The organism is Leclercia sp. 1548 (genome assembly GCF_050435045.1).
Lineage (GTDB): Bacteria > Pseudomonadota > Gammaproteobacteria > Enterobacterales > Enterobacteriaceae > Enterobacter > Enterobacter adecarboxylatus.
On the sequence record NZ_JBNDJP010000006.1, the window covers coordinates 172,614 to 339,628 of the forward strand.

152 protein-coding genes, 3 tRNA genes, 1 rRNA gene and 1 pseudogene (1 of these 157 only partly in view) are annotated in these 167,015 nt (G+C 55.5%); 64 read left to right on the forward strand and 93 right to left on the reverse strand.

Features of this window, described 5'->3' with window-relative positions:
• The 5 genes from lon to bolA form a co-directional block, all read right to left on the reverse strand.
• Positions 1–93: the beginning of an endopeptidase La gene (gene lon, locus ABIE02_RS16925; RefSeq protein WP_117385945.1), read on the reverse strand. The gene continues 2,262 nt to the left of window position 1, outside the view; 93 of the gene's 2,355 nt are visible here — the first part of the coding sequence; its start codon is at positions 91–93; the stop codon falls past the left edge of the window.
• 184 nt (positions 94–277) lie between these two features.
• Complete coding sequence (gene clpX / locus ABIE02_RS16930; protein WP_032616836.1) at positions 278–1,552, reverse strand: ATP-dependent protease ATP-binding subunit ClpX; 1,275 nt, start codon at positions 1,550–1,552, stop codon at positions 278–280.
• A 127-nt stretch (positions 1,553–1,679) separates the two neighbouring features.
• Entirely contained in the window at positions 1,680–2,303 is a 624-nt protein-coding gene (gene clpP / locus ABIE02_RS16935; protein WP_032616835.1) for an ATP-dependent Clp endopeptidase proteolytic subunit ClpP, read from the reverse strand.
• Between the two features lie 262 nt (positions 2,304–2,565).
• The gene (tig, locus tag ABIE02_RS16940) at positions 2,566–3,864 is read right to left on the reverse strand and encodes a trigger factor (RefSeq protein WP_032616834.1); all 1,299 of its coding nucleotides are present in this window, start codon (positions 3,862–3,864) and stop codon (positions 2,566–2,568) included.
• 331 nt (positions 3,865–4,195) lie between these two features.
• A complete protein-coding gene (bolA, locus tag ABIE02_RS16945; protein WP_032616833.1) occupies positions 4,196–4,513 on the reverse strand; it encodes a transcriptional regulator BolA in 318 nt (105 codons plus the stop codon).
• Positions 4,514–4,817: 304 nt separating this feature from the next.
• On the opposite strand from bolA, the gene ABIE02_RS16950 reads away from it, so the two are divergent.
• The 8 genes from ABIE02_RS16950 to ABIE02_RS16985 all read left to right on the forward strand — a co-directional run bounded on the left by ABIE02_RS16950 (position 4,818) and on the right by ABIE02_RS16985 (position 13,701).
• Positions 4,818–5,396: a lipoprotein gene (locus ABIE02_RS16950; RefSeq protein ID WP_032616832.1), complete on the forward strand. Its 579-nt coding sequence runs from the start codon at positions 4,818–4,820 to the stop codon at positions 5,394–5,396.
• Between the two features lie 45 nt (positions 5,397–5,441).
• The gene (gene ampG, locus ABIE02_RS16955; RefSeq protein WP_059308612.1) at positions 5,442–6,917 is read left to right on the forward strand and encodes a muropeptide MFS transporter AmpG; all 1,476 of its coding nucleotides are present in this window, start codon (positions 5,442–5,444) and stop codon (positions 6,915–6,917) included.
• Positions 6,918–7,394: 477 nt separating this feature from the next.
• Complete coding sequence (gene cyoA / locus ABIE02_RS16960) at positions 7,395–8,342, forward strand: cytochrome o ubiquinol oxidase subunit II (RefSeq protein WP_032616830.1); 948 nt, start codon at positions 7,395–7,397, stop codon at positions 8,340–8,342.
• A gap of 16 nt (positions 8,343–8,358) precedes the next feature.
• Positions 8,359–10,350, forward strand: coding sequence for a cytochrome o ubiquinol oxidase subunit I (gene cyoB, locus ABIE02_RS16965; RefSeq protein ID WP_032616829.1), 1,992 nt, complete (start codon positions 8,359–8,361; stop codon positions 10,348–10,350).
• Positions 10,340–10,954, forward strand: a complete 615-nt coding sequence (locus ABIE02_RS16970) for a cytochrome o ubiquinol oxidase subunit III (protein WP_032616828.1) — start codon at positions 10,340–10,342, stop codon at positions 10,952–10,954. The genes cyoB and ABIE02_RS16970 overlap by 11 nt, the downstream gene beginning before the upstream one ends.
• On the forward strand, positions 10,954–11,280 hold the full coding sequence (locus ABIE02_RS16975) for a cytochrome o ubiquinol oxidase subunit IV (RefSeq protein WP_032616827.1): 327 nt from the start codon (positions 10,954–10,956) through the stop codon (positions 11,278–11,280). The genes ABIE02_RS16970 and ABIE02_RS16975 overlap by 1 nt, the downstream gene beginning before the upstream one ends.
• Before the next feature lie 11 nt (positions 11,281–11,291).
• Entirely contained in the window at positions 11,292–12,179 is an 888-nt protein-coding gene (gene cyoE / locus ABIE02_RS16980) for a heme o synthase (protein WP_032616825.1), read from the forward strand.
• 148 nt (positions 12,180–12,327) lie between these two features.
• A complete protein-coding gene (locus tag ABIE02_RS16985; RefSeq protein ID WP_032616824.1) occupies positions 12,328–13,701 on the forward strand; it encodes an MFS transporter in 1,374 nt (457 codons plus the stop codon).
• A gap of 233 nt (positions 13,702–13,934) precedes the next feature.
• Here the strand turns inward: ABIE02_RS16985 and ABIE02_RS16990 are convergent, their stop codons facing one another.
• Positions 13,935–14,426: a YajQ family cyclic di-GMP-binding protein gene (locus tag ABIE02_RS16990; RefSeq protein ID WP_032616823.1), complete on the reverse strand. Its 492-nt coding sequence runs from the start codon at positions 14,424–14,426 to the stop codon at positions 13,935–13,937.
• A gap of 128 nt (positions 14,427–14,554) precedes the next feature.
• Here ABIE02_RS16990 and panE point away from each other — a divergent pair, with 128 nt between their 5' ends.
• Both panE and yajL read left to right on the forward strand, forming a co-directional pair.
• A complete protein-coding gene (panE, locus tag ABIE02_RS16995) occupies positions 14,555–15,466 on the forward strand; it encodes a 2-dehydropantoate 2-reductase (RefSeq protein WP_077226998.1) in 912 nt (303 codons plus the stop codon).
• On the forward strand, positions 15,429–16,022 hold the full coding sequence (gene yajL, locus ABIE02_RS17000) for a protein deglycase YajL (protein WP_032616821.1): 594 nt from the start codon (positions 15,429–15,431) through the stop codon (positions 16,020–16,022). Before panE ends, yajL begins: the two co-directional genes overlap by 38 nt.
• A 132-nt stretch (positions 16,023–16,154) precedes the next feature.
• Here yajL and thiI read toward each other — a convergent pair whose 3' ends face one another.
• The gene (gene thiI / locus ABIE02_RS17005) at positions 16,155–17,603 is read right to left on the reverse strand and encodes a tRNA uracil 4-sulfurtransferase ThiI (RefSeq protein WP_032616820.1); all 1,449 of its coding nucleotides are present in this window, start codon (positions 17,601–17,603) and stop codon (positions 16,155–16,157) included.
• 192 nt (positions 17,604–17,795) lie between these two features.
• On the opposite strand from thiI, the gene xseB reads away from it, so the two are divergent.
• The 4 genes from xseB to ABIE02_RS17025 all read left to right on the forward strand — a co-directional run bounded on the left by xseB (position 17,796) and on the right by ABIE02_RS17025 (position 21,865).
• On the forward strand, positions 17,796–18,038 hold the full coding sequence (xseB, locus tag ABIE02_RS17010) for an exodeoxyribonuclease VII small subunit (protein ID WP_032616819.1): 243 nt from the start codon (positions 17,796–17,798) through the stop codon (positions 18,036–18,038).
• Entirely contained in the window at positions 18,039–18,938 is a 900-nt protein-coding gene (gene ispA / locus ABIE02_RS17015; protein WP_059308615.1) for a (2E,6E)-farnesyl diphosphate synthase, read from the forward strand. It begins immediately after the preceding gene.
• 24 nt (positions 18,939–18,962) lie between these two features.
• The gene (dxs, locus tag ABIE02_RS17020; protein ID WP_077226999.1) at positions 18,963–20,825 is read left to right on the forward strand and encodes a 1-deoxy-D-xylulose-5-phosphate synthase; all 1,863 of its coding nucleotides are present in this window, start codon (positions 18,963–18,965) and stop codon (positions 20,823–20,825) included.
• A gap of 65 nt (positions 20,826–20,890) precedes the next feature.
• On the forward strand, positions 20,891–21,865 hold the full coding sequence (locus ABIE02_RS17025) for an aldo/keto reductase (protein WP_032616816.1): 975 nt from the start codon (positions 20,891–20,893) through the stop codon (positions 21,863–21,865).
• 96 nt (positions 21,866–21,961) lie between these two features.
• On the opposite strand, the gene thiL is transcribed toward ABIE02_RS17025, so the two are convergent.
• From thiL to nrdR, 5 genes are all read right to left on the reverse strand, one after another.
• Positions 21,962–22,933: a thiamine-phosphate kinase gene (gene thiL, locus ABIE02_RS17030; RefSeq protein WP_032616815.1), complete on the reverse strand. Its 972-nt coding sequence runs from the start codon at positions 22,931–22,933 to the stop codon at positions 21,962–21,964.
• Between the two features lie 78 nt (positions 22,934–23,011).
• Entirely contained in the window at positions 23,012–23,431 is a 420-nt protein-coding gene (gene nusB / locus ABIE02_RS17035) for a transcription antitermination factor NusB (protein ID WP_032616814.1), read from the reverse strand.
• Between the two features lie 21 nt (positions 23,432–23,452).
• Positions 23,453–23,923, reverse strand: a complete 471-nt coding sequence (gene ribH, locus ABIE02_RS17040; RefSeq protein ID WP_014882758.1) for a 6,7-dimethyl-8-ribityllumazine synthase — start codon at positions 23,921–23,923, stop codon at positions 23,453–23,455.
• Between the two features lie 90 nt (positions 23,924–24,013).
• Positions 24,014–25,117 (reverse strand): bifunctional diaminohydroxyphosphoribosylaminopyrimidine deaminase/5-amino-6-(5-phosphoribosylamino)uracil reductase RibD, encoded by a 1,104-nt coding sequence (gene ribD, locus ABIE02_RS17045; RefSeq protein WP_077227000.1) that lies wholly within the window; start codon positions 25,115–25,117, stop codon positions 24,014–24,016.
• 4 nt (positions 25,118–25,121) lie between these two features.
• A complete protein-coding gene (nrdR, locus tag ABIE02_RS17050) occupies positions 25,122–25,571 on the reverse strand; it encodes a transcriptional regulator NrdR (protein ID WP_103178462.1) in 450 nt (149 codons plus the stop codon).
• A gap of 153 nt (positions 25,572–25,724) precedes the next feature.
• Between nrdR and ABIE02_RS17055 the strand changes: the two genes are divergently transcribed.
• Together ABIE02_RS17055 and ABIE02_RS17060 are read left to right on the forward strand one after the other, a co-directional pair.
• Positions 25,725–26,264 carry a DUF3251 domain-containing protein gene (locus ABIE02_RS17055; RefSeq protein ID WP_032616811.1) on the forward strand — a complete coding sequence of 180 codons (540 nt, stop codon included), beginning with the start codon at positions 25,725–25,727 and terminating at the stop codon, positions 26,262–26,264.
• 263 nt (positions 26,265–26,527) lie between these two features.
• A complete protein-coding gene (locus tag ABIE02_RS17060; RefSeq protein WP_059308617.1) occupies positions 26,528–27,412 on the forward strand; it encodes a nucleoside-specific channel-forming protein Tsx in 885 nt (294 codons plus the stop codon).
• A 52-nt stretch (positions 27,413–27,464) separates the two neighbouring features.
• Here ABIE02_RS17060 and ABIE02_RS17065 read toward each other — a convergent pair whose 3' ends face one another.
• The 7 genes from ABIE02_RS17065 to queA all read right to left on the reverse strand — a co-directional run bounded on the left by ABIE02_RS17065 (position 27,465) and on the right by queA (position 34,139).
• The gene (locus tag ABIE02_RS17065) at positions 27,465–28,145 is read right to left on the reverse strand and encodes a helix-turn-helix transcriptional regulator (RefSeq protein ID WP_032616804.1); all 681 of its coding nucleotides are present in this window, start codon (positions 28,143–28,145) and stop codon (positions 27,465–27,467) included.
• 25 nt (positions 28,146–28,170) lie between these two features.
• Positions 28,171–28,536 carry a VOC family protein gene (locus ABIE02_RS17070; RefSeq protein ID WP_032616803.1) on the reverse strand — a complete coding sequence of 122 codons (366 nt, stop codon included), beginning with the start codon at positions 28,534–28,536 and terminating at the stop codon, positions 28,171–28,173.
• Between the two features lie 139 nt (positions 28,537–28,675).
• Positions 28,676–29,647: a protein translocase subunit SecF gene (gene secF / locus ABIE02_RS17075; RefSeq protein WP_032616802.1), complete on the reverse strand. Its 972-nt coding sequence runs from the start codon at positions 29,645–29,647 to the stop codon at positions 28,676–28,678.
• A gap of 10 nt (positions 29,648–29,657) precedes the next feature.
• Positions 29,658–31,505 (reverse strand): protein translocase subunit SecD, encoded by a 1,848-nt coding sequence (secD, locus tag ABIE02_RS17080; protein WP_032616801.1) that lies wholly within the window; start codon positions 31,503–31,505, stop codon positions 29,658–29,660.
• Between the two features lie 25 nt (positions 31,506–31,530).
• Complete coding sequence (gene yajC / locus ABIE02_RS17085; protein ID WP_032616800.1) at positions 31,531–31,863, reverse strand: preprotein translocase subunit YajC; 333 nt, start codon at positions 31,861–31,863, stop codon at positions 31,531–31,533.
• A gap of 22 nt (positions 31,864–31,885) precedes the next feature.
• The gene (gene tgt, locus ABIE02_RS17090) at positions 31,886–33,013 is read right to left on the reverse strand and encodes a tRNA guanosine(34) transglycosylase Tgt (RefSeq protein ID WP_032616808.1); all 1,128 of its coding nucleotides are present in this window, start codon (positions 33,011–33,013) and stop codon (positions 31,886–31,888) included.
• Between the two features lie 55 nt (positions 33,014–33,068).
• The gene (gene queA, locus ABIE02_RS17095; RefSeq protein ID WP_032616799.1) at positions 33,069–34,139 is read right to left on the reverse strand and encodes a tRNA preQ1(34) S-adenosylmethionine ribosyltransferase-isomerase QueA; all 1,071 of its coding nucleotides are present in this window, start codon (positions 34,137–34,139) and stop codon (positions 33,069–33,071) included.
• A 91-nt stretch (positions 34,140–34,230) separates the two neighbouring features.
• Between queA and acpH the strand changes: the two genes are divergently transcribed.
• Positions 34,231–34,812, forward strand: coding sequence for an ACP phosphodiesterase (acpH, locus tag ABIE02_RS17100; protein WP_336994856.1), 582 nt, complete (start codon positions 34,231–34,233; stop codon positions 34,810–34,812).
• A 127-nt stretch (positions 34,813–34,939) separates the two neighbouring features.
• Entirely contained in the window at positions 34,940–35,542 is a 603-nt protein-coding gene (locus tag ABIE02_RS17105) for a peroxiredoxin C (RefSeq protein ID WP_032616797.1), read from the forward strand.
• Between the two features lie 118 nt (positions 35,543–35,660).
• On the opposite strand, the gene malZ is transcribed toward ABIE02_RS17105, so the two are convergent.
• The 5 genes from malZ to phoB form a co-directional block, all read right to left on the reverse strand.
• On the reverse strand, positions 35,661–37,478 hold the full coding sequence (gene malZ / locus ABIE02_RS17110) for a maltodextrin glucosidase (RefSeq protein ID WP_204231105.1): 1,818 nt from the start codon (positions 37,476–37,478) through the stop codon (positions 35,661–35,663).
• Between the two features lie 131 nt (positions 37,479–37,609).
• Positions 37,610–38,983: a proline-specific permease ProY gene (gene proY / locus ABIE02_RS17115; protein WP_077227004.1), complete on the reverse strand. Its 1,374-nt coding sequence runs from the start codon at positions 38,981–38,983 to the stop codon at positions 37,610–37,612.
• A 79-nt stretch (positions 38,984–39,062) separates the two neighbouring features.
• Entirely contained in the window at positions 39,063–40,382 is a 1,320-nt protein-coding gene (gene brnQ, locus ABIE02_RS17120) for a branched-chain amino acid transporter carrier protein BrnQ (RefSeq protein WP_117385955.1), read from the reverse strand.
• Between the two features lie 409 nt (positions 40,383–40,791).
• Positions 40,792–42,087: a phosphate regulon sensor histidine kinase PhoR gene (gene phoR, locus ABIE02_RS17125; protein WP_164539970.1), complete on the reverse strand. Its 1,296-nt coding sequence runs from the start codon at positions 42,085–42,087 to the stop codon at positions 40,792–40,794.
• Between the two features lie 21 nt (positions 42,088–42,108).
• The gene (gene phoB / locus ABIE02_RS17130; protein ID WP_032616792.1) at positions 42,109–42,798 is read right to left on the reverse strand and encodes a phosphate response regulator transcription factor PhoB; all 690 of its coding nucleotides are present in this window, start codon (positions 42,796–42,798) and stop codon (positions 42,109–42,111) included.
• A gap of 194 nt (positions 42,799–42,992) precedes the next feature.
• Here phoB and sbcD point away from each other — a divergent pair, with 194 nt between their 5' ends.
• Complete coding sequence (gene sbcD, locus ABIE02_RS17135) at positions 42,993–44,198, forward strand: exonuclease subunit SbcD (RefSeq protein WP_144883490.1); 1,206 nt, start codon at positions 42,993–42,995, stop codon at positions 44,196–44,198.
• The gene (gene sbcC, locus ABIE02_RS17140) at positions 44,195–47,326 is read left to right on the forward strand and encodes an exonuclease subunit SbcC (RefSeq protein WP_270735688.1); all 3,132 of its coding nucleotides are present in this window, start codon (positions 44,195–44,197) and stop codon (positions 47,324–47,326) included. The genes sbcD and sbcC overlap by 4 nt, the downstream gene beginning before the upstream one ends.
• 76 nt (positions 47,327–47,402) lie before the next feature.
• On the opposite strand, the gene mak is transcribed toward sbcC, so the two are convergent.
• Positions 47,403–48,308, reverse strand: coding sequence for a fructokinase (gene mak, locus ABIE02_RS17145; RefSeq protein ID WP_200142484.1), 906 nt, complete (start codon positions 48,306–48,308; stop codon positions 47,403–47,405).
• Positions 48,309–48,432: 124 nt separating this feature from the next.
• Here mak and rdgC point away from each other — a divergent pair, with 124 nt between their 5' ends.
• Positions 48,433–49,344: a recombination-associated protein RdgC gene (gene rdgC / locus ABIE02_RS17150; protein ID WP_032616807.1), complete on the forward strand. Its 912-nt coding sequence runs from the start codon at positions 48,433–48,435 to the stop codon at positions 49,342–49,344.
• Between the two features lie 44 nt (positions 49,345–49,388).
• Here the strand turns inward: rdgC and ppnP are convergent, their stop codons facing one another.
• The 5 genes from ppnP to ABIE02_RS17175 form a co-directional block, all read right to left on the reverse strand.
• Positions 49,389–49,673: a pyrimidine/purine nucleoside phosphorylase gene (ppnP, locus tag ABIE02_RS17155; protein ID WP_032616787.1), complete on the reverse strand. Its 285-nt coding sequence runs from the start codon at positions 49,671–49,673 to the stop codon at positions 49,389–49,391.
• A 72-nt stretch (positions 49,674–49,745) separates the two neighbouring features.
• The gene (locus tag ABIE02_RS17160; protein WP_032616785.1) at positions 49,746–50,423 is read right to left on the reverse strand and encodes an AroM family protein; all 678 of its coding nucleotides are present in this window, start codon (positions 50,421–50,423) and stop codon (positions 49,746–49,748) included.
• A gap of 237 nt (positions 50,424–50,660) precedes the next feature.
• On the reverse strand, positions 50,661–50,852 hold the full coding sequence (gene yaiA / locus ABIE02_RS17165; RefSeq protein WP_032616784.1) for a protein YaiA: 192 nt from the start codon (positions 50,850–50,852) through the stop codon (positions 50,661–50,663).
• A gap of 45 nt (positions 50,853–50,897) precedes the next feature.
• Positions 50,898–51,422 (reverse strand): shikimate kinase AroL, encoded by a 525-nt coding sequence (aroL, locus tag ABIE02_RS17170; RefSeq protein ID WP_059308624.1) that lies wholly within the window; start codon positions 51,420–51,422, stop codon positions 50,898–50,900.
• Between the two features lie 272 nt (positions 51,423–51,694).
• Complete coding sequence (locus ABIE02_RS17175; protein WP_032616782.1) at positions 51,695–52,153, reverse strand: YaiI/YqxD family protein; 459 nt, start codon at positions 52,151–52,153, stop codon at positions 51,695–51,697.
• Positions 52,154–52,302: 149 nt separating this feature from the next.
• Between ABIE02_RS17175 and proC the strand changes: the two genes are divergently transcribed.
• Positions 52,303–53,112, forward strand: a complete 810-nt coding sequence (proC, locus tag ABIE02_RS17180; RefSeq protein WP_032616781.1) for a pyrroline-5-carboxylate reductase — start codon at positions 52,303–52,305, stop codon at positions 53,110–53,112.
• A 14-nt stretch (positions 53,113–53,126) separates the two neighbouring features.
• Here proC and adrA read toward each other — a convergent pair whose 3' ends face one another.
• The 6 genes from adrA to ABIE02_RS17210 form a co-directional block, all read right to left on the reverse strand.
• On the reverse strand, positions 53,127–54,242 hold the full coding sequence (adrA, locus tag ABIE02_RS17185) for a diguanylate cyclase AdrA (protein WP_114144809.1): 1,116 nt from the start codon (positions 54,240–54,242) through the stop codon (positions 53,127–53,129).
• Between the two features lie 90 nt (positions 54,243–54,332).
• Positions 54,333–54,653, reverse strand: a complete 321-nt coding sequence (gene psiF, locus ABIE02_RS17190) for a phosphate starvation-inducible protein PsiF (protein ID WP_059308625.1) — start codon at positions 54,651–54,653, stop codon at positions 54,333–54,335.
• An 89-nt stretch (positions 54,654–54,742) separates the two neighbouring features.
• Positions 54,743–56,161, reverse strand: coding sequence for an alkaline phosphatase (gene phoA, locus ABIE02_RS17195; RefSeq protein ID WP_077227008.1), 1,419 nt, complete (start codon positions 56,159–56,161; stop codon positions 54,743–54,745).
• Between the two features lie 98 nt (positions 56,162–56,259).
• The gene (gene iraP / locus ABIE02_RS17200) at positions 56,260–56,520 is read right to left on the reverse strand and encodes an anti-adapter protein IraP (protein ID WP_032616777.1); all 261 of its coding nucleotides are present in this window, start codon (positions 56,518–56,520) and stop codon (positions 56,260–56,262) included.
• 238 nt (positions 56,521–56,758) lie between these two features.
• Positions 56,759–57,982, reverse strand: a complete 1,224-nt coding sequence (locus ABIE02_RS17205) for a multidrug efflux MFS transporter (RefSeq protein WP_059308627.1) — start codon at positions 57,980–57,982, stop codon at positions 56,759–56,761.
• 133 nt (positions 57,983–58,115) lie between these two features.
• On the reverse strand, positions 58,116–58,835 hold the full coding sequence (locus tag ABIE02_RS17210; protein WP_059308628.1) for an extensin family protein: 720 nt from the start codon (positions 58,833–58,835) through the stop codon (positions 58,116–58,118).
• A gap of 106 nt (positions 58,836–58,941) precedes the next feature.
• Here ABIE02_RS17210 and ddlA point away from each other — a divergent pair, with 106 nt between their 5' ends.
• The gene (gene ddlA / locus ABIE02_RS17215) at positions 58,942–60,042 is read left to right on the forward strand and encodes a D-alanine--D-alanine ligase (protein WP_059309141.1); all 1,101 of its coding nucleotides are present in this window, start codon (positions 58,942–58,944) and stop codon (positions 60,040–60,042) included.
• Here ddlA and ABIE02_RS17220 read toward each other — a convergent pair.
• A complete protein-coding gene (locus tag ABIE02_RS17220; RefSeq protein WP_032616775.1) occupies positions 60,039–60,257 on the reverse strand; it encodes a DUF2754 domain-containing protein in 219 nt (72 codons plus the stop codon). The two genes, ddlA and ABIE02_RS17220, sit on opposite strands and share 4 nt — an antisense overlap.
• Positions 60,258–60,504: 247 nt before the next feature.
• Between ABIE02_RS17220 and ABIE02_RS17225 the strand changes: the two genes are divergently transcribed.
• On the forward strand, positions 60,505–60,807 hold the full coding sequence (locus ABIE02_RS17225; protein WP_032616774.1) for a DUF2755 family protein: 303 nt from the start codon (positions 60,505–60,507) through the stop codon (positions 60,805–60,807).
• Here ABIE02_RS17225 and ABIE02_RS17230 read toward each other — a convergent pair.
• The gene (locus tag ABIE02_RS17230; protein WP_191153104.1) at positions 60,804–61,904 is read right to left on the reverse strand and encodes a DUF1615 domain-containing protein; all 1,101 of its coding nucleotides are present in this window, start codon (positions 61,902–61,904) and stop codon (positions 60,804–60,806) included. The two genes, ABIE02_RS17225 and ABIE02_RS17230, sit on opposite strands and share 4 nt — an antisense overlap.
• A gap of 14 nt (positions 61,905–61,918) precedes the next feature.
• Entirely contained in the window at positions 61,919–63,139 is a 1,221-nt protein-coding gene (gene sbmA, locus ABIE02_RS17235) for a peptide antibiotic transporter SbmA (protein WP_032616772.1), read from the reverse strand.
• Positions 63,140–63,427: 288 nt separating this feature from the next.
• Here sbmA and ampH point away from each other — a divergent pair, with 288 nt between their 5' ends.
• On the forward strand, positions 63,428–64,594 hold the full coding sequence (gene ampH, locus ABIE02_RS17240) for a D-alanyl-D-alanine-carboxypeptidase/endopeptidase AmpH (protein WP_059308631.1): 1,167 nt from the start codon (positions 63,428–63,430) through the stop codon (positions 64,592–64,594).
• Here the strand turns inward: ampH and ABIE02_RS17245 are convergent, their stop codons facing one another.
• Both ABIE02_RS17245 and ABIE02_RS17250 read right to left on the reverse strand, forming a co-directional pair.
• On the reverse strand, positions 64,595–65,221 hold the full coding sequence (locus tag ABIE02_RS17245) for a helix-turn-helix domain-containing protein (RefSeq protein ID WP_032616769.1): 627 nt from the start codon (positions 65,219–65,221) through the stop codon (positions 64,595–64,597).
• 66 nt (positions 65,222–65,287) lie between these two features.
• Positions 65,288–68,062 (reverse strand): autotransporter outer membrane beta-barrel domain-containing protein, encoded by a 2,775-nt coding sequence (locus tag ABIE02_RS17250; protein ID WP_130589245.1) that lies wholly within the window; start codon positions 68,060–68,062, stop codon positions 65,288–65,290.
• Positions 68,063–68,589: 527 nt separating this feature from the next.
• On the opposite strand from ABIE02_RS17250, the gene hemB reads away from it, so the two are divergent.
• Positions 68,590–69,564 (forward strand): porphobilinogen synthase, encoded by a 975-nt coding sequence (gene hemB, locus ABIE02_RS17255; RefSeq protein WP_032616767.1) that lies wholly within the window; start codon positions 68,590–68,592, stop codon positions 69,562–69,564.
• A gap of 126 nt (positions 69,565–69,690) precedes the next feature.
• A complete protein-coding gene (locus ABIE02_RS17260; protein ID WP_429211374.1) occupies positions 69,691–71,403 on the forward strand; it encodes a lysophospholipid acyltransferase family protein in 1,713 nt (570 codons plus the stop codon).
• Positions 71,404–71,957: 554 nt separating this feature from the next.
• Here ABIE02_RS17260 and tauD read toward each other — a convergent pair.
• From tauD to tauA, 4 genes are read right to left on the reverse strand one after another with little or no spacing between them, the layout of a single operon-like run.
• Positions 71,958–72,809, reverse strand: a complete 852-nt coding sequence (gene tauD, locus ABIE02_RS17265) for a taurine dioxygenase (RefSeq protein ID WP_148569708.1) — start codon at positions 72,807–72,809, stop codon at positions 71,958–71,960.
• Positions 72,806–73,633 carry a taurine ABC transporter permease TauC gene (gene tauC, locus ABIE02_RS17270; protein ID WP_103791814.1) on the reverse strand — a complete coding sequence of 276 codons (828 nt, stop codon included), beginning with the start codon at positions 73,631–73,633 and terminating at the stop codon, positions 72,806–72,808. Before tauC ends, tauD begins: the two co-directional genes overlap by 4 nt.
• Complete coding sequence (tauB, locus tag ABIE02_RS17275; protein WP_032616763.1) at positions 73,630–74,397, reverse strand: taurine ABC transporter ATP-binding subunit; 768 nt, start codon at positions 74,395–74,397, stop codon at positions 73,630–73,632. The genes tauC and tauB overlap by 4 nt, the downstream gene beginning before the upstream one ends.
• A 9-nt stretch (positions 74,398–74,406) precedes the next feature.
• Entirely contained in the window at positions 74,407–75,369 is a 963-nt protein-coding gene (gene tauA, locus ABIE02_RS17280) for a taurine ABC transporter substrate-binding protein (RefSeq protein ID WP_059308638.1), read from the reverse strand.
• Positions 75,370–75,638: 269 nt separating this feature from the next.
• On the opposite strand from tauA, the gene ABIE02_RS17285 reads away from it, so the two are divergent.
• From ABIE02_RS17285 to fbpC, 6 genes are all read left to right on the forward strand, one after another.
• A complete protein-coding gene (locus ABIE02_RS17285) occupies positions 75,639–76,268 on the forward strand; it encodes a response regulator transcription factor (protein ID WP_059308639.1) in 630 nt (209 codons plus the stop codon).
• Positions 76,268–77,809, forward strand: coding sequence for an MASE1 domain-containing sensor histidine kinase (locus ABIE02_RS17290; RefSeq protein ID WP_059308640.1), 1,542 nt, complete (start codon positions 76,268–76,270; stop codon positions 77,807–77,809). The genes ABIE02_RS17285 and ABIE02_RS17290 overlap by 1 nt, the downstream gene beginning before the upstream one ends.
• An 85-nt stretch (positions 77,810–77,894) precedes the next feature.
• Positions 77,895–79,196 (forward strand): MFS transporter family glucose-6-phosphate receptor UhpC, encoded by a 1,302-nt coding sequence (gene uhpC / locus ABIE02_RS17295; protein ID WP_032616758.1) that lies wholly within the window; start codon positions 77,895–77,897, stop codon positions 79,194–79,196.
• A gap of 13 nt (positions 79,197–79,209) precedes the next feature.
• Positions 79,210–80,241, forward strand: a complete 1,032-nt coding sequence (locus ABIE02_RS17300) for an ABC transporter substrate-binding protein (protein ID WP_032616757.1) — start codon at positions 79,210–79,212, stop codon at positions 80,239–80,241.
• A gap of 73 nt (positions 80,242–80,314) precedes the next feature.
• A complete protein-coding gene (locus tag ABIE02_RS17305) occupies positions 80,315–82,393 on the forward strand; it encodes an ABC transporter permease (protein ID WP_429211375.1) in 2,079 nt (692 codons plus the stop codon).
• A 4-nt stretch (positions 82,394–82,397) separates the two neighbouring features.
• Positions 82,398–83,444: a ferric ABC transporter ATP-binding protein gene (gene fbpC, locus ABIE02_RS17310; protein WP_336994859.1), complete on the forward strand. Its 1,047-nt coding sequence runs from the start codon at positions 82,398–82,400 to the stop codon at positions 83,442–83,444.
• A 414-nt stretch (positions 83,445–83,858) separates the two neighbouring features.
• Here fbpC and ABIE02_RS17315 read toward each other — a convergent pair whose 3' ends face one another.
• Positions 83,859–84,374 carry a GNAT family N-acetyltransferase gene (locus tag ABIE02_RS17315; protein WP_059308644.1) on the reverse strand — a complete coding sequence of 172 codons (516 nt, stop codon included), beginning with the start codon at positions 84,372–84,374 and terminating at the stop codon, positions 83,859–83,861.
• Positions 84,375–84,593: 219 nt separating this feature from the next.
• On the opposite strand from ABIE02_RS17315, the gene ABIE02_RS17320 reads away from it, so the two are divergent.
• The gene (locus ABIE02_RS17320) at positions 84,594–85,490 is read left to right on the forward strand and encodes a LysR family transcriptional regulator (protein WP_059308645.1); all 897 of its coding nucleotides are present in this window, start codon (positions 84,594–84,596) and stop codon (positions 85,488–85,490) included.
• 16 nt (positions 85,491–85,506) lie between these two features.
• Here ABIE02_RS17320 and ABIE02_RS17325 read toward each other — a convergent pair whose 3' ends face one another.
• The 5 genes from ABIE02_RS17325 to ABIE02_RS17345 form a co-directional block, all read right to left on the reverse strand.
• On the reverse strand, positions 85,507–86,703 hold the full coding sequence (locus ABIE02_RS17325) for an MFS transporter (RefSeq protein ID WP_336994860.1): 1,197 nt from the start codon (positions 86,701–86,703) through the stop codon (positions 85,507–85,509).
• A 139-nt stretch (positions 86,704–86,842) separates the two neighbouring features.
• The gene (locus ABIE02_RS17330) at positions 86,843–87,808 is read right to left on the reverse strand and encodes an NAD-dependent epimerase/dehydratase family protein (RefSeq protein WP_336994861.1); all 966 of its coding nucleotides are present in this window, start codon (positions 87,806–87,808) and stop codon (positions 86,843–86,845) included.
• A gap of 416 nt (positions 87,809–88,224) precedes the next feature.
• Positions 88,225–89,787 (reverse strand): carbohydrate porin, encoded by a 1,563-nt coding sequence (locus ABIE02_RS17335; RefSeq protein WP_059308648.1) that lies wholly within the window; start codon positions 89,785–89,787, stop codon positions 88,225–88,227.
• A gap of 20 nt (positions 89,788–89,807) precedes the next feature.
• Complete coding sequence (locus ABIE02_RS17340) at positions 89,808–91,184, reverse strand: MFS transporter (protein ID WP_059308649.1); 1,377 nt, start codon at positions 91,182–91,184, stop codon at positions 89,808–89,810.
• Positions 91,185–91,210: 26 nt separating this feature from the next.
• Positions 91,211–92,779: a family 78 glycoside hydrolase catalytic domain gene (locus tag ABIE02_RS17345; RefSeq protein ID WP_059308650.1), complete on the reverse strand. Its 1,569-nt coding sequence runs from the start codon at positions 92,777–92,779 to the stop codon at positions 91,211–91,213.
• Between the two features lie 191 nt (positions 92,780–92,970).
• On the opposite strand from ABIE02_RS17345, the gene ABIE02_RS17350 reads away from it, so the two are divergent.
• Entirely contained in the window at positions 92,971–93,786 is an 816-nt protein-coding gene (locus ABIE02_RS17350) for a helix-turn-helix domain-containing protein (RefSeq protein WP_059308651.1), read from the forward strand.
• Positions 93,787–94,534: 748 nt separating this feature from the next.
• Positions 94,535–95,845, forward strand: a complete 1,311-nt coding sequence (locus ABIE02_RS17355) for a hypothetical protein (RefSeq protein WP_141242344.1) — start codon at positions 94,535–94,537, stop codon at positions 95,843–95,845.
• A 368-nt stretch (positions 95,846–96,213) separates the two neighbouring features.
• On the opposite strand, the gene ABIE02_RS17360 is transcribed toward ABIE02_RS17355, so the two are convergent.
• The 5 genes from ABIE02_RS17360 to ABIE02_RS17380 form a co-directional block, all read right to left on the reverse strand.
• Complete coding sequence (locus tag ABIE02_RS17360; RefSeq protein WP_059308652.1) at positions 96,214–97,200, reverse strand: aldo/keto reductase; 987 nt, start codon at positions 97,198–97,200, stop codon at positions 96,214–96,216.
• Between the two features lie 25 nt (positions 97,201–97,225).
• A complete protein-coding gene (locus ABIE02_RS17365; RefSeq protein WP_077227020.1) occupies positions 97,226–98,254 on the reverse strand; it encodes an alpha/beta hydrolase in 1,029 nt (342 codons plus the stop codon).
• A gap of 16 nt (positions 98,255–98,270) precedes the next feature.
• A complete protein-coding gene (locus ABIE02_RS17370; RefSeq protein ID WP_059308654.1) occupies positions 98,271–99,317 on the reverse strand; it encodes an NAD(P)-dependent alcohol dehydrogenase in 1,047 nt (348 codons plus the stop codon).
• Positions 99,318–99,333: 16 nt separating this feature from the next.
• Complete coding sequence (locus ABIE02_RS17375) at positions 99,334–100,551, reverse strand: MFS transporter (RefSeq protein WP_103791808.1); 1,218 nt, start codon at positions 100,549–100,551, stop codon at positions 99,334–99,336.
• A gap of 133 nt (positions 100,552–100,684) precedes the next feature.
• Positions 100,685–101,149: a cyclophilin-like fold protein gene (locus ABIE02_RS17380; RefSeq protein ID WP_336994862.1), complete on the reverse strand. Its 465-nt coding sequence runs from the start codon at positions 101,147–101,149 to the stop codon at positions 100,685–100,687.
• A 116-nt stretch (positions 101,150–101,265) separates the two neighbouring features.
• On the opposite strand from ABIE02_RS17380, the gene ABIE02_RS17385 reads away from it, so the two are divergent.
• On the forward strand, positions 101,266–102,165 hold the full coding sequence (locus ABIE02_RS17385; RefSeq protein ID WP_059308656.1) for a LysR family transcriptional regulator: 900 nt from the start codon (positions 101,266–101,268) through the stop codon (positions 102,163–102,165).
• 238 nt (positions 102,166–102,403) lie between these two features.
• Here ABIE02_RS17385 and mmuM read toward each other — a convergent pair whose 3' ends face one another.
• Both mmuM and mmuP read right to left on the reverse strand, forming a co-directional pair.
• Entirely contained in the window at positions 102,404–103,336 is a 933-nt protein-coding gene (gene mmuM, locus ABIE02_RS17390; protein WP_270735676.1) for a homocysteine S-methyltransferase, read from the reverse strand.
• Complete coding sequence (mmuP, locus tag ABIE02_RS17395; protein WP_059308658.1) at positions 103,323–104,720, reverse strand: S-methylmethionine permease; 1,398 nt, start codon at positions 104,718–104,720, stop codon at positions 103,323–103,325. The genes mmuM and mmuP overlap by 14 nt, the downstream gene beginning before the upstream one ends.
• Before the next feature lie 439 nt (positions 104,721–105,159).
• Here mmuP and ABIE02_RS17400 point away from each other — a divergent pair, with 439 nt between their 5' ends.
• From ABIE02_RS17400 to ABIE02_RS17410, 3 genes are read left to right on the forward strand one after another with little or no spacing between them, the layout of a single operon-like run.
• Entirely contained in the window at positions 105,160–106,269 is a 1,110-nt protein-coding gene (locus ABIE02_RS17400; protein ID WP_032616736.1) for an AI-2E family transporter, read from the forward strand.
• A 53-nt stretch (positions 106,270–106,322) separates the two neighbouring features.
• A complete protein-coding gene (locus ABIE02_RS17405) occupies positions 106,323–108,107 on the forward strand; it encodes a diguanylate cyclase (protein ID WP_059308659.1) in 1,785 nt (594 codons plus the stop codon).
• A 46-nt stretch (positions 108,108–108,153) separates the two neighbouring features.
• The gene (locus ABIE02_RS17410; RefSeq protein ID WP_032616734.1) at positions 108,154–108,504 is read left to right on the forward strand and encodes a DUF1294 domain-containing protein; all 351 of its coding nucleotides are present in this window, start codon (positions 108,154–108,156) and stop codon (positions 108,502–108,504) included.
• A 77-nt stretch (positions 108,505–108,581) separates the two neighbouring features.
• Here the strand turns inward: ABIE02_RS17410 and ABIE02_RS17415 are convergent, their stop codons facing one another.
• From ABIE02_RS17415 to ABIE02_RS17435, 5 genes are all read right to left on the reverse strand, one after another.
• Positions 108,582–109,901, reverse strand: coding sequence for an NAD(P)/FAD-dependent oxidoreductase (locus ABIE02_RS17415; protein ID WP_336994863.1), 1,320 nt, complete (start codon positions 109,899–109,901; stop codon positions 108,582–108,584).
• Positions 109,902–110,156: 255 nt separating this feature from the next.
• A complete protein-coding gene (locus ABIE02_RS17420; protein WP_032616732.1) occupies positions 110,157–110,858 on the reverse strand; it encodes a GntR family transcriptional regulator in 702 nt (233 codons plus the stop codon).
• A gap of 95 nt (positions 110,859–110,953) precedes the next feature.
• Positions 110,954–111,232: a hypothetical protein gene (locus ABIE02_RS17425; RefSeq protein ID WP_072010765.1), complete on the reverse strand. Its 279-nt coding sequence runs from the start codon at positions 111,230–111,232 to the stop codon at positions 110,954–110,956.
• 4 nt (positions 111,233–111,236) lie between these two features.
• The gene (locus ABIE02_RS17430; protein ID WP_336994864.1) at positions 111,237–112,739 is read right to left on the reverse strand and encodes an aldehyde dehydrogenase; all 1,503 of its coding nucleotides are present in this window, start codon (positions 112,737–112,739) and stop codon (positions 111,237–111,239) included.
• A gap of 9 nt (positions 112,740–112,748) precedes the next feature.
• Positions 112,749–113,645: a dihydrodipicolinate synthase family protein gene (locus ABIE02_RS17435; protein ID WP_144883453.1), complete on the reverse strand. Its 897-nt coding sequence runs from the start codon at positions 113,643–113,645 to the stop codon at positions 112,749–112,751.
• A 396-nt stretch (positions 113,646–114,041) separates the two neighbouring features.
• On the opposite strand from ABIE02_RS17435, the gene yddG reads away from it, so the two are divergent.
• Entirely contained in the window at positions 114,042–114,953 is a 912-nt protein-coding gene (gene yddG, locus ABIE02_RS17440; RefSeq protein WP_032616729.1) for an aromatic amino acid DMT transporter YddG, read from the forward strand.
• A gap of 270 nt (positions 114,954–115,223) precedes the next feature.
• Positions 115,224–116,606, forward strand: a complete 1,383-nt coding sequence (locus ABIE02_RS17445) for an MFS transporter (protein ID WP_077227826.1) — start codon at positions 115,224–115,226, stop codon at positions 116,604–116,606.
• A gap of 30 nt (positions 116,607–116,636) precedes the next feature.
• Here ABIE02_RS17445 and ABIE02_RS17450 read toward each other — a convergent pair whose 3' ends face one another.
• On the reverse strand, positions 116,637–117,665 hold the full coding sequence (locus ABIE02_RS17450; protein ID WP_371320503.1) for a GlxA family transcriptional regulator: 1,029 nt from the start codon (positions 117,663–117,665) through the stop codon (positions 116,637–116,639).
• On the reverse strand, positions 117,637–118,125 hold the full coding sequence (locus ABIE02_RS17455; protein WP_059308662.1) for a MarR family winged helix-turn-helix transcriptional regulator: 489 nt from the start codon (positions 118,123–118,125) through the stop codon (positions 117,637–117,639). The genes ABIE02_RS17450 and ABIE02_RS17455 overlap by 29 nt, the downstream gene beginning before the upstream one ends.
• A 96-nt stretch (positions 118,126–118,221) precedes the next feature.
• Here ABIE02_RS17455 and ABIE02_RS17460 point away from each other — a divergent pair, with 96 nt between their 5' ends.
• The 7 genes from ABIE02_RS17460 to ABIE02_RS17490 all read left to right on the forward strand — a co-directional run bounded on the left by ABIE02_RS17460 (position 118,222) and on the right by ABIE02_RS17490 (position 125,819).
• Positions 118,222–118,797 carry a non-oxidative hydroxyarylic acid decarboxylases subunit B gene (locus ABIE02_RS17460; RefSeq protein WP_059308663.1) on the forward strand — a complete coding sequence of 192 codons (576 nt, stop codon included), beginning with the start codon at positions 118,222–118,224 and terminating at the stop codon, positions 118,795–118,797.
• Positions 118,798–118,807: 10 nt separating this feature from the next.
• Positions 118,808–120,274 carry a UbiD family decarboxylase gene (locus ABIE02_RS17465; RefSeq protein WP_336994865.1) on the forward strand — a complete coding sequence of 489 codons (1,467 nt, stop codon included), beginning with the start codon at positions 118,808–118,810 and terminating at the stop codon, positions 120,272–120,274.
• A gap of 211 nt (positions 120,275–120,485) precedes the next feature.
• Positions 120,486–121,160 (forward strand): aldehyde dehydrogenase iron-sulfur subunit PaoA, encoded by a 675-nt coding sequence (gene paoA / locus ABIE02_RS17470; protein WP_032616724.1) that lies wholly within the window; start codon positions 120,486–120,488, stop codon positions 121,158–121,160.
• Positions 121,157–122,113, forward strand: a complete 957-nt coding sequence (locus ABIE02_RS17475) for an FAD binding domain-containing protein (protein WP_059308666.1) — start codon at positions 121,157–121,159, stop codon at positions 122,111–122,113. The genes paoA and ABIE02_RS17475 overlap by 4 nt, the downstream gene beginning before the upstream one ends.
• Positions 122,110–124,308 (forward strand): aldehyde oxidoreductase molybdenum-binding subunit PaoC, encoded by a 2,199-nt coding sequence (gene paoC, locus ABIE02_RS17480; RefSeq protein ID WP_285125205.1) that lies wholly within the window; start codon positions 122,110–122,112, stop codon positions 124,306–124,308. The genes ABIE02_RS17475 and paoC overlap by 4 nt, the downstream gene beginning before the upstream one ends.
• A 9-nt stretch (positions 124,309–124,317) precedes the next feature.
• On the forward strand, positions 124,318–125,256 hold the full coding sequence (locus ABIE02_RS17485) for an XdhC family protein (protein ID WP_191153114.1): 939 nt from the start codon (positions 124,318–124,320) through the stop codon (positions 125,254–125,256).
• Complete coding sequence (locus tag ABIE02_RS17490; RefSeq protein ID WP_117385992.1) at positions 125,250–125,819, forward strand: nucleotidyltransferase family protein; 570 nt, start codon at positions 125,250–125,252, stop codon at positions 125,817–125,819. The genes ABIE02_RS17485 and ABIE02_RS17490 overlap by 7 nt, the downstream gene beginning before the upstream one ends.
• A gap of 11 nt (positions 125,820–125,830) precedes the next feature.
• Here ABIE02_RS17490 and ABIE02_RS17495 read toward each other — a convergent pair whose 3' ends face one another.
• Together ABIE02_RS17495 and ABIE02_RS17500 are read right to left on the reverse strand one after the other, a co-directional pair.
• Positions 125,831–126,352 (reverse strand): VOC family protein, encoded by a 522-nt coding sequence (locus ABIE02_RS17495; RefSeq protein ID WP_336994866.1) that lies wholly within the window; start codon positions 126,350–126,352, stop codon positions 125,831–125,833.
• Between the two features lie 30 nt (positions 126,353–126,382).
• A complete protein-coding gene (locus ABIE02_RS17500; protein ID WP_336994867.1) occupies positions 126,383–127,294 on the reverse strand; it encodes an alpha/beta fold hydrolase in 912 nt (303 codons plus the stop codon).
• Positions 127,295–127,387: 93 nt separating this feature from the next.
• Here ABIE02_RS17500 and ABIE02_RS17505 point away from each other — a divergent pair, with 93 nt between their 5' ends.
• The 4 genes from ABIE02_RS17505 to ABIE02_RS17520 all read left to right on the forward strand — a co-directional run bounded on the left by ABIE02_RS17505 (position 127,388) and on the right by ABIE02_RS17520 (position 130,976).
• Positions 127,388–127,960 (forward strand): CGNR zinc finger domain-containing protein, encoded by a 573-nt coding sequence (locus ABIE02_RS17505; protein ID WP_059308669.1) that lies wholly within the window; start codon positions 127,388–127,390, stop codon positions 127,958–127,960.
• Positions 127,961–128,097: 137 nt separating this feature from the next.
• Positions 128,098–128,664 carry a TetR/AcrR family transcriptional regulator gene (locus ABIE02_RS17510; protein WP_059308670.1) on the forward strand — a complete coding sequence of 189 codons (567 nt, stop codon included), beginning with the start codon at positions 128,098–128,100 and terminating at the stop codon, positions 128,662–128,664.
• Between the two features lie 623 nt (positions 128,665–129,287).
• Positions 129,288–129,764, forward strand: coding sequence for a DUF1348 family protein (locus ABIE02_RS17515; RefSeq protein WP_059308671.1), 477 nt, complete (start codon positions 129,288–129,290; stop codon positions 129,762–129,764).
• A 237-nt stretch (positions 129,765–130,001) separates the two neighbouring features.
• Positions 130,002–130,976, forward strand: coding sequence for an alpha/beta hydrolase (locus tag ABIE02_RS17520; RefSeq protein WP_392518282.1), 975 nt, complete (start codon positions 130,002–130,004; stop codon positions 130,974–130,976).
• Positions 130,977–131,107: 131 nt separating this feature from the next.
• Here the strand turns inward: ABIE02_RS17520 and catA are convergent, their stop codons facing one another.
• The gene (gene catA / locus ABIE02_RS17525; protein WP_059308672.1) at positions 131,108–131,785 is read right to left on the reverse strand and encodes a type A chloramphenicol O-acetyltransferase; all 678 of its coding nucleotides are present in this window, start codon (positions 131,783–131,785) and stop codon (positions 131,108–131,110) included.
• A 239-nt stretch (positions 131,786–132,024) separates the two neighbouring features.
• A tRNA-Thr gene (locus ABIE02_RS17530) sits at positions 132,025–132,100 on the reverse strand.
• A 296-nt stretch (positions 132,101–132,396) separates the two neighbouring features.
• On the opposite strand from ABIE02_RS17530, the gene ABIE02_RS17535 reads away from it, so the two are divergent.
• A complete protein-coding gene (locus tag ABIE02_RS17535; RefSeq protein WP_336994868.1) occupies positions 132,397–135,030 on the forward strand; it encodes a bifunctional diguanylate cyclase/phosphodiesterase in 2,634 nt (877 codons plus the stop codon).
• A 30-nt stretch (positions 135,031–135,060) separates the two neighbouring features.
• Here ABIE02_RS17535 and proA read toward each other — a convergent pair whose 3' ends face one another.
• Positions 135,061–136,314, reverse strand: a complete 1,254-nt coding sequence (gene proA / locus ABIE02_RS17540; RefSeq protein WP_059308673.1) for a glutamate-5-semialdehyde dehydrogenase — start codon at positions 136,312–136,314, stop codon at positions 135,061–135,063.
• Positions 136,315–136,324: 10 nt separating this feature from the next.
• Entirely contained in the window at positions 136,325–137,428 is a 1,104-nt protein-coding gene (gene proB / locus ABIE02_RS17545) for a glutamate 5-kinase (RefSeq protein WP_032616689.1), read from the reverse strand.
• Positions 137,429–137,732: 304 nt separating this feature from the next.
• Between proB and phoE the strand changes: the two genes are divergently transcribed.
• On the forward strand, positions 137,733–138,785 hold the full coding sequence (phoE, locus tag ABIE02_RS17550) for a phosphoporin PhoE (RefSeq protein ID WP_032616688.1): 1,053 nt from the start codon (positions 137,733–137,735) through the stop codon (positions 138,783–138,785).
• 67 nt (positions 138,786–138,852) lie between these two features.
• On the opposite strand, the gene crl is transcribed toward phoE, so the two are convergent.
• From crl to gpt, 3 genes are all read right to left on the reverse strand, one after another.
• Complete coding sequence (crl, locus tag ABIE02_RS17555; RefSeq protein WP_032616687.1) at positions 138,853–139,254, reverse strand: sigma factor-binding protein Crl; 402 nt, start codon at positions 139,252–139,254, stop codon at positions 138,853–138,855.
• A gap of 57 nt (positions 139,255–139,311) precedes the next feature.
• Positions 139,312–140,556, reverse strand: coding sequence for an esterase FrsA (gene frsA, locus ABIE02_RS17560; protein ID WP_059308674.1), 1,245 nt, complete (start codon positions 140,554–140,556; stop codon positions 139,312–139,314).
• 99 nt (positions 140,557–140,655) lie between these two features.
• Positions 140,656–141,114 carry a xanthine phosphoribosyltransferase gene (gene gpt, locus ABIE02_RS17565; protein WP_032616685.1) on the reverse strand — a complete coding sequence of 153 codons (459 nt, stop codon included), beginning with the start codon at positions 141,112–141,114 and terminating at the stop codon, positions 140,656–140,658.
• Between the two features lie 260 nt (positions 141,115–141,374).
• Here gpt and pepD point away from each other — a divergent pair, with 260 nt between their 5' ends.
• On the forward strand, positions 141,375–142,832 hold the full coding sequence (pepD, locus tag ABIE02_RS17570) for a cytosol nonspecific dipeptidase (RefSeq protein ID WP_032616684.1): 1,458 nt from the start codon (positions 141,375–141,377) through the stop codon (positions 142,830–142,832).
• Between the two features lie 93 nt (positions 142,833–142,925).
• Here pepD and dinB read toward each other — a convergent pair whose 3' ends face one another.
• Complete coding sequence (dinB, locus tag ABIE02_RS17575; RefSeq protein WP_032616741.1) at positions 142,926–143,984, reverse strand: DNA polymerase IV; 1,059 nt, start codon at positions 143,982–143,984, stop codon at positions 142,926–142,928.
• 159 nt (positions 143,985–144,143) lie between these two features.
• On the opposite strand from dinB, the gene ABIE02_RS17580 reads away from it, so the two are divergent.
• The gene (locus tag ABIE02_RS17580) at positions 144,144–144,989 is read left to right on the forward strand and encodes a glycerophosphodiester phosphodiesterase family protein (RefSeq protein ID WP_032616683.1); all 846 of its coding nucleotides are present in this window, start codon (positions 144,144–144,146) and stop codon (positions 144,987–144,989) included.
• A gap of 31 nt (positions 144,990–145,020) precedes the next feature.
• Here ABIE02_RS17580 and nqrM read toward each other — a convergent pair whose 3' ends face one another.
• Genes nqrM through ABIE02_RS17615 form a run of 7 tightly spaced genes read right to left on the reverse strand, consistent with a single transcriptional unit; the run spans position 145,021 to position 151,077 of the window.
• Complete coding sequence (nqrM, locus tag ABIE02_RS17585; RefSeq protein WP_032616682.1) at positions 145,021–145,236, reverse strand: (Na+)-NQR maturation NqrM; 216 nt, start codon at positions 145,234–145,236, stop codon at positions 145,021–145,023.
• Complete coding sequence (gene nqrF / locus ABIE02_RS17590) at positions 145,236–146,459, reverse strand: NADH:ubiquinone reductase (Na(+)-transporting) subunit F (protein ID WP_032616681.1); 1,224 nt, start codon at positions 146,457–146,459, stop codon at positions 145,236–145,238. Before nqrF ends, nqrM begins: the two co-directional genes overlap by 1 nt.
• A gap of 11 nt (positions 146,460–146,470) precedes the next feature.
• Positions 146,471–147,067, reverse strand: a complete 597-nt coding sequence (nqrE, locus tag ABIE02_RS17595) for an NADH:ubiquinone reductase (Na(+)-transporting) subunit E (RefSeq protein ID WP_032616680.1) — start codon at positions 147,065–147,067, stop codon at positions 146,471–146,473.
• A gap of 6 nt (positions 147,068–147,073) precedes the next feature.
• Positions 147,074–147,712, reverse strand: a complete 639-nt coding sequence (locus ABIE02_RS17600) for an NADH:ubiquinone reductase (Na(+)-transporting) subunit D (protein WP_032616678.1) — start codon at positions 147,710–147,712, stop codon at positions 147,074–147,076.
• Positions 147,705–148,499: a Na(+)-translocating NADH-quinone reductase subunit C gene (locus tag ABIE02_RS17605; RefSeq protein ID WP_032616677.1), complete on the reverse strand. Its 795-nt coding sequence runs from the start codon at positions 148,497–148,499 to the stop codon at positions 147,705–147,707. The genes ABIE02_RS17600 and ABIE02_RS17605 overlap by 8 nt, the downstream gene beginning before the upstream one ends.
• Positions 148,492–149,730, reverse strand: a complete 1,239-nt coding sequence (locus ABIE02_RS17610) for an NADH:ubiquinone reductase (Na(+)-transporting) subunit B (protein WP_336994869.1) — start codon at positions 149,728–149,730, stop codon at positions 148,492–148,494. The genes ABIE02_RS17605 and ABIE02_RS17610 overlap by 8 nt, the downstream gene beginning before the upstream one ends.
• A gap of 3 nt (positions 149,731–149,733) precedes the next feature.
• A complete protein-coding gene (locus ABIE02_RS17615; protein ID WP_059308681.1) occupies positions 149,734–151,077 on the reverse strand; it encodes a Na(+)-translocating NADH-quinone reductase subunit A in 1,344 nt (447 codons plus the stop codon).
• Between the two features lie 425 nt (positions 151,078–151,502).
• Here ABIE02_RS17615 and dpaA point away from each other — a divergent pair, with 425 nt between their 5' ends.
• Positions 151,503–152,243: a peptidoglycan meso-diaminopimelic acid protein amidase gene (dpaA, locus tag ABIE02_RS17620; protein WP_032616671.1), complete on the forward strand. Its 741-nt coding sequence runs from the start codon at positions 151,503–151,505 to the stop codon at positions 152,241–152,243.
• On the opposite strand, the gene ABIE02_RS17625 is transcribed toward dpaA, so the two are convergent.
• Together ABIE02_RS17625 and lpcA are read right to left on the reverse strand one after the other, a co-directional pair.
• Entirely contained in the window at positions 152,214–152,981 is a 768-nt protein-coding gene (locus tag ABIE02_RS17625; protein WP_032616670.1) for a class II glutamine amidotransferase, read from the reverse strand. The genes dpaA and ABIE02_RS17625 overlap by 30 nt on opposite strands.
• A 45-nt stretch (positions 152,982–153,026) precedes the next feature.
• Positions 153,027–153,605, reverse strand: coding sequence for a D-sedoheptulose 7-phosphate isomerase (gene lpcA / locus ABIE02_RS17630; protein ID WP_059308682.1), 579 nt, complete (start codon positions 153,603–153,605; stop codon positions 153,027–153,029).
• Between the two features lie 238 nt (positions 153,606–153,843).
• Between lpcA and fadE the strand changes: the two genes are divergently transcribed.
• The gene (fadE, locus tag ABIE02_RS17635; RefSeq protein ID WP_336994870.1) at positions 153,844–156,288 is read left to right on the forward strand and encodes an acyl-CoA dehydrogenase FadE; all 2,445 of its coding nucleotides are present in this window, start codon (positions 153,844–153,846) and stop codon (positions 156,286–156,288) included.
• A 109-nt stretch (positions 156,289–156,397) separates the two neighbouring features.
• Positions 156,398–157,168, forward strand: a complete 771-nt coding sequence (locus tag ABIE02_RS17640; protein WP_336994871.1) for an amidohydrolase — start codon at positions 156,398–156,400, stop codon at positions 157,166–157,168.
• A 100-nt stretch (positions 157,169–157,268) separates the two neighbouring features.
• On the opposite strand, the gene ABIE02_RS17645 is transcribed toward ABIE02_RS17640, so the two are convergent.
• Positions 157,269–157,345, reverse strand: a tRNA-Asp gene (locus ABIE02_RS17645).
• 130 nt (positions 157,346–157,475) lie between these two features.
• Positions 157,476–158,219, reverse strand: a complete 744-nt coding sequence (gene dnaQ, locus ABIE02_RS17650; RefSeq protein ID WP_032616666.1) for a DNA polymerase III subunit epsilon — start codon at positions 158,217–158,219, stop codon at positions 157,476–157,478.
• Positions 158,220–158,364: 145 nt separating this feature from the next.
• On the opposite strand from dnaQ, the gene rnhA reads away from it, so the two are divergent.
• Positions 158,365–158,832 carry a ribonuclease HI gene (gene rnhA / locus ABIE02_RS17655; protein WP_032616665.1) on the forward strand — a complete coding sequence of 156 codons (468 nt, stop codon included), beginning with the start codon at positions 158,365–158,367 and terminating at the stop codon, positions 158,830–158,832.
• On the opposite strand, the gene ABIE02_RS17660 is transcribed toward rnhA, so the two are convergent.
• Complete coding sequence (locus ABIE02_RS17660; protein ID WP_059309144.1) at positions 158,833–159,549, reverse strand: class I SAM-dependent methyltransferase; 717 nt, start codon at positions 159,547–159,549, stop codon at positions 158,833–158,835.
• Positions 159,550–159,581: 32 nt separating this feature from the next.
• On the opposite strand from ABIE02_RS17660, the gene gloB reads away from it, so the two are divergent.
• Positions 159,582–160,337 carry a hydroxyacylglutathione hydrolase gene (gene gloB / locus ABIE02_RS17665; RefSeq protein WP_130589261.1) on the forward strand — a complete coding sequence of 252 codons (756 nt, stop codon included), beginning with the start codon at positions 159,582–159,584 and terminating at the stop codon, positions 160,335–160,337.
• A gap of 71 nt (positions 160,338–160,408) precedes the next feature.
• On the forward strand, positions 160,409–161,776 hold the full coding sequence (mltD, locus tag ABIE02_RS17670; RefSeq protein ID WP_059308685.1) for a murein transglycosylase D: 1,368 nt from the start codon (positions 160,409–160,411) through the stop codon (positions 161,774–161,776).
• A 53-nt stretch (positions 161,777–161,829) separates the two neighbouring features.
• Here the strand turns inward: mltD and ABIE02_RS17675 are convergent, their stop codons facing one another.
• The 3 genes from ABIE02_RS17675 to ABIE02_RS17685 all read right to left on the reverse strand — a co-directional run bounded on the left by ABIE02_RS17675 (position 161,830) and on the right by ABIE02_RS17685 (position 164,792).
• Positions 161,830–162,600, reverse strand: a complete 771-nt coding sequence (locus ABIE02_RS17675; protein WP_117386000.1) for a class I SAM-dependent methyltransferase — start codon at positions 162,598–162,600, stop codon at positions 161,830–161,832.
• Positions 162,601–162,676: 76 nt separating this feature from the next.
• Positions 162,677–163,477, reverse strand: coding sequence for an endonuclease/exonuclease/phosphatase family protein (locus ABIE02_RS17680; protein WP_032616661.1), 801 nt, complete (start codon positions 163,475–163,477; stop codon positions 162,677–162,679).
• Between the two features lie 139 nt (positions 163,478–163,616).
• Positions 163,617–164,792, reverse strand: a complete 1,176-nt coding sequence (locus ABIE02_RS17685; protein WP_191153124.1) for an MFS transporter — start codon at positions 164,790–164,792, stop codon at positions 163,617–163,619.
• Positions 164,793–164,896: 104 nt separating this feature from the next.
• Here ABIE02_RS17685 and yafC point away from each other — a divergent pair.
• A pseudogene (gene yafC / locus ABIE02_RS17690) lies at positions 164,897–165,801 on the forward strand (DNA-binding transcriptional regulator YafC); the annotation flags it as partial.
• Between the two features lie 30 nt (positions 165,802–165,831).
• Here yafC and dkgB read toward each other — a convergent pair.
• The 3 genes from dkgB to rrf all read right to left on the reverse strand — a co-directional run.
• The gene (dkgB, locus tag ABIE02_RS17695) at positions 165,832–166,635 is read right to left on the reverse strand and encodes a 2,5-didehydrogluconate reductase DkgB (RefSeq protein WP_032616658.1); all 804 of its coding nucleotides are present in this window, start codon (positions 166,633–166,635) and stop codon (positions 165,832–165,834) included.
• A 162-nt stretch (positions 166,636–166,797) separates the two neighbouring features.
• A tRNA-Asp gene (locus ABIE02_RS17700) sits at positions 166,798–166,874 on the reverse strand.
• Positions 166,875–166,929: 55 nt separating this feature from the next.
• Positions 166,930–167,015: ribosomal RNA gene (gene rrf / locus ABIE02_RS17705) — 5S ribosomal RNA — on the reverse strand; the annotation flags it as partial.

The window sequence follows — 167,015 nt, forward strand, 5'->3', positions numbered from 1 at the left end:
TACAAATAAGGGTATGACCATGTGCGGATAAACCACCACATCGCGCAACGGCAATACGGGGATTTCAATGCGTTCAGAACGCTCAGGATTCATAGAGCTCTCTCTTAGTTTAGTGTCCGCCAGGTAATCAGGTTGCAGGACTGTGCTTCATGCAACCATAAACATGTAATCCAGTATATGGGGATGATTCCCACACATTCAACGCCATGTTTACGGAAAAATAAAAGGGGGGATAAAATCCCCCCTTTTTGATTAACTGCTTGTATGCCCTGGTGAATTATTCGCCAGAGGCCTGCTGGGCTTCCGGGGTACCGTAAATCAGCAGCGGCTTGCTTTGGCCGGCGATGACGGACTCGTCGATAACCACTTTCTCAACTTCTTCCATTGAAGGAAGATCGTACATGGTATCGAGCAGGGCTGCTTCAACGATCGAACGCAGACCACGTGCACCGGTTTTACGCGCCATCGCTTTTTTAGCGATCGCATCCAGCGCTTCGTCGCGGAACTCCAGCTCAACGCCTTCCAGATTGAACAACGCCTGATACTGTTTGGTAAGGGCGTTTTTCGGCTCTTTCAGGATCTGAATCAGCGCATCTTCACTCAGCTCTGTCAGCGTGGCGACAACCGGCAGACGGCCGATGAATTCAGGGATCAGACCAAACTTGATCAGATCTTCTGGCTCCACCTGGGTCAGCAGTTCGCCCTCTTTTGCTTTTTCAGACTTCGCCTTCACCGTTGCGCCAAAACCAATACCCGAGCCGGTTTCAACACGGTTAGCAATGACTTTATCCAGGCCAGCAAATGCACCGCCACAGATAAACAGGATTTTAGACGTATCAACCTGCAGGAACTCCTGCTGAGGATGCTTACGGCCTCCCTGCGGCGGAACAGCAGCAACCGTTCCTTCGATCAGTTTCAGCAGAGCCTGCTGGACGCCTTCACCGGATACATCACGGGTGATGGACGGGTTATCGGATTTACGCGAGATTTTGTCGATCTCATCGATATACACGATCCCGCGCTGGGCTTTCTGTACGTCGTAATCGCACTTCTGCAGCAGTTTCTGGATGATGTTTTCCACATCTTCACCCACATAACCGGCTTCGGTCAGGGTGGTGGCATCCGCCATGGTAAACGGAACATCCAGCAGACGTGCCAGGGTCTCTGCCAGCAGGGTTTTACCGGAACCGGTTGGACCGATCAGCAAAATGTTACTTTTGCCCAGCTCAACACCGTTGCTGTTATCCCCGTTACGCAGACGTTTGTAGTGGTTGTACACCGCCACTGCCAGCACTTTTTTAGCCTGTTCCTGGCCGATGACATAATCATCAAGATGATGACGGATCTCATGCGGCGTCGGTAACGCGCTGCGCTCACGGTGTGGTGCGACTTCTTTAATCTCTTCGCGGATGATGTCGTTACATAAGTCGACACATTCGTCGCAGATATACACGGATGGCCCGGCAATCAGTTTGCGCACTTCATGCTGGCTTTTGCCGCAAAAAGAGCAATAAAGCAGTTTGCCCGATCCATCTTTGCGTTTATCTGTCATGAGTCAAAACCTCTTTTTAAGTTCTTTGTGCCGCACATGACGACGCAAATGCCATTCTCAGACGCAGGCTGCTCGTAAGCAAGGTGCCGCCCTACCATAGTATAGCGGCACACCCGCGCCGTGGGCATCAATTACGGTGGGTCAAAATGGAGTCGACTAAGCCGTACTCTACTGCCTCTGGTGCGGACAGGAAGCGATCGCGCTCGGTATCGCGCTCGATCTGCTCTAATGATTGACCCGTATGATGAGCCATAAGTTCATTCATGCGCCCTTTAACTTTCAGGATTTCACGGGCATGAATTTCAATATCTGTCGCCTGGCCCTGGTACCCGCCCAGCGGCTGGTGAATCATTACGCGCGAATTCGGCAGGCAGAAGCGCTTGCCTTTTGCCCCTGCAGTCAGCAGGAATGCGCCCATCGATGCCGCCTGGCCCATACAAATGGTGCTCACATCAGGCTTGATGAACTGCATGGTATCGTAAATGGACATCCCGGCAGTGATCACGCCGCCTGGGGAGTTGATGTACAGGTAAATGTCTTTTTCCGGGTTTTCCGCTTCCAGAAACAGCATCTGCGCTACGATCAGGTTCGCCATGTGGTCTTCCACCTGGCCAGTCATGAAGATAACGCGTTCTTTAAGCAGACGGGAGTAGATATCAAAAGAACGTTCACCTCGAGAGGTTTGTTCAATAACCATTGGCACCAGCGCCATATGGGGTGCAAAGTTATCTCGTTCGCCACTGTATGACATTTCCGTCTCCTGGATAAAAAAATGAAAATACCTGCTGTACTGATTGTAACCTTGTGGACGGATTATCAGCCAGTCTCTTTAATACTACCTTTCCCACTAATGGGGACGGCTCAGCCCTAATTCAAGCATAACAATCTTTTGTTTTAACGCTAACACTGAAAAGGCGTTTTATCACGCTTCGTGTTTTATAAGTGTGATAAAAAAAACCCGCCGCCGGAAGGCAACGGGTTTTTTGCTCAAACTTTAAACGAAGCAGGCAGAATTAAGCCTGTTGGTTCATCAGTTCGTTGAAAGAGGTGGCTTTTTCAGACACTTTTGCTTTGGCCAGAACGGCTTCAACAGCCTGTTCTTCCAGTGCAACGTTGCGCATGTTTTCCATCAGCTCTTTGTTGCTGCCGTAGAAAGCAACCACTTCTGATGGATCTTCATAGGCAGAAGCCATCTCTTCGATCAGACCTTTAACACGCTCTTCGTCAGCTTTCAGCTCGTGGGTACGAATGACTTCGCCCAGCAGCAGGCCAACAACAACGCGGCGTTTAGCCTGCTCTTCGAACAGCTCACGAGGCAGTTCCAGAGCTTGCTTCTCATTGCCACCGAAACGCTGTGCAGCCTGGCGACGCAGAACGTCGATTTCGCTGTCGATCAGAGCAGATGGGATCTCGATTTCGTTAGCTTTAACCAGACCTTCGATCGCCTGAGACTTAACGCGGTTACGCACAGCGCCTTTCAGCTCGCGTTCCATGTTTTTACGCACTTCTGCACGCAGGCCTTCAACAGAACCATCTTCAACGCCGAAACGTTTGATGAAATCTGCAGTCAGTTCTGGCAGTTCGCGGTCTTCAACTTTCTTCAGGGTAATCGCGAACTTCGCGGCTTTACCTTTCAGGTTTTCAGCGTGGTACTCTTCCGGGAAGGTCACGTCGATAGTGAACTCTTCACCTGCGCTGTGGCCTTTGATACCGTCTTCGAAGCCTGGGATCATACGACCCTGGCCCATTGCCAGTACGAAGTCAGACGCTTTGCCGCCTTCGAACTCTTCGCCGTCTACAGAGCCGGAGAAGTCGATGGTGACGCGGTCTTCTGCATCAGCAGCGCCGTCTTTGTCTTTCCAGGTCGCCTGCTGCTTACGCAGGGTGTCCAGCATGCCGTCAACGTCGGCTTCAGTGACTTCAACGATTGGTTTTTCAACTTCAATCGCGTCCAGACCTTTCAGCTCAACTTCCGGGTAAACTTCGAACTCTACCGCGTAGGTGAAGTCTTCGCCCATTTTGTATTCGCCCGGCACATAGGTCGGGGAACCGGCTGGGTTGATTTTTTCTTTGATGATCGCGTCAACGAAGTTGCGGCTCATCAGGTCACCCAGCACGTCCTGGCGAACAGAAGCGCCATAACGCTGAGCAACAACATTCATCGGTACTTTGCCCTTGCGGAAGCCGTCAATACGGACTTTCTTTGCTACGTTGACCAGCTCGCTTTTTACAGCGTTTTCGATGCTGTCAGCAGCGATTGTAATCGTTACACGGCGGCCAAGGCCTTGAGTGGTTTCAACTGAAACTTGCATCTTTATACCTCAAAAAAATCACAGTGCTCGGTCAACTCTGAATTTGCCTCGCAATACCGGGATGCTCTCTTAGCAGATTCACATTCCCTGTCGCCAGAATCATCCCGAAGACATTCATATTAAGACGCGGCATTATAGCGGCATCACTTTAGTGAGTCGAGAACGGTTGGCGCATGTTGCTGCGGCTTTTTTCACAATTTCAGGCTATTTTCGGCCTTAAAATCGCGCCACCGGCCCTAAACCCGGACAAAACAAAACGGCCCGCAGGCCGTTTTGACGTAATCTTTATGCAACATACTGGAAAAGCTCCCGCTGTTGCAAACTGGATTTCTTAGGCGATCGTCCCGGCTCCCCGGCACGGTGGCGATGCAAAAATCGTATCCTGCAGACCTTTCCACTCTTTGATCGTGTAAGTGTGCAACGCCAGCGCATGGACCGTGGTCGAAAGCTCTTCCGTCAGGGTTCCGTAAATCATACGGTGACGATTGAGAAAACGCTCACCAGTGAAACGATCGCTGACCAGCACCACTTTGAAGTGGCTCTCAGAGCCTGCCGGTACGTTATGACGATAGCTTTCGTCGACGACTTCAAGGAACACAGGTTCAAAGGCCGCCCTTAACTTATCTTCAATCTGTTCACGTATCATCATGAAATTACTCCTCCGACAACGCTGAGATGTCACCCATCCCTTTAAATATTAGCCGCTTTTACCGCTTGCATAACAAGAAGACAACAAAAATTTAGCTTTCATCTGATTTTCTCATTCAACCGTATGAAGTCATATAAGGGGAGAGTCGTTTTGTCGCTCAGATAACGGAAAAGCGTTTCAGGTGGTCAGTTTTCAGACAAGGCGATGAATTTACATGCGTTGACCACTTCCCCTTGCCGTTGGCGATGTTATGATGGCGGCAATTTTTTTCTATATATGTCTACGATTCGTTGAGAGCCAGAACATGTTAAAAAAACTTCTTTTCCCGATGGTCGCCCTGTTTATGCTGGCCGGCTGTGCAACCCCACCGACTACCATTGATGTTTCTCCGAAGATCACGCTGCCGCAGCAGGATCCAAGCCTGATGGGCGTCACTGTCAGCATCAACGGCGCGGATCAGCGTAAAGACCAGGCGCTGGCGAAAGTAACCCGTGATAACCAGCTGGTGACGCTTACCGCCTCCCGCGATCTGCGTTTCCTGCTGCAGGAAGTGCTCGAGAAGCAAATGACGTCACGCGGCTACATGGTTGGCCCAAGCGGTGCAGTTGATCTGCAGATCATCGTTAACAACCTGTACGCTGACGTCTCTCAGGGCAACGTGCGCTACAACATCGCGACCAAAGCCGATATCGCCATCATCGCCACCGCCAAAAACGGCAACAAGATGAACAAGAACTACCGTGCAAGCTATTCTGTTGAAGGTGCCTTCCAGGCCACCAACACCAATATCGCTAATGCCGTGAACAGCGTGCTGACCGACACCATCGCCGATATGGCGCAGGACACCAGCATTCACGAATTCATCAAGCAGAACGCACGTTAATACTGCCTGCTGACCCGACGCCCGGTCGGGTCAGTTTGCCTGCTCATGTCCAGTCAATACTTACGTATTTTCCAGCAGCCCAAATCAGCTATCCTGCTGATCCTCGGTTTCGCCTCCGGTTTACCCCTTGCACTGACATCGGGCACGTTACAGGCCTGGATGACCGTAGAAGATATCGATCTTAAAACCATCGGCTTCTTCTCACTGGTCGGCCAGGCCTATGTCTTTAAGTTTTTGTGGTCGCCGATGATGGACCGCTACACCCCGCCTTTCCTCGGCAGGCGTCGTGGCTGGTTACTGATGACTCAGGCGATGCTGCTGCTGGCGATTGCCGCGATGGGCTTCCTTGAACCCACGTCGCAGCTTCGCTGGATGGCCGCGCTGGCGGTAGTGATTGCCTTTTGTTCTGCGTCCCAGGATATCGTTTTCGATGCCTGGAAAACCGACGTGCTCTCGGCCGAAGAGCGTGGCGCCGGGGCTGCAATCAGCGTTCTGGGTTATCGTCTGGGGATGCTGGTTTCCGGTGGGCTGGCCTTATGGCTGGCAGACCGCTATCTCGGCTGGCAGGGTATGTACTGGCTGATGGCCGTCCTGCTGATCCCCTGCATGATTGCCACCTTCCTCGCGCCTGAACCAAGCGATGTTATTCCCGTTCCTCGCTCACTTGAGCAGGCCGTTGCCGAACCGCTGCGCGACTTCTTTGGCCGCAACAATGCCTGGCTCATTCTGCTGCTGATTGTGTTGTATAAGCTCGGTGATGCGTTCGCCATGAGCCTGACGACCACTTTTTTGATCCGCGGCGTGGGCTTCGATGCGGGGGAAGTGGGCGTGGTGAATAAGACGCTGGGGCTGATTGCTACTATCATCGGCGCGCTGTATGGCGGCGTCCTGATGCAGCGCTTAAGCCTGTTCCGTGCCCTGATGATTTTCGGCATCCTGCAGGGGTTGTCGAATGCCGGTTACTGGCTGCTCGCGATCACCGATAAGCATATGCTCAGCATGGCGACGGCGGTGTTCTTTGAAAACCTGTGCGGCGGGATGGGAACGGCAGCCTTCGTCGCCCTGCTGATGACGCTGTGCAATAAATCCTTCTCCGCGACCCAGTTCGCCCTGCTCTCTGCGCTCTCTGCCGTAGGGCGGGTCTACGTCGGTCCTATTGCGGGCTGGTTTGTGGAAGCGCACGGTTGGGCGGAGTTTTATCTCTTCTCCGTCTTTGCGGCCATTCCTGGGCTACTGTTGCTGTTAATATGCCGTCGCTCGCTGGAATATACTCAGCAGACAGAACACTTTATGGTCAGGACGCGTTTCCCGGCGGCTTATCGCTTCGCGTCAGGAATATTGCTGGTAGGATGTTTGACCCTGGCCCTGTGGCTCATCGTGGCGATTGTTAATGCCACCACCGCCCTCGCACTGCCGTTTAGCCTGCTTCTGCTGGACATTGGCGCGCTATTGGCGGTAACCGGGATCCTGACCGGGGCGCTTCTGGACTACCTGGCAATGCGTGGAACCCAAAATGCGTAAAACCCTCACAAAATGTTATTTCCTGTTGTAATCACCCTGGTAAATTATAACGCCGAATAAGTTTGCTCAATCCAAAATTATATTTGTTGTTTCGTGCCTCTTAGAATTCTGGAAATTACTGGAACGGGGAATAAAAGATATTTTTCGTTAACCGATTCAGCAAACGAAACATTAATTTTACGTTTTTTATTTGTCTCTTTATTGATGATTATTTGTTAATTATTTGTATGTTTTTAGCAATGGTTATACCAATTGCCCTTTTTACCCCTCCCGCAGAGTCTGTTTCGTTATAAAGCCCGGCTGACGGTGCTTGCGTCTGGAAAACCGCTATAATTTGTAACAACTGTGACTTCCCTGGCAGAACCCGGTAACACGTTCCTGACACAGGTCTAATGATGTTTACAGTAATGTAACCTTCCCGTAAAATGCCCGCACACTTTAAACGCCACCAGGTCCCCGTGGAATTGAGGTCGTTAAATGACACTTAGGAAATACAATAAATGTTTGGGATGGTTGTCGTTATTTGCAGGCACTGTTTTACTCAGTGGCTGTGATTCTGCGCTGCTAGACCCCAAAGGACAGATTGGACTGGAGCAACGTTCGCTCATTCTGACGGCTTTCGGCCTGATGATGATCGTCGTGATTCCCGCCATCTTGATGGCTGTTGGTTTCGCCTGGAAGTATCGTGCGAGCAACAAAGATGCGAAGTATAGCCCTAACTGGTCACACTCCAATAAAGTGGAAGCTGTGGTCTGGACGGTGCCAATTCTGATCATCCTGTTCCTTGCCGTACTGACATGGAAAACCACTCACGCGCTCGAACCTGCAAAACCGCTGGTTCACGATGAGAAACCGATTACGATCGAAGTCGTCTCCATGGACTGGAAATGGTTCTTCATCTACCCGGAACAGGGCATTGCTACCGTGAATGAAATCGCCTTCCCGGCGAATGTCCCGGTGCAGTTCAAAGTAACGTCTAACTCCGTGATGAACTCCTTCTTTATTCCGCGTCTGGGTAGCCAGATTTACGCGATGGCCGGTATGCAGACCAACCTGCACCTGATCGCGAATGAAGCAGGCACCTATGATGGTATCTCCGCCAGCTACAGTGGCCCGGGCTTCTCTGGTATGAAGTTCAAAGCCATTGCCACGCCGGACCGTGCCGCTTTCGACCAGTGGGTTGCTAAAGCGAAACAGTCTCCGAACACCATGTCTGACATGGCTACGTTCGACAAAGTGGCAACACCTAGCGAATACAACAAGGTGGAGTACTTCTCTAACGTGAAACCGAATTTGTTCAAAGACGTTATTGGCAAATTTATGGACCACGGCAAGAGCATGGACCTGACCCAACCTGAAGGCGAGCATAGCAAGCACGAAGGGATGGAAGGCATGGACATGAGCCACGCGGAAACCTCTCACTAAGGGGCCGAGGAAGAAAATGTTCGGAAAATTAACACTGGATGCAGTGCCGTACCATGAGCCGATTATCATGGTTACGATTGCTGCCATTGTCATCGGTGGCGCAGCCTTACTGGGCTTGATCACTTACTTCGGTAAGTGGAGCTACTTGTGGAATGAGTGGCTGACTTCGGTTGACCACAAAAAACTCGGTATCATGTACTGCGTCGTCGGTATCGTCATGTTAATTCGTGGCTTTGCCGATGCAATCATGATGCGTAGCCAGCAGGCTCTTGCGTCTGCGGGTGAAGCAGGCTTCCTGCCACCGCACCACTACGACCAGATCTTTACCGCGCACGGCGTGATTATGATCTTCTTCGTGGCGATGCCGCTGGTTATCGGTCTAATGAACGTGGTTGTGCCGCTGCAAATCGGCGCGCGCGACGTTGCGTTCCCGTTCCTGAACAACCTGAGCTTCTGGTTCACGGTTGTCGGTGTGATTCTGGTTAACCTTTCTCTGGGCGTAGGTGAGTTCGCGCAGACCGGTTGGCTGGCTTATCCGCCGCTGTCAGGGATTGAATACAGTCCAGGCGTAGGTGTTGATTACTGGATTTGGGCGCTGCAGCTCTCCGGTGTCGGTACTACCCTGACCGGTATTAACTTCTTTGTGACCATCCTGAAGATGCGTGCACCAGGTATGACGATGTTCAAGATGCCAGTATTTACCTGGGCATCTCTGTGCGCCAACATCCTGATTATCGCTTCCTTCCCAATTCTGACTGTTACCGTCGCGCTGCTGACCCTGGATCGCTATCTGGGCACCCATTTCTTTACCAATGATATGGGCGGCAACATGATGATGTACATCAACCTGATTTGGGCATGGGGTCACCCTGAAGTGTATATCCTGGTTCTGCCGGTCTTCGGTGTGTTCTCCGAAATCGCAGCGACCTTCTCACGTAAGCGTCTGTTTGGTTACACCTCACTGGTGTGGGCAACCGTATGTATTACCGTTCTGTCGTTCATCGTTTGGCTGCACCACTTCTTCACCATGGGTGCGGGCGCGAACGTAAACGCCTTCTTCGGTATTACCACCATGATTATCGCGATCCCAACCGGGGTTAAGATCTTCAACTGGCTGTTCACCATGTACCAGGGCCGTATCCAGTTCCACTCAGCAATGCTGTGGACTATCGGCTTCATCGTCACCTTCTCCGTTGGTGGGATGACCGGTGTACTGCTGGCCGTACCGGGTGCTGACTTCGTTCTGCACAACAGCCTGTTCCTGATTGCGCACTTCCATAACGTTATCATCGGCGGCGTCGTCTTCGGCTGCTTCGCTGGCGTAACCTACTGGTGGCCAAAAGCGTTCGGCTTCACGCTGAATGAAAAATGGGGTAAACGCGCGTTCTGGTTCTGGATCATCGGCTTCTTCGTAGCATTTATGCCGCTGTACGTGCTGGGCTTCATGGGTATGACCCGTCGTCTGAGCCAGCAGATCGATCCGCAGTTCCACCCAATGCTGGTTGTTGCAGCTGTCGGTGCAGCGCTGATTGCCTGTGGTATCGCGTCTCAGCTGATTATGTTCTACGTCTCTATTCGTGACCGTGAGCAGAACCGTGACCTGACCGGTGACCCATGGGGTGGCCGTACGCTGGAGTGGGCAACCTCTTCTCCACCGCCGTTCTATAACTTTGCCGTTGTGCCGCACATTCATGAGCGTGACGCATTCTGGGAAATGAAAGAAAAAGGCGAAGCGTACAAACAGCCAGCGCATTACGAAGAGATCCACATGCCGAAAAACAGCGCTGCGGGTATGGTTATCGCCGCCTTCGCTACGGTATTTGGTTTCGCCATGATCTGGCACATCTGGTGGCTTGCGATTGTCGGCTTTGCTGGCATCGTGATCAGCTGGATTGTGAAGAGCTTTGATGAGGACGTGGACTACTACGTACCAGTCCGTGAAGTTGAAATCCTGGAAAAACAGCATTTCGACGAGATTGCTAAAGCGGGGCTGAAAAATGGCAACTGATACTTTAACCCACGCGACTGCCCATGCGCATGAACACGGGCACCATGATACAGGGCCGATGAAAGTCTTCGGCTTCTGGATCTACCTGATGAGCGACTGCATTCTGTTCTGCTGTCTGTTCGCAACCTATGCCGTTCTGGTGAACGGCACAGCGGGCGGCCCGACCGGTAAGGACATTTTCGAGCTGCCGTTCGTTCTGGTTGAAACCGCACTGCTGTTATTCAGCTCCATCACCTACGGCATGGCCGCAATTGCCATGTATAAGAACAACAAAAGCCAGGTTGTCTCCTGGCTGGCGTTGACCTGGCTGTTTGGTGCTGGCTTTATCGGAATGGAAATCTATGAATTCCATCACCTGATTGCTGAAGGCTTCGGCCCGGATCGCAGTGGTTTCCTGTCAGCGTTCTTCGCGCTGGTTGGTACCCACGGTCTGCACGTGACCTCCGGTCTGATCTGGATGGCGGTACTGATGTTCCAGGTATCCCGTCGCGGCCTGACCAGCACTAACCGCACCCGTATCATGTGCCTGAGCCTGTTCTGGCACTTCCTGGATGTGGTGTGGATCTGTGTGTTCTCTGTTGTGTATCTGATGGGGGCGATGTAATGAGTCATTCAAACGATCATGGCGCTTCCCACGGTAGCGTAAAAACCTACATGACAGGTTTTATCCTGTCGATCATCCTGACGGTGATCCCGTTCTGGATGGTGATGAGCGGTACTGCTTCTCACGCGGCAATCCTGGGCACCGTCCTGGTTACCGCGGTAGTGCAGATTCTGGTGCATCTGGTTTGCTTCCTGCACATGAACACCAAATCTGATGAAGGCTGGAACATGACGGCATTCATCTTTACCGTGATTATCATCGCAATCCTGGTAGTCGGCTCCATCTGGATCATGTGGAACCTCAACTACAACATGATGGTTCACTAAGAGCGGCGAGTATGTTTAAGCAATACCTGCAAGTCACAAAACCTGGCATCATCTTTGGCAACCTGATCTCGGTGATCGGAGGGTTCCTGCTGGCCTCGAAAGGCAGCATCGACTACACCCTCTTTATCTACACGCTGGTTGGGGTGTCACTGGTTGTCGCGTCCGGTTGTGTATTTAATAACTACATCGACATGGATATCGACAGGAAGATGGAAAGGACTAAAAATCGGGTGCTGGTAAAAGGCCTGATGTCTCCTGCCGTCTCGCTGGTGTACGCCACCTTGCTGGGTATTGCTGGCTTTATGCTGCTGTGGTTCGGCGCTAACCCTCTGGCCTGCTGGCTGGGGGTGATGGGTTTCGTGGTGTATGTAGGCGTCTACAGCCTGTATATGAAACGTCACTCCGTCTACGGTACGCTGATTGGTTCTCTCTCCGGCGCTGCGCCGCCGGTGATTGGCTACTGTGCTGTCACCAACGAGTTCGACAGTGGTGCGTTCATCCTGCTGGCTATCTTTAGCCTGTGGCAGATGCCGCACTCCTACGCCATTGCGATTTTCCGCTTTAAGGATTATCAGGCAGCGAACATTCCGGTTCTGCCGGTGGTGAAAGGCATTTCAGTGGCGAAGAACCATATCACGCTGTACATCATTGCCTTTGCCATTGCTACGCTGATGCTCTCCCTGGGCGGCTATGCCGGATATAAATATCTGGTCGTTGCGGCCGCAGTGAGCGTCTGGTGGTTGGGAATGGCGCTACGCGGTTATAAAGTCGAAGATGACAAAGTCTGGGCGCGCAAGCTGTTCGGCTTCTCCATCATCGCCATTACCGCGCTGAGCGTAATGATGTCCGTCGACTTTATGGTGCCGGACTCACAAAGCCTGCTGACTTACGTGTGGTAATTCACACCGGTAAATAAAGGGGTGCTTCGGCACCCTTTTTTATTCGCCAAATCTATTAATTAAGTCTGTAGCATTTGTTAAATAACCCCTTGTTTACCCCGCCCCTTCCCCGCACTACACTATGGCCTGCTTTTGAATTGAGGTGGTAATGAACGATTATAAAATGACGCCAGGTGAGTTACGCGCCACCTGGGGCTTAGGGACTGTTTTCTCGCTGCGGATGCTTGGCATGTTTATGGTCCTGCCTGTTCTGACCACGTACGGTATGGCGCTGCAGGGGGCCAGCGAGGCGCTGATTGGCCTTGCAATTGGTATTTATGGCTTAGCGCAGGCGATCTTTCAGATTCCGTTTGGCCTGCTTTCGGACCGTGTAGGCCGCAAGCCCCTGATCGTTGGTGGGCTACTGATCTTTGTTCTTGGCAGCGTTATTGCCGCCCTCTCCCACTCCATCTGGGGAATTATTCTTGGCCGTGCCCTACAGGGTTCGGGTGCAATTGCCGCCGCAGTCATGGCTTTGCTGTCAGATCTCACTCGCGAACAGAACCGTACCAAAGCGATGGCGTTTATCGGTGTCAGCTTTGGCGTAACCTTTGCTATCGCCATGGTGCTTGGCCCGATCATTACCCATTCGCTCGGCCTGCACGCCCTGTTCTGGATGATTGCCGTGCTGGCGACCATCGGGATCGCGCTCACGCTATGGGTCGTACCCGACAGTAAACATCACGTTCTGAACCGTGAATCCGGGATGGTAAAAGGCTGCTTCAGCAAAGTTCTCGTTGAGCCGCGCCTGTTAAAACTGAACTTCGGCATTATGTGTCTGCATATTCTGCTGATGTCGACCTTTGTCGCCCTGCCCGGGCAGCTTGCCGCATCGGGCTTTCCTGCTGCTGAGCACTGGAAAATTTATCTGGTGACAATGCTGATCTCCTTTGTTTCTGTGGTGCCTTTTATTATTTATGCCGAAGTGAAGCGCAAGATGAAACGCGTCTTCGTGGGTTGCGTGGCGTTACTGCTGATTGCCGAAATTGTGCTGTGGGGGTCTGGCCCGCATTTCTGGGAGCTGATCGCCGGTGTGCAGCTTTTCTTCCTGGCGTTCAACCTGATGGAAGCCCTGCTGCCGTCGCTGATCAGTAAAGAGTCCCCGGCGGGATACAAAGGCACTGCGATGGGCATTTACTCCACCAGCCAGTTTCTCGGCGTGGCGATCGGCGGCGCACTCGGCGGCTGGGTGGACGGTTTATTCGACTCCCAAACCGTTTTCCTGGCGGGGGCGTTATTAGCGATGGTCTGGCTCCTGGTTGCCAGTACCATGAAAGAACCGCGCTACGTCAGCAGCTTGCGGGTAGAAATTCCAGAAGATGTCGAGATTAATGACGTATTAAAAGCGCGCCTGCAAACAACGAAAGGGGTAAGTGAAGTATTGATTGTCCCGGACGAACGCAGTGCTTACGTTAAAATTGACAGCAAAGTGACTAACCGCTTTGAAGTCGAGCAGGCGCTGCGCGAATCGCCGGCGTGCTAATTTTTTCTTGAGCCCCTTCTTAGGGGCTTTATTAAATACCGTGCATATTCATACCATTACGGTATTTAACGACCCCCTCATACCCTCTAAAAAGACAGAAACATCAGCGGCTTAATTTAAATCTGGGCGCAAATAACAAACAGGTTAATGTATTTTTGATCGCTTAAAGATGATGAGCGCAAATTAAAAAAAAGAGCCGTTTTACACGGCTCTTTTTTATTTATCCGACATGATTAATCGCGGAAGTTTTTAAACTGGAAAGGTTGACCCAGATCGCCGCCGCGCACCAGCGCCATCACACCCTGCAGATCGTCGCGGGATTTGCCGGTAACACGAATCTCTTCGCCCTGGATTTGCGCCTGTACCTTCAGCTTGCTGTCTTTGATGAGCTTAACGATCTTTTTCTGCGTTGCGCTCTCAATGCCCTGTTTCAGTTTGGCTTCAACAAACCAGGTTTTACCGCTGTGAACGAAGGTTTCCGGCACGTCGAGGGAGGTCCCTTCAATGCCGCGCTTCAACAGCTTGGCGCGCAGAATGTCCAGCAACTGTGTGACCTGGAAATCCGACTCGCTCAATACCTTAATGGTCTTATTCGCGTCGTTCAGCTCAAAACTGGCCTCAACGCCACGAAAATCGAAGCGTGACTCAACTTCGCGGCTGGCGTTGTCCACGCCGTTACGTACTTCCTGGATATCAACTTCAGAAACAATATCGAAAGATGGCATCTTTTCTTCTCCCTTCACTTTTGTTGCGTTGCATAATACCCGCAACGAGGCATAACTCAACAGAAGCTTAGTTGTCGACGCTATACTACATGTTGTAACACCTGGCCAGTTGCAGGTGAGGAGGAACAATGAAAATTACCGTGCTCGGATGCGGGGCACTGGGACAACTCTGGCTCGCCGCGCTTTGCAAACAGGGACATGAAGTCCAGGGCTGGATGCGCGTGCCACAACCCTATTGCAGTGTAAACCTGATTGAAGAAGACGGGAGTATCTTTAACGAATCTCTTATCGCCAACGATCCTGATTTTTTGGCGCAAAGCGAGCTGTTACTGGTCACCCTGAAAGCCTGGCAGGTCTCTGATGCTGTACGCTCGCTGGCGTCCACGCTTCCCCCTACTTCCCCGATTATGTTGCTCCATAACGGGATGGGGACCATTGAAGAGCTGAAAAGCGTTCCCCAGCCGCTGTTAATGGCCATCACCACCCATGCGGCCCGCCGCGACGGCAACGTGATTGTTCATGTCGCCAGTGGGATGACCCACATCGGCCCGGCCAGAGCGCAGGAGGGAGATTACAGTTATCTGGCGGATCGCTTCCAGCAGGTGCTACCGGATGTCGCCTGGCACAATAACATTCGCCCGCAGATGTGGCGCAAGCTGGCAGTGAACTGCGTGATTAATCCCCTGACCGCCCTGCTGGATTGCCCGAATGGTGAGCTTAAAAATCACCCGCAGGAAGTAGCAACCTTATGCGCTGAGGTCGCAGCCGTCGTGGAGCGCGAGGGCATTCACACCTCGGTTGATGATATTCGCTATTACGTTGAACAGGTCATCGAGAGTACCGCCCAGAACATCTCTTCGATGTTGCAGGATATCCGTGGGTTACGTCATACCGAAATTGACTACATTACCGGTTACCTGTTAAAACGCGCCCGCGCGCACGGTATCAGCGTGCCGGAAAATGTCCGTCTGTATGAACAGGTTAAACGTAAGGAGAGTGAGTATGAGCGCGTCGGCACTGGTATGCCTCGCCCCTGGTAGCGAAGAGACCGAAGCGGTCACCACTATCGACCTGCTGGTTCGCGCCGGGATTAAGGTCACGACCGCGAGCGTCGCCAGCGATGGCAATCTGATCATCACCTGCTCGCGTGGGGTCAAGCTTGTGGCAGACGCCCCACTGGTAGAGGTCGCCGACGGTGATTACGATGTCATCGTGCTGCCGGGTGGTATTAAAGGCGCGGAATGTTTCCGCGACAGCCCGCTGCTGGTCGAGACGGTCAGGCAGTTTCACCATTCCGGGCGCATCGTCGCCGCCATCTGCGCAGCTGCGGCCACGGTGCTGGTGCCGCACAATATCTTCCCGATTGGCAATATGACCGGCTTCCCGACGCTGAAGGATAAAATACCCGAAGAGCAGTGGGTGGATAAGCGTATGGTCTGGGATCCGCGCGTAAACCTGTTAACCAGCCAGGGGCCGGGTACCTCGATTGATTTTGCGCTGAAGATTATCGAGCTGCTGGTCGGGCGCGCAAAAGCGTATGAAGTGGCATCATCGTTAGTGATGGCGGCGGGAATTTATAACTATTACGAAGCGTAATGCATAAAAAAGCCGGGTGGCGCGAGGTAAAAGCAAAACGGCAACCAAAGGTTGCCGTTTTTTATGTTTGCGCCCTCTCCTCGTGGGAGAGGGTCGGGGTGAGGGCATCAGGCCGCACTCCCCTGCAATGAACTACGGGCGATACACCTTCACATTCGTAAAGCCCTGCTCGCGCAGATAGAGCGCCTGCAGACGGCTCATCACCCCGCGCTCGCACCACAGCAGATAGGTTTTGCTCTTATCCAGATCGCCAAATTTGGTGCTCAGCTTGTAGAACGGCAGCGAGGCCACTTCCACACCTTCCGGCTCAAACGGCTTCGCATCCTGCTCATCCACAGAGCGGATATCCAGCAGCACGTCGTCAGGACCGAAACCGTTCACGGTCTCAACTTCCACCACGTCCTGCTCGGTCTGCTGGGCGATTTCGCGAATATCAATGTTAGAGGCTTCGGCCACCACTTTCTCAAGGATGCTGAAATCGAAGTTTTCTTCTTCCGCTTCGATCTTCGCCTTTACCGCTTTCACGGTCGGGCTTTTTGAGATCACACCGCAGTATTCCGGCATCGTACGGGCGAAGTCTTCAGTACCGATCTCACGCGCCAGATCGATGATGTGTTCTTTGTCGTGTGAAATCAGCGGACGCAGGATCAGGGTATCCGACACGTTGTCGATCAGACGCAGGTTGGTCAGGGTCTGGCTGGAGACCTGGCCCAGCGCTTCGCCGGTCACCAGCGCCTGCACGCCATAACGCTCAGCCACTTTCGAGGCCGCACGCACCATCATGCGCTTCAGCACCACGCCCATCTGGCCGTCGTCCACTTTCTCGAGGATTTCGCCCACCACCGGTTCAAAGTTGATCGCCACAAAACGCACGCGGTGAGAGCTGCCGAAGCGGTTCCACAGATAATGGGCCACCTGACGTACGCCAATTTCATGCGCCGCGCCGCCGAGGTTAAAGAAGCAGTAGTGCACACGGCAGCCGCGGCGCATCAGCATATAGCTGGAAACACCGGAGTCGAAACCGCCGGAAATCAGCGACAGCACATCTTCCTGAGTACCGATTGGGAAGCCGCCAATACCTTCGTAGCGGCCTTTTACCAGCAGCAGGCGGTCGTTCTCGATTTCCAGATTAACGGTCACTTCCGGGTTGGTCAGACGCACACGCGCAGATTCAACGTGCTGATTCAGTCCGCCGCCCACGTAGCGTTCGACTTCAATAGAGCTAAACTCATGTTTGCCGCGACGCTTGGCGCGCACACAGAAGGTTTTGCCTTCGATCTGATCGCGATACTGGGCCAGCGCTTTTTCGAAGATGTCGTGCAGGGAAGTGAATGGAACATCTTCCACTTCCAGAATATGGTGGATCCCCGGAATACGGGTTAAGGCTTCACGAATGTCCAGGCGCTTGTTTTCATCTTTAGCGCGGACTTCAACATGATCCCAGTGACGCACGACGGCCAGCGTCTCGTCGTAATGCTTCAGAACGTTACGAATGTTCCCGGTTAAAATTTTAATAAAGCGCAAACGCACAGATTGGCTTTTGATGGTGATTTCCGGGAACAATTTAATGATAAACTTCATGGCGGCAATGTTTCTTAGGCAAGCAATTAAGCTTGTAATGGAAAAGTACAGCAGCCCACATTTCCAGGGCTGCATCCAGGCGCAGAAGTATACCACCATCACGTGGCTCCTGTGCACATTGCGCGTTATTTGATAATTACCCTGAGTCCGATACCATATCAGGGATAAAAAACTGAGAGTCAGACATTCACTATGCCGAAGAAAAACGATGCACCCGCCAGTTTCGAAACTGCGCTGAGTGAACTGGAGCAAATCGTTACCCGTCTGGAAAGCGGCGACCTGCCGTTGGAAGAGGCGCTTAATGAATTCGAACGCGGCGTGCAGCTGGCGCGCCAGGGCCAGGTTAAACTGCAACAGGCGGAACAACGCGTGCAGATCTTGCTCTCCGATAACGAAGATGCTGCCACGACCCCCTTCACACCGGATGCCGAGTAGATGGACTTTTCGAACCAGCTTCAGGCTTGCGTCGGACGTGCTGACGACGCATTGCGCCGTTTTATCGCTCCGCAGCCTTTTCAGAACACTCCACTGGTTGAGGCCATGCATTATGGCGCACTGTTAGGCGGTAAACGCCTGCGTCCTTTTCTGGTGTATGCCACCGGCGGAATGTTCGGGATCAGTGCCGATACGCTGGATGCGCCTGCCGCCGCGGTGGAGTGTATTCACGCTTACTCGCTCATTCATGACGATCTGCCGGCGATGGACGACGACGACCTGCGCCGCGGACAGCCGACCTGCCACATTAAATTTGGTGAAGCGAACGCCATTCTGGCAGGCGATGCCCTGCAAACCCTGGCATTCTCAATTCTGAGCGATGCCCCCATGGTGGAAGTGGCGGATCGCGACCGTCTGGCGATGGTCTCCGAGCTGGCAATGGCCAGCGGTGTAGCCGGGATGTGCGGCGGTCAGGCACTGGATCTGGAAGCAGAAGGACGTCAGGTTAATCTGGAACAGCTGGAGCGTATTCATCGCCACAAGACCGGCGCATTGATTCGTGCAGCCGTTCGTCTGGGCGCGCTGAGCGCGGGTGAGCAAGGTCGCAACGCCCTGCCCGTTCTGGATCGTTACGCAGAAAGTATCGGCTTAGCGTTCCAGGTTCAGGATGACATTCTGGATGTCGTGGGCGATACTGCAACATTAGGTAAACGTCAGGGTGCCGATCAGCAGCTTGGCAAAAGTACCTATCCCGCCCTTCTGGGCCTTGAGCAAGCCCAACAAAAAGCCCGGGACCTGATTGCAGACGCCCGCCAGTCGCTTGAACAACTGGCCGCGCAGTCACTGGACACCTCGGCACTGGAAGCGCTAGCGGACTATATAATCCAGCGTGATAAATAACGAAAACACCACGATGAGTCTCTGATGAGTTTTGATATTGCCAAATACCCGACACTGGCGTTGGTTGACTCCACCCAGGAGTTACGTCTGTTGCCGAAAGAGAGCCTGCCGAAGCTGTGCGACGAGCTGCGTCGCTACCTGCTCGACAGCGTCAGCCGCTCCAGCGGTCATTTCGCCTCCGGGCTTGGCACGGTGGAACTCACCGTGGCGCTGCATTATGTCTATAACACGCCATTCGATCAGCTGATCTGGGACGTGGGTCATCAGGCTTATCCGCACAAAATTCTTACTGGCCGTCGCGATAAAATCGGCACTATTCGCCAGAAAGGCGGCCTGCATCCGTTCCCATGGCGTGGCGAGAGCGAATACGACGTGCTGAGCGTCGGTCACTCTTCCACCTCTATTTCAGCCGGGATCGGGGTAGCCGTCGCGGCTGCCAAAGAGAACAAACAGCGCCGCACCGTCTGCGTCATTGGCGATGGCGCGATCACCGCCGGGATGGCCTTTGAGGCGATGAACCACGCGGGCGATATCAAACCAGACATGCTGGTGGTGCTCAATGACAACGAGATGTCGATTTCCGAAAACGTCGGGGCGCTGAACAACCACCTGGCGAACCTGCTCTCCGGTAAGCTCTACTCCAGCCTGCGCGAAGGCGGCAAAAAAGTCTTCTCTGGCGTACCCCCGATCAAAGAGCTGTTGAAACGCACCGAAGAGCACATCAAAGGCATGGTCGTGCCTGGCACGCTGTTTGAAGAGCTGGGCTTTAACTACATTGGTCCTGTGGATGGACACGACGTGCTGGGGCTGGTCTCCACGCTGAAAAACATGCGTGACCTGAAAGGCCCGCAGTTCCTGCACATCATGACCAAAAAAGGCCGGGGCTACGAACCGGCGGAAAAAGATCCGATCACCTTCCACGCGGTACCCAAGTTCGACCACACCAGCGGCTGCCTGCCAAAAAGCAGCGGTGGGATGCCGAGCTATTCTAAAATTTTCGGTGACTGGCTGTGCGAAACCGCCGCCAAAGACAGCAAGCTGATGGCCGTTACCCCGGCGATGCGCGAAGGTTCCGGGATGGTCGAGTTTTCCCGCAAATACCCGACGCAATATTTTGATGTCGCCATCGCCGAGCAACATGCCGTGACCTTTGCCGCAGGTCTGGCGATAGGCGGTTACAAACCGGTCGTGGCGATCTACTCCACCTTCCTGCAGCGCGCCTATGACCAGGTGATCCACGATGTCGCGATCCAGAAGCTGCCCGTGCTGTTCGCCATTGACCGCGCAGGCATTGTCGGGGCCGACGGCCAGACGCACCAGGGCGCGTTCGATCTCTCTTTTTTACGCTGTATCCCGGATATGGTGGTGATGACCCCAAGCGACGAAAACGAATGTCGCCAGATGCTGTTCACCGGCTATCACTACCAGGATGGCCCAACGGCCGTGCGTTATCCGCGCGGTAACGCCGTGGGCGTCACCCTGGAGCCGCTGGCAAAACTGCCGATCGGCAAAGGTGTCGTTAAACGTCGCGGTGAAAAGCTGGCGATCCTGAACTTTGGTACGTTGATGCCAGAAGCGGCAAAAGTGGCAGAGTCCCTTAACGCGACCCTGGTCGACATGCGCTTTGTGAAGCCGCTCGATGAGGCCTTGATACTGGACATGGCATCACGTCACGAGGCGCTGGTCACCCTGGAAGAGAATGCAATTATGGGGGGAGCTGGCAGCGGCGTGAACGAAGTGCTGATGGCGAATCGTAAACCTGTACCCGTGCTGAACCTGGGCCTGCCGGATCACTTTATCCCGCAGGGTACGCAGGACGAAGCGCGCGCCGACATTGGTCTGGATGCCGCGGGTATCGAAGCCCGCATCAACGCCTGGCTGGCATAATCCCTCCCCTTTCCGCTCCTGCTATGCTTAACGTTACGTTTTAAGTAATCAGCAGGAGTGGAACCATGCAATACAATATATTAGGAAAAACAGATCTTAAGGTTTCTCGTCTTTGTCTGGGCTGCATGACGTTTGGCGAGCCGGACCGGGGTAAGCACGCCTGGACGCTGCCGGAAGAGAGCAGCCGTCCGATCATCAAACACGCTCTTGAGGGCGGCATTAACTTCTTTGATACCGCCAACAGCTACTCCGATGGCAGCAGCGAAGAGATCGTCGGCCAGGCGCTGCGCGACTTCGCTCGCCGCGAGGAAGTGGTGGTCGCCACCAAGGTGTACCATCAGGTGGGTGATCTGGCAGAAGGCCTCTCCCGGGCGCAGATCCTTCGCTCCATTGATGACAGCCTGCGCCGCCTGAACATGGAATATGTCGATCTGCTGCAGATCCACCGCTGGGATTATAATACCCCGATTGAAGAGACGCTCGAGGCGCTGAATGACGTGGTCAGGGCGGGAAAAGCGCGCTATATCGGCGCCTCGTCGATGCACGCCGCCCAGTTTGCCCAGGCGCTGGCACTTCAGGAACAGCACGGGTGGGCGCCCTTTGTCACCATGCAGGATCACTACAACCTGATCTACCGCGAAGAAGAGCGCGAGATGTTGCCCCTGTGCTATCAGCACGGCGTGGCGGTGATCCCGTGGAGTCCGCTGGCACGCGGGCGGTTAACCCGTCCGTGGGGTGAAACCACTGCCCGCTCGGTATCGGATGAGTTTGGCAAAACACTGTATGACGAAACCGAAGCCAATAATGCGCAGATAGCCGAACGTTTAACAAGAGTTGCCGAGGATCTCGGCGTAACGCGCGCTCAGGTGGCACTGGCATGGGTGTTGAGTAAGCGGGGAGTGGCAGCGCCCATTATCGGCGCATCGCGCGAAGAGCAGCTGGACGAGTTGATCAATGCCGTAGATATCACCCTGACCCCGGAACAGATCGCCGAGCTGGAGACGCCGTACAAACAGCATCCGGTCGTGGGATTCAAATAAAAAAGCCCGGTGGCGCTTCACGCGTACCGGGCTTTTCAAAGTCTCTGTAAGCCGGGTAAGGCGAAGTCGCCACCCGGCAATACACGCCGCAAAGAACTATGCGAAGTGATCGTACCCTTTCCAATCGAGCGTTACCGGCGAACCGTTCTGCACAAACTGCAATCCTTCGCTTTCCGGCATAATCTGGCCGATACAGGTAAACCCAGCCCCCAGATTGGCTAACGCCACATCCAGCGTGCCGCGGTTCAGCTCAGGAACGGTAAAGCACAGCTCATAATCTTCACCGCCGGAGAGCGCCCAGCGCAACGCCTGATCTGGCTCCACGTGCCTGCGCATCGCCTCAGAGAGTGGGAACAGATCCAGGTCGATCCGCGCGCCTACGCCGCTGGCTTTCAGAATATGACCCAGATCGGAGATCAGGCCATCCGAGAGATCGATAGCAGAGCTGGCGCGATCCCGCAGCGCCTGGCCGTGCAGAATGCGCGGCGTCGGGCGCAGATGGCGTCGCACAAAGTACGCCTCATCATTCGCGTCCGGCACGGTTAACTGCTTCTGCAATATGGCCAGCCCTGCCGCGCTATCACCCGGCGTGCCGGTGACGTAAATCCAGTCGCCCGGTTTCGCACCAGAACGTTTTAATGCCCGCCCAGCCGGCACATAGCCGTGGATCGCCAGGGTCATCGACAGCGGACCGGCGGTAGTATCGCCGCCAATCAGCTGCATATCGTAATAGTTAAGCTGTTCAAACAGCGCGTCGCTAAAGGCCTCAAGCCAGCTTTCATCAACTTCAGGCAGGGTCAGCGCCAGGGTTAACCACGCCGGATCGGCCCCCATCGCCGCCAAATCGCTCACGTTCACCGCCAGCGCTTTATACGCCAGATCGGCAGGATCGATATCCGGCAGAAAATGATGACCACACACTAAGGTGTCGGTGCTGATGGCCAGCGTCTGTTTTTCGGGGATATTGAGAAGTGCACAGTCGTCGCCGATGCCGGTTTCCACATCGAGACGCGAGCTTCTGACTCGGTCAAAATAACGGGCAATCAGGGAAAATTCGCCACATGCCATACGTTATGCCTCAGCAAAGAAAATAAAAAAACCGGAGCACGCACCGCCCAAAGGCGACACGATACTCCGGCTTGCGGATCACTTTTTACGGGGACGGATCGCAGGTGCGGCTTTATCCAGCACGCCATTCACAAATTTGTGGCTGTCTTCAGCACCGAAGGTTTTCGCCAGTTCGATCGCTTCGTTGATGGCCACTTTGTACGGCACATCATCACGCTTCGACAGCTCAAACAGTGCGATACGCAGCACAGCTTTTTCAACCTGGCCCAGCTCTTCGAGCAGACGGGACAGGTACGGCTTCATCAGACCGTCGAGATACGCGCTATTAGTCGCCACTCCCGACAGCAGTTCACGGAAGTACACGACGTCAACGTCTTTGACGTCTTGTTCCGCCAGGAACTGGTATTCAACATCAGCGATGTCGTTCTGGGACAACTGCCAGGAGTAAAGTGCCTGAACGGCACATTCACGGGCGCGGCGACGAGCAGCAGGTTTCACGGAATTCCCCTTACAAAAAAATCAGGCCTTGATGGCTTTCAATACATTGATCATTTCAAGCGCGGTCAGTGCAGCTTCTGCACCTTTGTTACCGGCTTTGGTGCCAGCACGTTCGATGGCTTGTTCAATACTTTCAGTGGTGAGTACGCCGAAAGCGACAGGAATTTCTGCATCCTGTGCCACGTGCGCCAGACCGTTGCTTGCGCCACCCGCAACATATTCAAAATGCGCGGTGCCGCCACGAATTACCGTACCCAGTGCGATAACTGCATCATACTTACCGGTTTTCGCCAGTGCGCCCGCTGCCAGTGGCAGTTCGTAAGCACCCGGAACCCAGACAACGGTAATGTTTTCGTCTTTCACCTGGCCGATACGTTTCAGGGCGTCAATGGCACCCTCCAGCAGGCTGTCGTTGATGAAGTTGTTGAAACGCGCAATGGTGATGGCGACGCGAGCGTCCGGGGTAGCAACGGCTGCTTCAATAATGTTCATACTCTTCCTTAACGGGTTCATTTGGTGGCCCCGCAGGGGGGCGGATTTTATCATAATATTTTGCGCACTGCTTCCCTATTTAGGCAAGCCTTACGCGGTGGTCAGGTGGAGACACAGATCCGGCCCAACCGGGCGTATCTCGCTAAAGTTAAATGCCGGAGCATCCGCCAGTTTTTCCAGCCCAGGTAACACGCACAGACCACGCGCGTCGCTGCCTAACAGTTTAGGCGCCAGATAGACGATCAGCTCGTCCACCAGCCCGGCCTGCAACAGCGCACCGGCCAGCGTCGGACCGGCTTCTACCCAGATACTGTTGATCTGCTGTTTACCCAGCAACATCATCAGCACCACTAAATCCACGTGCCCGTTATGCTCCGGCACCAGGATGCTGCGAACGCCTTCCGGCCAGCTGCGCTCATCTTCCTGCGTACGGGCAAACCAGGTTTCGCCCGGCTGCTGCACAATGCGGTGCTCAGGCGTCACGCTGTTCTGCCGGTCAACCACGATGCGCAGCGGCTGGCGTAAATTTTGTCGCGGATACAGCGTTTGCGTGTCGGCATTCAGCTCATCCCAGCGCACCGTCAAAGAAGGATCGTCGGCCAAAACGGTGGCATGGCTGGTGAGGATAGCATGGCTTTGCGCGCGCAGACGTTGCACATCGCGCCTTGCTTGTGGGGAGGTGATCCACTGGCTTTCGCCGCTGGCCATTGCCGTGCGGCCATCCAGCGAGGCCCCCAGCTTCAACTGGATATAGGGAAAACCGGTTCGCATCCGCTTGAGGAAGCCTTTGTTCAGGCGTTCGGCCTCACTCATCATCAGGCCATGACTGACTTCAATGCCCGCCTGCTGCAGGCGATACAGGCCGCGACCAGCAACCTGAGGATTAGGATCCTGCATCGCCGCGACGACCCGTGAAACGCCCGCAGCAATAAGGGCATCGCAGCACGGCGGCGTGCGACCGTGATGGCTGCAAGGTTCCAGCGTCACGTAGGCCGTCGCACCGCGCGCCTTCTCGCCGGCCATGCGCAAAGCATGCACTTCGGCATGCGGCTCACCGGCACGATAGTGAAAACCTTCCCCGACGATCTCGCCATCTTTCACGATAACGCAACCCACGTTCGGATTGGGGTGGGTGGTAAACCGCCCGCGTTGCGCCAGCTTCAGCGCTCGCGCCATGTAAATCTCATCCTGCATGTGCTTAGTCCTGTAGGCGGGCGATCTCTTCACCGAACTCTTTGATATCTTCAAAACTGCGGTAAACAGAGGCAAAGCGGATATAGGCGACTTTATCGAGCTTCTTGAGCTGTTCCATGACCAGATTGCCGATCATTTTGCTCGGCACCTCGCGCTCGCCGGTGGCGCGCAGCTGAGTTTTGATATGGTTAAGCGCCATTTCGACGTCATCTGCGCTTACTGGCCGCTTCTCCAGCGCTTTTAGCATTCCACTGCGCAGCTTCTCTTCATTGAAGGGTTCGCGAATGTCGTTACTTTTGACGACGCGCGGCATCACCAGCTCCGCCACTTCAAAAGTGGTGAAGCGTTCGTTACATACCAGGCACTGACGGCGGCGGCGTACGGATGAGCCTTCTCCCACGAGACGGGAGTCGATTACTTTAGTATCGACGGCGAGACAGAATGGGCAATGCATACGGTGTCCTGGCTATCGGGTTGACTGAACTCCATTTTACCCCGAACTGGGCTGACAACAAAGAAGGAGCGTTTTTGAGATAAAGGATCTATACGCAGGGCCGCGTCGTTGACTACCCTTAGCAGAATCCGTTATTTCAGGGAAATAATTGCCATGACAAGACGTTACCTACATGTTCTGCTGCTGGGAAGCCTTTTTAGCCTCAGCGCCTGTGCGCAGCAAAGCGAAGTGCGCCAGATGAACCAAAGCATCAGTTCATTGAATACCACCATGAATAAGCTTAACCAGGAAACCGTCAAGATCACCCAGCAGAATGCGCTGAACGCGAAATCGACCAGCGGCGTCTATCTGCTGCCGGGATCGAATACGCCTGCCAGGTTGAACAGCCAGATCGGCACACTGCGCATGTCGCTGGTGAACGTCGCGCCAAACGCCGATGGCACCCGTGCCACGCTGCGCATTCAGGGGGAATCAAACGATCCCCTGCCGGCATTCAGCGCCACCGTTGAGTGGGGCCAGATCCAGGGCACCACCGACAGCTTCCAGGAGCTGAACGTTCAGACCCAGCTGATTAATGCACCGGCCAGCATTCTGGCACCCAGCGATGTCGACATTCCGTTGCAGCTTAACGGTCTGACGCCCGATCAACTCGGTTTTATCCGCATCCACGATATCCAGCCCGTCGCGCAATAATCCCCCAGCGGAACGTGGATCACGTTCCGCCCCCCTCTTTGGTTACAAACATTGGCAACAGAAATGTTTGCTATTACAATCCGCTCCGTTTAAAAATACGCAAACGTGAACGCAATCGATTACGTATGTGAGAGAACTGTGAAACAACACATATTTTTGTGAGCAAGGATTCCTATAATAGGCTCCCAGAAACACGAAATATTTAGAAACGCAATTCGCGCCTTTTTCACTCCCGTAAGGGATTTCAAATCAGTGGCATTATTATGAAAAAAACATTACTGGCAGCCGGTGCAGCGCTGGCGCTCTCCTCTACTTTCTCTGTTCAGGCAGCAGAAAACGATAAACCAGAGTACGTTTCCGACTGGTGGCACCAGAGCGTCAACGTCGTTGGCAGCTACCACACCCGTTTCGGACCACAGATCCGCAACGATACCTACCTGGAATACGAAGCGTTTGCCAAAAAAGACTGGTTTGATTTCTATGGTTACATGGATGCACCGGTCTTCTTCGGTGGTAATACTGACGCGAAAGGTATCTGGAACCACGGTTCCCCACTGTTCATGGAGATCGAACCGCGCTTCTCCATCGACAAGCTGACCGGTACCAGCCTGGCCTTTGGTCCGTTTAAAGAGTGGTACTTCGCAAACAACTACATCTACGACATGGGCCGCAACAAGTCCGGTCGCCAGAGCACCTGGTACATGGGTCTGGGTACTGACATCGACACCGGTCTGCCGATGAGCCTGTCCATGAACGTCTATGCTAAATACCAGTGGCAGAACTACGGTGCAGCGAACGAAAACGAGTGGGATGGCTACCGTTTCAAAGTGAAATACTTTGTGCCAATCACCCAGCTGTGGGGCGGCAACCTGAGCTACATCGGCTTCACCAACTTTGACTGGGGTTCAGACCTGGGCGACAACGACTTCCGTGACCTGAACGGTAAGAAAGCGCGTACCAACGACTCTATCGCCTCCAGCCACATCCTGGCGCTGAACTACGATCACTGGCACTACTCTGTTGTGGCGCGTTACTGGCACAACGGTGGTCAGTGGAACGACGACGCCAGCCTGAACTTCGGCGACGGTAACTTCAGCGTGCGTTCTACCGGCTGGGGTGGTTACCTGGTTGTGGGTTACAACTTCTAAGTTGTGCCTGTAACGCCACCCGGCAAAAAAGCCAGCTCAAGAGCTGGCTTTTTTATTGCTTAACCTTCCGTAAAAAGTCCGCCAGCGATCGGTCTGCACCTTCGCTAAAGCGTCTGTCCGTCATCGTGATATTCAGACACCTGTCGAGTCGGAAACAGCGATAGTCATCGCGCCGTTCACACCATGCTGCCAGCAGCCAGTGCTCGCCCCAGAAGAACAACCCCAGCGGTTGCACGTCGCGGGAAGAGAGGTGGCCGCTTTCATCACGATAGTGCAGTCCCAGCACCCGCTGAGCAGAGATCGCCTGATGAATCACATCGAAGCCGCTGCGGGAGTGGTGTTGCATGGCAATATCCGGGGCGTAGATCCGCGTCTGCTCGGCCTTGCGGCGGCTCTCCTCCGGCAGGATCGCCAGCACCTTTTCCTGGGCCGACTCCAGCTCACGCGACAGCGACTCCCCGCCCCAGGTTTTAAGCAGGCGGATCGCCACCATCAGCGCTTCGGACTCCCTGTTGGTCAGCATCAGGGGCGGCAAGTCAAAGCCCGACATCAGTCGATAGCCGCTTCCCGCCTCCCCTTCCACCGGCACGCCAGAGAGCGATAGATCGCGGATATCACGATAAACCGTGCGTTCAGAAACGCCGAGCCTGTCTGCCAGATGCGCTGCTGTGGTCAGCCGCCTGCCTCGCAGGATTTGCACAATCTGAAACAAACGGTCAGCGCGTCGGGTCATTGTTTATTCGCTTTACAGGTTGATGTCAGGCAGGTTGATGAAGTCCAACCCGGTTGCCTTCGCTGTCGGTAAACAGCGCAATGGTGCCAATACCGCGCGGCAGTTCCAGTGGGCCAAACACGCATGCCCCACCCGCTGACACCACACGATCCAGCGTTGCCGCCAGGTTATCAGTATGCAGATAAATAATAGCGCCCTGGGATGAGGGTGTAATGCCGTCAAATTTTGCCAGCGCGCCGCCGGTAGCCGGATCCTCATGAGGAAAAATGGCCAGCTCGGCAACGTCCATTGTCTCGCGCTTCAGCGCCACCTGCATCACCGGCTCGTAAAATTTGATGGCACGATCCATATCCGCGACCGGAATTTCAAACCAGTTAATCACACTTTTCATACATCCTCCTGCCTGTTGTTTGGGTTCAGGAGGAGTGTATGACAGGCCTCCTGACAGCATACTGTCAGGAGTGTTTGTCAGGAGCAGATAAAAAAAATCCCGGTCATCAGACCGGGATTTCGATAACGCACTACCTGTCTTACGGCAGGATAGAGGGCTGATCCGCCCCTTCTTTCTCGACCTTCTGCTGGAGCAGGTGCTCGCGCTTCATGCCAAGTTTCAGTGCCAGTGCCGACGCGACGTAGATGGACGACGCCGTACCGATGGAGACACCGATCAGCATGGTTAGCGAGAAGCCTTCCAGAACCGGACCGCCGAAGAGGAACAGCATCAGGATCACCATCAGGGTAGTACCGGAGGTGATCAAGGTACGGTGCAGCGTCTGGGTCAACGACACGTTAAAGATTTCGTACGGCGTACCGCGACGGATCTTACGGAAGTTTTCACGGATACGGTCAGATACCACGATACTGTCGTTCAGTGAGTAACCGATAACGGACATCAGGGATGCCACGATTGTCAGGTCAACCTCAATGTGGAACAGCGACAGAATACCCATGGTAATCACCACGTCGTGCGCCAGGGCGATAACCACACCTGCCGCCAGTCGCCACTCAAAGCGGAAACCGACGTAGACCAGGATGGAGATCAACGCGACCAGCAGTGCCATCGCACCGGTCTGGGCCAGATCCGCACCCACGCTTGGCCCGACGAACTCAATACGCTTAACCGTCGCGCTCTGGCTGGTTGTTTCGTTAATCACGTTAACAACCTTGCTGCCCAGCTCCTGACTGCCGTTAGCATCGTGTACGGGAGGCATACGCACCATGATGTCGCGGCTGCTGCCAAAGTTCTGCAGCAGCGGCTCTTCGAAGCCTGCTTTTTGCAGGGATTCGCGCATCTGGTCCATATCGACCGGTTTTTCCAGGGAGATCTCAATCACCGTACCACCGGTGAAATCAAGGCCCCAGTTAAAGCCTTTCACGCCCATAACGACGATGGACAGGATCAGCAGTAAACCTGAAATGCCGAAGGCCCAGTAGTCCCAGCGCATAAAGTCCCAGACTTTACGGCCGTAGTTCAATTGTTCAACAGTATATTCCTGTGCCACAACGCACTCCTCAGATAGACAGCTTTTTAACGCGCTTGCCGCCGTACAGCAGGTTCACGATGGCACGGGTGCCGACAATAGCGGTAAACATCGACGTTGCGACACCGATACCGGTCGTAATCGCAAAGCCTTTGATAGCGCCAGTACCCACTGCATACAGGATAAGAACCTTAATCAGTGTTGTTACGTTCGCATCGAAGATGGAGCTGAAAGCGCCTTTATAGCCTTCGTCAATCGCCTGCTGAACAGAGCGACCGTTGCTTAACTCTTCCTTGATACGTTCGTTAATCAGTACGTTGGCATCGACCGCTACCGCAAGGGTTAGAACGATACCCGCAATACCCGGCATGGTCAGCGTCGCCCCTGGCAGCAGGGACATGATACCGATGATCAACACCAGGTTCGCAATCAGCGCACTTGTCGCAATCAGACCAAACTTCTTATAGAAGAAGATCATGAAGACGATGGAGATCGCCAGACCTGCCAGACAAGCTTCCAGACCCTGGGTGATGTTCTGCATGCCCAGTGTTGGACCGATGGTACGTTCTTCAACGATCTGAATTGGCGCAATCAGCGCACCGGCACGCAGCAGCAGCGAAAGCTGACGCGCTTCGTTCGGGTTGTTGATACCGGTAATACGGAAGCTGTTACCCAGGCGAGACTGGATATTGGCGATGTTAATCACCTCTTCCTCTTTCACCAGAATGGCGCGACCGTTAGCGTCTTTTTTACCGCTGTCTTTGTACTCCACGAACAGGGTCGCCATCGGTTTACCGATGTTGTCCTTGGTGAAGTTAGACATGATGTTACCACCTGCGCTATCAAGCGAGATGTTAACCTGCGGCTGGTTGTATTCGTCCTGGCTGGAGGTCGAGTCGGTGATGTGGTCACCGGTCAGGATCACCCGCTTGTACATCACAACCGGCTGGCCTTCACGGGTCTGCTTCACTTCAGAGTCGCCCGGAACGCGGCCAGAGGCGACAGCGGACTGATCGACGTTGGTGTTCACCAGACGGAATTCCAGCGTCGCGGTTGCGCCCAGAATCTCTTTAGCACGTGCGGTATCCTGGATACCCGGCAGCTCTACCACGATACGGTCAGCACCCTGACGCTGTACCAGCGGTTCAGCTACGCCAAGCTGGTTAACACGGTTACGCAGGATGTTGATGTTCTGCTGAACCGCGTATTCACGCGCTTCTTTCAGACGCTCATCGGTCATCACCGCACGCAGCTGGTTGCTGCCCTGAGAAGAGAGCACCAGGTCGCGATGACGCTGGGTCAGGTAATCCATCGCCTGATCGCGGGCCTTGCTGTCGCGGAACGCGATGCTCATCCCGTAATTATCTTCCTTACGCACGGTGGTGTAAGGGATGCCTTTGTCGCGCAGATCGCTACGCAGGCTGTCGATGTTTTGTTCCTGGAGTTTGCCAAGCGCGGTTTCCATATCGACTTCCATCAGGAAGTGTACGCCGCCACGCAGGTCGAGACCGAGTTTCATCGGTTCCGCGTTGATAGAAGCTAACCAACGCGGCGTTGCAGGAGCAAGGTTCAACGCCACGACATATTTATCACCCATCACGCCCATCAGCGCTTCACGCGCGCGGAGTTGCGTGTCGGTGGAGTCGAAGCGAGCAAGAATAGCGCCCTCTTCCAGTGCCACAGACTTAGCGGTAATTTTTTCTTCTTGTAAAGTTTTCTGGACCTGGATCAGCGTTTGCTCACTGGCGGCGACACCGCGCGCGCCAGTGATTTGAACAGCCGGATCCTCACCATACAGGTTGGGAAGCGCATACAGCAGGCCGACGACAATGACGACGACCAGCATGATGTACTTCCACAAAGGATAACGGTTTAACACGGCAGTTCCCTTTGGGAAAAGTTAATTACAGCGCTTTCATGGTGCCTTTCGGCAGAACGGCAGCGACGAAGTCACGTTTGATCACTACTTCAGTGGTATCGTTCAGCGCGATAACGATGTAGCCGTTATCTGCAACTTTGCTCACACGACCAACCAGACCACCGTTAGTCAGCACTTCATCACCTTTAGCGATGGAGTCCATCAGCTTTTTGTGCTCTTTGGTGCGCTTCTGCTGTGGACGCAGGATCATGAAATAGAAGATCAGACCGAACACCACCAGCATCAGAATCAGAGACATCGGGCTGCCCTGCGCCGGTGCACCTGTTGCCGCTACCGCATCAGAAATAAAAAAGCTCATTAAAATTCCCTCATTAAATAAATTAATCAACGTTCAAAGGTGGGACTTCCCGACCCTGTCGTTGGTAAAAATCGGTCACGAAGCTCTCTAATTTACCCTCTTCGATAGCCTTGCGTAAACCAGCCATTAAGCGCTGGTAATAGCGAAGGTTATGAATCGTGTTGAGACGCGCGCCCAGTATTTCATTACAACGATCAAGATGATGCAAATAGGCACGAGAATAATTGCGACAGGTATAGCAATCGCACTCGGCATCGAGCGTGCTGGTGTCGCTTTTATGCTTCGCATTACGGATTTTTACCACGCCGTCGGTCACGAACAGGTGACCATTACGGGCGTTACGGGTCGGCATAACGCAGTCGAACATATCAATGCCGCGACGCACGCCTTCGACCAGATCTTCTGGCTTACCGACGCCCATCAGGTATCGAGGCTTATCTGTTGGAATTTGCGGGCAAACATGCTCCAGAATACGGTGCATATCTTCCTTCGGCTCCCCTACAGCCAGACCGCCGACAGCGTAGCCATCAAAACCTATCTCTACCAGACCTTTAACCGAGATATCGCGTAAATCTTCGTAAACGCTTCCCTGAATAATGCCAAACAGCGCATTTTTGTTGCCAAGGCCGTCAAAACGGTCGCGACTGCGCTTCGCCCAACGCAGCGACATCTCCATGGAGCGTTTAGCGTAATCCCAGTCGGCCGGGTATGGGGTACATTCGTCGAAGATCATCACGATATCGGAGCCGAGATCGTACTGAATCTCCATTGATTTTTCCGGATCGAGGAAGATCGGGTCGCCGTTGATAGGGTTACGGAAATGAACGCCTTTTTCAGTGATCTTGCGAATGTCACCGAGGCTGAAGACCTGGAAACCGCCAGAGTCGGTGAGGATTGGGCCTTTCCACTGCATAAAATCGTGCAGATCGCCGTGCAGCTTCATCACTTCCTGGCCCGGGCGCAGCCACAGGTGGAAAGTGTTACCGAGGATAATTTGCGCGCCCGTGGCTTCAACTTCTTCCGGCGTCATCCCTTTTACGGTGCCGTAGGTGCCCACAGGCATGAAGGCTGGCGTTTCTACTACGCCACGATCGAACACCAGACGGCCGCGGCGCGCGCGACCATCAGTGGTATCAAGTTCAAATTTCATTTTCATTCCTCTGTGCCAGAAAAACAGTCCGACACATTATTCTGGTACCGGAGAGTTATTCCCCGACACGTTCATTCAAAGCTTGCGGATTGTACGTGATAAACATCGCGTCACCGTAGCTAAAAAACCGATATTTTTGTTCTACCGCAGCCTTGTAGGCATTCATGGTGTTTTGATAACCCGCAAATGCCGACACCAGCATAATCAGCGTCGACTCCGGCAGGTGGAAGTTGGTCACCAGCGCATCGATTACCTGATATTGATAACCCGGGTAGATGAAGATTTGTGTGTCGCCGAAGAACGGCTCAATCAGATCGTTTTTGGCGGCCTGGGCAGCGCTTTCCAGCGAGCGAACAGAGGTAGTGCCGACGGCAATGACGCGGTTACCGCGCGCTTTCGCTGCCAGAACCGCATCCACGACGTCCTGCGGCACTTCGGCGTATTCGGAGTGCATGATGTGATCTTCAATGCTGTCTACCCGCACCGGCTGGAAGGTGCCCGCGCCCACGTGCAGGGTGACAAAAGCCAACTCCACGCCTTTCTCGCGCAGTTTTGCCAGCAGCGGATCGTCAAAATGCAGGCCCGCGGTCGGGGCAGCGACGGCACCAGGCTTCTGGCTGTAGACGGTCTGATACAGTTCGCGGTCAGCGTCTTCATCCGGGCGGTCAATATACGGCGGCAGCGGCATATGGCCGATGCTGTTGAGGATATCCAGTACCGGACGCTCATCGTTAAACTGCACTTCAAACAGCGCGTCATGGCGCGCCACCATGGTGGCGTTAATGCTCTCGTCATCGCCCAGCAGCAGTTCCGCCCCCGGCTTTGGCGCTTTAGAGGCGCGAATATGTGCCAGAATACGTTTATCATCGAGCATTCTTTCGACCAGCACTTCGATCTTACCGCCGCTGGCTTTGCGGCCAAACAGACGGGCCGGGATGACGCGAGTGTTGTTGAACACCAGCAGGTCGCCCGGATTAAGCTTGTCGAGCAGGTCGGTGAAAGTCCCGTGCGTCAGTGCACCCGTCGGCCCATCCAGCGACAATAAGCGGCAGCTACTGCGCTCAGGCATAGGATAGTGGGCAATAAGGGACTCGGGTAATTCAAAGGAGAAATCGGCGACGCGCATGGCATATACTCGTGACTTAAAAACAGGCGGCTTAGTCTAGTGCTCACACCTCTTTGCTGCAACAACTAGCCGACACCGGATAACGAATCGCATGAATTTTCTCGCTCACCTGCACCTCGCCCATCTCGCTGACAGCTCTCTTTCCGGCAATCTGCTGGCCGATTTTGTGCGTGGCAATCCCGCCGAGGATTACCCCCCTGACGTGGTGGAAGGCATTTTTATGCACCGCCGGATTGACGTCATGACCGACAACCTGCCTGAAGTAAAAGAAGCCAAAGAGTGGTTCCGCCCGGAAACCCGCCGGGTCGCCCCTATTACGCTCGATGTCATGTGGGATCACTTCGTCTCTCGCCACTGGGAACAGCTCTCTCCTGACATGCCGCTGCCGGAATTCGTCCGCTATGCCCACGCCCAGGTGGCAATCATCCTCCCGGACTCGCCGCCGCGCTTTGTGAATCTGAATGATTACCTGTGGTCAGAGCGCTGGCTCGAACGCTATAGCGATATGGACTTTATTCAGCGGGTACTGAATGGGATGGCCAGCCGCCGTCCTCGTCTCGACGCCCTGCGCGACTCCTGGCAGGATCTGGATGCCCATTACGATGCACTTGAAATACGTTTCTGGCAGTTCTACCCGCGCATGATGGAGCAGGCGAAATATAAGCTGCTTTAATGTGAATGTGATTGATAGGTAAAAGCTGGGTTAACGATTGTCAGCGCCTCTTTGTCTTTCGCGCGAGGACTCTCTATACTGGGCCGCGTTGCGTTCCAAATAACCTTAGTAATCACAGGAGAATCATATGGTTCTGGTAACTCGTCCGGCCCCGGATTTTACAGCAGCAGCTGTACTGGGCAGCGGTGAAATCGTTGAAAACTTCAACTTCAAACAGCATACCAACGGTAAAGCCACCGTTCTGTTCTTCTGGCCAATGGACTTCACCTTCGTTTGCCCGTCTGAGCTGATTGCTTTCGACAAGCGTTACGAAGAATTCCAGAAGCGTGGCGTGGAAGTGGTTGGCGTCTCCTTCGACTCTGAGTTTGTTCACAACGCATGGCGTAACACCCCTGTCGACAATGGCGGCATCGGTCCAGTGAAATACGCGATGGTTGCGGACATCAAACGCGAAATCCAGCAGGCTTACGGTATCGAGCACCCGGATGCGGGCGTTGCCCTGCGTGGTTCCTTCCTGATCGACGCTAACGGTATCGTGCGTCACCAGGTTGTGAACGATCTGCCACTGGGTCGTAACATCGATGAAATGCTGCGTATGGTTGACGCGCTGCAGTTCCACGAAGAGCACGGTGAAGTGTGCCCGGCTCAGTGGGAAAAAGGTAAAGAAGGTATGGCCGCGTCTCCAGCAGGCGTTGCGAAATACCTGACCGAAAACGTATCCAGCCTGTAATCGGCACGGTTTACGAAAAGGCCCGCAGATGCGGGCCTTTTTTATTGGCGAGCCTCATGTCCGTAGGCGCTACGCTTGCCGGGCCTGGATGATACGCAGTGCCGCCCGGCAGCGAAGATTAATGCCCGAACCAGACGGAAGCCGAGATCGCTGGCAGAGAGAGTACACCCTCCTGCGCCACGCCTTTCCCCTCTTTCAGTTGCCACTGTTTTACGTTAAGTAGCGGCGAATCGTCTATTACCACCTCACAGGCATCGCCCCGGTTAATAGCCACCAGCACCCGCTGCTGGTTGTAGAGACGCATAAACACCACCACATTGTCGTGAGCGTAGACGACCTGGCAGCCGCCATAGCGCAGCGCCTGACTCTGTTTACGCAGTTTAATCAGCCGCTGATAGAGCGTGAACAGCGCCGGATCCTGTTTTTCAGCCTCCCACGGGAAGGTCTTGCGGCAGAAGGGATCGTTATTGCCATCCAGCCCCACCTCATCCCCGTAGTAAATACAGGGTACGCCCGGCCAGGTAAACAGCCAGGTGACCGCCAGCGGCAGGCGCGCCACGTCTTTGCCGAGCAGCGACTTAAAGCGCGCGGTGTCATGGCTGTCGAGCTGGTTGAACATGCGGAGCTGCTGCTGATGCGACAGGCTGGCGCGGTAGTTATCCATCCACTTCATGCAGGTTTCCGCGTCGATCAGTTGCGGATCGTAGGAGATATCGGTATTGGCGAGGAAGCCCCACAGCGGGAAGGTGAAGCCGCGGTAGTTCATCGCCGAATCTTCCGCGTCGTTCTGCAACCACTGGCGGGCATCGCCAAAGTGCTCGCCAAAGACGAAGGCATCGGGCCGGGCCTGCTTCGCGGAATGGGTGATCCCGGCCACATGTTGCAGGTTGTTCCGCGCTCCGCCCGCCTCGCCAAGCATATGCACCACATCCAAGCGCCAGCCGTCCATATTCCACGGGGCTTTCAGCCAGTGACGAACAATACTGTCTTCGCCGCCGTAGATCTCCTCCACCAGCGTGGGTGACTGGTAATCCAGCTTCGGTAAGCTGGCGTAGCCCAACCAGTCGAGGGCGCGGCCTTCGTCGTCAAAGCTGTACCAGGCCCGCTGGGGCGAGTCCGGGTTATGGCAGGCACCGCCTGTCCCACGGTTGTGGCGGTCGAACCAGGCGTGAGAATCACCGCTGTGGTTAAACACGCCGTCCAGGATCAGGCGCATCCCTTCCCGCTGGGTATTTTCCCGCAGGCGTAACAGGGCCTCGTCGCCGCCAAACTGCGCATCCACGTGGCGATAATCTTCGGTGTCGTACTTATGCACGCTGGGGGCAACAAATACCGGGTTAAGGTACAGCGCCGTGACGCCCAGTTTTTTCAGATACGGCAGCTTCTCGCTAATGCCGTCGAGATCGCCGCCGTAAAAGGTGGAGCCACCTGCCTGGGCAGTGACCGGCTCATCCCATTCATGGAAGATCGTCTCGTGACCGGCGGCGTGGTGATAGTAGGTTTTATCCCTTGCCGGGTTGCGCTGCTGGCTGCGGGCAAAGCGGTCCGGGAAAATCTGATAGAAGACCTGCTCAACCACCCACTCAGGCCCGGCATCAGGATAATCGACGGCGAACTGCTCCAGCCGGGCGGGTGGAAAGCGGCTGAACCCCTGCGGGGTAAACCACAGCTGACGGTTATGCCAGAGCATTTTAAAGCTGTAGCGGTGCCGCGGCTGCCCTTTCGCTGCGTCAATGGTCGCGCGCCAGGCGGTCACGCCGGGTTGCGGCTGACTGCGCACCTTATGCATTGGCAGCGAGGTCTCTTCATTATCGAATTCAGCGCGCAGCGTGACCCGCTCAGGCAGCTGCTCACCCGTCAGCCACAGCGTAATGACAAGTTTATCGTTGTTTTGCTTAACAAATGGGGCAACCGGCAGGTGCCATGCATTCAACATCTCTTATCCCCTATCCCAGAAATGAGGTCACCTTGCCACAGGGTAGTTGATGTTCACTCATCGCGAAGCGGTTTATTGGGGGAGGAGAAAGGGGGAGGAGAAAAATGCCCGGCGTTTGCCGGGCATTCTGATTACTGCACTTCTGCTAACTGACGCTCGCGGCGGCGTTTGAACACCCAGCCCACCAGCAGTAAGGCAATCCACGCGAAGCCAACATACAACGAGATGCGGGTTTCCGGGTGGTAACCAATCAGGCCGATAATAAAGACCAGGAAGATCAGGCCAGCGACGGTGCTTGCCACGCCGCCCGGCACTTTAAACTTCAGCGCTTTCACCTCTTCAGGCGACAGACGACGACGGAAGCCAATCTGCGACATCAGAATCATGATCCACACCCAGACGGTGGCGAAGGTCGCCAGCGAGGCGATCACCAGGAAGACGTTCTCCGGCATGATGTAGTTCAGATAGACCGACAGCAGCAGCGCAACGGTCATCACCAGCACCGTCACCCACGGCGTGCCGCGGCTGGAGGTTTTGGCGAAGGCCTTAGGCGCACTCCCCTGCTCTGCCATGCCGTGCAGCATACGCCCCACGCCAAAGACGTCAGCGTTAATGGCGGAGAGGGACGCAGTCAGCACCACAAAGTTAAGGATGCTGGCGGCAAAGGTGATCCCCAGGTGCTGGAAAGTGAGTACGAACGGGCTACCGTTGGTGCCAACCTGGTTCCACGGGTAGATAGACATGATCACAAACAGCGTGCCCACGTAGAAGACCAGAATACGCATCGGCACCGAGTTGATGGCGCGCGGGATAGACTTCTCAGGATCTTTCGCTTCACCGGCGGTAATACCGATGATTTCAATCCCACCGTAGGCGAACATCACCATCTGCAGCGACATCACCATGCCGATCCAGCCGTTGCTGAAGAAGCCGCCGTTACTCCAGAGATTGTGGATCCCGGTCGGTTGTCCGCCGTTGCCAATCCCCCAGATGATGATGCCAATACCGGCGGCAATCATGATGATAATGGTGGCGACTTTAAAGAAGGAGAACCAGAACTCCAGCTCGCCGAACACCTTCACGCTCATCAGGTTAATGGCGCAGATGATCAGCACCACGCTAAGGACCCAAACCCAGTGTGGCACCGTCGGGAACCAGACGCCCATGTAAATGCCGAAAGCCGTGACATCGGCAATGGCCACAATCAGGATTTCGAAGCAGTAGGTCCAGCCGGTGATATACCCGGCGAGCGGGCCTAAGTTTTCCTGAGCATAGCGGGAGAAGGAGCTGGCCGACGGGTTATGAACGGACATCTCCCCCAGCGCACGCATAATGATGTAGGCGGCAACACCGCCGATAAGATAGGCCAGCAGAACGCTGGGACCGGCCATTTTGATGGCATCTGCCGAGCCATAAAAAAGACCGGTGCCGATTGCAGAACCCAGCGCCATAAAGCGGATATGGCGGGCGCTTAATCCACGCTTGAGTTTGTTAGTGCTTTCCATTTGTTGTCATGCCATTCAGACTAAAAAAAACAAAAAACCACGGGGCATTACGCCCCGTGGTTTAACATTCAGCCGTTGATTAGTGCGCGTTCGATGTAACCTGGCGCCCTGCAGCACGATCCCAGATAATAGCCAGTACCAGTGCAACAACGGTAGGCATCAGCCAGGCCAGACCTTGTTCAGACAGCGGCAGACGCTGTGTCCAGGCGGGCAGCATGGCGCTGATTGCCGATGCCTTAATCCCGTCAAGCATACCAAAAAGCAGACTGATAAACATGGCCGGGGCGATAATTCGTGTGGAATTATTCCACCAGCCGCGGGTGAAGCTCAACACCACCAGCACGATGCACGGCGGGTAGATGGTGGTCAGCACCGGAATGGAGACCTGAATAAGGTGGCTCAGACCCAGGTTCGACACCGCCATCGAGAAGCCGCCGAGGATAAACACCAGCGTACGATAAGAGAGCGGAACGTACTGCGCAAAGAACTCCGCACAGGCACAGGTCAGGCCAACCGCAGTCACCAGACAGGCCAGGAAGATCAGGATAGCCAGCATCATGCTGCCCGCGCCGCCAAAGGTATGCTGCACGTAGGCATGCAGAATGGCCGCACCGTTCGCACCCTGGTCAACCAGCACGCTGCTGTCGGAACCCAGACGGAACAGCGCCAGATAGAGCAGTGCCAGGCCCGCGCCCGCCATCAGGCCAGCCCAGACGGTGTAACGGGTCAGCAGACGCGATTCGGTCACGCCACGGGAACGCGCGGCGTTAACGATCACGATACCGAACGCCATCGCACCCAGCGTGTCCATGGTCAGGTAGCCGTTCACAAAACCGTTAGAGAAGGCTGCGTTTTGATACGCTTCGGTAGCCGAACTCAGCGGGCCAGCAGGCCAGATAATTGCCGCAACTGCCAGTACCAGCAGCGCCAGAATCTTCATCGGAGCCAGGAAGTTGCCCACGGTATCCAGCAGCTTGCCAGGATAGAGCGACACCAGGATCACGATAGCGAAGTAGACCAGGCTGTAGATAAACAGCGGCAGCGGGCCGTCACCGGTCAGCGGGGCGATCCCCACTTCGAAGGAGACGGTCGCGGTGCGAGGGGTCGCAAACAGCGGACCGATCGCCAGATAGCAGACCACGGCCAGCATCACGCCAGCCACTTTGCCAATCGGCGCACTGAGGCTATCGACGCCGCCGCCGACTTTCGCCAGCGCCACGACGGTCAATACCGGCAGGCCCACAGCGGTGATCAGAAAGCCGATCGCTGCAGTCCAGACGTGTTCACCTGCCTGCAGGCCAACCATGGGTGGGAAGATGATGTTGCCTGCGCCAACGAACAGCGCAAATGTCATAAAGCCCAGTGCGATGATATCGCGCGATTTCAGTTGATGGGTCATAAAACCTTACTGCCTGTGGATGTGGTGTTGAAAACGTTGAATTTTTCGCTATCCCATGCGGAATAAAACAGCGGAAAAAATGTGCAATTTCAGCGGGAAATGCTTCCCTGCTGCCGTGGTCAGGAATAATTTTTCGATTTACCACGCAAATACAGTCTGTCCGACAATATCAGGAGGGCAATTTAAACGCTTATAACGTTTAAAGGCAATATGGGATCGCAAAACCAGAACAATATGCCAGGTTGAAGTTAACACCTGGAACATTACACCATTTATAAGAAAAACCCATGGCTAATCATGCGAACAAAAAAGCATCAGGCGTATAAAATTTATTCGCGCTTCGGTTGACTGCAAAGCAAACAGGCCAGCTTACGCTGGCCTGTGGCAATATCTGATTACAGTCGGGGCGTCAGGCGCTGTTACTGGCAATCAAACGTTCCGGGATCACAAAGCTGAAACGCGTGCTTTTGCCCGGCGTGCTGACGATATCGAGACGGCTGTCGTGGTGATTGATGGCATGTTTAACGATAGCCAGCCCCAGCCCACTGCCGCCCGTCTGGCGGGAACGGGCTTTATCCACCCGATAAAAACGCTCGGTCAGACGAGGAATATGCTCCGGGCCAATGCCAGGGCCGTCATCCTCGACGCTGAATTCCGCCCCAGCAGGCACATGCTGCCAGCGCACGGTGATGTGGGTGCCTGCCGGCGTGTGATTCACCGCGTTATAGACCAGGTTGGAGATGGCGCTGCGCAGCTCATCGGTACTGCCGCGCACTTTGAGAGTGTTATCTACCTCGAAGGTGAGCTGATGCTGCTGCTGGCTTAGGGTTTGCGCCTCTCGCTCTAACATCCGCAACATCATCGGCACATCGATAGTTTCATTGAGCGCCAGGGTTGGCGCGGCCTCAATACGGGAAAGGGTCAGCAACTGCTTGACCAGCCCTTCCATCCGTTGCGTCTGCTCGCGCATGGTTTGCAGCGCTTTTTCCCGCGGTGCCCCCTCCAGAGTCTGCTCCTGCATCATCTCCAGATAGCCCTGCAACACCGTCAGCGGCGTGCGTAATTCATGGCTGACGTTGGCGAAGAAGTTGCGCCGCGCCCCTTCCAGCTGGTGCATTTGCGTCACGTCGCGCGCCACCATCAGCCACTGCTTGTCGCTGTAGGACATCACGCGGATCTCCAGATGACGACCGTTGTTCATCACCAGATTATGTGGGCGGGTAAAATCGCGTTTTTTCAGGTACTGGGCAAACTCGGGGTAACGCAGCAGGTTGAGGATGTTTTGTCCATTATCGTCTGGCCAGCGCAGGCCCAGCAGCTGTTGCGCCAGTCCGTTACACCAGAACATTGCCCCTTCTTCGGTAGTGAGCACCACCGCATCCGGCAGGGATTCCGCGCCGCTGCGAAAGCGCTTGATCAAGTTGCCCAGCTCGCGTCGGCGCTTTTTATTACGCATCTGCATCTGGTGCAGGCCATACAGCAGCGGTTCCCAGCTACCGCTTCCCGGCGGAGGGGTCATGCTTCTGTCTACCCACAGCCACCATGACAGGCGGAGCAGATTCCAGAAGTGCCAGATCAGCAATCCGGTGATTGCCGCCAGCAAAAACCAGGGTAAATAACCGAAAACAGCCCCGAGGATCAGGGCCGGAATACAGCAAAGTACCAGTTCAAAACAGAGCCTTTTCCATGACAGACGTTCCAGCACGCGTCACACTCCTGTGATTGTTCAGAAACGGGTGGAAAAACGATAACCCGTGCCGCGGACGGTCTGTACCATACGATCGTGACCGCTGGTTTCCAGCGCCTTACGCAAACGACGAATATGAACATCCACCGTCCGGTCTTCAACATAGACGTTCGTGCCCCAGACATTATTAAGCAGCTGCTCGCGGCTATATACGCGTTCCGGGTGGGTCATAAAGAAGTGCAGCAGTTTGAATTCTGTCGGCCCCATATCGAGGGGATTTTCACCGGTCATGACGCGGTGCGAGGTGGGATCCAGGCTCAGGCCCTGCATCTCAATCACCTCTTCGACTGCCATCGGTGAAATACGGCGCATGACCGCCTTGATACGCGCCACCAGCTCTTTCGGGGAGAAAGGTTTGGTGATGTAATCATCCGCGCCGGTCTCCAGGCCGCGAACGCGATCTTCTTCTTCGCCACGGGCGGTCAACATCATCACCGGGATATCGCGGGTTAAAGCTTCACGTTTGATATGTTTGATGAATTGCAGACCAGAGCCGCCGGGCAACATCCAGTCGAGCAGGATCAGATCGGGCCAGGGTTCGTTGAGCTGATTTACTGCGCTGTCGTAATCTTCGGCTTCTACCGGTTGAAAGCCATTTTGTTCGAGCACGAAACAGACCATTTCACGAATGGGTGCTTCATCTTCTACGACCAGAATACGTCTCGCCATACTTAGCCCTGTCTTATTTAGGTTACATGTTTGTAATACGGCGTCATTATGCGTCAGATTTATGACAGATTTATGAAAAAGACGCCCACCAATAAAGGCAAACCGTTGTTTTCTGGTCGCCCTGATTGTAGCGGTTATCTTCCTTCCCCTGAATGTTTATAATCCCGCTTACATTTTTTTGCCACGGATCTGTTATGCGCATACTTCACACCTCGGACTGGCATCTGGGACAGAACTTCTACAGTAAAAGCCGCGCCGCCGAACATGAAGCCTTCCTCAGCTGGCTGCTTGAGATGGCGCAAACACACCTGGTGGACGCCATTCTCGTGGCCGGTGACATTTTTGATACCGGATCGCCGCCGAGCTATGCGCGAGAGCTGTATAACCGTTTCGTGGTGAACCTGCAAAAGACCGGGTGCCATCTGGTGATTGTGGCCGGTAACCATGATTCCGTGGCCACGCTGAATGAATCCCGTGAAATCCTGGCCTTTCTCAACACGACCGTGGTCGCCAGCGCCGGACATGGGCCACAAATTCTGCGCAAGCGTGACGGTACACCAGGGGCGGTGCTATGCCCTATTCCGTTCTTACGCCCTCGCGACGTGATGAAAAGCCAGGCGGGTCTTTCAGGAATCGAGAAACAGCAGCAGCTGTTAACGGCTATCACCCATTATTACGCCGATCAATATACCGCCGCCTGCCAGCTGCGCGGCGACAGCGTCCTGCCGATCATTGCCACCGGGCATCTTACCACCGTGGGTGCCAGTAAAAGTGACGCGGTACGTGACATCTACATCGGGACGCTGGATGCCTTCCCCGCGCAGCACTTCCCGGCGGCCGACTATATTGCGCTGGGCCACATCCACCGCGCACAGAAGATTGGCGGCTGCGAGCATATTCGTTATTGCGGCTCCCCTATTCCCCTCAGCTTCGATGAAACCGGCAAAAGCAAATGCGTGCATCTGGTGAGCTTCGACCACGGCAAGCTCAGCGCCGTCGAATCCCTTGACGTGCCCATTACCCAGCCGCTGGCGGTACTGAAGGGCGATCTGGCGGCCATTGCTGCCCAGCTGGAGCAGTGGCGCGGCGTGAAGCAGACGCCTCCCGTCTGGCTGGATATCGAAATTGCCACCGAGGAGTATCTGCACGACATGCAGCGTAAAATTCAGCACCTGACGGACGATCTGCCGGTGGAGGTGCTACTGGTGCGGCGCAGTCGCGAGCTGCGCGAGAAACTCCTCGCCAACAGCCTGCGTGAAACCCTCAGTGAGCTGCGGGTGGAGGAGGTCTTTGAGCGCCGCCTGGCGCAGGAGACCCTGGACGACGCACAGCGGGCAAGGTTAAACGAGCTGTTCAGCCATGCCCTGCATGCCCTGGATAACGAGGAGGACAACGCATGAAAATTCTCAGCCTGCGCCTGAAAAACCTCAACTCACTCAAGGGCGAATGGAAAATCGACTTTACTGCTGAGCCATTCCTCAGCAACGGCCTGTTTGCCATCACCGGCCCCACCGGTGCCGGGAAAACCACCCTGCTGGATGCCATCTGCCTGGCGCTGTACCACGAGACGCCGCGCCTGAATACGGTCTCACAATCGCAAAACGATCTGATGACCCGCGACACCGCCGAATGTCTGGCGGAGGTGGAGTTTGAAGTCAAAGGAGTAGCCTATCGCGCTTTCTGGAGCCAGAACCGGGCGCGCAATCAGCCGGACGGCAATCTCCAGGCTCCGCGCGTGGAGCTGGCCCAGTGCGAAGACGGCAAAATCCTCGCGGATAAAGTGAAGGATAAACTGGAGCTTGTCGCCTCGCTGACCGGCCTGGACTATGACCGCTTTACCCGCTCGATGCTGTTATCCCAGGGGCAGTTTGCCGCCTTCCTCAACGCCAGGCCAAAAGAACGCGCCGAGCTGCTGGAGGAGCTGACCGGCACCGAAATTTACGGCCAGATCTCGGCGATGGTGTTTGAAAAACATAAAGCGGCCCGCAGCGAACTGGAGCGGCGTGAAGCCCAGGCCGCCGGGGTGGTGTTACTCAGCGAGGAGCAACAACAGCAGCTTCAGCAAGGTTTGCAGGTACTTACTGACGAAGAACATCAGCTCCTGGCCCAACAGCAGGCGCAGCAGAAAGATTATCACTGGCTGACCCGCCACGATGAGTTATTGCGCGAGCAGCAGCAGGCGATGGCCGCGCAGCAGCAGGCGCAGCAGGCCCTGACCGACGCGACTCCCGAGCTGGAAAAGCTGCATCTGGCCCAACCTGCCGCGCTGCTGCGCCCACAGTGGGAGCGGCAGCAGGAGCAGACCGCCCGCCTGGCACAAACAGAACAGCAGATGCTGGATGTGAATACTCGCTTACAGTCCAGCGAGGCGCTGCGCGCCAGGATCCGCAACGGGGCGTTGCGGGCGCGCGATCAACTGCAAACCGAGTTCACCACTCTGACGCAGTGGCTGACCGACTACGACCGCTTCCGTCAGTGGGGTCAGGAGATGGCGGGCTGGCGGGCGCACTTTGCCCAGCTGAATCGCGATAAAACGCAGCTCGCGACGCTGACCCGCCGTATCGCGGAATTACGCCACAAGCTGGCGGCCTTGCCGGAAAACACGCTCACGCTCACGGCGGAGCAAGTCGCCGCCGAAATGGCGCTGCAAACCCAGTCCCGTGCGGCGCGCCAGCGTCTGACCACCCTGCACGCCCGTTATCAGCCCCTGCAAAAGCGACTCAGCCAGAATGGCGAAAATGTGCAAAAGGCGCAGATTGAGCTGGCAAAACTGAACGACGTGCTAACCCTGCGCCGCCAGCAGTACAAAGAGAAAAATCAGCACTACCTTGATCTCAAACTGTTATGCGAGCAGGAAGAGAAGATCAAAAAGCTGGAGAGTTATCGGGCTGAACTCGAGGCCGGCAAACCCTGCCTGCTCTGCGGCTCCACCGAACATCCGGCGATCGCCCAGTATCAGGCCTTAGCGCTTACCGAAAACCAGCGTCGCCGGGAGGCGATGGAAAAAGAGGTCGCCGCCCTCAAAGAGGAAGGTCTGCTGGTGCTGGGCCAGGTGAATGCCCTCACCACGCAGCTGCAGCGGGAAACCGCCGAGGCGCAGACACTGGCCCAGGACGCGCAGGTGCTGACTGAGGAGTGGCAGAAGGTATGCGCTTCCCTGACGGTGAGTCTGAATATTGAGGACGATATCGCCCCCTGGCTGAATCAGCAGGAGCAGTACGAACAGCAGCTTTACCAGCTTAGCCAGCGTCTGACGCTGCAAAACCAGCTAAGCGAAGAGGAAGCTCAGGAACAAAGCTATCACCAGCAGCTGGCGGCAACGCGCAGCGCCATGGAGACCTCGCTTCAGGCGATGTCGCTGGCGATGCCTGATGACGGTGCGGAGTCAGCCTGGCTCGCTGAACGTGAAAAAGAGTCGCAGCACTGGCAGGCACAGCAATCTGAGCATAGCGCCCTGCGGGAACGCATCACTGCGCTGGCACCGCTGCTGGAGACCCTGCCGGCAGCGGAGTCGGATGAAGCAGAAACCGTTATCCCGGCGAACTGGCGCGACATCCATACCGAATGTGTCTCGCTACAGAGCCAGCTTGCCACTCTGCAACAGCAACACAAACTGGAGAGTGAACGTCTGCAGCACGCTCAGGCGCAGTTTGCCGCCGCGCTGGCCGCCAGCGTCTTTAGCGATCGCGACGCGTTTCTCGCGGCCCTGCTGGATGACAGCACGCTTCACCGTCTCGAGCAGTTGAAACAGACCCTGGAAAATCAGATCCAGCAGGCCACGGCGCTGCTCCAGAAGGCAGGCCAGCGGCTGAACGAACATCTGGAACAACGACCGGAGGAGCTGAGTGCCGACGCGCCGGTTCTCCAGGCGCAGTTACAGCAGCTTGCGCAGAAGCTGCGTGAAAACACCACCCGCCAGGGGGAGATCCGCCAGCAACTCAAGCAGGACAGCGATAACCGTATGCACCAGCAGGCGCTGATGCAGGAAATTGAGTCCGCGGCACGGCTGGCGGATGACTGGGGTTACCTCAACGCGCTGATCGGCTCCAGAGAGGGAGATCGCTTCCGTAAGTTTGCCCAGGGCTTAACCCTCGACAATCTGGTGTGGCTCGCCAACCAGCAGTTGACCCGTCTGCATGGCCGCTACCTGTTGCAACGCAAGGCCAGCGACGCGCTGGAGCTGGAAGTGATGGATACCTGGCAGGCGGATGCCGTGCGCGACACCCGCACGCTTTCCGGGGGGGAAAGTTTCCTCGTGAGTCTGGCGCTGGCCCTGGCACTCTCCGATCTGGTAAGCCACAAAACCCAAATTGACTCGTTGTTCCTCGATGAGGGCTTCGGCACGCTGGACAGCGAAACGCTGGATACCGCCCTGGATGCGCTGGATGCACTGAATGCGAGCGGGAAGACCATCGGCGTGATCAGCCACGTCGAGGCGATGAAAGAGCGCATCCCGGTGCAAATCAAGGTGAAGAAGATTAACGGGCTGGGGTACAGCAGGCTGGATAAGGTGTTTGCGGTGGAGTAGAGATTTGTCGGTGCGGTCTTTACCCTCTTACCTGCTTCCACAGGGATAGAGGGGAAAGACCGCACCCGTCACTCTATCAATGCGGCCACAACCACGCCGCGCCGCGCACGCCGCTGGAGTCGCCGTGCACCGCTTTGCGGATCGGCGTTTCACATTCGCCGCCAAACACCCACTGCTTCACCAGCTGCGGAACGGTGGTGTACAAACGATCCACGTTGCTCATTCCGCCGCCCAGGACAATTACATCCGGGTCGAGGATATTGACCACGTGCGCCAGCGATTTTGCCAGCCGCATTTCGTAGCGACTGAGCGCCAGTTCCGCCACCGGATCGTGCTCCTCTACCAGCCGCATGATCTCATTGCCTTTCAGCGGATGCCCGCTTAAACGACGATAGTCGGTAGCAAAGCCGGTGCCGGAAATAAAGGTCTCGATACAGCCCTGTTTTCCGCAGTAGCACGGCACTTCGGCACGGTACTTTAGCTCATCCTCATCCATCCACGGCAGCGGGTTGTGGCCCCACTCGCCTGCGGTGCCGTTACCGCCAATATGGGAACGACCACCAAAGGCCACACCTGCCCCGCAGCCGGTGCCGATGATCACCGCAAAAACCGTCTGCGCGCCCGCCGCAGCGCCGTCGATCGCCTCCGACACGGCCAGGCAGTTAGCGTCATTCGCCAGCCGCACTTCCCGGTTCAGGCGCTGGCTTAAATCGCGGTCAAAAGGCTGGCCGTTGAGCCAGGTCGAGTTAGCATTTTTCACCACGCCGGTATAGGGCGAAATCGAACCTGGAATGCCCATACCGACAGTGCCCGTCTGACCGGTTGCTTTTTCGGCCATCTCCACCAGCTTGGCGATGGTTTCGATGGTCTGCCGATAGTCGTCACGCGGGGTCGGGAGGCGATGGCGGAACAGCTGTTCCCCCTGCTCGCCCAGGGCAATCACTTCTGTTTTAGTGCCACCGAGATCAATACCTATACGCACAGAACGCTCCTCATTTTTTTGATTATCAACAGAGTAGAAGCCCGCTACCCGATTAGCAATGCAAGCGATGCGACAATTCGCTATCATGCCCGCTGAATTAAACGACAAGACCGTGGAAATTATCATGCTGTGGTTCAAAAATTTGATGGTTTACCGTCTCAGCCGTGACGTGCCGCTGCGCGCCGACGAGATGGAAAAACAGTTAGACCTTTACGCATTTACCCCGTGTGGCAGCCAGGACATGGCGAAAACCGGATGGGTTCCGCCTATGGGATCACAGAGCGATGCGCTGACCCACACCACCAATGGTCAAATCATCATCTGCGCGCGTAAGGAAGAGAAGATCCTGCCGACGCCGGTCGTGAAACAGGCGCTGGAAGCCAAAATCTCCAAGCTGGAAGCCGAACAGGGCCGTAAGCTGAAAAAAACGGAAAAAGATTCGCTGAAAGATGAAGTTCTGCACTCGTTGCTGCCGCGTGCCTTTAGCCGCTTCAGCCAGACAATGATGTGGATCGACACGGTTAACGGCCTGATTATGGTCGACTGCGCCAGCGCTAAAAAAGCGGAAGATACCCTGGCCTTGCTGCGTAAAAGCCTCGGTTCTCTGCCGGTGGTGCCGCTGACGATGGAAAACCCAATCGAGCTGACCCTCACCGAGTGGGTGCGAGCCAACAACGTCCCGCAGGGCTTCCAGTTGCTGGACGAAGCCGAGCTAAAAGCGATCCTTGAAGATGGCGGCGTGATCCGCGCCAAGAAGCAGGAGCTGGTCAGCGACGAGATTGCGGTGCATATCGAAGCCGGCAAGCTGGTGACCAAGCTGGCGCTCGACTGGCAGCAACGCATTCAGTTCATGATGTGTGACGATGGCTCCATTAAGCGCCTGAAGTTCTCCGATGAACTGCGCGATCAGAACGACGATATCGACCGGGACGACTATGCCCAGCGTTTTGATGCTGACTTCATTCTGATGACGGGTGAACTGGCGGCGTTGATTCAGAGCGTAGTAGAAGGGTTAGGCGGCGAAGCACAGCGTTAATGCTTTACGCCAGAAATCGGAGCCGGGTTAACCCGGCTCTTTTTTTATAGATAACGACACAGATAGGAGGAGGGTTCAGCCACCTGCAGATGGAATTCGCTATGACCTGGTACGTTGAAAACATCGCCCGGGTTATACACTTTCCACTCTGTTTCCCCTGGCAATAACACTTTCAGCGAACCGCTGACCACGGTCATCTCTTCAGGCTGCGCGGTACCGAAGGCATACTCCCCTTCCGCCATCACGCCAACACTGGCACGGCCAGTAATGCTGCTGGTAAAACCAATGGACTTCACTTTACCGGAAAAGTATTCATTACTCTGAAGCATGGACGGGTCCTTATTGTCATTGGATGTGAATCCAATATAGGGGCGACTCTCCATGCCTGTCACGCAAAATCATCAGACCAGCAATTCCGAGGCCAGGCGGGCGACCAGCACGTTTGACAGCAGCACCGGCACATCCAGGTGTTTTTGCAGTAAATCCCGGTGATGCTGATGGAAACCAAGGCAGTCGAGCATAAGAACGTCTGCGCCGCGCTCCAGCAGATCGCGTCCGGCGGCGATCAGTTTCGTTTCGCTGTCCCAGAACGGATTCGCTACAGAAAGCAGCGGCGTATTGACCAGCCCGCGCCACTTCTGCGATTGGGTTTCCAGCAGCTCTTCGATCGGCACGATCACCCCAACCTGATGGCTGTCGACGATCGATCCCACCAGCGGCGGGATGATCCGCATCGGCTCCAGCAGGATCGCATTACGGGCGACGAGGCCGGTAATGGGTGCGGTGCTCATTAACAGAATAACTTCATAGCCCTGGTTATCGAGCACTTCGATAACGCTTTGCAGGGCGCGCTCGATCTTTGGAAGGGAGACGTTGCCCAGCTTACCGTCGCTAAGCAGAGTCGGCAGAAGCACCTCGCCCGCTTCAGGGGCATAGTCTTCCATAACCTCTTCCCGGCTCAGCGTGCCGAGTAGACTGTGGTGTGTAATTTGTTGCTCAGAAATATGCTCCGTTAAGAGCGGGAGCACTTCGCTTACCGGGACTACCCCAATGGTGAGGATCGCCAACGTCGCTTTCATTGTTCTCGCCTTACTAACTACTACCGACCGGGACACAGAGACAGGCTCGCTTCGCTGTACAGTGCGCTGTTCAGAAAAAGTGCTGAAAAGCGTAGCAGTTGATTAACGCACCGGAATGTAAAGATCAGCGAGCCTGACAGGATGTGTCTGTAAAGCCTGTACATTACCCTCCGAGTAAAGTTATCGCTTTTTAAATAGTGTGACTACAGTATCGTTTTTTCCGCTTTAAGATTTTGTTCAGGCTTTATCAGGGTCTTCGTATCGCACTTTGGCATCCTGCGCTTCCTGCTCCGTTTCGTGCTCGCTAATCAGCGAATCGGGTTTCGGGTGGTCGGCGCGCAGCTGATACCAGGTGACAGTCTGGCCCGTCGCGCCTTTCTCAACGGCAACAATGCGGGCTTCACGCGGATAGGGAGGTCTGGTTGGCATAGTTCATCCTTTTTTTCATGGCTGAACTATCAGTATAGACATCAGTTAGCTAGCGCAAGCCAGATGTAGTGCGGTTACGATGTTTTGCACTACTTCGGCCGGTGGCAGGGACGCATCCACCACGTGATGAGCGGCTTCACGATAGAGGGCGTCGCGCTCTGCCAGCACCGCACTCACCTCTTCGCTGATGGGCTTACCGGTCAGGGTTGGGCGCTGGCCCTCTTCCGGGGAGGCTTCGAGGCGCTCCACCAGCACCGGCACCGGCGCGCAAAGGTAAATGACGATGCCTTTCTCGCGCATAAACTGCCGGTTATACGCCGACAAAATAATGCCGCCACCGGTAGCAATGATGCCAGCACCCGCCGCCACCGCCTCGAGTGTCGCCGTCTCGCGGGCGCGGAAACTCTCCCACCCTTCTTGTTCAACGATCTCGGCAATGCTCTGACCGGCATGGGTCTGCAACCAGTGGTCGGTGTCAACAAAATCGCTCTGGCACAGACGCGCCAGTTCCAGACCAACGGTCGTTTTTCCACAGCCGCGGGGGCCAATTAAAAAAATAGGCTGGGTCATAACCAGGTGTTCCCCTTAAGGCCGCAGGCGTGCGGTGGGTGAAGTCGAAAAGAGTGCCATGATATCATTAAGCTAGTACATAAGTAATCGTAAAACATTTATTACATCAGGCGTGGCATTAATATGCCATATCAGTCAATGCCATAGAGAGTCAGGGAAGATCCTGTAAAGAAATAGTTGCACTGACGGTGCGCTCACCTTACCTGAACCCACCCGCCATTGACAACCCCGGAAGGGAGTAATAGTGGCAGACGCCTATGTCACTATGATGATTACCCCTGACGGCGCTTCACTTCCAGCAGCCATTTATCGAGTTCGGCGGCAAAGAGCTGTCTGTCGCGCTGAGACAAACTGTCCGGCCCACCGGTCTGGACGCCACTGGCGCGCAGGGTATCCATGAAATCGCGCATCGTCAGCTTTTCGCGGATGGTGGCCGGGGAGTAACGTTCCCCGCGCGGGTTCAGCGCCGCCGCCCCTTTCTCCAGCACTTCTGCCGCCAGCGGGATATCGGCGGTGATCACCAGGTCTCCGGCGCTGCACTGGCGCACAATTTCGTTATCGGCCACATCAAAACCTGCTGGAACACGCAGGGTGCGAATAAAGCGGGACGGTGGCACGCGCAGGTTCTGATTCGCCACCAGCGTCATTGGCATCTGTACGCGCTCGGCGGCACGAAACAGGATCTCTTTAATGACATTCGGACACGCATCGGCATCCACCCAAATCGCCATCTTCTCTCTCCGGTATAGAACAGGAGCCTATTGTCGCCTGCTTTTCCCGCCAGGCAAAGTAACGGATGGGGCGGATGCTTTAATGCTGCGTAAAAAACCGCGATAGGCTAAAGTTCCACACACATAACAAAGCCTAAGAGGGAGACGTGATGGAGAAGAAAATCGGTTTTATTGGCTGCGGTAATATGGGCAAAGCCATTCTCGGCGGTCTGATTGCCAGCGGGCAGGTGCTGCCCGGCCAGATTTGGGTCTATACCCCGTCGCCGGACAAAGTCGCCGCTCTGCACGATCAGTACGGGATCAACGCCGCGCAAAGCGCCCAGGAAGTGGCTCAGGTCGCCGATATCGTCTTTGGCGCAGTGAAGCCGAACATGATGGTGAAAGTCCTGAGCGACATCACTTCCAGCCTCAACAAAGAGACGCTGGTGGTCTCTATCGCCGCAGGCGTTACCCTCGATCAGCTGGCGCGTGCGCTGGGCCATGACCGTAAAATTGTCCGCGCCATGCCCAACACGCCGTCGCTGGTCAACGCGGGCATGACCTCCATCACGCCGAACGCGCTGGTGACCGCCGAAGAAGTTGCCGATGTGCTCAACATTTTCCGCTGCTTCGGTGAAGCCGAAGTAATTGCCGAGGCGATGATCCACCCGGTGGTCGGGGTCAGCGGGTCAGCGCCTGCCTACGTGTTTATGTTTATTGAAGCGATGGCCGATGCGGCCGTTCTGGGTGGGATGCCGCGTGCGCAGGCCTATAAATTTGCCGCACAGGCGGTAATGGGATCCGCCAAAATGGTGCTCGAAACCGGCAAGCATCCGGGCGAACTGAAAGATATGGTCTGTTCCCCGGGCGGCACCACCATCGAAGCGGTGCGGGAGCTGGAAGCGCGCGGCTTCCGTGCCGCCGTCATTGAAGCCATGAACAAGTGCATGGAAAAATCAGAGCTGTTGAGTAAGTCCTGACCGACTGCCGGACGTCAGGCCGCCACTTCGGTGCGGTTACGTCCGGCGTTTTTCGCTTTGTAGAGCGCGATATCCGCCGCTTTAAGCCACTCCTGGTAATGCACCATCGACGTCGTGAGTGGCGCAACGCCGACGCTGATGGAAATCTTTACCTGCGGCATTCCCGGCAGATGTAAATCTGCCAGCCTTTCATGCACCCGCGACATCGCCGCAATGGCGCTTTCCGCTGTCGTACCGCTCATGATCACCGCGAACTCATCCCCGCCAAACCGGCCAATCATATCGCTGGCGCGTAATGTGAGCTGCAGCTGGCGGGTGACGGCGACAATCGCCAGGTCGCCAACATCATGGCCCCAGCTGTCATTAATGTTCTTGAAGTGATCGATATCGATCAGCAGAAGCGTGGCGCTACGGTGGTAGCGGCGGTAATTTTCATATTCCGTGCGCAGTAACACTTCCCAGTGACGACGGTTAAAGACGCCGGTCATGCCGTCCAGGGTACTCATCAGTTCAAGCCGTCGCTTATGTTCCACCAGACGACGGGTAGTCTGGAAACTTATCCAGGCAAACAGCATCGGGTAACAGACGATCACCGGCAGGGCGAGTCCAATCTCCAGCGGCGTGCTGACATAGTCCGGCGTTACGTGGGTGAGTTGCAAAGCGATCAGCGCGGCCAGCGCGGTCATTATCACCCCGGGGCCGTACAGGCGGATCCCGCCCACGCCTATCAGGTTCATGCTTATCATCATGACCAGCGCCGCGCTGGGCATGGCATTAACCCCCATCACCCCAATCCAGACCCCGGCCATAATGGCGTCCACTCTGAGGTTAAACATCTCGCTACTATGCGGATCGGAAGAACGCGCAGCTATTTGCCAGGCCAGATGGGGCCAGACGAACGCCCAGCCCACCAGCAGTAGCCACCAGACGCCGTTGACCGGCTGCGAGACCAGCACGCTGGCAATCGGGATAAAGAGAATTGCCAGACCCACCGCACGCGGCCAACGGAGCCGACGCGCCAGGCGGATACCCGAGCGGTGATGTTCATCTGCGGTACGCGCATGAATAATCCCTTCCCGGGCATAGACTTTGCTGTAAAAGTTTTCATCATTCATAATTTTTGGGAACACTCAAAAGCATTTTCCCAAATTATAGAAAGGCTTACTTGAGGCTAAGTATGATATTTCGGGTGAGCCGCCTGGCTCGCTCACCCGTTTGAACTAGCCTTTTTTCTTCAGACAGGCGCTCATAAACTTATTCCGGTCGTCGCCTTTGAGCGATTGTTGGGTCGCCTGATCGTTACATTCACGCATCCTTTGTTGCTGTGGCGTCAGGCTTTTTTCGGCAGGTTTAGAGGAGGCATTTTTCAGACAGTCGCTCATGTAGGTCTTACGGGAATCGCCCTTCAGGGCCTGAGCAGTCGCCTGTTGATTGCAGGTGGTCATACGTTGCTGCTGCGGGTTGGGCTGTTGATTCTGCGCCCCGGCAGGGGTTAGCGTAAACAGACCCAGGAGCAGCGTAGCCAGCAGTGTGATTTTCATAGCACTATCCTTCTGTGGATGATCACAGTAAGTCTGGTTCGTGCTGGTGAAAAAACCACCCGGCAGGCGATTTTCCTGCCGGGTGTTGCTTATTTAAGACCTAACGCGGCTTGCATGGTGTAGAACAGATCGGTTTGATCCGTCAGGCCAATCACATTGGCGGCATGCGGACCGTAGGCCGCGATACGCAGCTGGCTGCCGGTATGCTCCATCGACTCCCCTTCCGCGTTGCCGTAGCTCATCGCCATCACGGCACCGTCTTTGGTGGTCAGCGCCTGCGTCAACCCCGGTGCTTTGGTATCCGGCGCGACAATCTGGCTGGAGTGGGCGTGATCTGCAGTGACAATCACCAGCGTATTGCCATCCTGCTTCGCAAACGCCAGCGCCTTCTGCACGGCCTCATCCAGATCGACGGTTTCGCCAATCTGCCCGCACGGGTTCGCGGCATGATCCTGCTTATCGATCGAGGCACCTTCTACCTGCAGGAAGAAGCCTTTTTCGTTTTTGCTCAACAGGGAGATCGCTTTGTCAGTCATCGCCGCTAAGGTTGGCACGCTATCATTGCGCTGTGGATTAGGCGTACAGGTGACGGGAGGCTTATCGAGATTGCCATGATAGCTGGCTTTCGGCCCTTCCCAACGCACCGGCATATTGCCTTCGGCAAACAGCCCCAGCAGCGGCTTATCCTGGCCCGCGTCGGTAATGGCGGCGAGGGATGCGGCATCGCTTACCAGCTGATAGCCGCGCGCCTGAGCCTGCTCACGCAGGGTTTTGCCCTGCCATTCGCCGGTAGTGGCGGTTTCTGCGAAGGTCTTCGCGCCGCCGCCAAGGGTAACATCGGCGCGGGCGTTCAGCAGTTGTTCGGTAATGGAGCCTTTTCCGCCTTTTTCCAGCGCGTTGCTGGCGCATTTTTCACTGGTCACGGACGGGCCGTAGCATTTACGCGAGGTCACATGGGCGACCAGCGCCGCGGGTGTCGCATCCTGCAATTCGGCGGTGGAGACGTTGCCGGTAGCCAGCCCCGCCGCTTTCGCCATCTCAAGGATGGTCTGATGATCTTTTTCGTGGATATCAACGCCCAGCGCGCCATTATAGGTTTTTACGCCTGTGGTCCACGCCGTTGCGGAGGCCGCGGAGTCGGTCACGTAATCGGGTTTGCCCGTTTTTTTATCCAGCGCATAGTGAGTATATTGTCCGGTCAACGGCAGGGCATCGATGCCTTTAAAAAAGCCGCCCGCGCCTTCGGCATAATTTCGTGCCGCTGTTATTTCGGAGTCGCCCATCCCGTCGCCAATCAGCAGAATAATATTTTTGGCTGGCTTGTCATTCAGTGATGCACGTATTGCCGCAGTCTGATCCTCTGACAGACGGCGAGCGCCGCCAGGTTGAGTGATATCCCCCTGCGCGGCACGATTATCCAGAACCGTGGTCGGTGCCACAGTTTCAGCATAAATTGTAGGGGTAACCAGCAAGGAAAGTAATGCGATATAAAGTGCGCTCTGTTTCACTTATTTTCTCCATGTAAAAATACATAAAAAATAAAACAGAGCGACTATAGGCAACCGATGTGACGGTTCTATGACGGGGAATTACATCATATGACCGTTCAGCTGCGCGGGTGCCGTAACAGCTTTTTTACGTATTGTTGCAGCATCTCGCTGTCCTCAACAGATACCTGTTTATCTGGCCGAACCTCATCCAGCGCGCCTTCCACACTGTCGATCAGCGCCTGCTGCTCACTTTTCGCCATCTGACGTAACAGTGCAGTCACCACAATTTCGAGCGCTTCGACCTGGGCTACCAGCTCTTTCGACTCTTCTTCCTTTTGGGCAAGCTTAAGCAATAACTCAGCAATGAGATTTTTCACAGCGGTATTTCCTTATGTGGTTTTTTCCGACGTTATCATTATGCCTGAGGATTGCAAAGTGGCTAAAAGTACTATTTTTAAGCCAAAACTTATTCCCGATTAAATAGTCTGCGCGACGTCAAATAAAAGGTTTCTTTAAATGAAATTCAAATCGTCGTGACAACGCAATATAAACGCAGAACCATCATTTTTAATTATGGATAACGACAGTCCTGCTTAACTATCTTATACAGCAGCGCTACAACCGCTTAATCTGGCGCGTTCGATCTTCCTGCTGACGACGCCGCCGCATAGCCCATGCAAGCTGGATAATATTCAGCAATATCACCACCGCAGTGGCGAAAAATACCCAGCGGAATCCGGCCATCGCCGAGACCGCCGCCCCCATCAACGGCCCGGCAACGTTCCCCAGATACATAAACGATTGGTTATAGCCGAAGATGCGCCCGGTCACCCGATCGCTGGAGTATTTTATCAGCAGGGTTTGCACCGCAGGCAGCATGGCACCATCGGCAAAGCCCAGCAGGAAACGCAGCACCCCAAGCTGGAAGGGCGTGGTGACAAAGGACATGGCGAAAAAGAGGACCACCGCCACAACAAGCGTCGCCATCAGAATGCGACCAGTGCCGATGCGATCCCCCAGCTTGCCCAGACGTGGGGCAGACATCAGCGCCGAAATGCCCGGCACGGCGGCAATCATCCCGCTGAGGAAGGCAATATTGCTGCTCTCTGGCGCCATCGACTGAATAAACAGCGCGAGGATCGGCCCGACCGAACCATTGCAGAGCTGGATCACCATGGTGGTGACAAACAGGCTAATCATCAGCCAGGGATAGGGTAACGACGCAAATACCGCCTTACCGCTCAGACGCTCCGCTTTGCTCACGCTCGGGCGTGCGCCCTCTTTAATCAGAAACAGCGTCACCAGAAAACTGATCACCAGCAGGACGGCGGTGATGAGGAACACCGCGCGAAGCCCCACGTGATCAGCCAGAAAGCCGCCCATCAGCGGGCCGCCAATTACGCCGCTGATCTGTGCCGTTGAGAGCGTGCTGATGGCCCAGCCACTGCGCTCACGGGGCACCTGCGATGCCACCAGCGCCATGGCGTTCGGAATATAGCCGGACGTCAGCCCCATCAGCGCCCGCAGCAGGAACAATTGCCAGACGTTGGTGGCAAAGGCCTGGAGCAGGATCGCAATCGCCATCCCCAGCGAGGCGCGCAGCAGCATCAGCTTGCGCCCTTTACGATCGGCAAGGCTGCCCCACATCGGTGAGACGATAGCTGAAACCAGAAAAGTGACGCTGAAGGTCAGCCCCGACCACATTGACAGCGCCTCATGGGAGGAGACGCCAAGCTGGGACACATACAGCGGCAAGAAGGGTAAAATCTGGCTGATGGCGAGGCCGGTGAAAAAACAACCAAACCAGACCGAAATGAGGTTAACTTTCCAGGATTCCATAGGCGGATACTGTCTACATTTTGCGTGAATTCGCTATCAGATTAGCAAGTTACGATGCGCCGAAAGTTATTAGAGATGCGCCTGCCGCGACTTTGGGGTTTTATCTTCCCAGTCATCATATTTGTGAAACATGTCACATATTTTTGCCTTTTGTCTGGTGATTTATGCTTTGCGGACAGTAACCAAAACCCCGCATCCCGAGATGGAAATGGTTGGCGTGGGCGGCATTGTAGTCCGGGCCGAGGGCATTGCCGAAATAGCCGCAACTGGCGTCCAACAGCGCGCGCAGCCACGGGCCGGAGGTGGCGTTTTCCCAGCCGCGCAGGACCGAGATCCGCTGCCCGTTCTCAAGGGTGAAACCGCTGATATCCAGCGCCTGAGCGGTTGCATGTTCGCTGCGCCGGGCATTGGGGCGATGATAGATATTCCGGCAGGCAAAGCTGCCGAGGTGCTCAACGCGCGACAGGCTGCTGCCCATCATGGTTTCGGTCAGGGGCCGGGCTTGCTGGTTGATGAACAGCGCCGAACTGAGGGCCAGCGGGCAGCTGGCTAGAAAACTGCTGCTAAGGCTGACGCGGCCAAAACTCCGCACCCGCACCACATCACTTAGCGGACACTCCCCCGCGCTGTCGGCCACCGACTGGGTACGGATCAGCTGGCGCGCATTGGCCTGCGCCAGCAGTATTTCACAATGTTCAGGGGTCAGGCGACGCAGCTTAAACTGGGTCAACGTGCCGGGGGGATCGTCGAGGGTCAGCGGCACAAAGGGGTTGTAATACGACGGCAGCCAACGGTAGCCCGCGATGGCCGCAGCAATGACAGCAAGACAGATAATCAGGCTTTTCCCTTTCACTCACCCTCCTGAAACAATGTGCCAAAACATTATGGCAGAAGGCGGCGAATCCCGCCGGGCATCGTGATATGGTAAGCGTTTTGAGTCAGAGTGGATGAGCGAAGTGATGGCGAAGTTGCGGGTAGGTATTGTCTTTGGGGGAAAATCAGCCGAGCACGAAGTGTCGCTGCAATCGGCCAAAAATATCGTTAACGCGATTGATAAAAGCCGCTTTGAGGTCGTGCTGTTAGGTATTGATAAGCAGGGCCAGTGGCACATTAACGACGAGCAGGGCTATCTGCTCAACGCCGACGATCCGGCGCACATCGCGCTGAATCCGTCTGAGATTAGCGTTGCTACCGTGCCAGGCGTAATGGAAGGCCAACTGATCAATGCCAGTACCGGGCAGACGCTTTCGTCTGTCGATGTCATTTTCCCGATTGTCCACGGCACGCTGGGCGAAGATGGCTCCCTGCAGGGGATGCTGCGAATGGCCAACCTGCCGTTTGTCGGCTCCGACGTGCTCGGCTCTGCTGCCTGCATGGATAAAGACGTCACCAAGCGCCTGCTGCGCGATGCCGGGCTGAACGTGGCCCCCTTTGTCACCCTGACCCGCGCCAACCGCGACCAACACACCTTTGCCGATCTTAGCGCCCGCTTTGGCCTGCCGCTGTTCGTCAAACCGGCAAACCAGGGTTCCTCCGTCGGCGTCAGCAAAGTGAACAGCGAAGCGCAGTTCAGCGACGCGGTACGTCTGGCGTTTACCTTCGATCACAAAGTAGTGGTTGAGCAGGGAATTAAAGGGCGTGAGATTGAGTGCGCGGTGCTGGGGAATGATTTCCCGCAGGCCAGCACCTGCGGCGAAGTGGTGCTGAACAGCGAGTTCTACTCTTACGATACCAAATACATCGACGACCAGGGCGCGCAGGTGGTTGTACCTGCCGTGCTGGATGCTGAGGTCAACGACGCGATCCGCGCCATTGCCATCGAGGCCTATCAGGCGCTGGGCTGTCGCGGTATGGCACGTGTCGATGTCTTCTTAACGGCGGATAATCGCGTCGTCATCAATGAAATCAACACCCTGCCAGGCTTCACCAACATCAGTATGTACCCGAAACTGTGGCAGGCCAGTGGCCTCAGCTACCCGGATCTGATCACCCGCCTGATTGAACTGGCGCTGGAACGGCATGCCGCTGACAGCGCGCTTCAGGTTTCCGTTAACGGTTAATCCGCGTCTTTTGCCGTCGCCTCTTCCGGGCGACGGCGAATGATAAACCCCGCCAGCCAGAAACTGATCACCCAGGTCACCAGCCCTACCGCATAGGTTTGCCAGCCCTTCGCTTCAAAGCCCAGCAGCCCTACCACCCCATTCAGAATAAAGATCAGCCCAATTGCAAAGGCGTAGAAATGCCAGTCACGGCGAATTTTGGCAGGCAGTTTCATGGTCGCTCCAGAAGAAAAAATCTATCCTCGCACAGTTTCGCCGTCAGGTCTGTGGCGTATGCGGAAAATCTGAAATGAGAGTGAATTTCACTTAAGTAAAAAATCTGTGATGTGCGGCAAAATTCGCACATCCAGGAGAATTCTCCAGGCCAAATTACCATCATTCCGATATTGACATCTGCCATGAGGTGTCAAACTCAGCGTGTACAACAGGCATTTAGCCAGACAGAACATTGCGGAGGTAGTTATGGCAGACTTTACGATGTCGAAGCCGATTTTCAGCACCAGACAACCTAAGACCTCCACGGCAGGAAATATTGCATACGCTCTGTTTGTGCTGTTCTGCTTCTGGGCAGGCTCACAACTGCTGAACATCCTGGTGCATGCCCCTGGCGTGTATGAACACCTGATGCAGGTCGAAGACTCCGTTCGTCCGCGCGTAGACATTGGATTGGGCGTCAGCACCGTGTTCGGGCTGATCCCATTCCTGGCGGGCCTGGTGGTGTTGGGCGCCGTTGCGCTGGTGGTGCGCTGGCGCCGCTACCGCTAATTTAGCGCCATACACTTCGCCCGGCGATCGTCAACGCGCTGGGCAAACCAGGCGGTTGTCAGATTGCGGGTGATTTTCGGGCTTTCAAGCTGGATCCCCGGCAGCATCGCTTTCGGTAGTGCCTTCCCGCTCTTCTGCTCCGCCAGTTTATAGACCTGCTGATACAGGTCGGTTTTCTCAAACGCCAGGCTGTCGCCTTTTGCCAGTTGCTGGCGAATCTCACTGTCGCTCATGTCCAGCTTGCCTTTCAGTTTACGCACCGCCAGCTCTGTCTTCCCGGCCTCGCTGCTGCCATAGGCAATCAGATCCCCGTCCAGAGCCAGCTTCACCCCGGTGGCGCGGCTAACCGCATTCTGGAAGGCCGCGTTGCGGCTGGCGTACCAGCCAGCGTTGAAATCAGCAAAGCGGTAGAGTGGCACCGTATAGTTGGCGGGATAGTTCAATAGATGATAAGTGCCGAACCACAAGCCGCCGCGCAGAGAGAATACCTCCTGGCGCACCGTATTCTCGATTTTCCACGGATAGCCGTCGGTATGCTTTTCTGCGAAGGCGATACTCACCTGCATTGGCCCACCAGTATGCACCGGGTTCAGGGAGCCAAATAGGGTCTGTCCCATCGGCACCATACTGATCATATCGTCGAAGATGGCGCTGAGCTGTTTCTCGGTTTTCACCGTATCCAGCCGCTCGCTGTAGCTTTTGCCGTTCGGCGAGGTGATTTTCAGCGCGGTGTGGACCAGAAACGCCGGAATGTGCAGCTTTTCCGCCCGGCGGTCGATCTCTTTCCAGGCAATTTTGTTCAGCCCCGGCACCGCCGGATCGGACTGATACAGCGACTCCTGCTGCGCCACCGCCAGTACCGAGCAGATATTCTCCTCGGTGGGGGCGATCTTCTGGCTCTCGAAGGTTTTTGCCAGCGCCGAGGCCCACTGATCCCGGTCTTTCACCGTAGCGGGCATTTTTTGCCGCACAACGCTGGCCACATCGACGGGCTTTTCACCCTTTTTCAGTGGCGCAGCCCCCTTCTCCGCACATCCGGCTAAGACCAGAGCGGCAAGCAGCGAAAACGGTATCGCACGCGGTACGGTAAAAAACATAACGACTCCCTGTATTAGCTCAACGTATGGGTCACTTCCTGTAGATCCTGACCATCCAGCTCACGTTCGAAACTGCGTAAACGTTTATAGATGGACATCAGCTCCACCAGCGTGGTCCATGAACTGATCAGATACTGGAATGAACCGCGCACCTGACCAAACACATTCGTGATTTGCGTCATCAGACCCAGGGTGATAGTACCGGCAACAATCGACGGGAACAGCAGGAACAAGCCGAAAACGTTATCCACCTGCAGATAAAGAATACGGGCAATATTGAAGTACATATAGTGGAAGTAGAGGCGGAAATAGTTACGACGCACCGCGCCGAACAGCTCGCGCACCGTCGGCGGCGAGGCGCGGCTGGCATCGTCTTCGCCATAGACCAGCTCTTTACGATAGGCGGCCTCGACGCGCTGGTTTTTAAACTCCAGCCCCGGCAGTTTGATCCCCACCGCCGCCAGCAGACCCGTCCCCATCAGCGACCAGACAATCGCGGCGATCACCAGACCGTACGGCAAATGGCCCACAATCGGCAGCTCCGGCACGTGGGCTGACAGCGTGACCAGCACTGGCAGGAAGGCGATCAGGGTCATAATGGCGTTGATAAAGCTCACCCCCATATCTTCAAGGGTAGAGGCGAAACGCATGGTGTCTTCCTGCACACGCTGGGCGGCCCCTTCGATATGGCGCAGCTGCTGCCAGTGCGCCATATAGTATTCGTTCATTGCCGTACGCCAGCGGAACACATAGTGGCTGACAAAGAAGTTATTCATCACGCCAATAATAACGGCGATCAGCGCGATCCCGAGGAAGACGCCGACTTCATGATAAAACTGGTTAATGGTGACTTTATGCGGTGCGCTGAGCGCGGTCTGGATCAGGTCATAGAAAGGGGCATACCAGGCGTTGACCGCCACCCCGACCTCCACCAGAAACCAGGTGACAAAGATAATCAGCGAGGTGCCGAGAACTGACCAGTACTGCCAGCGGTGCGGCGAGTAAACAAACCAGAACAGGGCAAAGGCCCCTACGCAGAACGCGTAATAAGCGTAAAAGAGCAGGTAGCCCGGCGACCAGAAACGCGCCGCGCTGATAGGGACATCATTCGTGATGCCGAGCAGGCGCTCAAACCAGGCTCCCCCACCGGCCTGCCAGAAAACGACAGCGAGCAAAGCCCAAATAAAGGCCGAAAGGAAAAAGGGTCCCGGTTTGGGGAAAAACGACTTAAACATAACGCTTCCTTCTTGTAGTTATCGCTACTGCTGTGGACGACGGATTATCAGACCTGCCGGCCTCTTTTTAGTTCGCCATCAACCGCCACCTGAGCGGAAAAGTCAATCAACCTGACGGGTATCATAAGCGCAATGTCACAAAACATGAGATCGGTAATAACGAAATTGTTCGTATTTACCCATGGTTACGTTTTTTCGCGCTATCGTTATGCTGTTCAGGCCTTTGCAATACGCCGTTTAGTAGTATAAATACGCATACTTTTACCATTCACTTCATGGATGCTTTCGTTGAAACGTAGTCTGTTACTCTCCGCCGCGCTGTATGCGGCCAGCCTCACCTGCGTGCAGGCGGCCCCTGCCCAGCCGATTGCCGATCCGGCCTTCGCCTCCGATGTGGTCGATCGCTATGCGAACCTGATATTTTACGGCAGCGGCGCAACGGGGATGGCCCTGGTGGCGATTGACGGCAATCAGCGCGTATTCCGCAGCTTTGGCGAAACGCGTCCGGGCAACAATGTCCACCCGCAGCTGGATTCGGTGGTGCGCATTGCCTCCCTGACCAAATTAATGACCAGCGAGATGCTGGTGAAACTGCTCGATCAAGGCGTGGTGAAGCTGAACGACCCGTTAAGCAAATACGCCCCGCCGGGCGCACGGGTGCCGACATACCAGGGCGCGCCTATTACGCTTGTCAATCTGGCTACCCACACCAGCGCCCTGCCGCGTGAACAGCCGGGCGGCGCTGCGCATCGTCCGGTGTTTGTCTGGCCGACCCGGGATCAGCGCTGGAACTGGTTATCGACGGCAACCCTGAAATCTACGCCAGGTTCACAGGCCGCCTACTCAAACCTGGCGTTCGATCTGCTGGCCGATGCACTGGGCACCGCTGCGGGTAAACCGTATGCCCAGCTGTTTGACGAGCAAATTGCCCGTCCGCTGGGGATGAAAGACACCACCTTTACCCCCTCTCCCGATCAGTGCAAGCGCCTGATGGTGGCAGAGAAAGGGGCCAGCCCGTGTAACAACACTCTTGCAGCGGTCGGCAGCGGCGGCGTTTACTCCACGCCAGGGGACATGATGCGCTGGATGCAGCAGTTCCTCTCGTCTGATTTCTATGCGCGCAGTAACCAGGCCGACAGAATGCAGACGCTGATTTATCAGCGTAACCAGTTAACGCGGGTGATCGGCATGGATGTGCCAGGCCGCGCGGATGCGTTGGGCCTCGGCTGGGTCTATATGGCGCCAAAAAACGGGCGTCCGGGCATTATTCAGAAAACCGGCGGTGGCGGCGGATTCATCACGTACATGGCGATGATCCCGCAGTCTAACGTGGGGGTATTCGTGGTCGTGACACGCTCGCCGCTCACGCGTTTCGTCAACATGAGCGACGGCGTCAACCAGCTGGTGGTGGAACTGAGCGAGAATAAACCGAAGGCGATCCCCACCTCTGGATAATTAATACTCCGCGGGCAAACGGTTGACGCTAACCAGTTTGCCCCTTTCCATCGTAATGTATTTGCCCTGCCGTAACGCTGCCAGCACCTCTGCCACGACTGAACGTGAAATCCGCGTGCGGCGCTGAATGTAGCTCATTACCCCAATCCGCATCCGTAACGTCTCATCCCACTGGGCCATATTCAGTAGCGTGGCGCGGATCTGGCTGTACGAGTTGTTGCCCACCAGCTGTTTGTCGCGGATCTCCATGACCCTGTGGTGCCAGGAGAGCCAGCAGAAGGCATCAGCCCATAAACCGGCCTGTTGGATCAGATTGCGGGCGCTGGCGGCAGGAAGGTAAAACCCGCTACAGGGGGATTGGGTTACCAGCTGATACTCTGTGCTGCAGCCCATCATGCCGGCATTAATTCCGAAGATATAAGGCGCGGCGACAATCTCGAAAAGCAAATCATCCGGCTGTCGGTAAATACTGAGTGAGCCTGACTGAAGCACTACCGTGCAGTAATTTTCTTCATTGCGAGCCTCAAACAGCGGAAGTTGGGCGGAGAGTTTGAACGGCGTGCTGTGTGCAGAGAAGCACTTTTCGAGCCGGGAGAATTCAGAAATAGGTTTTGCATACCGGTTCATGCAGGTCTCGAGTCATCTTTAACTGACGCTAAAAGCGGGGAGATATCTCTCCCCGCATCAGGCATGTTACCAGGTGTATTTCACACCGAGGTTGGCACCCCAGTTTTGATCAACATCACCACCACCGACGTAGGTCGCATCAGTGTAAGCACTGAAGTTTTTGGTGAAGCTGAACTGAGTACCCAGACCCACGCGTACAGCGGAGCCTTTCATACCGTTATCAATGTCATCGCCGTTGACGCTCGCATCTTCACCCGCATCGTCATAGACATATGCCAGTTTGAAGTACGGAGTCAGCGCCTGATCATCGCCATAACCGAAGGTGTAACCTGCGTCGATACCGGCTTCATAACGCATGCTGTCGTAAGACTGACTGCCCACGCGCATGTCGTTGCTCAGACGATAGTCGTCGCCAGACTGGAACAGGCCAGAAACGGCAGCATACGGCGTGATGTAACCGGAGGTGTTCGGTTTCCAGTCGTAGCCCAGTTTCAGCCCAAAGCCCCAGGCGTCGGTTGTGGTGTTGCCATCAACGTATTCGCCATTGCTCATGTTGGCAGTGAGATCGTTATTGAAGCGTGAGTAGCTCAGGGAGCTGTCGATGAAGACATCGTTAGCAAAGCGCGCCGCAGAGTACAGCATCGCGGTCTGGCTATCCTGATCCACCTGGCCGCTACGATCGCTCATATCGCCTTTGGCAAAGCCCGCAGCCGCACCCACAATCCAGTCGGCGTTGTTGCCAGCAATATGGCTATCCACACCCACCATGACGCCGGTGACGTCCTGATCGTAATGGATGGTGCCGTTATCACCGTCGAAATTACCGCCGAAGAAGTTCACCCATGCGCCACCGTTGTCTGTCAGGCCATGACGGCTGTTAGTCAGACGGTTAGCCAGAGCGTCCTGCTGCAGATGCCAGATGTTGGTATTAGCAGACGGAATGCTCAGCGCCATGTTGGCGTAGTCAGTCAGACGTTCCTGATGCAGTACTACGGTGTCGCCCTGCTGCTGCGCCTCGTAAGTGTAAGCACCGAGATCCGCTTTGTTGGCTGCGGTGAAGCTGGTGTGGGTATCCGCGTTGTTATCGTAAATGCGGATCACTTCTTTATTGTTGTAATCGGCAACGGAACCGGCACCGGTCGCGTTATCAATACGGACTTTATAGTTCCCGGAAACTTCACCATTAACCGCCAGGTGGCCATCGGAATTCAGGGCAATCACCCCGTAATCGTAATCGGCATGGTGGATGTCGTTGGTGATGTAACGGGCATTGCTCAGATCGGAATTGAAGACGTATTCACGGCTGGCAACGTTCAGCACACCGCCATCCGTCAGCACCATCTGGTGGGTGTCCACCTGGCCCAGACCCAGTGCCAGTTCTGCGCGGTTATCCACCGTAATGGTGTTGGCGTACAGTTCTGCTGTTTCTTCAGTCAGGGTAGCCTGGCTGCTGCTGTCGAGATACAGGCTATTCGTGGCAACGCCACCGGCATCACCGATGTTCAGGGTAGATGCATTGGTGAGCGTAATGCTGTCAGCCAGCAGACTGGAGTTTTCAACATTGACCTGCGAACGGTTATTCACTGTCAGCGCATCGATGTTGGATTGCTTACGGGTATCCCATTCAGAACCGTTATTCAGCGCAACATTGAAAATACCGCTCTGATAAACCTCATTGCCGACCAGATGGTTGTTGTCGTCGAAGGTGGAGCCTGGCCAGATGCTGTTTGGCGACAGGGTATGCAAGTCAACACCGCTGTAGCCGAGGCCATACATCTGCGCTGTGCCAATTGCATCCACGCTGGAGACGGCAGCACCGACCCATTTGCTGTGGTTGTCCAGGGTCAGATCCAGTCTGTCGGTACCATCCCAGCCGTTGGTGGTTGGGTTGTAGACGCCGTCAGCAGTGGTGTCGGTGGCAGGATCGCCATTCGGGTAGAAGTTGTTGTCGAAGGTACTGCTGAACAGCACATCGCCGGTCAAGGTAGAGTGATCGAAGTTAGCCGTCGTCTGCATTGCGTTATCCGCGCTGCTGGCCGCGACAATCAGAGCCGCATCATCCAACGCAGTGGCGTTGCCGTTGCCGTAATCGCTCGGTTTCGCCGACTGACCATAGAAACCTTCAGTGCCCAGATCGCTATACGCACCGGAAGTCACAACGGAATCATTGACCTGCAAAGTATTGGTAAAGACATGGCCGTTGTCTTCGATACCGGTGACGGAATCATACGGGGTGTTATCCAGCTGATGATAACCCTGCACCAGGGTGATCCCGGCAATGCGGGAGTTATTCTGGATAACGATGTCGGATTCTTCGTCGAGGGTAATGGCATTGCCCAGCGCGTGGGTATCCCAGTATTGCGTGGTGGTCTTGTCACCGTCCACGACATCGTAAGCGTAGTGCTCATAGGTATCGTTGATGGTGGAGTTGTCTACCGTCAGCTGAAAACGATCGAACTGCTGGTGCGCAGTGCCGTCCGTATTCAGGTTATCAGCACATTCCGTGGTCATGCACTCGGAGGTGATCATGCCGTTGATGGTGCTGTTGGAAATAGACAGTGCGTTTGCATAGCCGCCTGCGCCGTCATCCAGGTAGTAGGAAGAGATCACGCCGTTGACGGTTGACTTGTTGATGACAGGGTAGATATCGCCATCGTGCGTCGCGCTGGAGTAATTCCAGTCGGTATAGCCGTTATACCATGCCGCTGTGGCGGTATTATCGTAACCAAAGGTGTTATAGGTTGTACCCGAAATATCTTTTGCATTGGCCTGAGAAGCGATAGCCACCGTACAGGCTAATGCAAGTTGAGATACGACAAGTTTCTTTTTCCATGTTTGCATTGGGTCATCCCTCCTCAGGGACGTAAGCAAGTTTGTCCGTATATACAGTGCAAATATATTGCGAGGCGAATTATGCAGCCTCGCCACAAATTAGTTCAATAAATCCAGCCATTAAGTCCGAAATCAGACTGAATACAGAAATGGATATTTTAGGCATATTAAATAATAATTTAATTCAATAATTACAATAACTTAATATAAATAGTAAAAGACATACTAAAACGCGAAAGATCATTGAGACTGATAATACAAAAGCAATCAAGAAATATAATAAATAGATGCTACCAGGTTTATGTAATTTTTCATTTTTATATTTGGAGCTTTTACCAGAAAAACGAAAAAACGTTTCGAAAATGGATTAAGGCCATTCACACCTGAACTTATTTCAAGGTATTAAACCGACGTGAAAAATAATAAGATACCCTTTCCGCCCTGAATAGTGCGGGCTAAACGACAACTTTAGTAAAACAGACGATGAGCATTTCGGGTACACTGACCTTCTTTGATTCACACTCGTCAGGCATATCATGAACGATTTAATTGCTCGTCCCCGTCGTCTGCGCAAATCCCCGGCTCTGCGCGCGCTTTTCGAAGAGACAACACTGACCTTAAACGATCTGGTGTTGCCGATTTTTGTTGAAGAAGAGATCGATGACTACAAAGCCATCGACGCCATGCCGGGCGTCATGCGTATTCCAGAGAAACACCTGGCCCGCGAAATTGAGCGTATCGCCAACGCAGGCATCCGGTCGATCATGACCTTTGGCATCTCGCACCATACCGACGCCACCGGCAGCGATGCCTGGAAAGAGGATGGTCTGGTGGCGCGGATGTCGCGGATTGCCAAGCAGACGGTGCCAGAGATGATCGTCATGTCCGACACCTGCTTCTGCGAATACACCTCCCACGGCCACTGCGGCGTGCTGTGCGATCATGGCGTAGATAACGACGCGACCCTGCTCAACCTGGGCAAACAGGCTGTGGTTGCCGCCGCTGCGGGCGCTGACTTTATCGCCCCGTCTGCCGCAATGGATGGTCAGGTGCAGGCTATCCGCCAGGCGCTGGACGCCGCGGGCTTCACCGATACCGCGATCATGTCTTACTCCACCAAGTTTGCCTCGTCTTTCTACGGTCCGTTCCGCGAAGCGGCGGGCACTGCGCTGAAAGGCGATCGCAAAACTTACCAGATGAACCCGCTGAACCGCCGCGAAGCGATCCGTGAATCGCTGCTCGACGAAGCCCAGGGTGCCGACTGCCTGATGGTAAAACCGGCTGGCGCTTACCTGGACATCCTGCGTGATATCCGCGAGCGCACAACGTTGCCGCTGGGTGCCTATCAGGTGAGCGGTGAGTACGCGATGATCAAATTCGCCGCTCAGGCGGGCGCGATCGACGAAGAGAAAGTGATCCTTGAAAGTCTGGGCGCGATCAAACGTGCAGGCGCGGATCTGATCTTCAGCTACTTCGCGCTGGATCTGGCCGAGAAGAAAATTCTGCGTTAATCCGTATTGCCGGGTAGCGGCTTCGTCCTGCCCGGCCTACGACCTGGAACACAAGCTTCACTCCTCTGCAATACAACCGACATCTGCCGCTTCTACTGTCTGAGCAGGACAGCAGGAGGTGCCACCATGTTTAGTCTCGACAGCGTTCTTGATGACCTTTGGCCGCAGGCGAGGCCTGCCCCCTGGCAAAAAAGGCTGTTAAAGAAGTTATTCCACGAAGAAGAGTTCCGGCAGTTTGCCGCCGACCACCGCCACCTGAAAGGGCTGGATATGGTGGAGCAGGTTCTGGAACATCTCGATATCCTCTGCACCCTTCCGGCTCACGACCTCGAACAGATCCCCGCTCACGGCCCGCTCATTGTGATGGCTAACCATCCTACCGGTACGCTGGACGGGCTGGCGCTGCTGTATGCCGTCTCCCGCGTGCGCCGCGATGTAAAGGTGGTGACCAACCGCATGCTGACGCATCTGGAGCCGCTAAGCTCGCTGTTTATCCCGGTGGATAACATCGGCGGGCGGATGGCGAAATCGTCGTTCACCCTGATGGAGCAGCATCTGCAACATGCCGGCGTGCTGATCTTCTTCCCGGCGGGGGAAGTCTCCCGCCCGACGCGCACTGGGATCCGCGATAAAAAGTGGCACCCTGGCTTTATCAAGCTGGCGGGCAAATTTCGCGCGCCGCTGCTGCCGGTCAACATCCACGCCCGCAACAGCCTGCTGTTCTATGCCAGCACCTTGCTCGCCCCGAACCTGTCGATGCTGCTGCTGATGCAGCAGATGTTTCGCCGCCGCCACAGCCGCCTGCCGGTCAAAATCGGCCAGCAGATTGGCTGGAGTCACTGGTTCAGCCCCACACTTTCCCCACGGGAGATGGCCGAGCAGTGCCGCCAGCACGTACTGCGTCTCGGCAAGGGGCTGCCGGGGATATTCAAAACCGAATCTGCCATTGCGCGACCGGAAGACCGGGCGACCCTGAAGCGCGAGCTGGCGCAGGCGGAATCTCTGGGTACCACCGTCGATGGCAAAACCATCTATCTGTGGCAGCGTAACGGCCAGGAAGAGGCCCCGATCCTGCGCGAGTTGGGGCGTCTGCGGGAGATTGCCTTTCGCGCGGTGGGGGAAGGCAGCGGGAAGCGCCGCGACACCGACAGCTTTGATGATGACTACCTGCACCTGATTTTGTGGGATGACGAGGATCTGGAGATCGTCGGCGCCTACCGCTTTATCCCGACGGCGATGCGGGAGCCGGAGGCGCTGTACAGCTACAGCCTGTTCCACTACGACGACAAAATGCGGGATATCCTTGAACATGGCATTGAACTGGGGCGCAGCTTTATTCAGCCGCGTTACTGGGGACGGCGCGGGCTGGACTACCTGTGGTCCGGGATTGGCGCTTATCTGGCGCGCTATCCGCACTATCGCTACCTGTTCGGCCCCGTCTCCATTTCCGGTGGATTACCGCCCGCAGCGCGGGATCTGCTGGTGGCCTTTTACCGGCTTTGGTTCCCGGCAACGCACCCGTTGGCCGCCTCGCGCCGCCCCTATCCCGCCTCGTTACCCGAGGTGCTGGCGCAGTTTGGGGGGGAAGATTATGTAGAGGATCTGACCCGTCTGAAATCGCTGCTCGGCAATCTGGGATGCGGCATCCCGCCGTTATATAAGCAGTATTCCGAGCTATGCGAGCCAGGCGGCGTACAGTTTATCGATTTTGGCAGCGACCCGTCGTTTAACAATTGCGTGGATGGGCTGGTGCTGGTGGACTTGTGCTATCTGAAGGCGAACCGCTATCAGCGGTATATAGAGGCGCATTTACAACCCTCACCCCAGCCCTCTCCCTAAAAGGGAGAGGGTGAAAACCACCGCGTCTGACAGTCCGCTGGCCCATTTGGGCAGAAGGTAAAAACCGCGTCGGACAGCCCCCTCCCCCCTTTGGGAGAAAGTGAAAACCGCGTCGGACGGTCCCCTCACCCCTTTGGGGAGAGGATGAAAACCGCGTCTGACAGTCCCCTCGCCCCTTTGGGGAGAGGGTGAAAACCGCGTCTGGCAGTCCCCACCCTCCTTTAGGGAGAGGGTGAAAACCGCATCGGACGGTCCCCCGCCCCTTTGGGAAGAGGGTGAAAACCGTGTCGGGCAGTCTCCTCGCTCCTTTGGGGAGAGGGTGAAAACCGTGTCGGGCAGTCTCCTCGCTCCTTTGGGGAGAGAGTGAAAAATGCATCGGACGGTCCCCTCGCCCCTTTGGGGAGAGGGTGAAAACCGCATCGGACGGTCCCCTCGCCCCTTTGGGGAGAGGGTGAAAACCGCGTCGGACAATCCCCTCGCCCGTTTGGTGAGAGGCTGATAGCCGCATCGGACGGTCCCCTCGCCCCTTTGGGGAGAGGGTTAGGGTGAGGGGATCAGGGCGCACGATAAAAAGGCTTATCCCCTAAAATCGTTGCCCGCTGCATAATCCGTCGCTGCGGCAGATAATCTGCATTCGCGTAATGCTGCGTCACCCGGTTATCCCAGATCGCCAGATCGTTCTCCTGCCAGCGCCAGCGCACCTGAAACTCCGGTTTGGTGATGTGCGCAAACAGGAACCCCAGCAGGGCCTCGCTCTCTTTCTCACTCACATCCACAATCCGCGTGGTGAACCCTTCGTTAACGAACAGCGCCTGCTTGCCGCTGACCGGATGGGTGCGCACAACCGGATGCAGCAGCGGGGGATGTTTTGCCACCGCCTCCCGCCAGCGCTGATGCTCCTCTTCCGTTTTACGGTACTTATACTCCGGGAAGGATTTTTTGAAATCATGCTCCGCCCGCAGGCCGCTCAGCAGCTGGCGGAGCGGCGCGGATAACGCCTCAAACGCGGCGATCCCGCTGGCCCACAGGGTGTCGCCGCCGCTGTCCGGCAGCTGTTTGGCCGCGAGGATCGCCCCGGCGGGCGGCGTGTCAATAAAGGTGACATCGGTGTGCCAGTTATCGTTGTCCGGCGGGTTATCGTTGTGGGTATCCAGCACGATAATTTCCTCCACCCCTTCGGCGTGCGGGTAGACCGGATGGATATGCAGATCGCCAAAACGAAGCGCCAGGGCGCGCTGCTGGTGGGGCGTGATCGCCTGCTCCCGCAGGAACACCACCTGATGGCGTAGCACCGCGTGATAGAGCTGCTCAAACTGGTTATCACTTAATGGTCGGGTGACATCCAGGCCGGAAATCTGTGCGCCAATGTACGGCCCCAGCGGGGTAATAGTCAGACGTTCACTCATTGTCTCTCTCCATGCCAGGGTGTCAGGCGGCGCTGTAGCGCACGCAGCCCCAGTTCTAATCCGAAGGCAATCACGGCGATCACCATGATCCCGGCCAGTACCACGTCCGTCGCCAGGAACTCCCCCGCCGACTGAACCATAAAACCTAACCCGCGCGTCGCGGCGATCAGTTCAGCCGCCACCAGCGTCGACCAACCAACCCCGAGTCCGATACGCAACCCGGTCAGGATCTCCGGCAGCGCGCCGGGTAAAATCACAAACCACAGCACCTGGGCACGACTCGCCCCCAGCGACTGCGCCGCCCGGATCCGCACCTGCTGGGCGCTTTTGACCCCCGCCATCGCCGACATCGCCACCGGGGCGAAAATCGCCAGGTAGATCAGCAGGATCTTCGAAGTCTCACCGATGCCAAACCAGATCACCATCAGCGGCAGATAGGCCAGCGGCGGCACCGGGCGATACAATTCGATCAGCGGATCAAGAATGCCGCGCACCGTCGGGCTTAAGCCCATCGCAATACCTACCGGGATACCGAGGATCACTGCCGCCAGCAGCGCCACCAGAATGCGTCCGAGGCTGGCGGCCAGGTGCTGCCACAGCGTGGCGTCCATAAACCCCTCTGGACCGGCGATAGTGAAGAGTTTCACCAGCACCTGGCCCGGCGGCGGCAGGAACAGCGGGCTAATCCACTGCTGTGCGGCCACCGCCCACCACACGGCGAGCAGCACCAGCAGGGTGCCGACGCTGAGCGTTAACTGGCGGGAGAAGGGCCAGCGTAAGGTCAGGCGTTTACGCGCGGTTTTATCACTCACCACAATGCTCATGAGAAGGCCTCCCGCTGTTCAAACACGCGGCTCAGTACGTATTCGCGCTGGGCGATAAAGTGAGGATCGGACTTGATGCTGCGCACCGGCTCCCCTGCGACAAAGCGGCGGGCAAAGCTGAGCGGCAGACGCTCCTGCACCCGTCCCGGTCCCGGCGAGAGCAGCACCAGTTCGGTGGCCATAAACACCGCTTCTTCGATATCATGGGTGATCAGCAGCACCTGTTTGCCGGTTTCATGCCACAGGCGCAGCAGCAGGGTTTGCATCTGCTCGCGGGTAAAGGCATCCAGCGCCCCGAAGGGTTCATCCAGCAGCAACAGCTGCGGATTCGCCGCCAGCGCCCGGGCAATGCCGACGCGCTGACGCTGGCCACCGGAGAGTTGCCAGATAAAGCGTTTTTCCGCCCCTTCCAGGCCCACTTTTTTCAGCATTTCCCGGGCAATCGCCAGCCGCTCATCCCGTGATTTGCCCGCCAGTTGCAGGCCGAAGGCGACGTTCTCCTGCACGTTGCGCCACGGCAGCAGCCCTTCATTCTGGAAGACCACGCCGCGCTCGGCGCCGGGGCCTTCCACCTTTTTACCGGCCAGTTGAATGGTGCCGTGCTGCCAGGGTACAAACCCGGCGATCAGATTCAGCAGCGTGGTCTTCCCACAGCCGGACGGGCCGAGCACTACCAGCAGCTCGCCGTTGTCCAGCGTCAGGTTGATATCGTCCAGCGCAGGCTTGCCAGCGTAATCGGCGTACAGATTTGTAATAGTCAGCATACGGCCCCCTTACTTCACAAAGCGGTCGGTCACGTACTGGCTGTAGTCAGCCGCCACCGCGGGCACTTTGCCCTGCTCTTTCAGGAAGCCTGCGGTATCGATAATCGCTTTATTCACCGGCCCCGCCAGTTGTTGCTGCTGCTGGGCAGGCGTCAGATAGGTATTGCCTTTTACCAGCCCCGGTACGTCGGCCTCCGGCACGCCGCTCAGACGGGCAAGTTTCTCCAGATTGTCTGGCTTTTTCAGCCATTCATCCGGGTTGGCAATGTAGGGTTGCTGGGCGTCAATGGCGCTTTTGGCGAAGGCTTTCACCACCTCCGGGTGTTTTTCGGCAAAATCTTTGCGCACGACCCAGACATCCAGGGTCGGCGACCCCCACTGGCCCACCTGGGCGGAGTCGGTCAGCACACTGCCGTCTTTCTCCAGTTCATTTACCGCAGGCGACCAGACGTAAGCCCCGTCAATATCGCCCCGCTGCCAGGCGGCGATAATGGCCGGTGGTTGCAGGTTGATAATCTCTACCTGCCCCGGCTTGATGTTCCAGTGCTTCAGGGCGGCGAGCAGGCTGTAGTGGGTGGTAGAGATAAAAGGCACCGCAATGCGTTTGCCGATCAGATCTTCAGGTTTAGTGATATTTTTCTTCACCACCAGCGCTTCGGAATTGCCGAGCTGCGAGGCCAGCAGGAAGACTTCGATGGGCACCTGCTGACTGGCCGCAACCGCCAGCGGGCTGGAGCCGAGATTACCAATCTGTACGTCGCCGGAGGCCAGCGCCCGCACAATGCTGGCGCCGCTGTCGAACTTACGCCAGTCCACTTTAGCGCCGCTCGTTTTCTCAAAGGTTTTATCCGCCTGCGCCACTTTCGCCGGTTCCGCTGAGGTTTGATACGCGACGGTGACCTCCACCGCCTGCGCCTGAACGGCCCACAGCGCCAGTGCGCCAAATAAGGTAAACCGCGATGAAATTGCCATAATGTCTGCTCCCCTCTGTTGTTATGAGGGCAGTATTTCTGGCGGCGGAATTTTGATAAAGGAATTAAAAAGCATCGTTAATGCCGAATCGTTTTTAGAAAAAAAGCGGCAATAGATAGTGAATTTTGTGCGGTTTGTTTTGCCCGGCGGCGCTGCGCTTACCAGCACTATTGCAATTTTGTTACATTCGTTACATAACCGCAGGCATGGGATTGCCAGATAAGCATTGACAGGCATCATAGGTAAATTATTCCGCAAAGGTAATTGTGATGATCAAAGTGGTGCTGGTGGACGATCACGTGGTGGTGCGTTCCGGGTTCGCCCAGCTGTTAAATCTGGAAGAAGATCTGGTTGTCGAAGGCCAGTACACCAGCGCCGCCGAGGCCTGGCCCGCCCTCACCCGCGATGCCATCGACGTGGCGGTGCTTGACGTCGCCATGCCTGATGAAAACGGCCTGAGCCTGCTCAAACGCCTGCGCCAACAGCGCCCGGGGTTCCGCGCCATTATCCTCAGCATCTACGACACGCCCGCCTTTGTGCAGAGCGCCCTGGACGCCGGGGCCAGCGGCTACCTCACCAAACGTTGCGGCCCGGAGGAGTTAGTGCAGGCGGTGCGATCCGTCGGGATGGGTGGCCATTATCTGTGTGCCGATGCGGTCAAAGCCCTGCGCGGCGGTGAACCGGTGTCGCAGGCGCTGGCGGCGCTGACCCCGCGTGAGAAAGAGGTGTTCGAGCTGCTGGTTCAGGGCGAAAGCGTGAAGGAGATAGCCTTCAAACTCGAACTGAGCCACAAGACCGTCCACGTCCACCGCGCCAACGTGCTGGGCAAACTGCAGTGCAACAGCACCATCGAACTGGTGCATTTTGCCCTTGATCACCAGCTGTTGACCGGCCACTGATGCGACGCTCCCTGCGCCACATCATCCTCTCGCTGTTTATTATGCTGGCCTGGGGCACCGGCTGGCTGATGCTGTGGACGCTCAGTTTTTACCTCACCCACAACGGGCAGCAGGCGGCGCTGTTTTTGCCGCAGGGCGTTTATCTGGCGCTGCTGATCGTGCTGGCACGCCGTTTCTGGCCCGCGTTGATCCTTCCCCCGCTGGCCGCCATGCTCTGGCTACAGGGGGAACAACTCCTGACCCATCACCTGATGCTGGGGGTGCCGCTGGTGGGCACCGTCAGTGCGTGGCTGGCGCAGCGCTACTGGCACCGCTTTCCGCTCTACTGGCAGCGCCTGTCGCTGCTGATCGCCGCGGTAACCCTCAACGCGCTGCTCCAGACGCTGATTCTGGCACCGTTTCTCGCCAGCCCGACCACGTTGCTGGCGCTGGCCTCCTTTACCGGCGGCGTGCTGCTGACGCCGTTCGTCTATCTGGTGTTTGAGTTTTTACGCCAGCAGCACCGCTATCATCTGCTCGGGCTTGATACCAGCAACCCGCCCCTGCGCACTTCGCTGATCATCTGGTGCAGCCTGTTCTTTATTATCGGTATCGGCACCCAGATGGTGCTCTCCCCCGCCCTGGAGCGGCTGCTGCTGATCGTAGTATTTCTGCCCAACGTGGTGATGGCGTGGAAGTTCGGCTGGCAGGGCGGCGTGCTCTCCGGGCTGCTGGGCAGCATGATGATCACCATCGCCCGCCAGGTGGGGGTGGGGTTCAGCGACTTGCTGGAGCTGGAGATCTTCCTCGCCACCCAGTCGCTGCTGGGGATCGGGCTGGGGATCGCCATCAGTCGCCAGCAGCATCTGGCGATGAACCTCGATCATTACCGCCGTCGGCTGGAGGCGGAACTCCAGGCGCGTCGCGAACTGACGGAAAAGCTGATCCACACCGAAGAGGACACCCGCAAACACCTGGCCCGCGAGCTGCACGACGAGATTGGTCAGAACATCACCGCCATTCAAATCCAGTCCCAGCTGGTGAAGCGGGCGGGCGACACGCCGCAGGCCTTAGAGGCGGCCGGGCAGATCAACGAGCTGGCCCGGCGCATCCATCACTCCACCCGGCAATTGCTGCGCCAGCTTCGCCCGCCGGTGCTGGATGAACTCTCCTTAAAGGAGGCGCTGCACCACCTGGTGAATGAGTTCGCCTTTGCCGAGCGCGGGATCCACTGCCGGTTTGATTATCAACTGCCTGGCCCGCCCCAGAGTGAAACCCTGGTCTTTACCCTCTATCGCCTGCTGCAGGAGTTGCTGAATAACGTCAGCAAACACGCCGATGCCAGCGAGGTCAGCGTCCTGCTCTGTCAGCACGACAATCAGCTGCGCCTGGAGGTGCGGGATAACGGCAGCGGCATCAGCCCGCAGCAGATGCCCGGTTTTGGTATTCAGGGGATGCGCGAGCGCGTGCATGCTCTCGGCGGGGAAATGACGCTGGAGTCGCAGGGCGGCACCCGCGTAATTGTTAACCTGCCCACAATTTTGCAACAAACACACCGCTAACCAGGAAAAAGTCTTAGTCACGCCAGACTTTCTCTCATCCCTTTTTCGTCGCGCTTTCATACAGTCATCTCAAATGGAGAACGCCATGCCCGCACTGTCAGCTGAACAGGTTACTCAACGCTACCGTCGGCTTCGCCCGAAACTGCTGATCTGCATGGTGATAGGTTACGCCGCGTTTTACCTGACGCGTAAAAGCCTCAACTACATCCTGCCTGCTTTGCAGATGGATCTGGGGTTGAGCAAAAGCGACATCGGCCTGATCGGGTCGCTGTTTTATCTGAGCTATGGCCTGTCGAAATTTGCCGCCGGACTGTGGCATGACAGTAAAGGTCAGCGGGCATTTATGGGTATCGGCCTGATGGCAACCGGGGTGCTGAACGTGCTGTTCGCCTTCGGCGACTCGCTGCCGCTACTGCTGTTTATCTGGACGCTGAACGGCTTCTTTCAGGGATGGGGATGGCCGCCCTGCGCAAGATTGCTCACCCACTGGTATTCGCGTAACGAGCGCGGCTTCTGGTGGGGATGCTGGAACACCTCTATCAACATCGGCGGGGCCATTATTCCGCTGATCTGTGCCTTTGCCGCCCATCGCTGGGGCTGGCAGGCAGCGATGCTGACACCGGGGATCATCAGTATCGTGCTCGGCCTGTGGCTGACCACACAACTGCGGGGCACACCGCAGGAAGAGGGTCTGCCAACGGTGGGCGAGTGGCGCAACGATCCGCTGGAGTTGCGCCAGCAACAGCACAGCCCGCCGATGGGGCTGTGGCAGATGTTACGCACTACCATGCTGCAAAACCCGATGATCTGGCTGCTCGGGGCGTCGTATGTGCTGGTGTATCTCATCCGCATCGCCCTCAACGACTGGGGCAACATCTGGCTGGCGGAGAGCCACGGCGTCAACCTGTTAAGCGCCAACGCCACGGTGATGCTGTTTGAAGTGGGCGGTTTGCTCGGGGCGCTGTTTGCAGGCTGGGGATCGGATCTGCTGTTCAGCGGCCAGCGGGCGCCGATGATTTTGCTGTTTACGCTGGGGCTGATGGTGTCGGTGGCTGCCCTGTGGCTGGCGCCGGTTCACCACTACGCCCTGCTGGCAATGTGCTTTTTTACGGTGGGATTTTTTGTCTTTGGTCCGCAGATGCTGATCGGCCTTGCCGCCGTGGAGTGCGGACACAAGCAGGCAGCAGGGTCGATTACCGGTTTTCTTGGCGTGTTCGCTTATCTGGGGGCCGCGCTGGCCGGGTGGCCGCTGTCACAGGTTATCGAACGCTACGGCTGGTCGGGGATGTTCAGTTTGCTCTCGATTGCCGCCGTGCTGATGGGTTTACTCCTGATGCCGCTGCTGATGGCGGGCATCACCGCTTCTCGCAGTCACATAACGTCATAACAAGGGCTGAATAATGAAAACAACGCTTCTCTCTACCCTCATTGCTTCCGGGATCGCGCTGGCCACCTTAACCGGTGCCGCACAGGCCAAAGGCCGTCTGGTGGTTTACTGTAGCGCCACCAACGAAATGTGCGAAGCCGAAACCAAAGCGTTTGGCGACAAATACGACGTCAAAACCTCGTTTATCCGCAACGGCTCCGGCAGCACGCTGGCGAAAGTGGATGCCGAGAAGAAAAACCCGCAGGCTGACGTCTGGTACGGCGGTACCCTGGATCCCCAATCCCAGGCCGGTGAAATGGGGCTGTTGCAGCCGTACAAGTCGAAGAATCTGGAGCAGATCATGGAGAAATTCCGCGATCCGGCGAAGGTGAAAGGCAACCTCTCTTCCGCAGTCTACGTGGGTATTCTGGGCTTCGGCGTCAACACCCAGCGCCTGAAAGAGAAGAACCTGCCGGTGCCACAGTGCTGGAAAGATCTGACCAAACCGGAATACAAAGGCGAAATCCAGATTGCCGATCCGCAAAGCTCCGGCACCGCCTACACCGCGCTGGCGACGTTCGTCCAGCTGTGGGGTGAAGATCAGGCCTTCGACTACCTGAAACAGCTCAACGGCAACGTCTCCCAGTACACCAAATCCGGTATTGCCCCGGCGCGTAACGCCGCTCGCGGTGAAACGGCCATCGGCATTGGCTTCCTGCACGACTACTCGCTGGAAAAAGAGCAAGGCGCGCCGCTGGAGTTGATCTCGCCGTGCGAAGGCACCGGGTATGAAATCGGCGGCGTGAGCATTCTGAAAGGCGCACGTAACGAAGAGAACGCTAAGCTGTTCGTGGACTGGGTGCTGTCAAAAGAGGCGCAGGAACTGGCGTGGAAGCAGGGTAAGTCCTATCAGATCCTGACCAATACCACCGCCGAGACCTCGCCGAACTCGCTGAAGCTGGATGACCTGAAACTCATCAGCTACGACATGGATAAGTACGGCTCCACGGACGTGCGTAAGGCGCTGATCAATAAGTGGGTTAGCGACGTGAAGATGGGTAAATAAGCCCACGACGCAGTCAATGCCGGGTGGCGGTTGCGCTCACCCGGCCTGTACATTCCTCAACACCGGAATCTCTATGTCACAGACACTCGCTCTTCATCCCGTGAAAAAACGGGATGCGGTCTTCCTTTGGGTTTTCGTTGGCTGGCTGGCCTTTGCCCTGCTGCCGAGCTGGAGCCTGGATTATGGCCTGCTGGAATCCACCGGCGACGAGATCCTCGATGCCTATAGCTGGTCGCACTTTAACGTCAGCTGGCTGTGGTATCTGCTCCCCACTCTGCTGCTGGTACGTCCTTTCAGGGAAGCGAAGCGCGAAAAGCGCAGCCGCCACTACCTCGACGCTGGCTGGGCGCTGCTGTGCATGGCCTTTGTGGTCATCAGCGCCATCCTTGAAGGGCGCGGTTTAGGCTATGCCACCATCGTGCTGTTTGTGGCGCTGGGGGCGATCATGACGCTGGCCCTGACCCGTCTTGAGTGGCTGGGGGGCGACCGCTTTGTGATTGGCTCGCTGATCGCCATCGTCGCGCTGATCGGCATCTTTATCGTCTGGCCGAGCATCGCCATCTTTATCCCGATGTTCACCAACGACGCAGGGGAATTCGCCCCGCTGGCATTTATGAATGTGCTGTCGCAGTCGCACATCATTCAGGTGATCATCAACTCGATCCTGCTCTCCATTGCGGTGGGTATCGGCTGTACCTTCTTTGGCCTGGTGCTGGCGATCTACACCACCCGCATCGCCAGACGCAGCGCCATTATTGGCCGCATCTTCTCGATCCTGCCGATCGTCACCCCGCCGTTCGTGGTGGGCCTGGGCGTGACGCTGATGATGGGGCGCTCCGGCTACGTCACTGAACTGATGGTTGACTGGTTTGGCTTAACCAACACCAACTGGCTGTACGGGTTTACCGGCATCTGGCTGGCGCAGGTGCTGGCCTTCACCCCGATGGCGTTTATGATCCTCGATGGCGCGATCAAGACCATTCACCCGTCGCTGGAAGAGGCTTCGTATACCCTGCGCGCCAGCCGCTGGCAGACCTTTAACGGCGTCTTTGTCCCGCTGCTGAAACCGGCGCTGGCGAACGCCTTTTTGATCGTGATTGTGCAGTCGCTGGCCGACTTCAGTAACCCGCTGGTGCTGGGGGGCAACTTCGACGTGCTGGCCACGCAGATCTACTTCTATATCACCGGTTCTCAGCTGGATTACCAGGCGGCGAGCACCCTGGGCGCCTTCCTGCTGCTGTTCTCGCTGCTGGTGTTCTGCATCCAGTATATGTGGATCGGCAAACGTTCTTACGTGACCGTCTCCGGCAAGTCCTATCGCGGCGACGTGCAGCCCCTGCCGGTGACGCTGGTGTGGAGCGTGATCGCCCTGCTGGCGGTGTGGATCGCCTTTAACGCCCTGCTCTACGGCAGCATTTTCTACGGCAGCTTTACCGTCAACTGGGGGGTGGATTACACCCTGACGCTGGATAACTTTATCAAGCTGTTCGGCCAGGGGATGAGCGACGGCGCATGGCCTTCGCTGCTCGACACCCTGCTGTACGCCGGGATCGCCGCACCGATCACCGCCGCCTTCGGTTTACTGATCGCCTGGATCGTGGTGCGCCAGCAGTTCAAAGGCAAAAAGACCATCGAGTTCACCACCATGCTGTGCTTTGCCGTTCCGGGCACCGTGGCGGGCGTGTCGTACATTCTGGCCTTTAACAGCGCGCCGGTGTACCTCACGGGCACCGCCGCCATCGTCATTATCTCAATGGTGATGCGTAACGTGCCGGTGGGTATTCGCGCCGGGATCGCGGGTCTGGGTCAGATCGACAAATCGCTGGATGAAGCCTCACTCAGCCTGCGGGCCGGGTCGCTGCGTACCATTACCCACATCCTGCTGCCGCTGCTGCGTCCGGCCATTTTGTCGGCGCTGATCTACAGCTTTGCGCGTGCCATTACCACCGTCAGCGCCATTGTGTTCCTGGTCACCCCGGATACCCGGGTAGCCACGGCTTACATCCTGAACCGCGTGGAAGATGGCGAATACGGCGTGGCGATTGCCTACGGCTCGATCCTGATTGTGGTCATGCTGGCGATCATTTTCCTCTTTGACTGGCTGATCGGTGAGGCGCGTATCTCCCGTTCTAAAGCCAAAAACCAGGCGTAACACTATGACTCAGAAACATTTTGTTGAACTGCGTAACGTGACCAAGCGCTTTGGCGCGAACACGGTGATTGAAAACATCAACCTGGCGATCCCGCAGGGAGAGATGGTGACGCTGCTCGGCCCTTCCGGCTGCGGTAAAACCACGGTACTGCGTCTGGTCGCCGGGCTGGAAAAGCCCACCAGCGGGCAGATCTTTATCGACGGCGAGGACGTGACCCACAGCTCCATTCAGCAGCGTGATATCTGCATGGTGTTCCAGTCTTACGCCCTGTTCCCGCACATGTCGCTGGGCGAGAACGTCGGCTACGGCCTGAAGATGCTCGGCGTACCGCGTGGGGAGATCAAAACCCGCGTCAAAGAGGCGCTGGCGATGGTGGACCTGGAAGGCTTTGACGATCGCTATGTGGATCAGATCTCCGGCGGCCAGCAGCAGCGCGTGGCGCTGGCCCGGGCGCTGATCCTCAAACCGAAAGTGCTGCTGTTCGATGAGCCGCTGAGTAATCTTGATGCCAACCTGCGTCGCAGCATGCGCGACAAGATCCGCGAGCTGCAAAAGCAGTTCAACATTACGTCGCTGTACGTCACCCACGATCAGAGCGAGGCCTTTGCGGTCTCGGACACCGTGCTGGTGATGAACAAGGGCAACATTATGCAGATTGGCTCCCCGCAGGATCTCTATCGCCAGCCCGCGTCGCGCTTTATGGCGAGCTTTATGGGCGATGCCAACCTGTTCCCGGCCAGCTTCAGCCACGAGTCTGTGGCGATCCACGGCTACCGCCTGCCCCGTCCGCTGCACTTTGCCGCCCAGGGAACCGGCACCGTGGGCGTGCGCCCGGAGGCGATCACCCTGAGCCAGCACGGCGACGAGAGCCAGCGCTGCGTGATCCGCCACGTCGCCTATATGGGGCCGCAGTATGAGGTGATTGTCGAGTGGCACGGGCAGGAGATTTTGTTGCAGGTGAATGCCACACGTCTGCAACCGGATGTCGGGGAGGCCTATTACCTGGAAATTCATCCGTACGGGATGTTTGTGCTGGCGGATGCAGCCTAGGTTGTACTCCCTTTCCATTCAGGAGGAGATACCGCGTGCCGCTCATGCGGCACGCGGTAGTTCAATATGCTTTTCCGTTCGGATTTTATCACGCCATAAGCTAGCTGCGGCGGTTTCTCAGTTCTTCGAGCCGCGCTCTTCTCCTGTTTTCTCTCTGGCTTTCAGCTATTCCAACAGATGCCTCATTCTGCCGTTGCACCTGAACGCCGCCACTGCAGGTGCGGCGGTAGTTACGATGAGCGGTGAGAATTTCGGAATGCACGTGTTGGGTGTAGTGAGATGAGCGTCCGCTATGAGCGAGGAGCGATCAAAACAGAGATGATTATTCGACAACGATTACGTCCAGTTCCGGTTGTTTGTAGTCAAGGGCACAACTCCTTTACCGCTACCCCGTTTGCACGGAGTAGCCAACATCTAAGCAGGCTTGCGAATATTAAGTTCATACACCACACATGGCACATCGTAATGCTGCTCTATGGCTTTGTAAGTCATACCTAACCTCTGCATCACACGCTGCGAGGGGATATTTGCAGGATCGGCAACAGCAACCAGATAAGTTGCTCCTACCTTTTCCGCCGCGTAATCAACGATCGCTTGAGCTGCCTCTGTTGCATAGCCCTTGCCATTGTGTTCCGGCACGAGACGCCAGCCAATCTCTAATGGTGCGCCATCCACGTTTGCCAGATGCTGGAGGCATGCTGCACCAACGATCATCCCAGAGGACTTCTCTTTGATAGCCCACCATGAGAAGTTGTACTTATCCCAACGTGCCTGGACTCTTCTGATACCTTCCCAGGTTTCTTCGGGCGTTTTAACGATACCTCCGGTGATATAACGCATCACACTGGCATCACTATCCATTACCCTCAAGCCTTCGTAATGAGAGTCATCATAGGGTTCAAGCTTTAAACGGGGTGTTTCTAAATCCATCTACTTTGCCTCGCACTTGAAGATATGACTTTCGGTGAACTTATCCCAATAACTCAACATAACACAATGTAAACAACGTCGGCTTCTGGCAGAGAGTGGACAAAATGATTAAGTAGAGGTCCGCTATGAGCGAACAACGGACTTTCAAAGAGGATGACTGTAAAATCATTCAGGAAAAAGCTTAAGCCGAAAGGTTTGTTCATTACACGGAAAACGTTCATGCGCGAAGATTTTAATGACTATCTTGCGTTCCTTGCTGTCGCGCAGGAACGGAGTTTTACCAGAGCTGCTGCACGGCTGAATATTTCTCAATCAACGCTGTCTCACATTATCAGACGTCTTGAGGAAAGGCTCGGTATGCGGCTACTGATGCGTACAACGCGCAAAGTGGCGCCCACCGATATCGGTGAAAAACTTATGGCCGCGCTTGAACCGCGCCTCAACGCCATAGAAACAGATATCTCTGACCTGCTTCGTTTTCGCGACACACCTGCGGGAACGGTAAGGCTCACGGTTTCAGACCACATGCTGCATGAGTACATCTGGCCGGCTCTGGCCCCGGTCCTTAAACATTATCCTGATATTCAGGTCGAACTGTCCCAGCAAAACGGCTTTATCGATATTGTTGAGGGGCGCTTTGATGCTGGAGTCCGGCTAGGGGATGATGTGGTCAAGGATATGATAGCTGTCAGGATTGGGGCTGACTGGCGGCCTGCCGTAATTGGATCTCCGGACTACCTTGCCAGAGCCGGTAAACCTTCACACCCTTCAGAACTGGCTGGTCATAACTGCATCAATATCAGACATTCCGGGGCCGGGCAGCTGTACGCATGGGAGTTTGAGAAAGGGGATGAGAAACTGAACATGAAAGTTCAGGGTCAGCTGATATACAGCAGCGTTTATCCGATGCTCACGTCCGTTGAGGCTGGGTATGGACTGGCATATGTTCCGGATAATCTGGCCGAACCCGGGATAAAGCAGGGGAAGTGGGAGAGAGTGCTTGAGGACTGGAGCCCTGTTTTCAAGGGCTATCATCTTTATTATCCCAGCCGGCGACAGATGTCGCCGGCACTGAAAGTTATTATTGATGCCTTACGCATCCCTTCGGCGGGTTAGGCGGCCTGTCTGGCATTCATTTTCCTGCCAGTGAGCGACGCCCGGGCAGGACGGCAATAATGGCAGAGGCTACCAGCAGGGCGGTGGCGAGCATGAAGGTGCTGACCCAGCCCTGGTGATCAAATAATTCGCCGCCAGTGAATGCGCCCATTGTAATGGCGAACTGAATCAGGGCGACCATTAGGGCACCGCCAGCCTCCAGTTCATTCGGAATAATCCGGGTCATCCAGGTATTCCATACGACAGGAATGGGAGTCACAAGTATGCCCCATACCAGAAGCAATGCTCCTGTGGCGGCGGGTATGTGTCCCAGCCCCGTGAGCAGACCTGCGACGATCGCCAGGCCCGCCGGTAAACCGGTGAGAGCTGGCAGCAGATTATCCCTGACAAAAAAACCTGAGATCAGCGTTCCCGTCAGACCTGCGATGCCTACGCCCAGCAGGAACAGGGAAATCATGTTGATGCCCAGTCCAGTGACGCTTTCGAGGAAAGGACGCAGGTAAGTGGACAGCGAGAACTGTCCCATGAAGGCAAGCGTCACGGCAATCATGCCCAGGGCGAATGTCCGGCTGCGTAACAGGGATGCTATCTGTCTTATGCTGGTATCACGTTGCGGCGGCAGTTTCGGTATGACGACCATCTGCCATATCAGGCAGATCACGCCCGCAGGTACCACGGTAAAGAATGCACCCCGCCAGCCGATGAGGCTGCCCAGAAAGCTTCCCAGCGGTGGCGCCACCACGAACGCCAGTGCGGTCCCGCCCTGCAGAATGGCGATAGCTTTAGGGACACTCACGGGACGCACAACCCGTACCAGAATGGCCGTAGAAAGCGACCAGAATCCCCCAATAGATATACCAATCAACGCACGCCCGAACATAAACATGCCGTAGCCGTGAGCAGATGTGACGATGACCCCGGACATCACCATCACAAGGGTATAGAAAATCACTGCTGTACGCCGGTCGAAGCGGGCAAGCAATGTGTTACCAAACAGGCTCGTAATCACCGCAAACAGCCCGGAAAAGGCAATGGCCTGACCCGCCTGGCCTTCCGTGACCGACAGATCATTTGCAATTGGGGTCAGCAGACTGACCGGCATAAATTCTGATGAAACGAGGACGAAGCACAGCAGAGCCATGCTGATGACTGCACTCCAGGCAGACGTCATTTCGGGCGCACTGAAGCCGCCCGCATTAAGCGGTTTATTCATAGATAATTTCTAAAGATGATGGTGAACAGTTACCACAGGCTCACAGCCTGCAGTCAGATAAAAAAAGCAGGATGACGGCGGAGCAGCGATTTCAATCTGCCCCGCCTGAACAAAGGTTAAAAACGTATCTGCGTCGTGATCAGCGTGAAGGTGACTCTACCTGCCCCTGGGCGATCAGGGCCTGAACGGACTCATGGATCGCTTCCAGGCTGCTGTAACGGGGCTGGTAACCCAGCCTGACGCGGGCTTTCTCAATGGAATGTGAAGAACTTCGCACCACATGCCCTCTGGAGTTTTCAGCAAACTCAGGTTCAAGCCCGGCAAGCCACTCGTCAAAAGGCTGGAACTTCAGGGACGGTTCCCTGCCAAACCAGCGGAAAACGGCTTCAGCGTAACCCCTGAGCGTGATGGCCTGGCCGGATACCGCATTGAAAATTTCACCTACTGAAGCAGAACGGTTTTCAATGGCCTTAATGATAAGCTGTGCGACATCAATAGCATGAACATGATGTACCGTTTCACTTCCGAGATTAGGCAGTGCCAGCGTTTCACCACGGGCAATACGCGAATACACTTCAGGATTAGAATTCCCCTGAGGCGTGGTCGGTACCCATCCTTCACCGACAATATGTCCCGGACGGAAACAAGTAGCCGGGAAGCCAGACAGCCGCGCTTCACGCATCAGCCAGGCTTCGCTTTCCGCTTTACCCTGTCCGTAAGCATCAATCGGGCTGACAGGATCTGTTTCCAGAGAGGGGACTGACACATAACGACCGTAAACCCAGATTGAACTGCAGAAAAGATAATGCTCAATCCTGCCGCGAAGCGCTTCAACAATTTGCTGCGTACTGCCGAGATCAAATGCAATCATGTCGATGACAATATCGGCCTGAAGCTCAGCAATACGTTGACCAAAGGTTCCTTTCTTTTCTTCTTCCAGCCGGTCAATAACAACGTTTTCGATGAGAGACCATGCGTAATGAGGGCGATAAGGCTTTGCTGCGCCCCGGCTGACGTTTACCACCTGGTGACCCAGTTCAACCAGCATTGGCACGAGATAAGAGCCCACGTGGCCACTGCCACCAATGACAACGATACGAGACATAGCTTTCTCCTTAATGTATTTCCGCAACGGCTTCTGAAGCTATCCCCTGCCGGGAATGGCTCAGTCAGAAAGACATAGCCTGAATGCTTGTATTAACAAGAAAGGTATTGTAGTGCGCACTGCCATGTTTGACTTTAGCCCAATTCAGAATGCTTTTATGTCAAAAAACTAATAATCACGAGAAATTGATTTATAGCAGCATGAATCAGACACCGGAATACGGGAGGCATTTGAGAACGAACGACACGACCTGCAGTAACTGAGTAAGAGCAAGCCTGCAGTAAGCCAGTGGCGGACTTTCCCTTCGCCGGAGTCAGACGTGGCCGGAAAGATGGCCACGTCTGAAACACCCAGAATGTATCGACGGGAACAGTCGCGATTTTATGTTTAATCACGATCCACTGCAGTCAGCTCACTCAGAACCAGATTTCAGCCTGAACACCGAAATTCCAGGTACCACCTGCAGTAAAGCCTTCACTGCCAAAATCATCATTCAGGGCATAGCGATCAAGCTCTTTATCCCAGTCCATGTAAGTGGCAAAGAAGCGAATTTCAGGGCGGGCCTTGATATCGAAAACATTGCCGACCTTAAATGTCGGGGCGAAGGTTAGTTTATAGAATCCACCCTTAACTGGCTGATAGGTCTGCACCCCCTGATCAGAACTATAAGTGCGTCCGTTAGGATCGAGATCCATATATTGCCAGGACGCTTCATACAGTAGCGCAAAATGCGCTGTCAGTGCCTGCGATGCGCGGAAATTGAAACTTGCCCAGTCATAGCGGTCACCCTCCCGGTAACGGTCTTCACTGTGCTGAGCAATCACCGATGGCGCCAGCTCCCAGTTATTCCAGACGGGGAGTATGCCATAGGATGCGAGACGTACAGATTTGGCATTTTCGGTCAGATCTCCATCGCTGCCGGGTTGTCTCGCTTCAGCACCAAGCCCGCCACCATACTGGAGAGCCGTTTCAGACATGCCTTTAGCCAGCCCGTAAAACTGCTGTTTATCGTGATAGGCCAGCATGGCGTAGTAACCATTTTTAGCTGTGTTATCCGAGCGGTAAGCATAACTGCCGGTTGTCGAGGTATTATCCTTAAGATCATCATTCCCCTGCGCAGTCATACCGGTAAGCATGAGCTGCCAGTTGTTATAGGAATGATTCGCCGTAAACATGACGTTCTGAATGTCGTTTTCTTCATAGCGATCGCTACCCAAATCGCCAAAGTTTCGGCCATAAACGGAATAAGCTCCCTGCAGGGTGTCTCCCCATTTGACGTCATAAACCCCGCCTCCGGTCCCCCCAAGGAACATGATGTCGCTGTCCGTAAAGTGAATGTCAAAATTATCCCTGTCGAAGCGTTTTCCTGCCCAGATATAAGCATCGTTAAACGGTCCGGAGAACTCACTGAAGCCTCCCATTTCCACATAGAGCTGTCGTACGTTGATATGGTGACTGTTATTGTCCTGCACCCACGGATCGGGGTTTTTAGCGCCATCCGCAATCATTGTTTTAAAATGTGCCCATGAACCGTCACTGAAGGTCATGCGCTTTCCAAGACTCAGTTCAAGGTAATTATCTTTTTCATTACCCAGTCGTCCAGTATGCGCATCATCATTCAGGGAGCTGGCCGGAGAAACACCCGGCCCGCCTCTGCCGCCTTTTCCATGGCTATTAATCAGAAGACCAGTACGGGCATAAGCACTGAATTCCATACCATCAGTCCCTTTATTAATTTCCTGCTTTTTACTGACGGCCTCAACCTGTTTACTGGTGACTTCATTTTGTTTCGATAAGTCAGCCAGTTTTTTTTCTGCATTTGCTGCACGGCTTTCGGCTTCCGCCGTTTTTTTCTCAGAGATATTAAGTCGTTGCTCAAGTTGCTGCAGTCGCTGCTCTACCGTCAGCTGTACGGCATTAACCATTCGGGGTGAAAAAAGGGCGCAGCAAATCGCTGCGTAAATTACAGAGATACGCATGAAAGTGTCCTTATAATTATTTAAATAACGGCTGCTTTTTTATTTTCGTTATCTGATGGTGAATGCTGAGCAGCATCCAGATCCGCCCGGATATCTGCGTAGGTATCATCGAGCCTGTAAAATCTACCCATCCAGACCATCGATGCGATAATCAATATTGCTGGTATATAGAGATAACAGGCTTTAATCGCAAACAAAGCCTCCGCAGATTGCGTTGCATTGGCAACATACCCGCCGGATGAAAGCAACAGGCCTGTTATTGCGCCAGCAATGGCCATAGCGACTTTTCCCAGGAAACCATTAATGGACGTTAAAATACCTGCCGTGTTAATACCTGTTTTCCATACGCCATAATCCACAGGATCTGCCTGCATGGAGAAATAGATGGCAAGTCGCTGGCCAGCTCCCAGGGACAGAATAACGGCACCGACAATAAGTCCCATATGATTAACGCCTGAGGCAATCATGATTGCCATACCAATAAGGTTTATAAAACTGGCAAAAAGATACACGTGCCGTTTCTTCATTCTGGCTGCCAGCACCGGAACGGTCAGTGTTCCAAGCAGCGGCACAAATGTTGTTATCCCCGCAATAATCGCTGTCAGTTCGGTGCTGCCGACATAGTAATTAAAGAAGTAAACCAGCGCCCCGGTCTGAAAGAAAAATGCCCCCCACATCAGGAAGATATTCATCGCAAATATTTTCCACGGGGTATTTTCCTTCAGGCCCAGCCAGGCACGACTAAGCGTCATACGCTCCTGGGTTATCGTGATTTTTTCTTCAACGTTCTTAAAACTGACCAGCAGGAAAAAGGTGGCGATCACACCAAAAATAATCGCGGTATAGAGGAAGCCCCGCTCCTGATCGCCCCGACCGAGCGAAGCAACCAGTGGTAGCGTGGCCACTGCCACAATGGTCGAACCCAGTGAGCCTAATAAAATGCGCACTGATGACAGCGTCGTTCTTTCCTGCGAATCAGCCGTGATAAATGGCAGCATTGCACAGAACGGGATATTCACCAGGGTATAAAGAAAAGAGAGACAGAGATAAGTGATAAACGCATAAATCAGCTTTCCGGTAGTGCCGAAGTCAGGGACATAGAAGGCCAGAACGCACATGACACCGAACGGAACGGCACCGACCAGTAACCAGGGGCGGCAACGTCCCCAGCGGGTACTGGTATTATCAATAACCAGTCCCATCAGGACATCAGCAACACCATCCACCAGTCTTGTTACAAGGAACATAATGCCAACGTAGTAAGCCGGCAACCCCATGACATCGGTATAGAAAAACATCAAATACAATGAAATTAACTGCCAGACCAGGTTACAGGATAAGTCAGCGATGCCATATCCAACCCGCTGGCGCCATACATTCAGTGAAGTATCAGCCATTTTATTGTCTCTTCAATCACGAGTATTTAAAGTCCGTACTGGCGAATAAACCAGGACGGGGTGCAACTCCAGGCATGGCAGTAACTGTTAATAAGCTTGCTGCCATACGGAGAGAAGTCGGGATGTTCGGGATCGAAGAGTTCCCAGAACGTGTCTACGCCGTATTCGACCATTTTCCCCCAGTATTTTTTAATTTCCTCGATCGCCCGTTCGCGCATACCCGTTTTTAATAACGCGGCGATAAAGTGATGTCTCATGTATGGCGTATTCATACCAATTTCCGGGGATGAATGAAGGAGGTTTTCCATCACTGTCCGCTGGTGAGCACCGTCGCCGATATCGGCCAGTACCATCCAGATCTGCGTTGCGTAGCTGATTTGTCGTTCGGCACCACTGACATACAGCCCTCTGGCTGGGTCCCATAATCGCCGGGCACCTGCCATCAGCCGGCTTAACGTGGCGGATAAACGCTCACATAACTCCGGCTGGCAAATCTGTGCAAGCTGTATTGCTTTATGCAGACAGTAGATCAGCACCCCCTGTGACGGGCCCTGTTTATTCAGTTTTTCGTGCCAGTCAATAAATGACCACCAGTCGCTGCTGTCTGTTACAAGGCCGTCAGTGTCACAGCGATCCAGAGCAAGCTCAATTTGTCGTAACGCGATCGGCCAGAGTTCTTTTGCGGTGGCCACATCTTGAGTTTCAAGCACGTAGTCATTCAGGATATCGACATAGAAGAGTGAATAGTCGAACAGGAAAGTGTCATCAGCGATCACATGAGGTCTGGTAAATATATTGGCGGACACCATGCCATCCTCACGCCGGTGGCCTGAAAAGAGATAAAGACAGCGACGTACGAGATCATGGTTCTTAAAGGTGACGTTGTTAACCAGCGCCTGCAGTCTCAGATCGCCCAGCCACAGCCTGCGATCCCGTTTAGGCCCATCCTCAAAAACTTCCTGCATACAGTTACGCAGTGTCAGGACTGATATCTCATCAATGCGCCTCAACTGCGCATCGCGGGTATCACATGCCGGGTGTGTTTCCGGAGCAGAACTGACGGTTTCAAAAGTCACATCCGTTAAACGAAGCTGATATTTGGGGGATAAAGAGACAACAGTGATTTTCAGATACCGGAAACAGTAACGCCGTGAAAGCTGGATCGTGGAAGGAATAACATCAATGTATTCGTCGTGCTGCTGCAGCCAGCTGCTGCTTAGCCAGCCCTCATATTCGCTGAATGGCTCGGCAATCTCGCACAGTGTTTCACCAAAGGTGAACCGGAGGTGTGCAGGTGCATCAGGCGGGCTGCCTGTGTAATCACAGGCGAACGTCAGCCAGCCCACCCCGTGCGTCCCGAAATCGAGAATAAGGCTGTCTCCGGTGCTGAAGCTCTTTTGCAGATAAGCGTCCGCGGTGTCTATAGGCTCCATACTCCAGCCATGCACTGCCTGCGGATCTTCGCACAGGCGAATGGCATTAAGCGGACAGGTTTTTCTTCTGCGTATGACCGGTGTCAGCTCAGCGGCCTTATTCAGGAAGACGGGCTCCCTCATCATGGTCATATGACTGTTCGACTGTATGGCTTGCGACATATACTTCCCCTCTAGAATTTCCTGAAGGATATTCGTCCCGGGTATGTGGCAACCACCCTGCGGCTGCCAAGTCAGCAGAGAAAGTGGCAGTGGATGTGAGATTACAGGTGGAAGGTTCACATTTTGTAAAACCTCCGTTTCTGTACCGGCACAATTCCTCTATTGTTGCCCTCAGTAACCAGGAGGTATGTATGAACAATCTGACGATCACAATGTATTTCAATGCCGACAGCGATAAGCTTGCGTTGTATAAAAGCGATCCGGAAGATAATGGCTGTGAACATACTCATGAATTTGACGAGTTAGTAATTGTTGAACAGGGGCATGGGCTGCATGTTATTAATGGCAGGCCTCTGTTTGTACAGCAGGGGGATGTTTTTTATGTACGAAGAACAGACCATCATTTTTACGACGAGCTGGGAACGCTGAAACTGATTAACATTCTGGTTAATCCGAATGTTGATTTTAATTACCTGAGCCGGATGGAAGGTCTGCTTGAGCGGATATCGGCAGGTAACCTGAGTTCATATGTCTGGTTACCCCCGGGGATCCGAATGGAATGCAATTCACTGGTCGATCAGATCTTTAATTCGGTACAGCCAGTTGAGCAACGGGAATATCTTTTTTTCAGACTGGTTATGGTCATTACCGAAGCCCAGTACAGGGCGCAGAAAAACAATACACGTTATAAATTACATAAACTTCTCAACCATCTGCAGGAGAATTGTTTTGAACAATATGACTGGGATCTGCTGGCGTTAAATTTCCATTTAACGCCCCGGACCATGTTCAGGCATATTAAAGAAGCCACCGGAATGACACCCGAGAATTACATAAAGAGGCTGAGACTCCTGTCTGCCCGATCAAGGCTGCGTGAAACAGAGATGACCGTGACCGAAATTGCTTTTATGTGTGGTTTTACTAACAGCAATTATTTCACCACTTTATACAAAAAAACATTTGGCGTGACGCCGTCTGATGACCGGCGTAGTCATATCGCCATTTAACATTGTACCGTTTAACCGTGGCACAGATCTGGTGAAAATACAGGATCGGACAGTACGCCAGCCTCTAAGTTTTAAGCCGTAGGCAACCGGAAATTCCGGTGCCTGCCCTACCGCGGTTTAAGGGGCTGTTCGGTTTTTTTGCAAAGTCGGATCTGGACTGATTAGACGTATGGAAGGGTGAGCGAGATACGGCAGAAAGGGGTTCAAAGCAAAAGGCAGGTGAAAATGGAAGGTCCGCTTTGAGCGAGAAGCGGAAGTATGCAACTCCAACAACTAGATGATTAACATTGAGTGTCTTAATCAACGGGAGCAGGTAACAGGTAAACTCATCCAAAGGTAGGATGCCTTACCGAGCACTATTAGCGACGCTTAGAAAGGTGATGGGCTATGCTTCAATTGCAGGTGGGGACTATCTGAGTAAGGGACATTTGACATAACTAATTTTAGATTCCTAGGGGGATCTATGATCTGTTTACTCCGTATTTTTCTACCAATCGTATTCCTCATATACCCTTTGATTACCTTCGCTGTACCGCTACAGATTATCGCTGTCGATCCTGTTTTAGGCCCTATTTGCCAGGGCCCTCTAGGGCCTGGCCAATGTGCCGCTGTTCAGAACTATATTCAGATGCAACAACAACCTGTGCAATTCCAGTTGCAGGTAATAGGGAGCCAACCGGGAATCGGACCTATTTGTGCAGGACCATTGGGTCCGGGCCCATGCGCTGCGATACAGCAATATTTGAAGATGCAACAGTTAAACACGGCTCCTGCCTCGTTACCGCAAACATTTAATGTGATTAATAACGTACCCAATGTTGGCCCAATCTGTAATAGTCTGAATGGGCCTATGCCTTGCAACCTTGTTCAACAACAAGCATTAGATCAATTTCATGGTGTAATTCCGGCACCAATTTCTACTGTTAATAAGTCCCCACAGGATCTAGCGATCGAGTGTGCCCGTAATTACGGGTTAAATACGTCAGCATTCATTGGGTGTGTTGGCCATCAAGTTATTTTGCCTAAGAAGCAACAGCAAGTACTTGATTGTGCAGTTAGTAACAAAACTGCTGAAGAGTTTGCAAATTGTGCAGCACCGGAATTAGGGATTTCACTTTCCCACGATCAGGAAATTGCTGTGAACTGTGCACAGAGGTCAGGGGGCGATACCGTTGATTTTGTAACATGTGCTGGCGATAGCTGGATAGCTAAAAATGTAAAATTACCAGCCAGAGAGCGCAAACTGATGGCCTGTGCCCGTGATAGTGAAGGTTCAGATGATTTTCTCACATGTGCTTCTAATGAGTTAGGTGACGGTCTATCCAGCGAGCAACAGGCCATTATAAAATGTGCTCAAGAGTCTAATGGTTCCAAATCAAACTTCTTAAGCTGTGCTGGTGAAGGTTGGATAGGTAAAAATCTCAGTAATGATCAGAAAGCCGCAATCCGTTGCGCACGAGATAGTTCCGATACGTCAGATTTTGCTACATGTTCTGCGGATTATTTACTCGGAGAGAACGCAAGTAAAGAGCAAAAGGTAGCACTCAGATGCGCTGCGGAATACGGAGGTGATGCAACCCAGATGGCAAGCTGTGCCGGTGCAAATATGTTTAATTTACAACTTAATCCTGAACAGCAAATCGCAGTGCAATGTGTCGTGCAAACCGGCGGGCAACCTTATGCTGCGGCTGGATGCATGGCTACCCGGTTAACGGCACGCGAGCTTGTTAAATGTGCAACAGACGGATTTGGTGGTGACGGTTGCTTCGGAGACAGCAACGACTTAGTTGGTAAAAATGGTTGGGTTGCTAGAAATATGGGGCAGATTGCCGGGGGGCCAAATTCTGTTATCAACAACCCCGATCAGATATGGGGAGGGAGCAACTCTTTCCTCCGTAATCCGAACCAGATTTTTGGCGGGTCAAACTCATTCATTCGTAACCCAGTACAAATTTGGGGAGGAAGCAATTCTGTCTTTAATAATCCGGGTCAACTCGTTCCTAAACCTGTACAGGTAGGAACAGTTGGTGATACCAGAATCTGCATTCCTTGGTGTTAATAGGTGAAACCCAGCCGTATGTAAACGTACGGCACATGTACTTTTTGAGCTCGTTGGGTGAAGAATGAAAACAGGATTTGGACTGACCCCGCTCCATTAGACGATCCAGGACTGACCCCACAACAGTAGACAAATTCTGTCCTCACGGCGGGGTCAGTCCAAGCTGCCCTAACATTCAATCCTGTCTTAATATTTATAATGTCCGCTTCTGGCACAAAGCGGACGAGTTTGCTGGCTGAAGGTCCGCTGTGAGCGAAAAGCGGACATCTAAGAATTGATGAAAAGTACAACATCTTCAGGTAATAAATTTCGCCGAAATAATTTAATTACCGACCCGAAGGCCGGTAATTGTTAACATTGATAACCGTTTACCACGCGTAAGCTTCAGGTGCCTCCCCGCCTGGTCCCGGCCAGATGGTATCCAGCCTTTTGAGCGTATCGTCTGAAAGAGACAACGTCAGGGCATTGAGATTCTGACGGAGCTGTTCAACTGTACGCGGACCACTGAGCACGGCGCTAACCACAGGGTTCTGCAGCAGCCATGCCAGCGCGACGTCTGATGGTGTTTCCCCCAGCTCATCACACAGTGTTTCCCAGGCCTCCAGTTGCGGCCGCAGGCGGTTGATTTGTGCCTGCAACTGCGGTGTTGACCGGCGGCCACCGGCAATTTTTTTCAGCACGCCACCCAGCATCCCCATCCCGACCGGGCTCCACGGGATCATGCCGATGCCGTAATGACGGAGCGCCGGAATGACCTCCAGCTCAACCGTACGCTGGGTCAGGTTGTACAGGCTCTGTTCCGATGCCAGCCCCAGCAGGTTGCGCGCGTCAGCCTTGCACTGTGCAGTGGCAATATCCCAGCCAGCAAAGTTACTGCTGCCCACGTAGCTGATTTTACCCTCACGGATCAGCTGTTCCATGGCCTGCCAGATCTCCTCCCAGGGCGTGTTCCGGTCGATATGGTGCATCTGGTAGAGATCGATATGGTCCGTTTTCAGCCTTTTCAGGCTGGCCTCACAGGCGCGGCGGATATGGTAGGCAGACAGGTATTTGTCGTTCGGGCCCGTGTCCATCGGCTGGTAAACTTTCGTGGCCAGCACTATCCGGTCACGCTGACCACTGCGCGCTAACCAGTTACCGATGATTTCTTCGGATGTTCCGTAACCCTTTGCCATATCCGGTGACTGCGGCCCGCCATAGACGTCAGCGGTATCGAAAAAGTTGATACCTGCATCCACGGCTTCATCCATGATCCTGAAGCTGGCCGACTCATCCGTCAGCTCACCGAAATTCATGGTGCCGAGACCGATGCGGCTCACCCGCAGTCCGGTACGACCAAGATGTTTGTAGTTCATGTCAGATGCTCCTTAACTGAACACGTTATTTCAGATTTTTACGGAAAAAGTCTGTCAGCTTGTCAAAAGGGATTACGTCGGTACGGTCATACAGATCGACATGCCCTGCGCCCGGTACGATGTACAGTTCTTTAGGCTGACCGGCGCGTTTGAAAGCATCCTCGCTGAACTCTTTTGAGTGTGCCTGATCGCCGGTAATAAACAGCATCGGGCGCGGAGAGATAGTTTCAATGTCGTTGAACGGATAGAAGTTCATAAACTTGCCAATACTGCTCAACATCGGTTTCGTCGTCAGTTCTTCTTTCTGACCCTGCGGGGTGTAGCCGCCGCGTTCTGTGCGGTAGAAATCAAAGAACTCACGCTGAATATCCGGTGTGGAGTCATCCAGTTTGTTCACGGTGCCAGGGATATAAGCCGTCTCGCCGCCCTTAAACTCGGCTAACCGTTGCTCAATGGCTGACTGGATAAAGGCCTTACGTTGTTCTCCCGTCTGGGAATGATTAAGGCCATTACGGAACGCGCTCCCCATGTCATACATGCTGACCGTGGCAATGGCTTTCATACGCGGGTCAATCTTGGCGGCACTGATAACAAAACTTCCGCTGCCGCAGATACCCAGCACACCGATGTTATCCGGATCGACAAACGGCTGTGTGCTCAGATAATCAACCGCCGCGCTGAAATCATCTGTGTAGATTTCCGGTGAAATCAGGTGCCCCGGTTTGCCCTCGCTTTCTCCCCAGAAAGAGAGATCGATAGCCAGCGTGACAAAACCCTGCTCCGCCAGCTTCTGCGCATAAAGATTTGAACTCTGTTCCTTAACGGCTCCCATCGGATGACCCACGACGATAGCCGGGTGTCGGGTGTTCTGGCCCATCGTTTTCGGGATAAACAGGTTGCCGACCACGGCCATCTGATACTGGTTTTTAAAGGTGACTTTTTGCTGCGTCACCTTATCGCTTTTATAAAAATTATCGGCTCCACGGGACATATCCGCCGCAGAGGAAGCAAATGCACTGATCAACAGCCCCAGCGCTAACGTAAATTTTTTCATGATGGTCTCCTTATTATTAAGCCAGGGTGGCGTTATCAATGACAAACCGGTAATGCACATCGCCCCTGAGCATGCGCTCATAGGCGTTGTTAATCTGATCGGCTCGAATAAGCTCAATGTCGGCGACAATGCCGTGTTGGGCGCAGAAATCGAGCATCTCCTGCGTTTCAGGAATGCCGCCAATCATCGACCCGGCAATCGACCTGCGCTTCATGATGAGGCTGAACACTTCTGGCGCGTCATGCGGCGTGGCTGGCGCACCCACCAGTGTCATCGTGCCGTCGCGTTTCAGCAGTGCGGTGAACACGTCGAGGTTATGCGGTGCAGCAACGGTGTTGAGGATGAAATCGAAGCTCTTTGCATGGGCTTCCATTTCGCTGGCATGACGGGAGACCACAACTTCATCTGCACCAAGCGCTCTGGCGGCGCCTCTTTTGGACTCAGACGTGGTAAAGGCCACGACATGCGCGCCCATGGCGTGCGCCAGCTTGATCCCCATATGCCCCAGCCCGCCGATACCGACCACCCCGACCTTTTTGCCGGGACCCGCCTGCCAGTGACGCAGCGGGGAGTACGTTGTGATCCCCGCGCACAGCAGCGGTGCCACGGCGGCCAGCTGCACTTCCGGGTGAGTAACGCGCAGGACGTAGCGTTCATGCACCACAATCTGCTGCGAATATCCGCCCAGCGTGTGGCCCGGTGCATCCGGCGTCGGGAAATTGTATGTCCCCGTCATATGGTCGCAGTAGTTCTCCAGCCCGTCGTCACAGTCACCGCAGTGCCTGCAGCTGTCAACAATGCAGCCGACCCCCACCAGGTCCCCTGCACAAAAACCGGAGACGTGATCGCCAACGGCCACTACACGACCGACAATTTCATGTCCCGGTACGCAGGGATAGAGCGTTCCGGCCCATTCAGCGCGTACCTGGTGGATATCCGAATGGCAGACACCGCAGTACGCGATATCAATCTGCACATCATGGGCACCGGGGGCGCGACGGGTGATATCCATCGGCTCCAGCGGCAGTGTGCCCGCATGGGCACCGTAAGCTTTAACTGTCATGGCATTACTCCTGGGTTTATGAATGGTCTGCGGCAGAAGTGTCTGCCCGCGAGGTCAAAAAGATCAGTACGGTTGCGATAATCAGCATCGCGGCGCTGGCCAGGAAGGTGCTCTGGTAGCCGTGATGGTCGAAAAGCAGGCCGCCCACCGTCGAACCGAGGGCAATGGACAGCTGCACCATCGCCACCATCAGTCCGCCGCCCGCTTCGGCATTCTGCGGGAAAGTACGCGGAACCCATGCCCACCATCCCACCGGTGCGGCAGTGGAAATCAGCCCCCACAGCCCGAGCAGCGCCGTCACGATGGCTACATCACTGCCGAAGGCAATCAGTGCCAGCGCAGTGATGGCCATCAGCACCGGGATGGCCATCAGGGTCGGGTAGAACCCGCGTTTCAGCACCCGGCCAATCAGGGTAGTGCCGATGAAACCCGCGACACCAATAACCAGCAGGACCAGGGTCACCGTTGCAGCATCCACCCGCGTCACCGTCTCAAGGAAAGGCCTGATGTAGGTAAAGAGCGTGAATTGCCCCATAAAGAAGATCCCCACACCCAGCATGCCCAGCGTGACCACCCGGCGACGAAACAGCATGAATACGTTGCGGGAAGCCGCGGCCTGACGGGTGACCGGCATGGAAGGCAGACTGAGTAATTGCCAGACAAACGCGATGATGGCGACCGGCACCAGGCAGAAGAAGGCACCCCGCCAGCCAACCACCGATCCGAGCCAGCTGCCCAGAGGGGCAGCCACGACGGTAGCCAGAGCATTGCCGCTGTTGAAAATAGCCAGAGCCAGCGGAACACGGTGCACCGGGACCAGACGCATTGCCGTCGCGGCCGACATCGACCAGAACCCGCCGACCACAATGCCAATCAGTGACCTGCCCGCCATGTAGGTCAGGTAATTGGGTGCCATCGCAATAACAGCACCGGAAATCGCCATAATGCAGGTCAGGCCGAGCAGCAGCGTTTTCCGGTTAAGCGTGCCTGCCAGCACGGAAATAAACAGACTGGTTACCACGGCAAATGCCCCGGAAATGGCGATGCCCTGTCCGGCCATGCCTTCGGTGACATGCATGGTCTGCGCCATCGGTGTCAGGAGGCTGACCGGCATAAATTCGGAGGCGATCAGGGCGAAGACGCACAGCGTCATGGCAAAGACACCACTCCAGTGCGCGGGATGTTTCCCGCTTCCGGTGGTTTTTTTTCTGTTCTCGTCTGTCTTATTACTCATTCAGGGATTTCTTTTCAGTAGATAACATGAAGTCTCCTCCGCGAAGCCTTCAGCACTGCAGGAGGAGCTGAAACGGCATACGGGGGCGGGACGGTGATAAGAGGAATAATCGCGGTGCGGAAGATGCTGTGGGTCAGTTGGCGACCCTGATCTGCACCGCAAGAGGTCCGTGGCGCTGCAGGACCGGCAGTCCGGAATCCACTTTCCCTAACGGGATCAGTGAACGGGCGTAATCCCTGCCCCGGGCAAAAATCGCCAGGTTGCCCCAGGGCGCGTAGTAAGTGATATCTCCGGCTTCCGGCGTCATACCGTCCGGTGCCTGTGCCGTAGAAAGCCTGCGCGGCAAGTTGCTTATGCGCTCGATATCGGCATAGTCTTCCAGCGTCAGGCTGAGGGGAAGCAGAGACGCAAAGTCCCGGCCTGTCGGCGTATCAAAGAGGGTGGCGGTGGCGGTTTCTCCCTCCACAATGATCTCAATTTTCACAAGCGTCTCCTGAACGACTCCCTGGTCGTTGTCACCCGCCATTGCGGACTGCGTGACGAAAAGCAGGCCGGCAAGGAGCAGCAACAGTGACGTTCTGCGGTAAGCGTTTTGCATAAGGGTTAGCGTTGACTTTTTCATCGCATTATTGTTACCAATATGCGGTGGGTTAACTAGCTAATGAATCCTTAATGACCTTATAAGTAAAATTTATAAATAGACCGGAAACAATCATGGCCAGACGCAATCTCAACGACTTACTCTCTTTCGTCACCGTGGCGCGTGAGGGCAGCTTTACGCGCGCAGCCGCGCAGCTTGGGGTGACCCAGCCCGCACTGAGCCAGGCGATTTCCGGGCTGGAAGAACGGATGCAAATCCGCCTGCTGACAAGGACCACGCGCAGTGTGTCAGTGACGGCTGCCGGAGAGCGACTGCTGCAGTCTGTGGGCCATCGTATTGATGAGATTGAAGCCGAGCTGGACATGCTGACGGCACTGCGTGATAAACCTGCGGGGACAGTCCGTATTACTTGTGGACCTAATGTTCTGAAGACCACGCTGCTGCCAAAGCTGACACCACTGTTACGCGAATATCCGGATATTCATATTGAGTTTGATGCCAACCACGGGTTCCGGGATATCGTTGCGGATCGTTTCGATGCCGGCGTGCGGCTAGGAGACACTATCGACAAAGATATGATAGCCGTACCCATTGGCCCGAAACTGCGCATGGCGGCTGTAGCTTCCCCTGAGTATTTCGCCCGGTGCGCCGCTCCTCAGACGCCACGCGATCTGATGCAACACTGCTGTATTAATGAGCGCATGGTTCAATCGGGGAAAATCTACGCCTGGGAGTTTGAGCAGGAAAACGGCAAATTTCACGTTCGGGTTGAAGGCCAACTGACGTTTAACACATCGGAACACGTCGTTGATGCCGCGCTTGCCGGACTGGGCATTGCCTTTTTACCTGAAGAGGAGTTCGGCACACATCTACAGGAAGGAAAACTGATCCGCGTACTTGAAGAATGGTGCCGTCCTTTTCCCGGTTACTATCTTTATTATCCCAGCCGTAAACAACCCTCTCCGGCTTTTTCACTCGTTGTGGATGCGTTGCGTATTAACCGGAAAATGTAACGCTGAATTATCGGGCCAATATTTCAGGAACGGACGTGAACGTCCGCTTCTGGCACAAAGCGGACATTCCGGCCTTTTACATTCGTTCTGCCCTTATTCAGCCCATCCTTCAAGGATCAGGCCAGGCACACGCTCACATTTCCGCATATTGTCCTGGCCGCAGTCAGCGCGCCCCTAATCTCCGTGGTTGCATCTACCGGGGCGCGGTCCTATGAGAGGGAGAAGTCACGACATTTTATTACCGCTGTGCGTTCAGATCCGCAATATCCTTCGGTGTCGTCCGGCAGCACCCGCCGATCAGCTTCGCCCCTGCCCCCAGCCACTGCGGCAGATAGCCCGCCAGCGTTTCACAGGCTTCGCCGTGATGGTGCCAGGTTTTGCTGACCGCATCGTAGTGTTCACCCGAGTTCGGATAGACCACCAGCGGCAGCGCGGTCAGGCTTTGCAGATGTTGCAGCGCGGCGGTGGTGTTCTCAAGGGCAATACAGTTAATGCCCACGGCAATCACCTGCGGGTAATGTGCCAGCGCAGCGACCACGTCGCGCAGCGGGGTGCCGTCGCTCAGGTGCTCGCTGTCGCGCAGGGTGAACGAGAACCACGCCCGGGCGCGCGGGTAAGCAGTCAGCAGATCGGCCAGGGCCTTAATTTCAGCAAACGACGGCAGGGTTTCGCAGGCCAGCAGGTCAGCCCCGGCATCCAGCAGCGCTTCCACTCGTGGGCGGTGAAACGCGGCGAACACCTCAGCGCTACGCGTATAGTCGCCCCGGTACTCCGATCCGTCAGCCAGATAGGCACCATACGGCCCGACCGAACCGGCCACCAGCAGCGCACCCGCCTGCGGATTTTCTGCCAGATACGCCTCGCGTGCCTTACGCGCCAGTTCAACACTTTTACCAATCAGCGCCCGGGACTGCGCCTCGTCCAGCCCGCGGGCGGCAAACCCGTCCGGCGTGGCCTGGTAGCTGGCGGTGATCGCCACCTGCGCCCCGGCGCGGAAGTAATCGAGGTGGACGTCGCGGATCAACTCCGGGTTTTCCATTAACACTTTGGCCGACCACAGGCTGTCGGTCAGGTTACAACCGCGCGCTTCCAGTTCCGTTGCCATCGCCCCGTCCAGCACCACAAACGGCTGGGTTTCCAGGAGGGCGGTAAGCGGATTATTCTGCGACATGTTCAGGCTCCTGCGTTTTCAGATGTTGAGTAAGGTAGTACGCGCCATAGCACAGCGCCACAAACGGCAGCCCACAGTAAAGGGCAATACGCTGGCTCGGGTCAAACGCCAGGCCGACGCAGGCCACCAGGCACAGGATAAAGCCCAGCACCGGCACCAACGGATACCAGGGGGCGCGGTAGTGCAGATCGCCGAGCGGTTTCCCGGCCTGCAGATGACGACGGCGGAAGACAAAGTGCGAGGCGCAGATGCTGATCCACACTGCCACCACCGCAAAGCCCGAAATGGCCGACAGCGCAACAAACACCGTGTCCGGGGCGACCACGCTGGAGAAGAGCGCCAGCACGCCGCCGAGCATCGACACCGACAGCGCCGTCAGCGGCACGCCGTTTTTGTTCACCCGGGCAAAGCAGCGCGGCAGGGTTTTCTCGTTCGACAGGGACCACAGCATCCGCCCCGAGGCATACAGCCCGGAGTTGGCCGCCGAGAGGATCGCCGTCAGGATCACAAAGTTAACGATATCCGCCGCATACGGAATGCCGACCTTCTCAAACACCAGCACGAACGGACTTTTTTCCACCCCGGCCTGCTGCATGGGGATCAGCGCCGCCAGCACGAATACGGTGCCGATAAAGAAGATGATCAGGCGGGCAATGGTGGTGCGGATCGCCACCGGAATGACCTTGTGCGGGTTTTCAGTTTCCCCGGCGGCGATACCGATAAGCTCGGTGCCTGAGAAGGCAAAGTTAACCGCCACCATCGTCATCAGGATCGGCAGACCGCCATGCGGGAACCAGCCTTCGGCGGTGATGTTCGCCAGCCCGGGCGCTGCGGAACCGTCCTGCATCGGGATAAAACCAAAGATTGCCGCCCCGCCGAGGAGGATAAAGGCGATGATGGTAATGACCTTCACCAGCGAGAACCAGAACTCCCCTTCGGCAAAGAAGCGGGTCGAAATGACGTTGAGGGCGAAAATGACCGCGCAAAAGACCACGCACCACACCCAGACGGGCACCTGCGGGAACCAGTACTGCATGCAGAATCCGGCGGCGGTAAAGCTCGATCCCAGCGCCACCGTCCAGGTGAGCCAGTAGAGCCACGCCACGGTGTAACCGGTCGCCGGGCCGAGATAGCGCGCGGCATAGACGTGAAAAGCGCCGGTCTCCGGCATCGCTACCGAGAGCTCGCCCAGGCACTGCATCACCAGCCAGACCACCAGCGCGCCGATCAGATAGGCCAGCAGCGTTCCCGCTGCGCCCGTGGTCGAAATAATGTAACCCGTATTAAAAAACAGCCCGGTGCCAATCACGCCGCCAAGGGAGAGCATGATCAGGTGGCGGGTCTTCATGGTGCGCTGTAGCTGCCCGTTTTGTTGTGTTTGCATATCACCTTCTATACGTATGGACATCTAAACATCCAAAAGAAGGTGTGTTTATACCGCGATTGTTAACAAATTGCTAGCCATGCACCAGACGAAGACGCGCGCGACGGGCGCTCAGCCGGGGTCGAACCGTGTAAATGACGTAAAGATAGGGTCGCCATGCCATAAGACACCTCCTGCAAGTCGATACTTACAGCATGTGCCGCACAGGCCGGTTCGTCGGTCAGGCGAAAGTAGGATCTGTTTTTTATCCGCTAAACTGCCGGGCGTTGCGGCCTGCTGCCGGATGGCGGTGTTGTCATACCCGGCGTGCGTAGGGCTGCTTCTCCAGGCCGGCGCGAGCGCATCGTCGCCGGGCAATCGTCCCCTACGAAAGCATGAGAATGTTAATTCATGCAAAACACTCTATAGTCGTAGTGTTTCATTAATAAAGGATGAGCTAATGCGATTTAACGGACTGACCAAAGGGTTTTTCATTCTCATACTCCTGATTGTCACCTGGGCGTTTTTTGATGTGCTGTCGCCCTACTTTTCGGCGATCCTGTGGGCCGCGATCCTGGCAGTGATTTTCTACCCGGTCAAAAACACACTGCGTATTCGGATGGGCGATCGTAACGGGCTGGCGTCGCTGTTGAGCGTACTGCTTATCTGCCTGATCGTCTTTATTCCCCTGATGGTGATCTTTTCCTCCCTGGCCTTTGAACTCAATATTGTTTACACGCGCCTGCAGCAGAACGACACCCAGTTTTCCGGGGTGTTCGCGAGTCTGTTCTCGCATCTGCCTGACTGGGTGCGCGCGCTGATGATCGAGCACGACCTGGATACCGCCACGCAGATCCAGCAGAAGCTCTCTGAGGCGGCGTTAAGAGGCGGGCAATACCTTGCCGGCAGCGCGTTCCTGATTGGTAAAGGGACCTTTGGCTTCGCCATCAGCTTCGGCGTCATGGTCTATCTGCTGTTTTTCCTGCTGAAAGATGGCCCCTGGTTGATGCGCCAGATCCTCGACAGCCTGCCGCTGTCGAATTTCGCCAAACAGCATCTGTTTGCCAAATTTGCCGGCGTCGCCAGAGCGACGGTAAAAGGCACCGCCGTCGTGGCGTTAGTGCAGGGTTTGCTGGGCGGCATCGCCTTCTGGGTCGTCGGAATTAACGGCAGCATTTTGTGGGGCGCGCTGATCGCGTTTCTGTCACTGATCCCGGCGGTCGGCTCGGCCATTGTCTGGGTCCCGGCGGCCATTTACCTCTTCGCCACCCACCAGCTATGGCAGGGCCTGTTTATTGTCGGGTTCTTTGTGCTGGTGGTAGGGCTGGTGGATAACCTGCTGCGTCCGCTGCTGGTGGGGAAAGACACCAAAATGCCCGATTACCTGATTCTGATCACTACCCTCGGCGGGATGGAGATTTACGGCATCAACGGCTTTGTCATTGGCCCGCTCATCGCCGCGCTGTTTATTGCCTCCTGGAATCTGCTCTCGGGTCGCGATCATGCCGGTAATGCCGAAGAGATTGACGATGCGATTATCGAAGAGGGGAAAAATTCTCGAGACTTATGAATAACAAGCATTATCATCCTATAGACGCTATCGCGACCTAAAAGGAATACGCCGTGCGTATCGCGACTATCACTAACTGGGCATACGGCGCCACCGTCTGCCTGACCCTCGCTTCCGGCGTGGCCATGTTGATGGCCTCCAACGCCGAAAAGGTTGAGCGGCAGGCCGTTGAACAGCGCTATGTGTTCGATCAGCTCACCGAAGAGGTGGAGGCCGACGCCTGGGCGCTCTCCGACCTTGCGCGGCTGTACGTCATCAAACAGGATCCTGCGGTAGCCGACCAGTACCGTCAGAAAGCACAAGCGATGGTCGGGATTGAGCATCGCCTGCAAAAGTTGCGGGACGCGGGTGCCAGTGATGATGAGCTGGCGCTGCTGCACGAAGGGTTAACCGTGGCCGATGCCCTGCAGGATGAACAGCAGAGCGCCATCGCGAGTGTGAAAGGCGGGCAGCAATCTCAGGCCATCGGGCTGATTTATGGCGAGCGTTATGAGAGCGAACTGGAGCAGGTTCAGAATCAGCTCGACCATTTTCGTCAGATGCTCGACAGACGTACCGACGCGGCCATTGACGATGCCACGGTAAAATCGCGCGGGCTGCGGACGCTCTCTGAAGTGATGGTCGGCCTGACCGCGCTGATGTTTTTGTTTGTTCTCGGTTTTATCCTCAAACGCCGGGTGCTGCGCCCGGTGGTGCGCCTGAGCGATGTGGTCAACCGGCTGGCCTCGCAGGATTATGCGGTGGAAGCACCAGACTACCGCCAGATCGATGAGATTGGCGACATGGCGCAGGCGATCCGTATTTTTCGCGAAAACGGCCTGGTGCGGCAACGGCTGGAACAGGAGCGTGATGCCGACTGGGCGATCCGGGAACTGCTGGCGCGAATGACCCAGCGGCTACAGGGCTGCGAGTCCGTCGAGGATGTCCTGAACGTGGCCCGGCTGTTCGCGCCTGGCATTGCCCCGGGCGTCCCCGGACGGCTCTGGCTCCTGGAGCGGGAGCCGTGGCAGATGCACTGTGCCGCCGAATGGCTCGACCCGCAAGGCGAAGCCGAACCCTTCCACCCCGACCAGTGCTGGGCGGTGCGCCGCGGGCAAAGCCATCCGCCGGTGACCGGCGAGCCGGACATCACCTGCTATCACCTGCCAGACGCTTGCGCCGACCATTCGCTCTGCGTACCGCTGATTGCCCAGGGCGAGACCATCGGCCTGCTCTCATTCCAGAATGTCACCCGGGAACGGGCACCGTCCCGCGCCTATCTGGAACTGATGGCCGAAGCCCTTGGCCTGGCGCTGGCTAACCAGCGCCTGCGCGATGCCCTGCTGGAGAAAGCGTTATTCGATCCGCTGACCAATCTGCGCAACCGGCATCATCTGGATGACGCCCTGCGCACGCAGCTCGGCCAGGCGCAGCACACCGGTCAGCCGGTCAGTTGCCTGATGATCGATATCGACCACTTCAAAGCCATTAATGACAAGTTTGGTCATGATGCGGGCGATCTGGTGATTAAAAGCGTGGCGACGGTGGTGCAGCGTGCGGTAGGCGACAAGGGAATGCCGTTCCGCTATGGCGGGGAAGAGTTCCTGATCCTGCTGCCGGGCGCAGATGACGCGGCGGCGTTTGCCTGCGCCTCCGAAATCCAGACCAACGTGCGCAGCCTGGCGCTGCGGTATGAGTTAACGGAGATTGGCACGGTGGATGTTTCCATCGGCATTGCCAGCTATCCGCAGCACGCCCAAAGCGACAACCTGCTGCGCGCCGCGGATGTGGCGCTGTACCGGGCGAAGGAGCTGGGGCGCTCAAGGATTGTCAGTTTCGGGATGCTTGAGGCGGAGTGAGGGGCTATCATTGCCCCCTCTCCTTCCCTGATGCCGTTGCCGCCTTATGAATCTCAATTACTTCTGTTACGTTCTTCTGGCCTTTACCGCTGCGGGCAGCGCCCTGCTGCCGCACCCTTTGGCAATGTGGTTTGTGCTCGTCAGCGCACTGACGCTGGTTATCTATGGCGCTGACAAGCTGGCGGCACGCAAGGCCTGGCGGCGGGTCCCTGAGGCGACACTGCTGATCTTTGGGGTGGTGGGTGGATGGCCGGGAGCGATCCTCGGCCAGCAGCTCTTTCGGCATAAAACCCAGAAACAGCCGTTTAAGACCTACTTTATGATCACGGTGATACTTAACGTCGTGCTGCTGCTGGCGGCCTGGCGATTTTGGCCCCTGATTGACAGCCACTTATGATGGCAAGCGTGGCCAGGCCCACAGTAGAGTAATCCCTTACTCTGGCCCTCTCCCTCAAGGAAGAGGGCAGGATGTCGTTACACCTCCAGCCCGGCGCGGAACTGGCCCCATTTCAACACCGAATTCACCCCCATTGACAGGAACGGCTCCGGCGGAGTTCTGTTCGGGCCTGGCGATGCCACCAGAAAATCGATCAGCTCGTTGCGCTCTCCGGCGATCATATCCGCCAGCAGTTTGCCGGTGGCGGTGCCGCGGGTAATTCCCAGACCATTACAGCACAGCGCGCCATAGACGTTCGGTGCCAGCTGACCAAAGAAGCCCTCGTGGTTGTCCGACAGGCAGATGGCCCCGCTCCAGGAGTATTCGAAATCGACCTTACTCAGCATCGGGAAGCGACGCTCGAACGATTTACGGTGGGTTTCAATATTGTGCTTCAGCTGCTTTTCCCGTGGGCGGCCATCGGGATGGAAGCTAAAGCTGTTACGCATCAGGATGCGGTTATCGACCGTGCGGCGCACGGTGCTGCCAAACGGGTGCGCCGGAATAACGCCCCATACCGGCTTGCCGCCGAGCTGCGCCTGCTCTTCAGCAGTCAGAGGGCGAGTCAGGCTGCCATAGAGGAAGGTTGGCAGCAGGCGCCCGCGCAGAAAACCAAAATGGGCGGCAAAGGCGTTATTCGCCAGAATCAGCGTGTCGGCGGTAATGGTGCCCTGAGCATGCACCAGCGTCACTTTGTCGCCATAGTCAATGGAGGTGATGGGGGTATTTTCATACAGCGTGACGTTCGACGGCAGGTTGTCCGCCAGGCCTTTCACCAGCGCCGACGGCTGGAGCAGAATGGTGCCCGGAATGTAGAGCGCCTGCTGGTAGTAAGAGGTGCCGATATGGTCCGGCAGATCCTTTCCGGGGATCATCTCTGCGTGGCGGCCAATTTTCTCCAGCCCGCTGCGGTAGGCCTCCAGAATCGCGACCCCCTTCTCCCCCACCGCGGCCTGATATTTACCGGATTTGGTCATCTGGCACGCGATACCGTGCTCTTTCACGATCCCGCGCAGGTAGTTCTGCCCGAGGGTGTTGAGTTTGAGGATCAAATTGGCGGTGGTGACGTCACCGATATAGTCCTTGGCCCCGATATCGTGCGGCACATCAATGGCAAAACCGGCGTTGCGCCCGGAGGATCCGAAACCCACGTCCTGCGCTTCAATCAGCACCACTTCATCATTCGGAAAATTTAGCGCCAGCTGACGGGCCGCCGCCAGCCCGGTTAACCCGGCACCGACGATCGCCCAGCGGGCATGTTTTTGCCCCACGTGGGCAGGACGCGGGGTACGCGGTTGACTGGTGTGATACCAACCCGGCAGGGCGTCGTCAGCAGGCAGAGAAGTGATCTTTTGCACGTTGGTTACTCCGGTAGCTCTGATTATGTTCTCGTCACGTCACCGCAGGATCCGGCAACTGATATGGGATCAATGTTAGCCATCATGAGTAAATGAATATGTGATGTATATCGCATGTATACATGAAGTATAAAAATAGTTAACGGAATGATAAAAAAGGCGTGCGAAGCCCGGCGCAGCGGGGCGTCTGAAAAGAAAACAGCATGGGAGAAGAGGGCCTGTCAGCGGTCGCCAGCAGGCCTTATGGCAAGAAGATTAGCGGTTATCGCCCTCCTGGAAAGGCGCAAAATTGTCAGCTTTTAGCCCCTGCGGAGCGATGAAAATTTCCATATTTTCCCGCGACAGCTCCCAGTGCTCAAAGACCAGATCGACGACCGCCTGCTCATCACGAGCCTCAATGGCCACGATAAACGCATCGTGATGATCGGCGGCCAGCTGTAAGCGGCGCTCCATATCCTCGTTTTGCGGCCGGAAGAAGGTGTGTCCGATACGACAATGGTCGATCAGCAAACGCCCCAGGCTCGGCTGCAAATAGGGATTGGCCGCCATCTCGCCCATGATCTCGTGAAAACGGTTGTTCTCCAGCGCCAGCGCCTCGGCATCGCGGGTTTGCACCGCTTTGCGAAATCGCTTTTGGGTCTCTTTCAACGCTTTTAACTGCGCTGGCTTGTAATGCTGTACGGCAAGGCGTCCGGTGGCGGCGTAAATCATCGGCGCCACCAGGAAGAAATTGCGCAGCGTCGAGTGACTCATCGGGATCACCCGCACGCCGCGTTTTTCCACAATTTCGAGATACCCTTCTCCTGCCAGGCGCTGGAAGATTTCGCGCACCGGCGTACGGGACAGGCCGTACTGCGCGGTCAGCGCGGCTTCATCCAGCAGCTCGTCTGGATCCAGCTCCATGGTCAGAATATGTCGCTTGAGATCCTCGTACAGCGCGACCTTTCCCGTTCTCATTGACGCCTCCTGAAAATTGACCGGTGATGCTTAACTATGATGTTGCTTAACCTACAGATAAAGATGTGCAACAGCAAAATTATCAGCCACGGCAATCATGTTCTGCGCATTTCACTGGCAGTCAGATAGATCAGCCTCAGGACAGGCTCTGGATCCCGATCCGGTGGATGGCGCAGGATCTCCCCACGTAGCCAGTCTATTTCACTGCCGGCAACGTGGCGAAACGTCCTCAACCGCCCGGCATTTTTTAGCCATTTCATAATAAAGGCATTTTTCTGCCGGTTAGAGCAAATGCGTCCCTGCTTTCTCGACAGGCCAACCGCCACCAGAAGACAGAAATAGAAATGAATTCTCTCTTCCAGACCGTTAAACACGGCTTCAGGCGTCGTCTTCAGAGAGATCAATCCAGAGGGTCTTCAGTTCGGTGTACTGGTCGAGGGCGAAGACAGATTTATCGCGCCCGCCAAACCCCGACTGCTTGTAGCCGCCAAACGGCGTGGTGGCGTCGCCTTCCCCGAAGCAGTTCACCGTTACCGTACCCGCACGAATGGCGCGCGATACCCGAATGGCCCGGTTCAGCTTGCCGGTGTAGACCGACGCGGCCAGACCGTACTGTGTATCGTTCGCCAGGGCGACAGCCTCGGCTTCGGTGTTGAAGGTGGTCACGCACAGCACCGGGCCGAAGATCTCCTCCTGGAACAGTGCGCTCTCTGGCGTCACGCCGTCGATAATGGTTGGCTGAACATAGGCACCCTGCTCGGTATCGCCCCCCTGCACAATCCGCAGCCCTTCCTGGCGAGCCGTATCAAGATAACCGCTCACCTTGCTGAAATGTTCCGTCGAGACCATCGCGCCGAGCCGGTTGCGCGGATCGAGAGGATTGCCCATCGGCCAGTCACCGATCTGTTTTGCCATTTCGGCCAGCAACGCCGCTTTAACACTTTCCTGCACCAGCAGGCGCGAGGTGGCAGAGCAGTTCTCGCCCATGTTCCAGAATGCGCCGTTAAGCACATGTCCGGCCACGGTCGCCAGATCTCCCGCATCGTCGAAGACGACGGCCGGGTTTTTACCGCCGCACTCCAGCACCACCTTCTTGAGGTTAGATTCGGCTGCATAGTGCAGGAAGCGTCGTCCGGTGGACGTGGAGCCGGTAAAGCTCACCATGTCGATATCCGGGTGCAGACCAATCGGCTCCCCGACCTCTTTACCGGTGCCGGTGACGATATTCAGCACGCCCGCCGGGATGCCCGCCTCAAAGGCCAGGTCGGCGACCCGCAGCGCGGTGAGCGAGGTTTGCTCTGCCGGTTTCACGATGACCGAGCAGCCAGCCGCCAGTGCCGGGCCGATCTTCCAGGCCAGCATCAGCAGCGGGAAGTTCCAGGGCAGAACGCACCCCACCACGCCAATCGGCTCGCGCACGACCAGCGCCATTGCGCCGTTACCGACCGGGGCGGTGTGGTCATACAGTTTATCGATGGCTTCTGCGTGCCACTTCAGGACGTGAATGGTTTCCGGCACGTCCACCGCCAGGCATTCGCTTACCGGTTTCCCGCTGTCGAGGCTTTCCAGCACCGCCAGTTGGTCGATCTCCTGCTCCATCAGCGCCGCCAGTTTCAGCAGCACCGCTTTGCGTTCGCCCGGTGCCCGCTTGCTCCAGCTCCCGGCCTCGAACGCACTGCGCGCCCCCTCCACCGCGGCATTGACATCGGTAATGTCGCAGGCGGCGATGTGGCCAAGGGTCTCCCCGGTGGCCGGGTTGGTGGTAGGCAGGGTTTTCCCGGATTGCGCGGCGACGAAGCGCCCGTTAATAAAGGCCTTGCTCGCCAGGGAGAGCTCCCGGGCGATAGCCGTTACGTCGTCCAGCGTGTGCAGCTGACTCATATCGCCTCCTTACAGCGCCGCAGCGACGTTGCGTTTTACATCAGTGATCACCGCTTTCAGCTGCGCTTTCTCTTCTTCATTGAGATCCTGCAACGGCGCGCGCACCGTGCCGGAGGTCAGGCCGTTCAGCTCGCAGCCGTAGCGGATAGATTGCACAAACTTGCCACCGTCGAGGAAGTTCATCAGCGGCATCATGGCGGCCATGATTTTGCGGCCTTTGGCGAAATCTTTTTCCACCACGCAGGCTTCATACAGCGCCACGTGTTCGCGTGGAATGAAGTTAGAACCGGCACAGACCCAGCTTTGCGCGCCCCAGGCGAAGAACTCCAGCGCCTGATCGTCCCAGCCGCAGGAAAGCGCGATGTTCGGGAACTTGCAGGCCAGCAGGTGCAGGTTGTTGAAATCCCCGGAACTCTCTTTAATGGCGACCACGTTTGGTGAGCGGCTTACTTCGCGGAAGTAGGTCTCGCCCATGGTGATCCCCATGCGGCCCGGGTAGTTGTAGAGCATGATCGGCAGCTGGGCGGCTTTATCCACGGTAAGCGCGTGATGGGCATTTTCCAGCTCGGTCGGCAGGGCATACGGTGGCGAGGTGACCAGGATGGCATCGGCTTTGATCTCACGCGCATGTTTGGCGTAGTCCACCGCGTCTTCGGTGCGGGTGGCCCCCGTGCCGACGATCAGCGGCAGGCGAGTGCCAATCACCTGACGGGCGTGTTCCACCAGCGCTTTACGCTCTTCCTGGCTCTGCGCGTAATATTCGCCCGTGGAGCCACCAATGATGATGCCGTGAACGCGGGCCTCGATCAGCGACTCCAGCACCTCGGAAAAGCGTGCAAAATCAATGCTGCCATCGGCTGCGTAAGGGGTAATTGCCGGGGTGTAGATACCTTCAAATGTCAACACGATAACCTCCAGGGGGGAATTCACGACCATCACAGTCTGCTACGCAACCCTGATGGACTGCGTTTGTTAAAAATTTGCACACGGGCAGGTGAAAGGTCAATGGAGGAATATTTTTTGTATACATGAAAAATACAACATAAATACGTAATAACAGGAGATTTTTACGCATGCGTTAAAAATAACTTATATAAATCAATAAAATAAATTCATTATTTCGTTGTAGTAATTTTCTATATAATTTCCGATAGCGATCACATTCCCGAATTATCACCCTCTGAGACGTATTTACAGCGCCTTTCCGGCGGCATAGTTTTAATGCTGTAGTTAACCAGAATTTAACAAAACACCACACCGCAACGCCGGGTTGTGACCAGAATGTAAACAGAGGTACCGGGTATGCCCCATAAGAAAGCGACACTCATCGGCCTGATCGCCATCCTGTTGTGGAGCGCGATTGTCGGCCTGATCAAAAGCGTGAGCGAAGGCTTTGGCCCGGTGGGCGGGGCGGCGTTGATTTACACCTGTAGCGCGGTGTTGCTGCTGTTTACCATTGGCTTTCCGAAGATCCAGAAGTTTCCGGTGAGTTATCTCATCATCGGCAGCGTGCTGTTCGTCTGCTATGAGCTGTGCCTGTCCCTGTCGCTGGGCTTTACCCATAGCGGGCGTCAGGCCATTGAAGTGGGAATGGTGAATTACCTCTGGCCGAGCATGACGATTTTACTGGCGGTGATCGTTAACCGGCAGAAAACCAGCCCGCTAATTATTCCCGGCGTGGTGTTAGCCATTATCGGAATAGGCCGGGTATTAGGTGGCAACGGGGGATTTTCGCTGACAGAGATGATGAATAACGTTATGGATAATCCGTTAAGTTACGGGCTGGCATTCAGCGGAGCGGTGATCTGGGCCATATATTGCGTGGTCACTCAACGTATCGCCCGGGGAAATAACGGAATTACATTGTTCTTTATCTTAACGGCGCTGACGCTGTGGGTGAAATATTTCACCTCGCCCCAGCCGGAATTTGTTCTGTCGTGGCACGCGTGGATCAGCCTGCTGCTGGCGGCGATGGCGATGGGCTTTGGCTATGCTGCCTGGAATGTGGGGATCCTGCACGGCAACGTCACGGTGCTGGCGGCGGCGTCGTACTTTATTCCGATCATCTCGGCAGTGCTGGCGGCGTTTATGCTGGATTCGCACCTGACGCTGGCTTTCTGGCAAGGGACGGCGATGGTCAGCCTCGGATCGCTTATCTGCTGGTGGTCAACGCGCACGGTTGCCGTAAAACGTTTATCTGACGAAACGTCTTAAAAATAATAAACACAGTAACACCATAATAAATATAACTAACATCTTATCCGACCATCCTGCAGCGGAGGAGTATTTGCCATGAATTACGCGAAATAACGCACGCTATTATTTAACGCTTGAATCTTCTTAGACCTATATTTATTCCGTAATCGCTTGATTAATGGAAAGCGGCCTCGCTCGGCTTTAATAAACATCCATCGCTATTTATGTTTATTACCGCCTGCCCGTAAGCCATTAATTTAACGATGCCGGAGAAAGACAGGAGTTACCATGTCAAATACCGTTTCTGTTGAAGACGTACCACTTAACCGCTTTCACCGCCTGCTGACCATTCGCTCCGGTGGCGGCTCCTTCGTCGATGGCTATGTACTGAGCATTATCGGCATCGCCATGATGAAAATCTCTCCGGCGCTGGGGTTAACCGCCTTCTGGGAGGGGCTGATCGCTGCCTCTGCGCTGATCGGCATCTTCTTTGGCGGCTTTATCGGCGGCGCCCTCACCGACCGGCTGGGCAGACGGATGCTCTATTTCGTTGGCCCGACGCTGTTTGTGATCTGCTCCGTGGCGCAGTACTGGGTGCAGAGCGGCGAGATGCTGTTTGCCCTGCGCTTTTTAAACGGCGTGGCGGTGGGCATTGAGTACCCGGTGGCGACCGCCTTCCTGGTGGAGTTTCTGCCGAAGAAAAACCGCGGTCCTTGCCTGGCCACCCTCACCATCCTGTGGTTTGCCGGTGCTGCCGCGGCCTATATGATCGGTGAAGCGCTGCTGCACTTTGGCGGCCCGGATGCCTGGCGTCTGACGCTGGCCAGCACAGCAGTGATCGGCGCGCTGCTGTTCCTGGTGCGTATGGGCACCCCGGAATCCCCGCGCTGGCTGATGAGCAAAGGCCGTCACGCCGAAGCCGAAGCGATCATTCGCCGGGTGTATGGCCCGGATTTTGGTCTGGACAATCTGCCGGAGCAGGCGGAAAGCAAAAACCTCTCCTTCTCCAACCTGCTGCACTCGGGTTATGGCAAACGCATGGCGTTCGTGACCATCTTCTGGACCTGCTCGGTGATCCCGGTCTTCGCGGTCTATGCCTTTGCCCCGAAAGTGCTGGATGCGCTGCACCTGAGCGGGAAGTGGGCGTCGTACGGTTCGGTGGCTATCACCCTGCTGTTCGTGGTCGGCTGCATTATCGCTACGCGCCTGGTGAATACCCTGGGACGCCGCAAGCTGCTGCTGCAAAGCTTCCTCTGGTCGGGGCTGGCGCTGCTGCTGCTCGGCCTGCTGCGTGACGGGCCATCGATGATCATTCTGCTGATGTTTGGTGCTTATGCACTGTTTATCGGCGGGGCGCAGGTGCTCCAGCTGGTCTACCCGAATGAGATTTTCCCGACGGAAATCCGCGCCTGTGCCGTGGGTGTGGGAACGTCGCTGTCGCGTATTGGGGCTGCCGTCGGTACCTGGCTGGTGCCCGTCTCATTGCAGAGCCTGGGGATCGGCACCACCATGTATATCGCCGCGGCAATCACCTTTGTGGGCCTGGCCGTCTCCTGGTGGCTGGCACCGGAAACCAACGCCCGCAGCCTTGCCGATGCAGCCTCGCTGGATGACACCCCGTCACAAAAAGCGAGTATGCCGGGACCAATGGCGAAGCGTCATCTACTGTAACCTGGATAAAAAGGGCCGCATCGCGGCCCTTTACTCTTTCACCCGTTTTTCCACTTCCCTGCGCCGCTTTCTGAACGAACTGGGCGTTTCACCGTACTGTTTACGGAACCAGGCGATCAGGTGCGAGGCGTCGGCGAAGCCGGTGGCAGTGGCAATGGCGTTAATGCTGTTGCTGGAGTCGGCCATCAGCTTGCGCGCCTGCTCAAGGCGCATCCGCCGCCAGTAGACCGCCGCCGAGTGGCCAGTACACTGGGTAAAGATCAGGTTAAGCTGGCGGAACGTCACCCCGGCAAAGTCAGCAACCTCCGCCAGCGGTACCGGCGAATCGAGATGGTGCTTCATAAACTCAATCACCTTCGTCACCAGCGGGTTCTCGTAGACATCGGGTTCGCTGAGGGGCGTTTTATGCTTCGCTTTCGGCGTTGGCACCTCATCCACCAGCAGATATTTCAGCACCTTTTGCGAGCGCACCAACCCGCAGTGCTGGCGGATCAGATCGGCCGCCAGGTCAATCGCCGTACCGCCAGGGCAGGAGATGATCCCGCCGTCTTTGATGTAGGTTTTATCGATTACCGGAATGGCTTTCGGGAAACGCAGCCGGAACTCGTCGCGGGTGGTGAAGTGGATCGCGCAGTGGCGACCGTCCAGTAGCCCGGCGTTACCGGCGACAAAAGCCCCGCTACACAGGGTGATGATGGGAATATTGCGGGCGTGCAGATCCCGCAAGGCCTGCAATAGCCACTCCGGCGGCTGGCGGGTCTCTTCCAGTAGCCCGCCCGCCACCACGAAGTAATCCCAGTCCCGGGCGAAATCGAGCGGCGCGGTGGGCGATACCGGCAGGCCACAGCTGGCGGTGATGGGCTGGTCATCGCAGGTCATCCACTCCCAGCGGCAAAAGATCTGCCGGCTGGAGAAGGACTCGTCTGCCGCAAAGCGCAGAGACTCTACCAGCCCCGCCACCGAGGCCAGCGTAAAGTGCTTCATCAGCAGAAAGCCGATCGTCAGGTCAGGCTTCGGCTCACTGTGGCTGTCAGACAGTTTCGTTGGAGGCATGGTCATCAGGCTCCTGCAATCCCCCCAGCTTACTCAGCAGACGCTTCAGGTCGGCGATATCCTGGGTATTCAGACCGGCGGTAATCATCTTCTCGGCGCTTTTGGCCTGCTCAATCATCTGCACCAGCATCGCTTCGCCCTCTGCCGTCATGGAGACCAGCTTGCGGCGGCGGTTAGCGGGATCGGTCTGCACCGTCAGTAACCCGCTCTTACTCATCCTATCGATAACGTAGGTGCCGGTGGCTTTATCAAACCCGGCGCGGTTCCCCAGCGTTTGCTGGTCGCAGCGCGTTTCTTCCGCCAGTACAACCAGTATGGCGTATTGCACAGCTGATAACCCGGTATCGACGCACTGGCTCCAGCAGGTGGTGGAGTGCTGCCCTGCGCGGCGCATCAGGTGCATTAATGAACAATCGCCATGCGGCCACAGGGGCGCGGCAAGGATTAAGTCGCGATTTTCTGCCATCGACTCTCTTGACTCCTGAAAACGACAAACATATAGTTCGAACACAAACAGTTTGAACTCAAACTATACATGAAAGAATACATTCAGAGAACCCGCATGAAGCTTGTTGTAGGCATGACTGGCGCTACTGGCGCTGCAATTGGCGTTCGTTTACTGGCCGCGCTGAAAGATCTGGACGTCGAAACGCATCTGATCATTTCCAAATGGGCGCGCGCCACCATTCAACTGGAAACGCCCTACAGTGTACAGGAGGTTATCGCTCTCGCCTCGAAGACTTACAGCGAGCACGATCAGGCTGCAGCCATCTCCAGCGGCTCCTTTCGCGTTGACGGCATGATCGTGGTGCCGTGCAGCATGAAGACCCTGGCCGCTATCCGCTGCGGCTACGCCGATGGCCTGATTGCCCGCGCCGCCGACGTGACGCTGAAAGAGCAGCGCAAGCTGGTGCTGGTTCCCCGCGAATCGCCGCTCAACGCCATTCACCTTGAGAACATGCTCGCCCTGACCCGCGCCGGTGCCATGATGCTGCCGCCAATGCCCGCCTTCTATAACAACCCCACCAGCACTGACGACATCATTAATCATTTTGTGTCGCGCATTCTGGATCAGTTCGGCCTGGATAACGCTTTAACAAAACGCTGGGGTGAACCTCACTCCGCTCCCACGGCTTAAGGAGAGCCTGATGACCTATTACGGTGATTTACGCAGTTATATCGATGCCCTCGACGCCATGGGCGACATCATGCACGTGACGCGCGAAGTGGACGGTGATTTTGAGCCAAGCGCCATTACCCGCCGCAGCTATGAGATCCAGTCCCCTGCCCCGCTGTTCCACAAGGTGGCGGGCGTGGCACCCGGCTTCCGTCTGTTCGGCGCGCCTGCCAGCCTCTCATCCCGACAGGATATGCCCTATGCCCGCGTGGCGATGTCACTCGGCCTGGCCCCGGACTGCACCGGGCCGCAGATCGTCGAAGCGCTGTCGGCGGCGCGCCATAAGCCCGGCATTCCCCCGGTGCGGGTGGCCTCTTCTGACGCCCTGTGCCACCAGAACATTTTGCGCGGTGAAGATGCGAACCTCGACCGCTTTCCAATCCCCTTTGCCCACGACAAGGACGGCGGTCGCTACGCCAATACCTGGGGCACGCTGATCGTGAAGACGCCGGACGGCAAATGGGTGAACTGGTCTATCGCCCGCGTGATGAAGGTCGATGGCAAGCGAATGGTGGGGCTGATTGTCCCGAGCCAGCATATCGGCCAGATCTGGACGGAGTGGGTAAAACTCGGCCAGCCGATGCCTTATGCACTGGTGCAAGGCCCGGCGCCGGCGATCTCCTGTGTGTCCGGCATCCCAATCCCGGCCCACGCCGATGAGGCGGATTACATCGGTACCCTGGCGGGCGAGCCGGTGCCGGTGGTCAAAGCAATCAGTATCGATCTGGACGTGCCTGCCACCGCCGAAATCGTGATCGAGGGGCATGTCTCCATCAACCGTGATTGCCAGGAAGGGCCATACGGCGAGTATGGCGGTTATCTGGGCGAAGGCTCCTCCGCCCAACCGACCTTCCACGTCGAGACGATTACCCATCGTGACGATCCGATCTGGCCGATGTCGATTACCGGCCGCCCGACCGACGAGTCGCACACCCTGTGGGCGATGGGGCTGGCCGCCGATGCCCTGACCTCTCTGCGTGAAGCGGAACTGCCGATCGTCACCGCCTGGATCCCGGAAGATTCTACCGTCCACTGGCTGCTGGTGGTGGTGCCGCAAAACTGGCGCGAGTTGCTGCCGGGCGTCACCAGCAAAGCACTGGCCCAACGCATCGGCGAAGTGTTGTTTAAGACCGACGCGATGGTGTTTATTCCGAAGGTCTACGTGGTGGACGATGATTTTGACCCAACCAACCTGCGCGAAGTGGTGTGGGTGCTCTCAACCCGCGTGCACCCGGTTGGTCGCCGCGTGGTGTTTGACGATCAGCGCGTGATCCGCCTGCCACAGTGCTATGAAGAGGAGGAGTATGTGGTCGGTCGTGGGGCGAAAGTGGTGTTTGATACGCTGCAAACCACCCGACATCTGCATGCCTCGTTTGAGCAGGGGTATCCAGAAGAGGTGCGCCAGCGGGTACTGGATAACTGGCCGACGGATCGCTAAGCCACACTCTGCCTGTCTGTTTGAAAACAGGCAGGCCTCACCAGCTGGCCCTCCTTCCCCATCGCACACTTATTAAACCCTCTCATAACCGCATCCTCGATTTAAGAATAATCCCGCCCGCATCGCCGTCTATGCTTAATGTTTAAAAATCAGACGACACAGTCGCACCCTTTTTCCTTTTTATTTCCCCTTTAAATACCGGAGGCCTGGTATGAGCAACCAAGGCGAATTTCCTGAAGACGGTCAGTCACCCGACTTCAGCCTGTCCCGACGGGATCTGATAAAAGTCAGCGCAGCGGCGGCGGCAACCGCTGCTGTTTATCCTTGTGGCGCACTGGCTGAGGGCGAGCCTGCTGTCACCCCCCCGCCCGAGATGATGCCCCTGACGCTGCGCGTCAACGGCAAAAGTCAGCAACTCGAGGTGGATACGCGTACCACCCTGCTGGATGCACTGCGGGAAAACTTGCAGCTTACCGGCACGAAAAAAGGCTGCGATCACGGGCAGTGCGGCGCCTGTACCGTGCTGGTGAATGGCCGCAGGCTCAACGCCTGCCTGACGCTGGCAATCATGCATCAGGATGCCGAAATCACTACCATCGAAGGGCTGGGTACGCCTGACAATCTGCATCCCATGCAGGCGGCATTTATCAAACATGATGGTTTTCAGTGCGGCTACTGTACCTCAGGGCAAATCTGCTCCTCCGTCGCGGTACTGAAAGAGATTGAAGCGGGCATCCCCAGCCACGTTACGCTCGATCTGGTCTCCCCCCCGGAAAAGACGGCGGATGAGATCCGCGAACGCATGAGCGGCAACATCTGTCGTTGCGGCGCGTACGCCAACATTCTGGCCGCCATCGAAGACGCCGCAGGGGAGCTTAAATCATGAAAGCCTTTACTTATGAACGGGTAAAAACCCCGGCCGAGGCCGCGGCCAGCGCCAGGGATAAACACGGCGCAAAATTTATTGCCGGGGGAACGAATCTGCTCGATCTGATGAAGCTGGAAATTGAAACGCCCACCCATCTGATCGACGTGAACGGTCTGGGCCTCGACCAGATTGCCGCCACCGATGAGGGCGGTCTGCGGATCGGCGCCCTGGTGCGCAATACCGATTTAGCCGCAGATGAGCGTGTGCGCCGTGACTATGCCGTGCTGTCCAGAGCGCTACTGGCAGGAGCGTCCGGTCAGTTACGCAACCAGGCCACCACGGCAGGTAATCTTCTTCAGCGTACCCGCTGCCCCTATTTTTACGATACCAATCAGCCCTGCAATAAACGTCTTCCCGGCAGCGGCTGCGCGGCGCTTGAAGGGTTTAGCCGTCAGCATGCGGTAGTGGGCGGCAGCGAGGCCTGTATTGCTACGCATCCGGGCGATATGCCTGTCGCGATGCGTCTGCTGGATGCAGTGGTGGAAACCGTTTCTGCCGACGGCAAAGCGCGGAACATCCCCCTCGCCGACTTTTATCGCGCCCCAGGGAAAACGCCCCATATCGAAACCGTCCTGACGCCAGGTGAACTGATTACCGCCGTCACCCTGCCGCCGCCCGTGGGTGGGCAGCACATCTACCGTAAAGTCCGCGATCGCGCCTCCTACGCCTTTGCGCTGGTCTCGGTCGCGGCGATTGTCCAGCCAGATGGCAGTGGGCGTGTCGCGCTGGGCGGCGTGGCCCATAAACCCTGGCGGATTGCCCAGGCCGATGCGCAGCTGCCCCAGGGCGCGCAGGCCGTCTACGATGCGTTGTTTGCGGAGGCTCACCCGACGCCTGAAAACACGTTCAAATTAACCCTGGCGAAGCGAACGCTTGCCTCCGTGCTGACAGAAGCGAGGGCTAAGGTATGAAATTCGATAAACCGGCAGGTGAAAACCCGATCGATCGCTTGAAGGTGGTCGGTCAGCCCCGCGACCGTATCGACGGTGCCTTAAAAACCACCGGCACGGCGCACTACGCCTACGAATGGCATGATATCGCGCCCAATGCGGCGTATGGCTATGTTGTGGGGTCGGCAATTGCCAAAGGCGAGATCGCCGCCATCGACACGCAGGCCGCGAAAAACGCACCGGGGGTGTTAACGGTGATCACCGCCAGTAGCGCAGGCGAACTCGGCAAAGGCGAGCGAAACGCGGCCACCCTGCTGGGCGGCCCGAAGATTGAGCACTACCATCAGGCCGTTGCGCTGGTAGTGGCAGAGACGTTTGAGCAGGCCCGGGCGGCGGCGGCGCTGGTGCAGGTGACCTGGCGGCGTGAAAAAGGATCTTACTCGCTGGCAGATGAAAAACCCGCCGTCAGCCAGCCGCCTGAGGATACACCCGATAAAAACACCGGGGATTTTGACGCCGCCTTTTCCGCCGCCGCGGTGAAGCTGGATGCGATCTACACCACGCCTGACCAGAGCCATATGGCGATGGAGCCGCATGCCTCGATGGCGGCCTGGGAGGGCGATAAGGTGACCCTCTGGACCTCCAACCAGATGGTTGCCTGGTGCCGTACCGACCTCGCGGAAACCCTCAAGATCCCGGAGGAGAATGTGCGCGTTATCGCCCCGTATATCGGCGGCGGCTTTGGCGGCAAGTTGTTCCTGCGAAGCGATGCCCTGCTGGCCGCGCTGGCCGCCCGCGCTATAAAGCGCCCGGTGAAAGTGATGCTTTCTCGGCCCACTATTCCGAATAACACCACTCACCGCCCGGCCACCATTCAGCATATCCGCATCGGGACGGATACCGCCGGGAAAATCACGGCCATCGCGCATGATAGCTGGTCGGGCAATCTTCCCGGCGGCACCCCGGAGACCGCAGTTCAGCAGACTGAACTGCTCTACGCGGGGGCGAATCGCCATACCGGACTGCGGCTGGCAAAACTGGACCTGCCGGAGGGCAATGCCATGCGTGCCCCTGGCGAAGCACCGGGTTTGATGGCGCTGGAAATCGCCATTGATGAGCTGGCCGAAAAAGCGGGTATCGATCCGGTTGAATTTCGCATCCTCAATGACACCCAGGTTGATCCGGCCGATCCCAGCCGTCCTTTTTCACGCCGTCAGCTGATTGAGTGCCTGCGTACCGGTGCCGACGCGTTCGGCTGGAAAGCGCGTAACGCGACGCCGGGCCAGGTTCGCGACGGTCGCTGGCTGGTGGGCATGGGTATGGCGGCCGGTTTTCGCAATAACCTGCTGGAAAAATCTGCCGCCCGTGTGCATCTGGATGCCGCCGGAAACGTGACGGTAGAGACGGACATGACCGACATCGGGACCGGGAGCTATACCATCATTGCCCAGACGGCGGCAGAAATGCTGGGCGTACCGCTGGAAAAGGTGACAGTTAATCTGGGTGACTCAACCTTCCCGGTATCGGCCGGTTCAGGGGGGCAATGGGGGGCGAACACCTCCACCTCGGGAGTTTATGCCGCCTGCGTGAAGTTGCGTGAAACCATTGCCACGAGGCTCGGTTTTGACCCGCACCAGGCGCAATTTAGCGACGGGAAAATCACCAGCGATACCCGCAGCGCAGACATTACCGAGGCCGCGGCCAACGGCACCCTGACCGCTGAAGACGGTATCGAATTCGGCGATCTGGATAAGCAGTATCAGCAGTCCACCTTTGCCGGACATTTTATCGAGGTGGGCGTGGATAGCGCGACCGGCGAGGTGCGGGTGCGTCGCATGCTCGCGGTGTGCGCGGCCGGGCGTATCCTTAACCCAAAAACGGCGCGCAGCCAGGTGATTGGCGCGATGACCATGGGGCTGGGGGCGGCGCTGATGGAAGAGCTGGCGGTGGATACCCGGCTGGGCTACTTCGTCAACCACGACATGGCCGCGTATGAAGTACCGGTCCATGCCGATATTCCCGAGCAGAAAGTGATTTTCCTGGATGATACTGACCCCATCTCCTCCCCGATGAAAGCCAAAGGCGTGGGCGAGCTTGGCCTGTGCGGCGTGGGTGCTGCCATTGCCAATGCGGTGTATAACGCGACGGGGGTAAGAGTGCGGGACTATCCTGTCACCCTGGATAAATTGCTCAGCGGCCTGCCGGACGCCGTTTAAGGAGGAACCATGCCCCACTCTCTTTTTAATCTGGCAGACGATCTGCGCCAGACGCCGGAACAGGCGTTTCTGACTGACGACAGCCGGGAGATCCTGCGCTTCGCGGTTGAGACGCTGATGGCCGGCAAAGAGGCGGCGCTGGTGATGCTGACGGAGATACGCGGCGGCGCGGCGCGCTCGTTGGGGGCGCAGATGGTGGTTCGCGAGGATGGCCAGTACTGTGGCTTCGTCTCCGGGGGCTGCGTCGAAGCGGCAGCGGCATTTGAGGCGCTGGAGGTGATCGCGTCCGGCCATGATCGCGAGGTGCGTTATGGCCAGGGTTCGCCCTGGTTTGACATTGTCCTGCCCTGCGGCGGGGGCATCACGCTGGCGATTCATAAGCTGCGCTCGGCGCAGCCGCTGCTGGCGGTATTGAACCGCCTGGCGCAGCGCCAGCCCGCCGGGTTGCGTTACACCCCACAGACGCAGACGCTCACCTGCCTGTCCGAGCCAACGCTCACCGGCTGGCATAATCAGGGTATTGAGATAGGTTTTCAGCCCTGCGTGCGGTTGCTGATCCATGGACACTCCATCGAAGCGCAGGCGACGGCTGAACTCGCGGCAGCGGCAGGGTATGACATTTGTCCGTTTGACCCCTGCTCGGGTGACCCGGGTTCCCTCATAGATGCTGACACGGCGGTGATCCTGCTGTGGCACGATCTTCACCGGGAGCTTCCCGTCCTGCAGGCCGCACGTGACGCGACCCCGTTTTACATCGGCGCGCTGGGCAGCCAGCGTACCCATAGCCAGCGCAGACAAAAGCTCATTGAGCTGGGCTGGCGGGATGACGAGATTGCGCGCATTAAGGCGCCGATCGGTATCTTCCCGAAAGCCCGGGACGCACGCACCCTGGCGCTGTCTGTTTTGGCAGACGTGGCTGCCGCACGCCTGCGTCAGGACGAATGTTAATGTCCTCGCCGGTTGTGATTATTCTCGCCGCCGGACGCGGCGAGCGGTTTCTCGCCTCGGGGGGCAAAACGCATAAGCTTGAGGCGGTGTTGGCCGGGCAATCTGTCCTGACGCACGTGATTCAGGCGGTTGAAGCCGCAAACCTGCCGTGGCATCTCGTCAGGCCTGAAGGCGGAACGCCGGGCATGGGCGCGTCGATTTCACTGGGTGTCCAGGCCACAGACCTGGCGTCGGGATGGTTAATCCTGCCCGCCGACCTGCCTCTAATTCAGCCCCGGACGTTGCAGCGCGTTGCTGAAGAACTGATGAATTACGGGATTGTGGTCCCTCACCACCAGCAACAGGCGGGGCACCCGGTGGGGTTTCGCCGGGAATACCGCGAGGCGTTGCAGGGTCTGGCGGGTGATACGGGGGCGCGGGAAATAGTGATGCGTGCGCGCAGTCAGGGGGATGTGCTGGATCTTTCGCTGGATGACGCTGGCGTTATATTTGATATCGATACGCTGGAGGATTTACGGGCGGCGCAAAAAACACGGTGCGCCAACGCCGTTGTGCCTGACTGAGACTGTGTAAATCAGCCCTGCCCAGGGTAGTAGAATTCAATTCTTATACCGCTGGGGTCGTAACACATCATGTGCATTGACGGCCCTTCTCTGATCACGGTTGGCTCGAATTCAATTTCGATCTGATTCGCCTTTAATACCTCAAGAAGCTGGAACAGATCCGCTTTATTTTCGACCCGTAACGCTAAGTGATGAAGTCCAACGTTCGTTTTACGATTAAATTCCACGGGGTCGTCGGTTTGCGTTTTCCAGAGTGTAATCGTCAGGGCATTATCTCTGACGAAGATGGCGGGATAATCTGCACGGCGTTTCACTTCCTCCCAGCCCAATATTTTAGTGAAGAACGCCGCGCTTTCTTCAAGTTTTGATACGGCCAGGCCAATATGTTGTACGCCCGTTGTCACTGCCATCATTTTATTCTCCTTCAGAAAATTGCTTTCGCCAGCCTGTGCACCGCCCAAGGATACATGCGCTTGTGGAACAGTCTGGCTTTCAATGCGGAACGCGCAGCCATGGCAATCAGTTTTTTTCATGCTGACATGGCTGCTCTGACCGGATGGACGCTAATCAAACTGGCGGACATGCCGGTCGAGGAAGTCACGTACGGCGGTACCTATCTCTTTAGCATGCGTTTCAAGGGCGAAGTGGCCCGTGTCATAAAAGCGTATTTCAGCGTCAGGCAAATCACGTTTCCAGGCTTCTGCGCCCGCCGGCATGAAAAAGGGATCGTTTTTTCCCCATACGGCTAATAACGGTGGCTGATACTGGCGAAAATAGCCTTGAAACTGCGGGTACATCTCTACGTTCGAGGCGTAATCCAGCAGCAGGTCTAACTGGATTTCCGCATTACCAGGCCGTAATACCTGCATCCCTTCGAGCGAATAGCCGTCAGGTGAAATCAGACTCTGATCGGAAACGCCTTCCAGATATTGCCATTTGATAGCCGCTGGCGTCGGAAATTCACTCAGCGCATGGCGGTTTTCCACAGTGGGATCACGCCAGTATTGCTGAATAGGTGCCCAGGCCTCTCCCAGCCCCTCTTCGTAGGCATTGCCGTTCTGGGAAATAAGGGCTGTTACCCGCTGCGGATGCGCTAACGCCAGTCGCCATCCGACAGGCGCGCCGTAATCGTGGACCAACAGCGCATAGCGGTTGAGATGAAGCTCTTCGGTAAACCGGCCAATGGTTTCAGCAAGCTGGGCAAAAGTATAAGCATACTCCCCTCGCGCGGGCGCCTCAGTGAAACCAAAGGCGGGCAAATCCGGGGCGATCACATGATAACGATCGGCCAGCTGGGGGATCAGGTCACGAAACATAAATGATGAACCCGCGAAGCCATGAAGCAGCAGTAATACAGGCGATGCCGGATCCCCCGCTTCGCGGTAAAAAACGTTCACGTCGCCTGCTTGTTGATAACGGTAATGGATCGCGGTAACTGGCGAGACGGAGGCGTTATCGGTTGTGGAAGACGTCATGGCAAACCTCTTTGTAACCATTAAAGTGTGTATTTGAAGGTTACACGCAAATTTGGTAACCTGTCAAAATGATTTTATGAGTTACGGACAGGTATGGAATTCAAACAACCTTCTCAGCCTCTCTTCCTCGCCGATAATCTCGCACTGGATTTTATTAACAGTGAATACGGGACGGGTGATGAGCGGCATGATTGTTTTACCGACAATCTCAGCGTCATCGACTGGCTGGAAACGGCGGGTGTTGTGCCGAAAGGCACTGAGGCACCGGATGACTTACTAACTGAAGCCCGTCAGCTGCGCGATGCTGCCAGAACCCTGGTGCATGCCGCGATGAAATCCGAGGCAGCTAACCTGACGGTGATTAACCAGATACTGCAAGCGGGGCGTCCTGAGACTGGACTGCAATGGGACGAAGATACGCGGCGATATCGGGTTGATGTCTGTTCAAACACGCTCAGCTCCGCAGGCTTGCTCTGGCCCATTGCGGATGCTCTGGTGAAGCTGGTCACTGATGAAAAGTTTGAATACGTGAGAGAGTGTGAAGCACATAACTGTATTTTACTTTTCCAGGATTTGAGCAAATCACATCGCCGCCGCTGGTGCAGCATGGCAACGTGCGGTAATCGTATGAAAGTCGCGGCCTACCGAAACAGAAAGGGTTCATAGCGCTCATTTTCAGTGACATGCGATAACGCGTTGAGGCTGGCCGCACCCGGCGAGCGTACCAGCTTCTTACCCCCTCTGGTTTAAAAGAGTGTTGACCTGGACTTGACCAAAGAGAACGATCGTTCTACCATTTGCCTATGAACAAAAACACGACTGATACACGCGAAAAAATCCTCGCGACAGCTGAACAACTCATTTACCAGAACGGTATTCATGCCACCGGCATGGATCTTCTTGTAAGAACGTCAGGTGTGGCCCGGAAAAGTATTTATCGCTACTTCGCCAACAAAGACGAAGTGGCGGCTGCGGCCCTGAACGCACGTGATGTGCGCTGGATGGAATGGTTCAGGAGCGAGTGCGACAAAGCGGATACGCCGCAGGAACGCATCCTGAATATGTTTACCGTACTCAAAGGCTGGTTTGAGTCGGAGGGCTACCGCGGGTGCGCATTCATCAATACCGCGGGGGAAGTGGGTGACAGTGCCGATCCCATTCGCCAGATTGCTAAACTGCATAAGCAGAAAATCCTGGATTACGCCCTTGAGCTTACCGGACAGCTGAATATTGAGCACGCCTCATCACTGGCAAGGCAGCTGCTGTTATTAATTGAAGGTGCTATCACCATGTCACGAGTTATGGGTGATAACAGCGCCGCCGATGATGCAAAAGATATTGCGCAGCTATTACTGAAACAGGTCTCATAAAAGAGGCCTGTATTCCGGGAAAATAATACTCGCTGAATTATCCAGTTATACTGGAGGTTCACGCGTGGGTGTCATTCATTTAATTTCAGACCAGGAAAGAAAATATTACAATCATCCTCTGAGATGACGTTATCTTTAATCGATATATACCGATGTAAAACGCACTTCACCTCTTCCCCTTTCCTCCCCGTCGCTATTTGATTCTGCCCGCTCGCTTGACCGGCTTTGGCTCTATTCTCATATCAAAAAATCCAACAAGGAAACGAAGACAGAATATCACATTGAAATTAAACAGTTTTTCTCTGGAAGATATCGCAAACCACCAGCGAATAAAAATATCCAAAAATTAATTTCTTATTATTTATGAACGCGTTAACGCCATTTTTTAAAGGGATGCATTGCTTTTTTAATGATTTTATCAAACACCGTCTTGACGAGGTAGAACGATCGTTCTACCATGAATTCATAGACCAGACGGACCCTCTGAAAAGTGATATCGGGCATGATTGAGAATACAGAATTCTCATAGCTACCCAGGGCGTTAAATAACAGAGGAAGAATTTATGTCTACGTCTCGAAAAGCAAATGAAACCGAACTGTCCACATTTACAGGAGTCTCAACCATGTCTGATGCACAAATTCGTCCGCCGCTTCCTCCGTTTACGCTTGAATCAGCGATTGAAAAAGTACGGCTTGCTGAAGATGGCTGGAATAGCCGTGACGCTGCAAAAGTCTCGCTGGCCTATTCTCTGGATACCAAATGGCGTAACCGCGCAGAATTTGCGAATAACCGCGAAGAAGCCAAAGGATTCCTTGAACGTAAATGGAAAAAAGAATTTGAGTACCGTCTTATTAAAGAATTGTGGGCATTCGGGGGCAACCGCATTGCGGTCCGTTACGCCTACGAGTGGCGCGATGATTCAGGCAACTGGTTCCGTTCTTACGGAAATGAGAACTGGGAATTCGGCGAAGATGGTCTGATGCAACGTCGTTTCGCGTGTATCAATGATATGCCTATCAAAGAGAGCGATCGCAAATTCCACTGGCCGCTGGGGCGTCGTCCAGATGACCATCCAGGGTTATCAGAGCTGGGTCTGTAACGTCCGGTTTATTCCTTTAAGCCCGGCGACTGTCCTGGTCGGTCACTTGCACTACTCCTCTACGGGTAAAACTGCTGCAACAGGCGTGGCAGAATTTTTAAATACAAATAATGCCCAGGGCTTATCCAGTCGTGATAAGCCTGAGGGTTCGCTTATGTAAAAAGCACGCGAAATAATCATAAGCATTACGAATAAGGTGACACCATGAATATCAAGTCTGCGTTATTGTCTGTCGCAATGGCTGCCGTTTCAGCCAATAGCTTTGCTGATTCAACTGGCCCAGAACGTCATGTTCAACAGTTCCTGAATGTGCTGAACGGGAGTGGCGGGAAGCCCATTGAGCAATTGTCTCCTCAGGCGGCACGCCAGGTATTGATCGATGCGCAAAAAGGCGCGACTCTGCCTGCTGCCGACGTCAGTGTAAAAACGATTACTGTTGATGGGCAAAATCTCACACTGAATATTGTGAAGCCGCATAACGCGCAGGGAACCCTGCCGGTATTTATGTTCTTTCATGGCGGTGGCTGGATCCTGGGCGATTTCCCGACACATGAGCGTCTCGTTCGCGATCTGGTTAACGCGTCTGGCGCGGCAGCCGTTTTCGTTAATTACACGCCCTCCCCGGAAGCGCATTTCCCCGTTGCGATTAATCAGGCCTATGCAGCAACCCGCTGGGTAGCCGAAAACGGAAATGAAATTGGCGTTGATGGTAAACGCCTGGCGCTGGTTGGTAACAGCGTGGGCGGTAATATGGTTGCGGCCGTTGCCCTTCAGGCTAAACAACATAAAACCCCTGCTATCCGCTATGACGTTATGCTCTGGCCTGTCACTGACGCGAATTTTGATACCGATTCTTATCATCAGTATGAAAACGGCTATTTCCTGTCGCGCAATATGATGAAGTGGTTCTGGGATGCTTACACCCCAAATGAGAGCGATAGAAATAACATCCTCGCCTCTCCGCTGCGCGCCACAACAGCGCAGTTGCAGGGCCTGCCACCTACCCTGATTCAGACCGCTGAGCTTGATGTGCTGCGTGACGAAGGCGAAGCTTTTGGTCGCAAACTTGATGCCGCGGGTGTCGACGTGACGGTGACGCGCTACAACGGATTAATTCATGATTACGGCCTGCTGAACGCGCTGAGTGACGTTCCTGCCGTGCGGGCTGCCATTGGTCAGGCTGGTTACCAGCTGAAAGAGCACCTGAAATAACGGTAAAGCGACCAGCGGGGCTGACCGGCTGGTCATTCTCTGTAATTTTTTGGCCGCTACTCTCTGCTGATACTGATATTTACCTTTACAGCAGGATAGTGGCCGGAAGGCTTATCATTCAATATGGAGTATCAACCCCTGAGTTCCTCTGAATAGTGCTGGATATCATCGCACATGGCTTGTAACTCATTGATTAATCTTGCCGCATGGAAACCATCGCACACGGAATGATGCACCTGCAGGGCGAAAGGCAATAATACTTTTCCATCTTGCTCGTAGTATTTCCCAAAAGTGAACATAGGGGAAAAAAAGTTCTGCATGTGAGCGACGTTGATATCAAAACTGGTAAAACTCACCCAGGGAATAGCGGATACGAAAAATATATTGTCTGGCGACTGTCCCTTGGGCCAATAAGCAAGATTATTACCATGGCGTGCCACGTCTTCGGAATAAACATTCTGGAAGTGCTGAATATTGCCGTCGTACGGACTCCATATTGATGAAAAGGTCTCCGTTTCATTATGGAAGATGGTATAGCTTGGATGGACTTCATCCCATATCACGAGCTCATTGTTCTTCATCGCCATACGGAATTCCGTATGCCTGTTTACGACGTGAGCAATCAGGAAAATCATCGTCGGGTAAAATTTCCAGCCAACCGCTTTGATATGCTTTAACAGCGCCGTAATGTCTAATTGCACCGTCTGGTTAAACGTACTTTGTGCAAACGACTGAAATACCTCAAAATGCTCCTTCCTTGCCCAACGAGACAAGTCCACAACGGTATATGCTGGGGTGGTTGTTTTCATTTTTTACCTTTGATTAGCGATCATCTATCAGAGAGTAGCCTGAGCTATTTCATCAATTAAACACGCATACAAGTCCCGAACCATTTTGGTAGCGAATGCTTTTGTGAGAGTAGCGCAACCTTTTGCGGCAGGAAAGAGAATGTTAACCGTTTGATAATTAATAGAATCAAAGGCGCTCGAGCAAATTAATGGCTAATGAATTTTTTGCTGATGCAGGAAAATGTGAAGAAATGCTTGAATGGTGCCGATAATAGGAGTCGAACCTACGACCTTCGCATTACGAATGCGCTGCTCTACCAACTGAGCTATATCGGCTTTCCGGAGGAGGAACTTCGGTGTAAAAGGGTAAGAAAAAGAACCCAACTCGTCAACCCTTCACCTTTTAGTCGTTGATTTTTCCATCAATACGCGCAAAAACAACACAAATAAAAAGGTTGTTTTTGTTTTTCTTCACATTTTGCGGCTAATTGCCTGCGCAAGAGAGGCTATCTTCCCCGTTTGCCTGCAGAATCGGCTATCTTGAGTTTTACATTTTGACATCAAGCCCCGCCAGAACAGGCCGATATTAAAAACGATCGGAACATAATAACACCTGAGAAAATGGGGTAATCATGCATAAACTTTTTGTCAGCGATGATATATCCGGTACGGACCTTGAGCCTAAACAAACGGCGACCTTGATTAAACGTGCTTTGCAGCTGATGTTTTCTCTGTTGGCAGTGCTGTTTATTGTTGCGATTGTCGCGCTGCTGACCATCGTGCGAAACATCAATGACAGCAGCGATAAGCACAGCGCCATGCTGCTGGAAAAAGCGATCCACAACCGCGTAGATACCCTCACAACCCACATCAAAGATTATGCCTGGTGGGGCGAAGCCTATCAGCACCTGCATCCCAAAATAGATACCGACTGGGCTTATACCCGGCAGAACATGGGAGCCACGCTGTGGCGCGATTTTGAGTACGAAGGACTGTTCGTGCTCGACGGCAGCGGGAAGACCCGTTACAGCGTGATTAACGGCAAGCTGGTGACAGACTCACTGCAATCGTGGCTGGGTGAAGATCCTTTGCCCGAGCTGATTCAAAAAATAAACAAGCCGGACGCGATTCCTGTATCCAGTACGGTGGTGATGAAGGGCGGCTATCCGGCGCTGGTGGCAGCGGCACGCATCACAACCGGTGACGACTCAAGCATCCCTGTTGCTCCCGGCCCCGCCTCTGTGCTGGTCTTTGTCGACGTGCTGGATAGCCCTAAGCTCACTGCGCTGGGTGAAGAGTACGGTATCGCCCAGACTCGCGTGCAGCATAAAAACTCACCGAGGCTGGCAGGGCGACGCGGGGTGGCTACCCTCCCCGTTGACGGCCAGCAAGTGACCTTTGAATGGAAAAGCGAAAATCCGGGGCGGGAGCTGCTGCGCTATATCCTGCCGCTGCTGATCCTGCTGGCGCTTTGTACCGCTATTCCCGGCGTGATGCTGGGGCGCAACGCGCTCAAAAAGGCGCGCATGTATGATGAAAATACCTATCTGCTGGCCCAGAACCGTCTTGCCCTGACGGCCAGCGAGCGCCGTTTTCGTGACGTCGCCGAGGCGACCACCGACTGGATCTGGGAGACCGACCCGGAGCTGCGTTTTACCTGGCTTTCCGAGCGTTTTCCCGGCATTACCGGGTACAGCATATCGTACTGGATCGGCCGCCCGCTCAGCGAGCTAATGTCCGCAGAAAACCAGTCGCTGGCAGACTGGATTACCCTGCCCGGGCAGACAGGGCATCGCCGCCTGCTGCACTGCCGCTATCTTTCCGCGATGGGACATCAACGCTACTGCCATATTGCGATCAAACCTGTCATCACACCGGAGGGGATAACCGGCTACCGGGGCACCGCCACGGATGTCACTCTGGAGGTGGAGGCCCAGGCACGCGTGGAGTATCTCTCCCGCCACGACGAACTGACCGGGCTGCCCAACCGGGTGCGCATGCGCGAGTTTCTGGAGGGCAAGTTGCAGGCGCAACCCACGCAGCAGCACCCGCTGGCAATGCTTAGCCTCGATCTCGATAAGTTTAAGCCGGTTAACGATCTCTTTGGTCATGGTGCCGGTGACGCCGTACTGCATGAGGTCTCAGCCAGGCTACGGCACTGTATCCGCGATTACGATCTGGTGGCGCGCCAGGGCGGAGACGAGTTTATTCTGGTGATCTCCGACATCCATGACCGGCGGTACATCGATACCCTGTGCGAGCGCATCATTGCCGAGCTGACGCGCCCCTTCCTGATCAACGGAAATGAGATCGTGATCGGCGCCAGCATCGGGATCGCCATGGCACCGCATGATGCCGTCGACGCGGGCGAACTCCTGCGCTTCTCGGACATCGCGCTGTACAAAGCCAAAAGCACCGGGCGCAATAAATGGGTGTTCTATATGCCTGAAATGGCCGAGCAGATGGTGCAGCGCCGGGAGATGGAAAAGAGCCTGCGCGACGGGATTAAAAAAGAGCAGTTCCGTCTGGTCTACCAGCCGCGTTACGGTCATGACTTATCGCGGATCATCGCCGTAGAGGCGTTAATTCGTTGGGATCACCCTGAGCTTGGCCTGATCATGCCGGATCAGTTTATTTCTCTGGCCGAAGAGACCGGGCTGATTATTCCGCTCAGCGACTGGGTGCTGAAAACCGCCTGCCGGGACGCGCAGGAGACGCTGCACGGCCTCTCGGTTTCGGTGAATATCTCTGCGGTCGAGTTCCAGTCCTGGCAGGTGGTGGATCGCATCAAGGAGGCGCTACAGCTCTCGCAATTAGATCCGGCCCGACTGGAGATCGAAATTACCGAAAACGCCACCCTGTGGAACCCGGAAAACAGTCTCGAAATCATGCTGGCGCTGAAGAAACTTGGCGTGAAGCTGTTGATGGACGATTTTGGAACCGGCTACTCCTCCCTGAGCTATCTGCGCAATTTCCCGTTCGATGGCATTAAGCTGGATAAATCCTTTATCGACGGCATGCCGGAGAGCGACAGCGCCAACACCATCGTTGAAAATATTATCGGCCTGGGCAAAGCCTTTTCGCTGAGTATTACGGCAGAAGGGGTGGAGACCGAAGGGCAGCTCCAGAAGCTGATGATGATGAAGTGCGATGAAACGCAGGGCTATTTTATCAGCAGGCCGCTCAGCCTGACGGCGTTACAGGAGCAAATATCCGCGCTGGATTCGGCGGCACAGGGACGCAATGAACAGAATAGTCAGGGATAGCACGGGCAGCAGCCGCTGCCCGCGTAGGGATTATGCCCGAATGGTATCGTCACCGAAGCCGATCCACTTGTAGGTGGTCAGCGCTTCCAGCCCCATCGGGCCGCGCGCGTGCAGCTTCTGGGTGCTGACCGCCACTTCGGCACCAAGGCCAAACTGGCCACCATCGGTAAAGCGAGTGGAGGCGTTCACGTACACGGCTGACGAGTCCACTTCGTTCACAAAGCGGTTGGCATTGCTCAGGGTGCGGGTGAGGATCGCATCCGAATGCTGGGTGCCGTGGGCACGAATATGGGCGATGGCGTCATCCAGATCGGCAACCACCTTCACGTTCAGATCCAGCGACAGGAACTCGTCGTCGTACTGTTCTGCTTTCACCGCCTCAACCTTCGCCGGGCCGTCTTTCAGCTGCGTCAGCGCATTAGAATCCGCGTGCAGAGTCACACCGCTCTGCGCCATCTGCTGGCTCAAGGCAGGGAGGAAACGATCGGCGATACGCTGATGCACCAGCAGCGTTTCCACCGTGTTACAGGTGCTTGGGCGCTGGGTTTTGGCATTGACGATGATCTTCAGGGCCGGTTCGATCTCGGCGGTGTCATCGACAAAAATATGGCACACGCCGATACCGCCGGTGATAACCGGGATCGTCGATTGCTCGCGGCACAGTTTGTGCAGCCCTGCCCCGCCGCGCGGGATCAGCATGTCGATGTATTTGTCCATGCGCAGCATTTCGTTGACCAGCGCACGATCCGGGCTTTCAATCGCCTGAACCGCACCGGCTGGCAGACCGCACTCTTCCAGCGCCTGCTGGATCACTTTTACCGTTGCGGCGTTGGTGCGCCAGGTCTCTTTCCCGCCGCGCAGGATAGCCGCGTTGCCGGTTTTCAGGCACAGCGAGGCGACATCAACAGTCACGTTCGGGCGCGCTTCGTAGATGACACCAATGACGCCAAGCGGCACGCGGCGGCGTTCGATGCGCAGGCCGCTGTCCAGCAGTCCGCCGTCGATCACCTGCCCGACCGGATCGGCCAGGCTGCATACCTGACGCACGTCATCGGCAATGCTTTTCAGGCGCGCGGGGTTTAACGCCAGACGATCGAGCATCGCCTCGCTCAGGCCGTTGCGGCGGGCTTCCAGCAGATCCTGCTCGTTGGCGAGCAAAATCTCGTGAGACTGGGCTTCCAGATACTCTGCGATTTTTTCCAGCACGCGATTTTTCTCGCGGCTGGAAAGGAGCGCCAGTTTGTAAGAGGCGGCTTTGGCAGCGGCGCCCATTTGTTCCAGCATGTCCAGCTCCTTAACGGGTGATCATATCGTCGCGATGGACAGCAACCGGGCCATACTCATAGCCGAGAATGGCATCGATCTGCTGTGAATGATGGCCTGCAATACGGCGCAGCGCGTCGCTGTTGTAGCGGCAGACGCCGTGGGCGATGTCGCGCCCTTCCAGATTACAGATACGGATCACTTCACCACGGGAGAAGTTGCCTGTCACGTTTTTAATTCCTTTTGGAAGCAATGAGCTGCCTCTTTCCAGAATAGCGGCCGTGGCACCTTCATCAACGGTGATCTCCCCGGCAGGCGGTGCGCCGAAAATCCAGCGTTTGCGGTTTTCCAGCGGGGTGGCTTCGGCGTGGAAACGTGTTCCAACGGAAATACCTTCCATGACATCGCCAATCACACCCGGACGGCTGCCGGCGGCGATGATGGTGTCGATACCCGCGCGGCACGCGACGTCAGCGGCCTGGAGCTTTGTGCCCATCCCGCCGGTGCCGAGGCCAGAGACGCTGTCGCCTGCAATGGCGCGCAGCGCATCGTCGATGCCTTTTACATCGGTGATCAGTTCGGCTTGCGGATTGGTGCGTGGGTCTGCGGTAAACAGCCCCTGTTGATCGGTGAGCAGCAGCAGCTTATCGGCCCCTGCCAGAATCGCGGCCAGCGCCGACAGGTTATCGTTGTCGCCAACCTTAATTTCTGCGGTGGCGACCGCATCGTTTTCGTTAATGACCGGAACGATGTTGTTATCCAGCAGCGCGCGCAGGGTATCGCGGGCGTTGAGGAAACGCTCGCGATCTTCCATATCGGCGCGGGTCAGCAGCATCTGACCGACGTGGATGCCGTAGATAGAGAACAGCTGTTCCCAGAGTTGAATCAGGCGGCTTTGTCCGACGGCTGCCAGCAGCTGCTTGGAGGCAATGGTCGCGGGGAGTTCGGGATAACCCAGATGCTCACGTCCGGCGGCAATCGCCCCGGAGGTGACAATCACAATACGGTGCCCTGCGGCATGAAGCTGTGCGCACTGGCGTACCAGTTCGACAATGTGGGCGCGATTAAGGCGGCGCGATCCGCCTGTTAACACACTGGTGCCGAGTTTTACCACCAGCGTCTGGCTGTCACTCATGATTCTCTGCCGTTCAACAATAAGGGAAATGAAATCAATCAGACTTTTTATCAGGACTGGGGCCGGTTGCCAACCGCCTTAACGCTCAGGCTACCACTTTGTTGCGCGGGATCAGGAAGCGTAGCGGCAAAGGTTGACACTTTTATTACTGAAATAAAAAAACTCAGTATTTTAAACTTATTCTGTATTTGTCATAAAACGTTCACTTCATAACGTTAAAACCCTTCCTGTTTTTTCACGGAACAAAAGCTTGAGCTTACTGTTCAGCGAATATTAGCGCGTTTATAAGAAACCAGGATTGAAAATGAAAAAGAGTACTCTGGCATTAGTGGTAATGGGCATTGTGGCATCTTCATCTGTACAGGCAGCCGAAGTATTTAATAAAAACGGCAATAAACTGGACGTGTACGGTAAAGTGAAAGCAATGCATTATCTCAGCGATGATGATGCCAAAGATGGTGACCAGACTTATGTGCGTTTCGGCTTTAAAGGCGAAACCCAAATTAACGAACAGCTGACCGGTTATGGCCGTTGGGAAGCTGAATTTTCCGGCAATAAAGCTGAAAGCGACGCGACACAGAAAACCCGTCTGGCCTTCGCCGGTATCAAGCTGAAAGACTTCGGTTCATTCGACTATGGTCGTAACCTCGGCGCCCTGTATGACGTCGAAGCCTGGACTGATATGTTCCCGGAATTCGGCGGTGACTCCTCTGGACAGACCGACAACTTCATGACCAAACGCGCCAGCGGTCTGGCGACCTACCGTAATACCGACTTCTTCGGCGCCATTAATGGCCTGGACCTGACCCTACAATATCAGGGTAAAAACGAAGGGCGCGAAGCGAAGAAACAGAACGGCGACGGCTTCGGTACGGCTCTGAGCTATGATTTCGGCGGCAGCGATTTTGCCATCAGCGGCGCCTACACCAACTCTGACCGCACCAATGCCCAGAACCTGCTGGCACGTGGTGAAGGTGAAAAAGCCGAAGCCTGGGGCACCGGTCTGAAATATGACGCGAACAACCTCTACCTGGCAACCATGTATACCGAGACGCGTAATATGACGCCAATCTCCGGTGGCTTCGCCAATAAAGCACAGAACTTCGAAGCAGTTGCACAATATCAGTTTGACTTTGGTCTGCGCCCATCTCTGGGTTATGTCCAGTCTAAAGGCAAGGATATTGAAGGCATCGGTGATGAAGATATCGTGAAATATATCGACGTCGGCGCGACCTATTATTTCAACAAAAATATGTCGGCCTTTGTTGATTATAAAATCAACCAGATTGATGACGATAATAAACTGGGCGTGAGCAGCGATGATATCGTTGCCCTGGGCATGACCTACCAGTTCTGATTTCGCGAAATAAAAAACCCGGCGCGGTATGGCCGGGTTTTTTTATTGTCTGTTTTTACGCCAGGCGTTAAGCGGTCAGCTTAACCGGTTCGTTGGTAAAGTCGTCAGCAGGTTCGAGTTTCAGATCGAACGTCGCCAGCAATGTACGGGCTTTCTCGTGGAATTCACGCAGGGTATGCTCAAGGCGCTGGACCACTTCAGGATCCTTAATCGCCATCGCCTGCCAGTGGCCCTCTTTATCGAACAGGCCAAACTGGTAGTTATAGGTGAAGCGTGACGCTTCGGCTTCCATTTCCATCCACCATCCCCAGAATTCGCGCTTTTCCGGCGCTGGCTTTACGTTAACGCACACGGCCAGGCAGTCGAAAAAAAAGCGATTCTCTTCGCACTGCTCTTCGCGGATGTAGGGGCCAAGAGCCATAAACTTCTTGATCATTCTACTTTTCGGATGTCCACTCGGTAACGTCATTGCGATCTCCTTTTATGAAGCCACTGTTGTACCAAACCTCAAGAAATTAGCAATCTCTTAACACAGTCTCTGATGGATCCAACGCGCAATCTGTTGTAATGCCTTGTCAAAATTTTCATACACCGGACTAAACGGCACCTCCAGCAGCTTACCCTCGACAGATGACGAGGTGATTAAGCGTGACTCCTCTTCCGGGCTGAAGGGATCGTTTTTCCAGAAGCCCGAAAGCATCGGCGTCGGGCAGCGACGACCCAGTAATCCCTGCGTTTTCAGGGAGTAACGATTGAGTTCCACGCGCAGCGCCTCGTCGGAGGCGTCATGCATGCCCAGGCTGCTGGCCAGTACATCAAGATACATTTCCGGCACGCGCCCCTGTCGTGCGGGTTCGCTTAACAGCGCATGCACTACCGGCCCGAGGCAGGCCACCGCTTTCAGGCGTGAGGATTCCAGATAGGCCAGACGCACGGCGACGTTAGCGCCAAAGCGGAAGCCAAACGCCGCCACCCGGGTGTGATCCACCCACGGATTTTGCTCCAGCGATTTCAGGGCATGCTGGTGGAGCAAGCTGGAATCCTGAGTCAGTTTCCATTTTGACGAGAAGCCAATCGACGGCATGTCGAGCGTCAGCATCGCCAGCCCCTTCGGTGCCAGGTAGCGTTCATACAGGCTGTAGTAATCGGTTTGCAGCGAGTCGAGGCCGCCACACATCATCACCGTCGGGAAGGGGCCGTCGCCCGGAGGCGTATGCAGGAATCCGGTCACCGCCGGACCGCCGGGAATGGTAAAGGTGAGTTCGCGCATCTGACCCGGCAGATGCTGGGCCGCTTCCTGGTAAGCACGGTTCGCCAGCGCCTGCGCCTGCTCCGCCAGTTCATCGCCTTTCAGGTGTGGGTAAGCCGCGATGCTGTAGAGGTTACAGGCATGCAGCCAGTGCTTGCCGCTTAACAGGGGATCGTCTTCCTGGCTCGCCTTTTGCTGCCAGATCATCGCCTGTTTTGCCCACTCGTAGATCCAGTTGCCGCCGCGATAACCCACCACCGTGTCGTACAGATCGTCGTCTGTCCGTTCGGCCTGGCTCATTACGATTCGCGCCTGCACATCCAGAATTTCACGGGGATCGATGCCGCGCCAGATCCACATCAGACGGTTGACCATGCGATACCAGTGCGGGACGTTTTTGCCATCCAGCGCCGATTGCACGGCCGGTTGTACGCCACTGTTAAAGCGACGAACCAGCGTCGAGGTTTCCGGGTGTTTGAATTTGGGCTTGAAGAGAATTTCGCTGAGATTCGCCTGGGACATTGCGCGCTGCCTCTTAAGATACGTCAGAGGGCATCATTGTAACGCGACAACGGCGAAAAAAATAACGCCCGGCATCACCGGGCGTTAAAAATGTAGGGATTAGCGGCCTGAAATCGGTGGGACGAAAACGACGCCCATATCCCATGGCTGTTCGATCCAGGTATCCTGCGGGATATCAATTACATAATCGTCAACCAGTGGTTTACCTGCTGGCTTAGCGAAGATGGTGACGAAATGCGCTTTAGGATACATTTCGCGGATGGCCACTGCCGTACCGCCGGTATCAACCAGATCGTCAATCACGATGAAACCTTCACCATCGCCTTCGGCGCGTTTCAGCACTTTCAGCTCACGCTGGTTGTCATGGTCGTAGCTGGAGATGCATACGGTATCGACATGGCGAATACCCAGCTCACGTGCCAGCAATGCCCCCGGTACCAGGCCACCGCGGCTAACAGCGATAATGCCTTTCCACTGTTCGGATGGCATCAGGCGTGCAGCCAGTTTACGTGCATGAATCTGCAACATGTCCCAGGTGACGATGTATTTTTCGCTCATGTGAATTGTCCCAGCCTGTTTATATACGGCTTAAAAAGTGTTCGAGGGGGAAAATGGTTGCGCGAGATTATAGAGATCTGAAGCACTAAAAACCAGTGCTAAGCGGTTCCGCCCGGAGTTTTTACTTGCTTACCCCTACCAGCCGACAGAGAAAGTGGTATTCTCGAACCCACCTCGCAAGTCTGACTTGTGGTAACTCTAAACCTGCTAACCCCGTGACCTGCAACATTGTCTGCAGGCTCTCGACAAGGAGACTTACTGTGTCTGAACTGTCTCAATTATCGCCACAACCGCTGTGGGATATTTTTGCCAAAATCTGCTCAATTCCTCACCCGTCTTATCACGAAGAACAGCTTGCCGAACACATCATGGGCTGGGCGAAGGAAAAAGGGCTGCACGCCGAACGCGACCAGGTTGGCAACATTCTGATCCGTAAACCGGCCACCGCCGGGATGGAAAACCGTAAACCGGTTGTGCTGCAGGCGCACCTGGACATGGTTCCACAGAAGAACAACGACACCGTACACGATTTCACCAAAGATCCGATTCAGCCGTACATCGACGGCGAGTGGATTAAAGCCCGCGGCACCACTCTGGGTGCGGATAACGGTATCGGTATGGCCTCTGCGCTGGCGGTGCTGGCAGACGATGGCGTTGAGCATGGTCCACTAGAAGTACTGCTGACCATGACCGAAGAAGCCGGTATGGATGGCGCCTTTGGTCTGCAACCGAACTGGCTGCAGGCGGATATCCTGATCAATACCGACTCCGAAGAGGAAGGCGAAATCTACATGGGTTGCGCGGGCGGTATCGACTTTATCTCCACGCTGCCGCTGACCCGCGAAGCGATCCCGGCAGGCTTCCAGACCTTCAAGCTGACGCTGAAAGGGCTGAAGGGCGGCCACTCCGGCGGTGATATTCACTTAGGTTTAGGCAATGCCAACAAGCTGCTGGCCCGTTTCCTGGCTGGCCACGCTGCCGAGCTGGATCTGCGTCTGGTGGATTTCAACGGCGGTACGCTGCGTAACGCAATCCCACGCGAAGCTTTCGCCACCGTGGCCGTTGCCGCAGACAAAGCCGATGCGCTGAAAAAGCTCGCTACCGTTTATCTCGATATCCTGAAAAACGAACTGGAAGCGAAAGAGAAGAACCTGACCGTGGTGCTGGAAGCCGTCACGACGGATAAAGCTGCACTGACTGAAGAGTCGCGTGACCGCTTTGTTCAACTGCTGAACGCGACCCCGAACGGCGTGATCCGCAACTCTGATGTGGCGAAAGGCGTGGTTGAAACCTCCCTGAACGTCGGCGTGGTGACCATGGCTGACGACAGCGCAGAGATCATCTGCCTGATCCGCTCCCTGATCGACAGCGGTAAAGATTACGTGGTGAGCATGCTGGAATCGCTGGGCAAACTTTCTGGTGCGCAAACCACCGCCAAGGGCAGCTACCCGGGCTGGCAGCCAGACGCAAGCTCACCGGTGATGGCGCTGGTGCGTGAAACTTATCAGCGTCTGTTCAACAGCACGCCGAACATTCAGGTGATCCACGCCGGTCTGGAGTGCGGTCTGTTCAAGAAACCGTACCCGGATATGGATATGGTTTCCATCGGGCCAACCATTACCGGTCCGCACAGCCCGGATGAGCAGGTGCATATCGAAAGCGTGGGCCATTACTGGACCCTGCTGACGGAACTGCTGAAAGCAATCCCGGCCAAGTAATCCGCCGACAGTTGCCCGGCGGCACTGCGTTTGCCGGGCCTGCGGGTCACACATTGTATCAGGCCCGGTAAGCGTGAGCGCCACCGGGCTTTTTTACAGCCCCAGCACCAGTTGCCGCTCAAGCTGCGGATCCAGCAGAGTGACATGTAACCCCACCAGCCGCACTCCCCGCCCTGCCCGACGCTCTTCCCAGGTTTTCTTGGCGGTCGCAATCAAATCCTCTTTGTTCAGCCGCGGCCAGACGTGTTCCTGGGTGGTTTGCTGGAAGTCGTTAAACTTGAGCTTTACCCCCTGGCGGGCAATCAGCAGATCCGGTTTGACCTTTGCCAGTCGACGCTCCAACTCCGGGTAAAGCTGCCCGACGATAATGGCTTCGCAGTCTGCCCAGTCATGAATATCCTCGGCCAGCGTCCGTTCAACGCCCACGGATTTACGCAGCCGCTCGCTGTTAACGTTGCGCTCATCAATGCCCTGGCTCCGCTCCCACAGTACCCGGCCAAACTTACCGAAGCGCTTAAGCAACATGCTCAGATCGCTGTTCTGTACATCTCCGCAGGTTCGCAGCCCCATGTTCTCCAGCTTTGCCGCAGAGACTTTCCCCACGCCGGGGATCTTGCCGAGCGGCAGCGTTTTGATAAACGCTGGCACCTCATCCGGGGTGATGACGTACTGGCCGTTGGGCTTATTGAGATCCGAGGCGATTTTGGCGAGAAATTTTACCGGCGCAATGCCCGCCGAGGCGGTGAGTTGTAGTTCATCGAAAATCGTCTGGCGGATCTCCTGGGCCATCAGCGTGGCAGAGCCGTGACAGTGCAGGCTGTCGGTGACATCCAGATAGGCTTCGTCCAGCGACAGAGGCTCAATCAGAGAGGTGTAGCGGGAAAAAATCTCGCGGATATGGTGGGACGCTTCTTTGTAGGCCTCGAAACGTCCGGGTAATAAGGTCAGGTGCGGGCACAGTTTTAACGCCATTGCGGTCGGCATGGCGCTGCGCACGCCAAACTTACGTGCCGGGTAGTTGGCCGTGCTGATTACCCCGCGCTGCACACGACTGCCGCCAATCGCAATGGGGATATCCCGCAGCGCCGGGTTATCGCGCATCTCTACCGCAGCGAAAAAACAGTCCATATCGACATGGATTATCTTGCGCATCATCGTCACCACACCTGTAATTATGCACAGTATAACAAAGTGCAAAAAATGCGTCAGCAGATTTACCGTCTCACTCCTGTCATTAAAGCGTGGTACAAGAATACGCCATCAAGCATTTACAACTCATTGAATTACATGATTTAAAATGGAAAATTATTCATGAAAAAAATAATTATCGCCTCACTTGTGCTCACCACCTCCGCCTGGGCCAGCCCACAAATGATTGCTCACCGTGGAGGAACCGCCGACGCGCCGGAGAATACCCTTCCGGCGATCCAGCTGGCGCTGGAAAACCGCGCTCAGGCTATCTGGGTCACCGTGCAGCTCAGCCGTGACGGTGTGCCGGTGCTTTATCGTCCCAGCGATCTCAGCGCATTAACCACAGCAAAGGGAAAGATCTCGCAGTACACCCAAGCGGAGCTGGCGACAGTTGATGCCGGGGCTAAATGGAAAGAAAAGGTCGCCGGGAGCACAATTCCAACCCTGAAAGCGGTGCTTGAACGCTGGCCTGACACCCCGTTTTACATCGATATTAAATCTCCCGACGCCGATCCGGCTGAGATGGGTAAACAGCTTCTTAGCGTGCTGAAAGAGACCAACGGCCTGACGCGTGTTCGCGTATATTCCACAGAGGATCGCTATCTGGATGCGCTGCCTGCGGAAGTGCCGCGCTTTGTCACCCGCAGTGAAACACGCACCCGGCTGGCGAATATCTCACTGAACCACGTTTGCCAGACGCCGGCAAAGAAAATGGATGCGTACTGGTACGGGCTGGAACTGAATCGCAAGGTAGAGGTGGTGGAGAAATTCACGCTGGGGGATGGTATCTCCCCGGCAACCCTGACGTGGGATAAGGAGGCGATGGACTGTTTCCGTTCTCAGGGAAATGCCCATGTGATCCTGCTCGGTGTTAACTCCGCAGAGGATTACCAGAAAGCACAAGCATTGGGGGCTGACGGCGTGATGGTGGATTCGCCCGCGCAGGCCAGCGCCTGGCTTAAGTAAAAAAGCAGGCCGCTGTCGCGGCCTGTATTATTCAGAGGATCCGGTTCTGCTGGCGTTGCGCTTCTCGTGCAATACGCTTTTTACGCGCGTCGCACGGCTCCGGGCAATCGCAGACTTTTTCCATCCCCAGCGAGGAGATGCCGCCGCAGCTGCCCTGAATGCTTTTGCGCTTAATCAACCAGCCGAGCGACATGCCAAACACCACCAGCACAAACATCGCAAAGGTCAGCAAGAAGGTCACCATCATTAGCCTCCAAAATCATCCAGCATGATGTTCTCATCCTCTACACCGAGATCCTGCAACATTTTGATGACGGCGGCGTTCATCATCGGCGGCCCGCACATGTAGAACTCGCAGTCTTCCGGGGCGGCATGCTGTTTGAGATAGTTTTCATACAGCACGTTATGAATGAACCCGGTATAACCGGTCCAGTTGTCTTCCGGCAGCGGATCGGAGAGCGCAATGTGGAAGCTGAAGTTCGGGTTGTCGCGCGCCAGCTGTTCGAACTCCTCCTGATAGAACATTTCACGCAGCGAACGGGCGCCATACCAGAAGCTGATCTTACGCTGACTGCCCAGGCGCTTAAGCTGATCAAAAATGTGCGAGCGCATCGGCGCCATCCCGGCGCCCCCGCCGATAAAGACCATTTCGGCGTCGGTCTCTTTGGCAAAGAACTCACCAAACGGACCGGAGATGGTGACCTTATCACCCGCTTTCAGCGACCAGATATAAGACGACATGATCCCCGGCGGCGCATCCGGTACGCCCGGCGGCGGCGTGGCGATACGCACGTTGAGCATGATGATGCCCTTCTCTTCCGGGTAGTTGGCCATGGAGTAGGCGCGCAGCGTCGGCTCTTTGACCTCAGAGACAAAGCGGAACAGGTTGAATTTATCCCAGTCACCGCGGTACTCGTCAGGAACGTCAAAGTCTTTGTACGCGACAGTATGCGCCGGGCATTCAATCTGAATGTAGCCGCCCGCACGGAACGGCACATCTTCGCCATCGGGAACGCGCAGCTTCAGCTCTTTAATGAAGGTGGCTTTGTTATCGTTGGAGATAACTTCACACTGCCACTTTTTCACGCCGAAGATCTCCTCCGGCAGTTCAATCTTCATGTCCTGGCGCACCGCCACCTGACAGGCCAGACGACAGCCCTCTTTCGCCTCACGCTTGCTAATGTGTGACAGCTCGGTCGGTAGAATATCCCCGCCGCCCTCTTTGACCGTGACCCGGCATTGCCCGCAGGAACCGCCGCCGCCGCAGGCAGAAGAGATAAAAATGCCATTGCCGGAAAGCGTGTTCAGCAGCTTGTCACCTGCAGGGGTGCGGATCTGCTTATCCGCCTCATCGTTAATCTCGATGATCACATCGCCGGAGTTCACCAGCTTTGACCGCGCCACCAGAATTAGCCCTGAGAGCACCAGCACGATCAACGTGAACATCACTACGCCAAGTATAATTTCCATCTATTTTGCCCTTACAGCTGCACACCGGAGAAGGACATAAAGCCCAGCGCCATCAGCCCGGTGGTGATAAAGGTGATCCCTAAGCCGCGCAACCCGGCCGGCACGTTGGCATACTTCATTTTTTCGCGCAGACCCGCCATCGTCACGATGGCAAGCATCCAGCCGATACCAGAGCCGAAGCCGTACACCACCGACTCGGTAAAGTTGTAATCACGCTGTACCATAAACGACACGCCGCCGAAGATGGCGCAGTTCACGGCGATCAACGGCAGGAAGATCCCCAGCGCCGTGTAGAGTGACGGGAAGTATTTATCAAGGATCATCTCCAGGATCTGCACCAGCGCCGCAATGACGCCAATGAAGGTGATGAAGTTGAGGAAGCTCAAATCAACCCCCTCCACCAGCGCACCGTCGCGCAGCACCAGGTTAAAGACCAGGTTGTTAATCGGAACCGACAGCCCTAACACCACCGTGACGGCAACGCCCAGCCCGAAGGCGGTCGATACCTTTTTAGACACGGCAAGGAACGTACACATGCCGAGGAAAAACGCGAGCGCCATGTTTTCAACAAACACCGCCCGCACAAACAAACTCAGGTAATGAGCCATTGTCGGTTACTCCTTTTCCTGCTGCTCAGGGCGCCAGGTTCTCACCGCCCAGATCAGCAAACCGATAATGAAGAACGCGCTGGGGGCCAGCAGGAACAGACCGTTAGGCAGATACCAGCCGCCGTTTTGCACGGTATCCAGTACGGTGATGCCAAACAGCTTGCCGCTACCGATCAGCTCACGCAGGAAACCGACCGTCAGCAGGATCACGCCATAGCCGAGACCGTTGCCGATCCCATCCATAAAGCTCGCCAGCGGCGGCATCTTCATGGCATAGGCTTCTGCGCGTCCCATTACGATGCAGTTGGTGATAATCAGGCCGACAAACACCGACAGCTGCTTTGAAGTTTCGTAGGCAAACGCCCGCAGCAACTGATCCACCACGATCACCAGCGAGGCGATAATCGCCATCTGCACGATGATGCGCACGCTGTTGGGGATGTGGTGGCGGATCATCGAGATGAACATGCTGGAAAACGCCGTCACCAGGGTTACCGCCAGGGTCATCACCACGGCGGTTTCCAGTTTGGTGGTCACCGCCAGCGCCGAACAGACGCCCAGCACCTGCAGGGTGATCGGGTTATTGGCGATGAGCGGCCCGATAAGAACCCGTTTAACTTCTTTCAGTTCGCCCGCATCAGCCATTGTTCAGCTCTCCTTCACGTACCTTTTTAAGAAAGGGTCCAAAACCCAGCTCACCCATCCAGAAATCAAAGCTGTGCTGAACGCCATTTGAGGTCAGCGTGGCGCCGGAAAGGCCATCAACGGCGTACTCATCACCCGAACGCGCGCCTCCTTTTATCACTTTCAAAGCCGGTTGGCCGTTATCATCCAGCACTTTTTTGCCCACAAACTGCGCTCGCCAGGCCGGATTTTCCACTTCGCCGCCCAGCCCCGGGGTTTCCCCCTGATCGTAATAAGTGATGCCTTTAATCGTGCGGCCATCGGTGTTGAGAGCGACGAAGGCGTACATCATCGACCATAGCCCGTTGCCATATACCGGCAGAACCAGCTCCTGAACGCGCTTTTGCTCATCGCGCACCAGGTAGATCTCTGCTGTGTTGCTGCGACGTTTGATGCCAGCGGGATCCTGGCTGGCTTCCAGTTCAGTGCTGCGCTGCGGATCTTTCAGCGCCTGCGCCTGGTTATAGCTGGCCGGATCGCTCTCCAGCAGCTCGCCGGTATTGAGATCGACCAGACGCGGTGTGATGCGTTCAGCGAAGAGCTGCGCCACATCCTCGGCGCTCATTTCGCCCTGCATCAGGCCCGCTACCGCCAGAATGTTACGCTGCTTGTCGAGGGCGCGTTGCTCCTGCTGGCGAGGCTTAAGCCCTACCGCAGAGCCTGCCACCACGATGGAACAGACCAGACACAGTACGATGATCACCATCAGCGTCTTGCCGATGCTGTCATTATTTTTCATCTCAGCCACGCGCCTTCCTCCGTTTGATGTTGGCACGCACCACCAGGTAATCGAACAGCGGCGCAAACAGGTTGGCGAACAGGATTGCCAGCATCATTCCTTCCGGGTAGGCCGGGTTGACGACACGAATCAGGACACACATAACCCCGATAAGCGCGCCGTACCACCATTTCCCTTTATTAGTGAACGAGGCCGAAACCGGGTCGGTCGCCATAAACATCATGCCGAAGGCGAAACCGCCCAGTACCAGATGCCAGTACCACGGCATGGCGAACATCGGGTTGGTGGCTGAGCCGATCAGGTTAAACAGCGTGGCAGTGAGGATCATGCCGAGCATTACACCCGCCACAATGCGCCAGGAGGCGACGCGGCCAAACAGAATGATGGCCCCGCCAATCAGGATCATCAGCGTGGAAACTTCCCCGATCGAGCCAGGAATGGTGCCGATAAAGGCATCGAACCAACTCACTGGCTGGCCGGTCGCGTTGTTGATCAACGACTCGCCGCCATGGGCGGCCCACTGCGACAGTGGCGTCGCACCAGAGAAACCGTCCGCTGCCGTCCAGACCAGATCGCCAGAGATCTGCGCCGGGTAGGCAAAGAACAGGAACGCCCGTCCGGCCAGAGCCGGGTTAAGGAAGTTGCGTCCGGTGCCACCGAAGATCTCCTTCGCCATCACCACGCCAAAGCTGATACCCATCGCCGCCAGCCACAGAGGCAAGGTCGGAGGAACAATCAGGGCAAACAGAATGGAGGTAACAAAGAAGCCTTCGTTGATCTCGTGCTTGCGGATAATCGCGAACAGCACTTCCCAGAAGCCGCCGACCAAAAATACCGTCAGGTAGATAGGCAGGAAATAGACCGCTCCCAGTGTCATCATGCTGATCCAACCAGCATCCGGGGTAAAGCTGACGCCGAGCATCTGCGCCACCCGGTAGTGCCAGTCGCCTGCGATAAACTGCGACAGCTGCTGGGCATCATAAAGATGCGTCAGCGCGGGGATCGTTTGCAGACCAACGTTATACATACCCCAGAACATCGCCGGGAACACTGCGAACCAGACGAGGATCATCATGCGCTTGAGGTCGATGGCGTCGCGCACGTGCGCGGCCCCTTTAGTGACCTGGCCTGGCGTATAGAGCAGCGTCGCGGTCGCTTCAAATAGCGGGTAATACTTTTCCAGCTTGCCGCCGTGGGTGAAATGCGGCTCCAGCTTTTCAATGAGATGTTTCAGGCCCATCAGTTATCCTTCCTGCTCAATGCGGGTTAACACCTCGCGCAATACGGGTCCGTATTCGTATTTACCGGGGCAAACGTAGGTGCACAGCGCCAGATCTTCTTCATCCAGTTCGAGGCAGCCCAGCGCCTGGGCACTGTCGGTATCGCCCGCCAGCAGATCGCGCAGCAGCAGGGTCGGCAGGATGTCGAGCGGCATTACGCGCTCGTAGTTACCGATGGGCACCATAGCCCGCTCGCCGCCATGGGTATCCGTAGAGAAGTTAAACAGTTTGTTGCGCAGGAAGTGGCCCAGCGTCGTGCGGGTAACGGAGAACTTCTCTTTGCCGGGCATTACCCAGCCGAACAGCTCTTTCTCGCGTCCCTCTTTCACCACGCTTATCTGTAAATGAAAACGCCCAAGATAAGCATGGGCACCTACTGCATGCCTGCCGCTCAGCACAGACCCCGAAATATGGCGGTTTTCGCCCTCCAGGGTTTCGTCCACCAGCAGGTCATTGATGTCTGCGCCCAGACAGGTGCGCACTAGCCGCGGGTTACGCATTTGTGGGCCGCCCAGAGCGATAACCCGATCGGTATACAGCTCGCCGGTGGTGAACAGTTTGCCGATGGCGATAACGTCCTGGTAGTTAAGATGCCAGACCTGTTTGGTCAGGCTGACGGCCTCCAGGAAATGGATGTGCGTGCCTGGCAACCCTGCCGGATGCGGCCCGGCGAAGGTATTAAACGTTACCTTTCCTTGAGGATGCCCGCCCAGCTTGCCGCCGTTCGCCTGGCAAACATGCACTTTGCCGTCCGTCAGGTGCGTGAGAAGGGTCAGCCCGGCATCGAATGCCTGACGCTGCGCCAGAATAAGAGGCTGCGGGTCAGCGCTAAGCGGGTTGGTATCCATCGCGGTAACAAAGATAGCGGCCGGCACAGTGCCGGGCACCGGCGTTTTGCTGAAAGGACGGGTACGCAGCGCCGTCCACAACCCTGATTCCAGCAGTTGCGCTTGTACAGCCTGACGGGTGAGCGAGGGGAGATCGGCGACATCGTAGCGGGTAAATTCGCGCTGCCGATCGCCTTCAAGCCGGATCACCACCGATTGCAGCACGCGACGTTCGCCACGATGAATGGCCACCACCGTCCCGCTGGCGGGTGCGGTGAAGAGGACGCCGGGATTTTTTTTATCCTCGAATAACGCCTGGCCCTTAGTAACGCTATCGCCCTCCTGCACCAGCATGGTGGGACGCATACCAATGTAGTCGTCCCCCATGATCGCCACATGGCGGGGTGTTGCAGAAGGCAATATCTGCTGTAAAGGAATGCCAGAAATCGGCAAATCAAGTCCTTTTCTGATTCTAATCATAGTGTTAGTTGATATCCATGAGTAACCGTTCCGGCCAGGATGCCGGACGAGTCAGAAGTCGTTGCACAGGATAGAGAAAGGGGGCGAGAACTCGCCTGTATGAGCAGCAGAACCGTGGATGATCCTGAAAAAGCGTCCTTTCTTACCCTTCAGTCATAAGACGGCCGCAGTGTACCATTTTCCCCTATCAGGCGGCAGGGATAACGCAGCGGCAGGTGCTAAAATGCGACCGATTACGCAAAGTTCTCAATGCCAGCGCGGTTAATCCAGGTTATAAGGGAAAACTATTTTGTAAACCGACGTGCTGACGCTTGCGAAAAAATGCAGTGGTGCTAATGTGAGCACGCCTAATGCAGATAAATCTGATTTCGGGTCTCTTTTGCCGTCCTGGCAAGTTGGTTATGTTTTATCAAGGAACCTGTAGTATGCGTAAAATCGCATTGTTCATTGCGATGCTTCTTATTCCCTGCGTTTCGTTTGCCGGGCTGCTCAGCAGCAACAGTTCAACGACACCAGTTAGCAAAGAATACAAGCAGCAGTTGATGGGCTCTCCGGTCTATATCCAGATCTTTAAAGAAGAGCGCACGTTAGACCTGTACGTGAAGATGGGTGAGACGTATCAGCTGCTCGACAGCTATAAAATCTGTAACTACTCCGGCGGCCTCGGCCCGAAACAGCGTCAGGGCGATTTTAAAAGCCCGGAGGGGTTCTACAGCGTTCAGCGTAGCCAGCTAAAACCAGACAGCCGCTTCTATAAAGCCATCAACATCGGTTTCCCGAATGCCTTTGACCGTGCGCATGGCTATGACGGTAAATACCTGATGATCCACGGTGCCTGTGTCTCTGTTGGCTGCTACGCCATGACCGACAGCGGAATCGATGAGATCTTCCAGTTTGTGACCGGTGCGCTGGTGTTTGGCCAGTCGGCCGTCCAGGTGAGCATCTATCCGTTCCGTATGACCGACGCTAACATGCAGCGTCATCAACGCTCTTACTATGCGGATTTCTGGAAACAGCTGAAACCGGGTTATGACTACTTCCAGCAGACGCGTAAGCCGCCAACCGTTTCGGTGGTGGATGGACGTTATGTGGTCAGCAAGCCGCTGAGCCACGAAGTCGTCCATCCACAGCTGGCGTCAAACTACGCGCTCCCCGAGACAAAATAAGATCCACTCGCCTGGCATAATCTTTTGCCAGGTTTCGTTGCCGGTCAGCGGCTGCGTTGCAATCACAGTGACCACATCGTTCGGTGTGGTCTCTGTCTGAAAATCAATTTCCACATCCTGATCCAGAAGCTTTGCCACGCCAAAAGGTGCGCGGCGGGTGATCCAGAAAAGATTCGTAGAGCAGAACGCCATCACGTAGCGCCCGTCAGACAACAGCATATTAAACACGCCTTTCTCACGTAACTCAGACGCCAGTGACGCAATGTATTTAAACACGGCGGTCATATTGCTGGGGGTACGTGGGTAGCGCTCAGTCAATTTATGCAGCAACCAGCAGAAGGCCTTTTCACTGTCGGTTTCCCCCACCGGGCGGAAGTTGCCGGTCTCCAGCGATTTATAGCCGCTCAGCTGGCCGTTGTGGGCGTAAGTCCAGTTGCGTCCCCACAGCTCGCGGGTAAACGGATGGGTGTTTTCCAGCGCGACTTCACCGCGGTTGGCCTGGCGAATATGGGCAACCACCGAGCAGGATTTAATCGGATAATCCTGCACCAGTTTGGCAATCGGAGAGTTGAAGCTGGGTTGTGGATCCTTGAACGTGCGACAGCCTTTTCCTTCGTAGAAGGTGATACCCCAGCCGTCTTTATGCGGCCCGGTTCCTCCACCGCGCTGCACCAGCCCGGTAAAACTGAAGCAGATATCGGTCGGCACATTGGCGCTCATCCCGAGCAGTTCGCACATACATCACCTCCACAACAGCGGGGGCGATACGCCCCCAGCGAAGTCTTACTTGACCATCTCTTTTTCGATTAACTGAATCAGAATGTGGATCACTTTGATGTGAATTTCCTGAATACGATCAGCATAACCGAAGTGAGGCACACGAATTTCGATATCCGCCGTACCCGCCATTTTGCCGCCGTCTTTGCCGGTCAGGGTAATGACTTTCATCCCCTTCTCGCGGGCCGCTTCAATGGCTTTGATCACGTTGCCGGAATTGCCGGAAGTAGAGATCCCCAGCAGGACATCCCCTTCACGCCCTACCGCTTCGACATAGCGGGAAAAGATGTGATCGTAACCGAAGTCGTTGCCGACGCAGGAGATGTGGCTGACGTCAGAGATGGCAATCGCTGGATAGCCCGGACGGTTTTCACGATAACGACCGGTCAGCTCTTCGGCAAAGTGCATGGCATCACAATGTGAACCGCCATTGCCGCAGGAGAGCACTTTACCGCCCTCTTTGAAGCTGTCGGCAAGCAGGACCGCCGCGCGCTGAATAGCGTGAATATTGGCTTCATCTTTCAGAAAGTTAGCCAGCGTTTCCGCCGCTTCGTTCAGTTCGTTACGAATAAGATCCTGGTACATGAGGATAATCCTTCAGTATTGATGAAATAACAGAGCAAGTTTACCGGATAGCAGTAAAAGCGAGAAGCTAAAGCCGCATCAATCATCGGGCGTTTTGCTTTTTTGTGGCGCGTAAAACCTGAACAATGTGAACCAGGTTGTAATTATTTTGTGAATGCATTGCTAAAAGAAATAACATCCACTACAACCATATCATCACAAGTGGTCAGACCTCCTACAAGACAGGGAGCTTTTCGTTATGATGATTTTAAGTATTCTCTTATCCGTTGTTCTGCTCGGGGTGTTGTTCTACCACCGGGTTAGCTTAGTTTTGAGCAGCGTTATCTTACTGGCCTGGACCGCTGCGCTCGGCTTGGCCGGCATCTGGAACCCTTGGGTGCTGGTTCCGCTGGCGATCATCCTGGTGCCATTCAACGTCGCCTCCATGCGTAAGTCGATGATTTCCGCTCCGGTATTCCGCGGCTTCCGTAAGGTGATGCCGCCGATGTCGCGGACCGAAAAAGAGGCCATCGACGCTGGCACCACCTGGTGGGAAGGCGACCTGTTCCAGGGCAAGCCAGACTGGAAAAAGCTGCATAACTATCCGCAGCCGCGCCTTACTGCGGAAGAGCAGGCATTTATTGATGGCCCGGTTGAAGAAGCCTGCCGGATGGCGAATGACTTCCAGATCACGCATGAAATGGCCGATCTGCCGCCTGAATTGTGGGCATTTTTAAAAGAGCATCGCTTCTTCGCGATGATCATTAAGAAAGAGTACGGCGGGCTGGAGTTCTCTGCTTACGCTCAGGCACGTGTTCTGCAAAAACTGTCCGGCGTTTCCGGGATCCTGGCGATCACCGTCGGCGTGCCTAACTCATTAGGCCCGGGTGAACTGCTGCAACATTACGGTACTGAAGAGCAGAAAGATCACTATCTGCCGCGTCTGGCACGCGGTCTGGAAATCCCTTGCTTCGCACTGACCAGCCCGGAAGCGGGTTCTGATGCAGGCGCTATCCCGGACACCGGCGTGGTCTGTATGGGCGAGTGGCAGGGTGAGCAGGTGCTGGGTATGCGCCTGACCTGGAACAAACGCTACATTACGCTGGCCCCCATCGCCACCGTGCTGGGCCTGGCCTTTAAACTCTCCGACCCGAACAAGCTGTTAGGCGGTGAAGAGGATCTGGGCATTACCTGTGCGCTGATCCCAACCTCTACCCCGGGTGTGGAAATTGGTCGTCGTCACTTCCCGCTGAACGTGCCGTTCCAGAACGGTCCGACCCGCGGTCAGGATATCTTTGTCCCGATTGATTACATCATCGGCGGCCCAAAAATGGCCGGTCAGGGCTGGCGTATGCTGGTGGAATGTCTGTCCGTTGGCCGCGGCATTACGCTGCCGTCGAACTCAACCGGTGGGCTGAAATCCGTGGCGATGGGGATTGGCGCTTACGCTCACATCCGCCGTCAGTTCAAAGTCTCTATTGGTAAGATGGAAGGGATTGAAGAACCGCTGGCACGTATCGCGGGTAATGCCTACGTGATGGATGCGGCGGCTTCATTAATTACCTACGGGATTATGCTGGGTGAAAAACCGGCCGTGCTGTCAGCTATCGTGAAGTACCACTGTACTCACCGTGCGCAGCAGTCGATCATCGATGCAATGGATATTGCTGGCGGGAAAGGCATTATGCTGGGCGAAGGCAACTTCCTGGCGCGTGGCTATCAGGGCGCACCTATTGCCATCACCGTAGAAGGGGCAAACATTCTGACCCGCAGCATGATGATCTTCGGTCAGGGCGCAATCCGCTGCCATCCATACGTACTGGAAGAGATGGCAGCCGCACAGAACAACGACGTGGATGCCTTCGATAAACTGCTGTTTAAACACATCGGCCACGTCGGCAGCAACAAAGTACGCAGCTTCTGGCTGGGACTGACCCGCGGCCTGACCAGCGCCACGCCAACCGGCGATGCAACCCGTCGTTACTATCAGCATCTGAACCGTCTGAGTGCCAACCTTGCGCTGCTCTCCGACGTATCGATGGCGGTACTGGGTGGCAGCCTGAAACGCCGGGAACGTATTTCTGCGCGTCTGGGTGATGTGCTGAGCCAGATCTTCCTCGCCTCGGCGGTACTGAAACGCTACGACGATGAAGGTCGTCACGAAGCGGATCTGCCATTGGTTCACTGGGGCGTGCAGGATGCGCTGTATCAGGCGGAACAGGCCATCGACGATCTGCTGGTGAACTTCCCGAACCGCTTTGTGGCTGGCGCGCTGCGCGTGGTCATCTTCCCGACCGGTCGTCACTATCTGGCGCCGTCCGATAAGCTGGACCACAAAGTAGCGAAAATACTGCAGGTGCCGAGCGCGACCCGCTCCCGTATCGGCCGTGGCCAGTATCTGACGCCAAGCGAGCATAACCCGGTTGGCCTGCTGGAAGAGGCGCTGCTGGATGTGATGGCTGCCGATCCGATTCATCAGAAGATCTGCAAACAGCTGGGCAAAAACCTGCCATTTACCCGTCTGGATGAACTGGCGAAACAGGCGCTGGCGGGCGGCATCATCACCCAGGATGAAGCAGCCGTGCTAATCAAAGCTGAAGAGAGCCGTCTGCGCAGTATCAACGTCGATGATTTCGACGCCGATGAGCTGGCGACACAGCCGGTAAAGTTTGCAGAGAGTGTGCGTAAACCTGAAGCAGCCTAACCCGTTTCAGTGCTAAAGAACCCCGCCTGGTGCGGGGTTTTTTATTGCCACCCGTTTCTCTGATTGTCGTGCTACAGTGTCAAAATGTGGTTCTTCGAGGAGTCTTACTGTGCCTGGTTTGAAGATTACGCTTTTGCAACAACCGCTGGTGTGGATGGATGGCCCCGCCAACCTGCGCCATTTTGATCGTCAACTGGAGGGGATCACCGGACGCGATATTATTATCCTGCCGGAAATGTTCACCACCGGGTTTGCCATGGAAGCGGCAAAACAGTCTCTGCCACAGGCGGATGTGGTCGCCTGGATGCAGGCCAGGGCGCAGCAAACCCAGGCGCTAATCGCCGGAAGCGCCGCCTTGCAGACCGAACGCGGGCCGGTTAACCGTTTTCTGCTGGCGGAGCCTGAGGGTAAGGTGCATTTCTATGATAAGCGCCACCTGTTCCGCATGGCGGATGAGCACCAGCATTATGAAGCGGGTAACGAACGGCTGGTGTTTGAGTGGCGCGGCTGGCGCATTCTGCCCTTAGTCTGTTACGACCTGCGCTTCCCGGTGTGGTCGCGTAACCGTAACGATTATGACCTGGCGCTGTATGTCGCTAACTGGCCTGCCCCGCGCTCGCTGCACTGGCAGGCACTGCTGACAGCAAGGGCCATCGAGAACCAGGCCTATGTTGCGGGCTGCAACCGGGTCGGTACCGACGGTAACGGGCATCACTATCGCGGCGACAGCCGGGTGATTAATCCGCAGGGCGAGATCATCGCCACCGCAGATCCCCATCATGCTACGCGCATTGACGCAGAGCTGTCGCTGACGGCATTAAGAGAATATCGGGAGAAGTTTCCTGCCTGGCAGGATGCGGATCCGTTTAGCATTAATTAAACATCAGCCGGGCGGCACCAACGTTTGCTGCCTGGCTAAATTAGCTACGTGATAAAATGACAAAGGCCTGAATCATTGCTGATTCAGGCCTTCTTAATAGTGGCGGAACGGACGGGACTCGAACCCGCGACCCCCTGCGTGACAGGCAGGTATTCTAACCGACTGAACTACCGCTCCGCTGTGTTCCCTTGGGAACGAGGCAGATATTACGGTTTGCCTCCGATCCCGTCAATGCTTTTTCTCTGCTTTTGAATCGTTTGCTGCAAAAACACTCCAAACGGTTATTTTAACAGCACCTCCGCCGCATTTAGCCGCGCCAGAGGCAGCTACCGCCCTTCTTCTGTACCAGATCCAGACGCGATTCATGCGCCAGTAACTCTTCATCGCTTGCGAGAATAACGCGTAATGCGCTGGACTGACGGACAAGGCGCTGGATTTCGCTCTCCCCGGTCTGCTGCTGTGAATCGTTATCGGCATTAAAGGCCAAAGCTGTCTGGCCACCCGTCATAATCAGATAGACATCGGCCAGGATCTGGGCATCGAGCAATGCCCCGTGCAGCGTTCGCTTGCTGTTATCTATTTCATAGCGCGAGCACAACGCATCGAGGCTATTACGTTTGCCGGGGAACATCCTTCTTGCCATCGCCAGGCTGTCGGTGACTTTACAGAAGGTGTCGGTCTTCGGCAGACCGCGGTTGAGCTTGCTGAATTCATAATCCATAAAGCCGATATCAAACGAGGCGTTATGAATGACCAGCTCGCCACCTTTGATGTAGTCGATGAATTCATCGGCGACGTCGGCAAAGGTAGGTTTATCCAGTAAGAATTCATCTGCGATACCGTGAACGCCAAAGGCTTCCGGGTCCACCAGCCGGTCTGGCTTCAGGTAGACATGGAAGTTATTGCCGGTAAGACGGCGGTTGATCACCTCTACCGCACCGATCTCGATGATCTTGTGCCCTTCATAGTGAGCACCGATCTGGTTCATACCCGTGGTTTCGGTATCGAGGACAATGATCCTGTCGGCGTTATGTGTGTCTGCAATACTCATTCTGAAAACCTGCTCTGTTCAATGGCGACATTGTAAACAACCTGGTCAGGCCTTCAAAGGCTAATTCGCATCGGCTTTATTTTGCAGTGCTGATAACGACCATTTATGTCAGACTTACCGTTTTGATTACAGGATGTCTGCCAGGATGCGTAAACAGGTAGAGATTTACACCGACGGATCATGCCTCGGCAACCCAGGCCCGGGGGGCTACGGTGCGATTTTGCGTTATCGCGAACACGAAAAAACCTTCAACGAAGGCTACCGCCTGACCACCAACAACCGTATGGAGTTGATGGCCGCGATTGTTGCCCTTGAGGCGCTGAAAGAGCACTGCGATATTGTGCTGAGCACGGACAGCCAGTATGTGCGCCAGGGGATCACCCAGTGGATCCATAACTGGAAAAAACGGGGCTGGAAAACAGCCGACAAAAAACCGGTGAAGAATGTCGATCTCTGGCAGCGTCTTGATGCGGCACTCAGCCAGCATAAAATCCAGTGGGAATGGGTGAAAGGCCACGCAGGGCATCCTGAAAACGAACGCTGCGACGAACTGGCCCGCGCTGCCGCGATGAATCCGCAGCATGATGATGTCGGGTATAAACCGGAAGCCTGATTAGGGCTTGCGGTATTGCCGCGTGGCGCCCACGGCGGCACGCAGTCGGGTTTTCGCTTTACTTTGCTTCATGGGATTGAGCGTCAGGGGGATGGTTCGCTTGCGCGCCACAATCAGCTGCATACAGCCCAGCGCCGGGAAATGGGTGCTGAGCATCTTCCCGCCCTGCCGCGTCCAGGGTAATACCTGAAAACCGCTATGGTGCATCACCTCAAAGTTGAGCAGCGACAGCCAGTCCAGTTGACGCATCAGGGTGAACATCCGGCTGTTGTACGGCGGGGTGCGGCGCAGCACCGGCACCAGCTTGCGCAAGCCCATCAGGCTCATCGGGTTGAATCCGCTGATCACCAGCCAGCCATCGTCAATCAGAACCCGGTCGGCTTCGCGGAGTAAACGGTGGGGATCGTCGCACCAGGGCAGCGAATGCGCCAGCAGGCAGGCATCCACGGATTTTTCGGCAAACGGCAGATGTAACGGATTGGCCTTCACCTGAACAGGCTCGCCCCCCAGCGAAACATTGACCTGATGTGAAATCCCGCAGCTTTCAGAGTTGATTTCCGCGCTCAGATTGCCAATCTTAAGCAGGTGAAAACCATACATTTTCGCAAACCAGGGCTTTAGCTGCTGCTCAAGCGCTTCGCGATAGTATTCACCCCAGGGCAATTCCGCCCAATGTGCTGGTGCTGAGACAATCTGAGGTATCCTTGCCGGTTTCATCAAAACACCCGCCACGCTATGAGAGGTAATGTATGAATCTTATCAGTATTCCTGCTTTTCAGGACAATTACATCTGGGTTTTAACCAATGATGAAGGTCGTTGCATTATTGTCGATCCTGGTGAGGCTGAGCCGGTATTAAAGGCCATCGAGCAAAATCAGTGGCAACCAGAAGCGATCCTGCTCACGCACCACCACCACGATCATGTGGGCGGTGTCGCGGCGATCTGTGCGAAATTTCCGCATCTTGTGGTCTACGGACCCGCTGAGACACAAAATAAGGGCACCACACGCGTAGTCGAAGATGGAGAAAAGATCCTCATTCTTGAGTCGGAGTTTTCTGTAATTGCCACTCCGGGTCACACTTTAGGACATATCTCGTTCTTTAGTTTTCCTTATCTTTTTTGTGGCGATACGATGTTTTCTGGCGGCTGCGGGAGACTGTTTGAAGGTACGCCAGCCCAGATGTACCAGTCCTTCCAGAAAATTAACGCCCTTCCCGACGACACACTCATTTGCTGCGCGCATGAGTACACTTTAGCGAATATGAAGTTTGCGATGCACCTTCTGCCAGAGGATGTGGCGATTCAGGATTATTACCGCAAAGTGAATGAGTTACGTGCAAAAAATCAAAAAACACTGCCCGGAATTCTGAAAAATGAGCGTAAAATTAATTTATTTCTCAGAGCAAATGATATTGATTTAATTAGTAAATTTAATGAAGAAACAAATATGCAACAACCTGAGCAGTGTTTCGCATGGTTAAGGGCGAAGAAAGATAACTTCTGACAATTGCGTGTTGCCTTTTTAAATATTCGTCGTTATCATCGCTCGTCTTTTAAGCAACTATTGACACACACATGAAGGCAAAAGCGATATTACTCGCCTCTGTCCTGCTTGTGGGTTGCCAGGCGTCTCAGAACACTGGCAACGTACAACAGCACGCACAGAGCCTTTCTGCAGCTGGTCAAGGGGAAGCAGGGAAGTTTACAAGTCAATCGCGATGGGCAGACGATGGGACGTCTTTCGCACAGGATCAAGACTTGTGGGTCTCTATTGGCGACGAGCTGAAGATGGGGATTCCGGAAAACAGCCGGATTCGCGAACAGAAACAGAAGTATTTAAGCAATAAGAGCTATCTCCACGATGTAACTTTACGGGCAGAGCCGTATATGTACTGGATAGCAGGGCAAGTTAAGAAACGTAACATGCCCATGGAACTGGTACTACTACCCATAGTGGAGAGCGCTTTTGACCCACACGCAACGTCTGGCGCCAAGGCCGCAGGTCTTTGGCAGATCATACCGAGCACAGGGCGAAATTATGGTTTAAAACAGACCCGCAACTACGATGCACGTCGTGATGTGGTCGCCTCGACGACTGCCGCTCTCGACATGATGCAACGTCTGAACAAGATGTTCGACGGTGACTGGTTGCTGACTGTCGCTGCGTATAACAGCGGTGAGGGTCGTGTACTGAAGGCAATGAAAGCGAATAAAGCACGGGGTAAACCTACCGACTTTTGGTCGCTTCCACTGCCACGGGAAACCAAACTATACGTACCGAAAATGCTGGCTTTGAGTGAAATCTTCAAAAACAGCCAACAGTACGGCGTGAAGCTGCCGACTTCGGACGAAAGTCGCGCGCTGGCGAGAGTGCGTATCAACAACCCTGTTGAATTGAGACAGGTTGCGGATATGGCAGGTATCTCGGTCACCAAACTGAAAGCCTTCAACGCAGGTGTGAAAGGCTCGACGCTTGGTAACAGCGGGCCGAAATACGTTCTGGTGCCGCAGAAGCACGCTGAACAGCTACGGGTATCGCTGGCTGCAGGTGAAATTGCTGCGGTTCAGTCTACGCTGATCGCGGATAATTCACCGGTTAACAGCCGGAGCTATCAGGTACGTACAGGCGATACGCTTTCAGGCATTGCATCACGTCTTGGCGTGAGCACGAAAGATCTGCAGCAGTGGAACAAGCTGCGCGGCTCTACCCTGAAAGTGGGTCAGAACCTGACGATTGGCGCGGGTAACAGCGCACAGCGTCTCGCTAATAACAACGATAGCATTACCTATCGTGTGCAAAAAGGCGACTCGCTTTCGAGTATTGCGAAGCGTCACGGCGTGAACATCAAAGATGTGATGCGCTGGAATAGCGATACCGACAATCTGCAGCCTGGCGATCGGATAACGTTATTTGTGAAAAACAACGCCACTCCAGACTCCTGATTTCAGAAACCTGAAGTAAAAAGGCACCGATTCCCCTCGGTGCCTTTTTTGTTTTATCCCGCCTTTTGGGCTTCAGCGAAGAGGGTATCGCTGGTAAAGGAGCCTTCTTCCTGCAATGCAAAATAGGCTTTTACCTCAGCGGAAGCGCTGTCCTGATACAGCCTGATCGCCTGGCTTAATGCCTCGGGCGTGCGCATACGAGCAATCCAGGAGGTGAACTCCAGCGTCAGCCTGTCGGTTTCCAGTGCCCGCGTAATCAGCCCTGCTTCAGTGAACATGGATAACCACTCACCGCTGGAATAATTACGGACATGCGAGGTATCACGCAGGGCTTCAACCGTCTGCAACCAGATATCACGTACAGGATGACCCGGCGACATGATATCCATGATGATCACTAAACCGCCCGGCTTCAGAACCCGTTTAACCTCGCGCAACGCCTGGCCGACATCATGCCAGTGATGCGCCGAGTAGCGGCTAATAACGATATCGAACGATTGATCGGCAAAGGGTAAGGATTCAGCATAACCCTGACGGGTGGCGATATTCGCCAGCCCCTTCTCACTGGCGGCCGCAGAGACGACCTCCAGCATCTGGCTGGATAAATCGTATGCGGTTACATGGCTAACCTGCTGTGCCGCTACAAAGCTGGCATGACCCGCACCGCAGCCTAAATCCAGCACGCTGGCATCGGGGAAGTCGGCCAGACGTTCAGCCAGACGCTGCAGATCGCGCCCGGATGCGTGAACCGCACTGGTGAGATAGGCTTTCGCCTGGGAGCCAAACTGTTTTTCTACGTTGTCATGATGGGACTGTGTTGTCATTTTGCTGTCCTTCGGTTGATGAAAAATAAAGGGCAGCACCTGCGCAGGCCTGCCCCACGGCAGACCTGACGCACCTCTATCGCTCAGGCTTGCCGGGACTGAATTCGACGAGTAGCGGATTGTGATCGGATGCACGAGTCACCAGCACTGAGGCTTCGTGCACGTTCAGACCACGATAGAAGACAAAATCGAGTGGACGACCAAACGCCTTGCGACGCTGATCATCGGTAAAGCGTACTTCGCGCAGCGACATCTCACGCGCAAAGCGATAAAGCGCATTCATACGTGGACGGCTCCAGGCATTGAAATCACCGGCCATGACGACCGGACCGCTGTGATGCGCGATCTGATCGCCGATAGGCAGTAACTGTTTGCTGTAGACGTCAACGCCGAGGCTGAAATTGACCGCGTGAATGTTCACCACCATCAGCAGGCGAGTATCCGGCAGCGGGTATACGGTGACCAGAGCAGATTTTGCCAGGCGCAGGAGCGGCTCACGTTCGCGCAGTGGGCAGCAATAAACCGGGTGAGCGGCTGAGAGCGTCATCACGCCTGACGGATGCTGCGGCAGGACAAATGCCGGCACCTGGTCGGCGGCGAGGTAGTTAGTGGTTGCAAACCTTACCAGCTCAGGGGTGGTTTGCGCCTCCTGCAGCAGAACGAGATGCGCATCCTTACCAAAGTTCTGCAGGACGGATAACCATTCAGCACGCTGCTGTTTAAAGATATTCCACACCAGCACCCGAATTTTTTCATCGCTGCTTAAAGGTGCGCCGGCGGGCAACGCCTGACCAATGCTCGCAAACGAACCCGGCGGTAATATTCTCTCCGCAGGTTGTCCGGCAACATAACGCATGGCATAGGTATTTTTTCGCACGATGTGAAACGACCTCTATAGACAGAACCCGTCCAGAAACAGGAGCGGGTTCTAATGTTATAGGGTTTTCAGCTCACACTTTCAACGCAATTACGGATAAACCGCTGTTTCGTTTTGTTAGCAAGTGCTTACACCATGCTTATTCCGGCACAACACGGGCAGGATTATCCAGACGACCGCTCAGGCCAATCAACAAAAATGCGACAAGTACGATAACGGCACCAATCCACGGAGTTTGCGCCAGACCGAAGTGTTCGACGGTCTGCCCACCAATAATAGACCCGAGCGCAATCCCAACATTGAAAGCGGCAATGTTCAAACCAGACGCCACATCGACAGCGTTGGGTGTATACATCTCGGCTTTCTGCACCACATAAACCTGCAAGCCCGGTACGTTGCCGAAGGCGAAGATCCCCATCACCAGTACCGTCGCCAGTGCGGCATACTGCATTGAGGCAGTGAACTGGAAGACCAGCAGCAGGATAACCAGCGCGGCAAAGATAATTTTCAATGCCGGAACGGCGCCGTGTTTATCTGCCAGCTTGCCGCCCCAGATGTTGCCGATTGCTACCGAAACGCCATAACCCAACAGGATCCAACTGACTGCACTCGGAGAGAAGCCAGCCAGATCCTGCATCATTGGCGCCAGGAAGGTAAACGCGGTAAACACACCGCCATAACCCAGCGCCGTAATGGCATAGATCATGAGCAGACGTGGATGGGTCAGGACCTTTAGCTGATCACGCAACGTCGCTGCTGCACGACCTGGAATGTTCGATGGGATCAGTACCAGGCTGCTGATCAACGCAATGACCCCGAGCAGCGAGACCGCCAGGAAGGTTTCACGCCAGCCAAAATGCTGACCGATAAAGGTTCCCAGCGGCACACCGGTAACCAGCGCCACGGTTAAACCACCAAACATGATGGCAATGGCAGAGGCCGCTTTCTCTTTGGGTACCAGACTCGTCGCGATGGTTGAGCCGATGGAGAAGAAGACGCCATGGGCAAGACCCGTCAGCAGGCGGGCAATGATCAGTGTCGTGTAATCAGGTGCCTGCCAGGCAAGAATGTTTCCGGCAGTGAACAACACCATTAAGGCCATCAGCAACTGCTTACGCGGCAGGCGACCGGTTAATGCGGTTAGCACTGGCGCGCCAATCGCGACACCAAGGGCATAGATGGAGACCAGCAAACCTGCCGAAGGCAGTGAGATAGCAAGCTGGTCCGCAATCGTAGGAACCAGACCTACAATAACAAATTCGGTAGTGCCGATTGCAAAGGCACTGATCGTCAAGGCAAGTAGCGCCAGAGGCATAAAAAACTCCGTCTCATCAGGATTAAGATGACACGGAGTATGCGCCAGTGTTTAAATAACAAAAATGCTCAAAGTATCAATATAATTTTGCGGATTAAGCAACAATGAAAGCAACCTCTGAGGAACTGGCGATCTTCGTCGCCGTCGTGGAGAGCGGTAGTTTCAGCCGTGCCGCCGAACAGCTGGGTCAGGCGAACTCCGCCGTCAGCCGGTCGGTCAAAAAGCTGGAGATGAAGCTGGGTGTTAGCCTGCTTAACCGGACGACCCGTCAGCTAAGCCTGACCGAGGAAGGCGAACGTTATTTTCGGCGCGTGCAGTCTATTCTGCAGGAGATGGCGGCGGCAGAAACGGAAATTATGGAAACGCGTAGCACGCCACGCGGCCTGTTACGCATTGACGCCGCCACGCCTGTAGTGCTGCATTTCCTGATGCCGTTGATTAAACCTTTCCGCGAACGTTATCCTGAAATGACTTTGTCTCTGGTCTCGTCTGAAACCTTCATTAATCTGATTGAGCGCAAAGTGGATGTGGCGATCCGCGCCGGGACGCTGACCGATTCCAGCCTGCGGGCACGCCCGTTGTTCACCAGTTATCGCAAAGTTATCGCCTCCCCGGCCTATATAGCCCGGTTTGGCAAGCCTGAGACGATTGAGGAGCTTAAGCAGCATCTGTGCCTGGGCTTCACGGAACCGGTATCCCTTAATACCTGGCCCCTCGCCTGCCATGATGGCCAACTTCATGAAGTGGTCAGCGGCTTATCTTCGAACAGTGGCGAGACGCTCAAGCAGTTATGCCTTGAAGGGAACGGGATTGCCTGTCTTTCGGATTATATGATTGATAAAGAGATAGCCCGGGGCGAGTTGGTCGAGCTGATGGCCGATAAACGTCTGCCGGTAGAGATGCCCTTTAGTGCGGTCTACTACAGCGACAGAGCGGTAAGCACCCGAATTCGGGCCTTTATCGACTTTCTGAGCGAGCACGTAAAACAGCTCCCGAAGGAGCTGTAAGAGGGTTAAGGGTACAGAAGCGGGGGGTTAAATCAATCCCACTTCGGCGCCAGACCTTCCGGGCTGACCAGGCGATCGTTGCAATCCAGTGCTGCGATCGCTTTTTTATCGTCCTGATCCAGCGTCAGATCCTGAGCCAGCAGGTTGCTTGCCAGATTTTCACGTTTGGTTGAAGAAGGGATCACCGCATAACCCTCTCCCATCGCCCACGCCAGGATAACCTGAGCAGCAGTGGCATTATGTTCAGCAGCGATACGCAGAATGGTTTCGTCTTTCAGCGCTTTGCCGTAAGCCAGCGTCATATAAGAGGTAATATGGATGCCATGCTGCTGTGCCCATTCCACCACCTGACGGTTTTGCAGATAAGGAGAAAGCTCGATCTGGTTGGTCGCGATATTTTCTGCGCCGACAGCCGCAATAGCTTTTTCCATCAATGGGATAGTGAAGTTAGAAATTCCTATTTCGCGCGTCAGCCCCTGGGATTTGGCTTCCAGTAATGCCTGCATAAACTCTTCAACCGCTACCGCATCGTTCGGTGATGGCCAGTGGATCAAGGTGAGATCGACATAATCAGTACGCAGCTTTTTCAGGCTCTCTTTCAGGCTTGGGATTAACTTCTCTTTGCTGAGATTTTCAATCCAGATCTTGGTGGTGATAAAAAGTGCGTCGCGCGGTACAACGCTCTCTTCGATGGCCTGACCGACAGCGGCTTCGTTATCGTAGATCTGTGCGGTATCAAGGGCGCGATAACCCAGTTCGAGAGCAGTTTTAACGGATCCGATTACAACGTCGTCTTTCAGGCGGAAAGTGCCGAGACCAAATGCAGGGATAGCCATTGAATTCCTCTTTTTTCATCATGTTTGCTAATAAAGAGGATTATTACTGCTGTGGCTATTTGAAAAAAGAGCGTATTAAGCAGAGGATTTTTGCGTTTATGGCAATAATTAAAAAACAGACAAGAAAAAAGCCCTGAGCGTTAGCTCAGGGCTTTTAATAAGTGGCGGAACGGACGGGACTCGAACCCGCGACCCCCTGCGTGACAGGCAGGTATTCTAACCGACTGAACTACCGCTCCACCGAATACTTCTGTAACCACCGGGTTACTGCCCCGGTTCACTACGTAATTTGATGCCTGGCAGTTCCCTACTCTCGCATGGGGAGACCCCACACTACCATCGGCGCTACGGCGTTTCACTTCTGAGTTCGGCATGGGGTC

What these genes read in the sequence shown, in the direction of transcription:
- bolA (WP_032616833.1), bottom strand. Translation starts at nt 4,513, where the DNA reads ATGATGATACGTGAACAGATTGAAGATAAGTTAAGGGCGGCCTTTGAA.
- cyoB (WP_032616829.1), top strand. Translation starts at nt 8,359, where the DNA reads ATGTTCGGAAAATTAACACTGGATGCAGTGCCGTACCATGAGCCGATT.
- proC (WP_032616781.1), top strand. Translation starts at nt 52,303, where the DNA reads ATGGAGAAGAAAATCGGTTTTATTGGCTGCGGTAATATGGGCAAAGCC.
- ABIE02_RS17485 (WP_191153114.1), top strand. Translation starts at nt 124,318, where the DNA reads ATGCCCCACTCTCTTTTTAATCTGGCAGACGATCTGCGCCAGACGCCG.
- nqrE (WP_032616680.1), bottom strand. Translation starts at nt 147,067, where the DNA reads ATGGCTCATTACCTGAGTTTGTTTGTGCGGGCGGTGTTTGTTGAAAAC.
- dinB (WP_032616741.1), bottom strand. Translation starts at nt 143,984, where the DNA reads ATGCGCAAGATAATCCATGTCGATATGGACTGTTTTTTCGCTGCGGTA.
- ABIE02_RS17175 (WP_032616782.1), bottom strand. Translation starts at nt 52,153, where the DNA reads ATGGCGATTTGGGTGGATGCCGATGCGTGTCCGAATGTCATTAAAGAG.
- ABIE02_RS17350 (WP_059308651.1), top strand. Translation starts at nt 92,971, where the DNA reads ATGAACAATCTGACGATCACAATGTATTTCAATGCCGACAGCGATAAG.
- ABIE02_RS17615 (WP_059308681.1), bottom strand. Translation starts at nt 151,077, where the DNA reads ATGATTAGAATCAGAAAAGGACTTGATTTGCCGATTTCTGGCATTCCT.
- tig (WP_032616834.1), bottom strand. Translation starts at nt 3,864, where the DNA reads ATGCAAGTTTCAGTTGAAACCACTCAAGGCCTTGGCCGCCGTGTAACG.
- psiF (WP_059308625.1), bottom strand. Translation starts at nt 54,653, where the DNA reads ATGAAAATCACACTGCTGGCTACGCTGCTCCTGGGTCTGTTTACGCTA.
- ABIE02_RS17055 (WP_032616811.1), top strand. Translation starts at nt 25,725, where the DNA reads ATGACAAGACGTTACCTACATGTTCTGCTGCTGGGAAGCCTTTTTAGC.
- yajC (WP_032616800.1), bottom strand. Translation starts at nt 31,863, where the DNA reads ATGAGCTTTTTTATTTCTGATGCGGTAGCGGCAACAGGTGCACCGGCG.
- ABIE02_RS17450 (WP_371320503.1), bottom strand. Translation starts at nt 117,665, where the DNA reads ATGACCATGCCTCCAACGAAACTGTCTGACAGCCACAGTGAGCCGAAG.
- aroL (WP_059308624.1), bottom strand. Translation starts at nt 51,422, where the DNA reads ATGACCCAGCCTATTTTTTTAATTGGCCCCCGCGGCTGTGGAAAAACG.
- gpt (WP_032616685.1), bottom strand. Translation starts at nt 141,114, where the DNA reads ATGAGCGAAAAATACATCGTCACCTGGGACATGTTGCAGATTCATGCA.
- tgt (WP_032616808.1), bottom strand. Translation starts at nt 33,013, where the DNA reads ATGAAATTTGAACTTGATACCACTGATGGTCGCGCGCGCCGCGGCCGT.
- thiI (WP_032616820.1), bottom strand. Translation starts at nt 17,603, where the DNA reads ATGAAGTTTATCATTAAATTGTTCCCGGAAATCACCATCAAAAGCCAA.
- ABIE02_RS17455 (WP_059308662.1), bottom strand. Translation starts at nt 118,125, where the DNA reads ATGGCAGAAAATCGCGACTTAATCCTTGCCGCGCCCCTGTGGCCGCAT.
- ABIE02_RS17685 (WP_191153124.1), bottom strand. Translation starts at nt 164,792, where the DNA reads ATGCCTCTGGCGCTACTTGCCTTGACGATCAGTGCCTTTGCAATCGGC.
- ABIE02_RS17340 (WP_059308649.1), bottom strand. Translation starts at nt 91,184, where the DNA reads ATGGCTGATACTTCACTGAATGTATGGCGCCAGCGGGTTGGATATGGC.
- ABIE02_RS17625 (WP_032616670.1), bottom strand. Translation starts at nt 152,981, where the DNA reads ATGTGCGAACTGCTCGGGATGAGCGCCAATGTGCCGACCGATATCTGC.
- ABIE02_RS17205 (WP_059308627.1), bottom strand. Translation starts at nt 57,982, where the DNA reads ATGGAATCCTGGAAAGTTAACCTCATTTCGGTCTGGTTTGGTTGTTTT.
- cyoA (WP_032616830.1), top strand. Translation starts at nt 7,395, where the DNA reads ATGACACTTAGGAAATACAATAAATGTTTGGGATGGTTGTCGTTATTT.
- ABIE02_RS17510 (WP_059308670.1), top strand. Translation starts at nt 128,098, where the DNA reads ATGAACAAAAACACGACTGATACACGCGAAAAAATCCTCGCGACAGCT.
- proY (WP_077227004.1), bottom strand. Translation starts at nt 38,983, where the DNA reads ATGGAAAGCACTAACAAACTCAAGCGTGGATTAAGCGCCCGCCATATC.
- mmuP (WP_059308658.1), bottom strand. Translation starts at nt 104,720, where the DNA reads ATGCAAACACAACAAAACGGGCAGCTACAGCGCACCATGAAGACCCGC.
- dxs (WP_077226999.1), top strand. Translation starts at nt 18,963, where the DNA reads ATGAGTTTTGATATTGCCAAATACCCGACACTGGCGTTGGTTGACTCC.
- ABIE02_RS17300 (WP_032616757.1), top strand. Translation starts at nt 79,210, where the DNA reads ATGAAAACAACGCTTCTCTCTACCCTCATTGCTTCCGGGATCGCGCTG.
- tauA (WP_059308638.1), bottom strand. Translation starts at nt 75,369, where the DNA reads ATGGCAATTTCATCGCGGTTTACCTTATTTGGCGCACTGGCGCTGTGG.
- ABIE02_RS17105 (WP_032616797.1), top strand. Translation starts at nt 34,940, where the DNA reads ATGGTTCTGGTAACTCGTCCGGCCCCGGATTTTACAGCAGCAGCTGTA.
- ribH (WP_014882758.1), bottom strand. Translation starts at nt 23,923, where the DNA reads ATGAACATTATTGAAGCAGCCGTTGCTACCCCGGACGCTCGCGTCGCC.
- ABIE02_RS17375 (WP_103791808.1), bottom strand. Translation starts at nt 100,551, where the DNA reads ATGAGTAATAAGACAGACGAGAACAGAAAAAAAACCACCGGAAGCGGG.
- tauB (WP_032616763.1), bottom strand. Translation starts at nt 74,397, where the DNA reads ATGCTGACTATTACAAATCTGTACGCCGATTACGCTGGCAAGCCTGCG.
- ABIE02_RS17345 (WP_059308650.1), bottom strand. Translation starts at nt 92,779, where the DNA reads ATGTCGCAAGCCATACAGTCGAACAGTCATATGACCATGATGAGGGAG.
- ABIE02_RS17410 (WP_032616734.1), top strand. Translation starts at nt 108,154, where the DNA reads ATGAATCTCAATTACTTCTGTTACGTTCTTCTGGCCTTTACCGCTGCG.
- ABIE02_RS17335 (WP_059308648.1), bottom strand. Translation starts at nt 89,787, where the DNA reads ATGCGTATCTCTGTAATTTACGCAGCGATTTGCTGCGCCCTTTTTTCA.
- mmuM (WP_270735676.1), bottom strand. Translation starts at nt 103,336, where the DNA reads ATGTCGCAGAATAATCCGCTTACCGCCCTCCTGGAAACCCAGCCGTTT.
- sbcC (WP_270735688.1), top strand. Translation starts at nt 44,195, where the DNA reads ATGAAAATTCTCAGCCTGCGCCTGAAAAACCTCAACTCACTCAAGGGC.
- cyoE (WP_032616825.1), top strand. Translation starts at nt 11,292, where the DNA reads ATGTTTAAGCAATACCTGCAAGTCACAAAACCTGGCATCATCTTTGGC.
- ABIE02_RS17220 (WP_032616775.1), bottom strand. Translation starts at nt 60,257, where the DNA reads ATGAAACTGCCTGCCAAAATTCGCCGTGACTGGCATTTCTACGCCTTT.
- clpP (WP_032616835.1), bottom strand. Translation starts at nt 2,303, where the DNA reads ATGTCATACAGTGGCGAACGAGATAACTTTGCACCCCATATGGCGCTG.
- ABIE02_RS16975 (WP_032616827.1), top strand. Translation starts at nt 10,954, where the DNA reads ATGAGTCATTCAAACGATCATGGCGCTTCCCACGGTAGCGTAAAAACC.
- ABIE02_RS17490 (WP_117385992.1), top strand. Translation starts at nt 125,250, where the DNA reads ATGTTAATGTCCTCGCCGGTTGTGATTATTCTCGCCGCCGGACGCGGC.
- ABIE02_RS17580 (WP_032616683.1), top strand. Translation starts at nt 144,144, where the DNA reads ATGAAAAAAATAATTATCGCCTCACTTGTGCTCACCACCTCCGCCTGG.
- ABIE02_RS17025 (WP_032616816.1), top strand. Translation starts at nt 20,891, where the DNA reads ATGCAATACAATATATTAGGAAAAACAGATCTTAAGGTTTCTCGTCTT.
- ampG (WP_059308612.1), top strand. Translation starts at nt 5,442, where the DNA reads ATGTCCAGTCAATACTTACGTATTTTCCAGCAGCCCAAATCAGCTATC.
- lpcA (WP_059308682.1), bottom strand. Translation starts at nt 153,605, where the DNA reads ATGTACCAGGATCTTATTCGTAACGAACTGAACGAAGCGGCGGAAACG.
- ABIE02_RS17315 (WP_059308644.1), bottom strand. Translation starts at nt 84,374, where the DNA reads ATGGATTTAGAAACACCCCGTTTAAAGCTTGAACCCTATGATGACTCT.
- ABIE02_RS17495 (WP_336994866.1), bottom strand. Translation starts at nt 126,352, where the DNA reads ATGAAAAAAACTGATTGCCATGGCTGCGCGTTCCGCATTGAAAGCCAG.
- ABIE02_RS16990 (WP_032616823.1), bottom strand. Translation starts at nt 14,426, where the DNA reads ATGCCATCTTTCGATATTGTTTCTGAAGTTGATATCCAGGAAGTACGT.
- xseB (WP_032616819.1), top strand. Translation starts at nt 17,796, where the DNA reads ATGCCGAAGAAAAACGATGCACCCGCCAGTTTCGAAACTGCGCTGAGT.
- rnhA (WP_032616665.1), top strand. Translation starts at nt 158,365, where the DNA reads ATGCGTAAACAGGTAGAGATTTACACCGACGGATCATGCCTCGGCAAC.
- ABIE02_RS17065 (WP_032616804.1), bottom strand. Translation starts at nt 28,145, where the DNA reads ATGACCCGACGCGCTGACCGTTTGTTTCAGATTGTGCAAATCCTGCGA.
- ABIE02_RS17660 (WP_059309144.1), bottom strand. Translation starts at nt 159,549, where the DNA reads ATGAAACCGGCAAGGATACCTCAGATTGTCTCAGCACCAGCACATTGG.
- ABIE02_RS17290 (WP_059308640.1), top strand. Translation starts at nt 76,268, where the DNA reads ATGCGACGCTCCCTGCGCCACATCATCCTCTCGCTGTTTATTATGCTG.
- ABIE02_RS17230 (WP_191153104.1), bottom strand. Translation starts at nt 61,904, where the DNA reads ATGTTTTTTACCGTACCGCGTGCGATACCGTTTTCGCTGCTTGCCGCT.
- proB (WP_032616689.1), bottom strand. Translation starts at nt 137,428, where the DNA reads ATGAGTGACAGCCAGACGCTGGTGGTAAAACTCGGCACCAGTGTGTTA.
- ABIE02_RS17385 (WP_059308656.1), top strand. Translation starts at nt 101,266, where the DNA reads ATGGCCAGACGCAATCTCAACGACTTACTCTCTTTCGTCACCGTGGCG.
- paoC (WP_285125205.1), top strand. Translation starts at nt 122,110, where the DNA reads ATGAAATTCGATAAACCGGCAGGTGAAAACCCGATCGATCGCTTGAAG.
- fadE (WP_336994870.1), top strand. Translation starts at nt 153,844, where the DNA reads ATGATGATTTTAAGTATTCTCTTATCCGTTGTTCTGCTCGGGGTGTTG.
- ABIE02_RS17060 (WP_059308617.1), top strand. Translation starts at nt 26,528, where the DNA reads ATGAAAAAAACATTACTGGCAGCCGGTGCAGCGCTGGCGCTCTCCTCT.
- crl (WP_032616687.1), bottom strand. Translation starts at nt 139,254, where the DNA reads ATGACGTTACCGAGTGGACATCCGAAAAGTAGAATGATCAAGAAGTTT.
- yajL (WP_032616821.1), top strand. Translation starts at nt 15,429, where the DNA reads ATGAGCGCGTCGGCACTGGTATGCCTCGCCCCTGGTAGCGAAGAGACC.
- ribD (WP_077227000.1), bottom strand. Translation starts at nt 25,117, where the DNA reads ATGCAGGATGAGATTTACATGGCGCGAGCGCTGAAGCTGGCGCAACGC.
- ABIE02_RS17600 (WP_032616678.1), bottom strand. Translation starts at nt 147,712, where the DNA reads ATGGCTGATGCGGGCGAACTGAAAGAAGTTAAACGGGTTCTTATCGGG.
- sbcD (WP_144883490.1), top strand. Translation starts at nt 42,993, where the DNA reads ATGCGCATACTTCACACCTCGGACTGGCATCTGGGACAGAACTTCTAC.
- ABIE02_RS17505 (WP_059308669.1), top strand. Translation starts at nt 127,388, where the DNA reads ATGGAATTCAAACAACCTTCTCAGCCTCTCTTCCTCGCCGATAATCTC.
- mltD (WP_059308685.1), top strand. Translation starts at nt 160,409, where the DNA reads ATGAAGGCAAAAGCGATATTACTCGCCTCTGTCCTGCTTGTGGGTTGC.
- ABIE02_RS17420 (WP_032616732.1), bottom strand. Translation starts at nt 110,858, where the DNA reads ATGAGAACGGGAAAGGTCGCGCTGTACGAGGATCTCAAGCGACATATT.
- ABIE02_RS17355 (WP_141242344.1), top strand. Translation starts at nt 94,535, where the DNA reads ATGCAACAGTTAAACACGGCTCCTGCCTCGTTACCGCAAACATTTAAT.
- brnQ (WP_117385955.1), bottom strand. Translation starts at nt 40,382, where the DNA reads ATGACCCATCAACTGAAATCGCGCGATATCATCGCACTGGGCTTTATG.
- nqrM (WP_032616682.1), bottom strand. Translation starts at nt 145,236, where the DNA reads ATGATGGTGACCTTCTTGCTGACCTTTGCGATGTTTGTGCTGGTGGTG.
- ABIE02_RS17460 (WP_059308663.1), top strand. Translation starts at nt 118,222, where the DNA reads ATGAAGCTTGTTGTAGGCATGACTGGCGCTACTGGCGCTGCAATTGGC.
- ABIE02_RS17325 (WP_336994860.1), bottom strand. Translation starts at nt 86,703, where the DNA reads ATGAATAAACCGCTTAATGCGGGCGGCTTCAGTGCGCCCGAAATGACG.
- ABIE02_RS17360 (WP_059308652.1), bottom strand. Translation starts at nt 97,200, where the DNA reads ATGAACTACAAACATCTTGGTCGTACCGGACTGCGGGTGAGCCGCATC.
- tauD (WP_148569708.1), bottom strand. Translation starts at nt 72,809, where the DNA reads ATGAGTGAACGTCTGACTATTACCCCGCTGGGGCCGTACATTGGCGCA.
- nqrF (WP_032616681.1), bottom strand. Translation starts at nt 146,459, where the DNA reads ATGGAAATTATACTTGGCGTAGTGATGTTCACGTTGATCGTGCTGGTG.
- ABIE02_RS16985 (WP_032616824.1), top strand. Translation starts at nt 12,328, where the DNA reads ATGAACGATTATAAAATGACGCCAGGTGAGTTACGCGCCACCTGGGGC.
- ABIE02_RS17400 (WP_032616736.1), top strand. Translation starts at nt 105,160, where the DNA reads ATGCGATTTAACGGACTGACCAAAGGGTTTTTCATTCTCATACTCCTG.
- ABIE02_RS17535 (WP_336994868.1), top strand. Translation starts at nt 132,397, where the DNA reads ATGCATAAACTTTTTGTCAGCGATGATATATCCGGTACGGACCTTGAG.
- malZ (WP_204231105.1), bottom strand. Translation starts at nt 37,478, where the DNA reads ATGTTGAATGCATGGCACCTGCCGGTTGCCCCATTTGTTAAGCAAAAC.
- fbpC (WP_336994859.1), top strand. Translation starts at nt 82,398, where the DNA reads ATGACTCAGAAACATTTTGTTGAACTGCGTAACGTGACCAAGCGCTTT.
- queA (WP_032616799.1), bottom strand. Translation starts at nt 34,139, where the DNA reads ATGCGCGTCGCCGATTTCTCCTTTGAATTACCCGAGTCCCTTATTGCC.
- ABIE02_RS17500 (WP_336994867.1), bottom strand. Translation starts at nt 127,294, where the DNA reads ATGACGTCTTCCACAACCGATAACGCCTCCGTCTCGCCAGTTACCGCG.
- acpH (WP_336994856.1), top strand. Translation starts at nt 34,231, where the DNA reads ATGAATTTTCTCGCTCACCTGCACCTCGCCCATCTCGCTGACAGCTCT.
- ABIE02_RS17330 (WP_336994861.1), bottom strand. Translation starts at nt 87,808, where the DNA reads ATGTCTCGTATCGTTGTCATTGGTGGCAGTGGCCACGTGGGCTCTTAT.
- tauC (WP_103791814.1), bottom strand. Translation starts at nt 73,633, where the DNA reads ATGAGCATTGTGGTGAGTGATAAAACCGCGCGTAAACGCCTGACCTTA.
- rdgC (WP_032616807.1), top strand. Translation starts at nt 48,433, where the DNA reads ATGCTGTGGTTCAAAAATTTGATGGTTTACCGTCTCAGCCGTGACGTG.
- sbmA (WP_032616772.1), bottom strand. Translation starts at nt 63,139, where the DNA reads ATGTTTAAGTCGTTTTTCCCCAAACCGGGACCCTTTTTCCTTTCGGCC.
- proA (WP_059308673.1), bottom strand. Translation starts at nt 136,314, where the DNA reads ATGCTGGAACAAATGGGCGCCGCTGCCAAAGCCGCCTCTTACAAACTG.
- ABIE02_RS17370 (WP_059308654.1), bottom strand. Translation starts at nt 99,317, where the DNA reads ATGACAGTTAAAGCTTACGGTGCCCATGCGGGCACACTGCCGCTGGAG.
- dpaA (WP_032616671.1), top strand. Translation starts at nt 151,503, where the DNA reads ATGCGTAAAATCGCATTGTTCATTGCGATGCTTCTTATTCCCTGCGTT.
- clpX (WP_032616836.1), bottom strand. Translation starts at nt 1,552, where the DNA reads ATGACAGATAAACGCAAAGATGGATCGGGCAAACTGCTTTATTGCTCT.
- ABIE02_RS17515 (WP_059308671.1), top strand. Translation starts at nt 129,288, where the DNA reads ATGTCTGATGCACAAATTCGTCCGCCGCTTCCTCCGTTTACGCTTGAA.
- ppnP (WP_032616787.1), bottom strand. Translation starts at nt 49,673, where the DNA reads ATGCTTCAGAGTAATGAATACTTTTCCGGTAAAGTGAAGTCCATTGGT.
- panE (WP_077226998.1), top strand. Translation starts at nt 14,555, where the DNA reads ATGAAAATTACCGTGCTCGGATGCGGGGCACTGGGACAACTCTGGCTC.
- uhpC (WP_032616758.1), top strand. Translation starts at nt 77,895, where the DNA reads ATGCCCGCACTGTCAGCTGAACAGGTTACTCAACGCTACCGTCGGCTT.
- ABIE02_RS17365 (WP_077227020.1), bottom strand. Translation starts at nt 98,254, where the DNA reads ATGAAAAAATTTACGTTAGCGCTGGGGCTGTTGATCAGTGCATTTGCT.
- ABIE02_RS17380 (WP_336994862.1), bottom strand. Translation starts at nt 101,149, where the DNA reads ATGCAAAACGCTTACCGCAGAACGTCACTGTTGCTGCTCCTTGCCGGC.
- catA (WP_059308672.1), bottom strand. Translation starts at nt 131,785, where the DNA reads ATGAAAACAACCACCCCAGCATATACCGTTGTGGACTTGTCTCGTTGG.
- dkgB (WP_032616658.1), bottom strand. Translation starts at nt 166,635, where the DNA reads ATGGCTATCCCTGCATTTGGTCTCGGCACTTTCCGCCTGAAAGACGAC.
- ABIE02_RS17675 (WP_117386000.1), bottom strand. Translation starts at nt 162,600, where the DNA reads ATGACAACACAGTCCCATCATGACAACGTAGAAAAACAGTTTGGCTCC.
- ddlA (WP_059309141.1), top strand. Translation starts at nt 58,942, where the DNA reads ATGGCGAAGTTGCGGGTAGGTATTGTCTTTGGGGGAAAATCAGCCGAG.
- phoB (WP_032616792.1), bottom strand. Translation starts at nt 42,798, where the DNA reads ATGGCGAGACGTATTCTGGTCGTAGAAGATGAAGCACCCATTCGTGAA.
- ABIE02_RS17465 (WP_336994865.1), top strand. Translation starts at nt 118,808, where the DNA reads ATGACCTATTACGGTGATTTACGCAGTTATATCGATGCCCTCGACGCC.
- ABIE02_RS17320 (WP_059308645.1), top strand. Translation starts at nt 84,594, where the DNA reads ATGCGCGAAGATTTTAATGACTATCTTGCGTTCCTTGCTGTCGCGCAG.
- thiL (WP_032616815.1), bottom strand. Translation starts at nt 22,933, where the DNA reads ATGGCATGTGGCGAATTTTCCCTGATTGCCCGTTATTTTGACCGAGTC.
- yaiA (WP_032616784.1), bottom strand. Translation starts at nt 50,852, where the DNA reads ATGCCAACCAGACCTCCCTATCCGCGTGAAGCCCGCATTGTTGCCGTT.
- ABIE02_RS16970 (WP_032616828.1), top strand. Translation starts at nt 10,340, where the DNA reads ATGGCAACTGATACTTTAACCCACGCGACTGCCCATGCGCATGAACAC.
- gloB (WP_130589261.1), top strand. Translation starts at nt 159,582, where the DNA reads ATGAATCTTATCAGTATTCCTGCTTTTCAGGACAATTACATCTGGGTT.
- ABIE02_RS17285 (WP_059308639.1), top strand. Translation starts at nt 75,639, where the DNA reads ATGATCAAAGTGGTGCTGGTGGACGATCACGTGGTGGTGCGTTCCGGG.
- phoE (WP_032616688.1), top strand. Translation starts at nt 137,733, where the DNA reads ATGAAAAAGAGTACTCTGGCATTAGTGGTAATGGGCATTGTGGCATCT.
- ABIE02_RS17610 (WP_336994869.1), bottom strand. Translation starts at nt 149,730, where the DNA reads ATGGGCCTGAAACATCTCATTGAAAAGCTGGAGCCGCATTTCACCCAC.
- ABIE02_RS17160 (WP_032616785.1), bottom strand. Translation starts at nt 50,423, where the DNA reads ATGAAAGCGACGTTGGCGATCCTCACCATTGGGGTAGTCCCGGTAAGC.
- ABIE02_RS17430 (WP_336994864.1), bottom strand. Translation starts at nt 112,739, where the DNA reads ATGAGTCAGCTGCACACGCTGGACGACGTAACGGCTATCGCCCGGGAG.
- ABIE02_RS17520 (WP_392518282.1), top strand. Translation starts at nt 130,002, where the DNA reads ATGGCTGCCGTTTCAGCCAATAGCTTTGCTGATTCAACTGGCCCAGAA.
- paoA (WP_032616724.1), top strand. Translation starts at nt 120,486, where the DNA reads ATGAGCAACCAAGGCGAATTTCCTGAAGACGGTCAGTCACCCGACTTC.
- ABIE02_RS17305 (WP_429211375.1), top strand. Translation starts at nt 80,315, where the DNA reads ATGTCACAGACACTCGCTCTTCATCCCGTGAAAAAACGGGATGCGGTC.
- ABIE02_RS17225 (WP_032616774.1), top strand. Translation starts at nt 60,505, where the DNA reads ATGGCAGACTTTACGATGTCGAAGCCGATTTTCAGCACCAGACAACCT.
- nrdR (WP_103178462.1), bottom strand. Translation starts at nt 25,571, where the DNA reads ATGCATTGCCCATTCTGTCTCGCCGTCGATACTAAAGTAATCGACTCC.
- ABIE02_RS17245 (WP_032616769.1), bottom strand. Translation starts at nt 65,221, where the DNA reads ATGAACCGGTATGCAAAACCTATTTCTGAATTCTCCCGGCTCGAAAAG.
- ABIE02_RS17250 (WP_130589245.1), bottom strand. Translation starts at nt 68,062, where the DNA reads ATGCAAACATGGAAAAAGAAACTTGTCGTATCTCAACTTGCATTAGCC.
- ABIE02_RS16950 (WP_032616832.1), top strand. Translation starts at nt 4,818, where the DNA reads ATGTTAAAAAAACTTCTTTTCCCGATGGTCGCCCTGTTTATGCTGGCC.
- hemB (WP_032616767.1), top strand. Translation starts at nt 68,590, where the DNA reads ATGAACGATTTAATTGCTCGTCCCCGTCGTCTGCGCAAATCCCCGGCT.
- ABIE02_RS17070 (WP_032616803.1), bottom strand. Translation starts at nt 28,536, where the DNA reads ATGAAAAGTGTGATTAACTGGTTTGAAATTCCGGTCGCGGATATGGAT.
- dnaQ (WP_032616666.1), bottom strand. Translation starts at nt 158,219, where the DNA reads ATGAGTATTGCAGACACACATAACGCCGACAGGATCATTGTCCTCGAT.
- ABIE02_RS17475 (WP_059308666.1), top strand. Translation starts at nt 121,157, where the DNA reads ATGAAAGCCTTTACTTATGAACGGGTAAAAACCCCGGCCGAGGCCGCG.
- ispA (WP_059308615.1), top strand. Translation starts at nt 18,039, where the DNA reads ATGGACTTTTCGAACCAGCTTCAGGCTTGCGTCGGACGTGCTGACGAC.
- ABIE02_RS17260 (WP_429211374.1), top strand. Translation starts at nt 69,691, where the DNA reads ATGTTTAGTCTCGACAGCGTTCTTGATGACCTTTGGCCGCAGGCGAGG.
- ABIE02_RS17445 (WP_077227826.1), top strand. Translation starts at nt 115,224, where the DNA reads ATGTCAAATACCGTTTCTGTTGAAGACGTACCACTTAACCGCTTTCAC.
- yddG (WP_032616729.1), top strand. Translation starts at nt 114,042, where the DNA reads ATGCCCCATAAGAAAGCGACACTCATCGGCCTGATCGCCATCCTGTTG.
- frsA (WP_059308674.1), bottom strand. Translation starts at nt 140,556, where the DNA reads ATGTCCCAGGCGAATCTCAGCGAAATTCTCTTCAAGCCCAAATTCAAA.